Source organism: Bacteroides sp. MSB163, assembly GCF_036416795.1.
Classification (GTDB): Bacteria; Bacteroidota; Bacteroidia; order Bacteroidales; family Bacteroidaceae; genus Bacteroides; species Bacteroides maternus.
The window spans coordinates 2,133,845-2,364,530 of the sequence record NZ_CP143867.1 but is presented as its reverse complement, the minus strand read 5'-3'; the positions used below and the strand labels follow the sequence as shown (position 1 = coordinate 2,364,530).

198 protein-coding genes, 5 tRNA genes and 4 pseudogenes (2 of these 207 cut by a window edge) are annotated in these 230,686 nt (G+C 41.4%); 61 read left to right on the top strand and 146 right to left on the bottom strand.

The window, feature by feature from the left end; genetic code table 11:
* Positions 1 to 1,327, top strand: partial view of a MutS family DNA mismatch repair protein gene (locus VYM24_RS08410; RefSeq protein ID WP_330941943.1) — the 3' portion only. The gene continues 485 nt to the left of window position 1, outside the view; only the last 1,327 of its 1,812 coding nucleotides appear in the window; its start codon lies off the left edge, out of view; its stop codon occupies positions 1,325 to 1,327.
* Between the two features lie 39 nt (positions 1,328 to 1,366).
* On the opposite strand, the gene VYM24_RS08405 is transcribed toward VYM24_RS08410, so the two are convergent.
* The 52 genes from VYM24_RS08405 to rpsU all read right to left on the bottom strand — a co-directional run bounded on the left by VYM24_RS08405 (position 1,367) and on the right by rpsU (position 35,810).
* The gene (locus VYM24_RS08405) at positions 1,367 to 1,906 is read right to left on the bottom strand and encodes a hypothetical protein (RefSeq protein WP_291554503.1); all 540 of its coding nucleotides are present in this window, start codon (positions 1,904 to 1,906) and stop codon (positions 1,367 to 1,369) included.
* 109 nt (positions 1,907 to 2,015) lie between these two features.
* Positions 2,016 to 2,450, bottom strand: a complete 435-nt coding sequence (locus VYM24_RS08400; protein WP_330941942.1) for a hypothetical protein — start codon at positions 2,448 to 2,450, stop codon at positions 2,016 to 2,018.
* Between the two features lie 171 nt (positions 2,451 to 2,621).
* Positions 2,622 to 3,131 carry a 50S ribosomal protein L17 gene (gene rplQ / locus VYM24_RS08395; RefSeq protein WP_330941941.1) on the bottom strand — a complete coding sequence of 170 codons (510 nt, stop codon included), beginning with the start codon at positions 3,129 to 3,131 and terminating at the stop codon, positions 2,622 to 2,624.
* 3 nt (positions 3,132 to 3,134) lie between these two features.
* Positions 3,135 to 4,127, bottom strand: coding sequence for a DNA-directed RNA polymerase subunit alpha (locus VYM24_RS08390; protein ID WP_007212090.1), 993 nt, complete (start codon positions 4,125 to 4,127; stop codon positions 3,135 to 3,137).
* A gap of 13 nt (positions 4,128 to 4,140) precedes the next feature.
* On the bottom strand, positions 4,141 to 4,746 hold the full coding sequence (gene rpsD, locus VYM24_RS08385; protein WP_007212089.1) for a 30S ribosomal protein S4: 606 nt from the start codon (positions 4,744 to 4,746) through the stop codon (positions 4,141 to 4,143).
* Positions 4,747 to 4,862: 116 nt separating this feature from the next.
* Positions 4,863 to 5,252 (bottom strand): 30S ribosomal protein S11, encoded by a 390-nt coding sequence (gene rpsK, locus VYM24_RS08380; RefSeq protein WP_007212088.1) that lies wholly within the window; start codon positions 5,250 to 5,252, stop codon positions 4,863 to 4,865.
* 11 nt (positions 5,253 to 5,263) lie between these two features.
* On the bottom strand, positions 5,264 to 5,644 hold the full coding sequence (gene rpsM, locus VYM24_RS08375; RefSeq protein WP_007212087.1) for a 30S ribosomal protein S13: 381 nt from the start codon (positions 5,642 to 5,644) through the stop codon (positions 5,264 to 5,266).
* A 34-nt stretch (positions 5,645 to 5,678) separates the two neighbouring features.
* Positions 5,679 to 5,795 (bottom strand): type B 50S ribosomal protein L36, encoded by a 117-nt coding sequence (ykgO, locus tag VYM24_RS08370; RefSeq protein ID WP_002558051.1) that lies wholly within the window; start codon positions 5,793 to 5,795, stop codon positions 5,679 to 5,681.
* Positions 5,796 to 5,804: 9 nt separating this feature from the next.
* Positions 5,805 to 6,023: a translation initiation factor IF-1 gene (gene infA, locus VYM24_RS08365; RefSeq protein ID WP_002558052.1), complete on the bottom strand. Its 219-nt coding sequence runs from the start codon at positions 6,021 to 6,023 to the stop codon at positions 5,805 to 5,807.
* 9 nt (positions 6,024 to 6,032) lie between these two features.
* Positions 6,033 to 6,830: a type I methionyl aminopeptidase gene (gene map, locus VYM24_RS08360; RefSeq protein ID WP_299088955.1), complete on the bottom strand. Its 798-nt coding sequence runs from the start codon at positions 6,828 to 6,830 to the stop codon at positions 6,033 to 6,035.
* Positions 6,831 to 6,842: 12 nt separating this feature from the next.
* The gene (secY, locus tag VYM24_RS08355; RefSeq protein ID WP_007212085.1) at positions 6,843 to 8,183 is read right to left on the bottom strand and encodes a preprotein translocase subunit SecY; all 1,341 of its coding nucleotides are present in this window, start codon (positions 8,181 to 8,183) and stop codon (positions 6,843 to 6,845) included.
* A gap of 4 nt (positions 8,184 to 8,187) precedes the next feature.
* Positions 8,188 to 8,634 (bottom strand): 50S ribosomal protein L15, encoded by a 447-nt coding sequence (rplO, locus tag VYM24_RS08350; RefSeq protein ID WP_044263529.1) that lies wholly within the window; start codon positions 8,632 to 8,634, stop codon positions 8,188 to 8,190.
* Between the two features lie 30 nt (positions 8,635 to 8,664).
* The gene (gene rpmD, locus VYM24_RS08345) at positions 8,665 to 8,841 is read right to left on the bottom strand and encodes a 50S ribosomal protein L30 (protein ID WP_005929058.1); all 177 of its coding nucleotides are present in this window, start codon (positions 8,839 to 8,841) and stop codon (positions 8,665 to 8,667) included.
* Between the two features lie 10 nt (positions 8,842 to 8,851).
* The gene (gene rpsE / locus VYM24_RS08340; protein ID WP_007212082.1) at positions 8,852 to 9,367 is read right to left on the bottom strand and encodes a 30S ribosomal protein S5; all 516 of its coding nucleotides are present in this window, start codon (positions 9,365 to 9,367) and stop codon (positions 8,852 to 8,854) included.
* A 5-nt stretch (positions 9,368 to 9,372) separates the two neighbouring features.
* Positions 9,373 to 9,717 carry a 50S ribosomal protein L18 gene (gene rplR, locus VYM24_RS08335; protein WP_299088943.1) on the bottom strand — a complete coding sequence of 115 codons (345 nt, stop codon included), beginning with the start codon at positions 9,715 to 9,717 and terminating at the stop codon, positions 9,373 to 9,375.
* 21 nt (positions 9,718 to 9,738) lie between these two features.
* Positions 9,739 to 10,308 carry a 50S ribosomal protein L6 gene (gene rplF, locus VYM24_RS08330; RefSeq protein WP_044263531.1) on the bottom strand — a complete coding sequence of 190 codons (570 nt, stop codon included), beginning with the start codon at positions 10,306 to 10,308 and terminating at the stop codon, positions 9,739 to 9,741.
* Positions 10,309 to 10,323: 15 nt separating this feature from the next.
* Positions 10,324 to 10,719, bottom strand: a complete 396-nt coding sequence (rpsH, locus tag VYM24_RS08325; protein ID WP_004291226.1) for a 30S ribosomal protein S8 — start codon at positions 10,717 to 10,719, stop codon at positions 10,324 to 10,326.
* 53 nt (positions 10,720 to 10,772) lie between these two features.
* Positions 10,773 to 11,072 carry a 30S ribosomal protein S14 gene (gene rpsN / locus VYM24_RS08320; protein ID WP_007212079.1) on the bottom strand — a complete coding sequence of 100 codons (300 nt, stop codon included), beginning with the start codon at positions 11,070 to 11,072 and terminating at the stop codon, positions 10,773 to 10,775.
* A gap of 4 nt (positions 11,073 to 11,076) precedes the next feature.
* Positions 11,077 to 11,634, bottom strand: a complete 558-nt coding sequence (rplE, locus tag VYM24_RS08315; RefSeq protein WP_044263536.1) for a 50S ribosomal protein L5 — start codon at positions 11,632 to 11,634, stop codon at positions 11,077 to 11,079.
* Positions 11,634 to 11,966, bottom strand: a complete 333-nt coding sequence (rplX, locus tag VYM24_RS08310) for a 50S ribosomal protein L24 (RefSeq protein ID WP_044263537.1) — start codon at positions 11,964 to 11,966, stop codon at positions 11,634 to 11,636. The genes rplE and rplX overlap by 1 nt, the downstream gene beginning before the upstream one ends.
* 20 nt (positions 11,967 to 11,986) lie before the next feature.
* Complete coding sequence (gene rplN, locus VYM24_RS08305) at positions 11,987 to 12,352, bottom strand: 50S ribosomal protein L14 (protein ID WP_007212076.1); 366 nt, start codon at positions 12,350 to 12,352, stop codon at positions 11,987 to 11,989.
* 2 nt (positions 12,353 to 12,354) lie between these two features.
* Positions 12,355 to 12,624 (bottom strand): 30S ribosomal protein S17, encoded by a 270-nt coding sequence (rpsQ, locus tag VYM24_RS08300; RefSeq protein ID WP_125910754.1) that lies wholly within the window; start codon positions 12,622 to 12,624, stop codon positions 12,355 to 12,357.
* Positions 12,621 to 12,818, bottom strand: a complete 198-nt coding sequence (rpmC, locus tag VYM24_RS08295; protein ID WP_007212074.1) for a 50S ribosomal protein L29 — start codon at positions 12,816 to 12,818, stop codon at positions 12,621 to 12,623. Before rpmC ends, rpsQ begins: the two co-directional genes overlap by 4 nt.
* 5 nt (positions 12,819 to 12,823) lie before the next feature.
* Complete coding sequence (gene rplP / locus VYM24_RS08290; RefSeq protein ID WP_007212073.1) at positions 12,824 to 13,258, bottom strand: 50S ribosomal protein L16; 435 nt, start codon at positions 13,256 to 13,258, stop codon at positions 12,824 to 12,826.
* A 23-nt stretch (positions 13,259 to 13,281) separates the two neighbouring features.
* On the bottom strand, positions 13,282 to 14,013 hold the full coding sequence (gene rpsC, locus VYM24_RS08285) for a 30S ribosomal protein S3 (protein WP_007212072.1): 732 nt from the start codon (positions 14,011 to 14,013) through the stop codon (positions 13,282 to 13,284).
* A gap of 5 nt (positions 14,014 to 14,018) precedes the next feature.
* Positions 14,019 to 14,429, bottom strand: a complete 411-nt coding sequence (gene rplV / locus VYM24_RS08280; RefSeq protein WP_004291236.1) for a 50S ribosomal protein L22 — start codon at positions 14,427 to 14,429, stop codon at positions 14,019 to 14,021.
* Positions 14,430 to 14,463: 34 nt separating this feature from the next.
* Entirely contained in the window at positions 14,464 to 14,733 is a 270-nt protein-coding gene (gene rpsS / locus VYM24_RS08275; RefSeq protein ID WP_007212071.1) for a 30S ribosomal protein S19, read from the bottom strand.
* A 20-nt stretch (positions 14,734 to 14,753) separates the two neighbouring features.
* Positions 14,754 to 15,578 carry a 50S ribosomal protein L2 gene (gene rplB / locus VYM24_RS08270; protein WP_007212070.1) on the bottom strand — a complete coding sequence of 275 codons (825 nt, stop codon included), beginning with the start codon at positions 15,576 to 15,578 and terminating at the stop codon, positions 14,754 to 14,756.
* A 5-nt stretch (positions 15,579 to 15,583) separates the two neighbouring features.
* Positions 15,584 to 15,877, bottom strand: coding sequence for a 50S ribosomal protein L23 (gene rplW / locus VYM24_RS08265; RefSeq protein WP_007212069.1), 294 nt, complete (start codon positions 15,875 to 15,877; stop codon positions 15,584 to 15,586).
* Positions 15,878 to 15,893: 16 nt separating this feature from the next.
* Positions 15,894 to 16,520 carry a 50S ribosomal protein L4 gene (rplD, locus tag VYM24_RS08260; protein ID WP_007219568.1) on the bottom strand — a complete coding sequence of 209 codons (627 nt, stop codon included), beginning with the start codon at positions 16,518 to 16,520 and terminating at the stop codon, positions 15,894 to 15,896.
* Positions 16,520 to 17,137, bottom strand: coding sequence for a 50S ribosomal protein L3 (gene rplC / locus VYM24_RS08255; RefSeq protein WP_007212067.1), 618 nt, complete (start codon positions 17,135 to 17,137; stop codon positions 16,520 to 16,522). Before rplC ends, rplD begins: the two co-directional genes overlap by 1 nt.
* 19 nt (positions 17,138 to 17,156) lie before the next feature.
* Positions 17,157 to 17,462 carry a 30S ribosomal protein S10 gene (gene rpsJ / locus VYM24_RS08250; RefSeq protein WP_002558075.1) on the bottom strand — a complete coding sequence of 102 codons (306 nt, stop codon included), beginning with the start codon at positions 17,460 to 17,462 and terminating at the stop codon, positions 17,157 to 17,159.
* An 83-nt stretch (positions 17,463 to 17,545) separates the two neighbouring features.
* The gene (fusA, locus tag VYM24_RS08245) at positions 17,546 to 19,663 is read right to left on the bottom strand and encodes an elongation factor G (protein ID WP_299088913.1); all 2,118 of its coding nucleotides are present in this window, start codon (positions 19,661 to 19,663) and stop codon (positions 17,546 to 17,548) included.
* Positions 19,664 to 19,715: 52 nt separating this feature from the next.
* On the bottom strand, positions 19,716 to 20,192 hold the full coding sequence (gene rpsG, locus VYM24_RS08240; protein ID WP_007219566.1) for a 30S ribosomal protein S7: 477 nt from the start codon (positions 20,190 to 20,192) through the stop codon (positions 19,716 to 19,718).
* Positions 20,193 to 20,347: 155 nt separating this feature from the next.
* A complete protein-coding gene (rpsL, locus tag VYM24_RS08235) occupies positions 20,348 to 20,755 on the bottom strand; it encodes a 30S ribosomal protein S12 (protein WP_007212064.1) in 408 nt (135 codons plus the stop codon).
* A 117-nt stretch (positions 20,756 to 20,872) separates the two neighbouring features.
* Complete coding sequence (locus tag VYM24_RS08230) at positions 20,873 to 21,181, bottom strand: DUF3467 domain-containing protein (protein ID WP_299088906.1); 309 nt, start codon at positions 21,179 to 21,181, stop codon at positions 20,873 to 20,875.
* 133 nt (positions 21,182 to 21,314) lie between these two features.
* Positions 21,315 to 25,607 (bottom strand): DNA-directed RNA polymerase subunit beta', encoded by a 4,293-nt coding sequence (rpoC, locus tag VYM24_RS08225; RefSeq protein WP_007219564.1) that lies wholly within the window; start codon positions 25,605 to 25,607, stop codon positions 21,315 to 21,317.
* 94 nt (positions 25,608 to 25,701) lie between these two features.
* On the bottom strand, positions 25,702 to 29,514 hold the full coding sequence (gene rpoB / locus VYM24_RS08220; protein ID WP_007212060.1) for a DNA-directed RNA polymerase subunit beta: 3,813 nt from the start codon (positions 29,512 to 29,514) through the stop codon (positions 25,702 to 25,704).
* A 104-nt stretch (positions 29,515 to 29,618) separates the two neighbouring features.
* Positions 29,619 to 29,996 (bottom strand): 50S ribosomal protein L7/L12, encoded by a 378-nt coding sequence (gene rplL / locus VYM24_RS08215; RefSeq protein ID WP_007212059.1) that lies wholly within the window; start codon positions 29,994 to 29,996, stop codon positions 29,619 to 29,621.
* Positions 29,997 to 30,087: 91 nt separating this feature from the next.
* Entirely contained in the window at positions 30,088 to 30,609 is a 522-nt protein-coding gene (gene rplJ, locus VYM24_RS08210) for a 50S ribosomal protein L10 (RefSeq protein ID WP_007212058.1), read from the bottom strand.
* Positions 30,610 to 30,624: 15 nt separating this feature from the next.
* Positions 30,625 to 31,323, bottom strand: coding sequence for a 50S ribosomal protein L1 (rplA, locus tag VYM24_RS08205; protein WP_291550168.1), 699 nt, complete (start codon positions 31,321 to 31,323; stop codon positions 30,625 to 30,627).
* Between the two features lie 15 nt (positions 31,324 to 31,338).
* Positions 31,339 to 31,782, bottom strand: coding sequence for a 50S ribosomal protein L11 (gene rplK, locus VYM24_RS08200; protein WP_149925267.1), 444 nt, complete (start codon positions 31,780 to 31,782; stop codon positions 31,339 to 31,341).
* 57 nt (positions 31,783 to 31,839) lie between these two features.
* Positions 31,840 to 32,382, bottom strand: a complete 543-nt coding sequence (gene nusG, locus VYM24_RS08195) for a transcription termination/antitermination protein NusG (protein ID WP_044263556.1) — start codon at positions 32,380 to 32,382, stop codon at positions 31,840 to 31,842.
* 12 nt (positions 32,383 to 32,394) lie between these two features.
* The gene (gene secE / locus VYM24_RS08190; protein WP_007212054.1) at positions 32,395 to 32,586 is read right to left on the bottom strand and encodes a preprotein translocase subunit SecE; all 192 of its coding nucleotides are present in this window, start codon (positions 32,584 to 32,586) and stop codon (positions 32,395 to 32,397) included.
* A gap of 14 nt (positions 32,587 to 32,600) precedes the next feature.
* Positions 32,601 to 32,673 (bottom strand) — tRNA-Trp (locus VYM24_RS08185).
* A 54-nt stretch (positions 32,674 to 32,727) separates the two neighbouring features.
* Positions 32,728 to 33,912: an elongation factor Tu gene (gene tuf, locus VYM24_RS08180; RefSeq protein WP_073314903.1), complete on the bottom strand. Its 1,185-nt coding sequence runs from the start codon at positions 33,910 to 33,912 to the stop codon at positions 32,728 to 32,730.
* Positions 33,913 to 33,962: 50 nt separating this feature from the next.
* Positions 33,963 to 34,034, bottom strand: a tRNA-Thr gene (locus VYM24_RS08175).
* Between the two features lie 17 nt (positions 34,035 to 34,051).
* Positions 34,052 to 34,134, bottom strand: a tRNA-Tyr gene (locus VYM24_RS08170).
* A 43-nt stretch (positions 34,135 to 34,177) separates the two neighbouring features.
* Positions 34,178 to 34,251 (bottom strand) — tRNA-Thr (locus VYM24_RS08165).
* A gap of 95 nt (positions 34,252 to 34,346) precedes the next feature.
* A complete protein-coding gene (gene hpf, locus VYM24_RS08160; RefSeq protein ID WP_330941939.1) occupies positions 34,347 to 34,646 on the bottom strand; it encodes a ribosome hibernation-promoting factor, HPF/YfiA family in 300 nt (99 codons plus the stop codon).
* A gap of 16 nt (positions 34,647 to 34,662) precedes the next feature.
* Positions 34,663 to 35,547, bottom strand: a complete 885-nt coding sequence (gene xerA, locus VYM24_RS08155) for a site-specific tyrosine recombinase/integron integrase (protein WP_330941938.1) — start codon at positions 35,545 to 35,547, stop codon at positions 34,663 to 34,665.
* A 71-nt stretch (positions 35,548 to 35,618) separates the two neighbouring features.
* Positions 35,619 to 35,810, bottom strand: a complete 192-nt coding sequence (gene rpsU, locus VYM24_RS08150) for a 30S ribosomal protein S21 (RefSeq protein ID WP_007212050.1) — start codon at positions 35,808 to 35,810, stop codon at positions 35,619 to 35,621.
* A gap of 310 nt (positions 35,811 to 36,120) precedes the next feature.
* Between rpsU and VYM24_RS08145 the strand changes: the two genes are divergently transcribed.
* Positions 36,121 to 37,902 (top strand): aminopeptidase P family protein, encoded by a 1,782-nt coding sequence (locus VYM24_RS08145; protein ID WP_291550161.1) that lies wholly within the window; start codon positions 36,121 to 36,123, stop codon positions 37,900 to 37,902.
* Positions 37,903 to 37,926: 24 nt separating this feature from the next.
* Positions 37,927 to 38,442, top strand: a complete 516-nt coding sequence (locus VYM24_RS08140; RefSeq protein ID WP_330941937.1) for a gamma carbonic anhydrase family protein — start codon at positions 37,927 to 37,929, stop codon at positions 38,440 to 38,442.
* 76 nt (positions 38,443 to 38,518) lie between these two features.
* Here the strand turns inward: VYM24_RS08140 and VYM24_RS08135 are convergent, their stop codons facing one another.
* Positions 38,519 to 39,739, bottom strand: coding sequence for a 3-deoxy-D-manno-octulosonic acid transferase (locus tag VYM24_RS08135; RefSeq protein ID WP_007212045.1), 1,221 nt, complete (start codon positions 39,737 to 39,739; stop codon positions 38,519 to 38,521).
* Between the two features lie 10 nt (positions 39,740 to 39,749).
* Positions 39,750 to 41,267: a glutamate--tRNA ligase gene (gene gltX, locus VYM24_RS08130; protein WP_291550158.1), complete on the bottom strand. Its 1,518-nt coding sequence runs from the start codon at positions 41,265 to 41,267 to the stop codon at positions 39,750 to 39,752.
* A 97-nt stretch (positions 41,268 to 41,364) separates the two neighbouring features.
* On the opposite strand from gltX, the gene VYM24_RS08125 reads away from it, so the two are divergent.
* Together VYM24_RS08125 and VYM24_RS08120 are read left to right on the top strand one after the other, a co-directional pair.
* Positions 41,365 to 43,425, top strand: coding sequence for an HD family phosphohydrolase (locus VYM24_RS08125; protein WP_291550156.1), 2,061 nt, complete (start codon positions 41,365 to 41,367; stop codon positions 43,423 to 43,425).
* Positions 43,426 to 43,430: 5 nt separating this feature from the next.
* Positions 43,431 to 44,198, top strand: coding sequence for a hypothetical protein (locus tag VYM24_RS08120; RefSeq protein ID WP_291550153.1), 768 nt, complete (start codon positions 43,431 to 43,433; stop codon positions 44,196 to 44,198).
* A gap of 9 nt (positions 44,199 to 44,207) precedes the next feature.
* Here the strand turns inward: VYM24_RS08120 and VYM24_RS08115 are convergent, their stop codons facing one another.
* Positions 44,208 to 44,672, bottom strand: a complete 465-nt coding sequence (locus VYM24_RS08115; RefSeq protein WP_330941936.1) for a low molecular weight protein-tyrosine-phosphatase — start codon at positions 44,670 to 44,672, stop codon at positions 44,208 to 44,210.
* 723 nt (positions 44,673 to 45,395) lie between these two features.
* On the opposite strand from VYM24_RS08115, the gene VYM24_RS08110 reads away from it, so the two are divergent.
* Positions 45,396 to 45,857 (top strand): hypothetical protein, encoded by a 462-nt coding sequence (locus tag VYM24_RS08110; protein WP_234259152.1) that lies wholly within the window; start codon positions 45,396 to 45,398, stop codon positions 45,855 to 45,857.
* A gap of 166 nt (positions 45,858 to 46,023) precedes the next feature.
* Here VYM24_RS08110 and VYM24_RS08105 read toward each other — a convergent pair whose 3' ends face one another.
* Positions 46,024 to 46,260: a helix-turn-helix domain-containing protein gene (locus tag VYM24_RS08105; protein ID WP_008653555.1), complete on the bottom strand. Its 237-nt coding sequence runs from the start codon at positions 46,258 to 46,260 to the stop codon at positions 46,024 to 46,026.
* Positions 46,261 to 46,381: 121 nt separating this feature from the next.
* On the opposite strand from VYM24_RS08105, the gene VYM24_RS08100 reads away from it, so the two are divergent.
* Together VYM24_RS08100 and VYM24_RS08095 are read left to right on the top strand one after the other, a co-directional pair.
* A complete protein-coding gene (locus VYM24_RS08100) occupies positions 46,382 to 46,855 on the top strand; it encodes a hypothetical protein (protein ID WP_008653557.1) in 474 nt (157 codons plus the stop codon).
* A gap of 74 nt (positions 46,856 to 46,929) precedes the next feature.
* The gene (locus VYM24_RS08095) at positions 46,930 to 48,888 is read left to right on the top strand and encodes a patatin-like phospholipase family protein (protein WP_234259154.1); all 1,959 of its coding nucleotides are present in this window, start codon (positions 46,930 to 46,932) and stop codon (positions 48,886 to 48,888) included.
* 11 nt (positions 48,889 to 48,899) lie between these two features.
* On the opposite strand, the gene VYM24_RS08090 is transcribed toward VYM24_RS08095, so the two are convergent.
* From VYM24_RS08090 to VYM24_RS08080, 3 genes are all read right to left on the bottom strand, one after another.
* Entirely contained in the window at positions 48,900 to 49,487 is a 588-nt protein-coding gene (locus VYM24_RS08090) for a tyrosine-type recombinase/integrase (protein ID WP_234259155.1), read from the bottom strand.
* A gap of 106 nt (positions 49,488 to 49,593) precedes the next feature.
* Positions 49,594 to 49,905: a hypothetical protein gene (locus tag VYM24_RS08085; protein WP_217056935.1), complete on the bottom strand. Its 312-nt coding sequence runs from the start codon at positions 49,903 to 49,905 to the stop codon at positions 49,594 to 49,596.
* 170 nt (positions 49,906 to 50,075) lie between these two features.
* On the bottom strand, positions 50,076 to 50,405 hold the full coding sequence (locus VYM24_RS08080) for an SH3 beta-barrel fold-containing protein (RefSeq protein ID WP_032595040.1): 330 nt from the start codon (positions 50,403 to 50,405) through the stop codon (positions 50,076 to 50,078).
* Between the two features lie 162 nt (positions 50,406 to 50,567).
* Between VYM24_RS08080 and VYM24_RS08075 the strand changes: the two genes are divergently transcribed.
* Complete coding sequence (locus tag VYM24_RS08075) at positions 50,568 to 50,819, top strand: hypothetical protein (protein ID WP_050447963.1); 252 nt, start codon at positions 50,568 to 50,570, stop codon at positions 50,817 to 50,819.
* Between the two features lie 163 nt (positions 50,820 to 50,982).
* Here the strand turns inward: VYM24_RS08075 and VYM24_RS08070 are convergent, their stop codons facing one another.
* Positions 50,983 to 51,165, bottom strand: a complete 183-nt coding sequence (locus VYM24_RS08070) for an NUMOD3 domain-containing DNA-binding protein (RefSeq protein ID WP_234098614.1) — start codon at positions 51,163 to 51,165, stop codon at positions 50,983 to 50,985.
* 65 nt (positions 51,166 to 51,230) lie between these two features.
* Here VYM24_RS08070 and VYM24_RS08065 point away from each other — a divergent pair, with 65 nt between their 5' ends.
* A complete protein-coding gene (locus tag VYM24_RS08065) occupies positions 51,231 to 52,889 on the top strand; it encodes a hypothetical protein (protein WP_234259157.1) in 1,659 nt (552 codons plus the stop codon).
* Between the two features lie 109 nt (positions 52,890 to 52,998).
* Here the strand turns inward: VYM24_RS08065 and VYM24_RS08060 are convergent, their stop codons facing one another.
* Positions 52,999 to 54,504, bottom strand: a complete 1,506-nt coding sequence (locus VYM24_RS08060; RefSeq protein ID WP_217056929.1) for a site-specific integrase — start codon at positions 54,502 to 54,504, stop codon at positions 52,999 to 53,001.
* 304 nt (positions 54,505 to 54,808) lie between these two features.
* Here VYM24_RS08060 and VYM24_RS08055 point away from each other — a divergent pair, with 304 nt between their 5' ends.
* The 4 genes from VYM24_RS08055 (at position 54,809) to VYM24_RS08040 (ending at position 57,926) form a co-directional block, all read left to right on the top strand.
* Entirely contained in the window at positions 54,809 to 55,207 is a 399-nt protein-coding gene (locus tag VYM24_RS08055) for a hypothetical protein (protein WP_291550150.1), read from the top strand.
* A complete protein-coding gene (locus tag VYM24_RS08050; protein ID WP_291550148.1) occupies positions 55,200 to 55,769 on the top strand; it encodes an RNA polymerase sigma factor in 570 nt (189 codons plus the stop codon). The genes VYM24_RS08055 and VYM24_RS08050 overlap by 8 nt, the downstream gene beginning before the upstream one ends.
* Before the next feature lie 57 nt (positions 55,770 to 55,826).
* A complete protein-coding gene (locus tag VYM24_RS08045) occupies positions 55,827 to 56,255 on the top strand; it encodes a hypothetical protein (protein WP_330941935.1) in 429 nt (142 codons plus the stop codon).
* 75 nt (positions 56,256 to 56,330) lie between these two features.
* Positions 56,331 to 57,926 (top strand): TonB-dependent receptor, encoded by a 1,596-nt coding sequence (locus tag VYM24_RS08040; protein ID WP_330941934.1) that lies wholly within the window; start codon positions 56,331 to 56,333, stop codon positions 57,924 to 57,926.
* Positions 57,927 to 57,929: 3 nt separating this feature from the next.
* Here VYM24_RS08040 and priA read toward each other — a convergent pair whose 3' ends face one another.
* The 9 genes from priA to VYM24_RS07995 form a co-directional block, all read right to left on the bottom strand.
* On the bottom strand, positions 57,930 to 60,401 hold the full coding sequence (priA, locus tag VYM24_RS08035) for a replication restart helicase PriA (protein WP_330941933.1): 2,472 nt from the start codon (positions 60,399 to 60,401) through the stop codon (positions 57,930 to 57,932).
* An 81-nt stretch (positions 60,402 to 60,482) separates the two neighbouring features.
* Complete coding sequence (locus tag VYM24_RS08030) at positions 60,483 to 61,043, bottom strand: porin family protein (RefSeq protein WP_299088787.1); 561 nt, start codon at positions 61,041 to 61,043, stop codon at positions 60,483 to 60,485.
* A gap of 76 nt (positions 61,044 to 61,119) precedes the next feature.
* The gene (porN, locus tag VYM24_RS08025; protein ID WP_330941932.1) at positions 61,120 to 62,139 is read right to left on the bottom strand and encodes a type IX secretion system ring subunit PorN/GldN; all 1,020 of its coding nucleotides are present in this window, start codon (positions 62,137 to 62,139) and stop codon (positions 61,120 to 61,122) included.
* 33 nt (positions 62,140 to 62,172) lie between these two features.
* Positions 62,173 to 63,744, bottom strand: a complete 1,572-nt coding sequence (porM, locus tag VYM24_RS08020) for a type IX secretion system motor protein PorM/GldM (RefSeq protein WP_291550141.1) — start codon at positions 63,742 to 63,744, stop codon at positions 62,173 to 62,175.
* Positions 63,745 to 63,829: 85 nt separating this feature from the next.
* A complete protein-coding gene (porL, locus tag VYM24_RS08015; RefSeq protein ID WP_291550140.1) occupies positions 63,830 to 64,555 on the bottom strand; it encodes a type IX secretion system motor protein PorL/GldL in 726 nt (241 codons plus the stop codon).
* Between the two features lie 20 nt (positions 64,556 to 64,575).
* The gene (porK, locus tag VYM24_RS08010) at positions 64,576 to 66,033 is read right to left on the bottom strand and encodes a T9SS ring complex lipoprotein PorK/GldK (protein ID WP_291550139.1); all 1,458 of its coding nucleotides are present in this window, start codon (positions 66,031 to 66,033) and stop codon (positions 64,576 to 64,578) included.
* 15 nt (positions 66,034 to 66,048) lie between these two features.
* Positions 66,049 to 67,002: a PorP/SprF family type IX secretion system membrane protein gene (locus VYM24_RS08005; RefSeq protein ID WP_330941931.1), complete on the bottom strand. Its 954-nt coding sequence runs from the start codon at positions 67,000 to 67,002 to the stop codon at positions 66,049 to 66,051.
* Between the two features lie 45 nt (positions 67,003 to 67,047).
* Positions 67,048 to 67,287, bottom strand: coding sequence for a hypothetical protein (locus tag VYM24_RS08000; RefSeq protein WP_291550136.1), 240 nt, complete (start codon positions 67,285 to 67,287; stop codon positions 67,048 to 67,050).
* A gap of 303 nt (positions 67,288 to 67,590) precedes the next feature.
* Positions 67,591 to 67,755: a hypothetical protein gene (locus tag VYM24_RS07995; protein ID WP_291550134.1), complete on the bottom strand. Its 165-nt coding sequence runs from the start codon at positions 67,753 to 67,755 to the stop codon at positions 67,591 to 67,593.
* Positions 67,756 to 68,024: 269 nt separating this feature from the next.
* Between VYM24_RS07995 and VYM24_RS07990 the strand changes: the two genes are divergently transcribed.
* The 3 genes from VYM24_RS07990 to VYM24_RS07980 all read left to right on the top strand — a co-directional run bounded on the left by VYM24_RS07990 (position 68,025) and on the right by VYM24_RS07980 (position 69,610).
* Positions 68,025 to 68,390: a DUF488 domain-containing protein gene (locus VYM24_RS07990; protein ID WP_291550132.1), complete on the top strand. Its 366-nt coding sequence runs from the start codon at positions 68,025 to 68,027 to the stop codon at positions 68,388 to 68,390.
* 76 nt (positions 68,391 to 68,466) lie between these two features.
* Positions 68,467 to 69,249, top strand: coding sequence for a HipA family kinase (locus tag VYM24_RS07985; RefSeq protein ID WP_034755023.1), 783 nt, complete (start codon positions 68,467 to 68,469; stop codon positions 69,247 to 69,249).
* On the top strand, positions 69,227 to 69,610 hold the full coding sequence (locus VYM24_RS07980; RefSeq protein ID WP_007212026.1) for a DUF3037 domain-containing protein: 384 nt from the start codon (positions 69,227 to 69,229) through the stop codon (positions 69,608 to 69,610). The genes VYM24_RS07985 and VYM24_RS07980 overlap by 23 nt, the downstream gene beginning before the upstream one ends.
* Here the strand turns inward: VYM24_RS07980 and VYM24_RS07975 are convergent.
* The 26 genes and pseudogenes from VYM24_RS07975 to VYM24_RS07850 form a co-directional block, all read right to left on the bottom strand.
* On the bottom strand, positions 69,605 to 72,046 hold the full coding sequence (locus VYM24_RS07975; protein WP_330941930.1) for a DEAD/DEAH box helicase: 2,442 nt from the start codon (positions 72,044 to 72,046) through the stop codon (positions 69,605 to 69,607). The two genes, VYM24_RS07980 and VYM24_RS07975, sit on opposite strands and share 6 nt — an antisense overlap.
* Before the next feature lie 124 nt (positions 72,047 to 72,170).
* On the bottom strand, positions 72,171 to 72,392 hold the full coding sequence (locus VYM24_RS07970; RefSeq protein WP_007212024.1) for a DUF2795 domain-containing protein: 222 nt from the start codon (positions 72,390 to 72,392) through the stop codon (positions 72,171 to 72,173).
* 72 nt (positions 72,393 to 72,464) lie between these two features.
* Positions 72,465 to 73,019 (bottom strand): cob(I)yrinic acid a,c-diamide adenosyltransferase, encoded by a 555-nt coding sequence (locus tag VYM24_RS07965; RefSeq protein ID WP_330941929.1) that lies wholly within the window; start codon positions 73,017 to 73,019, stop codon positions 72,465 to 72,467.
* Positions 73,020 to 73,059: 40 nt separating this feature from the next.
* Positions 73,060 to 73,692, bottom strand: a complete 633-nt coding sequence (locus VYM24_RS07960) for a hypothetical protein (protein ID WP_330941928.1) — start codon at positions 73,690 to 73,692, stop codon at positions 73,060 to 73,062.
* 14 nt (positions 73,693 to 73,706) lie between these two features.
* Complete coding sequence (bas-suc, locus tag VYM24_RS07955; RefSeq protein WP_330941927.1) at positions 73,707 to 75,236, bottom strand: 3-succinylated cholic acid synthase; 1,530 nt, start codon at positions 75,234 to 75,236, stop codon at positions 73,707 to 73,709.
* A gap of 434 nt (positions 75,237 to 75,670) precedes the next feature.
* Positions 75,671 to 78,985 (bottom strand): fimbrillin family protein, encoded by a 3,315-nt coding sequence (locus tag VYM24_RS07950; protein ID WP_330941926.1) that lies wholly within the window; start codon positions 78,983 to 78,985, stop codon positions 75,671 to 75,673.
* Positions 78,986 to 79,046: 61 nt separating this feature from the next.
* The gene (locus VYM24_RS07945) at positions 79,047 to 80,324 is read right to left on the bottom strand and encodes a fimbrillin family protein (RefSeq protein ID WP_330941925.1); all 1,278 of its coding nucleotides are present in this window, start codon (positions 80,322 to 80,324) and stop codon (positions 79,047 to 79,049) included.
* 44 nt (positions 80,325 to 80,368) lie between these two features.
* Entirely contained in the window at positions 80,369 to 81,313 is a 945-nt protein-coding gene (locus tag VYM24_RS07940) for a DUF5119 domain-containing protein (protein ID WP_330941924.1), read from the bottom strand.
* Entirely contained in the window at positions 81,310 to 82,677 is a 1,368-nt protein-coding gene (locus VYM24_RS07935) for a DUF3575 domain-containing protein (RefSeq protein ID WP_330941923.1), read from the bottom strand. Before VYM24_RS07935 ends, VYM24_RS07940 begins: the two co-directional genes overlap by 4 nt.
* 162 nt (positions 82,678 to 82,839) lie before the next feature.
* Complete coding sequence (locus VYM24_RS07930) at positions 82,840 to 85,317, bottom strand: glycoside hydrolase family 95 protein (protein ID WP_330941922.1); 2,478 nt, start codon at positions 85,315 to 85,317, stop codon at positions 82,840 to 82,842.
* A gap of 459 nt (positions 85,318 to 85,776) precedes the next feature.
* Positions 85,777 to 86,010, bottom strand: a complete 234-nt coding sequence (locus VYM24_RS07925) for a hypothetical protein (protein WP_217713506.1) — start codon at positions 86,008 to 86,010, stop codon at positions 85,777 to 85,779.
* A gap of 32 nt (positions 86,011 to 86,042) precedes the next feature.
* On the bottom strand, positions 86,043 to 86,729 hold the full coding sequence (locus VYM24_RS07920; protein WP_299088823.1) for a hypothetical protein: 687 nt from the start codon (positions 86,727 to 86,729) through the stop codon (positions 86,043 to 86,045).
* Positions 86,730 to 86,731: 2 nt separating this feature from the next.
* Positions 86,732 to 88,870 carry an RHS repeat domain-containing protein gene (locus VYM24_RS07915; RefSeq protein ID WP_330941921.1) on the bottom strand — a complete coding sequence of 713 codons (2,139 nt, stop codon included), beginning with the start codon at positions 88,868 to 88,870 and terminating at the stop codon, positions 86,732 to 86,734.
* A gap of 164 nt (positions 88,871 to 89,034) precedes the next feature.
* On the bottom strand, positions 89,035 to 89,406 hold the full coding sequence (locus VYM24_RS07910; RefSeq protein ID WP_330941920.1) for a hypothetical protein: 372 nt from the start codon (positions 89,404 to 89,406) through the stop codon (positions 89,035 to 89,037).
* Positions 89,378 to 89,617, bottom strand: coding sequence for a hypothetical protein (locus VYM24_RS07905; protein WP_330941919.1), 240 nt, complete (start codon positions 89,615 to 89,617; stop codon positions 89,378 to 89,380). Before VYM24_RS07905 ends, VYM24_RS07910 begins: the two co-directional genes overlap by 29 nt.
* Before the next feature lie 16 nt (positions 89,618 to 89,633).
* Positions 89,634 to 89,825, bottom strand: a complete 192-nt coding sequence (locus tag VYM24_RS07900) for a hypothetical protein (RefSeq protein ID WP_330941918.1) — start codon at positions 89,823 to 89,825, stop codon at positions 89,634 to 89,636.
* A 46-nt stretch (positions 89,826 to 89,871) separates the two neighbouring features.
* The gene (locus tag VYM24_RS07895; protein WP_330941917.1) at positions 89,872 to 90,435 is read right to left on the bottom strand and encodes a hypothetical protein; all 564 of its coding nucleotides are present in this window, start codon (positions 90,433 to 90,435) and stop codon (positions 89,872 to 89,874) included.
* Positions 90,436 to 90,699: 264 nt separating this feature from the next.
* Positions 90,700 to 93,993 carry a DUF6443 domain-containing protein gene (locus VYM24_RS07890; RefSeq protein WP_330941916.1) on the bottom strand — a complete coding sequence of 1,098 codons (3,294 nt, stop codon included), beginning with the start codon at positions 93,991 to 93,993 and terminating at the stop codon, positions 90,700 to 90,702.
* Between the two features lie 13 nt (positions 93,994 to 94,006).
* A complete protein-coding gene (locus VYM24_RS07885) occupies positions 94,007 to 97,096 on the bottom strand; it encodes an RHS repeat domain-containing protein (protein WP_330941915.1) in 3,090 nt (1,029 codons plus the stop codon).
* Positions 97,097 to 97,114: 18 nt separating this feature from the next.
* Positions 97,115 to 98,281, bottom strand: a complete 1,167-nt coding sequence (locus VYM24_RS07880) for a T9SS type A sorting domain-containing protein (protein ID WP_330941914.1) — start codon at positions 98,279 to 98,281, stop codon at positions 97,115 to 97,117.
* Between the two features lie 265 nt (positions 98,282 to 98,546).
* A pseudogene (locus VYM24_RS07875) lies at positions 98,547 to 100,760 on the bottom strand (glycoside hydrolase family 3 C-terminal domain-containing protein).
* A 291-nt stretch (positions 100,761 to 101,051) separates the two neighbouring features.
* Positions 101,052 to 103,640 (bottom strand): glycoside hydrolase family 2 TIM barrel-domain containing protein, encoded by a 2,589-nt coding sequence (locus VYM24_RS07870; RefSeq protein ID WP_330941913.1) that lies wholly within the window; start codon positions 103,638 to 103,640, stop codon positions 101,052 to 101,054.
* 247 nt (positions 103,641 to 103,887) lie between these two features.
* A complete protein-coding gene (locus tag VYM24_RS07865; RefSeq protein ID WP_330941912.1) occupies positions 103,888 to 106,767 on the bottom strand; it encodes a TIM-barrel domain-containing protein in 2,880 nt (959 codons plus the stop codon).
* A gap of 136 nt (positions 106,768 to 106,903) precedes the next feature.
* Positions 106,904 to 110,974, bottom strand: a complete 4,071-nt coding sequence (locus VYM24_RS07860) for a hybrid sensor histidine kinase/response regulator transcription factor (RefSeq protein ID WP_330941911.1) — start codon at positions 110,972 to 110,974, stop codon at positions 106,904 to 106,906.
* Between the two features lie 198 nt (positions 110,975 to 111,172).
* A complete protein-coding gene (locus VYM24_RS07855; RefSeq protein ID WP_330941910.1) occupies positions 111,173 to 112,705 on the bottom strand; it encodes a cellulase family glycosylhydrolase in 1,533 nt (510 codons plus the stop codon).
* 26 nt (positions 112,706 to 112,731) lie between these two features.
* Entirely contained in the window at positions 112,732 to 114,294 is a 1,563-nt protein-coding gene (locus tag VYM24_RS07850) for a cellulase family glycosylhydrolase (protein ID WP_330941909.1), read from the bottom strand.
* Positions 114,295 to 114,641: 347 nt separating this feature from the next.
* Here VYM24_RS07850 and VYM24_RS07845 point away from each other — a divergent pair, with 347 nt between their 5' ends.
* Complete coding sequence (locus tag VYM24_RS07845) at positions 114,642 to 115,439, top strand: ATP-binding protein (RefSeq protein ID WP_291550106.1); 798 nt, start codon at positions 114,642 to 114,644, stop codon at positions 115,437 to 115,439.
* A gap of 65 nt (positions 115,440 to 115,504) precedes the next feature.
* On the opposite strand, the gene VYM24_RS07840 is transcribed toward VYM24_RS07845, so the two are convergent.
* The 7 genes and pseudogenes from VYM24_RS07840 to VYM24_RS07810 form a co-directional block, all read right to left on the bottom strand.
* Entirely contained in the window at positions 115,505 to 117,166 is a 1,662-nt protein-coding gene (locus VYM24_RS07840; protein WP_330941908.1) for an IS1182 family transposase, read from the bottom strand.
* Between the two features lie 135 nt (positions 117,167 to 117,301).
* Complete coding sequence (locus VYM24_RS07835; RefSeq protein WP_330941907.1) at positions 117,302 to 119,371, bottom strand: hypothetical protein; 2,070 nt, start codon at positions 119,369 to 119,371, stop codon at positions 117,302 to 117,304.
* Between the two features lie 22 nt (positions 119,372 to 119,393).
* Entirely contained in the window at positions 119,394 to 121,067 is a 1,674-nt protein-coding gene (locus tag VYM24_RS07830; RefSeq protein WP_291550101.1) for a RagB/SusD family nutrient uptake outer membrane protein, read from the bottom strand.
* Positions 121,068 to 121,091: 24 nt separating this feature from the next.
* Entirely contained in the window at positions 121,092 to 124,259 is a 3,168-nt protein-coding gene (locus tag VYM24_RS07825) for a SusC/RagA family TonB-linked outer membrane protein (protein ID WP_330941906.1), read from the bottom strand.
* A gap of 216 nt (positions 124,260 to 124,475) precedes the next feature.
* Positions 124,476 to 126,983, bottom strand: coding sequence for an alpha/beta fold hydrolase (locus VYM24_RS07820; protein WP_330941905.1), 2,508 nt, complete (start codon positions 126,981 to 126,983; stop codon positions 124,476 to 124,478).
* A gap of 204 nt (positions 126,984 to 127,187) precedes the next feature.
* Positions 127,188 to 127,358 (bottom strand): annotated as a pseudogene (locus VYM24_RS07815) (HAMP domain-containing protein); the annotation flags it as partial.
* Positions 127,359 to 127,394: 36 nt separating this feature from the next.
* Entirely contained in the window at positions 127,395 to 129,629 is a 2,235-nt protein-coding gene (locus VYM24_RS07810; RefSeq protein ID WP_330941903.1) for an ATP-binding protein, read from the bottom strand.
* A 531-nt stretch (positions 129,630 to 130,160) separates the two neighbouring features.
* On the opposite strand from VYM24_RS07810, the gene VYM24_RS07805 reads away from it, so the two are divergent.
* From VYM24_RS07805 to VYM24_RS07790, 4 genes are all read left to right on the top strand, one after another.
* On the top strand, positions 130,161 to 130,736 hold the full coding sequence (locus VYM24_RS07805) for a Crp/Fnr family transcriptional regulator (RefSeq protein WP_291550095.1): 576 nt from the start codon (positions 130,161 to 130,163) through the stop codon (positions 130,734 to 130,736).
* A 63-nt stretch (positions 130,737 to 130,799) separates the two neighbouring features.
* On the top strand, positions 130,800 to 131,042 hold the full coding sequence (locus tag VYM24_RS07800; protein WP_291550094.1) for a YbaK/EbsC family protein: 243 nt from the start codon (positions 130,800 to 130,802) through the stop codon (positions 131,040 to 131,042).
* A 16-nt stretch (positions 131,043 to 131,058) separates the two neighbouring features.
* On the top strand, positions 131,059 to 131,661 hold the full coding sequence (locus VYM24_RS07795) for a sugar O-acetyltransferase (RefSeq protein WP_330941902.1): 603 nt from the start codon (positions 131,059 to 131,061) through the stop codon (positions 131,659 to 131,661).
* Complete coding sequence (locus VYM24_RS07790; protein WP_291550092.1) at positions 131,648 to 132,280, top strand: HAD family hydrolase; 633 nt, start codon at positions 131,648 to 131,650, stop codon at positions 132,278 to 132,280. Before VYM24_RS07795 ends, VYM24_RS07790 begins: the two co-directional genes overlap by 14 nt.
* Positions 132,281 to 132,400: 120 nt before the next feature.
* Here VYM24_RS07790 and VYM24_RS07785 read toward each other — a convergent pair.
* Positions 132,401 to 132,502: pseudogene (locus VYM24_RS07785) on the bottom strand (plasmid mobilization relaxosome protein MobC); the annotation flags it as partial.
* Between the two features lie 304 nt (positions 132,503 to 132,806).
* Here VYM24_RS07785 and VYM24_RS07780 point away from each other — a divergent pair.
* The 10 genes and pseudogenes from VYM24_RS07780 (at position 132,807) to VYM24_RS07735 (ending at position 139,946) form a co-directional block, all read left to right on the top strand.
* Entirely contained in the window at positions 132,807 to 133,835 is a 1,029-nt protein-coding gene (locus VYM24_RS07780; protein ID WP_330941901.1) for a DUF4365 domain-containing protein, read from the top strand.
* Between the two features lie 489 nt (positions 133,836 to 134,324).
* Entirely contained in the window at positions 134,325 to 135,548 is a 1,224-nt protein-coding gene (locus VYM24_RS07775; protein ID WP_007662074.1) for a site-specific integrase, read from the top strand.
* A 25-nt stretch (positions 135,549 to 135,573) separates the two neighbouring features.
* The gene (locus tag VYM24_RS07770; RefSeq protein WP_007662073.1) at positions 135,574 to 136,713 is read left to right on the top strand and encodes a PDDEXK nuclease domain-containing protein; all 1,140 of its coding nucleotides are present in this window, start codon (positions 135,574 to 135,576) and stop codon (positions 136,711 to 136,713) included.
* A gap of 170 nt (positions 136,714 to 136,883) precedes the next feature.
* Positions 136,884 to 137,468, top strand: a complete 585-nt coding sequence (locus VYM24_RS07765; RefSeq protein ID WP_317193219.1) for a Crp/Fnr family transcriptional regulator — start codon at positions 136,884 to 136,886, stop codon at positions 137,466 to 137,468.
* Between the two features lie 155 nt (positions 137,469 to 137,623).
* Positions 137,624 to 138,037: a hypothetical protein gene (locus tag VYM24_RS07760; RefSeq protein WP_004294812.1), complete on the top strand. Its 414-nt coding sequence runs from the start codon at positions 137,624 to 137,626 to the stop codon at positions 138,035 to 138,037.
* Between the two features lie 16 nt (positions 138,038 to 138,053).
* Positions 138,054 to 138,476 (top strand): SecDF P1 head subdomain-containing protein, encoded by a 423-nt coding sequence (locus VYM24_RS07755; protein ID WP_007662070.1) that lies wholly within the window; start codon positions 138,054 to 138,056, stop codon positions 138,474 to 138,476.
* A 14-nt stretch (positions 138,477 to 138,490) separates the two neighbouring features.
* Positions 138,491 to 138,781, top strand: coding sequence for a hypothetical protein (locus tag VYM24_RS07750; RefSeq protein ID WP_138292409.1), 291 nt, complete (start codon positions 138,491 to 138,493; stop codon positions 138,779 to 138,781).
* 98 nt (positions 138,782 to 138,879) lie between these two features.
* Complete coding sequence (locus VYM24_RS07745) at positions 138,880 to 139,119, top strand: hypothetical protein (RefSeq protein ID WP_230372598.1); 240 nt, start codon at positions 138,880 to 138,882, stop codon at positions 139,117 to 139,119.
* Positions 139,073 to 139,492: pseudogene (locus VYM24_RS07740) on the top strand (hypothetical protein). The gene VYM24_RS07745 and the pseudogene VYM24_RS07740 overlap by 47 nt, the downstream one beginning before the upstream one ends.
* A 121-nt stretch (positions 139,493 to 139,613) precedes the next feature.
* Positions 139,614 to 139,946: a helix-turn-helix domain-containing protein gene (locus VYM24_RS07735; protein ID WP_138292410.1), complete on the top strand. Its 333-nt coding sequence runs from the start codon at positions 139,614 to 139,616 to the stop codon at positions 139,944 to 139,946.
* Positions 139,947 to 139,998: 52 nt separating this feature from the next.
* Here VYM24_RS07735 and VYM24_RS07730 read toward each other — a convergent pair whose 3' ends face one another.
* The 7 genes from VYM24_RS07730 to VYM24_RS07700 all read right to left on the bottom strand — a co-directional run bounded on the left by VYM24_RS07730 (position 139,999) and on the right by VYM24_RS07700 (position 145,673).
* Positions 139,999 to 140,718: a hypothetical protein gene (locus tag VYM24_RS07730; RefSeq protein ID WP_138292411.1), complete on the bottom strand. Its 720-nt coding sequence runs from the start codon at positions 140,716 to 140,718 to the stop codon at positions 139,999 to 140,001.
* A 4-nt stretch (positions 140,719 to 140,722) separates the two neighbouring features.
* The gene (locus VYM24_RS07725) at positions 140,723 to 141,649 is read right to left on the bottom strand and encodes a relaxase/mobilization nuclease domain-containing protein (protein WP_138292412.1); all 927 of its coding nucleotides are present in this window, start codon (positions 141,647 to 141,649) and stop codon (positions 140,723 to 140,725) included.
* Positions 141,615 to 141,998 carry a MobC family plasmid mobilization relaxosome protein gene (locus tag VYM24_RS07720; protein WP_138292413.1) on the bottom strand — a complete coding sequence of 128 codons (384 nt, stop codon included), beginning with the start codon at positions 141,996 to 141,998 and terminating at the stop codon, positions 141,615 to 141,617. The genes VYM24_RS07725 and VYM24_RS07720 overlap by 35 nt, the downstream gene beginning before the upstream one ends.
* Positions 141,999 to 142,143: 145 nt before the next feature.
* Complete coding sequence (locus VYM24_RS07715; protein ID WP_138292414.1) at positions 142,144 to 143,109, bottom strand: toprim domain-containing protein; 966 nt, start codon at positions 143,107 to 143,109, stop codon at positions 142,144 to 142,146.
* A 163-nt stretch (positions 143,110 to 143,272) separates the two neighbouring features.
* The gene (locus VYM24_RS07710) at positions 143,273 to 144,346 is read right to left on the bottom strand and encodes an AAA family ATPase (RefSeq protein WP_138292415.1); all 1,074 of its coding nucleotides are present in this window, start codon (positions 144,344 to 144,346) and stop codon (positions 143,273 to 143,275) included.
* A 5-nt stretch (positions 144,347 to 144,351) separates the two neighbouring features.
* Positions 144,352 to 144,639 carry a helix-turn-helix domain-containing protein gene (locus VYM24_RS07705; protein ID WP_004310673.1) on the bottom strand — a complete coding sequence of 96 codons (288 nt, stop codon included), beginning with the start codon at positions 144,637 to 144,639 and terminating at the stop codon, positions 144,352 to 144,354.
* A gap of 125 nt (positions 144,640 to 144,764) precedes the next feature.
* Entirely contained in the window at positions 144,765 to 145,673 is a 909-nt protein-coding gene (locus tag VYM24_RS07700) for a hypothetical protein (protein ID WP_007662042.1), read from the bottom strand.
* Positions 145,674 to 146,321: 648 nt separating this feature from the next.
* On the opposite strand from VYM24_RS07700, the gene VYM24_RS07695 reads away from it, so the two are divergent.
* Both VYM24_RS07695 and VYM24_RS07690 read left to right on the top strand, forming a co-directional pair.
* A complete protein-coding gene (locus VYM24_RS07695; protein ID WP_016268862.1) occupies positions 146,322 to 146,519 on the top strand; it encodes a hypothetical protein in 198 nt (65 codons plus the stop codon).
* Between the two features lie 107 nt (positions 146,520 to 146,626).
* Positions 146,627 to 147,625 (top strand): hypothetical protein, encoded by a 999-nt coding sequence (locus tag VYM24_RS07690; RefSeq protein ID WP_057098936.1) that lies wholly within the window; start codon positions 146,627 to 146,629, stop codon positions 147,623 to 147,625.
* A gap of 102 nt (positions 147,626 to 147,727) precedes the next feature.
* Here the strand turns inward: VYM24_RS07690 and VYM24_RS07685 are convergent, their stop codons facing one another.
* Positions 147,728 to 148,210, bottom strand: a complete 483-nt coding sequence (locus VYM24_RS07685; RefSeq protein WP_057098937.1) for a hypothetical protein — start codon at positions 148,208 to 148,210, stop codon at positions 147,728 to 147,730.
* Positions 148,211 to 148,315: 105 nt separating this feature from the next.
* On the opposite strand from VYM24_RS07685, the gene VYM24_RS07680 reads away from it, so the two are divergent.
* Complete coding sequence (locus VYM24_RS07680) at positions 148,316 to 148,534, top strand: helix-turn-helix domain-containing protein (protein ID WP_005791420.1); 219 nt, start codon at positions 148,316 to 148,318, stop codon at positions 148,532 to 148,534.
* Between the two features lie 5 nt (positions 148,535 to 148,539).
* On the opposite strand, the gene VYM24_RS07675 is transcribed toward VYM24_RS07680, so the two are convergent.
* Entirely contained in the window at positions 148,540 to 148,758 is a 219-nt protein-coding gene (locus VYM24_RS07675; protein ID WP_016268865.1) for a hypothetical protein, read from the bottom strand.
* A 131-nt stretch (positions 148,759 to 148,889) separates the two neighbouring features.
* On the opposite strand from VYM24_RS07675, the gene VYM24_RS07670 reads away from it, so the two are divergent.
* Positions 148,890 to 149,516: a recombinase family protein gene (locus tag VYM24_RS07670; protein ID WP_120381907.1), complete on the top strand. Its 627-nt coding sequence runs from the start codon at positions 148,890 to 148,892 to the stop codon at positions 149,514 to 149,516.
* 362 nt (positions 149,517 to 149,878) lie between these two features.
* Positions 149,879 to 151,444: a recombinase family protein gene (locus VYM24_RS07665; RefSeq protein WP_195570419.1), complete on the top strand. Its 1,566-nt coding sequence runs from the start codon at positions 149,879 to 149,881 to the stop codon at positions 151,442 to 151,444.
* Here the strand turns inward: VYM24_RS07665 and VYM24_RS07660 are convergent.
* Positions 151,410 to 151,493, bottom strand: a tRNA-Leu gene (locus VYM24_RS07660). The genes VYM24_RS07665 and VYM24_RS07660 overlap by 35 nt on opposite strands.
* A 157-nt stretch (positions 151,494 to 151,650) precedes the next feature.
* Here VYM24_RS07660 and VYM24_RS07655 point away from each other — a divergent pair.
* Positions 151,651 to 152,736 (top strand): mannose-1-phosphate guanylyltransferase, encoded by a 1,086-nt coding sequence (locus VYM24_RS07655; RefSeq protein WP_291550091.1) that lies wholly within the window; start codon positions 151,651 to 151,653, stop codon positions 152,734 to 152,736.
* Between the two features lie 107 nt (positions 152,737 to 152,843).
* Here the strand turns inward: VYM24_RS07655 and VYM24_RS07650 are convergent, their stop codons facing one another.
* The 3 genes from VYM24_RS07650 to VYM24_RS07640 all read right to left on the bottom strand — a co-directional run bounded on the left by VYM24_RS07650 (position 152,844) and on the right by VYM24_RS07640 (position 155,090).
* The gene (locus tag VYM24_RS07650) at positions 152,844 to 153,236 is read right to left on the bottom strand and encodes an HIT family protein (protein ID WP_291550090.1); all 393 of its coding nucleotides are present in this window, start codon (positions 153,234 to 153,236) and stop codon (positions 152,844 to 152,846) included.
* Between the two features lie 53 nt (positions 153,237 to 153,289).
* Positions 153,290 to 153,754: a transcription elongation factor GreA gene (greA, locus tag VYM24_RS07645; RefSeq protein WP_007211964.1), complete on the bottom strand. Its 465-nt coding sequence runs from the start codon at positions 153,752 to 153,754 to the stop codon at positions 153,290 to 153,292.
* Between the two features lie 184 nt (positions 153,755 to 153,938).
* Positions 153,939 to 155,090, bottom strand: a complete 1,152-nt coding sequence (locus tag VYM24_RS07640; protein ID WP_330941900.1) for a TlpA disulfide reductase family protein — start codon at positions 155,088 to 155,090, stop codon at positions 153,939 to 153,941.
* Positions 155,091 to 155,294: 204 nt separating this feature from the next.
* Between VYM24_RS07640 and pnp the strand changes: the two genes are divergently transcribed.
* From pnp to VYM24_RS07615, 5 genes are all read left to right on the top strand, one after another.
* Positions 155,295 to 157,439 carry a polyribonucleotide nucleotidyltransferase gene (gene pnp, locus VYM24_RS07635; RefSeq protein WP_291550087.1) on the top strand — a complete coding sequence of 715 codons (2,145 nt, stop codon included), beginning with the start codon at positions 155,295 to 155,297 and terminating at the stop codon, positions 157,437 to 157,439.
* 169 nt (positions 157,440 to 157,608) lie between these two features.
* On the top strand, positions 157,609 to 158,169 hold the full coding sequence (locus tag VYM24_RS07630) for an RNA polymerase sigma-70 factor (protein ID WP_291550086.1): 561 nt from the start codon (positions 157,609 to 157,611) through the stop codon (positions 158,167 to 158,169).
* A gap of 445 nt (positions 158,170 to 158,614) precedes the next feature.
* On the top strand, positions 158,615 to 159,550 hold the full coding sequence (locus VYM24_RS07625; protein ID WP_291550085.1) for a FecR family protein: 936 nt from the start codon (positions 158,615 to 158,617) through the stop codon (positions 159,548 to 159,550).
* 187 nt (positions 159,551 to 159,737) lie between these two features.
* Positions 159,738 to 163,145 carry a TonB-dependent receptor gene (locus VYM24_RS07620; RefSeq protein WP_291550084.1) on the top strand — a complete coding sequence of 1,136 codons (3,408 nt, stop codon included), beginning with the start codon at positions 159,738 to 159,740 and terminating at the stop codon, positions 163,143 to 163,145.
* 24 nt (positions 163,146 to 163,169) lie between these two features.
* Positions 163,170 to 164,777 carry a SusD/RagB family nutrient-binding outer membrane lipoprotein gene (locus VYM24_RS07615; protein WP_330941899.1) on the top strand — a complete coding sequence of 536 codons (1,608 nt, stop codon included), beginning with the start codon at positions 163,170 to 163,172 and terminating at the stop codon, positions 164,775 to 164,777.
* A gap of 331 nt (positions 164,778 to 165,108) precedes the next feature.
* On the opposite strand, the gene buk is transcribed toward VYM24_RS07615, so the two are convergent.
* Together buk and VYM24_RS07605 are read right to left on the bottom strand one after the other, a co-directional pair.
* Positions 165,109 to 166,191 (bottom strand): butyrate kinase, encoded by a 1,083-nt coding sequence (gene buk, locus VYM24_RS07610; RefSeq protein WP_291550081.1) that lies wholly within the window; start codon positions 166,189 to 166,191, stop codon positions 165,109 to 165,111.
* 61 nt (positions 166,192 to 166,252) lie between these two features.
* The gene (locus tag VYM24_RS07605; protein WP_291550079.1) at positions 166,253 to 167,167 is read right to left on the bottom strand and encodes a phosphate acyltransferase; all 915 of its coding nucleotides are present in this window, start codon (positions 167,165 to 167,167) and stop codon (positions 166,253 to 166,255) included.
* 244 nt (positions 167,168 to 167,411) lie between these two features.
* Here VYM24_RS07605 and VYM24_RS07600 point away from each other — a divergent pair, with 244 nt between their 5' ends.
* Genes VYM24_RS07600 through VYM24_RS07590 form a run of 3 tightly spaced genes read left to right on the top strand, consistent with a single transcriptional unit; the run spans position 167,412 to position 169,825 of the window.
* Positions 167,412 to 168,374, top strand: coding sequence for a S66 peptidase family protein (locus VYM24_RS07600; protein ID WP_291550078.1), 963 nt, complete (start codon positions 167,412 to 167,414; stop codon positions 168,372 to 168,374).
* On the top strand, positions 168,371 to 169,366 hold the full coding sequence (locus VYM24_RS07595) for a M28 family peptidase (RefSeq protein WP_299095869.1): 996 nt from the start codon (positions 168,371 to 168,373) through the stop codon (positions 169,364 to 169,366). Before VYM24_RS07600 ends, VYM24_RS07595 begins: the two co-directional genes overlap by 4 nt.
* 30 nt (positions 169,367 to 169,396) lie before the next feature.
* Positions 169,397 to 169,825 (top strand): SufE family protein, encoded by a 429-nt coding sequence (locus VYM24_RS07590; RefSeq protein ID WP_291550076.1) that lies wholly within the window; start codon positions 169,397 to 169,399, stop codon positions 169,823 to 169,825.
* 74 nt (positions 169,826 to 169,899) lie between these two features.
* Here the strand turns inward: VYM24_RS07590 and VYM24_RS07585 are convergent, their stop codons facing one another.
* The 9 genes from VYM24_RS07585 to VYM24_RS07545 form a co-directional block, all read right to left on the bottom strand.
* Complete coding sequence (locus VYM24_RS07585) at positions 169,900 to 170,817, bottom strand: 6-bladed beta-propeller (protein ID WP_291550075.1); 918 nt, start codon at positions 170,815 to 170,817, stop codon at positions 169,900 to 169,902.
* A 1,000-nt stretch (positions 170,818 to 171,817) separates the two neighbouring features.
* Positions 171,818 to 172,027, bottom strand: a complete 210-nt coding sequence (locus tag VYM24_RS07580) for a helix-turn-helix domain-containing protein (RefSeq protein ID WP_007662013.1) — start codon at positions 172,025 to 172,027, stop codon at positions 171,818 to 171,820.
* Between the two features lie 26 nt (positions 172,028 to 172,053).
* Positions 172,054 to 172,683, bottom strand: coding sequence for a DUF2975 domain-containing protein (locus VYM24_RS07575; protein ID WP_291550074.1), 630 nt, complete (start codon positions 172,681 to 172,683; stop codon positions 172,054 to 172,056).
* Between the two features lie 15 nt (positions 172,684 to 172,698).
* Positions 172,699 to 173,355, bottom strand: coding sequence for a DUF2975 domain-containing protein (locus VYM24_RS07570; protein ID WP_291550073.1), 657 nt, complete (start codon positions 173,353 to 173,355; stop codon positions 172,699 to 172,701).
* On the bottom strand, positions 173,352 to 174,131 hold the full coding sequence (locus VYM24_RS07565; RefSeq protein ID WP_291550072.1) for a CPBP family glutamic-type intramembrane protease: 780 nt from the start codon (positions 174,129 to 174,131) through the stop codon (positions 173,352 to 173,354). Before VYM24_RS07565 ends, VYM24_RS07570 begins: the two co-directional genes overlap by 4 nt.
* A 313-nt stretch (positions 174,132 to 174,444) precedes the next feature.
* Positions 174,445 to 175,362 carry a bifunctional riboflavin kinase/FAD synthetase gene (locus VYM24_RS07560; protein ID WP_291550071.1) on the bottom strand — a complete coding sequence of 306 codons (918 nt, stop codon included), beginning with the start codon at positions 175,360 to 175,362 and terminating at the stop codon, positions 174,445 to 174,447.
* Positions 175,363 to 175,380: 18 nt separating this feature from the next.
* Complete coding sequence (locus tag VYM24_RS07555; protein WP_291550070.1) at positions 175,381 to 175,998, bottom strand: HAD family hydrolase; 618 nt, start codon at positions 175,996 to 175,998, stop codon at positions 175,381 to 175,383.
* A gap of 1 nt (position 175,999) precedes the next feature.
* Positions 176,000 to 178,723 carry a calcium-translocating P-type ATPase, PMCA-type gene (locus tag VYM24_RS07550; protein WP_330941898.1) on the bottom strand — a complete coding sequence of 908 codons (2,724 nt, stop codon included), beginning with the start codon at positions 178,721 to 178,723 and terminating at the stop codon, positions 176,000 to 176,002.
* 74 nt (positions 178,724 to 178,797) lie between these two features.
* A complete protein-coding gene (locus VYM24_RS07545; RefSeq protein WP_291550066.1) occupies positions 178,798 to 180,093 on the bottom strand; it encodes a PAS domain-containing sensor histidine kinase in 1,296 nt (431 codons plus the stop codon).
* A gap of 112 nt (positions 180,094 to 180,205) precedes the next feature.
* Between VYM24_RS07545 and rd the strand changes: the two genes are divergently transcribed.
* On the top strand, positions 180,206 to 180,367 hold the full coding sequence (rd, locus tag VYM24_RS07540) for a rubredoxin (protein ID WP_007211919.1): 162 nt from the start codon (positions 180,206 to 180,208) through the stop codon (positions 180,365 to 180,367).
* On the opposite strand, the gene VYM24_RS07535 is transcribed toward rd, so the two are convergent.
* Positions 180,364 to 182,061, bottom strand: coding sequence for a Na/Pi cotransporter family protein (locus VYM24_RS07535; protein WP_291550065.1), 1,698 nt, complete (start codon positions 182,059 to 182,061; stop codon positions 180,364 to 180,366). The genes rd and VYM24_RS07535 overlap by 4 nt on opposite strands.
* A gap of 81 nt (positions 182,062 to 182,142) precedes the next feature.
* On the opposite strand from VYM24_RS07535, the gene VYM24_RS07530 reads away from it, so the two are divergent.
* The 12 genes from VYM24_RS07530 (at position 182,143) to VYM24_RS07475 (ending at position 198,995) form a co-directional block, all read left to right on the top strand.
* Positions 182,143 to 183,816: a nucleoside kinase gene (locus tag VYM24_RS07530; RefSeq protein ID WP_291550062.1), complete on the top strand. Its 1,674-nt coding sequence runs from the start codon at positions 182,143 to 182,145 to the stop codon at positions 183,814 to 183,816.
* Positions 183,817 to 184,093: 277 nt separating this feature from the next.
* Positions 184,094 to 185,599 (top strand): sensor histidine kinase, encoded by a 1,506-nt coding sequence (locus VYM24_RS07525; RefSeq protein ID WP_291550059.1) that lies wholly within the window; start codon positions 184,094 to 184,096, stop codon positions 185,597 to 185,599.
* Between the two features lie 144 nt (positions 185,600 to 185,743).
* Positions 185,744 to 187,450 (top strand): hypothetical protein, encoded by a 1,707-nt coding sequence (locus VYM24_RS07520; RefSeq protein WP_330941897.1) that lies wholly within the window; start codon positions 185,744 to 185,746, stop codon positions 187,448 to 187,450.
* A gap of 115 nt (positions 187,451 to 187,565) precedes the next feature.
* Complete coding sequence (locus VYM24_RS07515) at positions 187,566 to 187,955, top strand: DUF3244 domain-containing protein (RefSeq protein WP_217713415.1); 390 nt, start codon at positions 187,566 to 187,568, stop codon at positions 187,953 to 187,955.
* Positions 187,956 to 187,994: 39 nt separating this feature from the next.
* Positions 187,995 to 189,545: a vitamin K epoxide reductase family protein gene (locus VYM24_RS07510; RefSeq protein ID WP_330941896.1), complete on the top strand. Its 1,551-nt coding sequence runs from the start codon at positions 187,995 to 187,997 to the stop codon at positions 189,543 to 189,545.
* Positions 189,546 to 190,293: 748 nt separating this feature from the next.
* On the top strand, positions 190,294 to 191,922 hold the full coding sequence (locus tag VYM24_RS07505; protein WP_330941895.1) for a tetratricopeptide repeat protein: 1,629 nt from the start codon (positions 190,294 to 190,296) through the stop codon (positions 191,920 to 191,922).
* A gap of 130 nt (positions 191,923 to 192,052) precedes the next feature.
* Entirely contained in the window at positions 192,053 to 192,445 is a 393-nt protein-coding gene (locus tag VYM24_RS07500; protein ID WP_330941894.1) for a DUF3244 domain-containing protein, read from the top strand.
* Positions 192,446 to 192,464: 19 nt separating this feature from the next.
* Positions 192,465 to 193,994: a cysteine peptidase family C39 domain-containing protein gene (locus VYM24_RS07495; protein ID WP_330941893.1), complete on the top strand. Its 1,530-nt coding sequence runs from the start codon at positions 192,465 to 192,467 to the stop codon at positions 193,992 to 193,994.
* Between the two features lie 90 nt (positions 193,995 to 194,084).
* Positions 194,085 to 194,285, top strand: a complete 201-nt coding sequence (locus VYM24_RS07490) for a hypothetical protein (RefSeq protein ID WP_330941892.1) — start codon at positions 194,085 to 194,087, stop codon at positions 194,283 to 194,285.
* Between the two features lie 131 nt (positions 194,286 to 194,416).
* Positions 194,417 to 195,520 (top strand): TlpA family protein disulfide reductase, encoded by a 1,104-nt coding sequence (locus VYM24_RS07485; protein ID WP_330941891.1) that lies wholly within the window; start codon positions 194,417 to 194,419, stop codon positions 195,518 to 195,520.
* Positions 195,517 to 197,703 (top strand): peptidase domain-containing ABC transporter, encoded by a 2,187-nt coding sequence (locus VYM24_RS07480; RefSeq protein ID WP_330941890.1) that lies wholly within the window; start codon positions 195,517 to 195,519, stop codon positions 197,701 to 197,703. The genes VYM24_RS07485 and VYM24_RS07480 overlap by 4 nt, the downstream gene beginning before the upstream one ends.
* Positions 197,700 to 198,995 (top strand): HlyD family secretion protein, encoded by a 1,296-nt coding sequence (locus VYM24_RS07475; protein ID WP_330941889.1) that lies wholly within the window; start codon positions 197,700 to 197,702, stop codon positions 198,993 to 198,995. The genes VYM24_RS07480 and VYM24_RS07475 overlap by 4 nt, the downstream gene beginning before the upstream one ends.
* A gap of 480 nt (positions 198,996 to 199,475) precedes the next feature.
* Here VYM24_RS07475 and VYM24_RS07470 read toward each other — a convergent pair whose 3' ends face one another.
* Positions 199,476 to 200,645, bottom strand: a complete 1,170-nt coding sequence (locus tag VYM24_RS07470) for a DUF418 domain-containing protein (protein ID WP_291550036.1) — start codon at positions 200,643 to 200,645, stop codon at positions 199,476 to 199,478.
* A gap of 183 nt (positions 200,646 to 200,828) precedes the next feature.
* Here VYM24_RS07470 and VYM24_RS07465 point away from each other — a divergent pair, with 183 nt between their 5' ends.
* On the top strand, positions 200,829 to 201,707 hold the full coding sequence (locus VYM24_RS07465; protein ID WP_299095906.1) for a PepSY-like domain-containing protein: 879 nt from the start codon (positions 200,829 to 200,831) through the stop codon (positions 201,705 to 201,707).
* Between the two features lie 188 nt (positions 201,708 to 201,895).
* Here VYM24_RS07465 and VYM24_RS07460 read toward each other — a convergent pair whose 3' ends face one another.
* The 15 genes from VYM24_RS07460 to VYM24_RS07390 form a co-directional block, all read right to left on the bottom strand.
* On the bottom strand, positions 201,896 to 203,560 hold the full coding sequence (locus VYM24_RS07460; RefSeq protein ID WP_299095908.1) for a sodium:solute symporter family protein: 1,665 nt from the start codon (positions 203,558 to 203,560) through the stop codon (positions 201,896 to 201,898).
* 27 nt (positions 203,561 to 203,587) lie between these two features.
* Positions 203,588 to 205,876 (bottom strand): FAD-dependent oxidoreductase, encoded by a 2,289-nt coding sequence (locus VYM24_RS07455; protein WP_299095910.1) that lies wholly within the window; start codon positions 205,874 to 205,876, stop codon positions 203,588 to 203,590.
* A gap of 75 nt (positions 205,877 to 205,951) precedes the next feature.
* Positions 205,952 to 208,282, bottom strand: coding sequence for a glycosyl hydrolase family 28-related protein (locus VYM24_RS07450; RefSeq protein WP_330941888.1), 2,331 nt, complete (start codon positions 208,280 to 208,282; stop codon positions 205,952 to 205,954).
* A complete protein-coding gene (locus VYM24_RS07445; RefSeq protein ID WP_299095914.1) occupies positions 208,282 to 209,670 on the bottom strand; it encodes a hypothetical protein in 1,389 nt (462 codons plus the stop codon). Before VYM24_RS07445 ends, VYM24_RS07450 begins: the two co-directional genes overlap by 1 nt.
* A 232-nt stretch (positions 209,671 to 209,902) precedes the next feature.
* The gene (locus VYM24_RS07440; protein ID WP_330941887.1) at positions 209,903 to 211,291 is read right to left on the bottom strand and encodes a GDSL-type esterase/lipase family protein; all 1,389 of its coding nucleotides are present in this window, start codon (positions 211,289 to 211,291) and stop codon (positions 209,903 to 209,905) included.
* 10 nt (positions 211,292 to 211,301) lie between these two features.
* Positions 211,302 to 212,126, bottom strand: coding sequence for an alpha/beta hydrolase (locus VYM24_RS07435; RefSeq protein ID WP_330941886.1), 825 nt, complete (start codon positions 212,124 to 212,126; stop codon positions 211,302 to 211,304).
* Between the two features lies 1 nt (position 212,127).
* On the bottom strand, positions 212,128 to 214,326 hold the full coding sequence (locus VYM24_RS07430; RefSeq protein WP_330941885.1) for a beta-glucosidase family protein: 2,199 nt from the start codon (positions 214,324 to 214,326) through the stop codon (positions 212,128 to 212,130).
* A 20-nt stretch (positions 214,327 to 214,346) separates the two neighbouring features.
* Complete coding sequence (locus tag VYM24_RS07425; protein ID WP_299095927.1) at positions 214,347 to 216,290, bottom strand: beta-L-arabinofuranosidase domain-containing protein; 1,944 nt, start codon at positions 216,288 to 216,290, stop codon at positions 214,347 to 214,349.
* The gene (locus VYM24_RS07420; RefSeq protein ID WP_330941884.1) at positions 216,271 to 217,545 is read right to left on the bottom strand and encodes an alpha/beta hydrolase; all 1,275 of its coding nucleotides are present in this window, start codon (positions 217,543 to 217,545) and stop codon (positions 216,271 to 216,273) included. The genes VYM24_RS07425 and VYM24_RS07420 overlap by 20 nt, the downstream gene beginning before the upstream one ends.
* 30 nt (positions 217,546 to 217,575) lie before the next feature.
* A complete protein-coding gene (locus tag VYM24_RS07415) occupies positions 217,576 to 218,988 on the bottom strand; it encodes an alpha-L-fucosidase (RefSeq protein ID WP_299095933.1) in 1,413 nt (470 codons plus the stop codon).
* Positions 218,989 to 218,998: 10 nt separating this feature from the next.
* Positions 218,999 to 219,823: a sialate O-acetylesterase gene (locus VYM24_RS07410; RefSeq protein ID WP_007211897.1), complete on the bottom strand. Its 825-nt coding sequence runs from the start codon at positions 219,821 to 219,823 to the stop codon at positions 218,999 to 219,001.
* Between the two features lie 8 nt (positions 219,824 to 219,831).
* The gene (locus tag VYM24_RS07405; RefSeq protein WP_330941883.1) at positions 219,832 to 222,267 is read right to left on the bottom strand and encodes a glycoside hydrolase family protein; all 2,436 of its coding nucleotides are present in this window, start codon (positions 222,265 to 222,267) and stop codon (positions 219,832 to 219,834) included.
* Between the two features lie 19 nt (positions 222,268 to 222,286).
* Complete coding sequence (locus tag VYM24_RS07400; RefSeq protein ID WP_299095938.1) at positions 222,287 to 223,264, bottom strand: DUF5017 domain-containing protein; 978 nt, start codon at positions 223,262 to 223,264, stop codon at positions 222,287 to 222,289.
* Positions 223,265 to 223,297: 33 nt separating this feature from the next.
* Positions 223,298 to 225,337 carry a RagB/SusD family nutrient uptake outer membrane protein gene (locus VYM24_RS07395; RefSeq protein ID WP_330941882.1) on the bottom strand — a complete coding sequence of 680 codons (2,040 nt, stop codon included), beginning with the start codon at positions 225,335 to 225,337 and terminating at the stop codon, positions 223,298 to 223,300.
* A 30-nt stretch (positions 225,338 to 225,367) separates the two neighbouring features.
* Positions 225,368 to 228,583 carry a SusC/RagA family TonB-linked outer membrane protein gene (locus VYM24_RS07390; RefSeq protein WP_330941881.1) on the bottom strand — a complete coding sequence of 1,072 codons (3,216 nt, stop codon included), beginning with the start codon at positions 228,581 to 228,583 and terminating at the stop codon, positions 225,368 to 225,370.
* 219 nt (positions 228,584 to 228,802) lie between these two features.
* Between VYM24_RS07390 and VYM24_RS07385 the strand changes: the two genes are divergently transcribed.
* Positions 228,803 to 229,831 (top strand): LacI family DNA-binding transcriptional regulator, encoded by a 1,029-nt coding sequence (locus VYM24_RS07385; RefSeq protein WP_299095945.1) that lies wholly within the window; start codon positions 228,803 to 228,805, stop codon positions 229,829 to 229,831.
* 138 nt (positions 229,832 to 229,969) lie between these two features.
* Here VYM24_RS07385 and VYM24_RS07380 read toward each other — a convergent pair whose 3' ends face one another.
* A protein-coding gene (locus VYM24_RS07380; RefSeq protein ID WP_299095947.1) for a TlpA family protein disulfide reductase crosses the window boundary here: on the bottom strand, positions 229,970 to 230,686 show its 3' portion. 1,362 nt of this gene lie beyond the right edge of the window; 717 of the gene's 2,079 nt are visible here — the last part of the coding sequence; the start codon falls outside the window, past its right edge; its stop codon occupies positions 229,970 to 229,972.

Here is a 230,686-nt window from a genome sequence, read left to right as displayed (position 1 = left end):
AGAATCCCGACAGGAAGCCATTCGCCAACTGGCACCGGAATTGAACTTTCGACAAGAATTCCGTATTCTGGGAATGCTCTATAAAGGGAAAGCTGCTGATGAAGATGAATTAAAGGCATGGGCTAAGAGTCCCAGTGTCTTCCGGAAGAATATTTTCTTTCGCATGCTACCGCTATTGGCGGGTGGAATAAATATCTTATGTATAGCATTGGCTATTGCAGGCATTATTCCGTTCACAGTTTTCGGTATTCTATGGTTATGCTTTGTTTTTGCCAGCTTTTGTTTCACTAGTAAAATCACTAAAATGCAAGCTGTCTACGGAAAGAAGCTACAGATATTAGCAACGTACGCCAATCTACTCCGACTTATAGAAAATCAGCTCATGAAAAGTCCGATATTGAAGGAAGTGAGAGAATGGATCGGTGATGAAAAACAAACAGCTTCTCACTCCATTCAGCGTCTAAGCAAGCTTATGAACGAACTCGATCAGCGAAACAACGCCTACATATATGCCACCCTCAACGGATTATTCTTCTGGGAAATCCGCAAAATCATACAGATTGAAGGATGGAAAGAGCAATATGCTTCTGAACTGCCACGCTGGCTGACAGCTATCGCTCACATGGATGCTCTGTGTTCACTGGCCACATTCGCCTATAATCATCCGGATTACTCCTACCCTACTATCACCACCCAGTCTTTCAGTCTCTGCGCCGTATCTATGGGACATCCACTGATAAACCGCGACAAATGTGTACGCAATGACATTGATATAAAAAAACGTCCTTTCTTCATTATTATCACCGGAGCAAATATGGCAGGCAAAAGTACGTATCTTCGTACGGTAGGCATCAATTATTTGCTGGCTTGCATCGGCACCCCCGTTTGCGCCCGGAGTATGGAACTGTATCCTGTTCAGCTCATCACCAGTCTGCGCACCAGCGACTCCCTGAATGATAATGAATCCTATTTCTTTGCAGAACTGAAACGTCTGAAACTTATCATCGACAAACTACAAGCCGGTGAAGAGTTTTTCATCATCCTTGATGAGATTCTAAAAGGAACCAACTCCATGGATAAGCAGAAAGGCTCGCTCGCCCTTATCAAACAATTCATGACTTTACAGACAAATGGTATCATCGCTACTCACGACCTGATGCTCGGCACGCTTGCCGACATTTATCCTGATGATATCCATAATTACCGATTCGAAGCCGACATCACAGGTAATGAACTGACTTTTTCTTATCGTCTGCGCGAAGGGGTAGCTCAGAATATGAATGCCTGTTTCCTGATGAAAAAAATGGGGATAGCCGTTACCGACTGATCCCCATAACTTCAAAGTTAAGCCCAGAAATCCTGAGGGTTAGTTCACTCTACACTTCGCCAAGAAAGCCGATACGGTTGCTGCGTCATTCCCTGTATAATAATGTACAGAGGTTATCGGAGTGTATGTATAAGGCACAAACTGAAACAGCTGAACGGCTGCAAATTTATTATCTTGAGAAAGTATAACATCCAAACGTACATTACCGCTTCCTTCACTCTTTACACCTTCTTCAATAGAAAGCTGGCCCTTTTCAATCATCTCTTTCAACTTACCCATGTGTTTCAAATCGAAGAACACACTGCGTTCCTTAGTAATACTTCCTGTCGGAATGTATACCACTTCTTTAGATTTCCAAAACAAACGGAATATTCCTAAGAGGAAAAATGCCGTACCTAACACCATCAACAACATACTAAGCGTAGATGAGCGGTCAGTTACTTCAAAAGTTGATGCGAATATAAGGATACCTAACAGTAGCATTGCCACTGAAAAAATTAGTCCGGAGACACTTGTGCGTTTTGCGATATCGGGGTGTGTAGACGCAAAAATAGTTGCGTCAATTGCTTGAGTTGCCATAATTTAAATCGTTTAAAATGAATAAAAGTTTAACTGATAAAAATACCAATAATCACCTCGTACAGTCTATGACCACATAAGGCAAAAAAATCTGAATTCATTCAAACGTCTAAATGATAATTCGCCTGAGCGTAAATATATAATATTCACACGCAGGGTGGCAGCGATAAGAGGTGCTGGTATCAAACAACTTCGAGCGATGCAATGACAGTACATCGTCACGATGAGCCAGCCGCTCTATCATGTCTTTTAACGAAAGGATATATTCTGTTGTATACGAACGTTGCGCACGTGAAAAGGTGAGCAACTGAGTAGTTCCAGCGGAACTTGCAAGTTCTGCATCTGACAAGTATGGCAATTTCGGAGCTGGAATATAACTTCCTTGCCGAACATCATTTCGCTGCTTATTCCCCTCTTCCCCTAAACTAACTTGAGCGGTAATAACCATTTCATCTACCGTCTGTACGGTAAATGCATCACTCACACTTCCACAAAAGGCAGTAGCGAGGATCAGGAATAATATCACCTTCAGAAACTTTGCCATATCTATCTGCAAAGATAACAGTTTGTTTCATTTAATTGTTTAATAGTAGAACCTTTTAATGAATGTTTAGGAAAGATATATCTTCTTTCCTCCCAAAATATCCGAATGCAGAGTAAAAAAAAGCCGTCCCTTTCACAAGAGACGGCTTTTATATTGAAAAGAATAGTCGATTTATTCAGCTTTAGCTTCTTCCGCTTTTGCCTCTTCAACTGTCGGTGCTTCAGCAACCGGAGCTTCTGCCGGAGCAGCAACTTCAGTAGCAGCTTTCTTAGAACGGCGGGTACGAGTAGCTTTCTTAGCAACCTTTTCCTTAGCCATGTTTTCGTTGTAATCAACGAGTTCAATAAAGCACATTTCAGCGTTATCACCTAGACGGTGTCCTGTCTTGATGATACGAGTATAACCACCCGGACGGTCAGCAATCTTCACAGAGATTTCCTTGAACAGCTCCGTTACAACTTGCTTGTCTTGCAGATTGCTGAATACAACACGACGAGAGTTAGTCGTGTCATCCTTTGACTTTGTAATCAAAGGCTCAACAAACTTCTTCAGAGCTTTAGCCTTTGCAACAGTCGTAGTGATTCTTTTGTGCTTAATCAAAGAACATGCCATGTTAGATAACATCGCGTTTCTGTGAGAAGCAGTACGACCTAAATGATTGAATTTCTTATTATGTCTCATTTTTTATTCTTTATCTAATTTATATTTAGAAATATCGGTTCCAAACGAAAGATTCAGACTTTCCAGCAAATCATCAAGCTCAGTAAGCGATTTCTTTCCGAAGTTTCTGAATTTCAGTAAATCCGTCTTATTGAATTGTACCAAATCACCCAATGTTTCTACATCGGCAGCCTTCAAGCAGTTGAGGGCACGAACTGATAAGTCCATATCAACAAGTTTAGTTTTCAACAATTGACGCATGTGCAATACTTCTTCATCAAATTCTTCATTGCCATCCACATCATTGCTTTCCAATGTAATCTTCTCATCAGAGAAGAGCATGAAGTGATAAATCAGAATCTTTGCAGCTTCTTTCAGCGCTTCCTTCGGATGAATAGAACCGTCGGTAGTAATCTCAAGTACCAATTTGTCGTAGTCCGTCTTTTGTTCAACACGGAACGGTTCAATCTGATACTTCACATTACGTATCGGTGTATAAATGGAATCGATAGGAATTACGTTAACATCCGTGCAATATTCGCGATTTTCATCAGCCGGAACATATCCACGACCTTTGTTAATCGTAATATCGATTTGCATAGTTGCTTTAGAATCTAAATGACAAATAACTAATTCAGGATTTAACACTTCAAATCCAGTCAAATACTTACCTATGTCACCTGCTTTAAATTCACTAGAATTTTCGATTGTAATACTTACTTTCTCACTTTCGAATTCTTCAACTACTTGCTTGAATCTCACCTGTTTCAGATTCAAGATAATGTTAGTAACATCCTCTTTAACTCCCGGTACGCTAGAGAACTCATGCTCAACACCATCTATTTTGATAGTAGTGATAGCAAAACCCTCTAATGACGAAAGCAGGATGCGGCGTAGTGCATTACCAACGGTAATACCAAAACCGGGCTCCAACGGACGAAATTCGAATTTACCGAATCTAGAATCCGCTTCCAACATTAATACTTTATCAGGTTTTTGAAATGCTAATATCGCCATGAAATTAATTATTTTATTTAGAATACAATTCTACAATCAAATGCTCTTTAATGTTTTCAGGAATGTCTGCTCTTTCAGGTACATGCAACAATTTACCAACCTTAGAGTTATCATCCCATTCCAACCAAGGATATTTGCTGTGGTTAAAGCCAGCCAGTGAATTAGCAATTACTTCCAAAGATTTAGATCTTTCACGAACACCAATTACCTGACCCGGTTTTACTGCAAATGAAGGAATATTTACCACTTCACCATCCACAGTAATATGCTTGTGACCCACCAACTGACGAGCAGCTGCACGAGTAGGAGCAATACCTAAACGGAATACAATGTTATCAAGACGACCTTCGAGCAACTGAAGCAGAATTTCACCGGTAATACCTTTAGCTGTTTCTGCCTTTTCAAACAGGTTGCGGAATTGTTTCTCTAAAACTCCATAGGTGTATTTGGCCTTCTGTTTCTCACGAAGTTGAACACCATACTCAGAAGTTTTTCTTTTTCTGGAATTACCGTGTTGTCCGGGAGGATAGTTCTTCTTTGACAATACTTTATCTGCTCCGAAGATACCTTCACCGAATTTACGGGCTATTCTTGATTTTGGTCCAGTATATCTAGCCATTTCTTTTAAATTTTAATTGTTTTATTCATGAACTCAATTTGTTGCAGCCGCGATTACAGAGAGAAATTAATGTAATCCAAAAACAAAATCAAGATCATTTTTATTAAAGGTAAATCTTAAACTCTACGTCTTTTCGGAGGACGACAACCATTATGTGGAAGCGGAGTTACATCAACGATTTCAGTAACTTCGATACCTGCACCATGAATAGTTCTAATAGCAGACTCACGTCCGTTACCTGGACCCTTCACATATGCTTTTACCTTTCTCAGGCCAAGATCAAATGCTATCTTTGCACAATCTTGGGCAGCCATCTGTGCTGCATAAGGAGTGTTCTTCTTAGAACCTCTAAATCCCATTTTACCAGCAGATGACCAAGAAATAATCTGCCCTTCACTGTTTGCAAGAGAAACAATAATATTGTTGAAAGATGAATGAACATGCAACTGTCCATTAGCGTCAACTTTCACATTTCTCTTCTTTGCTGCAACTGTTTTTTTTGCCATATCAACAATTATTATTTAGTAGCTTTTTTCTTATTTGCAACGGTTTTCTTTCTACCTTTACGAGTACGAGCATTATTCTTTGTGCTCTGTCCTCTTACAGGCAAACCGATACGATGACGTACACCACGGTAACAACCAATATCCATCAAACGTTTGATGTTCAATTGAACTTCCGAGCGAAGATCACCTTCTACTTTAAATTCTGCACCAATGATCTCACGAATCTTGGCAGCTTGATCATCCGTCCAGTCTTTCACCTTCAGGTCTTTATCTACACCAGCTTTATCTAAAATCTTTGCTGAACTACTACGACCTATTCCATAGATATAGGTCAACGCAACTTCACCTCTTTTATTTTGAGGTAAATCGACACCAACTATTCTTATAGCCATATACTAAATTATTTTTTTTGCAAAAATAATAATATTATCCTTGACGTTGTTTATACTTAGGATTTTTCTTGTTAATAACATACAAACGGCCATTGCGTCTAACGATCTTACATTCTGGCGTACGTTTCTTTAAAGATGCTCTTACTTTCATATATTAATTTTATTTATATCTAAATACAATTCTTCCTTTCGATAAATCGTAAGGAGACATTTCGACTCTTACTTTATCCCCCGGCAGGATTTTAATGTAATGCATTCGCATCTTACCGGAAATATGTGCAGTAATCTCATGTCCGTTTTCTAATTCAACACGAAACATTGCATTAGACAATGCTTCAACAATAACTCCATCTTGTTCTATTGCAGATTGCTTAGCCATATTATTTTTTTAAATTGCTTTATCTCCTAATACTTCTTCTATGAACTCAAACGATGATAAGATATCAGCTTTACCAGCGCCAACAGCCACTGTATGCTCAAAATGAGCTGCATACTTCCAATCCTTAGTTCTCACCGTCCAACCATCACGCTCCATTACTATTTGGCGACTACCTTGCGTAATCATTGGTTCAATAGCAATACAAAGACCTTTCTTTAACATAGTTCCATAACCACGTTTTCCATAATTAGGAACCTGAGGATCTTCGTGCATCTCTTTACCTATACCATGACCAACAAACTCACGCACTACACCGAATGAATTGGACTCACAATGTTCTTGTATTGCATATCCGATATCACCCAACCGTTTTCCTTGAACGGCATTTTCTATTCCGATGTATAATGCCTCTTTAGTAACCTTCAGTAATTTGCGAACTTCCTCATCTACTTCTCCTACACAAAATGTATAAGCAGAATCACCACAAAACCCATTCATATAAGTACCACAATCAACCGATACAATATCACCTTCTTTCAGTACTATATCTCCAGGAATACCATGTACCACCTGTTCATTGACCGATGTACACAACGAAGCTGGAAATGGATCACCATATTGATTTGGAAAACCTTTGAAAGTAGGAACAGCACCATGATCTCTGATAAACTCTTCCGCTACTTTATCCAGTTCCTTTGTAGTAACTCCCGGCCTTACCAGTTTTGCAACTTCAGCCAATGTCCTCCCGACAAGCAAATTACTCTCACGGAGCAGCTCTATTTCATCTTCCGTTTTAAGAAATATCATCTTATAAAAAGATTAATATGCAGCTACATTACTACGTCCTTTAATACGACCAGATTTCAACAGACCGTCATAATGTCTCATCAACAAGTGACTTTCAATCTGCTGGAGTGTATCAAGAACCACACCTACAAGAATTAACAAAGATGTACCGCCGAAGAATTGAGCAAATTCAGCTTTCACACCAAAAATACCAGCAAACGCTGGCATAATAGCTACCAAAGCCAAGAAGAAAGAACCAGGCAATGTTATACGAGACATAATATCATCAATATATTCGGCTGTTTTCTTTCCCGGCTTGATACCCGGAATGAAACCATTATTTCTCTTCATATCCTCAGCCATCTGAGTCGGGTTAATCGTAATTGCAGTATAAAAATACGTAAACAGTATAATCATTATTGCAAATACAAAATTATACCAGAAGCTTGTATGATCAGTAAATGCACGTACAAAACCGCTCACATGATCTACATTTGAAAAACCAATAAAGGTGATAGGGATAAACATAATTGCCTGAGCAAAGATGATAGGCATTACACCAGCTGCATTCACTTTCAAAGGAATGTATTGTCTTGCACCACCATATTGTTTGTTTCCTACAATTCTTTTAGCATATTGTACAGGAATTTTTCTTGTACCTTGCACCAACAAAATTGCAGCTGCAATTACCAGCAACAGGAATACGATTTCAATTAAGAACATAACCAAACCACCTGTCTTATCAGTCATACGGGAAATTAATTCCTGGAATAAAGACTGAGGCAAACGGGCAATAATACCGATTAAGATGATAAATGAAATACCATTACCGATACCCTTATCAGTGATTCTCTCACCAAGCCACAAAATAAACATACTACCAGCTGCCAAGATAATGGTAGAGGTAATCATGAACAGAGTCCAATCTAATGAAGCATTTAAGGAAGGACCGGCCTGCATTTTAAGATTGAGCAAATAAGAAGGAGCCTGAACCAACAAAATAATAATCGTCAAATAACGAGTATACTGGTTCATTTTTCTTCTACCACTCTCACCTTCACGTTGAAGTTTCTGGAAATACGGAACCGCAATCCCCAACAACTGAATAACGATTGAAGCAGAGATATAAGGCATAATTCCTAACGCAAAAATAGATGCATTAGAGAATGCTCCTCCCGAAAACATGTTTAATAAGGCTAAGAGGCCCTCGCTTGTTTGTTGATGCAATTGTGTCAACATAGCCGGATTAATACCAGGCAGTACGACATACGAGCCAAAACGGTAGATTGCCACAAACAATATGGTAATGAGGATCCGTTGTCTCAGATCCTCAATTTTCCATATATTCTTTAATGTTTCAATAGCTTTTCTCATCGAATTAGAGTTTTACTACACTTCCACCAGCAGCTTCAATGGCAGCAATAGCAGTCTTAGAGAATGCATGAGCTTGCACATCCAACTTTGTAGTCAAAGTTCCATTACCTAATACTTTCACCAACTGATTTGAAGAAATAAAACCAGCAGCGATAAAGTCATTAATTCCAACTGATTCCAACTTCTTAGCTTCAGCAAGTTTCTGAATTGTATCCAAGTTGATAGCCTTATACTCTACACGATTAATGTTCTTAAAACCAAATTTAGGAACACGACGTTGGAGAGGCATCTGACCACCTTCAAAACCGATCTTCTTAGAATAACCAGATCTTGATTTAGCTCCCTTATGACCTCTGGTAGAAGTACCTCCCAAGCCAGAACCTGGACCGCGTCCAATTCTCTTTCTTGTTTTAGTAGATCCTTCTGCAGGTTTTAAATTACTTAAGTTCATATTGTAATTCGTTTTATATTCAACAAATAATTACTTAACAATGGTAACCAAGTGTTTAACCTTATCCACCATTCCAAGAATTGAAGGAGTACACTCGTGTTCAACCACACGATTCAACTTACGAAGTCCCAGTGCATCGAGAGTTCTTTTCTGATCAGCCGGAGCACCAATTCTACTTTTAACTTGTTTAATCTTTATAGTCGACATATATTCCTCCTTATCCTCTAAATACTTTTTCAATACTAATTCCTCTGTTTTGAGCAACCATACGTGCGTCACGCATTTCACCCAACGCCAGAATAGTAGCCTTCACCAAGTTGTGTGGATTAGAAGATCCTTTTGACTTAGCCAAAACGTCTGTAATACCAACACTTTCAAGTACTGCACGCATTGCACCACCAGCAACTACACCTGTACCATGAGAAGCAGGCTTGATGAATACTTCCGCGCCACCAAACTTAGCGGACTGTTCGTGAGGAACAGTACCTTTCAGTACAGGTACTTTCGTCAGATTCTTCTTAGCTGATTCAACACCCTTAGCAATAGCAGCGGTAACTTCACCAGCTTTACCAAGACCCCAACCGATGATACCTTCTTCGTTACCTACAACAACAATTGCAGAGAAACTAAAAGTTCTACCACCTTTGGTTACTTTGGTTACACGATTGATAGCAACCAAACGGTCTTTTAGTTCTATATCGTTTGTAATCTTAACTCTATTATTAATTGCCATAATGATTAAAATTTAAGTCCACCGTTACGAGCAGCATCAGCTACTTCTTTTACTCTCCCATGATACAAGTAACCATTACGGTCGAAAACAACAGTAGTAATACCTGCTTCCTGAGCTTTTTTAGCAATCAACTCTCCAACCTTTGCAGCTTGTTCTTTCTTTGGCAACTTCTCAGTTATACTCAAAGAAGAAGCAGCAGCCAAAGTCTTACCACCCAAATCGTCGATAAGCTGGACATAGATTTGCTTATTACTTCTAAATACACTCATACGCGGACGTTCAGCAGTACCTGAAATTTTATTGCGTACTCTATATTTGATTTTAATTCGTCTTTCTATTTTTGTTGTCATAACATTCTTATTTTATGTAAATTACTTAGCGCCGGCAGATTTACCAGACTTTCTACGAATTTCTTCACCAACAAACTTAACACCTTTACCTTTATACGGTTCGGGCTTACGGAAAGAACGTATCTTAGAGCAAACTTGACCCAGCAATTGTTTATCGCAAGACTCTAAAATAATAAGAGGGTTCTTATTTCTTTCAGATTTTGTCTCTACCTTAACTTCAGGAGGCAACTGTATGAAGATACTATGCGTATAACCTAAAGACAACTCAATAATATTGCCTTGATTAGAAGCACGATAACCTACACCTACAAGTTCCAATTCTTTTTTATATCCTTCAGATACACCAACAACCATGTTGTGAACCAAAGAGCGGTACAAACCATGGAATGCATGCTTTTGTTTGGGATTATCCAACATTGCATTTTCATTCTCACTCAAAGTCACATGACCATCTTCGATGGCAACATTGATAGCAGGATCTATATATTGGCTAAGTTCGCCTTTGGGTCCCTTCACGGTAACCACATTTTCTTTCAGAGTAATTGTTACTCCAGCGGGAATACTAATGGGTAATTTTCCTATTCTTGACATTGCTAATTCCTCCTATTAATATACATAACACAAAACTTCACCACCTATTTTCAGTTCAGCGGCTTCTTTGTTGGTCATTACACCTTTGGAAGTAGATATTATAGCAATACCCAAACCATTAATAACTCGCGGCATGTCCTTGTAGCCGGTGTACTGGCGCAAACCCGGAGAAGAAATTCTTTCCAGTTTCTTAATTGCGTTTACCTTATTAACCGGATCATACTTCAAGGCAACCTTAATTGTACCTTGAGGACCATCTTCTACAAACTTATAATTAAGGATGTAACCTTTCTCAAAAAGAATCTTAGTGATTTCTTTTTTCAAATTTGAAGCGGGAACTTCTACAACTCTGTGCTTTGCTTGAATAGCGTTCCGCAACCTCGTCAAATAATCTGCTATTGGATCAGTCATATAATAAAAAATTAAATTAATCAGGCCTACCCTGACAATATTTAAAACAAAAATTACCAGCTTGCTTTCTTAATACCGGGAATAAGACCGTTAGAAGCCATCTCGCGGAATTGAATTCTGGAGATACCGAATTGACGGATATATCCTTTAGGACGACCAGTCAACTTGCAACGGTTATGCATACGAATCGGATTAGAATTCTTAGGCAACTCCTGCAATTTCTGTGCAGCTTCAAAAGCTTCAGCAGGGTCACCAGTTCTAACGATTTGCTTCAATGCAGCTCTCTTCTCGGCATATTTGGCTACTAATTTAGCACGTCTTACTTCACGTGCTTTCATTGATTCCTTTGCCATATTATCAATCTTTTTTAGCGTTTTTAAACGGTAAACCGAATTCTTTCAACAAGGCATAACCTTCTTCATCTGTTTGTGCAGAGGTTACAAAGGTAATATTCATTCCGAGAATTCTGGTAATACTATCGATATTAATTTCAGGGAAAATGATTTGCTCCTGAATACCAAGAGTATAGTTACCTTTTCCATCAAACTTACTTTCAATACCCTTGAAGTCACGGATACGAGGAAGAGCTACACGAACCAATTTTTCAAGAAATTCGTACATTCTCTCGCGACGCAAAGTTACCATAACGCCAATCGGCATTTTCTTACGCAACTTAAAGTTAGCGATATCTTTACGAGAAATGGTTGCAACAGCTTTCTGACCTGTGATAGCAGTCATTTCATTAATTGCCACTTCGATAATCTTCTTATCAGCAACAGCCATACCCAAACCCTGATTGATAACAATCTTCTTAAGTACGGGTACCTGCATCGAAGAAGAATACTGGAACTGTGATTTCAATGCAGGCGCAATACGCTCTACATATTCTTTCTTAAGGCTTGCAGTATTACTCATTACTTAATCTCCTCTCCTGATTTTTTAGAAACACGTGCAATAGTCTTCTTACCGTTTTCACCAATAGTTACTTTACGACTGATACGCGTAGCTTTACCCGTCTTAGGATCTACGGGATTCAAGTTAGACAAATGGATAGAAGCTTCCTGCTTCACAATACCACCCTGAGGGTTCTTTGCATTAGGCTTAGTGCTCTTGGACACCATGTTGACACCTTCAACAATTGCACGATTTTTATCAACAAGAACCTTCAACACACGACCAGTTTTGCCTTTGTCTTCACCAGCATTTACGTAAACTGTATCGCCTTTTTTAATATGTAATTTACTCATTACTTAAATCTTTTACAAAATTAAAGTACTTCAGGAGCGAGTGACACAACTTTCATGTTGGTAGCACGAAGTTCACGAGCTACCGGACCGAAAATACGACTACCTCTAATCTCGCCTGCATTGTTCAACAATACGCAAGCATTATCATCAAAACGTATATAAGAGCCATCGGGACGACGGATTTCTTTCTTAGTACGTACGATCAAAGCTTTAGACACTGCACCTTTTTTAATATCACTTGAAGGAATGACGCTCTTTACAGAAACAACAATCACGTCCCCCACTGAAGCATAACGACGACCCGTACCGCCCAAAACGCGAATACAGAGGGCCTCTTTTGCTCCACTGTTATCACATACTGTAATTCTGGATTCTACTTGTATCATAATTACTTAGCTCTTTCAATTATTTCTACCAATCTCCATCTTTTAGTCTTGCTCAAAGGACGAGTCTCCATAATAAGTACAGTATCACCGATATTGCACTCATTATTTTCATCATGAGCATGGTACTTCTTAGTCTTGCTAACGAACTTACCATATATGGGGTGTTTTTCTTTAAACTTAGCTGCCACTGTAATGGTCTTCTCCATTTTATTGCTCAGCACAACCCCAGTTCTTTCTTTTCTTAAATTTCTTGCTTCCATCAAGCTCATCATTTATTGTTAAGTTCTCTTTGGCGTAATTCAGTTTTCATACGCGCAATAGTCCTGCGTAATTGTTTAATCTGAGCAGGATTGTCCAAAGGAGAAATAGAATGATTCAGAACCATTTGATTATAGTTTGTCACTTCTGCCTCTACTCTTTCTACCAGATCATTGGTAGGTATTTCTTTAATTTCTGCTATTTTCATATCCATTACGCATTTTGATTTTGAATATCATAATCACGTCTTACAACAAACTTAGTTGTAATAGGAAGCTTCTGTGCAGCTAAGCGCAAAGCTTCTTTTGCGATTTCATAAGATACCCCTTCGGCTTCGATAATAATTCTTCCCGGAGTAACAGGGGCAACAAAGCCCTCTGGAGCACCTTTACCTTTACCCATACGTACATCAGCTGGTTTTCTGGTAATAGGTTTATCCGGGAAAATACGAATCCAAATTTGTCCTTGACGTTGCATATATCTTGTCACTGCAATACGAGCAGCTTCGATCTGACGGCCTGTAATCCATTTTGTTTCCAAAGCCTTAATTCCAAAAGAACCGAAAGCCAACTGATTACCTCTCTGGGCAATACCTTTTTGACGGCCTTTTTGTTGTCTTCTGAATTTTGTCTTTTTCGGTTGTAACATAATTCCTAAAAATTCAAATTCGTTTAGCGATTATTTTTCTTTCTTTTGAAGTTCTTTCCGCCATTGTTTCCGCTATTGCTTCCACGACCGCTTTCCTTGCTTTGTGTAAAGTTCGGAGCTAATTCTCTCTTACCGAAAACTTCACCTCTACAGATCCAAACTTTAATACCGAGAAGACCAACCTTAGTCAATGCTTCTGCATGACAGTAGTCGATATCTGCTCTGAAAGTGTGCAACGGAGTTCTTCCTTCCTTATACATTTCAGAACGAGCCATTTCAGCTCCATTCAAACGTCCTGAAATCTGAATTTTGATACCTTCAGCCCCCATACGCATTGTATTAGCGATAGCCATTTTAATGGCACGGCGATAGGCAATCTTTCCCTCTACCTGACGAGCGATGTTGTTTGCAACTATAACAGCATCCAACTCAGGCCTTTTCACTTCGAAGATATTGATCTGAATATCCTTATCGGTAACCTTCTTCAACTCTTCTTTCAACTTATCAACTTCTTGGCCACCTTTACCGATAATAATACCCGGACGTGCAGTACAAACGGTAATAGTCACGAGTTTCAGTGTACGTTCAATTACGATTCTTGAAACACTGGCTTTTGCAAGTCTAGCATTCAAATATTTACGAATCTTGCTATCTTCCAGCAGAGAATCGCCGTAATTATTTCCACCATACCAATTGGAATCCCATCCTCTGATAATTCCTAAACGGTTGCTTATTGGATTAACTTTTTGTCCCATTTACCTTAATTTTGATCTTCGTTATTACTTTTAGAACCAACGAACAACGTTACGTGATTTGAACGCTTACGAATTCTGTAACCTCTACCCTGCGGAGCCGGTCTCATTCTTTTGAGTGTAGCACCACCATCAACAAAAATCTTCGTTACAAATAATTCGCCACTTTCAGCTTTACGTTCGTTTTTCTGCTCCCAGTTAGCAATTGCAGAGCGCAGTAATTTCTCAACTCTGGCAGCTGCTTCTTTTGAAGAAAACTTCAAAACGCCAAGTGCTCTATTCACTTCCATCCCGCGAATCATGTCAGCCACGAGACGCATTTTGCGAGGGGAAGTAGGAACATTCTGCAACTTTGCAAAATACATGGTCTTAAGGGCTTCTTTTCTTTTTTCAGCCGATATTTTTTTTCTTGCTCCCATTATATTTATACTTTATTATTTCAGATAAATCCTGTTATTTTTTCTTATTACCAGCGTGTCCTCTGAAAGTACGAGTTGGAGCAAATTCGCCCAACTTGTGCCCTACCATATTTTCGGTAACGTATACAGGAATAAATTTATTTCCGTTATGAACTGCAACTGTATGGCCTACGAAATCAGGCGAAATCATTGAAGCTCTGGCCCAAGTCTTAACAACAATTTTCTTGCCTGATTCATTCATAGCAAGAACTTTCTTCTCAAGCTTAACGTTAATATACGGACCTTTTTTTAATGAACGACTCATAGTTTACTCAATTAATCAGATTACTTCTTTCTTCTCTCAATAATATACTTAGACGATTGTTTCTTCGGAGCTCTAGTCTTAAGTCCCTTAGCATACAATCCCTTACGAGATCTTGGGTGTCCTCCTGAAGCACGTCCTTCACCACCACCCATTGGGTGATCAACCGGGTTCATCACAACACCACGGTTACGTGGGCGACGGCCCATCCAACGAGAACGTCCAGCTTTACCTGAACTTTCCAATCCATGATCTGAATTACCAACACTACCGATAGTAGCTTTACAAGTGCTAAGTATTTGTCTAACTTCACCTGAAGGCAACTTGATAACACAATATTTACCTTCTCTTGAAGTTAGCTGAGCAAAATTACCAGCCGAACGAACCAAAGCAGCGCCTTGACCCGGACGTAATTCAATGTTATGAATTACAGTACCAACCGGAATATTCTGAAGAGGAAGTGCATTACCAATTTCCGGAGCTGCATTTTCACCTGACATCAAAGTCGCACCTACTTGCAATCCATTGGGAGCAATTATATATCTTTTTTCTCCATCTGCATAAAACAACAAAGCAATACGAGCTGAACGATTCGGGTCATATTCTATTGTTTTAACCACTGCAGGCACACCGTCCTTATTTCTCTTGAAATCTACAATTCTGATAATCTTCTTATGACCGCCACCAATGTAGCGCATAGTCATCTTACCTTCGCTGTTACGACCACCTGAAGACTTCTTGCCATAAACAAGAGATTTTTCTGGTACCCGCGCAGTAATTTCCTCAAAGGTACCAATAATTTTATGTCTTTGCCCCGGTGTTGTGGGCTTAAATTTACGTACTGCCATTTCTTTTAAATATTGCTATAAAAATCAATAGTATCTCCTTCTTTCAACGTAACGATTGCTTTTTTATAAGCACTCGTACGACCATTGATGATACCAGCTTTTGTATAACGGCTTTTATTTTTGCCTGCATACTTAACCGTATTTACATCAACTACCGTAACGTTATATAAGGCTTCAACTTCACTCTTAATTTCCAGTTTGTTAGCATCAGGACGCACAATAAAGCCGAAACGGTTGTTCGCCTTATCAGTAATTGCTGTCATTTTCTCTGTTACTAACGGTTTAATAATAATTCCCATTATTTAAGCCTCCTTTTTACATTAAGATATTGTCAATAGCCGAAAGAGCGCTTTCAGTAAACACAACAACCCCAGCATTCAATACTCTGTAAGTATTTAATCCTGAGACTGTCTGTACATTTGCACTTTCCACGTTACGAGCCGACAAATATACGTTTTTATTTGCTTCTGGTAAAATCACAAGCAGCTTTTTGTCAGAAACTTTAAGATTTTTTGTCATAGCAACAAAATCTTTCGTTTTCGGAGCTTCAAAATTAAAGTCTTCTACAATAACAACTGCATTGTTCTGAGCTTTATATGCCAAAGCTGACTTACGAGCTAATGTCTTTACTTTTTTATTCAACTTGAAGTAGTAATCTCTAGGTTTAGGACCGAAAACACGAGCACCACCAACAAGTACCGGTGAATTCATATCACCACGACGTGCACCGCCACCGCCTTTCTGACGACCGATTTTACGAGTAGAACCACTTATCTCACTTCTTTCTTTTGATTTGTGTGTACCCTGACGCTGATTAGCCATAAATTGTTTTACGTCTAAATAGATAGCATGGTCGTTGGGCTCAATTCCGAAGATAGACTCGTTTAACGTAATCTTTCTCCCAGTGTCTTCACCTTTAATGTTATATACGTTAACTTCCATTATTTTTCAATTATTACGATTGAACCTTTGCAACCGGGAACAGACCCCTTAATCAAAAGAAGGTTGTGATCCGGAAGAACCTTTAATACCTGTAAGTTTTGAACAGTCACTCTGTCGCCGCCAAGTTGACCACCCATACGCATTCCTTTGAATACTTTTGCAGGGTATGAACAGGCACCGATAGAACCCGGTTTACGAGCACGATTGTGTTGACCGTGAGTAGCTTGACCTACACCACCAAAACCATGTCTTTTAACTACACCTTGAAAACCCTTACCTTTAGAAGTTCCGATAACATCAACGAACGTTACATCATTGAACAATTCTACGGTAACAGTGTCACCCAGATTTAACTCTGTTTCAAATTCTTTGAACTCAGCCAAGTGTTTCTTGGGAGTTACTCCAGCCTTCTTAAAGTGCCCCATCAGCGGTTTAGTCGTATGCTTCTCCTTCTTATCCTGGAAGCCCAACTGAACAGCTGCATAGCCATCTTTTTCAACACTCTTAACTTGAGTAACAACACAAGGACCTGCTTCGATAACAGTGCATGGTACATTCTTACCCTCGGCACTGAAAACGGATGTCATTCCGATTTTTTTTCCTAATAATCCTGGCATTTCACTTAAAATTTAAATACTAAACTTTGATTTCTACTTCCACACCACTCGGTAACTCCAACTTCATCAGAGCATCTACAGTCTTAGCTGTTGAGCTATAGATGTCGATCAATCTCTTATAAGAAGAGAGTTCAAACTGTTCACGTGACTTCTTATTAACGAAAGTCGAACGGTTCACGGTAAAAATACGCTTATGCGTAGGGAGAGGAATCGGACCGCTAACAATAGCGCCCGTTGCCTTCACCGTTCTTACAATCTTCTCAGCTGATTTGTCAACCAAGTTGTGGTCGTAAGATTTCAATTTAATTCTAATTTTCTGACTCATTAGTTTGATTAATTATTAATATTATAATAAGATAAAATTCCGTAGGCTAAGAGTCATTCGCTAGCCTACGGATTTTAACATTTTTAGATCAAATCAACACGCCCTTTGACCTCTTCCAACACTGCCTTAGCAATAGAGTTAGAAACTTGAGCATGATGAGAATAAACCATTGATGAAGTAGCTCGACCAGAAGTGATTGTACGTAACGCTGTTACATAACCAAACATTTCTGCCAACGGAACCATTGCCTTCACGATACGAGCACCTGAACGACTGGATTCCATACCCTCAACCTGACCACGACGCTTATTCAAGTCACCGATTACATCACCCATGTTTTCTTCCGGAGTTACAACTTCCAGTTTCATAATAGGCTCCATAAGCACGGGACCTGCCTTAGCGCAGGCACTTTTATATGCCTGGATAGCACAGATTTCGAATGATAACTGATCAGAGTCAACAGGGTGGAAAGAACCATCAAGCAAAGTAACCTTCAGTGAATCCAAAGGATAACCTGCCAACACACCATTCTTCATTGCAGTAGTAAAGCCTTTCTGAACAGACGGAATAAATTCTTTAGGAATATTACCACCTTTTACTTCATCTATAAACTGCAAGCCGCCTTGAGTAAAGTCTTCATCTACAGGGCCAATATTTACGATAATATCCGCAAATTTACCACGTCCACCAGATTGTTTCTTATAAACTTCACGCAAGTTAACTGTCTTCGTGATAGCCTCTTTGTAATTTACCTGAGGTTTACCCTGATTACATTCTACTTTAAACTCACGCTTCAGACGGTCAATAATGATATCCAAGTGAAGCTCACCCATACCAGAGATAACAGTCTGACCAGTTTGTTCGTCAGTCTTCACAGTAAACGTCGGATCTTCTTCAGCCAATTTAGCCAAACCGTTAGACAGCTTGTCCATATCCTTCTGAGTCTTCGGTTCTACAGCAATACCAATAACCGGTTCCGGGAAATCCATAGATTCCAATACAATCGGGGCATTTTCATCACACAATGTATCACCTGTATGAATATCCTTAAATCCAACGCCTGCACCAATATCACCAGCACCGATTACTTCAACTGGATTCTGCTTGTTTGAATGCATCTGGAACAGACGAGACACACGTTCTTTTTTACCAGAACGAGAATTATAGATATAAGAACCTGCTTCAATCTTACCAGAGTAAACACGGAAGAATGTCAAACGACCTACATACGGGTCAGTAGCAATCTTAAATGCCAATGCAGAAGTCTTTTCATCATCGCTGGGCTTACGATCTTCCTCAGCACCAGTATCAGGATTTGTTCCAACTACATTTTCAGTATCCAATGGAGAAGGCAGGAATGCGCAAACATAGTCAAGCAGTGTCTGTACACCTTTATTCTTGAATGAAGAACCACACAACATCGGAACTACAGCCATCTGTACAGTAGCATTACGAAGAGCTCTCAGCACTTCTTCTTCTGTAATAGTAGAAGGATCATCGAAATATTTCTCCATCAAAGCATCGTCAAACTCTGCCACCTTTTCGAGCATCTTATCTCTCCATTCGTTAGCTTCGTCAACTAGATTAGCTGGGATTTCCTCTACAGTATAGTCAGCCCCCATAGTCTCGTCATGCCAATAGATAGCTTTCATCTTGATAAGGTCAACTAGACCTTTGAAAGACTCTTCAGCACCTATAGGAATAACAATCGGGCAAGGATTAGCGCCCAAAACAGCCTTCATCTGGCGAACGACCTCAAAGAAGTCAGCACCAGAACGGTCCATCTTGTTCACATAAGCAATACGCGGTACATTGTACTTATCAGCCTGACGCCATACAGTCTCAGACTGCGGTTCAACACCACCCACTGCACAATATGCAGCAACAGCACCATCCAAGATACGCAAAGAGCGCTCTACTTCAGCAGTAAAGTCAACGTGTCCCGGAGTATCAATCAAGTTGATTTTATAAGTATCACCTGCATATTTCCAACGAGTTGTAGTAGCTGCAGAAGTAATGGTAATACCACGTTCCTGTTCCTGCGCCATCCAGTCCATTGTAGCAGCACCATCATGTACTTCTCCAATTTTGTGAGTCAAACCCGTATAAAACAGAATGCGTTCAGAGGTTGTTGTTTTTCCGGCATCAATGTGAGCCATGATACCAATATTACGCGTCAAATGTAAATCTTGCTTAGCCATTTTTTAATTCCTTTTACTTTAAGTTTTTAATCTATCGGTTATTCTTATAGTATTAGAATCTGAAATGAGCAAATGCACGGTTAGCTTCAGCCATTCTGTGCATATCTTCTTTACGTTTGAAAGCACCACCTTGTTCATTATACGCATCCATAATCTCAGCAGCCAATTTATCAGCCATTGATTTACCACCACGCTTGCGAGCAAAAAGGATCAAGTTCTTCATAGAAACTGACTCTTTACGGTCCGGGCGGATTTCAGTAGGAACCTGAAATGTAGCACCACCTACACGACGAGACTTAACTTCAACCTGCGGAGTTACATTATCCAATGCCTTTTTCCAAATTTCAAGGGCAGATTTTTCTTCGTTAGGAAGTTTTGTTTTTACTGTTTCCAGAGCGGCGTAGAAGATTTCATAAGAGGTATTCTTCTTTCCGTCATACATCAGATGGTTTACGAATTTTGAAACCTTTTGATCATTAAACACGGGATCCGGCAGGATAACGCGTTTTTTGGGTTTTGCTTTTCTCATTTGTTTGAAAGAATAATGTTTTTCGTTCTTGGTTGTTTACTTCTTGACTTCTTCAACTCCCCCTCCGGAGAATTTACTCAACCTTTAGCATTTCCAATAAACTAAAACGTAAGTTATTACTTTTAATTTAACTGTTTACAGTGTAAGGCTAGTATTTATTTTTTCTTCTTAGCCGGTGCAGCCTGTTGTCCCGGTTTCGGACGTTTAGATCCGTATTTAGAACGTCTTTGAGTACGACCTGCAACACCCGCAGTATCCAATGTACCACGAACAATGTGATAACGTACACCCGGAAGGTCTTTTACACGACCACCACGTACTAATACAATAGAGTGTTCCTGCAAGTTATGTCCTTCTCCCGGAATGTAAGAGTTCACCTCTTTACCATTGGTCAAACGTACACGCGCAACTTTACGCATTGCAGAATTCGGTTTTTTCGGAGTGGTTGTATACACTCTCACGCAAACGCCACGTCTTTGAGGACATGAATCAAGAGCCGGTGACTTACTTTTCTCCACCAACACCTCGCGTCCTTTTCTTACTAATTGCTGAATTGTAGGCATTTTAATTGTTTTTAATTATATATTATTGTTATATTAATTTCGTAACTATACACTTTTGGGCTGCAAAAATACGAATAATATTTGAATAATCAATGCACTACAAGTTTTTTTTTGATTTTATGCCTCCCCTTTGAGGTTCGTCATAGGTGGAATTGATTGTTCATCCAACAATCTGATGGAGCCAAATATACGTTCATATTTACCTATATTTTCTTCCAAAGCACGCAATAATCTCTTTGCATGTTCCGGAGCCAATACAATACGGGACTTCACACTGGCTTTAGGCATTCCCGGCATTACACGTACAAAATCTACTATAAATTCAGAACTGGAATGTGTGATCACAGCTAAATTAGCATACGTACCTTGCGCAACATCTTCTTTCAGTTCTATTTGTAACTGATTATTCATTTCTCTGTTTTCCATTTTCGTTTTACGATTAAGCTTTTGAATATTCAAAGGTAAGAATAATATTTTATTCCAAAAACAAAAGAGGAGACATCCTAAAAAAGACATCTCCCCTTTCCTATTTAATAATCAACTGACTGTATTTATTACATTATTCTTCAACATCCATTGAATTGTAATCCAGTACCGTCTTCTTATTAGCAAGAATACGGTCATACTCTTCTTTGGAGCCAACAATAATCTTTTCAAACTCACGCTGACCAGTACCTGCGGGTATCAAATGACCACAAATAACGTTCTCCTTCATACCTTCCAATTTATCAACCTTACCGTTGATAGCTGCTTCGTTCAAGACCTTAGTAGTCTCCTGGAATGAAGCTGCAGACATAAAGCTTGAAGTTTGCAGAGCTGCACGCGTAATACCCTGAAGAATCTGAGTAGAAGTTGCAGGGACAGCATCACGTACTTCAACAGGTTTCAAGTCGCGACGTTTCAACATACTATTTTCATCACGCAACTTACGAGCGGTTACAATCTGACCTGGTTGCAGATTCTGGGAATCACCAGCATCAACCACAACTTTCTTACCCCAGATACGATCATTTTCTTCCATGAATTCCAACTTGTCCACTACCTGTTGTTCCAAGAAGCGTGTATCGCCAGGCTCATCAATTTGAACTTTACGCATCATCTGACGAACAATGATCTCAAAGTGTTTATCATTAATCTTCACACCCTGCAAACGGTATACATCCTGCACTTCATTCACGATATATTCCTGCACAGCCGTAGGCCCCTTAATAGCAAGAATATCAGCAGGAGTTATAGCACCATCAGACAACGGAGTACCGGCCCGCACATAGTCATTCTCTTGTACCAGAATCTGTTTAGATAACGGTACCAGATACTTCTTAACCTCACCAGTTTTAGAAGTTACAACAATTTCGCGGTTACCACGCTTCACCTTACCCATTGTAACCTCGCCATCGATTTCAGAAACAACAGCAGGATTAGACGGATTACGAGCTTCGAACAACTCAGTTACACGCGGAAGACCACCCGTGATATCACCGGCTTTACCAACGGCACGAGGTATCTTCACAATAACCTCACCAGCTTTCACTTTTTGTCCGTTTTCCACTACTACGTGACCACCCACAGGGAGATTATACGTACGAATCAGTTCGCCATCCTCTGTCATGATATGAGCAGTCGGAACTTTTGTCTTATCCTTGGACTCAATAATGATGATTTCACGCAAACCGGTAGACTCGTCAGACTCTACTTTATAAGTAATATTTTCAATTACGCCTTCAAACTCAATCTTACCTGTAGCTTCCGTTATAATAACAGCGTTAAACGGATCCCAACGGGCAATCATTTTACCTTTTTCTACGACTTCGCCATCAGCAGCATAAAGTGTAGAACCATAAGGCACATTATGAGTAGAAAGAACAATCCCAGTATTTACATCTACAAAACGTACTTCAGCCAAACGGCCTACCACTACTTTTGCAGGTTCACCAGCTTCATCCACAACATCTACAGTACGAAGTTCTTCGAATTCCAGACGCGCCGGATTCTTAGCCATGATACTTGCATTAGCTGCAATATTAGCAGCCGTACCACCGGCATGGAAAGTACGCAACGTCAACTGTGTACCCGGCTCACCGATAGACTGTGCAGCAATTACACCAACAGCCTCACCTCTCTGAACCATCTGACTTGTCGCAAGGTTACGTCCATAACATTTCGCACAAACACCCTTCTTCGATTCACAAGTCAATACCGAACGTATTTCAACACTTTCTATCGGAGAATCCTGTATCTTCTTAGCTACTTCTTCTGTTATTTCTTCACCACCGGCAACCAACAATTCACCTGTTGTAGGATGAACAATATCATGTACAGATACACGACCAAGGATACGTTCATACAGCGTAGCAATGATTTCATCATTATTCTTCAAGTCTGTACAAACCAACCCACGAAGTGTGCCACAGTCTTCTTCATTAATAATCACATCATGAGATACGTCAACCAGACGACGAGTTAAATATCCGGCATCAGCCGTCTTCAACGCTGTATCCGCCAAACCTTTACGGGCACCGTGGGTAGAGATAAAGTACTCCAACACCGAAAGCCCCTCTTTAAAGTTTGAAAGAATCGGGTTTTCAATAATCTGTCCACCTTCTGCACCTGCCTTCTGCGGTTTTGCCATCAAACCACGCATACCAGACAACTGACGGATCTGCTCTTTAGAACCACGAGCACCAGAATCCAGCATCATATATACAGCATTGAATCCTTGGTCATCACTCGAAATGGTCTTCATCAATATATTAGACAGCTCTGAGTTAACATGTGTCCAAATATCAATTACCTGATTATAACGTTCATTGTTGGTAATGAAACCCATGTTATAGTTGTTGATAACTTGCTCAACTTCATCATAACCTTTCTGTACCAATGCCTCTTTTTGTTCCGGGATGATAATATCACCCAAGTTAAATGACAAACCACCCTTAAAGGCCATTTGATAACCTAAGTTCTTGATGCCATCAAGGAAATCAGCTGCTTTAGCCACACCACATACCTTAATTACATCGCTAATAATATCACGAAGTGATTTTTTAGAAATAATAGTATTGATATAACCAGCTTCAGGGGGAACAATTTCGTTAACAATTACACGACCTACTGAAGTATCATGCATCATTACGTCAACTACATTGCCATTCTCATCCACATCCTTTACAACAACGCTGATTGGAGCATGAATATCAACCTTACCCTCATTGTAAGCAATCAAAGCTTCTTCCGGACCATAGAATATCAAGCCTTCACCTTTTGCACCCTTACGTAATTTAGTAATGTAGTACAAACCAAGAACCATATCCTGAGAAGGTACAGTAATAGGAGCACCATTTGCCGGATTCAAGATATTATGAGATTGAAGCATCAACATCTGAGCCTCCAAAACAGCTTCATTACTCAACGGCAAGTGAACAGCCATCTGGTCACCATCAAAGTCAGCATTGAAAGCCGTACATGCCAACGGGTGCAACTGAATAGCTTTTCCTTCAATCATCTTAGGCTGGAATGCCTGAATACCCAAACGGTGCAATGTCGGTGCACGGTTCAACAATACTGGATGACCTTTCATTACATGTTCCAGAATATCCCAGATAACAGCTTCTTTGCGATCTACAATCTTTTTGGCACTTTTCACAGTCTTTACAATACCACGTTCAATCAACTTACGTATAATGAACGGTTTGTACAGTTCAGCTGCCATCAATTTAGGAATACCACATTCCCCCATTTTCAGTTCCGGACCTACAACGATAACCGAACGCGCAGAGTAGTCAACACGTTTACCCAACAAGTTCTGACGGAAACGCCCCTGCTTGCCTTTCAAACTATCGGAAAGAGATTTCAAAGGACGGTTAGCATCCGTTTTTACTGCACTGGACTTACGTGAATTGTCGAACAACGAGTCAACCGCTTCCTGTAACATACGCTTTTCATTACGCAAAATGACTTCAGGAGCCTTTATCTCGATCAGTCTTTTCAGACGATTGTTACGAATAATTACGCGGCGATAAAGATCATTCAAGTCAGAAGTGGCAAAACGACCACCATCCAACGGAACCAACGGACGAAGTTCGGGCGGTATAACCGGTACGATACGTACAATCATCCATTCCGGCTTATTGCGTCCGCGAGATGCGCGGAATGATTCAACAACCTGGAGACGCTTTAAAGCCTCATTCTTACGCTGTTGAGAAGCATCGTTACCAGCACGGTGACGCAAATCATAAGACAATGCATCCAAATCTAGACGAGCCAGCAAGTCATAAATGGCTTCGGCACCCATCCTAGCTATGAACTTATTAGGATCTGAATCTTCCAGAAATTGATTGTCTTTCGGCAACTTCTCCATCAAATCCAGATATTCTTCTTCCGAGAGCAAGTCATATTCAGCAATCTCACCAGCCATCACACCAGCCTGGATTACCACATAACGCTCATAGTAAATAATAGAATCAAGTTTCTTTGTAGGCAGACCCAGCAAATAACCAATTTTATTAGGAAGTGAACGGAAATACCAAATATGAGCTACCGGCACAACCAGCTGGATGTGTCCCATACGCTCACGACGTACTTTTTTCTCTGTCACTTCCACACCACAACGGTCGCAGACAATACCTTTATAACGGATACGTTTATATTTACCGCAATGGCATTCATAATCCTTGATAGGACCAAAAATACGTTCACAGAACAAACCGTCACGTTCAGGCTTATACGTACGATAATTGATGGTTTCAGGCTTTAAAACTTCACCACTCGAATTCTCAAGGATTTCTTCCGGAGAAGCCAAACCAATAGAGATCTTCGAGAAATTACTCTTTATCTTGTTATCTTTTCTAAAAGCCATACTTTATTATATATAATTGAAAATTGACAATTGAATATTGAGAATTAATAGTTGAGAGCGAATAGATCATCACTCCCAACTATTAATTATAGATTTATTCCAGGTTGATGCTAAGACCCAGACCTCTCAACTCATGCAACAATACATTGAGTGATTCTGGAATACCAGGTTGCGGCATAGGTTCACCCTTCACAATTGCTTCATAAGCTTTAGAACGGCCTACAACGTCATCGGATTTGATAGTCAAGATTTCCTGCAGGATATGCGCGGCACCGAATGCCTCAAGCGCCCAAACCTCCATTTCTCCGAAACGCTGACCACCGAATTGCGCCTTACCACCCAACGGTTGTTGAGTAATCAGAGAGTACGGACCGATAGAACGTGCGTGCATCTTATCTTCAACCATGTGACCCAACTTCAACATATAGGTAACACCAACCGTAGCATGCTGGTCAAACGGCTCACCCGTACCACCATCATACAACTTTGTCTTACCATAACGTGGCAAACCAGCCTTGTCAGTCCACTCATTCAAGTCATCCAATGTAGCACCGTCAAAAATAGGAGTCGCAAATTTAACACCCAGATTCTTACCGGCACGACCTAATACAGCTTCAAATATCTGACCGATGTTCATACGAGAAGGCACACCCAACGGATTCAATACAATATCTACCGGAGTACCATCAGCTAGGAATGGCATATCTTCCTGACGAACAACGCGGGAAACAATACCCTTGTTACCGTGACGACCTGCCATCTTATCACCTACACCAATCTTACGTTTCTTAGCAATATAAACTTTCGCCATCTGAATAATACCTGCAGGAAGTTCATCACCAATAGTGATAGCAAACTTCTTACGTTTCAGTTCGGCATCCAGTTCTTTATATTTCTTGATGAAGTTCATCACCAAATCACGAATCATGCCGTTGATACGGTCATCATTCGTCCAATTGCTCAATTGAATTGAAGTAAAGTCCAAATCACCGAAATCAGAAGGAGAGAATTTGGCACCTTTTGAAATAATATCAGCACCCATATAGTCTTTTACGCCCTCTGATACATGGTTTTCAGTCAACTTCAATAGTTTTCTAATTAAGACACCTCTTAAATCAGCAACCTTCGCATCAAACTCATCATCAATCTTCGGCAACAAAGCCTTATCAGCCAATTTAGAACTACGGCTCTTGATTACACGTGAGAACAAACGCTTATCAATAACAACGCCTTTCAAAGAAGGAGAAGCTTTCAAAGAAGCATCTTTCACATCACCTGCCTTATCGCCGAAAATTGCACGAAGCAATTTTTCTTCCGGTGAAGGATCAGACTCACCTTTCGGTGTAATCTTACCAATCAAGATATCACCCGGCTGGATGCGAGCGCCCACACGTACAATACCATTTTCGTCCAAATCTTTAGTAGCTTCTTCACTCACATTCGGAATATCGGAAGTTAATTCTTCCATACCGCGCTTCGTTTCACGAACCTCCAGCGAATATTCTTCTACATGAATTGAAGTCAATATATCTTCACGAACCACACGTTCGTTCAATACGATAGCATCCTCATAGTTGTAACCCTTCCACGGCATGTAAGCAACCAGCAAGTTTTTACCCAAAGCCAACTCACCTTTTTCCGTAGAATATCCTTCTGTCAAAATCTGGCCTTTCGTTACACGCTGACCAATTTCACAAATAGGACGAAGGTCAATCGTCATATTTTGATTCGTACGACGCCACTTCGGAATACGGTATTCCTTCAATGCCGGTTCGAAGCTTACAAATTCTTCGTCCTCCGTACGATCATACAAAATACGGATAACAGTAGCGTCCACAAATTCGATTACACCATCACCTTCAGCGGTAATCTGCGTACGAGAGTCGCGAACCAACTGTCGTTCGATACCTGTACCTACAATAGGAGCTTCACTCTTCAACAAAGGAACTGCCTGGCGCATCATGTTTGACCCCATCAACGCACGGTTAGCATCGTCATGTTCCAAGAAAGGAATCAGAGATGCAGCGATTGAAGCAATCTGCTGGGGAGAAACGTCCATCAACTCTACTTCATCCGGAGTTACCACCGGATAGTCAGCATCCTGACGAGCTTTTACTTTATCGCGGATAAAAGTACCATCATCATTCAGCGGTGCATTACCTTGAGCAATAATCTTAGCTTCTTCTTCTTCCGCAGTCAAATATGCCAAACCTTCATCAGAAAGGTCAACCTTACCGTTTTCAACCTTACGATATGGAGTTTCAATGAAACCAAGTACATTGATCTTAGCGAACACGCACAAAGAAGAAATCAAACCAATGTTCGGACCTTCCGGTGTTTCAATTGGACAAAGACGACCATAGTGAGTGTAGTGAACGTCACGTACCTCAAATCCGGCACGCTCACGAGACAAACCACCAGGACCGAGAGCAGACATACGACGTTTGTGCGTAATTTCAGCCAACGGATTCGTCTGGTCCATAAACTGCGACAAAGCATTCGTTCCGAAGAATGAATTGATTACGGAAGAAATAGTCTTAGCGTTGATCAAATCAATCGGAGTAAACACTTCATTATCGCGTACGTTCATACGTTCACGAATCGTACGTGACATACGAGCCAAACCAACAGCAAATTGATTAGACAATTGCTCTCCTACAGTACGTACACGACGGTTACTCAAGTGGTCAATATCATCCACATCAGCCTTCGAGTTAATCAACTCGATCAAGTACTTAATGATTTCAATAATATCTTCCTTCGTCAGAACACGCACATCCATATCAGTCGTCAGATTCAACTTCTTGTTAATTCTATAGCGACCTACATTACCCAAATCATATCTCTTTTCAGAGAAGAACAGGTTATTGATAACCTCACGTGCACTGGCATCATCGGCAGGGTCTGCATTACGCAACTGGCGATAGATATACAATACAGCTTCCTTCTCCGAGTTACTCGGGTCTTTCTGGAGCGTGTTATATATAATAGAATAGTCAGACTGATTCGGCTCTTCCTTGTGTACAAGAATGTTCTGAACACCCGACTCTAAGATAATATCAACATGTTCCGGTTCGATCACAGTTTCACGATCGATCACCACTTCGTTACGTTCAATAGAAACTACTTCACCGGTATCTTCGTCTACAAAATCCTCAATCCATGTTTTCAAAACACGAGCCGCCAATTTACGTCCCAACACTCTCTTAAGATTAGTCTTATTGACTTTAATATCTTCGGCCAGATTGAAAATTTCAAGAATATCCTTATCATTCTCAAAGCCGATAGCTCTCAACAAAGTAGTAACGGGCAACTTCTTTTTACGGTCGATGTACGCATACATGACATTGTTAATATCAGTAGCAAACTCAATCCAAGAACCTTTGAACGGGATGATACGGGCAGAATAAAGTTTGGTACCATTAGCATGTACGCTCTGACCGAAGAATACGCCTGGAGAACGGTGAAGTTGGGATACAACAACACGTTCCGCACCGTTGATGACGAAAGTCGCCTTATCCGTCATATAAGGAATAGGACCAAGGAATACGTCCTGAATAACTGTATCAAAATCTTCATGATCGGGATCTGTACAGTATAATTTCAATTTTGCTTTCAAAGGCACACTATAAGTAAGCCCTCGCTCTATACAATCATCAATAGTATAACGCGGCGGATCAATATAGTAGTCCAAAAACTCAAGAACAAAATTGTTTCTTGTATCGGCAATGGGGAAGTTTTCAGCAAATACTTTATACAGTCCCTCGTTCTTACGCTTTTCGGGTGGGGTATCCAGTTGTAAAAAGTCTTTGAATGACTTCAATTGTACTTCCAAAAAATCCGGATATTCAAGTGGATTTTTAGTCGAAGCAAAATTAATTCTTTGGTTTACAGTATTTGAAGACATCTGTTAATGGATTTGTAGAACTTAATTTTAAATATATACACAAAAAGGTTAAGAACCCTCTTCAGAAGGGTTCTTAACCGAATTACCTGATTTACAGGCTAATGTTATTTAAGTTCAACTTCAGCTCCAGCTTCTTCCAATGTTTTCTTCAATGATTCTGCTTCGTCTTTAGCCAAACCTTCTTTTACTACGCTAGGAGCACCGTCTACCAAGTCCTTAGCTTCTTTCAAGCCAAGACCACAAGCTTCCTTCACGGCTTTAACAACCTGAAGTTTAGCTGATCCAGCGCTCTTCAATACTACATCAAAAGAAGTTTTTTCTTCAGCGGCAGCAGCACCACCAGCTGCAGGACCAGCAGCAACAGCTACAGCTGCAGCAGCAGGTTCAATACCATATTCTTCTTTAAGGATAGTTGCAAGTTCATTAACTTCTTTTACTGTCAAGTTAACTAATTGTTCTGCAAAAGCTTTCAAATCTGCCATTTTTGTATGATTTTAATTGTTTAATTACTAATTTGTTTATGAAAAATTGATTCGGGACGTTACTCCCAAGGTCGTGACACCTTTCCCATTTTTACGCTTCGGTACGTTCACCAAGAGTTTTGAGAACTCCGTGAAGAGTGTTTCCACCTGATTGGAGAGCAGAAATAACATTCTTGGCCGGTGATTGCAACAAAGCAACGATATCGGCAATAACTTCATTCTTACTCTTAATACTAACGAGAGCATCCAACTGGTCAGCACCAACATAGAAGCTTTCTTCTGCATATGCAGCTTTCAGTCCGGGAATACCGTCTTTAGCTTTTGCTTTAATCAACTTAGCTGGTAAGTTGGCAGTATTACAGAACATAATAGCTGTAGTACCCTTCAAGCAATTATAAAGCGGAGAATAATCTTCTTCCAGACTCTCCAATGCTTTGTGAAGCAATGTATTCTTAATCAGCATCAATTTGATGTCTGATTTGAAACATTCTCTTCTCAACGCGCTTGTAGCGGCAGCGTTCATTGCAGTGATGTCTATCAAATAGAAGTGATTATATTCCTTTACTGTAGCAGCAATCTGCTCAATAATCGTACTTTTATCTTCCTTTCTCATTATTACTCCGTTTTATTAGATTTCTTCTACTGATTTCGGGTCAATCTTGATACCTGCACTCATTGTGCTAGAAAGATAAATACTCTTAATATATGTACCCTTGGCTGCGGTCGGTTTCAATTTATTCAAAGTAGAGATGAATTCTTTCGCATTATCACGAATTTGATCAACGCTAAATGAAACTTTACCAATTGAAGTATGAACAATACCACTCTTGTCAACCTTGAAGTCGATCTTACCTTGCTTTACTTCTCTTACAGCTTTAGCAACATCCATAGTTACAGTACCACTCTTCGGGTTAGGCATCAATCCGCGAGGACCGAGCACACGACCGAGTGCACCAATTTTACCCATGATAGAAGGCATAGTGATGATTACATCCACATCTGTCCATCCACCTTTGATCTTTTCAATATATTCGTCAAGACCAACATAGTCCGCTCCGGCTTCTTTTGCAGCAGCTTCAGCATCCGGTGTACAAAGCACCAAAACGCGCACAACTTTACCAGTGCCATGAGGAAGTGATACAACACCTCTCACCATCTGGTTCGCCTTACGCGGATCAACGCCCAAACGCACGTCGATATCCAGTGAAGCATCAAACTTGGTATAAGTGATTTCCTTTACCAAAGATGCAGCTTCTTTCAGTGAGTATGCTTTCCCTGCTTCAATTTTTTCTGCAGCCAACTTTTGTTTTTTTGTCAGTTTACCCATTCTAATTGAAGTTTATTAGTTATTAACCGGGAACTCCCCTTTTACAGCGATACCCATACTTCTAGCTGTACCAGCAACCATTGACATGGCAGCTTCTACAGTGAAACAGTTTAAGTCAACCATCTTGTCCTGAGCAATCGCACGAACTTGTTCCCAAGTAAGCTCGGCAACTTTCTTACGGTTAGGCTCAGCAGAACCACTCTTTACCTTAGCCACTTCAAGTAATTGAATAGCAACGGGAGGAGTCTTGATTACAAAATCGAAAGACTTATCTGCGTAGTAAGTGATAATCACAGGAAGGATCTTTCCTGCTTTGTCCTGGGTTCTGGCGTTGAATTGCTTGCAAAACTCCATGATATTAATACCCTTAGAACCCAAAGCGGGGCCTACGGGAGGTGATGGGTTTGCCGCGCCTCCTTTAATCTGTAATTTGATTAGTCCAGCAACTTCTTTAGCCATTTTTTTATTGATTTATATATAAACATTAATAAAGAATACCACAGCGTAACACCTGCATTATTCTTTTTCAACTTGCATAAAGCCCAATTCGAGCGGAGTTTTCCGTCCGAATATCTTTACCATAACCTTAAGTTTCTTCTTCTCGGTGTTCACTTCTTCAATGATACCACTGAATCCGCTGAACGGGCCGTAATTTACTTTCACAGTTTCACCGACTATATACGGGATATTCAGTTCTTCACCGGCATCCTGCAATTCGTCCACCGTACCAAGTATACGATTCACTTCCGATTGTCTCAGAGGAACAGGTTTATCCGATCCACCCAAGAATCCAATCACATTAGGAGTATTTCTCAAGTGATGAGCGACCTCACCTACCAGAGCAGCCTCCACCAAAACGTAACCAGGGAGATAACTTCTCTCTTTCACAATTTTCTTTCCATTGCGAACCTGATAAACCTTTTCGGTAGGAATCAATACCTGAGATACGTAATCACCAAGGTCGCTGTTTTTAATATCAGCTTCAAGGTATTCCCTTACCTTAGCTTCTTTTCCGCTAATAGCACGCAGGACGTACCATTTTTTTTCAATCTCAGACATTTTCCCTCGTTTTTAGTGTGGATAAATAATTTTCTCCATTACGTTCTGGAAACAGAAGTCCATCGCAAATACTACCAGAGCAATAAGCAGGGAAGCATATAAAACAACTACTGCACTGTTAGTAAGTTCAGAATACGTAGGCCACGATACTTTATGTACAAGTTCGTCGTAAGTTTCTTTAAAATAAGCTACAATCTTCTTCATTTCAAAAATATTAGCACGGGAGGAGAGGCTCGAACTCCCGACACCCGGTTTTGGAGACCGGTGCTCTACCAACTGAGCTACTCCCGTGTGAACATAATCAGTTCCCGATGTAAACCGGGAACTGATTAAAATATTTGGTAATTAGTCAAGAATTTCAGTAATCTGACCAGAACCTACCGTACGACCACCTTCACGGATAGCGAAACGCAAACCTACGTTCAAAGCTACCGGGTAGATCAATTCTACGTTGATTTCTACGTTATCACCAGGCATTACCATTTCAGTTCCTTCCGGAAGAGTAATTTCACCTGTACAGTCCATAGTACGCAGATAGAATTGAGGACGATATTTGTTGTGGAACGGAGTGTGACGGCCACCTTCTTCTTTCTTCAAAACATAGATAGAAGCTTTGAATTTAGAGTGAGGCTTAATCTGACCCGGTTTACACAGAACCATACCACGTTTGATTTCGTTCTTATCAATACCACGAAGCAACAAGCCTACGTTATCACCAGCTTCACCCTGATCCAACAATTTACGGAACATTTCAACACCAGTTACAACAGACTTCTTATCTTCACCCAAACCAAGGATTTCAACTTCATCACCTACGTGAATAACGCCAGTTTCGATACGACCAGTAGCAACAGTACCACGACCAGTAATAGAGAATACGTCTTCAACCGGCATCAAGAACGGTTTATCAACATCACGCGGAGGCAGCGGAATCCAAGTATCAACTGCATCCATCAGTTCCATAACCTTGTCTTCCCATTTTTCCACACCGTTCAATGCACCAAGAGCTGAACCACGGATGATAGGAGTATTGTCACCGTCAAATTCGTATGCAGCCAACAGTTCGCGCATTTCCATTTCAACGAGTTCCAACATTTCCTCATCGTCAACCATATCGCACTTGTTCATGAATACAACAAGCTTCGGTACGTTTACCTGACGAGCCAACAAGATGTGCTCACGAGTTTGAGGCATCGGACCATCAGTAGCAGCAACTACAATGATAGCACCGTCCATCTGAGCGGCACCAGTTACCATGTTCTTTACGTAGTCGGCGTGACCCGGACAGTCTACGTGAGCATAGTGACGGTTAGCAGTTTCATACTCTACGTGAGAAGTATTAATAGTGATACCTCTTTCTTTTTCTTCAGGAGCATTATCGATCTGGTCGAAAGACTTAACTTCTGAAAGACCTTTCTTTGCCAACACTGTAGTGATAGCAGCAGTCAACGTGGTTTTACCGTGGTCAACGTGACCGATTGTACCGATGTTTACGTGCGGTTTTTTACGTTCGAATTTCTCTTTAGCCATAGCTTTACTTGTTATTTATTTGATTAATAATCAGCATTTACTTCCTTACGAGCTGTTACCGGGATTTGAACCCGGGACCTCTTCCTTACCAAGGAAGTGCTCTACCACTGAGCTATAACAGCAAGGAGAAAAAGAGGTGTGGGCAAAGATGGATTCGAACCACCGAAGGCGTAAGCCAGCAGATTTACAGTCTGCCCCATTTGGCCACTCTGGTATTTGCCCTTACATTCAAATAAAGAACTCTTTTTTCCTTATTGTCTTTTTGAGCCTCTTGTCGGATTCGAACCAACGACCCCGAGATTACAAATCACGTGCTCTGGCCAGCTGAGCTAAAGAGGCAATTACTCAAAAAATGCAACCGTTACGTTCTATCGTGAGCGAAACGGCTGCAAATTTAGGCATTTATTTCTTTTCCGCAAAATTTTAGCGAAATTTTATTTGCTCCGTTGTTTTTCCTTGTGTTTAACCAGCTGTTTTTCCAAGGCTTCAACACTCAAATCAATCGCCTCTTCAAACGTATTGCAGATTTTGCTTGCATAAAACTCCCCATTGGGAACAATCACTTTTATACCTGCTTCTTTATTCTCTGCAGTCTCCGGCTTCACAACCTTTAATGACACCTCTACTTTCTTTATATCATCGTAATACTTTTCCAATTTTACCGCTTTTTTCTGAACAAAAGCCTGCAATTGCTCTGACGCATCAAAGTGAATTGACTGAATTCTTACTTCCATACTTACCTCCTTACTTTTAGGCCCGAGGATGAGCCTGATTATACACTTTTTTAAGTTCTTCAAAAGTAGTATGCGTATAAATTTCGGTCGTCGCCAAACTTTCATGCCCAAGAAACTCTTTTATTGAGCCCAAATCGGCACCATTATTCAGCATAGCCGTTGCAAAGGTATGCCTCAGAACGTGGGGACTTCTTTTTTTTACAGTTACTACTTTCGAGAGATTCCGTTTCACAAGACTAGTTACGATACTGCGATCAAGTCGTTTTCCATTCTTCCGGACAAAAAAAGCATCCGAACGATCCGGAACCACCTCATTCCGCACATTGACATAATCCATCATCGAGCGTTCCAACTCCTTATCAAAAGGTATCAAGCGCTGTTTATTTCGCTTTCCCGTCACTTTTATCAGAGAAGCCGAAAAATCAACACCTTTATTATCCAAATCTATCAATTCAGAAAGTCGTATGCCAGTAGCATAAAACATCTCAATTATCAAGTGGTCACGACAACCTTCAAATCCTTCACCAAAGTCTATATCATCCAGCAATTTATCCATTTCTCCTTCTCTCAAAAAAACAGGAAGCGGCTTTTTCTTTTTCGGTCGCGTTATTTTTTGCAACGGATCCACAGCAACTTCCCCCTTCTTCAAGAGATATTTAAAATATGCCTGAATTGAACTTAACTTTCGATTAATCGTATTCGAAGCACAACCATTGTCCATCAAGGAAGCAATCCATTCACGAACAAGGTCTGCATCTACATCCGACGGGGTTAAATCTCCCAACATTTCTTCACCGAATTTCTGCAATTCCAGAATATCACTCCGATAGTACTTAACCGTACCCTCAGCATAATTCCGTTCATACAGAAGATAGTCAAGAAAAGAATCTGTCAATAACATATCGCTACATATCTAAATCATGCAACGAATGTATGAAAAGAATTCAATAATTCAAAGGAAATTACGAATTATTAATCTTCTACTTGCTGAAGTTGTTGTACGTAAACTGCACGTTCTTTCTTAAGTCTTTTAACTACAGACGGTTTGTCAAACTGCTGTCTGCTTCTTAATTCCTTAACGATACCAGTTTTCTCAAATTTTCTTTTAAACTTCTTCAGCGCTTTTTCAATGTTTTCGCCTTCTTTTACAGGTACTACAATCATTTTCTTTTTATTAAAATGTTAATGGTTTAAAAATCTCACGATTAAATTGAGCGGCAAAATTACACATAGTTTCTTTATTCACAAAACTTTCTGCCAAAAAAACTGCAAAAAGAGAAAAGATTATCCAGCTCAAACATCTTCCGCCAGAGGAAAAAGATAAAGCAACCGGGGATGCACTAAAAACTAATCGCAAGACTGCAAGAAATTAGTTTCTAATATGCCGGCGGATAAAGTACAGCAACCCACAAAAATATTCAGAGAAAGTGAGTATCTTTGAAGAGTGAATGTTACACCTTATTATATATAGTATATGAGTCAAACTATCAATGATCGGCTACAAGACCTACGGGCATTGTTCAGCCAGGAAGGCATACAAGCCTTTATTATCCCAAGTACCGACCCTCATCTGAGCGAATATGTTGCTCCCCACTGGAAATCCCGGGAATGGATTTCCGGCTTTACTGGTTCGGCAGGAACCGTTGTTATTACTACAAACCAAGCAGGACTATGGACCGACTCTCGCTATTTTCTCCAGGCTGCCCAGCAATTAGAAGGCACGGAAATAAAACTTTATAAAGAGATGCTTCCCGAAACACCCAGTATTTCAGCTTTTTTAAGTGCACAACTAACTCCTGGCGATACTGTCGGCATAGATGGAAAGATGTTTTCTGCAGAAGAAGTAGAAAGGATGCAAGCCGAGTTGCAAAAATGCCAGATAGAAGTAAAAAGCATTTCAGATCCCTTAGATAAATTATGGACGGATCGTCCGCCAATGCCGGAAGCTCCTGCTTTCATTTATGAAACCCAATATGCAGGAAAAAGCAGCATAGAAAAGATTGCCATTATTCGAAAAGAACTAAAAAAGTGCAATGCGAAGGCATTGTTCTTATCCGCTTTAGACGAAATCGCATGGACTCTTAATCTGCGTGGAAACGATGTACATTGCAATCCCGTGCTTGTCAGCTATCTACTTATCGAAGAGAACGAAACTCACTATTTTATTCAACCTCAAAAGATAACCGCTGAGGTTGCTACTTATATGAAAGAAACAGGAGTAAACCTGCACGCCTACGAGGAAGCAGAAACATACCTCAGCCGAATCAGTGTTGAGAGTCTACTTCTTAATCCGGCTAAAACAAATTATGCTATGTATTCAGCTGTCAACCCTGATTGCAAGATCATTCATGGCGCTTCTCCGGTCACCTTATTGAAAGCCATCCGCAACGAACAGGAAATAGCAGGAATACATGCTGCCATGCAACGGGATGGAGTAGCTTTAGTTAAGTTTCTGAAATGGTTAGAAGCATCTGTTCCCACGGGTAAGGAAACTGAAATCAGCGTAGATAAAAAACTGTATGAATTTCGTGCGGAGCAGGATTTATATATGGGAGAAAGTTTCGATACGATTGCCGGATACAAGGAACATGGAGCCATCGTGCATTATGAAGCCACTCCCGAAACAGATGTCCAGCTAAAACCGGAAGGTTTTTTGTTATTGGATTCAGGTGCACAATATTTGGATGGAACAACAGATATCACACGTACCATTGCTTTAGGAAAACTGACAGAAGAAGAAAAAACAGATTATACATTGATATTGAAGGGGCACATTGCACTGGCAATGGCTGTATTCCCTGCCGGTACACGGGGTACGCAACTGGATGTGCTGGCACGTATGCCGATATGGCAAAGAAGAATGAACTTCCTGCATGGCACAGGGCATGGTGTAGGCCACTTTCTGAATGTACACGAAGGACCTCAGAGTATTCGTATGAATGAAAATCCGGTAACATTGCAATTAGGTATGCTGACTTCCAATGAACCGGGAGTATATAAAGCCGGAAGTCATGGGATTCGTACAGAGAACATGGTTTTAGTAGTACCAGCCGGAGAAGGAATGTTTGGCAACTATCTACAATTTGAAACAGTAACCCTTTGCCCTATTTGTAAAAAGGGAATTATCAAAGAATTGCTCACACCAGAAGAGATCAATTGGCTTAACCAATATCATCAGACTGTATATGAAAAATTATCGCCCGGCTTGAACAAAGAAGAGCAGGTATGGTTGAAAGAAGCAACGAGTCAATTATAATCAAAAAATTAATCACTATATAAAATGGCATTAATTAAATCAGTAAGAGGTTTTACTCCCGAGTTTGGCGAAAATTGTTTTTTAGCTGATAACGCAGCCATCATCGGAGACGTAAAAATGGGGCGCGATTGCAGCATCTGGTTCAGCACAGTATTGCGCGGCGATGTAAATTCTATCCGTATCGGGAATGGAGTCAATATACAAGACGGAAGTGTGCTACACACATTATATGAAAAGTCAACAATTGAAATAGGTGACCACGTTTCTGTAGGACATAATGTTACTATTCACGGAGCCACTATCAAAGACTATGCATTAGTGGGAATGGGTTCTACAATCCTTGACCATGCAGTGATAGGCGAAGGAGCTATCGTTGCCGCCGGTTCACTGGTCTTAAGCAATACAGTTATTGAACCGGGAAGCATCTGGGGCGGTATACCTGCCAAGTTCATAAAAAAAGTAGATCCGGCTCAGGCTAAAGAACTGAATCAGAAGATAGCACATAATTATCTGATGTATTCTAACTGGTATAAAGAATAAAGCCAGATGAACTTCCATATACGACAGCGGACGAATAGAAATCTATCCGTCCGCTGTTCTTGTTATTTCATATCCCCTAGAAATTAATCATACTTAATATCTTATCCGTAGCCCCAGCATTACTAGTGACGTAGTATCCGGCATTCGTTCCGGTTTCGCGCAAGAAAACCTCATCAGCCAACATACGGTCCAGCAATTCTTTCAGTTCTTCATAATTCTTGATAGAGAATGCACCTTGGGCTTCTAAAAGTTGAATTGCTTCCATAAACTTCTGATACTTAGGTCCAAATATTACAGGAATACCATAAACAGCTGCTTCCAACGTATTATGAATACCAACCCCGAAGCCACCTCCGATATACGCAATTTCACCATAACGGTAAATAGAAGAAAGCAAGCCGAAACAATCTATAATCAGACAATCCGCTTTAAGCACATTCTTTTCATCCGCACGCGTATAACGAACGTACGGGCGTTTCAATTTCCGGATAATCTCTACCAGATGGTTCTCATCTATCACATGTGGAGCAATAATCAATTTCACTTCCGGATGATTATTGAAATATTCAATAAACAGATCCTCATCCGGTTGCCAGGAACTACCTGCTACAAAAGTCATGGTGTTATTCTTAAAGAGCTTCACCAAAGGCAAATCTTTCGCTTCCTCACGTATCTGCAACACCCGGTCGAAACGTGTATCGCCAACCACCGTCACACGGTTGATACCAATCTTACTCAAATAACGCTTGGAACGTTCATTCTGTACAAACAAGTGGTCGAAATTGCGAAGAACATGACGATACGTACCACCATACCACTTAAAGAATACCTGGCCACGCCGAAATATAGATGACACACTGTACACCGGAATACGACGCTTGTGTAATTCATCGAGATAATTCTTCCAGAACTCATATTTAATGAAGAATGCCATGCAAGGATTGGCTATATCCAGGAATTTCTTCACATTCCGAGGCTTGTCGAACGGTAGGTAGCACACTACATCCGCCCCGCGATAATTTTTGCGTACCTCGTATCCCGAAGGAGAAAAGAATGTCAGCAATATACCATAATCGGGATATTTGGCACGAATTTTTTCAATCAGGGGACGCCCCTGTTCAAATTCGCCTAAGGAAGCGGCATGAAACCAAATATAACGTACATCTTTTTCCAATTGCTGCCTGAGAAGTTCATACACTACCCAATGCCCCTTCATCATTTTACGGGGCTTGCGGCTAAATGGAGCCGCAAGATGCACCAAAAGGTCATAGATACCTATCGCAAGGTCGTAAAGCATACTTATTGAATTAAGAAAGTACTTCAATTGCGCGCTTCATACGCGCCAGTGTCTCTTCTTTGCCCAGCACCCAAGAGATGTCGAACATATGCGGGCCTTTCCCCTCGCCTACCAATGTCAGGCGGAAAGCATTCATAATGTTTCCGGTATGATATCCTTTTTCGGCAATCCAGTCCATTACAATCTTTTCCTGATTCTCAATGCCAAAATCTTCAATTCCTGCCAGTACTTCCATCAATTCAGTCATACACTGGGCCGAATCTTCTTTCCAGCGTTTCTTCACGGTTTTCTCATCATATTCCGTTGGAGCAACAAAGAAGAAACTGGATGCTTCCCAAAGTTCCCGCACGAAACTCACACGATTCTTCATCATGCCTACCACCGTTACTACTTTCTCGAATGGAACTTCTACTCCATGTTCTTTCAGAACCGGAACAAAAAGTTCCGCTATTTCTTCATCAGGCTTCAACAATATATATTCATGGTTGAACCAGATGCCTTTTTTATAATCAAATTTAGCGCCAGACTTGCTACAATGGCTCAAATCGAACAATTTGATCAACTCATCCATTGACATCAGCTCCTGATCATTACCCGGATTCCAACCCAGCAAAGCCAGGAAATTAATTACAGCTTCAGGCAAATATCCCGATTCGCGATATCCAGAAGATATTTCACCGGTTTTTGGATCATGCCATTCCAACGGGAATACAGGAAAACCAAGGCGGTCACCGTCACGTTTACTCAATTTGCCGTTACCTTCCGGTTTCAACAGCAGAGGCAGATGAGCAAAAGCCGGCATTGTATCTTCCCACCCGAAAGCACGGTACAACAATACATGCAGAGGTGCAGAAGGTAACCACTCCTCACCTCGAATCACATGGGAAACTTCCATCAAGTGGTCATCTACAATATTGGCAAGATGATAAGTTGGCAGTTCGTCAGCTGATTTATAAAGCACTTTATCGTCCAGAATGGAAGAATTGATTATTACCTCACCACGAATCAAGTCATTTACATGTACATCTTCATTGGGTTCTATCTTGAAACGAACTACGTACTGCTTACCTTCAGTAATCAATGCATCCACTTCTTCTTTCGAAAGTGTCAATGAATTACGCATTTGCATACGAGTAGAAGCATCATATTGGAAATTGGCTATCTCTGCACGTTTCGCATCCAGTTCTTCAGGAGTATCAAAAGCGATATAAGCCTTATCATTCTCCAATAATACCTTTACATACTTCTTGTATATTTCGCGACGTTCGGACTGACGGTACGGACCATACTCCCCACCAAAACTGACACCCTCATCAAACGGAATGCCCAACCACTTGAAAGACTCAAGGATATATTCTTCTGCACCCGGTACAAAACGGTTACTATCAGTATCTTCAATACGGAAAATCATGTCTCCCCCATGCTGGCGAGCAAAGAGATAATTATATAATGCTGTACGCACACCACCAATGTGCAAAGCCCCCGTAGGACTCGGGGCAAAACGGACTCTGACTCTTCTTTCTGTCATATTTTGCATTACTTATGAGATAATTAGACGGCAAAATTAAACCTTTTTTTCCACACTAATGTTTTTTTTTGTACTTTTCGCAAAAAATTCAACCGATATGAATAAATCCAAGACCCAAAAAAGCTTTTCTTACAGAGATTTGCTATACAAAGCACTCATTTTTATCGGCACGGTAGCCATCATAGTATACTTCTTACCGCGTGACGGCAAGTTTAATTATCAGTTCGATATTGACAAACCGTGGAAGTATGGGCAACTTATGGCCACATTCAATTTCCCCATATATAAAGATGATGCCGTAGTAAAACATGAACAAGACAGCATGCTTGCCAGTTTCCAGCCTTACTATCAGTTGGATAAAAGTGTAGAAAAAACCGTGCTTAGCAAATTAAAAACGGATTATCAAAGTCACTTGCGCGACATCGTTCCGTCTTCTGACTATATGCGCTATCTGGAGAAAAGGTTATCCGAAATTTATAAAGCAGGTATACTTTCTACCGAAGAACGCAGCAAATTACAAAAAGACAGCACCGCTGTCATCATGGTGATTGATGATAAGCTGGCCAACCAGCGGGGGACCGAACAGCTTTTTTCCGTAAAAGACGCTTATGCCTACCTGCTCACTGCGGATACGGCACATTATTCTCCTTACATCCTGCGCCAGTGCTCACTCAACGAATATTTGTACCCGAATCTGACTTACGATGAGCAACGCACCGAAACAGCCAAAAAGGAAGCACTGGATAATTATGCCTGGGCCAATGGCGTTGTGCAAAGTGGCCAGAAGATTATTGATCGGGGAGAAATCGTAGATAAGGAAACTTACAATATCCTTGAAAGTCTGAGGAAGGAGTCTATACAACGTAGTGAATCTATCGGACAAAAACGTTTGATACTGACCGGACAAATCTTGTTTGTCAGCATTTTCATGCTCTGTTTTATGCTGTACCTCGATTTATTCCGCAAGGATTATTACGAACGCAAGGGGAGTTTATCCCTACTATTTACACTGATTATGTTCTATTGTGTAGTAACAGCACTCATGGTGTCGAATAACATATACAATGTTTATATCATTCCGTATGCCATGCTGCCTATCATTATCCGCGTATTCCTCGACTCACGCACAGCATTCCTTACGCAGGTGGTCACTATACTGATCTGCTCCATTTGTTTACGCTATCCACACGAATTTATATTGCTGCAACTGACTGCCGGCCTGGTCGCTATTTTCAGTTTGCGCGAATTGTCACAACGTTCGCAGCTCTTCCGTACGGCATTATTAGTGATATTGACCTATGCCGCTCTTTACTTCGCTTTCGAACTGATCACCGAAAACGATTTATCGAAATTAAACGGAAGTATGTATAGTTACTTTATAGTCAATGGTGTACTTCTATTGTTCACCTATCCGCTTCTGTTCTTGTTGGAGAAAACATTTGGATTTACTTCCAACGTTACTCTGGTAGAACTTTCTAATATCAACAGCCCGTTGCTGCGCCGTTTGTCAGAGACTGTTCCGGGAACTTTCCAACATTCCATGCAAGTGGCTAATCTTGCCGCAGAAGCTGCCAACCGTATTGGAGCTAAGAGCCAGTTGGTGCGTACCGGAGCTTTGTACCACGACATCGGAAAAATGGAAAATCCAGTATTCTTCACTGAAAACCAATCAGGAGGTGTCAATCCGCATAAAAATCTTAGTTACGAGCAAAGTGCACAGGTGATAATCAGTCACGTGACGGACGGACTGAAACTGGCGGAAAAAAACAATTTGCCTAAAGTGATAAAAGACTTCATCAGTACCCATCACGGTAAGGGAAAGACTAAATACTTCTATATCTCTTGGAAGAACGAGCATCCCGATGAAGAGCCGAACGAGGAATTATTCACTTACCCCGGCCCAAATCCGTTCACCCGCGAAACGGCCATTCTAATGATGGCGGATGCAGTAGAAGCTGCATCCCGCAGTCTGCCCGAATATACAGAAGAGAGCATCAACAACCTAGTGGAAAAGATTATAGACTCGCAGGTAGAAGAAGGTTTCTTCAAAGAATGTCCTATTACATTCAAGGACATTGCTATCGTGAAATCGGTGTTCAAAGAGAAACTGAAAACAATTTATCATACCCGCATCAGCTACCCCGAACTTAAAAAATAAAAGATATGAAAACAATCGCACAAGACCAGAAACGTACCGAAAGCCTGCTACAACGCAAAGGTATCCGGCTACACGACATCCAAAGTTTCAGTTTCATGAAACGTTTTCATGAAGTTCCGCGCAAGAGCAACCTGAAGGTCAAAGATAAATATGGCGCGGGCATATTAACATTGCGCCTGAAACAGGGTATTCAAAGAGCTTTTTATGTCCATCCGTTTCAAAAACCGTCATCTGTTATCCGCTATCTGATTTCACAAGATATACCTTTTGAGAACCATATCACCCGAAAACGGACAGCCGCAGAGATTCCGACCACGACCTATCAGCGCCCATCACTCTATATGTTCTATTTCTTTGTGCTTTTCATCACATTTATGATATTGGGATATCAGGCTGTAGCATTCGGAAGTTGGTGGGCATATATTCTCGGAATCATTTCATTCGGCCTGAGTATCTACTTTATACACATGTTAATGACACGTTTCTGTTATCTGAAAGTAGATAACGAAAGCCTTAGGATATACAGCGTAGGACGTGAAATTAAGTATCCTTACGAAGATATACTCAAAGTCAATTTTGACTTTGCACGCGAACAGGCTTTTACGCATGTTATGGAGATATTGGATAAAGACTATCACTATCGCCTCTATTATATAGGAAGGGTATCGCGCCGAACCCTGAATGATATTGCCGAAGTACTACAAAGTGCAGGAGTGGATGCAACATGCAGCCTGAATGAAGACAAGAGGTTCTATCAAGACATCACGCACTGACGAACCCGATTATTTCAGATGTTCCAACAGCCCGGCACAAGCATCCTCCAGCAAGTCGAGCACATATTCAAATCCTTCCGCCCCACCATAATACGGATCGGGCACGTAGTCAGCATGCGTAAAGCGAGTACAGAATTCCGTCATACGGTGTATCTTCTTCCATTCTTCAGGGGAGGGCGCACGGTCTTTCAAATCTTCAATATTCCGGTCATCCATCCCTATTATCAAATCGAAGTTATAAAAGTCTTCCGTCTGTACGGGACGCGAACGATGTGTGAGTTCGTAACCTCGACGAATAGCGTGAGCACGCATCCGACTGTCAGGTAACTCTCCTCGATGATAAGAGAGAATACCGGCAGAGTCTATCACAAACTGGTCTTCCAGTCCGGCTTCTGAAACCAAATGATTCATCACACCTTCCGCAGAGGAAGAACGGCAAATATTACCCAGGCAAACAAAAAGTATTCTTTTCATACAATTAATAATCAGCGTATTATATTCTATCTAAAAATATTAGTTTACTATATGGTTTACATTCTATGACACAACAAATATGGTTTTATCTAAATACTTATTGCAACATAGAATAAAACACTTACACGACAAAAGCCATAGAGACGTTGTTAAAGATTGTTTTAAACACAAACAATACAGCCCTAATCTGTCTCTTTTTGTTAATACAACAAACTTACTAAGACCACATTTTAACAAAACAAATCGTGCAAAGATAAGCGGAAGAATAGCCTATCAAAAAGTATTTTAGAAAAATAAGAGATTTTATTCCTAATTTTTAACACCACAGCAAGGTATCAACCTCAAAACTTCTGTATTCAGACAACACATAAAACGTTCAACTTATTGAGTATCAAAAATATATCGAAGCTATAATTTGTAGATTAGATTACATGACGGAAAATATACTTTAGAGTGTTACCTCTACCCAAAAGAGAGATTACTCCCCCTTCTAACATGATGCAAATATAAACTTTATCTCCAAGATAAACAAGCATTAAATATTGTTTGATTTAAATTTTATTATGTTCACGTTAAAGCCATTATGATTTTTGGATTTCAAATAAATCATTCCGTACATTTGCAACATCAAACGATTGAAATACAGATTGTTTCTCTTCAAGCAATCAGATTCAATCACAAAACAAAAATGTTATCAATGTTTAATTTTAAAATACAAAAACAATGGAAAATTTGAAAAATCTCGTATTGGCTGCAAGCAAAAAAGTAGAAATGAATGGCGTTACTGATATTAAAGAGTTGTACCCTGATTCAACCGTATTTGATTCTATTGAAGAATTTGAACAACATGTTATTGATAGAGCAGTTGAATATATAGTTTACAATTATCCCTATGAAGAAGATTATACATCAGGAACTTGGATGTTCTCAACAGCTTGTGATTGTGAAGGTGATTGGATATTCTTGATTGATGGAGACTACCGTCTCATGGACTACTGTAATGTTAGCGACACTAATGTAAGCAATGTACAACATACAATTTGGGAAAATAATATTGAAGAATTTAATGATAGGCTTTCAGAAGAACTTGAGATTAAAACGAATGTTGACACATCAACACATACCATCGAAGGTAAAGAAGTGACTATCTCAACAATCGAAGTTCTCAACAAAGAAAGCGAATAACATTATTTGAAATATACATTAAGATGGATTTACTGTTAAAAGTGAATGTAACTTTTTCAATAAATCCATCTTTTTACAACAAAACGTTAGTATTCAGCATATTATAGTAAACTTCAATATTCACTTCCAAGATTTGTGAATATGAAATAGAAAAACATGCCGATGCCTACTTTTCATTTTTTAATGGTGTATCAGGCAAGAAGTCTTTAGGAGAGCAACTAAAAACTTTAGCCAACTCATTTAAATGATTGAGATTATATTTCGCTCTCCGTTTAGGATTCTCAATATCTGCAATGAAACTTGGAGAAAGATTCATATAGTCTGCCAATTCTACTTGTGACCACTTTCTTTCCATCCTCATAGCCTTTACCTTTTGTATTACAAAATCTTCTATATTAGTCATATATGCTAATTATTTAAGTTGGTAAAGGAAAGATTATTGCAGAAATATTTTGAGCGTACATGTACGTGTATTATCTTTGCGCCATCAATTAAGCAAGAAGCATTTAACTAAAAAAAGAAAAATGAAAAAGAAAGCTATTTTTTTATTGACCATTTTATTAATGGCAAGTTTCGTAACAAGCTGTTCAAGCGATGATGATAATGAAAAAACAGAGTTCACATCAACACTAACAGCGAATGGAAGTGCAGTTAAAATTACAAATCTCGAAGGTAAAGCAATAGCAGGCTCTATATACGAGTTTTGGATAAATGATGCAACATCTGATTTTTATATTCAAGGGAATATCACATCTCATGAAGTACATACTTCGGGAAAGGACGTTACCAAAGACTGTAAAATGATGATTGCTTTAGTGAATAATGAAGAATGGTATACCTCCGAAAAAGAGTACGTTTCTGGTACTGTTACAATAGAAAAATGGGATTTGGAAAATTTCAAAGTTACACTTGTATTTAAGGATTATAAATGCAAATCGGGTTCAAAGAGTATTGTTTTGAACGGCAGTGTTACCTTTCCAACATCCATAAATATTTAATCAATAGAATAAAACAACTTCAAATTGAGTAGTTACACGCAAGTCTAACAATTAAATACGGCTTCATTATTCCTATGAATAAAATTGCACTTGCACTTATTTTATTAATATTACCATTCTCTTTAGCCTATACATCACCACGAAAAAAGGTAGGCATCGTTTTAAGTGGTGGTGGAGCTAAAGGGGTTGCGCATATTGGGGTAATAAAAGCTCTTGAAGAATTAAATATACCTATTGATTATATTGCAGGAACAAGCATCGGAGCTATTATTGGCGGATTGTATTCTATAGGTTACACATCCGAACAATTAGAAACAATAGTAAAACAAACAGATTGGATAAATTTGCTTACTGATAAAGTTTCACGCGAAAAAATTCCTTTCCCCTTTAAATCCAATGATAGCAAATACCTTGTATCATTCCCATTCAACAATAGTAAGAAGAATGGAGGCATAATAAAAGGGAAGAATATATCACAGTTATTACATCAACTTACAGAAGGTTATCAAAATGTAACCAATTTTGATAGCCTTCCAATTCCTTTTGCATGCATTGCCACAGATATGGCAAGAAACCAAAAAGAGGTCATTCGCTTTGGCAAACTTTCAGAGGCAATGCGAGCTAGTATGGCTGTTCCCATTGTTTTTTCACCAATATATTCAGGACAGAAAGTTTTAATTGACGGAGGATTTAAAGATAATCTGCCAATTGATGTTGTTAAAGCGATGGGAGCAGATATTATTATCGGTATTGATGTACAATCTGAATTATCAGATGCAGACAACTTGCATTCGATTGCAGGAATAGCCAACCAGCTTATGCTAATGATTTGCCAATCATCACTTGACGGAAGCACTAAGGATATAGATGCTTATGTAAAAGTTGATGTAGAAAACTATAATGCTGCAAGTTTTACAAAAGCCGCAATAGACACTCTTATTATAAGAGGAGAAAATGCCGCAAAAGCCAATTACAATACATTATTATCAATCAAGAATAGAATAGGCATAGTAAATAATAAAAGAAATAATAAAGCCCAATTACCCTTGTTTTATCCGCAATATGTTCCAAGCAATGATAATCAACTAAGAATTGGACTAAGATTCGATAGCGAGGATATTGCAGCAGTGATGCTTAATATCAATTTGAATAAACATAAATTCGGGAAAGCCGAAATAGCGGTAAGAGGAGGAAAACAATCTTTCCTCAGAACCCAATATCATTTCCCCATATCCAAACCACAATGGATAACACTTTCAAATCAAATTGGTTACAATGACATATTTTTATATAGTCATGGATACAAAATATCTAATCCAACCTTTATACGGAATACTAGCAGTCTAATTTACTCTATTACACCTTCAAGAAACCTTCAAATGGAAGTTGGAGCTTCATTAGATTATCATCGGTATTATAGGACATTGGCAAGTGAAGATGCAACACTGATGAAACGAAAAAATTTATTTCTTAATTATCACACGAAATTGAAATATGAAACTTTAGACAAAAGATATTTTCCGACTAAAGGTCTGAAAACTAATATTTCTTATACAATATATACCGATTTGCATACCAGCACTGCATACTCATCACTTGCTACCCAAATCACTAAGATATTTCCAATCGCACTAAATACATTTATTATACCGACAATATACGGAAGATTTATTTTTAATGATGGTATTCCGCTTATGTACAGTAATGTCATTGGTGGAGAAGGATATAATCCACATTACGAGCAACAAATACCTTTTTCAGGGCTGCTCCATACAGAATCCACCCTGAAATTATTGGGAAATGCACGAATCCAAATAAGACATAAATTCCATGAAAAGCAATATCTTACCTTATCAGGAAATTATGCTATCCATCAAAATCAGTTTTCTAATTTCCTTCAAGGTAAAAAAATATATGGAACAAGCATCGGATATGGTTACGATAGTCCATTGGGACCTATAGAAGGATTTATATGTTACTCCAATAGGACTAACAAACTGGGATTTTATCTTAATATCGGATTTGGATTTTAAAAAATATAGATTTAAAAACTGAGCATATCATAGGTTTCTAACAATTCTTGTGTCCGTAACCCTAAATATCTCCGTGTAGTCATTACATCAGCATGATTAAACAATTCCGACAATTTGATAAGGGCAAATTCCGAGTTTTCCCCAGCAGCCTCAACAACCTTACGCCCGAATGTTTTTCGCATTGAATGGGTAGAAAAATGTTCCACCTTCAATCCATATTTGCTTTTTATTGACTTGAACAGTACATTGATTCTTTGTGTACTATACACCGTCTTTTTACGACTAATAAAGCACTTTTCATTTTTATCTATTATATTCAAAGCCATACAACAGTCAGCAATATGCTTTTGAAAATTTGAATTAATTTTTATTTCCCGTCTTTTACCCGTTTTCTTTTCTACAATAACGAACTTTTCATCATCTAACAACATAGACCATGTAAGAGTAAGAATATCCGATATGCGTAGCCCAAAGAAAGAGCCACAGCCAATCAACAAAGACATACGGTATTCTTTATCACGATACAACTTTCTAACCAATGATAACATTGAATCCCATTCCATGTAATCCGAAGTAACATAGCTATTTTTTAAACTCATAATATTCTTTTTTAATTGAAATCTATGGTTTTTGAATTTAACACGAACCCTTTTATTATTAAATCATTGATAATCAACTCATATTCAAAAGTTATATTAATGAATATCAGGCTGCCATCAATAAATCCGTTGGAGTTGCCAAGGCTGCCAATACAGCAGCCTCTTTTGCCTCATAAACTCTTAATGCTTCTCTGTCAATCTCAAACATGTTTTTCTTTGCCCATTCATAACGTGCCATCCACAAACCTCTTAACACTTCCCGAACTTCGGTACTTGCTTTATGAATCAGTTCTACGAAAGCGACCATGTGCCCTCTTGCAGCTTCTCTTGCCGCTGCTTCATAATCCGCATAGAACCAAAAGAAATCATGTTCATTAATCATTCTGACCGCCTGGTTTATTATCTCTGCTGTTGACATATCATTACCTTTTAGAATTTTCACTTTGTTTCTTTATCACATTGCAAAGATAATTATCCTATTTCAAATAAGATAATATATTCGGTTAAATCCAGTTAATTATATGATTTTATTTAAATTGAGATAATATAGTATTAAAAAAGGGGAAGCAAAATCGCTTCCCCATGCCATTAAAAGACTTGGATTAAAGATTCCCACCTGAAGGACCTCCATTCCCCTTTTGTTACATCAAAAAAAGCTGTCGTTTTAAATACTTCTCGTGATTCTCCATTTCCGTTGCACATTGCCTTTGCCAATGCTGCTTGTGTTGTACCCCAACACTCTCGTAGTTCACCATTTTTCTTTTGAAAGATAAAATGTGCAATACCGTTTTTCATCTTTTCTTTCAAATTTTCAATCATCATGGCTTTTAACAAACCGATTTCAATAGAATTAGTACGAATTGCAATGACATTAGCTCTAACTGCTGTTGAATTGTTGACTATTGTAAGATTTACCATAACTATAATATTAAATTGTTCGTACTTTTTTTGATTACGATACAAATTTAGTGATTATATTTTAAATAGAATAATATATAATACAAATAACTGTTAATATTATGATTATATTTGAAATCAAATAATATTAATTAGTATTTTTGCTTGAAAATAAGAATAAGTATGGAAAAAGCAGAGTTCAGAACCGTAATCCATCTACAAATTGGTGAGACACATGAATACTACGGCTCACCATCTTCATTGTACGACAAACATACAGCCGATGAATTGGGAATTGCCCAGGCATCCCTTAACAACTATTTCTACAAACTTCCTGATAGTGCAGAACCTATTTATACAAATAATAAATGTATCATCAGGAAGGGGATTTTATATGTGAAACCTACCACAAGGGGAAGAAAAAAAACAGAATAGTCAGAAAAAAGTTATACCCAACTGCTTTATTTCTAGAAAGTAGCGGTTTTTAAGACACCTATAAAAGAATACAATGTATTGTATTTTAGTAAATTGAATTACTAAAATATCTTATATGTTATTGTTTACCATACTTGCATAAAAAGGGTATTTTCATACCCTTTTATTGTTGTAAACTATCTGACTTTGGAATTGACAGCCAATACTTTTTTAGTGCATCACTGATTTTTTGTTTTGTACTATCATCCCGTTGTTTACCATAATTGGGGTTGTTTGTACCTTGCTTTGCTAAACTCTGTTTGAATTTCGTTGCATCACTTGCTTCTCTGCTTACTCTTTTTGTCATATTGATTTGATTTATATTGAATTATTTAGAACTTTGTTGATATTTACTTATAAATAGTTTTTGGAATGGCAAAATCAACTGAAAGACAAAATATTTTTTCTTTAGAGAACATCAGTATTGATAATATAGTGGAAAAGCATATTGCACTGTTGAAAGAACGTGCCAAGCCTCAGCAAGTTATCACAAACTTTCAGGATGTAACTTGTGATAATACATTCGTGGCGCAATATGAAACCATTCAAGGAAAAAGCAAAGCCATTCCGAGAAAATTGATACTGCACGAAAAGTATACCTTCCTGATACATAAATTGATAAAAAGGTGCAGAAATAATAAAGAAGGAGATTTTACCCGTTTCAACACTAAGGTACTCCAAGCCACATTGGGAGCTGTTTATAAAGACATGTTAGACACTTTGGCAGCAATGAATATAATACGTATAGCTAACGAATATATCCCCACAATCCAAGCCCGATTGATAGAATTCAATTCCAATCTATCCGTCACTTCTGAAATGCGTTACAATGCAGCCGTTGATAAATATAACAAGAAGATGGAGCAAGAGCTAAAGAAATACGAAAAAGAACAGTTAGAAGAAATAAGGTCGGAAATGGGAAACGAATTATACGATAACTTCATTAAGTCTTTAAGTCTGCTCCATCTGACACATGAAACCGAGGCAAAGGACTACCTGAACCGACATAAGTTTATGTCAGCAAAATCAAAGGAATACTTTTCTTACATATTGGAAGAATATAAGAAGAGAGATTTCAAAATATTATCAGTAGATAGAAACCTCCGCATATACTCTATACTAACCCAATCACCAAGAATATTCAAGAATTTCACAAATATAAAATTTACATGCGACATTCATAACTCACACCCATTATTATTTAATAAAATCATAATAGACAAATATAACATAGATAATAATATTTTACATATATTATATAATAACATTAACAATATAGACAATTCTCTCTATTCTGTTGGCAAACAACTTCGTAAAACACTAATAAACAACAATATACAAGAATGCAAAATTGCAAATATCCCCAATGATGTTTGGGAGTATATTTACAAGACTTCAAAGGGGGTGTTTTGGGATGATTTTACTGATTTAGACGAATTTAAAAGGTTATTACGTTCCGATATTAAAGTAACACTGTTCCGTGAAGTATTCTACTCCAAGACGTTAACAACAAAAGGAAAGGACTTCGCAAAAGTTTTTAAGAAGAAATATCCTAGCATCTATAAGTTGATAAAGGAGAATAAAAAGAATGACCGCACCTATTTGGCAAATGAAATGATGAAGATTGAAAGTTCACTGTTCAGAAACATATTAGCCAAGTTATATGCAAAACGGTTTAAAGTACTAACCATACACGATGCAATTGTTATATTGGACGTAAAAGCGAATACCCAATGCACGCCTGAACTTGTAAAATCCATCATTGAGAAGGAATATCAACTTATTGATTTACTACCTGATGTTTCCACTGATTATTATACGGTTGATAATGTAGCAAATACTTTACAACAAGAAGAACAAGACTTGAAATTGATAAATGAACTGATAGAAAGTTTCAAAGTGATTGCCAACGATGAAACACATCCAAGATGTCAAAGCTCAAAAGAAATCATTGAAGAATTGGAGAAAGGAACGGCTGAAATTTATATAAATCATCGGACTAATCAATTTGTGTGGCATCCTCTTTTTTAGAAATCTCCAAAATCTGGACCAGAATTTTTCAAAGAACCGTTGAAGATTAAGACGGTTCTTTGTAGTTCAATTCAAAAAACTGAGTGTCGGGTTACCCAGCTCCCATGTCTTAAGGTTCATCTATTTTAGGGAAATTAGGGTCTTTGAGTTTCCATATAACCTCATTCGCATCAATTATTTTTTGAACATCAAATTCTTTTAGATAAGTTTCTATATTAGCTACATCACGTCCCATATTTTGGGCTATCAAATTCATTGACACACCATTATGATATAACATAGAAGCGTATGTATGACGGGCTGCATAAAAAGTTATATCTTCACTTATACTTATTTTTTTAGCAACCCTTTTCAAGTTTACATTCACCAAATAAATCATATATCTCATACGACTAAATTTTATTTTTTCATCTTCACAATCCTTTTCATATATTCCAAATATATAATTATTTTCATCATATTCATCCACAGTAGGCAGAAAAGGAGCAATTGTTGTAAAAAGCACTACTCCATCCACAATAACCCGAGTTGGCTTGGATGTCTTAGAGCGAAGTATCTCAATCTCATAATACAGATTTGAAACCTTCTCCATCTCTGCATTATGATACCCTCCAAGTAATACTTTTCGATAATAATCGTTAGAATCCATTCGATTCAAAGGTTTTATATCTTTCCATTTCAACTTAGCCAAATCAACCAATGCCATCCCCTGCAAAAAATAAGATGCAAAAAACAGAGATAAAGCCAAACCTTCACTATTCATAGTCGGATGTATCTTATTACATCCACGTCTTTTAAAATAAGCATTCCAATATTTCCTAACATCCTTATCATCGTCACTATCAAAAGGTTGAGCAGACAAAGGTAATGCAATACCATGAACAGACATTTTTATATCATCAACAGATGCGAAAGAATATTTCATCCTAAAATACATCAATAGCTTGTATAATTCACCATAAGTTAATGCTCTTTTTTTAGTACGCCTATCCAAATGTTGTTCAAATCCAATAAACGGGTTATTATCACGTGCCAAATATCCTTTCTCTATTGCATAGTTTATCGCAGCTTTTAAACAACAAAAATGTTTATATATACTTGTATCTCTTTTATTGGTAGCCCGAAGATAATTCTCAAACTCCTTTAACCACATTTTGTTCAATTCAAACAATTCCACATCCCGTTGAGGCGAAAAACCTTGTATCAGATTATATAATGTACGATACCCCGTTCCTGTATTATATTCACCCTTCTCTTCCTTAAAATATCTCACCCTATCATCTATCAATTCCAACAAAGTTTTTGTGGAAGGTAAAGGCTTAGAAATTTCATTTGCCAAAATTTTTGCAGAATATGGTTCTCCACGTCTCTCATAGTCTAACACTAAGTTTTTCAATTTTGACAATTCATTTGTTATTATAGAATTCATATTTACACTATAAGGATGTTTAGACCTCACCTCACCACGTTCTTCATTCCATAGCCTAGGAGAACAAGACATCTTCAAACTTTTATAAGTACGTTTTCCATTATAACATATCCGCAACATGATTGGATGTTCATCATTTGCCAACGTTTTAGATTTATACAATATAACACTAGCAGTCGCTTTCATATAATATTTAGTTTACTCTATGGTTTACATATTTGAAGTAAAAAGCCCCAATGGTTTACATTACAAATATAAACAAAATATTATATATACCTATATATTAAGTGCTTAAAACAAAATATTATTTTTCTATTTATTGCCCAAGCAAACAAACAGTATTCTACAAGGCTTCATAAGCACATTTTTTATTTAAGAACGCAAATATAGAAGTTTTCTACATTCTCTTAAAATATTTCTTCTTCTCAGTTGTCAGCATATACAGAGAACGTTTTCAAAGTAATATGTAAATCAATAAAATTAGAACATCATGAAAAAAAGATTTTTTATTATATCTTTGTTTTGGGTATTAGCCATTGCGGCTTTTGGTGCAATAGTCATGCTATTATGGAATTTCGTAGTGCCCGGAGTCTTAGGACTGGCAGCCATCAATTTCTGGCAAGCTTTGGCATTATTCGTACTTGCACGCATTTTCTTCGGAGGTTTCCCTGGTAGAGGAGCTTTCCCCAGTCGAAGAGGAATGTCCGGTGGTAAAGAAGGTAACCCGTTCCGCGCTAAATGGGAGAAGATGTCTCCGGAAGAACGCAAGGATTTCATTAATAGAAGAAAGAAGTTCGGATTCGGTGGTCCTTTCGGAAGAGACGGATTCTTCAACGAGAGAAACTTTGATAGAAACAACGATAGCGAAACTCCCAAAGAGAATGAATAATCTGACCGGCAAAGGCAACAGTTTGGAAGAACTGATTGTAGAACATCAACCCCGCTTGAAAGCATTTATCCGCAAGCGGGTTTCCACAAAAGAAGATGCCGAAGATATTCTGCAAGATGTACTGTATCAATTAGTAAAAACCATTGAAAGCACTTTCAATCCTATCGAACAAGTAACAGCATGGCTATATCGCGTAGCACGAAATACGATTATCAATAAAGGCAAAAAGATGCAGGAAGAAGAACTACCCGCTTCGAGCTATGATAAAGAAGATAATGTGCTGAGCGAGTTTTCGGAAGTGGTGTTCAGCGATGCTCCGCCTACTCCGGAAATAGAATATATGCGGTCACTCGTTTGGCAAGAGCTTGAAACAGCTCTTGCCGAGTTGCCGCCCGAACAACGGGAAGCATTCGAACTACTGGAAATGGAAGGATTGTCAGCCAAAGAAGTTGCCAGTGCCACCGGAATATCAGTCAATACTTTATTATCACGAAAACATTATGCCGTCATTCATCTTCGTAAACGGCTGAAAGGACTGTATAACGATCTTCTAAATTACTAAACTCATTTTTTAACGCTCTGCTTACCCACCGGGTAACAGCTATTTCCACAAATATTTATGAAAACAATAGTGTCAATTTTGACCATACTACTATGTATGGCCAGCCCCTCCTATGCCCAACTCATTGCTAAAGATTCTACCGGAGTCATGGCTATTTCTCTGGATGAAATAACCATCCAGGCACAGTCTGTCATCGAAAAAGGCGACCGGAAAGTCATTCTTCCGACGCAGAATCAACTGAAAATGTCATCCAGTGGCATAGACTTATTAGGCAAATTACAACTTCCCCGAATCGCAGTTGATATCATGTCGGGCGAAATAACCACCTCCGGCAACGGAGAAGTACAGTTACGGATTAATGGCGTTCAAGTTACTTATACCGAGATATCCTCCCTCAATCCCGAAAATATTCTTCGTATAGAATATCACGATACTCCGGGGGCACGCTACGGAAACGCTGCTACCGTGATAGATTATATAACCTAAAACAAAAAAGCGGGAGGCAGCATCAGCGGCAGTGCCATCCACAGCCTTAGCAGCAACCGTACTTCTATTGACGATATGGTTTCCGGAAGATATAACTATGGAAAGTCTGAAATCTCAGCCAACATACGGTATATACAACGCAAAGGAGACTGGACACGCGAGTATGACGAACGCTTCATCTTCCCCGACAAAGAACTTCATCGCCTGGAAACCGGAGAGCCAACGCTGTTCAATAAGAAATTGTTAACTTCCAGCCTGAACTACAGCCTGCAGGAGAAAGGAGAATATCTCTTTAATGCACAATTCAGATATACCCTGCAAGATAATCCTGCCGGATATGAAGACCGGAAGAGCAAACTCTACACATCTGATTCCGAAATTCCGGTATCCATCTACGACCACACCAAAGAACGGAACCACCTGCCATCCCTCGATCTATACTATCAGCAAAATCTAAAGAATGACCAACGTCTCATATTCAATCTTGTTGGCACGTACATCAAGAGCAGCAATACACGCATTTATCAGAAGAAGCAGGAAGGTATCGCAAATACAGAGTTATACTCCGATATTGCCGGAAAGAAATATTCGCTGATAACCGAAGCTATCTATGAGAAAAAATTAAGGCAAGGAACACTGACGGGAGGTCTCAGACATCTGCAATCTTATACAGACAACCGATATGAAGGGAAAGATGCGATGGACGTCATCCTGAAACAAGCGGAAAGTTATGCCTATGCCGAGTATAAAGGTAAAATTCAGAATTGGGGATACATGGCAAATCTATCACTCAACCGTTTCTACTATAGCCAAAGGGACAACTGTAATGAAAGATATGGCCTCCAGCCTTCTCTTTTAGTATCTTATAACCCTGTGAACAATCTGCATTTCCGCTATCATATCAATTTGAAAAACAATGCCCCTTCTATAGCCTATCTGAATGATGTGGAGCAAAGAATCGACATCTTACAAACACGCAGAGGTAATCCGAACTTAAAATCATTTCGCAGTACTATTCAGGATTTTAATGCAGTATTCAATACCGGAATTTGCAGCATTGATGCCCTGGTGAGCTATACATACGAAAAGAGTCCCATCATGGAATCTGTGATTTATGAAAAAGGAATGTTCATCCACACTTATGAAAATCAGAAGTCCTTCCAACATCTGACAGCAGAAGTCACATTCAAAATCAAGCCCTGGAAAGATTATATCAGCCTTTCCATTACACCGGGAATCAACCGGTATATAAGCACAGGAAACAATTACCTGCACACCTATACCCTAAAGGAATTACGTATCAACCTGGATGCTTCCTATAAAAACTGGCTTTTGAACTTTATGACTATCACCCCGCCTAACCGGTATGTATACGGTGAACAATTGCTGAAAGGGGATCTGATGCATACGCTCATGATAGGTTATAAACAACCAGCATGGTCTATTATGGCAGGAATACACAATCCATTTATGAAAACTTACCGTTCCGAGAATGAGAACTGGTCTGCACTGAATCCTGTAAAATCAGATATACACAGTACCAATATGTCAAATACCATCGTTGTCAAGCTCAACTTCAACCTGAACTTTGGACGACAATACAAGGGTGCCAATAAGAGAATTCAGAATATGGATACAGATTCCGGTATTCTGCAAGGAACCAAAGAGTAGCCATTACATTGGATCTACATCATAATAGACGATTAAAGATTTAAAACGATCCTCCGCCACCATCTCTTTCTGAACCTGCACCAACAGTTCACGGGCGCGAGCCATCGGAGCATTATACTCTATCTTGACAATAATCTTTCGGATAAATAATGTTTGTATCCGGGCAACAGGCGGTTTATCCGGTCCCAATACACGATTACCGAAGACTGCACGCAACTTGCCTGACATGGTTTGTGCCATCAAGTCAAGCAGTTGCTCGTTGCGGTTTTTCAGATAGACGTACACCAAACGATAGTAAGGCGGGTAGTGGAACATCTGACGTTCAGCAAGCTGTCCCGCCACCATCTGGTCAAAATCGTTATGGATGACCTGAGCTATAATAGGGTGATCGATACTTTTTGTCTGCAAAATTACACGTCCGCGCTTATTCTTCCGTCCGGCACGTCCTGCCACTTGTGCCATCAACTGAAAAGCACGCTCATACGAACGGAAATCAGGATAATTCAGCATCGTATCTGCGTTCAGAATACCTACCACACTGACATGATCAAAGTCCAATCCTTTAGAAACCATCTGTGTGCCTATCAATATATCCGTTTTCCCCTGCTCAAAATCTGCAATGATACGTTCATAAGCAGAACGGGTACGGGTGGTATCCAAATCCATACGGGCAACAGCAGCTTCTGGAAATAAAATCTTGATATCATCTTCTATCTTCTCTGTACCAAACCCACGATTACGCAAATCAGTACCCTCGCAAGCCGGGCACTTATGGGGCAATTGATAGGTATAACCGCAATAATGGCAAGTCAGCTGATTCAATCCTTTGTGAAATGTCAGACTCACATCACAGTTTTTGCACTTCGGCACCCACCCGCATGTATTACACTCAATCATCGGAGCAAAGCCACGCCGGTTCTGAAACAAGATGACTTGTTGCTTTTGATCCAAAGCCTCATGAATATATTGAAGCAAAAGTGGCGAGAATGGTCCGTTCATACGCTTCTTGCGATGCAACTCATGGATATCCACGGGGATAATTTCCGGTAATTGAATTTCTTTATACCGCTCTTTCAGCTCCACCAGTCCATACTTTCCGGAAGAAGCATTATGCCAGGTTTCAATAGAAGGGGTAGCTGTGCCCAGCAAGGTCTTGGCACCATACATGGCCGCCAGTATGATTGCCGCATTTCGGGCATGATAACGGGGAGCCGGGTCCTGTTGTTTATAGGTGTTCTCATGTTCTTCATCCACAATCACCAACCCGAGGTTACGAAAAGGCAGGAAAATAGAAGAACGAACTCCAAGGATAATATCATATCCCTTTTCCGTCAGCTGCTTCTGCCAGATTTCTACACGCTCGGCATCCGGAAATTTAGAATGATAAATGCCTAAACGATCTCCGAACACCCGTTGCAGACGTTCGGTAATCTGAGTGGTAAGAGCTATTTCAGGTAGCAGGTACAGTACTTGTTTTCCCTGCTGGATAGTTTCTTCTATCAAATGAATATAGATTTCTGTTTTCCCGCTGGCAGTTACCCCATGGAGCAGGCACACATTCTTAGATTGGAAGCTTCGTACAATCTCATCATATGCCATTTGTTGATGTTCATTCAAAGGATTAATGGGAAGAATTTCCCGAAGAACTGAATTCAGCCGTCCCACTTCCTGTTGGTAAACTTCAAAGATATGTTTATCTACCAAGCCATTGAACACAGCCGGCGAAGCGGATGCCCGCCGCAATAGTTCTTTCTTATTAACCTCTTTGGGAAAGCTTTTCAGCCCGTCACCTCCCCAAATACCGGATAGTTCAATGTATTTCATCAGTAAATCCAGCTGCTTCGGAGCACGCGCCAATTCATCAAAAAGTTCTTGCAGCCGTTTTTCATTCCGTACTTCGTCCGCCAGTCGCACACGCGTTTCGGTCTTTGGCTTATAAGTCCGGCGAAGTTCTTCTTTTACAAAGATGGCCTCCTTATCCAGTAAGGATTTAATTACGGAAAGTATATTCTTGAGACCGCTGTCTTTTTCCAATTTTGTCACACACTGTTCGGGCTCCGCAGAGAGCAAATCCAATATCCTCTGCTCACGCTCCGGCAAACGAACTTCCGATTCAAAATCCGGATTATACTCTACCATCGTCTCGCTCTCCAATTTCAGGCCGGAAGGAAGAGCAGCCTTATAAACATCGCCTTGTGTACAGAGATAATAATCTGCCAGCCACTCCCAGAACTTAAATTGTTCCGGCAATAAAATCGGATGGGCATCCAATAATGCAGATACTTCTTTTACCTCATAATCCGCCGGCTTACAATAATGTACGTTACGTACAATCGCTGTATAATACTTCTTACGCCCGAACGGAACTACCACCCGACACCCCATTTGCACCTCATCCGCCCATTCCTCAGGCAAAGAATAGGTAAAATAGCGGGGCAGAGGCAAAGGCAATATGACATCCACAAATTTCTTCATTGCGGCGCAAAGATACAATAAAAAAATAGCGTTGCCAATCAAAATCAGCAACGCTATTATATCGCAATAGATTCTACTTTCTTAGAAGAGATAAGCAGCGGATATTTGCCAAGTCTTGTTTTTTGCACCTACGGCATCTACGGCATTTTTAAGAGTAAAACTGTCTCCCAATGGGAACTGATAGTTTACACCAACTTGCAAGTGTTTGATCAGTTTTACACCAACTCCCAGATTAAGCCCTACCTGAGCTTTCTTCCGGTCAATTCCGTCTTTCTTCTTAAAATCAAAGAAGAAATCAGGACCTGCAGCAAAATAAACGCCCAACAGACTACCTAAGCCAATCGTATACTTCAAATTAACGGGAATTTCTACTCCGGTTTGCTTCACTTCATCTTTACCTCTCTGCGAGAATAACAAAGCACCATCAACACCCAAGCCTACAATAGGAATCGTAATTTCAGCCATCGGACCAATAAAGAAACCGGCAGAGTTGTCCTTGTTACCTTTATATCCGCCATCCCAGTCTATCTTTGTCAAGTTGACACCACCCTTTACACCCCATTTAATGAGTTGGGCCTGAGCAGGCATAGCCATAAACATACAGCCTACAGCTATAATGAAAGCACTAAAAATCTTCTTCATACTTCTTTTTTGTTTAAATTATCGGGACAAATATATGGATTTATTCTTAAAAAGAACAATAAAGATTCATTTTTGTTCAACGGCGTTGTCGTCGTACTGACGCCTTCGGGGCTGCTGCTTCCCGCTTAGATACCGATTGGGACTTACCTGCGGAAGCTTTTAACTTTGATGAGGAAGAAGATTTACTTTTGGTTGTAACAGCATTGTCACGCCCCCTTTTCTTCGAATTAGTCTTCGCTGTTTTTATTCCCGAAGCTGTGGAAACCGAATCCGTTTCTTCTATAAGGTCCCTGCCATACAATGTATTTTCAAAATCCACCAGTTCTTTTTCAATCCGCTTCTGCTCTTTCACCATGGCGCTATCCGTAGGGCAATATTGTGACAAAGTACGATTTTGCAGATTGGTTGTTTTATAAATATCTCCTTTATACAAACGTGCCGTAAAGAAGTCATCCCAAGTACTGTTTGCCGCATTATTATAATTGCTAACGGAGACTTTTGTCTGAGTCAGATAGGGAACCAAGTCTTTATAGTTCACCCAAAACATAGGTAACTTCACTTTCTCCGAACTGAATTCTTCCGAACGATGCAACACCGGACAGATAGCTGTTATCACTGAGCCATAAGTAGAAGTACGCTGATCAAAATACCATACCTCCTTCACAAAGTAACTCAATACATCCGCTGAAGGTATATCACTATTACTGATAGACAAAACACTGTCACGGCGATTTGCCACTTTCTTCAGTTCATAATAAATTTGAAAGCGATCCAGCACATCACGGAAAGTCACCTCAGCATCTTTCTGAAAGCGCTCCGTACCATCCAGCTGATATTCATAAGCCGGAATCTTCTTTTGCGCCAGCAAACGGAACACGGTAGCGAAAAGATTCATCTTATTTCCCTGCGGTTCTACCGGATAGTATAATGTACCATTGGTATCCTTTGTCAAATCCAGCGTACGATAGATTTCGCGCATCCACACCACATCCTCCGGCAAGCCAGGCGAACCCGGATATTGCCTTTGCGCCCACCCCACTGAAAGATTCAGTGCACAGAGTGTGACAGCTATCATGAGTTTCAAGGAAAGTTTCATAGTCTTATACCTTATTATATTCGATTTCTAATTTTAATTCACAATCACTTCCAACGTAGTAGGCAGCAAACGCTCCACCCCATCCGGCCCCACCGCACGAACCCGGGAAATATAGAAACGTTTACCTCTGGATAAACGGCGAAACATATCTTTCTGACGTGTAGAGAATGAAGCCCCCGAAGACACTTCCGGCACGGCATTTCCCATATTATCAAAGAAAACAGTTTCAAATCCCAGCACCCGGAAGTTGATATTCAACAAACCATCATCAATAGCAGCTACAATGCCGGGAGTATTCATCAAAATTGCTTTAGACAATCCACGCCCCCCCCGATATCGTTTAGGTGTCCCGTCTTCCGTATATTCTATAAACGGTGAAGGATCAGGCAACTGGCGCACACGATAAGTATAATCCCCCATCGATTGCGTACGTCCGTCAACGGATGCCGTCACACGAATCACTACATCTTTACCGATAGTCGTAGGATGAGCAATGTACCCGTTTCCGGCACGATTCAGAGTTCCGTTTCCATTCACAATACTTGCCTGTACCTGTCCCCCCGGCACTCCGGGAACAGAAATACTGATCGGATTATCGTATCCGGCATAGAGTACATTCATCATTGTAGCAGAAACCGTAGCAGTAGGTTCAACCACCGTATATTTCTGTGAGAACTCTCTGCGAAGCACTTCGCCATTCCCTTGCGCCAACTCCAGATAACCATCCAAAAAGAACTCCCCTGTACGGTTACAAACAGTTTCGAACCATCCTTCGGCATTATCCGGTTGCTTTTCACCGGCTATATAAATAGAAGGGCGCTGGGTAGAATCCACAGCAGCCAGAATGACACGGGCACTGTACGTACCACCGCGCACCACATTCTGAGAGGTAGGAATGACATAAGCCTGAAGTTGATTTACACGTACATCCTGTACATCGGTATTCTGCGTCAGCAAATGCAATACTTCACCTTCGGCATAGCGCACATCACTTTGCAGTTTGGTTAATAGGGTGACAGCCGCGGCCACCGGAGTATTTTCAAAGATATATTCCTGCCAGTTTTTTCCGGCTGCTGACGCCTTACGCGGTACTTCGGTACCCAAATTATCACGGATAATCTTCTGTTGTATCGGATCGGTAACAAGAGTCAGAATATTTTCCCGGTATTGATTGATCCGGTTGAACAGCGCTTTGCCCTGTCCGCTACCGGGTGCAAGCATCACAAAAGAAGCTGCTTCCAAATCTTCTTTATTGGAGATATTGGCAACATCCCCATTCTTGCCATCCGCTTCCTTCACAATGCGTAGTTTCAATTCATCCACATAGGTATAGAGCGAATCGGACATATTCTTCACACGTACTGCTTTCTCAAACCACGGTCCTATTTTCTCAGGATTACGTTCGTTGGCACCGGCAAGCCCATCATACAGTGATTGATTCTGCACGGTAGAGTTTGCCGTTGTACGGGAAAGACTTTCATCTACCAATGAAAAACCATTCAGCACATCCGACGAAACGTTGAGTGCCAGCATCGCCATCAGGACGATATACATCAGGTTTATCATCTTCTGACGCGGAGAATCCGGATTGGTGTTCAGAGACATGAGGCTATTTACAATTTAGCAATTTACTATTTACATCTTGGCTATACGATAGCTTTAACTCCCACCCTATCGCTTCACCACTTTATCACTTAACCTGCACAGCTTGCAACATGCGGGCATAGACAGCATTCAATTCTTCTATCTGACGCGCCATCTTACGGGTTTGCTCATGCACCTGATCGATTGTATTGATCTGAGTGCTGGCACTGCGAAGCTGCATCTCATAGATAGCATTGATACCTGCAAGATTACGGTTTAAGGCACTCATCTGCTCAGCATCATGTGAGAGAGATTCAGCCTGTGCCGTAAAGCGCGAAAGCATTTCTGTCATTTCTTTCAGTTGGGCTATGTAAGCCTGCGTAGTTTCTTCCATTTCAGGAGTAAAAGCAGGAGCCGGAGTTCCGGGTGAATAATGATTCGCTCCTACAGTCACTGATACCGGCTGATTTGAAGAAGAAGATTGTCCTTTATAAGAATCATTCGCCCATCCGTCAGCATTGCCGATTGCAGCATTGCCGGTTATAGCATCTCCCACCACAACAACACCAGCGGATGGGGGTGTCTCCGTCTGTCTTCTCGGCAAGTCAAATGCAGAAATGAAAAATACCAGAACTTCCGTTCCCATCCCAATCCATAACATCAGATTGGCACCGGGCAAGTGCGTCAGTTTAAACAATGTGCCTGCAATAACAATGGCAGCACCCCAGCTATAGGCATAATTCATAATGACCTTGCCACGGTAACTCGCCATAAAGTCCTGCAACTTTTGTCCGAAATCCCTCTTTTTATTTACAGTGTCTTTCTCCATCATCTTAGCATTTTACCATCTTATCATTTTCCCTTCTTATTATATCCCACTTGCGTACGTACACAACGGAACCCTACATACGAGCGTTGTTCATTCTGATACTCCGCCGTACGGGCATCCGAACGGATAAACGCGTTCACATCTTTCCATGAACCTCCACGCACCACTTTCTTTTTCAACGCATACGGGTCATCCGGCGCGGCATTATACTGAATATCCGGATTGATGTCACTTGCTTGCAAAACTCCAGACTCGGTATAAGCCGTCGAAGTCCACTCCGCCACATTACCTGCCATGTCATACAATCCGTTCGAATTAGGCGTATAAGCCCCCACACGGGTTGATATCAGATTGCCGTCTTTGGTGTAATTTCCTTTACCCGGCTTATAGTTTGCATTGTAGCATCCCCGGTCATCCTTCGTTTCTTCACTGTCCTTCCAGGGATATTTGTTATCTTCCCGGCCTCGTGCGGCAAACTCCCACTCCGCCTCAGTCGGCAGACGGTAGCGCTGAATATACTTCGCCTGTCCGCGCAGACCTGCAAGCAGATAGTTCGTGCGCCAGGCACAGAATGCATTCGCCTGTTCCCAACTGACCCCCACCACCGGATGTTCGTTGTAACTGGGATGGTTGAAATACAGACGCATATATTGTTCATTATTCGCATTCGGAAAGTCATTCACCCAACAGGTTGTATCGGGATAGATATTCACAATATAACTATTAAGGAAATCCCATTCGCTGGACAACGGACGGGTAATGGTACGGTTCACAATCCGCCCTTCATCATCAATGTATGCCGTATCCTTTGTTATCATAACCACTTCTTCCGGGTTCACCTGTATATCAGTGTTCTTGACACGTTCGGAAGGGTTCAAACGATTGTGGCGCTTGGCTGCCTCAGCATAATCATAAATCTCATAATAATAATTCATCTGACCGGCATCCAGCATCAGCGTACCGTCGATAGGATGACGTTTATATACACTCTCAATAGCCATCTGCTCATCTTCTGTCGCCCGCCTCCAAGGAATAGGTTTCGACCAGTTCAGATAAGGTTTGATAGGATTTCCTTCCCGGTCTTCTTCTATCTTATATAATTCATTACCGCCATAAGCAGGATCTGCCAGACGTTCACGGATAATGGAATCGCGTACCCAATTGACAAACTGTTTATATTCGGCAACCGTCACTTCCGTATCATCCATCCAGAAAGACTCGACTGAAATTTCCCGTGAAGGAACGATTGTTCCCCACAAGCTGTCTTGCTTGTCGGGTCCCATTTTCACCGAACCACGTTTCACCAGCACCATACCGTAAGGTGCAGGCTCATTCCATGCCACGGCACTGGCTCCTATCACTTCGCCACCTCTCATGGAACTGTTTCCCACCGTCCCCATGCACGAAACCAGCGAACCGAACAGCAATAAAGCCGCCCCGTACCACACATGAATTGTTTTCATTCCTTTATTCTTTCCCATTGTTCGTATATTCTCTTACAAAATCCGTACACTCTTATGCAAGTTCCGGTTTTTCTTAAATACATTCAAGTCCAATGCATACCTCACTACCAGATCGTGGCTACCACTTGCGACACCTATCTTCGAAGTAAAACACTCATAAGCATATCCTAACGTCACACCCCGCACCGTCAATCCGAAGCTGAATGTCACCGAGGTATCCGGCGAATAAGTCAATCCTCCACTAAGCACCCGGGAATGATAGGTATAAAACAATCGCCCCGTTACATCCAGCCTTGTAGAAGTAAAATCACTTTGCAACTGCATAGAAGGTTGTATGGAAATTAACGGATTACGCGTCTGAATATTGTATCCACCTGTCAAATAAAAGATAGGATGTATTTTTATTTGGCTTTTGTCTCCCAGAGAGACACAGGGAGCCGTCAGGTGATGGGCAGAAAATCCTGCATAAAACTTAGGATGCGAATAGTATCCACCCAATCCGAGATCAACGGCCATTCCACTCTCCGCAGCTGTCGGAAAAGCTTCATCATCCGTTTCATCTCCAAGATTGATATCAGACGGATCAAACGATACGGTCAGCATCCCCACTTGAAGTCCGATACCCAACTTACCTTTCCGGATTTTCATCTGATAGGCATATTGCCCCCAAAAACGTTGATTACGGAACAGGCCGATCCCCTCATTGAAAAAGCCAACACCCACACCATGCTGCTTATTGAACAGAGTAAAAGGCATATCAGCCCCAAAGTACATTACGCGCGGAGCATGTGTAAAACCCATCAACTGCATGCCATACGAACCATAAATATTCATTTTATTATCTGCCTGCCCCGCCCAGCCGGGATGATAATATCCCTTCACCTCCCAGTATTGACTGAAGCGTGCATCAAATTGCGCCTGACCTTTTGCCGCACAAAAGAAAAGACAGATAAAAATAGTATATTTCAGGATACGGCTACATTTCATCAATATAAGAACTGATAAAACGAGAAAAAATTGTGTAAAACAGAATCAAAAAGAGAAAGACAAATCACAATACTGTTCTACCCCACTTATAGTAGCTTCTAGCTTCTTATAAAAATCAATAGCTGGCTTGTTCCATTCTGACACTTGCCAACGCAATCTGTGGCAGCCTTGATCTACCGTATTTGTCATTCTCTCAGGCAAATTCTCAAATTCAGCAAACTCTCTGAACAAAGCATTAATCTGATTGAAATCTGAGGTAGTAGCTTCCCGTATATTAATCTCCATACTTTTTTTGAGGTTCCTACTGTGTAAAACTTTATTTTTAGCAAATATATATCACATGTATGAGATATACAATCATGCATCTGAAAGTTTACGTTTAAACAATGACCATTTTGATTCTTTACATTTTCACCGCTATTCCTTTACCTTCAGCCCGGAAGAAATGTACAAAACCGTTCAGAAAGGAAACATCTTTTTTGCCTCACTTGCAGAAGATTAAGACTTGTTTAAGTGCCTGTCCGCATTCTAAGCGTGGTTTGTGTGAATAATCATGCCGTTTTGCACTTTCATCTCTTTCATCGGCTTTCAGCCTGTTGCCGTATCAATTTCCCTTGCTTCGTCTTCCGGTGTATTTTGGGGCTGTGTACGTTCGCACTCCAGCGTTTCGGAGCGTAGCGGTTCTTGGGTGTAGCGTTTCGTGGCCCAACATGCGATCCGAAAGGTATCTATGCTTCTCAATGTCAGCAGCATAGGGACATGACATCTGAAACTTATTACCTTGAGAACTGGAACTCCCTTTGCTTTGCTGCTCAAGATGGCATCTTGTGTAGTTTAAGATGGCATGTTATACTACACAAGATGCCATCTTGAGCAACAAAGGTAGTCATGCTTCAGTAGATATGCAAGCTTTTTGCGGGGGAAAGGTAATAGTGATGTACGTGCTTATCACTCTTTGTTCATATCCCGTACACTAATGAACTAATTCCGCCAATTATTTGTATATATAAAAAAAGAAAGCTATGACGCAGATAAAAATCAAACGGGTCTATGAAGATCCCGAAGCAGAAGACGGTTACCGCGTATTGGTAGATCGTCTATGGCCTCGCGGCATGAAAAAAGAATATCTGAAATATGATGTCTGGGAAAAAGACATCACGCCTTCCCCCGAACTCAGGAAATGGTTTCATGAAGATACGGCAGGACATTGGGAGGCTTTCTCAGATATGTATCGGAAAGAACTGGAAACATCTGAAGCCACACGGAATTTTCTGGCAGCAATCAAACCCTATAAAACGGTTACTTTGCTATATGCCTCCAAAGAACCTGTCCGCAATCATGCCCGCATTCTGCAACAGTTTCTGGAAGCCAACCTTGGGCAATCGTGAATATTCACTATCTTTGCAGCAGTCATCCCCTCAAAAGAGCCGGACGGCCTAACTATTTTCTGAAAGGACAATCATGATAGAGTTGCGAACAGTCAATCTGACCCGTTACATCACCCCTTTGCGCGAAGGTGGTTCGCTACCAGCACTGGCGGAAGCTGATGACGAATTCAAATACGTCGTAAAGTTTCGTGGTGCCGGCCATGGAACAAAGGCATTGATATCCGAACTAATTGGTGGAGAGGTTGCGCATATACTTGGATTCAGAGTGCCGGAGCTGGTGTTTCTGAACCTCGATGAAGCATTCGGACGGACCGAAGGAGACGAAGAAATACAAGACTTATTGCAAGGCAGCCGCGGACTGAACCTAGGGTTACACTTCCTTTCGGGGGCCCTGACATTCGATCCTGTAGCAACCAAGGTAGATCCGGAACTGGCCTCACGTATTGTCTGGCTGGATGCCTACCTGACCAATATAGACCGTACTTTTCGCAACACCAATATGCTGATGTGGCACAAGGAACTTTGGCTGATAGACCACGGCGCTTCTCTTTACTTTCACCATTCATGGGAAAACTGGAAGAAGCATGCGGTAAGTCCGTTCACCTATATCAAAAATCACGTGCTGCTCCCCGAAGCATCCCGACTTGAAGAAGCCGATACCGTCCTTCGTCCCATGCTGACTGATGAAAAGATACAGCAGATCGTCGCACTTATTCCTGACGACTGGCTGAACTGGGAAGACACCCATGAAACGCCCGAAGAAATCAGAGATATCTATACCCGCTTTCTGACCGAAAGACTGGCACATTCCGAAATATTTGTAAAAGAAGCACAGAATGCAAGGAAAGCACTTATATGAGTACGCAGTTATTCGCCTGGTTCCCAAAGTAGAACGTGAGGAGTTCTTCAATGTGGGAGTAATCCTTTTCTCGAAAAGGGCAGGTTACATCAAGTCCGTTTGTCAGGTAAACGAGGACAAACTGAAGCTATATGTTTCCGAAGTAGACCGGGAATTGGTATTTGCCCATTTGGATGTATTTAATAAAATATGTTCGGGAGCCAAAGACGGCGGCCCCATTGCCCAACTTGATGTACCGGAACGTTTCCGCTGGCTGACTGCCGTGCGGAGTTCCTGTATTCAAACGTCCCGTCCGCATGCCGGTTTCTCCGACGATCTGGACAGGACGTTAGAAAGATTATTCAAAGAATTGGTTTTATAGTGGAGCAGCATACTTCGCCTTCAGTTCCTCTACTCCCATTCCGGTAAAATAGTCTTCAATAAAATCCCAGCGTTTCGTATCATCCATTCCATCCGTTCCGAAGAAGAAAGAGAACAGTTCGATCTGCTCCTGGAATATCTGCTCATTATTCTCAAGTATCAGATTGTGATATTCATCAGAGGACGCGATCTGCAGTAAACTCTCAGGATCATCGAAAAACACCTGCACACAAGGCGTACCCCCACCTTCTACACTGAATGAAAGACAATCGAGCATGGAAAGGAGATTAAGCAGCATATTCAAATCAGAGAACGGAGTACTATAGAACAATAACCGGTCACCTTTTTTACCCACAATGCGCTGGCTAAAGAGTTTCTGATAGCGCGACAGCAACAAGTCAAATCCTTTCGTCACCGTGAAAGAAAGTTCATTGGAGTCTTTCTTCTTCACACTACTGATATAGCTCACACTACGCCCTTCTTCCGTACGTGACTCCAGCAGTGAACCTATGAAACGTTTTGCTGACGGCACATCCATACCATGCTCGGCAAATATCGCACGCAATTCTTCTTCATCAAAACGCCCTTTAGTCTTCCGCAACTTATCAACAAGCAAAGTCTTCAAACTATAGAATAGTCCATCCATTCGTTGGCGAATTACGGCTGCATCTTCTTTCAGCAATACTTCATGCTTACCCACAGACACTGCACGGGAACCTTCCCACAACGTACCACTATTTAATTTCTGTTTAAATTCTCTATATCCCAATCCTGCGAAACGTTCTTCCCACAGTTTCTCCAAACGTGCCGTGTATACATCTTCCGTGCCCTTCACCTTCGTAAGATAATCCTTGAACTCATGAATAAAAACATCACCAGTCTTATCCTGAATATATCCTTCCGTCAGCAGGTTTTGCGGACTCACTTCCAACAATTTCTTTCCATAACGATGACTCAAATCATCTTCCAACCATAGCAGAGCAGTCTTAATCAATTGTCCAAGTTCCGCTTCATATTCCAGCTTATTCTTCATTCTTGGCAATTTCACCACAAACTCAAAGTCAGACAAAGACACCAGCATTTCCTGTTTTTCGCCTTTCATCCGGTACACTTCCACCAGTTTCTTCAAAATCAGCGACAACTGTTCCTGCGCTATATTACCCGCCATGTGCAGGCGCTTCATATAATAGAAATCCCTTTCATGATAATCCGTTGCCGAAATACCATGAATATCCGTATCACGGGCTGCACGTCCGATCTCTTGTATATAGTCCACAAATGTGCTGGAAGGCGCCACATGATACACCCGGTCGATATCACTGATATCCACACCCATGCCGAATGCTTTTGTAGCCACAATCATGCGCTTCCCGCCTTCTTTGAACTCCTGTACAATAGCAGCTTTTTGTTCTTTGTCCTTCTTACCATAGTAGGAGGCGACCAGATGCCAATCCGTCGATTTCACCCACGTTTTCAAACGCATATCGATACCACCTGCAAAAGGATAATAAAGAATAGTCTTATGCCCGTCGAGGAAATCCTCCACACGGCCAGCCACAACACGCTGTTTAGCTTTATCATAGGTTTCTCCTTCCTCTATCTCCATCTGCCGGATATCAAAGCCGATGTTCCGGCGTTTCACTGTACCTGCATAAAGCACACATGGCTCCATTTGCAATGAACGGATGGTTTCGAACACCATGTCATTCCCTCCTTTCGGATTCCATACAGCCGTAGCCGTCAGTGCAAAAAGCGGGAATGCATATCCAAGGCTTTTCTTCAAGCCTTGCAGATAACGCCCCAGAAACCAATAATCCACACGAAATTCCTTGCCCCATGTAGTTACCGTATGGGCTTCGTCCACTACGACCAGACCGATACGCCGTTCACCTGCAAAGTGCTTGATGTCATACGAAAGCAACAACTCCGGTGAAAGATAGAATAGATCCACTTCACTTTCACGCACCTGCCTGTACACTTCGTTCTTCTGTTCGGGCGACAAATCAGAAGAGGCATACGCCACACGCATGTACCCCAATTCCTGCAAGCCTTCCACCTGGTCTACAATCAATGCTTTCAAGGGAGATACGACAATGGTAAGCATCCCGTATTCGTTACCCAGATAGATGGCAGGCAACTGAAACAACAGGGATTTTCCCGCACCGGTAGGTGCTGTAAGCAAAATGTTATCCACATCTTCTCCTCCATTCCGGGCTTTCTCCGCTTCGACAATAACACTTTCTATCAATTGCCCCTGTGAAATTTGAAGCGTGTCCTTCCCCTTGAACAAATCGTCGTACACTTCCAGATCACGAAATTGTTCGTAACCGTAAGTCGCTTTTAAAAGCGTGTATACCGCTTCCCGGCAATCTCCGGGTAAGTGCCGTTCTTTTAGTTCCGGCAGGCGGCATACCGTTCTTTCTCGTGTTTCAGTCATAAATGGAATAATATAAAAAAGAGGCAATCCTCCTAACCTGTTATAAACAGATCTAACGGACTACCTCTTTCTATGTGTTAACTACCTTGTATTTCTCCAACCGGAACAAGGCTTAAAAAGCATGCTAATACTCCTCTTCGTTAAAGAAGAAATCCTCTTTGCTGGGGTAATCGGGCCATATGTCTTCAATACTTTCATAAATATCGCCTTCATCTTCCATTTCCTGCAAATTTTCAATCACTTCAAGCGGAGCGCCCGAACGAATGGCATAATCTATTAATTCGTCCTTGGTTGCCGGCCAGGGAGCATCTTCCAGTTTAGATGCTAATTCCAATGTCCAATACATAAGTCCTAAGTATTAAAATTGTGAATATTAAGTCCTACTTTCTATTTTTCGGCAAAAGTATAATAAAATCTCTCACTTACAACTATTATCCCAAAATATTTCATCTTTTTTCTCATCCCGGTTGATTTTCCGTGACAAAACAAACAAATAATCGGACAAACGGTTCACGTAGGCGAGTAATTCAGGAGCAACTGCGCATTGTTCAGCCAAGGCCAGAATACGACGTTCCGCCCTGCGGCAAACCGTGCGGCAAACGTGACAAACAGAGGCACCGCGACTGCCACCAGGCAATATAAAAGCATGCAACGGGGGAAGAAGGTTATCCAAACGGTCTATTTCCTTCTCAATGCGTTCTATTTCTTCGAGATGAATAACACTGGCACACTTCAAATCCGTCTTTTCAAGATCAGTAGCCAGATTGGAACCGACTGCAAAGAGGCGGTCCTGAATATGACGGACAAGCATTTTGTCTTCTTCATCGGGCAGATAGGTAAGGAGCAAACCCAAATTGGAATTCAATTCATCTACCGTACCATACGCCTCCAGGCGGACATGGGTCTTCGGTACACGGGTGCCACCTACCAACGAAGTAGTACCTTTATCACCGGTTTTTGTATATATTTTCATAACGATTAGTGTTTATCACTATTGAAACGCCTAAAGATAATCAAAAGTTGACAATATAGTCCTGTTTTATCTTAGTTTTATCAAAGAAGAGGATGCCGATATCATAAAGGTCGAACGTAATGCCCACTTTTTCATCCTGCATCATGCGCTTCCAGAGCTTTTTCATTTGTGGAGTATACCTTATTCCTTCCACCACAAAAATAGATTTCTTTGCAGTGCGTGCGGTGCAGATACAAAACACTTTCTCTACAAATTCAGGATGGCGGTAATCATGCAGATAAAGGAAGTCTACGGGCACTCCGGCTTCCAAAAACAGTTCGGAAAGTTCGGATGCAGAAGTATAGTCCGCCCCTTTCTTTCCCGCTTTCAGATAAAGAGAAGAAGCAGCCAGTCTGCCGACATCCACAATGGTATCGGGCTGAGTATAATTGACCAACCGGAACAAAAGACGTTTCACTTTTTTCGATTCATACGTCCAGTTCTTATCTTTCTGCGAAGCCAGCTTCTTTTGTTCCACAGCCAGATCCTTGTATTTATAATAAGGGGTACTCTCATAAATCACCTGCGTAATCAAACTGAAAGCAAAAGGTGAATGTACCCCATAACCGCAACGGTGACGAAAGCGGCTCAACCAGATGAAAGGGCGTTTCAAGGTTAGTGTGAGACGGTTCATAATCGATAAACTCTTTAATTGGGTGCAAAGATAAATAAAACCTTTCCTTTAATCACCTTCGCCTCGGAAGAATAGTTTTCTTTTACCGTCATCTGCACATTCTCTCCGTCAAAACGGAGAGCAAGATTGAGAGCTGTAATCCAGTTGACATAATGAGCTTTCAGCTCCAATGTGGAAGGAGACGGCCAAGCATAATTTCCCGCCACATAAAAGGGGCCTTCTATTCCGTTAAAGCGTCCCTTGGCTTCAATAGAATAGGGTGGATAGCCTTCGATAGAAACCTTTTTCCATTGTTTATAGCCAAACAGGAGGTCATACTTTGTTCCGTTAGTTTCCACCACTGTCATTATCACTTCTTTCTGCTTAAAATGAAGATCCAGAGACTGCCAGCCGAGCTTATTAGGCTCAAGCATTATGCTTTTATCCGCATATTCCCCGACAAGGGATGAACTTGCTTTTCCCTGTACTAACGGCAATTGGTAAGAAGATTGTTTTTTCTGCAAGCGCTTATAATCTTTCCCTGCTATCAGTGGCTGGTCACCTGTCACGGCAGGTAACAGGCGGTTCCATACCAGGCGACGTTGTGTGGCTCCGTCTATCAGGGTACATTCGGTGATGACCACTACCATGTCTTTATCGGGCATGATGAGCACATATTGCCCCAAAGCTCCATCCATACGGATGGCACCCGGATATTCACAAAGCCACATCTGATAGCCATAACCATAGCCAAAACTACCCGTATCCGATTGTTTCGCCATCATTTGGTCTACCCACCAGGCGGGAAGCAGTTGTTTACCTTTCCATACACCGCGATTCAGCAACAACAAACCAAATTTCGCCAACGACTCGCTCTGTATATACACCCCCCATCCCCCGGTGTTGATACCCTCAGGGCTGGTTTCCCAGGATATATCGGTAATGTGCATCGGCTCAAAAAGTTTCATCCGGAGATAGTCCAACACCTTCATTCCGGTTACTTTCTGCACAATGGCGGAAAGGATATAGGAACTCATAGAGTCATAATCGAAATGTTCGCCGGGCACTTTTACCGTTTTTCCCAAATAACCTTTTATCCAGTCGGTACGGACATTACGCATATTCCAGTCCGGAGTAACGCCGGAGGTCATGTTCAACAAGTTACGGACGGTCATATCGGCAAGGTTTGCTGAAATGCTATCCGGAAGTTGGTCGGGGAAAAAAGAGGCTACACGGTCTGTCAGTCGCAGACGGTTCTCGGAGATGGCAAGACCAACAGCAGCACCCACAAAGGTTTTAGAACAGGAAAATACGGTATGGCGATATTCCGGTGCGAAAGGTGCGGGATAGGCTTCGGCAATGACTTTACCATGACGCAGCACCATTACACTATGTATATCAGTTTTAGGCAGTCCCATCAGAGAGTCCATCAAAGCAATGACTGCTCCGGAAGGTACCCCTTCGGCTTCGGGCGTGGAACGTTCCAACTCACGGATTTGTGCACTGGCCGTTGCGGATGCCAACAAGGAGAGCGCAAGAAAAAATAAAGTAAGTTTGTTCTTCATAACTGTGTTGCATTAGTCACTTATACGTTAACAACATGCAAATGTAAAAGATTCAAATGCATTGAACAAATCCTCTGAAGATTATTTATGAACGGGCTATGAATTAAATGGGTGAGCGGACAACGCAGATAAGGTGAATCAGGAAAGTCCCTCATAGCCACAGCGATAACGAAAGCGGTTTAACCAGATGAAAGGGCGTTTCAAGCTTAGTGTGATACGATTCATTGCAAATAATTTCATTTGTGACTTGCAAAGTCAGATAAAATCCGCAAACTACGACATTGACAGGATGTAGAAATACTGTCAGAGAGGTGTGCTACAGCTTTCCAGTCTCTCTACCTTCGGACTATGTACACCATTTTCCTTGCGGAACCACACTCTGTGAAAAAGATGTACCCTATCCCAACTTGTAGGAGGCTCTTTAAATAGTTGCTTTAATTCCCCGTCTGACCATCACAGATGGGGCGGACAGTGAAACCGTAGGCGTTGTTGGTTCCTTGAATAGGAGTGGTACAATTTGTAAAATTACCACTTCTTTTATCTATAGAAAATATCAAACAACTGGAACTTGCTCCATCGCCTTTATGAAATCCAGATGTTGCTATATATGTTATTGAAGAAAAGCCAGGAAAAGTGCCATACTTTACCTCTGTATTATATGTTCCCATATCGCGTACTCCGGTAGCTGGGAAATAAAATTCTCTTTCGAGTACAGAAACCTTCCATCCTGCGAATGGAGAGTTTATATAAATAGCATTTGGGCTTTCACATATAGTCGTCTGGGAATTATCAGTGTTTGTTTTAAAGGTGAGTTTTACAGTATCAAAAAAATCAGCAAAAGCCTTAAGGGGCGGAATTTTAAATCCTGCCGGTGAGGGATCGTATATTGTTTTGACAACATATTTACCATTAACTGGTTCTTTGTAATTTTGTACATCCATTCCTACCTTATGGTTAAATCCTGCGTTTGCACTTTCAACTAATTGTGTATTCCAATAGTTCATAACGGTTTTTTTATTATAATCAGTAGCAACCCCACTATATCCGCTTATTGTTCCATCGTGCCAGTGACGTCGTTTATAATTTTCCACTTCATATTTAGCTTTTTGTTCATCAGTTGGATTTGTGGGAAGATTTTGTGGTCGCTTGTGCATAAAAAATTCATTTGGATATTTTATACCATCTCCAATACTCCTGGCACTTTCAGATGAAGTGAAACGATATCCTTCTTCAGATTTAGAATAGAACACTTTATTTACCATGTCGAATTCTGTATTACTATTATTATAAGTGTCACTATTATGAATACCCGGAAGCATCGGATCCTTACGTCCCCATTGATAATAAGTATTGTCACCTGCTGCAGACGCCACAATCTTGGGTTGAGTAAACGCAATGACAGCCCCTTTTTCAGACTCTGTAGATTGCCATGGTACTCCTTCAATTGTGATTTGTTTTTTTAGTATAACTCCATCATCACCTACAGGAATGGAAGTAGCCACAAAGCGCATAAGAACCTCTCTTTCAGCATCTTCCTCATGTGGTTCGCAGTAGCCAAGATTGCAAGGAACTATGATAAACGGCTTGCCGTTTTCATTCTTATTTTCATCTGACAATTGCACGCAAGATGAACTATTCCATTGACGATGGGTGACCCATATATGCCAACTCCATAAAATATCTTCACCCTTGCGCACAGCAATCACGGCATTGCCTTGATTAATAGTCTCTTCGGGTACACGAAAAGAGACCCAACCATCGCTGCTGTATTTTACATCCGTAACAAGATCCGGACTGTCTTGCCATAGTAGTATTGCATCAGTTACTCCTGAGATAGCACCTTCTGAGATAGGTTGGTTATCGTATCCCACAAAGTCTGTAAGTACAAAATTACGAGTCCCCTCCGGAACGTCTTCTATGTTACCGGCATACTTGTAAGACGAAGTATCACCTGCTTTATTATAAGTATTTCCATAATAAGCCGGAAATTTATAATATCCATGATCATTCACGATATAGCAGTTGGCACTTTCTTGGGCTACTTCATTATTCTCGACCAAGTCGTATGGTTCAGTTTCCGAACCTTTTCCTGTAGATGTAATTGTTTCAGCCCGGTAATTGTCTATAGATTTTTGTTTTCCGTACAAGAATTCCTGCATGTATGTAAATTGATTTTGAGCAGGCAAAAGTATACTTCCGCTTACAGGTTTCGTCCAGTCGTTTTCGTCTGCAGTACTTTGGAGGATAGTTGCCGGTCGCCATCCCATCTTTTTTGAACCGCTTTCCGATGAATGCCAACTAGCGCCATTATCAACAGACCACTCGATCTTAAAATCAAGCTTCCGAATCTGTTCTTTCGCTGCCTCTGATTCTGCACCGGCTTGTAGCACACGGATATATGAAGCAATGCTTACATCATTCAAAAGACCGCTGACAGGAAGATATGCCAACTTTTCAGCCTCTGTCATTTCTTCGTATAGAGATTTTGGATCACCATTAGGATCCCTCGGTACTTCCCTACCTTTATAACCGCCATTAGGATACAGGGTATTTGCCCGATTGATCGTCAATTTAATTACCGGCTCTATCACGATTCCGGTGGAATTGACTGAGTAGGTGACTTTCTTCCCGACGGGCCAGGTACTGCCTTTCAGCTCGGCGGTAAGTGTACGGGAGGTGTCGGTAATGCTATCAATAAAACTGATTTGTAATTTTGCACCGTCCGGCAGTGTTTGGGGAATCATCATGAAGGTGTATTCATCCTTATTAAGCACCGTACCGGAGCCGGTCATGATTTCGTCCGGTTCTTCTCCAGTTGAGTTTACCGGCAATTTTGTTTCGTTATTTATGGTGAATGTGCGATTAGATTCACCTGTAGTTGTCCACTTATCAGCTCCTATCCGGTAAGTGCCGCTTCCGTACACTCCGGAAATAGATATACCGGTGACTTTGCCCGCAAGCATTTTTTCACCTGTCTTTATAGTGACGGAGGTCAGCGCGTGAGTGAACTTCAGACTTACAGTTCCGGCATTCGCGTCTGTTCCCGTACCATCGCCTTTACAGTCGGCGGTTGCAACCATGAGGTCCACTTGCTTGGTCACGTCATCGGGAACCGTGTAGGTCAGTGTGGGAATCCCGGTCTCGGTTTCCCGTGAATGAGTGATACTATATTCTGCCGCCACATCAGAAGTTTTGTCGCTTTCCGCATTATCGGTAGAAGAACCGGTTCCGGTGGCAGAATAAGGAGAATAAGCAAAGAACCTGAGATTTCCCGAACCTAGCCAATGAAGGGGAATCGCCGGCTTCCATGTCGCCCCTTTATCTGTGGTGCTCACCTTTACATTGTGGGCAAAGTTAGTGGTCCACTTGTTTTCAGTATCGTTTTCAGGCCAGTCGCCGGTGTAACAAATGGCAGAAAGGCCGAAACTATTGCCGGCAAATGCTTCTACATCCTCTACCGGCTTACCACGAGTTACTGCATCGGAAGCCACTGTATCTACAGCGGCTTCCGAAATTTCAGTAACTAAATATAGAGATTTTCCTCCTCCGGATTGCGACATCTTCTTTATGCTTATGTCCTTGTCGGCAGCACGTGTGGAGGAACCATTGGTCCAACCATCCGGCACATTTACCGCAAATGACAACGGACCGGATGCACTTTGCCCGTACTTGCCGAATGTGTCATCCACACACGACGAAAAGCAACAGAATAAACCGAACATCAATACACCAGTTACAAAGTCAAACATAGGACAAGGCATAGAAGAACGTCGCATAATCATGGAATACAAAAAAACACTGGTTATTGAATTAGTTCATAGGAGTATCTTTATCTTCACCATCACTACCTTCAGATGTCCAACCATCAACAGTAACCGTAAAAGTGATAGGATTGTCAAGTACCGGATCACCTACATTCTTACCTTCAGGAATATCAGTTATAATATTGTCACCTTTAGGCAAACCTTCAATATTTTCAATATCTTTAGGAGGATAAACTCCAGCCCCACTATTAGCACCACAGAATTCAAGATTATACACATATTTTTTACCATGTTTCCACTCCGGTTGAATAGCTACACAAGTATATCCATACTCTTCTTCATCATAGGTTGTAGTAACAGGGAAAAGCTGATGGGTATGAGTATTATTTTCTTTATCTACCACTACATCACCAGAATTTCCCCCATCATGTTCAGCCCCCTTATGTTTTGCTTCAACACGACAAAGCAACAATATATATGTACCATCCGTAGCATTATCCTTATTCCATGCAGTACCCGTTTGCGGAATCAACATCAAACTGGTATTATCCAGTGATTCAGCATTTTCCTTAGACATACCTATCAAAAAAGAACTTTCATCCAAAAGAGGTAATCCATCTGTTTGCTGAACACCATAGTTTGTTACTTCGGAAATATCAGTCCATAACATATTATCATTATCAGTTGCGCCCTTATCAAACTTGAGATTTCCTTTTGATTTTACATTCATCAACCATGCCCCTTTGATCTTTACAGTTTTTTCTTTATCAGTCCGCTTTGCCTTAACTACTATTTGCGCTAATGCATGTTTAAAATCCAAACTTACATTTGTTCCTGTTTGAGCACCATGAACAGCTTCTCGATAAGCCACAATCAAGTCTTCATGCTCTTTTCCTCCATCTGTCATAGACGATTTTACTGCAAAATCATTAAGCGATTGACTATTATAGTTTATAACAGGTGTTACACTAACACCTTCAGTCTTTGATTGAAAAGGCCCATAAGCCCAAAACTGAATCTTGTTCACCTGTGAAGGCCAAAAAATCCCCCCTCCCGTTTCTGAAACAATAGAGTAAGTATTGGTAGTCCCTACTTTTTCAGCCAGCAGACCATCTATAAACATAGTGTTACCATAACCTTCAGCATGTGCATACACCTTGAATGCCTTCAAATTGCCAGTGTTTGTTTCCACCGCCCTTGTCATTCGCGTAGTAAACGAGATCTCTTCACCTTGATAAACCTCTTTCAGTTCATCATTCGCGCAGGAGGCTAATGCTACGGAGAACATTGCCACCATTCCTAATAGCTTTACATTCTTTTTCATAACCGTTTTCTTAATAAATTTATTATTTTTTTTTAAAATTCTTCTCAGTTCATATTTATGTCATTGTTCACCACATCGTCCCATCCGTCAATGGAGGGTGTCATTCCTCCCGTAGCCGGAGGGAGTTTTAAGCCATCGTCAATCACAATATGGATTTCCTTGGATTCGTCCATGCCGCCATTGCCATCATGTATTTTGTCAGTCACGTCAAAGTCATAATACGTCTGCCGTGAAGTATATATAAAAAATGTATGCTTTCCCACACTGACGGGACAGTGTCCAAACGTCGGGAAACGTGCCACAAGCTTTTTCTCATCATAGCGACGTTCCAACTCGAACGGCATTGTCACCGAAATACCCGCAGATACGTCTTCTTTCAACCGCCATCCCTCGCACATACCGGACAAAGCACCACTCACGTCGAGCATAGGATCCATATTCTCCACATTGCACACCTCTATCGTGTACCACGTGGTCACTTCAGCCGGTTTCAGCGTGACGGACTGCCCTTCGCCCCCTCGCTGCACATTAAGATACGCATGTCGCCCGCCCCACACCACTTCGGGGATGCCGCGTACCGGCTCGCCTGCCGTAGCCTCGGGGGGCAATGTCGCCAGTCCACCTCTTCCCATCGGGTCGAGGATGGACTGAGGTTTGGTATAGAGCCAAAAAGAGTCATACGTATTGCCGCCCTCTCCCACAGCTTCCATTTCTCCATTGTGGAACAACAGCATATATTCATCCGCCTCCACACGTACCTTTCCGCCTGCAGCCCGAGGCAACTCCCGGCTGGTGTAGTAGCTTCCATCCATCCGGAAGAACTGCACCACCATAGTACGCGGATCGGCATCGGGTGCCTCCGACCAGTCGAAACGGATATCGAGGTCGACCATATGGGCATGGTCGAAGCAAAGCTCTTTGTGATCACACGATGGAAGCAAGCACAGGAACAAAACCACCATCCAACATTTTCCGACAAACCGGCTCATCGCACACCTCCTTTCCGCTCGTAACGTCCGCCAATAAACCAAACGAGAGAAATTTCCGCCTTGGTAGGTCCAAACCATTTCCGCCCGTGAGTGGAATCCCACACATAGCAGTTATCCTGCGGGGTGTATTTCATGTAGTCGCCCTGCAGATAACCTACACCTATAGTGAAGTCTATATTGAAGTGCTTGCCCACAGGCAAAGAGTATCCGTAAGAAAGCCCCGCCGCCCATGTCCAGCGACCGCCCTGATAGCCTGTGCCTCCCCACTCCACATCGTAAGTCAACATTTGCCCATACACTCCCACATGGTGGCCGCACATCCATGTCCGGCTCCGGTGTTTCGGAGAAAACCATCTACGCAACTCCACATCACCGCCATACGTCCTTAAGTAACGGTGCTTCGCCCCATTACTCCACCATGCATACATCCAGTTGACACCCACCGACCATACCGTTCCCAGCGGAATTTCCAACCCGACATTGGGCACAGTAACAGCATCATACAGCAAGTTAGTCTTGAGCAATAATCCCCGTCTACGCTCTTTCCGGGACTGTTCTTTTCCGGTTTCCTGTAGCCCCATTTCCGTTCCACCATTGACCAATCCCTCTCCGGATATTTCTACATGGGCATCATGTACTACTCCATTCTCTGATTCAAACATTAACGTATCGGCTGTCACCAAGTCCGTTTCCAGCTTCTCCGCTTTGAAAACATTACCATCTGTTACTCCTTCCTTTGCCTCAATCAAAGGCTTGTGAAGCAATTCTTTCTCATAAATTATCTGAAAACGGGTATTTCTCAAGACTGGGAAAAAATGTTCCGACATATATCTCCATGCACGACCACCCCGCAACATACACAGACGGTTCTTACGTCCGTCCACAATGCGTCCTTCCTCAAATATCCAGATAGGTGTATTTGCAATGATTTCAACAGCCTCATCACGCCAGGGTTGATCGGAAGCCGCAATCATTTCACTCAACAGTTCCCACCCCACATCGGAAGGACCGACATGAACCACAGAATCAACTAAAGAAGTTTTTTCAAGGATATAAGCACGTACATTTCGGGCGCGTTTTTCCGACAGAGTATGATTCCAAGATGTATATCCCTCAGGCGAAGCACATCCCTTCACTGTTACAGATCTCACAATGGAAAGCGAATCGCTGACAGCACCATTCAACAACGTAACCAAGCTGTCCAGCTGTGCCCGATTGTCACAATAAGAAGAGTCGACAAAAGAATACCCCTGCCGAAAATTTATATGAATATGTAATGTATCTTGATATGCTGTTAGATTTTGCGCAGATAAATTAAATCCCAAAAATAACATTAAATGGCACGCAATTACTATACTTTTCATAAATACATGACACTAATAAAATCCCTCTTTACTATTATTTAATTTTGTCACTGCAAAATTATATATTATAGCTAAAAAAGTACAAAATATTTAACCAAAAATAACAGACCAATCCTACAGACTCTCTATATTTACATGTTAATGCGCATAAAATATAACATTTTAATCAAATGACAACATACAAGAGCCCCCTGCAGCCAACTTCAAAGAAATCGTCATACCTGTATATGTATTACCCTTTCCGTTCAGTGTCATTCTTGCCCATTTGACACCTGCCGGCATCTTTATGTGAAAATTTCCCGGTACAGTTGCCGTAAGTATAGCTTTCACCGCCTTTCCGTCTTTCCACTCCAAATCTACCGAAAGACCGCCACGAGCTTTCATCCCACGGAAGTTACCGGCATGCCAACTCTTCGGCAAGGCAGGTAACAAATGAATAAACCCTTCATGGCTCTGCATCAGCATTTCACCAATACCGGCTGCACCACCATAATTACCGTCAATCTGGAAAGGAGGATGCGAACAAAATAAATTCGGAAACGTCCCACTACCATGACGCTTAGTCTGTGGATCGACAGCCGGTTGAAGAAGACTCTTGAAAAGAGCCCAGGCACGGTCACCATCCCCCAGGCGAGCCCAGAAATTAATCTTCCAGGCACGGCTCCAACCTGTGCCACCATCCCCACGACGGTTCAGCGTAGCACGACAAGCATTGGCAAGCTCGGGCGTAGCGTCAGGAGAAATCAGATTACCCGGGTGCAAACCATAAAGATGGGAAACATGACGATGATGTACATCCTGTTCTTTATAATCTTCCAGCCACTCTTGCAGATAGCCCCCCTTACTGATTTGCATAGGTGGGAACTTCTCCAAAGCCTCCCGCAAATCCGCGGCATAATCATCGTCACACTCCAATATAGAGGCAGCTTCAATCACATTCGTATAGAGTTCTGTCAACAATTGAACATCCATCGTCGGGCCCATACAAACACTGACGGGTATCGGATCGTCTCCTACAAAGAAAGCGTTCTCAGGAGAAGACGTAGGAGCCGTCACCAGCCAACCATGCTTAGGTTCGCACACCATCGTAGAATGGAAAAACTCAGAAGCACCTTTCAGTATGGGATATATCTTTTTCAGATATTCTATATCCTGAGTATATTGATAATGTTCCCAAAGATGCGCACACAACCAGGCGCCACCGGTGTTAGTCGCTCCCCAGGAAGGATGTTCGCCCGGAGCCGTGTAGTTCCAGATATTCGTCATCATGTGGAGCACCCAGCCTTGGGCATGATTGCCATAAAAGGTGCGGGCAGTCTCCCTCCCCGAAGGAACAAGACGTTCAACAAGCCCCGTCAAAGGCCCATAAAGTTCCGAAAGACCGGCCTGTTCAAGAGGCCAGTGATTCATCTGGATATTGATATTGGTGTGATAGTCACCATTCCAGGGAGTTTGCACTCCATTTGCCCACAATCCCTGCAAATTCGGTGGCAGGCTTCCGGGACGGGTACTGCTGATAAGTAAATAACGGCCATAGTTATAATACAGTGCAGCCAAGGCAGGAGATTCCCGTTCTGTGAAACGAACGATACGCTCATTGGTCGGTAATGCATCATCTTCCGTAGCAGGAAGAGTTAAAGAAACACGGTCATAAAGTTCGCGATGGGAAGCGTTATGAAGTTGAGGGTTAAGAATAGAGAGTTGAGAATTGGGGAGCGTAGCGGTATTCAACAGGCTGTCACAAACTTCCTTATAACGACTTCCGGGAAAATCCGTACCGGCAGCAGCATAGGAAGTAGTAGCGGAAATTATCAGCCAGGCTTCCGATCCCTGCGCCAACATAATGCCGTTTTCGGCAGAAACAGACTGCTTCCCACCTTTGGAAACCACCCTCATGGCAACACGATATTTCATTCCATCTTGACCGGTTTTGCCACTATCTAAAGCACCTTCCAACAAAAGTGTACCCGCCTCTTTCCCACTACCGGGAACCAAAGACACCGTTCCTTGCTGCGGCCGGGAAAGAGAGGCTGTGAAAAAGAGAGAACGGCGGCGACTGGCTGTCAAGTGTATAATCATGACATCCTTATCACGGGAAGTGTAATATTCACGCTGATAATCAATGCCTCCTTTCGTAAAAGTAGTATAAGCCACAGCATCGCGTAAATCGAGCCAACGGCGATAATTGGTAACCGGAACCACCTCATCGGAAGCAAATTTCCTTCTGACCGGAATACTAAAATTTAAGGTAAGATCAGCCAACATCTGATAATTACCATAAGTACCACCCGATTCAGGTTTCTTAGGAACAAAACTTTTGTACATCAACTCCTGCGCCTCTTTATTCTTACCGTCAAACAAAAGTTGCTGGATAGCAGGCAAACTGCGGGATGCATCCGGATTACCGTAATCGGCCTCCATACCGCTCCAAAGTGAAATTTCATTTAGTACAATATGTTCCTTATCAATACCTCCGTCGGGCATCATACCCAAACGACCGTTACCCAAAGGCAGGGTTTCTTCCCAAATGGTAGCCGGAGTGGTATAATAAAGCTGATGATTGTAATTATCTGCCAACGTATCAGCCACTGCGATTAGTGAAGAAGCAGAAACTAGAAAAAACAAAATTAGTGCTTTCATACGTAAAATATAAATATGCCTCGCCTTATCAGAGAAGCGTTATTAAAAACATTCTCATCCATATCAATGTCACGGACAAAGATACAAGAAAATAGAACAGGAAGAAATTTTTCCCATTTTCTTCCTGTCCAAACTTATTTAGTTGTTATCCATAAAATAACTTATTAGAATGAATATAATATTGAGTCGGAAATCCTTTATAGGTATATGTTTTACAGTCTTCAGTAGATACGAAATACGGATTGGGATCTCTACTAATCAATATCTTCAGTATTGATTCATCCATATCACAAATAGAAATCAAAAAAATACTATCTTTTTTTGCCTGTTTTTCTGTATATACAAAATCATGAATTGCACATATTATGGCATCGTCAGATGTACCTTTTATAACTAGTTTCCTTTTTGATGTAGAACAACCTACACACAGTATTAAACTAATAAATAGAAATATTCTCATTAGTATTCAAATGTTTTGGGATTTGTAACTATTATAAACTTCATCCAAGGATTATTCTTTAACAGCCTTTCTTTATATCCTATATCACCACTTATAGTAGATGGTCTTAATCTATCATTATCACCAAAGCGAGACAAGTGAGTGTGAAAATCTACTTTGATATCCACTTTATTAAATAAATAAGGTTTAGTCCTATAAAGATCAAAACTTTTAAAACAGGATATTTTTACCATATTATTTGTATTTACAGATATTCATAGTTTGATTAGGACACCCACAGCAATATTTTTTTATCAATTACCCATTTATCATCAATCTTATGAATGCAGATAATCGCTCCCTCACCACAAAGTCGGTCACAAACATAGGAACTGTATAAAAGTCCGAATTGTCTTTTTCTATCAAAATAGATTCTCGATACTTCCAATATTCCGGAGAAAAGAAAATCATAGTTTTCTCTTTCCCAAATTTGAAATCCTTCAGGAAACTCTGAATAGTATTTCAATGTGAACTCCTCTCTTTTTCCTATTTTGGATAAGTCTAGCGGCTGACCTGTAATCGAAGGGTTTTTCATTGCGTTAAATGCCTCAATATAACCCCGACCAGGTAATTGCTCCCTAACAGATTCTATATTCAAATTCTCATTTAAACAACTGATTAGAGAATCAAAAACGGCTATGACCCAAATGGAATCTCCTATATTTCTGTCTCTTGTCTTAATCCCATCAAGCTTCTTTTTATATTCAGTAGTATCATAGCCTATAGCATTATTATTATCAAAAACTAAAATTGAAGGGAGAGGAGGAACTTCCTGCTCTCCTAAAACACCCATTTCTTCAACCAAATCATCGAAAATTTCAATAAGTACTTTCATCTCATACCCATCAGCGCTATCGGCCCTACACGATTGTACCCCAATCAGCAATATCATCACGATAAAATACTTTTTCATAATTAATTATTTAAGAATCCATAAACCGTTTTCAAAATAGCAGAATTTGATTTAACTATTCCTTGCGACTTGTAATATTGTTGCATTATGGGCACTCCTATTCTTTCCATAGCCCTATTTACATTTCTTTCCTGCCAATGTTGTGTATAACCTCTTGATTGATTCATTTTTCGTAACGCGGGATAAGCGTTTGAATTATTCATAATTCTGTCATCAATAAAATCAGCTGAGGATTGGTCAGCATGAATTGCTATCTCATGGACAAAAGTATCTAGTAGATCACCAATATCAGAAGAGTTTCCTACCCCTACTCGAATATTCATACTTGTTTCATCCAAAGTAAAAGATGTACTTCCTGAAGATATTTGACTAGAAACTTTTGTCCCAAACAATATATTAATGCCTTCTTCATGAAATTTCCCCTCTTTATTGAAAGTAATACCTGCTACAGTTTGCCCCTTCGCAGCATAATTTGCCAATAACGACTTTCCTTCTTTCGTACTCGCAAGAAATTCGAAAGCTTTCACTTTATTGGGATTTATAAGATTACCTTGTTTATCTTGTGCATAAAGATCTACAACACTTATACTATCTCCTCTCAAATCAATATACTTTAATGGATTATTTGCCACATACACATACGGACTAATAGAATAATACTTCTCCGCCATCGGATCCACCGTCGTAAACCGCCCCAAAGCCGCATCATGCATTCTTGCACTATAGTCATACCAGTCCAACCCGTGCATCCGGTCAAGCTCCTTGCCATTATACTTATAAGCCTGATTACTTACCGCAGTGCCCTCTGCAAATACTCCACCGAAAGGATAGTAATGATTCACTTGTTCCACAAGCCATTTACTGCCATTCCAATGAGTCACTACACGATTATTACCCTGATGGTCTTTCAGATAATAATAATAAGTAGGAGTACTGCCGCTGAGAGTGATATATCCCTCTTCAGTCAAGATCTTACTCAAATTCCCTCCCTCATAGATCACATTGCCACAATAATCAACGGTATGAGTTGCGGAGACCTGACTGCTTGACAAAGTACGGATCTCACCCATAGGCACATTCACGTTGGCAACGGCGGTAGAGTAAGTAACCCGACGTTTCATGCCATCTGAGCCATACAGATAATCGGTACGGTTACCATTCGTAAATTGCAGGGCAACAGGCAAATTTAAGAAATTATATTGAATCTTAGTTATCTTATTATTGAAATCTTCCTGCATATTTCCATTGGCATCATATTTATATTCCCGGGAAGAGTTCTTGGTGCCATCCATAAAATTGAAAGCGCCACTATATAGCGGATCGGTACCACTATCGGAAACGTTGTAAAGCTGATTGCCTGTATAGGTGCAAGTCAGATTGTCCATGACTCCATAAACACTACTACCGGTTTTACCATAGCGCATCAAAGTTTTTAGATTACCATGCTTGTCATAAGTATAGGAGGTATTATAGTTTGCATTTACCGAGCCATTCAACAGATAGTTGGCAGCCGTCAGGCGGGAAAGCCCGTCATAACTGAAAGCATAGCCACGAAGACCGGAATCTCCGGAGGATTTCCAGCTCATGGCTGATATATTCCCGTTATACCGTCCCGTACTGCCACCATAAGACTCGTTATAATATAAGGTCTGGCTGAACAAATTACCCGTGGAAACAGACTTGAGCCACGAACGGACATTATACGTGTAAGTAGTCGTCAAATCGGAACGGCCATGCTTCCGGCTGGTAGCTAACTGTCCAAGGTCATTATAGGTATTCTCGGAAAGAACCACCTCCGCATTGTTTCCCAGTTTATGACGCGTCTTTATCAAGCGACGGGCGTGATCGTAATCGTAAGTATAAAGCTCCTCTTGCGAAGTTGCGCCTTGCGTGTGGACATGTTTCTTTTTAAGAACATCCCCTATCAGATTATAAGCAAAACATTCCGTTTCCAGACCGCCAAGATGATTGGTAGACCGGCTTTGGATGATACGGCCTCTATCATCATAATAAAAAGCTGAATAGAGGTAACCGCTTATTCCGGTACCGGTCAATTGGGCTGTAACTTTTCCCGTCAGCAATCCTTTGTAACCGTCGGTATACCGGATACCAAAACCGGAAACAGAACTGTCATACCCCATATTGATATTAACGGGACTTCCCTAAGTAGTTTTTACAATCATACCCAAAAACAATGATTTTGAGAGACATTATTATTCCACCACTAAATTTGTAGCCGGAGTAAAAACCCAGTCCATTAGCCTCTATAGCATTCTTCAAATGTTCACTAATATACTGACTACCATCAATCCGCATTATTGTAAAAAAAATCAAGTTCGAGATCAAATTGATCATTCATCACAATTTTGTTACCCCAAATTGTCTGACTATATCCTTTTTCTTTCTTTATTCCATCTCTCTTTTGAAACAGTTCGTCCTTAGATTTTATAAAGACATCGCCAATTTTTTTCCCCGAAGCTATATTATATTCTATAAACAAGGTTTTTGCACAATCAACGTAATCAATATAGTTAGAAACGATATAAAGGAGAAAATGATTATATTTAACTTTTCTTTTATACAATCCCAAAGGATAGAAGCGATGAGGGCATAATTTATATTGTTCAAGTAGTTGTTTTACCCTTTCATCAATTATGAAAAAAATGACTAAAACCATTACTTACAATATTGGTTAATTTCGCTAATCCTGATAGCATTACGCCATCAAGATCTGGTATATAATCCGGGAATGATTCTCTATATTTATATATACTAAATAACATATTAGGTGCATCAGGATTATATCCTTTGATAAACTTATAGGCTTGAGGGAAATCCTTTCCTACAACCTTTTCATCAAGCGAATCTTCTACAATAAAGTACTTCATAAATTTTACATTTTAATTATGCTTCCCATGGATTCTTATATTTAATCTTTATCGGATCTGCTGGCGTTACTACTTTAGTATTGTCAACAAGAACAACTTGTTGTTCCAATTTTAAGTCATTAATCTTTGTATTGGGATTACTTTCTATGGCATTCTTAGTACCGGATTGTACATCCTTCACCACATCCACAGCTTCCTTAAGGGTCATTATAGGATTCTCTCTTAAAACATCTTTCAAGTTATTTCCATCTGTTTCATGTATTTAGGATGTTTTGCGTGTTGCCTTCGATACCAGCCTCAAAATACAAGATATCTAATAGATTATCTCCAACAATGGCTTTTTCCTTAATATTGTCCAGATACTCACTATTACTCACTATTTTTACTGCATATTCTTTCCTTATTTCAGCATAGTCTGCATTCAAATATGGAGAATACCCCCAAACATAAAGCAAATTTAAAGGATCTATTTGGAAAGACTTCTCAAACATTCGTTCTATATCATTACAAGTCAAATCTAAGTAAAACTCACCAAAAGAAGATGCTATGTAAGCTGTATAAAACAAAAACTCAGGATTGTTTATATTCTCTTCATCTTCAATAAAAATCTTAAAAGTAGAATTTAAATCCTCTAAATAGGCCTGTTTGGTTTCTTTCGATATATCTGTTTCAACAATGGAATACAAATACACATATATTAGATTGACAAATGTATCTAACAAATCATTTTTTTCTAATATATTTCTTTTCAGCAGAGCGATAGAATATGCATAATTGTCATTCTTAAAATACCCTTTTATCTTTTTTTTCCATTCCATAATACAAAAATAATTAGTTATTGAAGAGCTAATTTAGCGCATACTGACTCTCTATTAAGTTTTCCATTAACTTTACTAACCTTTTATAAACAGTAACCATGTTAGCTCTACCGATTACCGTAGCGAAAACATCATATTTTAATACTTTTTTTCATCATAAATTGGCCGTTCAATCACAAGAGAGAACAAGACCTCTATCACATTAACAATCAGATACATACATAAACATTCAAGTTTTGTTTTTAATTCCACTAATGAGTATAATTATGGTATAAACATTGTCGCTATTTTGGGAAATCCCTCTTGAACTATTCCTCGAACTGTAATATTTGTACCACCAATACTAATAGTACTTTCAAAAAGTCCTGACACTGGCAAATTTCCTGCAGAATTTAACGTATTTAACACCGTTTTCACAGTATTTTCTTGTCCACCGAGCTTAGTTACCAAAGGAGCCAAATTATGCCTTGCTTGATTAAAAATATGATTAATCTTATTAGGGTTTCTCATTACATAATTAACCCCTCTAGTAATAGCTGATTCTGAAAGTTTTCGTAATGCCTCTTGTGTAGAAATAGTACTAACACTTGCAGATGCAGCTCTTGTACTAGATAATCTACCAGCTAGTAATATATCAAATACAACCCAATCCTTGTTCTCTAATCCTTTTTCTCCAACAACACGCCCACGCTGATTTGTAAATACATTATACATAAAATATGTCCCCCCTCGTTCAGTAATAGTCCAAGGACTTTCAGCTACAACTAATACATCATTTAGATCTATTTGATCATTAACTGGATCAAAGGTATCCCATTTAACACTGTCAACAGGAATCGCCCCACTCGGATCAGTAAATCTTAATGGATTGTTAAATGTATAACTATATGGAGACCAATTATAATATAATTCCGCCATCGAATCCACCGTCGTAAACCGCCCCAAAGCCGCATCATGCATTCTTGCACTATAATCATACCAGTCCAACCCGTGCATCCGATCAAGCTCCTTGCCATTATACTTATAAGCCTGATTACTTACCGCAGTGCCCTCTGCAAACACTCCACCGAAAGGATAGTAATGATTCACTTGTTCCACAAGCCATTTACTGCCATTCCAATAAGTCACTACACGATTATTACCCTGATGGTCTTTCAGATAATAATGATAAGTAGGAGCACTGCCGCTGAGAGTGATATACCCCTCTTCAGTCAAGATCTTACTCAAATTCCCTCCCTCATAGATCACATTGCCACAATAATCAACGGTATGGGTTGCGGAGACCTGGTTACTTGACAAAGTACGGATCTCACCCATAGGCACATTCACGTTGGCAACGGCGGTAGAGTAAGTAACCCGACGTTTCATGCCATCTGAGCCATACAGATAATCGGTACGGTTACCATTCGTAAATTGCAGGGCAACAGGCAAATTTAAGAAATTATATTGAATCTTAGTTATCTTATTATTGAAATCTTCCTGCATATTTCCATTGGCATCATATTTATATTCCCGGGAAGAGTTCTTGGTGCCATCCATAAAATTGAAAGCGCCACTATATAGCGGATCGGTACCACTATCGGAAACGTTGTAAAGCTGATTGCCTGTATAGGTGCAAGTCAGATTGTCCATGACTCCATAAACACTACTACCGGTTTTACCATAGCGCATCAAAGTTTTTAGATTACCATGCTTGTCATAAGTATAGGAGGTATTATAGTTTGCATTTACCGAGCCATTCAACAGATAGTTGGCAGCCGTCAGGCGGGAAAGCCCGTCATAACTGAAAGCATAACCACGAAGACCGGAATCTCCGGAGGATTTCCAGCTCATGGCTGACATATTTCCGTTATACCGTCCCGTACTGCCACCATAAGACTCGTTATAATATAAGATCTGGCTGAACAAATTAGCCGTGGAAACAGATTGGAGCCACGAACGGACATTATACGTGTAAGTAGTCGTCAAGTCGGAACGGCCGTACCTTTGGGTGGACACCAATTGCCCCAAGTCATTATAGGTATTCTGTGAAAGAACCACCTCCGCATTGTTTCCCAGTTTATGACGCGTCTTTATTAAACGACGGGCGTGATCGTAATCGTAAGTATAAAGCTCCTCTTGCGAAATTGCGCCTTGCGTGTGGACATGTTTCTTTTTAAGAACATCCCCTATCAGATTATAAGCAAAACATTCCGTTTCCAGACCGCCAAGATGATTGGTAGACCGGCTTTGGATGATACGGCCTCTATCATCATAATAAAAAGCTGAATAGAGGTAACCGCTTATTCCGGCACCGGTCAATTGGGCTGTAACTTTTCCCGTCAGCAATCCTTTGTAACCGTCGGTATACCGGATACCAAAACCGGAAACAGAACTGTCATACCCCATTGAAGACGGAATGCTGTTTTTACCGATGAAATCATAGTTATCATAATAGTCAGCCGAAAGGATTACAGGGTCACTTAGAGTTAAGCCGGATATCGTATATCCCATATTTGTACTGACAGAACTCCCCCAAGTAGCTTTTACGACCGTAGCTTCCAAAGGTTTACTTTTATAGTCAAAGGAGTTCTTGCAAATTCCGCTAAGTACGGTACGCCCCAAAATATCCGGAAGAGTAAACATCCACTCGCCCTTACTGCGCTGTTCGCCATCCTGAGATAATATCAAACGCCCCGCTTTATCATAAATGTAATAGACCGGCTCGCAGCCCGGAAGTTTCTTATAAATGCAACGGTTAAAACCGTCGTAACGGTAGATGTATGCATATTGGCTCATGATGCTATCTGTATCATATCTTCCCCATAGAGAACCTTCAAAGGCATCAGCAGCAAGAGGCGGAAGAACATAGCGCAAATTATTCGCACCATCATACACGTAGTAAGTGGAATAGTGCGTAGCGCCATCCATCGATCGGGTCAAGGTAACACGATCAAGCAGATCCCTGAACTCATAAACTTCATTGCCATCCTCGTCAATCGTTTGGGTCACAAAGTAATTGCCGGCCTCGACATACCCACCTTTATATAAGTACTCACCATCAAAGGGTGTAAAAGAAATACAGGAAAGAGGACCGGTATAATCTTGTGCACTCCCCAAGATATTTGTTCTTAGAACTGTTTGTACCGGTTTATCCTGCCATGCCTGCCCCGGGCTATATTGTTTTGTCATCCGCTTCAGGGGAGAAGCTTCATACACTAACATCGTGTAAGGCCGGGTATCCCCTCCTGACAACTGTTGGGCGCCACTTTTTACAGAGGCAATATCTACATACACACCATTACCATTTGATTTGGCAGGCAACCAAGAATAACTTTCACGTCCGAACTGGTCATATTCCTGTAAAGAAACCAAATCCTTACTGTCAGGAGTAACTCCTTTATCAACCGTTTCCACAGGACGTCCAAGGCCATCATAGTAGACAATCTGTTCCAAACTTTTTTGTTTATCAGAGGTAATATAAGTTTGGGTAGAGATATAATTCTGATTACCGCTGACTTGTCCTTTGACCCATCCGGAAAGGATGCACAATACGATCAAAATATAAATTCGTTTCATAGCTTATCAGATTTTACTGGTTACGATAATGATATTCATATTGCTGCAACGTACGTTTCTTGTCTGATGAAACTACATTACCTTCATAATAATAAGTTTCTACCAACTTTCCCAAGCCGTCATAATTATAGTATGTCGTCATACCGCTCGGATCGGTCATCGAAGTGACTCCTACTAATGGCTGATAAGTGAAGGTAGAAACGAAAGCATCTTTCAAGTTCGTATTTTTTCGAAGAGACTTCAGTTTAGTCACATCAGGCACCGCAACCTGCGATAAGGCATCTATAGTCATACCAAACACACTTGAAACAGCTGCGCTGACCTGTGAAGAAGTAGCGTTCTTAATTTCCGCAATCAGATAACGATCTTTATAACTCCACAAATAAACTGTATGTACGCCATCTTTTGAAACCACTTCACGCAGATTGCCCTGTTCAGAATAAGAAAACACTTCGTTACTGAGCACATAGTCGGAAATAGAGAATCGGTTCAATTCATATAATTTGGAAGGCAAATACAATGTAGAACTACCAACATTGAATATTCCGTACTCCGCTTTTGTTCCTGATATATTCCGAAAAGCACTACTACTCGAAGAAAGCAGATCCGAACTGATTCTTTCTTCCAAAACCGGAGAAATGATGTTTTTATTCACCATATCTTGAATGACCGCAGACGTCGTCCCGTTTGTACTTATCACCGGATAAGTATAAGCCGTTTTAATATTTCCAGACTTGTAACCCGATAAAATTTTCTCTATCAGCTGTCCTCTGACATTATAAGTATAATTTTCCTTTTCAGTGACATAATAATAAGCATCCGTATAAACTTTTTGGGCATAAGTTTTCACCTTGCGTGATGTCAGCAACGTGCTTCCCAAATAATAAAACTTTGTTGTGAAAAACGGATACAAACTTGCGTTAGCAGGAGTATGGTCCGTATGATAAGCATTGGTATATTGATAATTCTGTATACCCTGATAAATTTTATACCATTCGTTAATCTCTTGTCTAATGATTCTGTAACTCTGATTTTCATAAACATAATCCGTTTTTTCTTTCAATATATTATAGCGGTATTTTTTAGGAGTATACGACAAGTTATTCCCATAATACTGAGGCGCTTCAAAAAACAGAGTGTCATTGGCAAGAATATCGTAAATGTCATACTTGTACACCGTTTTGCCCGTAGTATTGTCCGCTGAATAAGGATAAGTGAAGATGTCCCCGTAATACTCGGTGACTTCAGGATAGACCACCGGTGTCCTTCCATTCAAGATTCTTCGGAAGTTGTCGACAGTGAAAGTACATTCCCAACCCCAAATACCCTGCGAGGGATACCCGTTCTCATAAGGATGGGTAAATGCTTCATTTTTTCCGGTGGGGCTCAAGCCCAAAAGCATATACCGGAGGGGAAAATTCGCTCCATTGGTATAATTGGCATAAGTCAACATGTTCGGATCTACCACCGCCTCTCCCAATCCCGTGTGCGTATGGTTGTTGTCCGCCTCTCCATATCCGTAGCACTTGACATCCGCAACGGAATCTTCCATCGTATAGTTAGTGATTCGCCGTATCCTGAAACCACCGGCCTTAACGGCTCTACGTTTGCTCTTGTCGTGGATATAATCACCGGTAGCAGCTGTTGAGGTTAAAAACTTGTGATTTTCGAATTCAAAATCAGTATAACCACCCGTAGGATATCTTAAGCGACGAAGTACTCCGTGACTGTCCGGTCCGAGAGGTTCACGAGGGTCGTAATTCCTGCTGGCAAGTTTGATCTTTTCGTAAGGACAAAGTTCTTGAGCAGATTTGGTCAGTTTGGTGATGGCAACCGGAGCATGCCGGATGAAGTCATAGTTGAAACTGATAAAAATATTAAAATTACCGATTTCATACTGTACATCCGAACTATTCAAGTATCCCCAATGGTCGGTACCGGCAAAATAACCGCCGTTTGCAGTATAGGTACATTCATAAACCATAGAATCAACAGATTCTCCGGAAATGACAATGCTATTCAATTTTGCTATAGCCCCATCCGGATCACCGGCACAGGAATAAGTATGTATTGATTTATTCAACTGAATATCCCGGACAAGGTTACCATTATCCTTGATTATGACCTTATCCACATAGTTATACTCAGCATTCGCCGCACTGTTCTTATAGAGTAGACTTATACTTGTGCTTCCGTATTCAATGGAAGTAAGAAGTTTCATCTTATAGCAATAGACTTGGTAATTCTCTATGGCATCCGCCTTTCCCGTATAAGGCGATTCAAGATCATAGCGTAGAAGGACAGCGGCATTCTTGGCATATCGTTTGTATTTGGATGCCATGGAAAGACCGTAACGAAATACGATAGGTTCCGTAGAGTTCGGCAATTGAATACTTGACAGCTGCCAGGATACATAGGAATCGTAATACACGCTACTCGGTGCACCAATCCCTCTGTAAGGAGTATCAGCTCCGTCAAAAATGTACTTTATGCCGTGCTCGTCAATCACTGTAAAGGAATTTATGTTGGAAGAAGAGTGACTGCAACTGATCTGGACCGACCTGCTATCCGAAACAATGTATTCCAGTCCATCTGTCCCTCTGCGAACCACAAACTCGAAAGACGAACCGTCCGGCAGAACAGCATTAAAAATATCATGCCCAAGATTAATATTCGTAATGCCTCCTCCTCTTCTATAAACTTCAAAACTATTCGACAATTTATCCGTTTCCAATTTAAAATCCCTCCATTCGTCCGGAAGATACTCGATAGTCCTCGAAATGCAACTGTTGACAGATAGTCCCCAGCCGTGCCCATAAACGTCATAATTATAGCCGGGACGAAGCGGCTGCGGATTATACTTCAAGATTATCGGTAATTTATAACCCCGATGGTTAATCTCAAACAGCGGAATAGAGATATCAGGAATTCCCGTTGAATAATTAATTTCAAAATCTCCATACTTCTTGAAAGCCTCAGCCTGAGGAGACGTGGGAACAGAAGGAGCAACCGGCTGAATGGCCGTCTGTCCGTTTAGAACAATGGATATATGGATAGCGGCAAAGAAAAGTATACCGCTCCTAAGTATTTTATTATGTAACATAATTACAGTCGTTTCTTATTAGTATTTGATTATCTTTTCTCCATACAGATTCTCTCCGACAGTTATCCGAAGCAGGTATTCACCTCTCGGACAACTATCCATAGAAATTACTTCTTTATAATTGCCAATAGTTTGGCCGGCATGTTGAATCCCCGCCAACTGACACCCCTGCAGGTCGTAAAGCATCAAAGTTACTTCTTCCGGTTGCTTCAATTCATAATTAATGTGCAAGCTTCCACCCTTTCCTATATGGAAGTTATAACTTATCACACTATTATTTTTCTTGTTTTGGGCGCTTTCATCGGCATTTTTCCAATTCCGTTCATGCTCTTCATCAGCACTCAGATCACGTCGTTCCTGGTTGTCTGTATCATAAGGTAAATCATAATATTGCTCATCGGGCAGATAGGTAAAGGATATGGTAAAATGCTCATGAGGAACTCCAAACCTATAAACGATGCTTTTCACGGTTTCCATTATGGGATAACGGTAACCGTCTGCATACCAACGCCATGCCTCAACTTCCTGACGAACAGAGTCACCGACCAGCAAATACTCAATGCTGTCACGATTTAACCCAAAAGATAGAGTATCCAACTGCAAGGAATCCTGCATGGCAATCCTTGGAAGCATTCTTTGATGAATGAGCTTATGAGTATAAGTACGAATGACTTTACGCAGCGTATCTCCTTCAGGCAGTATCAAAATACCGGAAGCATCGGCCTTGACAGTACTTTTACCACGCAGCCGCACCTCCATCCGTTCACAGTAATTTCCTTTTCCATCAAAGTAATCAGTCATTACCCGCCCTTGAAAGACAGGAAAAGCCATAAGCAACTCCGGCTTTTGATAAAAAATAAAAGTAGAAGGATTTTCATAACCCAGACAAAAAAGAGAATCACCGGAGGTACGGTAATAGTACATGGTATGATGCTCAATACCAACGATAGTATCAATGCCTTGCGACACGTACTTCAATTCATAACCGGCATCCTTAAGTTCCAGATCACTAAAATCCCAGATTTGCCCACTTCCACTTGGCCCCGGTTCGCAAGTAGCAATCATACGTTTCACGAGCCGGTCACCACTACGGGGCTGATTGCAAGATGACTGCAAGGATTGTGCCTGAACCGTCAGAATAAAAAGGTTACCTAATAAAAATAGCAGCGTTTTCATGTTTCTCATATTTTTCAGGTTAAAGGCGTAAAAAGATTCTTTGAATATCACAAAGATAAGGAATCAAACACTGAAAAGCTAAAAGATATGTAACAGGAACTTTCGTTTATATTACATCTTCACTTCATTTTAGCCTTTAACACTAAAAATATCATCACATAACCTACTTATTTCTCAGATACGCCCTATAAAACAATAAGTGCGGGCAAATAATAATTCACCCGCACACTATCCGTCATTTTTAACAAACTCTCAGCCAAAGTGAGAGCTCCCACTATTTCAGTTCGAACCCGACCGTTCCACGAATATCTGCGGAAGAGGCTCCGATATAAGCCTTAAACTTACCCGGTTCTGCCGTTCATCCGCCAACAGTTTCATCATAGAACTTCAAATCATCCAGAGTGATGGTGAAGGTTACTTCTTTTTCTTCACCCGGTGCCAAAGTTATCTTTTGGAACGCCTTTAACTCTTTCACAGGACGCAAAACACTACATTTTTCATCTCTTACATATAATTGCACGACTTCCTTTCCGGCAATACTACCCGTATTCTTTACAGGAATGGTCACAGTCAGAGAATTGTCAGCAGTTATTGTTTTAGCAGAAGCTACTGGTTTGCCATAGGCAAAAGTCGTATAACTCAAACCATACCCGAAAGGGAATAAGGCGGGAATCTTCTTGGCATCATGCCAACGATAACCTACCAGAATATCTTCTTTGTAGACCTGCTTGATACTATCACCCGGATAACTCAATTCGTCAAATGCATGCGCACCGCAATCCGTCAATTTCACAGGGAAGGAAAAAGGAAGTTTTCCGCTGGGATTCACCGCACCACTCAGTACATCAGCAAGTGAATTGCCACCCATAGATCCCAGATACCAACCTTGCAGGACGGCCGGAACTTTATTCAGCCAAGGCATTTCCACGGCATTACCACTCAACAATACCAATACCATATTTTTATTGACTCCCAACAGAGATTCAATCAGTTCATTTTGTCCGAATGGCAAACCGTATGTCACACGGTCGCCAGCTTCACAATCCTGAAAATGATTCTTATTCAATCCACCGAACAAAATCACAAGATCGGCTTCTTTGGCAAGTTCAGTCGCTGCTGTGCGCAAGGAATCCATCACCGACCGGGGAATTTCTTCTGCACGCCCATACATCGGACGTCCGGCAGCGTAACCTTTCGTATAAACCACCTTGTCACCATAAAGAGCGCGCATACCATCGAGTGGAGATACCATATCTTTTACCTTCAGTTCAGAAGAACCGCCTCCTTCGTTCAACAAGCGGACAGCATTGTCACCTACTACCAGTATACGTTGATATTTAGAGCCATCAAGCGGCAGCAAAGGGATACCTTTTTTCTGGACAGGTGTGTTTTTCAGAAGCACAATACCCTCATTACCAATCTCACGGGCAGCCTGATAATGTTCTTCACTTGTTAGCGAACCATAAGGTTTCTGACGATTCATCGCCGTGCGGAATATCAAGCGAAGAATACGGGATGCTTTATCATCCACTGTGCTCATAGGTACCTTACCTTCCTTCAACATCCGGAGATAAGGTTTAGCCAGATAATAATCGTCGAAGGTAAATGCACTTTCTGAGGTCAGACCGTTGGTATAGGATCCCATCTCGATGTCCAAGCCATTCATGGCTGCTTCGTAAGTATCATGGGCACCACCCCAATCGGTTACGACTACACCGTCAAAACCCCAGTCGTTCTTCAAAATCTTATTCAGCAAAAGATCACTGTGGCAGGCGTGCTGACCACGCACCTTGTTATAGGCTCCCATCACGGTCCAGGCACCGCCTTTCTGCACAGCAGCCTTGAAAGCGGGGAGGTAGATTTCGTGTAAGGCACGATTACTTAGTTGCACATCAATGTGTCCACGCCATAACTCCTGATTGTTCAGAGCATAGTGTTTCACACTTACGGCAACCCCGTTTTTCTGTATCTCCCGAATATAAGGTACACACATCACGCCTGCCAGATAAGGATCTTCCCCCATGTATTCAAAATTACGGCCATTCAGAGGAGTACGATAGATATTAACGCCGGGGCCCAAAAGAACATCTTTTTCCCGATAACGGGCTTCTTCACCAATAGCCTTGCCGTAGATGGCGGACATTTCCGGATTCCAGGTAGCGGCAAGACAAGTCAAGGCAGGAAAAGCAGTAATACTGTCATTAGTCCATTTGGCATATCCCCAATCATTCCAGTTGATTTCTGCACGAACACCGTGAGGTCCATCACTCATCCAAAGTTCGGGGATACCAAGACGGGGCACACCGGGACTGCTGAATTTGCTCTGCGCATGGCAAAGGGCTACTTTCTCTTCCAGTGTCATACGGTTGAGAGCATCTTTTACACGTGCTTCAATGGGTTGCGTATCATCTAAATATACAGGAGTTTGCGCTGTCAGAGTAGTCAATGAACAGGCAAACAGGAGAGTTGAAAAGAGTTGTTTCTTCATTATTATTACATTAAAGATATTACTTTTAGTCGTTGGCGGAATTCATTCATTTCTTTTCGGTTATGAGCTAAATGATAAATAATCTTTTAGACGCGGATGACACGGATGACGCGGATCTTTTTTTTATCCACGTTTATAGCGCAGCCTTTTAAATCCGCGTTATCCGCGTTATCCGTGTCATCCGCGTCTAAAAAATAGTATACCGAATGGCGCTAATCACTTATCACCAAACACTAATCACTTTTGTTCTTTTCTATACCGTTATGAATGAATTCTGCTAACAAGTTACTTTTATTTTGCTTTAATAGCGGTCACTGCCGTTTTCAATCCTTCGGATGTAGCCGTCAGTTTGATGCCTCCGGATTTTCCGTCACTTTGAACAACCACCAGGCACTTCCCATAGAAAGCCTTGCGATGATCAGCTTTGAATTTCTCCATTGAAACAGGACTACCATTGTCTACACCGGCAATGAATCCTGCACCTTGCACATCGAACATGATCTGACTATCGGCATTCGGACAAAGATTACCATCTTTATCCAGTACCTCCACTGTTACAAAACTAAGATCTCTGCCATCTGATTTGATTTCATTCCGATCAGCTGTCAAGCGTATCTGTGCAGGTTCTCCGGCTGTATGTATTTCCTTTTCCAATACCGTTTTTCCATCCTTGCGGGAAACGACTTTTACCACACCCGGTTCATACCTCACACGCCATACGACATGAAAATCATCCTTACCTTTTGTACGCACGCCCTGCGACTCACCATTTACAAAAAGCTCTACCTCATCCGCATTATTATAATAAGCCCACATATCTATATCCTGTCCCGGCGTCCAATTCCAATGCGGAAAAAGGTGCAATACTTTTTTCTCCGGATACCATTCCGACTGATAAAGATAATACACATCTTTCGGGAAACCGGCCAGATCGACAATACCGAAATAAGAGCTACGGGCAGGCCAACCGTAAGGAGTCGGTTCACCCAAATAGTCAAACCCGGTCCAGACATACTGTCCGCTGATAAAATCATTATTTTTCACGTGGCGCATCGTGCCCTCATGGCTGTTCCCCCAAGGTACATGACAGTTATCATACGAAGAACAGAAGAAACTATCATCAAAATAAGGTTTATCCCAACGTTCAGGACAAATAACTGTTTCGTCACTCGGCATCCGGTAGTAGCCACGTGTCATCAGTGCTGATACACTTTCCGCCACAATGAAAGGTTTACCGGGAAATTTCTCGGGTACACCGGCAAACCAATCATCATGGTAATTGAAGCCGATGAGATCTAATGCTCCCGAACGGAACAAGTGATTATTCGGGTTCGGTTCATTACAGCCAGCCGTAACGGGACGGGTAGAATCGAGGGCTTTTACCATATCTGCCAGTTTCTTCGTCAGTAAAGAGTTCACGCTCATCTCACCTTCTTTCGCCAGCATACTCTGATCATGACCAAAATTCAGAATCAGATTCGCTTGTTCCAAGGTCAGCGTATCCGCTTTTGCATCCGACCATTGTTCCAGCACTTCGTTACCGATGCTCCAAATGAAAACAGAAGGATGGTTACGGTCGCGAAGTATCAAGTCCGTCAGATCGCGTTCATGCCACTCGTTGAAGTAACGGGAATAATCATGAGCCGTTTTTCTTTTGCGCCACATATCGAACGTCTCATCCATTACGATAAATCCCATACGGTCACAAAGATCGAGCAGTTCAGGTGAGGGAGGATTATGAGAACAGCGAATGCCGTTACAGCCCATTTCTTGCAGTATCTCCAGCTGGCGCTCGATAGCGCGGATATTGACTGCCGCCCCAAGACACCCCAGATCGTGATGCATACATACACCATTAATCTTCAGCCGTTCTCCATTCAGAATAAACCCTTTCTGTGCATCAAAACGGAAGGTACGGATACCGGTATTCGTACAGTAATTATCCAGTACCTTACCGGTTATCTTATCAATAAGGATACTGTGTACCTTATATATATAAGGAGTGTTCACGCTCCAGAGATTAGGAGTCTTCACTACAATTTCCTGTTCTACCTCGTTCGGACAGGCAGGTATCACTTGCAGTTCCGATGCAACCTCACCCACAACATGCCCTTCCGCATCCATCAGCCGTGACTGCAACACAACATCTGCCAGGGGAACAATTTCCGAGTCAAAAACAACATACGTGCCATCCGCCTGCTTCACGGAATCTTGCAGTTGAGCGGCCACATCATACTGTATTTTAGTACGTATGTTTAGCCGGGCACTGTTCTTCGACACGTCTTCCGCCGTGATAAAAGTACCCCATTGCGCTATATGCACAGGGTTAAGTTTCGTAAGCCATACATTACGGTAGATGCCACATCCCGAGTACCAGCGGGAATTAGGTTGTTCCGCATTGTCCACACGTACGGCAACTACATTCTTTCCGCCCCACTTGATATGGGGAGTCAGATCGTAACTGAACGAGACATATCCATAAGGACGTACACCAAGAGAATGACCATTGATAAAGACTTCCGAATTCATATATACACCGTCAAAATCAATATACAAGCGCTTGCCTTCATCCGCTTTGTCAACAGTAAACGTTTTGCGATACCAACCGATACCACCGGGTAATGCCCCGCCTCCTGTTCCGGAAGGATTATCTCTGCTGAATTCCCCCTCGATGGCCCAGTCATGTGGAAGATTGAGGATCCGCCATGCCGTGTCGTCATAATCGGGACGGGATGCCGCAGAGTCATCTCCCAAATGGAAAGTCCAGTCAGCGGTGAAGTCCTGTCGACGGCTATCAGTAACCCGTTCAGCGGAGGTACAACCTCCCAATATTAAGAAGAGGAGCAAACAGGATATTAGTATTATAAATAGTTGTTTCATGATATTGATTGTATAAATGATAATTTAGCGGCGGCAGTCTACTGATATACGGACTATCTTAATTCCCCTCCTCCTGGGAGGAGGGGTGCCCAAAGGGCGGGGTGGTAGGTGAGAAAGAATTCCTTAGCCTTGTGATTCATAGGTATTTGTTTTACCTACCACCTCCCCCTACGGGTACTCCTCCTCCCAGGAGGAGGAGAATTAAGATAGTCCGAGTATCATGCCCCTAAATTATCATTTACTCGTTTTACAATTTTACACTCTGCCGCTTCCCATCATACTTCACCACCATACCCTTAGCCTTTGCGTCAAAAGGTTGCGGCTTATCCTTACTTACCTTTACAACGTTAAATGTACGTTCTTTCAGCATACCGGGAAATTCTCCTGCACGGTCACCAATAGTCAGAGTACCTTCCGCATCATTATAAGTAAACGGGATAGTGGCATACTGTCCTTTTTCGTAGTTGTAATTCACACCTTCATCCTCGTACAAAGTGAACTCACCATCTTTACCCGCATATACATACAGTGTAATTTCTTCCGCAGGCTTCTCGTCACTATACTGCATTTCCGGTCCGTAAGGCACAATAGCCCCTTCGCGTACATAGAGCGGCATACGTTCATAGGGAGCGTCCACTTTCAACTGCCCGCCACCGGCCATATACTTACCGGTATAGAAATCATACCAACCGCAAGTTGCCGGGAAATAGACCTCCCGATTGCGTGCACCATACTCATACACCGGAGCCGCCATCAACGCCGGACCGAACATAAACTGGTCACTGATATTATTCACCTTTGTATCTGCCGTAAAGTCCATTACCAGCGGACGCATAATTGTATAATCATCAAAATAAGTCATCCCGGCCAATGAATAAATATAAGGCATCATCGTATAGCGTAACTTCGTATAATACACTATAGAACTATAAGCCGGATGTCCTTCGGGAGCTATATTCCACACCTCACGGAACGGATACTGTCCATGCGCACGGAACAACGGACAGAATGCGCCAAACTGATACCAACGCGTATTCAACTCACGCCATTCCTTATAGTCCGCATTCTCTTTTCCGGTCTTATTGAATTCCTTTTGTCCGTCCTCATAGCGTTTTTCTACGCAGAATCCGCCAATGTCCATTGTCCAGTAAGGAATACCGCTGAGTGCAAAATTCAGTCCGGCAGAAATCTGTGCCTTCATATCTTCCCAACGGGTAGCGATATCGCCACTCCACGTTGCGGTAGAATAACGTTGCAATCCGGCAAATCCCGAACGAGTCAGCAAGAATACACGTTTGTCATTGTCTATGGCACGTTGTCCGTCATAAATAGCCTCAGCATTCATCAACGCATACGCATTGAAATATTGATCGGACGGACCGAGAGCAGTCGGACCACATAAAGCTTTCCGGTAAGCCAAATCCGTACAGTCGCGTACATTCGGTTCACTGGCATCCATCCACCAGGCATCAATTCCGAGGGGATAAAGATGATCTTCCATCTGTTTCCAGAACAGTTTCCGTGCACCCTCAGCATAAGCATCATAGAAAGAACCAATGTAACCGGGGCCAATCCAGTCACGGATGCTGTCTTTAACGGCCTGCTGATACATCCAGCCTTTTTCATCAAACTCTTTATAATGTTCCGTGGTCATATAGAATTTCGGCCAAACGGAAATCATCATCTTGGCATTCAGGGCATGAATAGAATCTACCATTCCTTTCGGATCAGGGAAACGAGCTTTGTCGAACTCATGACTGCCCCAGGCATTTTCCGGCCAGTAGCTCCAGTCGAGCACAATATTATCAATGGGAATCTGACGTTTACGGAATTCCTTCAAAGCATCCAATATTTCTTCCTGCGTCTTATAACGTTCGCGGCTCTGCCAGTATCCCATCGCCCACTTCGGCATGATTTGTGATTTTCCGGTCAGAGCACGGTATCCACTGATTACCTCGTCCATATCCTCGCCATAAACAAAATAATAATCGATTTCATTCTGCATCTCTCCCCACCACGACTGTTTGTTCTGTTCTTCAGCAGATACAGGAGACAACGCACGCAAACCGCAATAGGATACATATCCGTCGGGAGTCCATTCAATCTTCAATGGAACACGCTTGCCGGCTTTCAGGTCTACCGCAAACTTATAACTGTTCGGATTCCAAGCCGTACGCCAACGTTCGGGAACTACCAGTTCATTGTCAATATACACCTTCATATATCCTGCATAATAGAGGATGAAACGGAACTGACCACTCTCCATCGGCTCAATTTCTCCTTCATACGTCACCTGCGAACCCATGAAAGGAAATCCTTCGGGCAGGTTCACCACCTTCGACAAATCTTCCGATTTCAGATGTTCAAAATAAACAGAATCTTCCCGGCGTACCAGTGTCTCCGCTGTCGATTTCTGAGAGGGTACGTATGTTCCTGTCAAAGTCCCTTCCTTGCCCTCCTTATCATAGAGTTTGAAAACTGTGCTTAACTGTGCATAATCACGTGGATCGCCGAAACGGCAAAGCGAATAACTATCCCACAGAATACCGTAATTCTTATTGGAAACGATAAAAGGTACAGAAACCTTTGTATTATACTGGAAAAGTTCCTCGTTCTTACCTTTATAGTTGAATTCATCAGCCTGGTGTTGTCCCAGTCCGTAGAACGCCTCATCATCGGGTGACTGGAATACCTGACGGACCGTATACGCCTTTGTTCCCTGCACTTCGATAGGCTGGAAACTCCTGCCCTTCTCATCTTCCGCCAAAATCAGGTTACCGGAAGCATCGGTAAAGCGTACTTCACCCGTAGCTTTGGATACGATGGCGCACACCTCCGAGGTTTTTACCGAAACGGCATCTTCACTTTCTTCCACGCTGAAATCCGTCTTATCTTTTTGGGGAACTATAATCAGGCTTTCCGCCTTTGAAAAGTTTTTTTCGGGAGTGGCCGACACATGAATCAACTTCTCTCCCATTACTTCAACCTTCACCTTTCGCACATCTGTCGGTTGCTGTTGTTCGACATTTACAATAATGCCGTTACTTGTCTTCTCATACCCGCCTCCGGAGCATGCCATCAGCATCCATCCCGCGAGCAAACAAACTGAAGTGTTTTTCAATTTCATATCTTTGTTTTTAAAGTTATTTTCTCCGAGTGTAAAAGTAGGAAATCATACAGTAAACAAGCCCTCCCGATGTTGAAAGGAAAGGGCTTATTTGATTTATAGAAATATCAGATGTTTCAACAATGGGTACTTTTTGTTATTTACCCTCCTTTTCCTGATATACAGAGGGTAAAACACCGAATTCATCCTTGAAATACTTACTGAAATATTTGGGGTTATTGAAGCCCACCTGATAGGCAACCTCCGACACATTCTGCTGGCTCTCGCGCAGAAGTTGTGCCGCACGTTTCAGCCGGATAATGCGAATAAATTCTATCGGAGTTTTACCGGTAATCTGCAACAGCTTTTTATAGAGATGCACCCGGCTCATGCCCAGTTCATGACTCAATTCTTCCACAGATAAATCGGGACGGGCAATATGGGTCTCCACATACTTTATCGCATTCTCAATCAGCTTTTCATCCATCGAAGTGATAACAATTTCACTCGGTTCGGGATCAATACGGGTGCGAAGTTTATTTTTGCTACTCAAATCTATCAGTTTGCGCATGCGCAAAATCAGTACCTCCATATTGAAAGGTTTCGTCACATAGTCATCAGCACCAATCGTCAGGCCTTCCACCTTATTCTCTACGGATTGCTTGGCCGTAAGTAACACAAACGGAATATTACTTGTACGCTTGTCAGCCTTCACCCAACGGCACAGTTCGTTCCCGTCCATTTCAGGCATCATCACGTCACAGACGATGATATCCGGCATCAGTTCCGGTATCATCTGCCAGGCTATCTTTCCGTTTCCGGCAGATTCTATACGGAAATACAGACTTAATGTATAGCGCATGAAAGAAACAAAGTCTTCATTGTCATCTACAATCAGCGCAAGTGGCTTCTTTCTCCCGTCTTCGCCCGGTACTTCAATCTCCGGCTTTTCTTCTGATTCCAATGCCAAAGCCACCGCATCCTCTTCCGCCGCTTCTTCGGAGAGTGGAGTAACCACATTGACTACGGAATGCTTTACGGGGATATCTACCACAAACACACTGCCCGTACCCACATTGTCGAACACGCGCACTACACCGCCATGTAACGTAACGTAATCGCGCACCAGACTCAAACCGATACCACTCCCCGTACTGGGATTACCATCGCCTTTACGCTCCGATTGATAGAAACGTTCGAATATACGTTCTTTATCAAGGTCGCTGATACCTACCCCCGTATCGGATACTTTGATTTCCAATGTTTCCGTAGTTCCTTTTATCAGTTCAAGAGAGACATCCACCCTCCCTCCATCCGGAGTAAACTTAAACGCATTAGAAAGCAGATTCATCACTACCTTACCCATCTTATCCTCATCGAACGACATATTCAGCGATTCTACCGCCGAGAAAAAAGTGAGATGCACGTTCTTCTTTTCCGAAAGCATCAGGAATGAGTTGCATATAGAGTGAACATACGACACGATTTCTCCTTCGGAAAGGCTGAGATGCAGACCTGCCACCTCATTCTTACGGAAGTCCAGCAGCTGATTCACCAAATTCAGCAGGCGTGAGGCATTGCGGTGCATCAACTTCAACTGGCCCAGTTTCCTTTCATCCTTCGTCTCTTTTATCATACTCTCCAACGGTGAGATAATCAGCGTCAACGGAGTACGCAACTCATGACTCACATTGGTGAAGAAACGGAACTTCATCTGGTTCACCTCCTCATTCCTCTCCGCTTCATGTTCCATTTGCTGTATTTTGAATTTATTACGCTCACGGCGCAGCACCGCATTGCGGGCAAGCATCAGTACCCCTATCAGCGACAAAACATAAATGACGTATGCCCATGAAGTCATCCAGAAAGGTGGCCGGATGATAATCTTAAGGCTCGCTTCCTCCGTCCCTGCATATCCGTCACCATTGACGGCTTTTACTTTCAGCTGGTAAGTACCGGGCGCCAGATTCGTGTAAGTGACGCGGTGCATATCGGCCGTACCCGACAGCCAGTCTTCGTTAAAACCTTCCAACTTGTACAAATACCGGGTCTTATCAGGCATGATGTAATTGTCCGATGCAAACAGTACGGTGAAGACATTCTGTTTATAGTCGAGTTCTATCTCCCTGACTTTATTCAACGACTCGCGCAGCAAGACGCGCCCTCCGTACTCCTTCCCGATCTCAATCTCTTCATTGAACAGCTGGAAGCCGGTAAACATCACCTTCGGTAGCGTAAGGTTATATTTGATGCCGTTAGGACTGAATGTATTGAGCCCGTACATGCCCCCCATCGCAATCTCTCCCGAAGTGAGCTGCTTGATGGAACGCTGATTGAACTCCGACCCTTGCAAACCATCCTTATCATCATATACATAATAATGGAATGCATAATCTGCGGTTTTCGTATCGATGGAAGGGATAATATTCAGTACCCCGTTCCCCGTGGTCACCCACATATTTTTGTTCTCATCCTCCGCAATACCGGCAATGTATTCCATTGCTTCGTCCCGACCGGAAGAGACAATCTGCAAACGGTCATTCTTCGGGTTATACAGATTCAGCCCATTGCGCGTTCCTATCCATATCAGTCCCCGACTATCTTCATAGACCTGATTTATACTTTGATTGGAGAAACGCTGGCTCCCCGACAGGTTACCTACCATATTGGTTATCTTCCGAATGTTCAAATCCATAATGGCAACACCCGTAGAAGCGGTGCCGATAACAAGCCGATTGTCGCGGGTGATGCAGATAGAAGAAATATGATTGGAGATGAGGTCGGAATTAGCCATGGTATAGGTGATAAACTTCCCCGTCTTCGGATTCAGGCATTGCAGGCCTCCGCCTAACGTACCAATCCATATATTTCCATCCTTGTCTTCCGCCAGCGCCCAAACATTATTGTTAGCCAGCGAATTCTCATCTCCGGGACGGTTGCGGTAATTCACGAAGCGTTTACCGTCAAAGCAGTCCAGACCTTCCCAGAAAGTGCCTATCCACAGTTTGCCGTCGGTTGCCTGCAACAAAGTGACAATTACATTGGAGGCTATGGAATTACCCGTCCGTGAGTGGGTATATATTTTCTTTTCGTCCGTCCGTGAGTTCCAATGCATTAATCCGGCATCATTGCTGCCCAGCCACAGGCAACCATTACCACACTCTTCCAGGCAGTTGATATCGCCCAGGCGGTTGATGGAAAACTTAAAAATGCTCTCATTATAATAGGCCACACCTTTCTTATAAGTCCCTATCCACATCACCCCGCTGTCATCCTCATAAAACACGTTAATGGTATTGTTGGGCAATCCGCGTTCATCATCCACATTGTAAGTAAGTGAAACGGTTTCGCCTGTCGCCTTATTCCAGATGTCAATGCCATCCTGGTCTTTTCCAAACCAGATGCGCCCCTGCCTATCCTGGGCAATGGCAACCACATGTGCCTGTCCCCTGTCGTTAAAGTCCCATTGCGACTGCCATTTCTTTTCCGGCAGATTATACGCCCACACGCCGGGAGAGCCGTATATCCATAAATCCTCGTCCTTATCCACATACAAGAAGAAAATATCGGTGCGGTTTCCCATCTTTTCCATTATATCCGTCAATTCCCACTTCACCTTTACTTCTTCACGGTCGATGCAGAACACGTGCCCGTTCTCATATACCAATACAATGCCATCCTTGCACTCAATCATATCAATAACGATACCTTCGGGTATTCCTTTCTCACCAAAAGGCAGGACATCTGCCTTTTTCTCTCCGGGACGGTAGCGATAACATCCCTTCCCGTCCACGACAAACCACATATTCTTCAGGCTGTCTACAAATACATGCCGGGGAGTTCCGTCTATTCCGATGTTCCACATCCAAGAACGCACATCACGCACAAAGTTTTCCGTATCCCAATTATATATGATATATCCATTCTCTCCGGTACGTATCCACAAACGACCTTCACCATCTTCCACTATTTTCTCGATGTAACTGTCGGGCAAAGATGTGGGGTCATTGTCCGAACTATAAAAGACTTTGAAACGATATCCGTCGTAACGCGTCAGGCCGGATGCGGTTCCGAACCACATAAAGCCTCTCGAATCCTTGTAGATAGCATTAATTTGGTTGCTGGGCATCCCGTCCCTGACTTCCAGGTGCTTGAACATGAAATTGTGCGCAACGGCAGAGAAGCACATTACAACGACCAGTACAATAAGTAAAATCAATCTCTTCATGGCATTAGGTATAAGGTGGTAGCTAACACATTACAAATGAAACAAAAATTTACTGTATAAACAAGGTTTTCCATAGAAAATAGGGAAGCCACTTCCCTCACAGAAGCCGCTTCCCAGCACCAATCAAAAAAAACCTGTATTAAAAACCTATCTCTTAGCTAAGAGAACCTATATTTATGAAAAACCTATATTTCCCAATTAGTTTGCAATCCCCTCTATCAGGGCATCCAACGCTTGCTGGTCGTAAACCTTACAGGTATTACGGTTAAAGAGAGCCATCGTATTGTCTCCATTATATCCATTATCCCAGTAGAAAGGAACAAGACCATACTTCCCGGCATTAGAAACCACCGTTTTCAGATAATAAGCGCGCGAAGCCAGATGCTTGGTCAACTCATCTCCAGTTAGGGAAGAGCGTCTGTTGGCACCGAATTCACCCAAAATCACCGGAATGCCCTGGCTGACATATTTCGTCTGCATCTTTTTGAAAAGAGCTTCCATTTCCGCTTCCGCACTTGCGTAACCGCCGGGCTGGTAGTTTCTGTCAGATCCGTCTACATGATATTCGGTTCCCCAGAAGTAGGCCATCTTTCCCCAGCTCTCATCCGTTGTCATTCCGCAGAAGTTCCACGGGGTGTAGTAGTGTATCTCCACCATCAAGCGGTTGGGTACGTTATCCACAGGCAGTTGGCCATAATCCGAAGTATTCGTGATATCCGTATTGGGACCTTGGACAATCAGGTTGCGGAGCGCATTGTTCCCCCCCGTAGCACGCACGGCATCTATGAAGGTCTGTTCGTATGACTTCAGTACTTCCATTTCAGCGGTATTGGCAGCATTGGGTTCGTTGCATCCGGCAAATAACAAATGTTCGTCATAGTCCTTGAACTTTGTGGCAATCTGCGTCCACAAAGCCTTCTGCACTTTGTTCACATTGTCCTGCACGACTGCCTTACAATTCTTTTCCAGCCAGCCTCCGTCATAGTGGATATTCAGGATGACATACATATTCTCGGCATAGCAATAATCCACTACCTCCTGCACACGGTTCAGCCAGGAAGCTTTAATTGTATAATCCGTCTCATTCTCCATATATCCATACCATGCACAAGGAATTCTCACAGCATTGAAACCGGCAGCTTTTACAGCACTGATCATTTTCTGGGTCGTTGCCGGATTTCCCCATTTGGTCTCTCCCGGATCCATATCACTCAGCGAGTTGGTGCCCCACACAAACCCGTTTGCGTAAGTCACATTGCATGCTTCCAAAGAATTACCCAGATTCCAACCGAGCTTTATCTTCGCAGCCAAAGTCATGGCATCACTTTCCATACCCATATCAGGCAGTTCACCGGCAAGTTGCTTCACCGTAACGGTTTCCGTCAAACCACCACCATTCACGGTAACAGTGGCAGTACGTTCCACCGCATCAGGATTTTCTTCCACCGTCACCGTATACCTAAAAACTGTAGCCGAAGCGGAGACAGCGGGAGTTACCGTACACCAATCCTGATTGCTGATGACTTCCAACGACACATTCGACTTGATAGAAAGTGTACTCGTTCCTCCTGTTTTGGAGAAATTTATTCCATTCGTCAGAATGTTTTCGGAAATTACGATTTCCGGCGCAGCCGGTGCGTCGTTACTGTCAGAACAAGCTGACAAGACGGGCAAAAGGGACAATGCCGACAGCACCAGGCAAATCCCCAGTTGTTTAATAGTATTTTTCATCTTATTTTTTTATCATTAGTCTTAACTTATTGCGGAGCATTGTTATAAACAGACTGTAATGTATAGGAAGCATCTTCCGTGAAAACAGCCTTCTTCATCACTCCTACTATTTCCTCGGCATTATTCAGATAGTCACCCGTAGCATGATTGAACAGACCGGATTCTTCCTTTCCGGCTCCGGTGCCACCATTGTCCCAGTAGACCGGTGCCATGCCATACTCTTTCGCCGCTTTGCACACATACTCCAGATAATACTTGCGGAAGGATTCCTCACGGACATTCGCACGATGCACACAGCCCATCTCTCCAATATATACCGGGATGCCTTTATCCACGTAAGCCGCCTTCAGTTTGCCGAATATATTCTTCACATTGTCTTCATCTCCTCCGCTGACCTTCTTGCCCGCAGCTCCGGTATGTCCCCATTCAGAATAGGCAGCATTCAATGTATACTCGTAAGGGTCGTAGAAATGCACAGCTACCATCAGACGATTCTGCACCTTATCCGCAGGCAGTTTGAAATAACTTACTGTGAGCTCCGGATTGGTGCAATACCCCGGCACGCCGAGGAAACGATCAACATTCTTACCACCCACGGCACGCACCGCATTTACAAATATCTGGTTCCATTCGTTCAGCACCGCATATTGCTTTCCGCCATCTGTGCGGTTCTCGCCCCAGCCCCAGCCGCCGTCATGTATTTCGTTCATCGACTCAAATGCCAGGAAGTTTCCTTTATCTTTAAACCGCTCGGCTATTTGCGTCCATATAGCTTCCAACTCGGCCTTGACGGCAATATTCTTGCTTTCACTCTTGGCAGCCTCTTTTATATTCAGCCAATAACTGCTGTCCGCCCCATCGTGATGAATATTGACAATGGCATTCAAGCCTGCGTTCTCCGCATAGCCCACTACCTCAGCAACACGATCCAACCATGCTTCCTCAATTTCATAGCCGGGAGCGGCTCCGATATGTCCCATCCAGGTGACTGGAATACGTACGGTAGTGATTCCTGCGGCAGCCAGTTTGTCAAACAAGGCTTGCGTTGCCTTCCGGTTACCCCAGATTGTTTCATTAGCTATGCCATTACTATATGCATCCAGTTGATTTCCCAGATTCCAACCTAAACCCAGACTTTTGGCTACAGCCCAGGGGGTATCTCCTGCAATTTCATTCGAACCGGGTCCAGCGGGCTCACCGGGTTCATCAACCTCACCGGCCAACTGCACGATGTCGAACTTTTGTTCCACCGAGTTACCACCTCTCACGCTAATAGTAGCCGTGCGCTCATCCGTACCGGTATTGGGTTCTACATCTATCGTATATTTAAGGACTGTGCTCGAAGTGGAAGAAACCGGGGTCACCGTACACCAAGTCTGACTGCTGGTAACTTCCAGCGACACATTCGACTTGATAGAAAGCGTGTTTGTTCCTCCGGCTTCGGAGAAGTTCAGCCCGTTCGTCAGAATATTTTCAGGAATTACGATTTCCGGTGTAACAGCTTCATCGTCATTGCTGGAGCAAGCCACCGCAAAAGCGGAAAGGGCAATCGTGAAAAGAAAGACAAGATAAGTTTTAATTTTATTCATGACCGTAATGTTTTTCGTTCTTAAATGTCAGGTTAGGGATGAAATCCCGTGTTGGCAAAGATAGGGCAAAACGGGCATACAGTCGATTCAGGATGTTATATGGAACGGTATGATTTGTTATCACCCCGGGATAAATGGTTTCCAATAGCCGACATATCGCCCATTTTCAGTGTCCATTTTATAGAGCTGGTACAAAAAAACAGAAGAGTCCATCGGAAAATGTGATAGAAGCCCTACTTTGTCCATAGGAAAATGTGACGAAGCGGGGCTTTTGTCCACAGGAAAACGTGATTTCCCTTGCATAAGTTTCTTATTATAAGTACATTTGCGCATAACAGCAGAAAAGAATGAAACGATTACTGATAGAAGAACTTATCCAATGGAAAAACAAGCAAGGACGCAAGCCCTTGATACTTCAAGGAGCACGACAGGTTGGCAAAACCTGGTTACTGAAAACATTCGGTACGGAATGCTTCGAAGACATCTGCTATATCAACTTTGAACAGGACAATTCCATTAATAATATATTTGAGGGAAGCATCAGTCCGGAACGCATCATTGAACAACTTTCCGTATTCCATGGCAAACGTATTCAACCCGAGAAGACACTTATCATTTTCGATGAAGTGCAGGAAGTTCCGCGCGCATTGACTTCTTTAAAGTACTTCACTGAAGAGGCTCCCGAATACGCCATTTGCTGTGCAGGTTCACTGCTGGGAGTAGCACTACATCAGGGAACTTCTTTTCCGGTAGGTAAAGTAGAATTCCTGACTCTGCAACCTCTCTCATTCCGGGAGTTTCTACTTGCCAACGGAGAAGAGCTGCTACTTGACTATGTGATGAACGGCAATTTAGATACCAATGCTTTCACCGAAAAGCTGCAAGAACACTTAAAACGGTATTTCATCATCGGTGGAATGCCCGCTGCCGTGCAAAGCTGGCTGGATACACAAGACTTCTTCGAAGTGGAAAAGATACAGGAACAATTGTTGAGCGCTTATGAAAGTGATTTTTCGAAACATGCTCCTTCTAATCTGATAGCTAAAATCAGATATGTGTGGCAGAGTATCCCCTCTCAATTAGCAAAAGAAAATAAGAAATTCGTTTATGGCATGGTACGCGAAGGAGCACGCGCACGCGAATGAGGTTGTGTCAAAACGTTGGCACAACCTTTTTCTATAATTTATAGTCCTGTTATCTTTTCTTTTGTCTACGCCGCTTTTTTCTCATTCATTTGGTAACAAGTTGCTATATTCCCGTTGTATTGGGTTATAAATAGTCCAATAAATATAGATTTAGTAAGTGTAATGAGCTCCTTTCCTGTTTTTCTCAGTTTTGCACACATCTTTTTGATATTAAAAGCTATGGCAAAGAAGGCAAAGTCCATTGTCACCTTGTCTTCTCCCACATGCCGGAACCCCTTGTATGCCATGTTGTATTTCATTTGTCCGAAAACAGCTTCCGGTTCTATACACCGCCTGCCCCTATACCTGACTCCTTCTTCTGAGACTAACCTTTCCCGTGCCTGCCGTTTGTATTGGTTTAACCGGTGGTTGACTTCTATAATACGGTTCCCCCGTGCTTTAAAACAACTTCCATGCAAAGGACAACCTTCGCATCTTTGTGCTTTGTACCGGGCACTTTCGGTGATGTATCCGCTCGCTGTTTTGTCATGTCTGGTTCCTATGCGGTTCATGTGTTGCCCCATCGGACAAACGTAATAATCCTCCCCCGCATTGTAATGGAGACTTTCCGCATGGAACGGGTTGGGAGTATAACGGGGACGCTGCTCTTTATGGAAGTAGTTGTACTTGACAAAGGCCTCTATCCCGTTTTCCTGCATGAACCGGTAATTTTCTTCCGAGCCGTAACCGGAGTCTGCCACACCGATACCCGGTAAGCGGTTATAGCGGTGCTGGAAGGAGTGGAAGAAAGGGATCAGGGGCAGCGGATCGGTGGGGTTGGGAAACAGCCGGAAGTCTATGATGAATTGGTTTTCAGTACCTGTTTGTAAATTATACCCGGGCTTGGTCTGCCCGTTCTTCATGGCGTCTTCTTTCATACGCATGAATGTAGCATCAGGATCGGTCTTGGAATAGGAATTACGTTCTCCAAGGACTTCAAGGTGATTGTCGTATTCCATCAGCTTGTCACGATACCCTTCAAGTTCCCTGACCTGTTTCTTCTTTTCACGCAGAGCTTTCTTTTGTTCCTTGTCCTGTGTTACAGGCTGGTGTTCCAGCACTTCTTTGAGTTCATCCACTATATTAGAGAGCATGGAGGGAGTCAACTCAACGGATGTGTCTTTTACAGAGTTCTCCTGTACAATGGCTTCATCCACCTGCTCCAGAAGGATGCGAACCTTATTCAGCAACCTTGTACGGTTCTTTTCGACTGTCTTGCGCCAGACAAAAGTATATTTGTTGGCCTTGGACTCAATCTTGGTACCGTCGATATACTCCACGTCAAGACTGATGAAACCCTTATCGGCAAGGACAAGAACCAACTGCGTGAAAACGTTGTTAATCTCCTCCTTTACACGGTTACGGAAACGGTTGATGGTTATGAAATCCGGATGCTCATGACCGGCAAGCCAGATATAATGAACGTCACGCAAAAGAAGCTTCTCTATTTTACGACAGGAATAGATATTATTCATGTAAGCGTAGATAATTACCTTAAGCATCATTTTAGGATGATAAGCTGAGCGCCCCGTTTCTTTATAAAGCTTCTTGAAATTATCAAGATTGAGATTATCAACAACTGCATTGACTATGCGGACAGGGTCGTCGGCAGCTATGTTTTCATCAATTCTTTGTGGAAAAAGAACGGTTTGGTTGGGAATGTAAGGACGAAAATGTAACTTTGCCATAACGAAAAAAATGATGCCTAAAGTTACATAAACTTTGGGTAATAACAAAGCCTGGGCTTGGGAAAGTCCGGGCTTTGCGCATAAAAAAAGGTTGTGCCAGCATTTTGACACAACCTCCTTTATCGAAAAAACTTCTTATTCTACAACCAGTAAATGAAATACTTTACGCTGGTTACTCAAAGTCTTCAATGTAGCGGCTCCCTGTCCATTGTCCATACCCAACCATAGACCAGTCACCTTGCCACTTGCGTCCAAATCCCAGTCATACAATTCAAGGAATCCACCTCCTTGCGGAACATTGCCGACAGGCGGTATAACTTCGCCATTCTCATCAGTCTTCCCATTATTGAACTGAAGTTCAAAATTCAACCAGCCACCATCAACTCCACTCATCTCAAAGAACATATCAAGATCCTCCGGAAATTGCACCAAAGGCATTCCGTACCAGTCATCAGCAGCAAGAAAAGAGTATGTAGCAGTAGTACTTGTTCCCTGATTATTCACGAATATCAGTGAGCCATCACTTCCAAAAGTTAGCCTAAACTTATCCACATTCGCAATATTAGCGGCAGAATAAGTCCAATTGGTCCAATCGGGCAAAGTGGAGGTTACATAGTTGGCTTTCATACCATCAGTAATGTTATCATAGACCCAATTATTGGCCCATGTACATATGATGTGTTCATAATCCAGTCTGTACGTACGAGAGCTGCCACCTGTCAGCCTTTTCTTAATAATTTCATTCTTGTCCTCAGTGCCACCTGCACCAACAGCCGTAGGGTTAAAATGATAAGCTATATATTCCGTATCCGGTTTATCAGGATTAGGGATACCTAACCACATGCCCGACAGATTACCTTCATTATCTTTTTCTATGCTCAAGATACGCAAAGTATTCGCATCACTTACATGGAAAGTCATCCAGCCTACAATAGTCACTGTAGGTATCGTACCGCTGAAAGCATAAATACCTTTATCATCCAAAGTATAGGACATTTCAGTTTCGCCGCCATCAGGAGTTACAAAAGTGGCTTTCATTTCTTTACTGTCCAAAATCATTGCAAATCCTTCGTATGCCGCCGGATCAGGAGTTCCCAGCCAATCAGGATAATCAGACAGAGAAGTCCATCCATTCAGCAACTTGCCGCTTTGTGATGCCCAGTCCACAGGATTCTTTTTAGATAATGTCCATTTGATAGTGGTGGACGTGACAACGCTCACAGTTTCCGAAACATCATCTTTCCAGCCATCCGGCAGTTGCGGCTCCGATGGTTCAGGCTCTTCCGGTTCGGGCACATAGTTATCAGCATATTCTTTGGAAACGAAATTCCAGCAATACACACATTTACCTTCACCGGACAATGCCTCGTCACGGTAATTACCAATCATCAACTGATTTTCTGTAAGTACCAGAATTTGGAAACCATTTCTGAAATCCACAGCCTTACCATCTGCCCAGGCACCATGCACGAAATCTACATCAATGGCTGACATCGTATGATCATCCGTATTCATGCTGAACATACCTTCAGTTACCGTTTCCTGTCCGTCGGTAAAACGATGAACGGTCAACCCTGCTTTTCCCTCAAGCGAGAAAGTCATATAGGAGTTAAGATCGTCTGCTGTAATGCCTACATCACCATTACCGGGTTCCCACCAAGTTTTATCCTTGGCATACCAATTATTCTTTCCGGCATCGGCAATCATATCAAGATAAGTCGCAGTCGGATCGAAACACGAATAAAAGCCTTGTTTCATCCCATAATTACCCGTATCAGGCACCCAAGTCTTCGAATTTCCGGCACCACCTGCCAGAAAATCCCACATTTCACCTGTTACGAAATCAGCACAGAAATCCTCTACAGTAAAAGTTGCCGGTTCACCATATACAGCGCCACCTCGGGTTTCTACTCCAAATTTCACGGTGTATGTGCCGTCAAAGGCCATTTTTAATGTAATCTTCTGTTCCTGGCTACGTCCCATCGGATGTTCCCAAAGAGGAGTGTACTTGCTGCCCATCTTGCTTTCCAGATAGACAATATTAGGATTAGCGGCATCATGGGTTATTGTGTAGGCTATTCCTTCTGCCAGATCATCCGCTGTAACATCGGGTATTTCCAACTCGTTGCTATCTGGTGTACAGGCAACGAATATCAGCACCAATACCACCAACGAAGCATATATTTTATAAAATATCTTTTTCATGATTCTTTAGTTTTAATAGTTATCACCAGCCGGTATTTTGTTTCAAAAGTCCATTAGAGAGAGTTATCTGGTTCTGAGGGATCTGCATCAGTCCGCGCTTATCCTTTATATTAGCAGCATCAATAGTGATACTTTCTTCCTGATTACCAGACAACACAGTCAGGTTACTCTCAGCTATTTCATTAGCCGCATAATCTACACCTTGGCGAAGCAGATCCCAATAGCGTATACCTTCGAAAGCAAATTCAAGCATACGTTCCTTCATGATGTTTTCTTTGGTAGGAGCCACTCCCGTAGGTACTTTTGCACGACTACGGACTTCATCCAGACAATCCTGCGCTGTCTTCGTAGGTGTTCCACCCAGTTCTGCCGCCATCAGCAGGACATCGGCATAACGGAGCACAATATAAGGCTGGTATTGTTTTTCCTGTACCGCACTGGTCGATGTTTGTTCCGGAACAGAAGAGACACCATTATAATAGCAAGTCGGAGTATACTTCTTGATAGCATAACCGGTATACTCACGTTGGTCTCTCAGGTATTCATCAAAACCGGTTTTCGCCGCAATGCCCTCTCCGGCTATGTCTATGATGGAAGCAGAACGACGGGCATCATCTGCTGAATAAGCATTCCAGATTTTAGGATGCACAGTACAACAGCCCCAGCCGTAAGCATAAGGAGAGTACCAGAATTTGCGGAGTCCCAACATTACCAGCCAACGGTTACCGTCCACGTCACCACCTGTATTATAACGGTCATCCGTATAGTTGAATTTCATTTGCAGGATGACTTCATCATTAATTTCCTTATAAGTAGTCTTTTCTGCATCCCAAGCCTCAGCAGCCGATTGGGAAACGCTGGATGCAGCCGGCCATAAATCTTTGAATTCTGGCAGCAATTTATACTCTTTTGAGGTTATGATATCATCCAGATAGCCTACCACTTCATCTTTGGTTACATTAGCCAAGTCCTTACCATAATATCCGGTATAGAAGAGATACACACGGGCCATCAAAGCCTCAGCGGCATATTTAGTGATGCGACCGTCATTAGCAGAGGCTTCTGCTTTCGGGTATGCATTGGCCGGAATATTCTCAATAGCGTATTTCAGGTCTTCAACGATAGTAGCATATACGGCATGGGGATCCGACTGTGGAACATTCTGATCCGTCGGCTCCGTTAATAGCGGAATGTTCTCCCACAAACGTACCATATCAAAGTAGCAGAGGGCACGTATCACACGACATTGACCTATCAGTCGCCCTCGTGCAGTCTCGTCGCCCGCCCATTCAAACTGTCCCATTGCTTCATATTTCAGAATTTCATTACAACGGTAAATGGCTCTGTAATAAGAGTCCCAACTTGTTTCAAGCAAACTTGTACCAGCAGAATAACGTCCTATATCAAAGCGGTCAACCACCTGATAGTTGGGTGCATCCGTGACGCCCGTTCCTGCAAGGCATTCATCAGCCATCAGTTCCGAGCAAATATAGAATCCCCACGTATCATCCGAAGTCGTACGTTTCCAGGCATTATAACAGCCTATCAGGGCGAGCTCAGCATCATCTTTGCTCTTATAGAAGTTTCCGGTGTTAGATGAGGTCTTAGATTCCACATCTAAAAAGCTTTCCGCACATGAAGCCAATGTAAGTCCTCCAAGTACCAACGCTATTATATTCAATTTGAACTTATTCATAGTTTATTCCTTTTAATGTTATCATTAGAACTTAAGGTTTACCCCAAACAGGAAAGTACGGGGACGAGGATAGAAGCCCTGGTCTACGCCCGATACCCATTTCTCGGAACCATAGCCTACTTCCGGATCCATACCATCGTACTTGGTGAATGTGAATGCATTCTGCACCTGCACGTACAGGCGGGCCTGTGAGATGTATTTTATCTTCATCAGCTTGCAGAAATCATATCCAAGGGTAATGTTACTGATACGCAGGAAATCGCCATCCTGTACATACAAATCAGAAAACATCCAGTTATCCGTAGTGTTGGTCACGCGGGGAATTCTGTTGGAAGTGCCCTCACCTGTCCAGCGATCCAGAATAGCTGTAGTATAGTTAGACTGCTTATTGGCAATCTGTCTGAAAGACTGGACTATCTGATTTCCCACCACACCATTAGCATTCAGCGAAAAATCGAAACCTTTATAATCGAAACCTATTGTAAAACCATACGTGAAATCAGGAATACCATTTCCTAAATCAACCTTATCAGCAGTGTCGATGGTTCCGTTATGGTCCACATCCACATACTTCACATCACCCGGCTGGGGATTGGACTGAAGAACGCCATTGCCTGCTGCAATCCAATCCTGGATTTCCTGCTGGTTCTGGAATATACCCGCCGTTTTATATCCCCAGAAATAACCAATGGCATGACCGTTCTGTGCACGGTAAAATTCTTCTGCGTTATCATACAATATACCGGTCTTACCATGAATAATACCATCCTCGGTAGGGATATTGCCTACCTCATTCTTGTTATACGCACCATTGATGCCGATGTTGTAGTGAAAGTCTTGCCCAATCTGATCGTTCCAGGTGAGAGCCAGTTCAACGCCGGTATTTTTCACATCACCACCATTGATAAAAGGACCGTCTGTTCCGGCAGTAGACAAAACCGGAGCCTGTACCAACCAGTCTTTCGTTGTCTTGATATAGAAATCAGCATTCAGCCCCAGACGACCATTCAGGAAGCGGGCATCAAGACCAATATTAGTTTGTTCAGATGTCTCCCATTTGATGCCTTCGTTAGCCAAGCGACTGGGGAATGCACCCTGAACATATCCCGGGCTGGTAGCACCGGACACTTCTCCAAATGTATAGTAACCGGAATAAGACACCGGAGCCAGGTATTGATAATTATCTATATTATTGTTACCCACTTGTCCCCAACTAACGCGAAGTTTCAGGTAATCGAGCCAGGATTGGGTCTTTTCCATCCATTTTTCATTGGTAATAGTCCAACCGGCAGAAACAGAGGGGAACCAACCATAGCGGTGTCCGCGGGCAAACTTGGAAGAACCGTCGCAACGCAGTGTAGCATTCACCATATAAGTTTCTTGCCAGTTCCAGCCCAAACGTCCGAAGTAGGATACATTGCGGGAACTGTCCCAAGGCTTTCCGGATGCAGAAAGACCGGTATCTTTGGATTGTGCCGTACCATTGTTGACATAAGCCTTATCCCAACTATCAAAGCCGTTGGTCAGGTATGCCTGTCCTGCACCTACATCAAAGCCATCGGTACGTGAAGATTCCATACCGATCAGTGCATTCAGCGCATGATTGCCCCAGTTCCAGTCGTAAGAAGCCGTATTCTGCCAGGTAAGGGTAAATCCGTCACCGGCACTTTGTTCTACAGAGGTATAAGTTCTGTCGGTATAAGAGTCAAACTGATATTTCGGAGTAAAGCTGCGGTAGTTATAAGAAGAGTAAGAAGCTGCAAATAAAGTTCTTACTTTCAAATTCTTAATCGGTTCTATTTCGGCATAAACATCACCGGCAAAGGTATTATTCTTATTCTGGGACTGCGACAGGGTCATCATTTGTCCGTAAGGGTTTCCGTCACCGCCATTCCAGTCAGAAGCAGCCGTATTATTATAAGGAGAATTATACTTGCCATTATCACTGTAGATAGGAGCCAGAGGAGAAGTGTTAAAGGCAGAATATAATTTGTTGCCATTGTGTCCGTTACCCTCATCATTCATATTCTTATAGTTCTTATGGATGAAGCTGACGTGCTCACCAACTTTCAGAAAGTTGTTAAACAGCTTGTGTTCGGAGTTTATACGGAAGTTGTAGCGTTCATAATCGGAAACCTCATTACCACCAATGATACCTTCCTGAGACATATAACCCAGTGACATAGCATAAGTGGAAGAGGCAGATCCACCCGTGATACCCAGTGAATAACTCTGCATTTTTGCATTATCCTTAATCATGGAGTCAACCCAATCTGTATCATAAATATTCCCGTCAGCATCATGAATACTTTTATAACGGCTCCAGTCATAAGCACTCTCTCCAGAGTTCAAGGCCTGTTCATCCATAATCATCATATATTCCTGAGCATTCAGCATATCCACTTTGCGAGCAGCATTCTGTATACCATAGTAAGCATCAAAAGAAACTGATGCTTTCCCTTCTTTACCCGATTTTGTAGTAATCAATACCACACCATTGGCAGCCTGTGCACCGTAAATAGCAGCCGAAGCTGCATCTTTCAGAATATCTATAGATTCGATATCAGCCGGATTCAATGTAGAAATATCACCACCCACCCCATCAATAAGGTATAGCGGTTGTGAATTACCTACTGTTCCCAGACCACGGATTGACACCTTCATATCCTTACCCGGCTGACCTGTAGTAGAGGTAATCGTCACACCTGGCGTCTGCCCCTGCATGGCTTGCAAAGGGTTGGTTGTGTTCAGTTTGGCAATGTTTTCCCCCTTCACCTGAACCGTAGCGCCGGTTACCAGCTTCTTTTTCTGAACGCCGTAACCTACCACGACTACTTCATCCAACATTTCGGTATCTTCTCTCAATGCTACATTGATAACCGAAACATCGCTTACCTTAAACTCCTGAGATTTGTAGCCGATATAAGAGAATACCAGCGTTTGCCCGGGCAGGGCAGTTACAGAATACTTACCGTCCATATCGGTAATAGCACCAATGGAAACCTCTTTCACCTGAACGCTGACACCGATCAACGGCTCATTGTCCGTAGCAGATGTCACAACTCCCGAAATGGTTTTGCTTTGAGAAGGGTTAGCCTGAAGGCTACTGATTGCAGGTACCAGAAATAGAAGTACCAATGCAACACGGCATAAATGCAGATTTATGCACTTTTCAAAGAATGTCTTTCTCATCGTACATTGTTTAATGGTTAATATCAAAGATTTTATTGTGTTCTTTTTCGTTTACAAAAGAAACCACGACAAATGTATGGAATGAAGTTGAAAGACTTTGAAAAGAATGTTATGAAGAGGAGACAGATTGGTTAATCCTCGCTCCTGAAATGTTATTAATAAAGGTACAATTTGTTTTTATCCCCCTCACAGAGGTACTGTGAAGGGGATAAAGACTTACTGATTCACTACGAAATTACGTATCTGACACCCGGTTCTCTCACCTTTGGCTATACGCAAACGCAAGGTATGCCGACCGGAAGCCAGTTCTGTTTCCAGCATATACACCCACGGAATGTATAGGTTTCGGCTCCAATCGGTAAATGTATCCAGCTTCTTGAACGGAGCCCCATCCACACTGTATTCCAGCACACAGGCTTGCGGACCGGCTGCGCAGAAGATACCTACAGCGCGTCCTTCAAAAGAGAATGAAAGACTGGCTCCGGCACGATCAGCCACCAACATGGGAACATGTACGAAACCTTTACGGGTATTCCCTTTCACTGTAGGCGTCCAGTCATCCACCACTTTCCAACCATTCAGTTGCTTAGCGGAACGGATATCCGCAAATACACCTTTACCATAAGAATAGGAATCTATCGGTTTTTCCGGTACCTCATGTGCCCGGACGGTTTTCTTTGCCACGTCGCCACTCCATTCAAGGTCGAAAAGACGGTTTATAGCGGCAGCATAATATGTATGACCGTTCCAAGCAGGATGTGTGCCACCAAATTCTTTCCAATCAAACTCACCATCGCGCATACGCTGCGCCACTTCTTCCGCCAGATTGATAGAGGAAACATAATAATGATTGGCTACACTTTCATGATTCATAATAACCTGGGGTTGTATACCCTTGTCCAACAAAGGTATGAATGGATCGTAGATAAAGTGAAGCATGACAATATCCATTTCCGGACTGACAGTACGGGCATGACGAATAATACCCTCCATACCGCGTGTCTGCCGGATATAATCGAATCCGTTTGTATCATCATTTACCGCTGCCTCAACAAACAGCAAATCGGGCATACCTTTCTGCAATACATCATTTTCAAAACGGAAAGCATGAGGAGTGCTTCCGGTAGAAGGTATTCCGGCATCAATGAACGTGAATTCAGTTTCCGGGAAACGCTGTTTAAAATCTTCCTGTATCATATTCCGCCAACCACGCATTTCGGTAATGGAACCACCCAGAAAAGCGACGCAGCCTTTTTTCTCTTTCGCAAACTTCAGATAAGAATTAGTAAGGCTACCACGTTGATGGATCACTTGTTTCTTCTGATAATCCGGTTGGTTACGGATTATAAAATCAACAACCGGTTCAGCATTATCCAAGCTATGTGGATGATGATCGCAACCGGGTTTCAATATGATTTCGACATTACCTCCCAAAGCACGATAACGTTCAGCAGCAATCTTCATGTGCTTTTCATACGGCACAATCTTGTCACTATCACCACAAACGCCCATCACTGGAATACCGGCAGCCGCTAATGGAGCCAGGTTATCAATCGGATTTCCTTTGAAGTCTTTTGCATTTTCTTCAGTCAATCCCCATTCTGCAAGGAAACCTTTCCAGAAATCACGTTCCCAGTTCTCGGAGAAATAGAGCATATCGCATACAGGAGCATCTACATAGATACAGGCCACTTTATCAGGATTATTTGCCGCCCAATTAAATGCGAATAATCCGCCACGGCTGAAGCCTTCTAACGTCACTTTGGGAGAAAGACGATAATACCTGCGCATGACTTCATAGAAATCACTGCCCAGACGTTGCGCACGCGGACTTCCATAAAGATGAGTCAAATCATAATACGCCACATGGAAACCTTTTTCCAACAAAGCCTTATCTACCGAAGGGAAAGCTCCGAAAAATGCAGGACGCCATATCCAGGGACGCCCTTCCGCTACCTTGCGGGGAGCAACAACGATAGCGCGGCGTGCATTACAAATAAAATCATAACGATCGAACCCTTCCCATTGCGACTTCTTACCGGGGAAAGGTTGATCGGTAACAATTGCAGGCGCCTCATTACCAGTCAGTGTACGATAAAGTTCACCGGCAATCAATGCAGCTCCTTGTTCATTGGGGTGGATACCATCTGTATAGTAATCAGGATACGGCTTCAGCAATGCATAGAGATCTACAACAGGCAGATGGCGTTTCTTCGCAACACTGCGTATCACAGGAATGATACCGTTTGTAATCACGCTATCGTTGATACCAAAATTTCGTTTTACGGCAGGAACGGGCAAGCATAGATATATCTTAGGTTTAGAAGGCAATTCCTGAAGAATATCCAGCATTTCCGTCAAATCCTTCTTAAAGTCTTTTCCATAACGCCAGTTCCAGGGTTTGCTGTCATTCGTTCCCAATTTAATGGTAACGATATCCGGCTGAAATGCCAAAAGATCACGAAACTTCTGTTCATGCATATAAGGATGATCCCCCTTATTCAACAATACACGGGCACTAATTCCGAAATTGCGGACATCGTACCCTTCACCCAAAAGCTGGGAAAGCAATCCCGGATAACTGTTCTGAAACTGATTTTTAATTCCTGAGCCATAAGTGATACTGTTTCCGACACAGGCAATCTTTACAGGTTTCTTTTCTTGTGCCACTGCCCACAGACTGAACAAGCACAAAAAAAGTAAAAGAGTGTTCTTCTTTTTCATAATATCTATATTAAATATGCTCCATAGCTTTTTTGACCGACACAAAGATACATTTTATTTTAAAACCAAAGTCTAATGATTAGTCACTTAAAGGTTATCAACACTTTCGTATACGTATTTAGCTTGGATAAAATCTCCATCCTCGCTCCATAAATAGATAATATCTTCAAATCTTCTATTTCCTGAATAATACTCCCTTCCTTAGGATACAAAAGCCGTGTCTATGCGGTCGAGCATGCCGTTGGTGGAAGTTATCAGATCGTCCAGTTCGCCATGGTTACCGGCTGTCTTAATCCGAATATTCAGATTATTTTCCCGGATGCGCCGTAGCTCTTTCAGAATACGCTTCATCGGTGCCAGCATGCGGTTGGCATAAAATGTAATCTGCCTCATCAATGATTAGAAACCACTTTATGGAAGGATGGAACGGTGTGCGCCCATCTTTTCATAGGGCAATGTAAACCAGAAAGTAGAACCTTTACCTAACTCAGACACCACTCCTATCTCACCTTTTAGTTCCTTCACGATATTCTGTGAAATAGCCAGTCCAAGTCCGGTTCCTTGTTTGAAAGAATCAAGTTTTACAAAACGGTTGAATATATCCGCCACCTTTTCAGAAGGGATACCGGTACCGGTATCTGTCACAAAGAAACGTATATAGCCATCTTTCGGTTCTTCATATCCGAACGTAATACTCCCGGCATTCGTAAACTTCATGGCATTACTGATGAAATTATTCAGCACTTGGGTAATTCTGCGCTGGTCAGTGTACAAAAAAAGATCCGGCAGGGGTGTCACTGCACATATAGTGACATTCGCATTCGGTTGTCTCATCCTGGCAGCCTGCTCTATTTCAGATAACATCTTATTTACGTCTATATTTGCATAGACATATTCCAGTGTACCAGCTTCTATCTTTGATAAATCCAGGATGTCATTGATCAGTTGCAACAATATATCATTATTCTTACTAATGATACTAAGGTATTCTATCCGTTCATCTTCCGATACATCTTCGGCCAGTATACTCGAAAAACCAACTATTGCATTGAGCGGAGTACGTATTTCATGGCTCATATTAGCCAGGAAAGCTGATTTTATACGATTGGACTCTTCAGCCTCTTCTTTAGCCAGACGCAGTTTACGTTCCAGAATCTTCTGGTCTGTAATATCCCAAGCCGTATAGAGAATCCATTTACGTCCATCGGAGAATGAAACTATATTATTATTCTGGAAGGTAAACCGTTCCTCGTTCTTATTCGTAAAGAAACGCCTGGTACCGGATTGGGCAATTCCCGTTCTTACCAATTCTTCATCTTCTTTCCTGATCATCGTTGCAGCCTCAGGCATTATATCGAAATCAGTCCTTCCAATCGCCTCCTTAGCCGGATATTCAAAGAGCTCTTCAGCCTTTTTATTTATAAAAGTATAACGCATATCATTATCGACATCTTTCACTTTAGCTGCAATAGGAAGGTTATCGAGAATGTTTTCAAGCAAATGCAGATGCTCCTGCCACTCGGTTTCTTTCACTTTTTTGATACGCTTGTGCATAAAGTAAAATAGCAGTAGGACAATAGCAGTACCCAGGACAATCACAACATAAATAATATTCTTCTGAATAAAACCAGGCGGAACATCATAATAAACCGCATTTTTAGGAAAGTTATCTAATGAAACTCCCTTGTCAAGCAATGTCTGGTAATTAAGATAGGTATTGGGCGTACCGGCAACAACCGTTTTCGCCCCGTATGTACCATCCTTTTTCAGTGCACCTCTAATTTCACCGATAACGGTACTTTCCACATCGGAACTGCCTATATAATGTCCACCGGCAAATAAAGCATGCCCCCTTGTGAACTGGTCAGACAACGAGAATACCGGCTTTTTAACTATACCGGAAATATAAGAATGCATTCTCTCATCAGGATAATATTTCTCAGACAAATTCTGACTGGCTACATTCACCCATGAACAGTAAATAATGCCTGTTTCTCTACCAGATTCGCTAATCTTGTGAAGCATCGTTTCTGTATTTGTCTGAGGATAAGTAATAAATTCCATATCCAAATCAGAAAAGTACTGCTGATGTATTTCTTCTGCTTTTTTCCGAATTAGAGAACAGATAAATCTGTCATCCGATAACAAGACAACCTTTTTCATTTCAGGAGTAATCTCCTCCATCAATTCTATGGTTTCTTTAATGCAAACAGGAATATTTATGGCAGTCACGTTATACCGTTCCAGCATTTCCGGTGTAGCGATAATCTGATCTTCAGGTATATATTCACCTTTATAATACTTATTTATATCAGCCGACGTATGCGGCATCGAGTGGCAAATAATTGTAGGTACCCCTTTCCAGATAGTGTCAAAAAGCGGTTTGCAAACATACCATCCCGGATCGCCTACAAATATGACGGCTTGGGGAGGAACAGAATATTTATCCTTTAGATAATCAACCTTCTGATCTATTTCCTGTTGATTATTGAAATGCCATGTTGTGAGAGTCTCCGAATATACCTTCACCGAATTTTCTTCATTGAATGCCTTTTCTACAGTTTCAAGCAGATCATAAGCCCATTTCTCACGAAAAGTGGAAGAACTGATAAGAACAATATACTCTTGATCTTTCGTATCAGCCATCGCCTTGGGCGCCAGAAATAAACAAGCGAAAATAGCAACCGCAAGTATTCGAAATGTCAAAGGGGGATACAGAAATGTATTCTGATTTGGCATATTGGGTAAATATTAAAATATAAAATGGCAAAAGCTTCTCAACTATCCTTTGCAAAGTTAGGAAAAAATAAATGCTTAAGAAATATCCAATGACAAATTTGCATATTACGTTCATCTTTTTGTTGTTTATATCCGCATTAAACATAAGTTGTGATATAAAACATTGATGAAATAGAAAAAATGTCGCATTTATAACTTTAATTCAAGGATATGATAGAACTTCCAACCGAAGAAGAAATAAAGAAGTTTATTACATCCAACAATTATTAAAGCATAAACCAAACCAACAACACTGACAAAAGGACAAACCAAACTTGTTTCTTATTAATACAACAGAGCATCTTTTTTATGGAAGTCTGTTCAATGTCTTTCCGAAAAGAATCCAATAATATTATCCGTTGTTTTCCTATCTTTGCATTAAAGTAAAAGATACTCATAATGAACAATATAATAAGAAAAATAAGAGAATACTATCCTGTTCCGGATGACTCATTGGACACGCTAAAAAGCTATTTAAGACAACAAACTTTTCCTGTTAAGACCATTATCATACAAGCAGGAAAACTTGATAGGCGGATTTACCTCATAGAAAAAGGTATAACACGTTCATATATATTGCATAACGGAAAAGAAACTACAACTTGGTTTTCCATGGAGGGAGATGCAACTTGTGGTTCGTGGGACTTGTATAGAAACAAAGCCGGATTTGAATATGTAGAAACCTTAGAAAAAACATTGGTCTATTCCATTTCCATAGACACACTGAATACATTATATCAGAAAGATATTCATATAGCCAATTGGATGCGAGTATTACAACAGGAAAATTTCTTGTGGCTTCAAGAAATGCACATAAACAGATTGACCCTCTCCGTCAAGGAAAGGTATATAAAACTGTTACAAGACTTTCCTAATATCTATAACAGAGTAAATTTAGGATATATCGCATCCTATCTTGGAACAACCTTGCCTACTTTAAGCAAAATCAGGTCGGAATTAGTAATGCGATTTTAAGATAGAACAAAAAAAGATTGTTTTTCCCTTTCTATCTTTGCTCTTGATTATACAATATATTCTATGAGCAAAAAAGAGAAAGTTTTTGAATATTTACAGCAATTGGGTATTCACTATGAATGTCACGAACATCCGGTAGCACCTACGGTAGAAGTAGCCAAGTTATACTTTGGTGATATTCAGGATATTCAGTATTGCAAAAATTTACTCCTTCGCAACCACAAGGGCGATAAACATTATCTTGTCATTTTTGATTGGAATCATCAACTGGCTATCCGGGATTTCTATATTAGTACTTGTCACTAAATACTTATCAAATAATATGAAAACAGAATTGGAAAAATGTTTGGCAGGAGAAACATTCAATGGCGGCGATAAGGAACTGGTTGCAATGGCATTGAATGCCAAAAGATTACTAAAGGAATTGAACAACGCAGACTATGCCGATGTAGAACTAAAGAAAAGTATCCTACAGAAATTATTCGGAAAAATAGGCGAAAATGTTCATATAGACATAGACTTCCATTGTGAATATGGGAAGCATATTTTTGTTGGCAACAAGGTAGTTATCAATATGAATTGCACATTTGTCGATAACAATATTATTGAAATCGGCAACAATGTTTTGATTGCGTCCAACGTGCAGCTATATACCGCTACCCACTCGACAAAAGTAAATGAAAGAATGGTCGATAAAGAAGATATAGGAACGGAAATTTGCAGAACGTATGCATTACCCATAAAGATTAGTGACGGTGTATGGATTGGAGGAGGAGCAATCATTCTTTCTGGTGTAACTATTGGTAAAAACAGTGTTATTGGAGCCGGAAGTGTTGTTACTCGTTCCATCCCGGATAATTGTGTTGCCGTTGGAAACCCATGCAGAGTTATAAAGTATATTGACAATAAAAATGACGAAATATAAGCATATCATTTTTGATATTGACGGTACATTAATAGATACCGAATATGCTGTGATACATTCACTAATAGAAACGGTCACAGAGATTACAGGAAGTACCCCTCAATATGAAAATTTGAAATTCGTGTTAGGTATTACCGGTAGAAAAGCATTGGAACAACTTAAAATACAGGATATTGAAAAGGGATTAAAATTATGGGATATTAATATGAAACTGTATCAGCATACTATTAAACCTTTCCCCAATATCAAAGAATGTTTATCTGCACTTATGCAAAAAGGTTATAGTTTAGGTATTGTAACCTCTAAAAGACGTATAGAATACCAACTTGATTTTGAGCCATTAGGTTTAGCGAAATATTTCACCACTGTTATATGCGCTGATGACACTCACGAGCACAAGCCTAATGCTGCTCCCTTATTGGCTTACTTGGCAAAAGCCAATGTAAATATTCAAGATTCTATATATATTGGTGATAGCATTTATGATATTCAATGCGCTACAAATGCAGGTATGGATTTTGGTTTAGCGTTGTGGGCAAATAATATATCCAGCCCTACACAACTAACTCATTGCTTCAAAACTCCTAACGATATAGTTTCTTTTTTATCTAAGTACTAACTAATAATGATGAAAGTCTTATTACATCAGAGATTTTTCCGCCTACTGTCGGAATATTTGCAACACAAAGTTCCTACATCTGAATTGTCAGAAGCTATCGAAGAACTGACTACCCTTTTTTCAATCATCCGACAGTTGATTTATGATTTTGACAATCTTGTTTTTGAGTTTCACCAATTCCACCGCTACCAATGCGAAACTTCCGGTGTTTGCCCGGTGCGCCGAATATGTCTTTTTCGGACTGCCCCCTTTTACGTTGATCCCAATAAGTTAGAGGAGTAGAAAAGAAAAGCGGAGAGAGTTTTTCAACTTTCTCCGCTTCAGTACCCTCAACCGTTCTGTTCTCGAACCAATTCTTGCATGATTTGAACTTGATTTGGGAATTAAGAGAATGGATAACTCATCCATAATATTATAAAATGCCAGTTAAAACAAAATTTTGAATGTATTGAACTTCTGATTTCTTATATTTGCAACACGATGTTTTACCATATAAGATTATAAGAATAATAAAATAAAAAACAAGATGCCCAAATATTCAAATTCAAGCATAACAGCTAAAATCGGAATAAATTACGTTAGAACTATAGTTGAAGAATCTGGGTCTTTATTCCATAAAATTGAACAAGAAAATGATTTAGGGATAGACGGAATTATTGAATTTATCCAAGATGGTACTCCTACAAATAAAAGCATAGCTATACAAATAAAATCAGGAGATTCCTACTTTAACAGTAGGAATCAAGAACTTTCTATTCCAATAGATAGCCATTATAATTATTGGCTAAATTATCCATTACAAGTTTTCGGAATTGTATATATTCCTAACTTAAAGAATGCTTTTTGGGTTAATATCAAAACATACATAGAAACTATACGTAATTCTTCACTCATAAAATTTCCAGTGACTCGAATAAATCAATTTAATACAATAGATTTCAAGCGATTATTTCAACCTTTAATATTAAACACAATACCATTAGTTTCTTTCAACGAAGCCTTATCTTATTTCAATTCAGACGATATTTCTGAATTTAATTTGGGAATGACTATTATGTTTGAAAAATATATAAATGAAGAAAAGACTTGGAATACATTTTTAGACTATATACAAGAAAAGGAGGCACACGAAATTCCTCATAAACTAATTTATTACTTGGCACACATCCCTTGGCATCCAGATATATGGTATTCTGGTAATAATATTTCCAATAATATCAAAGTCCTAGTTTTAAATAAGATATATAACTATAACAAAGCAACCGTAATTAAATTATTATCTATTATTGGCGACAATATGATATGTCGAGGAAGTATTGGGCAATCGATTGAAGCCATTCTATCAAAAGTCAAAAACATAAATTCATATTTAGCAGATATTATTACTGAAGATAGTACCTCAGCCGATATCATCCAAAACGCGAGTATTATTCTAGCTTATTACATAGGGAAAAAAAGTCTCCCTCTTCTTAAAAAAGCTTATGAAAAAAAACATGATTTATTGTCATTGATAAATTGCATCAACAAATATGAGAGTATAAATCCATATTCATAAACAATATAGGATAAATTCGAATTATCTTGAACAAGATTCATATGCTATATAGCTAATAAAGAAAAGTCGGACTGACCCAGAAAAGTTAACTGGTTAAAATCGAATTTGATGGAAAAACATATCGAACCAATTCTTATAACAAAGTGCTTGATTTAATATATCAGCAAACCAATGAGTTACGAGGAGTAGAAAAGAAAAGCGGAGAGAGTTCTTCAACTTTCTCCGCTTCAGTACCCAGACCCGGTACAAACCATAGAAATCATAGGAAAACAAAAGAATTTATTCACCTTATTATCAACAACTTGCATATTTCTTATTTTCTCCATTTTTGCCATATTTTGCCCATTTTCTGTTATTCAGTACACTTTTAGTACACTTTGAAATATCATTTTCTTTTGTACCTTTGCAATATCAGAAAACAAAAGAAAATCAACTATTTAGCGTAATCACCCGGTTATGGTACCTAAATCGGGATAAAACCTCTAAACAATGGCAAAGTTAGAAAATAAAACGAAAGAAAACCCCAAGTTAGAGCAGAATAAGCTCTCGGATGGTAGAATTAGCCTTTACTTAGAGTATTATTTAGGTAGAGAGGAAAAACCCGTATTAGATGAAAGCGGCAATCAAGTGTACTATGATAGTGGAAAGATGCAAGGCAAGCCCAAGTTTGCAGTAAAGCACAATAGGCGAAAAGAGAACCTTAGTCTGTATCTGATAGATAAGCCCCGTACTCCTGCGGAACGCCAGCGGAACAAAGAAACGTTGGAACTTGCCACAAAGATACGTGCAGAGCGTGAGCAGGAATTTAAAGAAAGTATGTTGGGCTATCGGTTAAAAAAAGATAGAACGGTCAATTTCTTAGACTATTTCCAAGCCTATATCAACAGTTATACCAAGAAAGATATTCGCATGGTACAAATTGCGCTTAGCCGTTTTAAGGACTTCTTAAAAGAGCAATACCCCATGAATGAGTTTAGTATCAAACCGGAACTTATTACCAAAGAAATGATGGAGCAGTTTGTAGCCTATTTGCAATCCCGAAGTGTGGGTGAGGGAGCTAAAAGCATTTACCAGCGTTTTAAGAAAGTTATTCGATATGCGATTGACCACGATGTAATGTTGAAAGACCCATGCAAAAGTGTTACCTGCAAAGTGGATAGCCAAATGCTTCGGAAAGATGTTCTTTCTCCCGAAGAAATACAAAAGCTGGCGGCTTGCCATTATGACAACGAGAACCCGAATGTCAGACGGGCTTTTATCTTTTGCCTATACTGCGGTTTACGCTTCTGTGATGTAAAAGACCTGACCTATAAGAATGTGGATTATGCTAATCGGTTATTGAAGTTTGAGCAAAGCAAAACAAAGGGACATTCAGCCAGTAGCGGTGTGGTTATTCCTCTGAATGACGGTCTATTGTCTATCATTGGCGAAGCCCCGGCAGACAAAAACTGTTTGATATTCGATTTGCCTACTTACGAAAGCTGCTGTAAATCAGTAAAGCGTTGGGTAAAGAGAGCCGGGATAGACAAACATATAAGCTGGCATTGTGCCCGGCACTCGTTTGCCGTGAACATTCTGAACAATGGGGCAAATATAAAAACCGTAGCCAGCCTTTTAGGACATAGCGGATTGAAACATACAGAAAAATACACCCGTGCGGTGGATAAATTAAAAGAGGAAGCAATAAACAGTTTGCCCGAACTAAAGTTTTAACCATAAAAGACTTATCTTTGTAACTATGAACTTTGAAGCATTAGTAAAACATATCAGCACGATACAGAACACGTTGCAGGCACAAGCCGCACACGCTGTAAACCTTGCCCTTACTTCCCGTAACTGGCTTATGGGGTGCTATATCGTGGAATTTGAGCAGAACGGAGAAGACCGTGCCGCATACGGTGAACAACTGTTGAAGAAGCTGGAGCAACGACTGAAAACAAAAGGTCTGAATGAACGTAGATTCAGGGAATTTAGACGACTGTACCTTGTTTATCCACAGCTAAAAGAGTCTGTCACACAATATATTGCATCACAAATACAAATTCGGCAGTCATTGACCGCCGAATTCACTGAACCAATTCGGCGGTTGGTGACCGCCGGATCTGAAAATGGCGTTTGGAAGCTATCAACAAAATACCCACAAACCGAAACATGGATGATTCCAGCTGATAGATTATTCAACAGATTATCTTCCACCCATTTAAATACTATATCAGGAATTGAGAACCCGATAAAACGTGCTTTCTATGAAATGGAAACTATTCGTGGATGCTGGTCTGTAAAAGAGTTAGAGCGGCAAATCGCATCTTTATATTACGAACGTAGCGGACTATCCAAAAACAAAGAAGCCCTCTCCGCTTTAGTCCAGCAACAAGTAACCTTATTGCAACCCAAAGATGTTATCAACACTCCTGTTACTTTAGAGTTCTTAGGATTGAATGAACGTGCATTAGTGACGGAAAACGATTTGGAACAATCTATTCTTGATAACCTGCAACACTTCCTGTTGGAAATGGGACATGGTTTCTGCTTTGAAGCCCGGCAAAAACGTATCTTGATTGATGAAGATTATTTCTTTGCCGACCTCGTATTCTATCACCGCATTTTGAAGTGCCATATCATTGTGGAATTGAAGATAGACAAATTTCGCCATGAATACGCCTCGCAACTAAATATGTACCTTAACTACTTTAAAGCGGAAGTGATGCAGCCGGACGATAATCCACCTATCGGTATTCTACTTTGTACGGAAAAGGGAGATACATTAGTAAAGTATGCCACTGCCGGATTAGACCCGAACATCTTCGTACAGAAGTACATGATAGAACTTCCAAGCGAAGAAGAAATAAAAGCATTCATTTCTTCCTCAAATTGTTAAAAGTAATACTGGCAAAAAGAAATACCCTTTATTCTTACTCTTTTCGCCAGTACCTATATCTTACAGTCAACAGAAAATAGTTTAGTACGGTTTGGATATATAGACAAAAAACAGACTAAACTTTAAACCTGGAAATTCAGATATTTTTTATACATTTCTCTTATATACAAATGATAACCGAATTCAATTCATATATGAGTAACATAGACATAGACTTCTTCAAGGAGTTGTGTCTGAAACATGGAGAATTACGACATTATAAAAAGAATGAGTTTATTCTCCATGAAGGTGATGCATGTTCTTTCTTCGGGTTTATCTTGTCAGGCGTAGTCAAATACAGTTGCACCAACCGGACAGAAAACAAACCGTATAATGTCGGTTTTTCCTTTCCAAATGAATTTATAGGCGATTATCCCACTTGCTTATATGGCATGAAATCAGAATTGAATATACAGGCGATAATCCCGTGCAAGATTTACATCTGTTCTTCTGCATTCTTACAGCAAAAATTCGAGGAGAACAAAGAAAGCCAACGGATAGCCCGTATCGCAGCCGAACAGATGTTTTTCCAATCATATTCACGTTATTTGGATTTATTCAGATTCACACCGGAAGAGCGTTACCTCCAACTTTTAAAAAAATGCCCTGCAATCCTTCAAATGGTATCACTAAAAGAAATAGCATCCTACCTCAAAATTACACCCGTACACATGAGCCGAATCAGACGCAAGCAAAGTCTTGACAACAAAAAATAAACATAGGTTTAGAAATTTACATTCATAACAATATTCCAGGAGTATCTTAATCTGCCAAAGGATTCTTCTTTTTATCTTTGTCTTATCTTTGGTTGGTTCAACGAAGAGACAAAATAAAGATTGAATGAGTTAAACAAGAGATTAAAAAAGACAAGATGAAAAAGAAAATTACTTTATGTATGGTGCTTTCCACATTCATTATTTGCGCCATGTTATGTCTGACAAATTGTAGTAACGACGATGCCCCTACTTCTGTCTTCACCCCCGAAGCCCTGAAGCAAACTACTTGGCAAGCGCAAATGACCGTGTACAATATCGAAGATGAAATAGACTACACAAAACAATCCATTCTTCAGTTTACCAACGAATCAGAAGGCATTTATACAAGAACGAACGAAGAAGACGGATATATGTGGAACACAGATTTTACTTACCAAGTAAATGGAAAAATCATCACGTTCGACAACATAGCAGGTCCATGGACGGTGCTGGAATACACAGGAACACACCTCGTAATGGAAGCCTATAATCCCAATAAGATGGTGTGGACATTGGAGAAGATGTATTAACCTAAAAATAGCGGATATGAAGATTTCAACAATTCTCTTTTTCTGCCTACTAATGACAGCTTGTATGCAGACAAAATCCTTTCACCGGATAAACGGCTGGTACTACGTAACATCACAGACTACAGACAGCCTTTCACAAACACCTTTCCTTACTGTTAAGGATTTCGATACTTTACGTTTGGGAACTGATGCTTTTGGACACTCGGTCATTACCGGTGTCTTCCTCCAAGATAAATTGCCTATATGGAGAGAAGCCACAACAAAGAGTGTAGGAAAGTACATCGCTTTCGTTTTCAATGACACGGTGATAACTGCTCCTCAGGTTAATAGTTCCATAGAAAGCGGATGTTTCCAAATTTCCAATCCGCATGGATATGATTTGGAACGTATCTTTAGGGAACTACAAAAAGAAATTGATACATCAAGGTTTGGACATTAAATATTAACTGGAAAATGGGAACATTAGGTTGCATAAATGATATGCTACAACGGGATAAAGAGAACCGTGAGTTTCGCAAGTTGAATAGAGACAGGATGAAAGAACATCACAAATATCTTGTAGGCAAAGGTAAAAATGCTGATTTATCCAATGTTTCCATTGAAAAGATAGAAGAAATCCGTAAAAAAACCATAGAAAAGGAGCAATCAGACCAAATATATCTGTTTAAGATATATATATTTCTTACAATATGCCTTTTAGTGCTATTTTTATTGGGATTACTTTGCTATAAACTATTTTTCTAAATACCCAAAACACAACAACTTGCAGATTACAATATTATGAATTGAAATAAGCCTTTTCCGAAGTCTCGCTAAGGCTTATTTTTTATATGAATACATACATGAATCTAATTTTAGAACAGCGATTTTTCCACTTATTGTCGGAATATTCACAACGTAAAGTTTCTGCATCGGAGTTTACAAAAGCTATTGAAGAGTTGGCTATTCATGTAGCCAATTTTAGTATCAACGAACAGGATTACAACGTTTTATTGCGTTGCTTTTCCTTTGGCTTACACCGTCTTAAATCGTATCGTGTACGGTTTGAGCAAGAAAAAAATGCCTTATTTGCATCTAATTGATGAAGCAATAGGGCTAATAAATAATGTAAATCGCCTTATCGAATGGCGCATCAAGTACCCGGAACAATTCAAATAACGGATTGGCAAACAAACACTTTCCCCTCTCTATCTCGCAGACAAGACAGCCCTTATCAACATCATGGAAATGGTAAGCGGCCTGTTCCTCTCCAAAAGCATTGTCTATCAGAACGGAAAACCTGCCTATTTGGTGGACCTATCCAAAGGGTTTGAATGGTTGTTTAATATCAAGATAAGCGACTGTCACCAAAAACATGAGGACGTAATAAAACGAAAACCGGGCAAACTTACCAAGTTTCTTAATGGACTGGTAGACCTTATCCGAAAGGAACATGATAAAAAAGGATATAGATAATCAGCGATTTGCGATTTATTCATAATGGACTCCATGAGTACCCCTGTAATATCCTTGCACTCTTTTTCTGAACTTTGCTTCATCAAATCACAAAAAGTACAATCTGAAATATGAAGCAATTATGTATCTAGAGAATGATAAATTGGGCGAATGGATGCAGAAGTTGTACGCCAAACTGGAAGAACTCTGCAAAGATGTACGGGTGTTGCGTAACGCCGATAAGGTGCTGCCCGAAGATGATAACCTGTTGGATAATCAAGATTTGTGTCTGTTGTTCAAAGTAAGTATCAAAACCCTTCAACGTTACCGGGCTATCGGTGTGCTGCCGTACTTCACAATCAGCGGAAAAGTGTATTACAAGGCTTCCGATGTCCGAGAGTTTATTAAAGAAAGGTTCAGCATTACCACGCTACGCCAGTTCGAGAAAGCACACTGCACGAAGAAAAAGAAGTGAATTAAAACAGCCGAAACGGTGAATGTGCTTCATCCGTTCCGGCTTTCTCTGTTTATGGCTTACCCAACTTATCGGCTTCTTTTTTTAGTTGCTCAGCTTGCTCGTTCAACAGCCTTGCACGTTCCAGTGCTTCCGCCTGCTTTTGGATGCGATATTCAAAATCTATCACTGAATCGGTCAGACTTCGGATAAAACCGTTATCCCGTTGCCACTTGAATTTATTTTCCAGCATATCAAAAGTTTCTCCGTCTGTCTGTCCCTGCATCAGCAAATAGCGATACTTTATATCGTTGTCCTGTAACTGCCGCATACGTTCAGCCAAACGGACATTCAAGAATATGGAAGCGGAACAGATAACCAGCACTGCCGAAAAAAGAAACAATCCCGGACGAATCCAAGAAGCGACCTTGTTGTAAATCCGTTGATAGAGCGGTAAGGGTGCAGCGTCCTCTTTATTCGTCTTGCAAGAGCCCAAAGCATCAATCATTACCTTGAAACAACGGTAGATTTCCAATACTATTTTCTTGGTGTCCTCAATATGTTTCTGCTGACCCTGCATCCTGTTCCTTATCTCGTCAAGCTGGTTTCGGATAGCCTGCAAATCCTTTTCGGGAACAGCCGGGTTGCTGTACAATTCCGACAATGCCTGTTCGATTGTGTTCAGTCTTTCAAGAGTTTCCTCCCGACTGGCTGGCGTTACCTGTGCTTCCTGCTTCTCTTTCAGTTCTGTAACCATTGAGAGAAGCCCCTCTAAAATCAAATTTTCCTCCATACGCTTATAACTTTAGTTGTTTTTTCTTTTTTTTCTTCTTCTTTCTCAAAAAGGAATCATCGGGCATTTCATCAGCCGGGGCTGACAAACCGGAAAACAAACCGCCTAAACCTGTTATAAAAGAATTATCCGCTTTGTCGGGTGCTGATACTGGTTTCTGAACAGGTGCGGTAACCGTCTGCTTATTGCTTCCGACTGTCGTCTGCCCTACATCCCCAAAACATTTATCCAGTTTGGAGAAACTGAAATTACGGTCTATTTCCGAACCCTTGAACGTGTATTCGCCTTTGGAAAAGGATATGCCCTGTATCTCGTCGGTCTGTCCCTTTCGTTTGAACTGGATAGTGATACCCTTTTCCGCTAACCTGTGCTGCAACTGCTGCCAGTTACGGGATTTGCTGATTTCGTTTTTCACAGCCGTGTAAATCTCGTATTTTGATTTGTCCGGCTCTTTCAATCGGTGCTGCTTCACCTGCTCTTTTCCCTCGGCGAAATAAAGCCCGTGTTTGGCTTTCAGCTTCTTGCATACCTGTTCGTTACGGTACATGTCGTTCCTGTCCGAAATGGTCTTGCCGTTGTTGTCTATACGGTTGAACACGATATGCACATGTGGGTGTTCCCGGTCTTGATGGCGCACGATGATATACTGCGTATCGGTGATTTTCATTTCACGCATATACTCCTGCGCAAGCTGTACCATCTTCCCGTCTGTCAATTTGGGCGCATCCACTGCCGAATAACTTAACGCAATATGTCCGACAGGTTTCTTCAAATCGGGATTCATTCCGGTCTGCATACAGAAGCTGCGGATTATATCGCCCCGGCTTTCAGTCAGAACCCCGTCCGCATGAAGCAAAACCGCCTGCTCCTTGCCCAACACATAGTTCACACAGCCCTTAAAACCGCTTCCCTTTTTTATTTTTCCAATCATCCGACAAATGGTTTATGATTTCAATAATCCTATCTTTGAGCTTCACCAGTTCCACCGCCACCAGTGCGAAACCTCCGGCATTCGCCCGGTGCGCCAACTGGTTGATGTTGTTGGCTTCCCCTGCCAGTTTGCGGATGGTGTCCGCATCCTGCCTGTTCAATCGGGGTATGACCTCTGCCGAAACAACCGCCTGCCGGACATACTCACTGACACGCAACCCGGCTTCCCCGGCTCGCTTTCTGATGGCGTAATACTGCAACTCGGTCAGTTTCGTACTGACAACCCGTTGCTGCTTCTCTATCCGTTTCTTTGCCGGACGTCCCCCCGGCTTGTCCTTTATATTCGTCATGTTTTTTTACGTTTAAATGGTGTCTTAAAAATTGCGACCAACGGGAGAAATTTTCTTTGCGGTGAGCAAAGCAAGGTAGTTTCGGTTTACCGAAACATAACCTTGCTCTCCAAATAAACCGCCAGCCGTTGGTAATCCTGCCAGACTAAATGCCCCTACCCCTTTTCTGCCTTGGGGCGGCACGTTGTCCGGTTTCCTGCTTCGTTTCCTGCGTTTGGCTGGCTGCGTTTTTCTGCTCCTGCTTCCTGCCGCACAGGTAATCGTTCAAGTCCGAATAGCCCCTATAATTGTGCGAGAAGTCACGTACACGGTAGGAGTATTCCAATTCGATAGCCCGTGTCGCTTCAAACCCTGCCTTGTCATTATCAAGCATACAGTGGATGCGCTCATACGGGGACAGCACGTCAATGGCTTTCGGCACGTTGACAGTCGAGTTAAGAATAACATAGTCCTGCCTGTCAAGGTCGGGCATGGTCGGACAATTCTTCATCCGGAGCGTGAGGAAAGAAAGATAGTCCATAAAACCCTCGAATACCAAACATTTCTCTCTCGGCTCTCCCTGCTGCCGTATATGGGTAATGTCTTTCGGGGCGATGCAACCCTTAAAAAAGGAATTGCGAACCTCGTAACCTCCTGCCATGTTCGGGAAACCGATAGCAAAGAACGGTCTGCCGTTATTGGTAAAGTGGAGTTCCTTACATTCTCTTTTTGCCAGTTCGACATTGATACCCCGTCCCTGCAAGTAACGGAGCAATGCCGGATGGGTAAGGTCACGGACTTCCAAATGCTGGAAACTCGGTTCTGTCCTACGCTGGGGAAAAGAAAAACTGACCGGGCGGACGTGCGGTGTCTGTTCCGCTATCCGGTTTAAAAGGTATGGTAGGCTGTCGGAGCAATAGAGTTCCTTTGCCAGTGCGATGATGTTACCGCCCTTGCCTGCGCCAAAGTCATACCAAAGGTTGCGGTCAGTGTTCACCTTGAAAGACGGTTCGTGTTCCTCCCTTAACGGTGATTTGTACCATAAACCATTACCCTGCTGCTTGACGGGAGGGTAACCTAAACTGTGCAGATAGTCTGCGATGGGTATTTGTTTCACATCTTCGATGTTCATAACATTTTCTTTTTTGGGGATAAAAAAATAGTTGAAAAGTGCGCCAGTCCTGTTTAGTCCGTTATATATACACCCGTACCATACTAAACCTGCCTGCTCCGATACCGGGAAACAAACAGTCCGTTACGCTTATATATACACCCGGACTAAACCAAACTGACTTTTAATAATGGAAATCGGGATTGTAGCGGTAGCCCTTGCCCTCTTTCACAATCATGCGCTTGTTCACAAGGAACTTGTTCAGTTCCACATGGATATTGCGCCCACGCTCGTAGCCGATACTCGCATAGCCTTGTTTCAAGGTCTTTAGGACATTCTCGTAACCATATATAACCTGTTTGCCAAAACCGTTTGCCAAAGCCGTCCTGTGCTGTTGCTCCGTCAGTTCCGCCAGTGGAAAGCCCCTGTCTTGGCTGGGCTGCTTGAATACATAACCGTCCACGACTTCGGGTAATGCGTTGTCATTGATACGGAATGCGAACGGGTCAAACTCCCGGTCACGTATGTGCATCGCCTTTACCTCGCTTATGTTACCGTCCTGCTGGCTTTTCGTGATTTGCAGGACGGTTTCAGCCTTGTTGTTCAGTTCCGTGCCGATATGCCCCCTTGTGTTGTCATCCCCCTTGTTCAAATGCAATACGGTGTGGATATGCAGGTTATAGCCGCTTGACCAGCGCATCAAGAGATTGATTAGGTCAGTCGATTCGCTCGGACTGTTGATGTCATACATCAAGTCACGGATTCCGTCAATGATGAGCAACCCCACATCGGGCATATTTTCAAGCATATAGCCGATAATCTGCTTCCGTTTGTCGGGGGTCTGCTCCCTTAGCACGATGAAAACAAAATCCTCCCTATCCTTGTCTGTCGGCAGTCCGGCAAGGCGCAAAATACGCTCCATGACCTTATGGCAATGGTACTTGCTCTGTTCGGTATCAACATAGAGAATTTTCCGCTTGTTCGGTGGCAGGCATGCAGAATACTTCAGTACCTCGTCATTCTTCAACGCCGCCGCAACGATAGCGGAAATGTTGAATGTCTTTTTGCTCTTGGCTTTGCCTGTGGATGCGCTGAAATTACCCAACGTGCCAATGGTAGAACCGTTCACCCAAAGAATTTCGGGCGGTACTTCATAAGTGTCCGTCACTTTTAAATGAATGGTTTTCCAAAGGGTCGCAAAATCCTCTTTCGTCATGGCTATACCTTGTCCGGTTTCCTCTTTCTTCTTGTTTTCCATAGCCATTATTTCTTTAGAGGACGGTTAAGGATATACTTCTGCGCTTCCTGCTCTATCTGCGCCTGCGTCTTCACCGGGTTCTGACGCAACCACGCTTCCAACTCCGCTTTCTCAAAATAAAGCATTTTGCCCTGCGGTTTGTAATGAGGTATCAAGTTACCCGAAGTCAGCTTGTACAGGTAACTTTTTGAAAGGTTCAAGAACTTGCTCGCTTCATCGAAGCTAAGCACATTCTTTGAAAGGAACAACATCTTTTCGAGTTCGGAAACTCTTAACTCTAAATCTCTTTCCATATTGTTTAGGAATTTAGGTGAAACAATATGAAGGTGCGCACCCTCGTTTTTTTTGTTAACGGGGGCAAAGTTAAGAGCTTGAAAATGAAGTCTAATTGACCTTTGTTTGAGCGTTCAATCTATGCTCAACCTTTTTTCAGTTGTTTGATGTATTTGTCTATGATTTCATATCCTTTCGGATAGATAGATTTTGCTTGGTCTGTCGCGCTTGACAAATCAGTACGTGTAAGTGGTTCGCCTTTTATCTTTCCCAATATCAGCTTATTGTTTGCTATGACGGACTGCCATTCATAAACAATGTAATTATAGCAACCAAGCTGCATCATGAGATAGGCAAACAAACGTGTATTATTGACTTTCAGGACTCCGTCAAGTTTACAATTGAAAAAATCGGTAAGTATTTTAGCATTTATGGTGGTAGTAAAAACATGAGCTTCATTAATACAGTCGGCAAGCAAGTTGATTTCCTTCGGGGTAAGTACGGATTTGAAAGGGCTGATTTTGCCTACAATCTTGACTGGCTTATTTTCCGTACTTTCTTTTTTCTCTTTTGGCAAGGTCTGTTCTTGGATGGCAACCGTATCTGTATAGTATTTGCTTTCTTGTTCTTGAAGATGGGTCAAATACTTAGAAAATACGACAAAATTAATAATGATAGAAAAGTAGGGAAGTTGTTCTTCATAACAGGATGGTTCACGTAAATATGCATCCATATCGAAATTAGAACACCGGAAACCTACATACTTTCTTTTTTCATCAGGATTTAAGACCTCAAAGAAACTGCTTTCCCACAGGAAATCGGGAATATTTATATCCAACACAATGTATTGCAATACACGGTATTTTTGTTGAATGGTTACAATATTCTCAGTCACACGGAAAATTTCTTGGCGCAAATAGTCCTTTAGTTGGGCTTGCGTCAAATACTCACGCTTTAAAAATAGTTCATCTACTTTGGTTTTATAGTCATGTGCTATGCAACTATCCAAAATCTTCTGTATCTCTCTGAAATTGGTTTCTATATAATTTTCCATAACCGTATCTTTATAAAATCGTTTCCACTACAAATATAAGCTGGAAATCTTATTTTCCGAGAAAACATTGGCAATAATAAGGGAGAAAGGAAAGTATAAGAGTTAAGAAATTATAAAGATGCAGGGGCGAGAACTATAAAAGTACACTCTATTCTTGTTTTCGTCAATCAGTACACATTTAGTACGCCTTACAGAAAGAGAAAATCCTGATAATCAAGTGATTATCAGGATTTATTCGTACCCTTAACCGTTCTGTTCTCGAACCAATTCCTACATGATTTGGATTTAATTTGGGAACTACGGGAACTGATACCATTATAAAAGCCAACCTTTTATATTTGGATTACATCATTTCAAATTAACTATTTCTCAACCACAAAGATAAAATATTTAATGATACAAAGCAAGTATGGTAAATAACATATTAGTTTGTAAGTGAATTAAGGTTTATCTCTTATGTGATTAATAGACAAGACATAGCACCGTAACTCGGCTCTTAAAATACCCTATTTTAGCAGGTATGGTTAATAAGAACAAACGACTCTGTATCTAAATTTTCTGGTCCAGATATTTTTTCTGTGAAATCAACCTACTATTCTTTACATTCTTACTTCATTTTACTATTTATCTAGTATAAAATCAATTAATATGGATAATATAGGAAAAAGAATGTATCGTAATCTTGGAGACGATACCAAAGCGAAAATCAGTCAATCATTAAGAGGTAGAAGCAAGTCAGCTTCGCATATCCAAGCAATATCACAAGGCATGAGTAATTACTGGAAGACTATACCAGTCAAACCAGATGACAACTCAAGTGACAAGACAGAAAAAGAGGGGCAATAATCCCCTCTCTTTTCATAGTCCTTTGATATACTCCATTATCAAAGGGGGAAATTGTAGCCTACAGAGTACATTTCCCACAAGAATAAAAGAATAACTTTAATTTTTTAATGACATCGCAATATGAAACGAAACGATTAATCACTTTTGATAGAATTAAAATTAAATCCAACTATAAATATCTTCTCAATACTAAAGTGAAGTTTAATGAAATGTTTCATTCACGTAGTGGAGAGAAAATAGGTATATTTTATAGTTCTAAAGATGATATAAATATACCTTATAACCTTTATATAGCTGTCAGTTATATAAAACAAACCTTAACTCTTGAATTTTCCAGTAAGATTTTGAAAGAAAAATATCCAGACTTAATTTCAAGAGATACTATCAAAGAATGTCTAACCAATATAAACCAACTAAATATTTGTGATATTGACGTAGATAGTATCTTATCAAATGGGGCAATTACATCAGTAGATGTAACTTATGATGCAAACCTTATTCTAAGTGATAATCTTCTGGACGCTCTTAATTCGCAAGTAAACAACTATAGACGCTTCAAGTGGGCACATTACGATAAAGAGGGAATTATGTTTACTAAAGATGTGAAATCCAAAGATTGTACGGAGACAATCACCTTATATAATAAAGAAAAAGAAATATGTACCAGCCACAATAAAGACTTTTTAAATAGCCTATCACAACCACAATCAGTAATAGACTATTTCAAAGAGAAAACCAGATTTGAAATTACATTAGACACGCCTAAAAAGATAATGAAGTATCTGAATTTGACCGATACCAAAATATTCAGTGTACTAAATTCCGATACAAACCCTATCCTTGCTCAATTTGACAAGGTTTTCGGTAATTCTACAGCCAATATGCCAAACACAACTTTTGATGATTACGAAAATTGGGCAATGAAAATCATTCTCGAAAGGTACAATGGTGACTTAAAACTACTAGAGCAGGATGTTAGAAGTAAATTCAGTTCACGCAGCGGAGCAACAAAACGAATGAAAAAGTTTGAAACGGTTTATCATGCAATGACATCAGCCTCAACTAGCGAAAACCCTATTGAAAAGATACGTAATCTGTTACTTTGATGAGGCTTATGTATCAAAACAAAAAGTGTATCAATATAATCTATCAAAAGACCTATTGATACACTTTTTTTTGTGTCAGTTTAATCTAAAAGATTATTGTGATTAATTTTTGTGATAAAGAACTCTACCTTTTATCGTATATTCACTACCATTTTTTGTGAACTTAAAATCATCATAACGAAGCGTTATAGTTTCAGAGGTCACATTATCCACAACGACTTTTCCACCTACTGTAGTATAAGTATAGCTAGAGCCTAAATCTGTATTTTTCACAAATTCTTTAACTTTAGCATTAAGTTCCATTCCGTTGGTTAGCTTATCTACACTAGCAGCATCATTACTTGCAATCGTAAAATAACTTATATCCATAAGACTTTCTGGATTACTAAAGCCAGCCTCAAAACTAATAGACTGACTATAAGAGTTGTACGACACAGATGCAGACTCATCATTAAGGTACTCTTTACCATTGATAATAATGGTATTTTCAACTTTTCCATTGTCATTGTCATCATCACTGGAACAAGACATAAACACACTAGTAGTTAAAAGAACTACAAACAAAATAAATACATTCTTTTTCATCTTATAAGAGTTTATTAATTAAGAATTTGTTAGTTATCATATATGATAACCAGTCTGCAAAGATAAGCCCTTTTCTTTGTTATCACAAATGATAACTACAGAAAAATGAATGAGCAGCAACTTTTTATTAAAATAGGAGACAAAATAAAGGAAATAAGGCTTGAAAAAGGAATAAGTCAACAAGACTTGGCAGCTAAATGCAACTTTGAAAAAGCTAATATGTCGCGAATTGAAGCTGGACGCACCAATCTGACGATAAAAAACGCATATAAAATTAGTCTTGCTTTAGGAGTTAGGCTAAAAGACCTATTAGATGTAGAATAATTACTTTACTTTTTAGGCATCGTTATCAAAAAACCTTTTCTTATAGTGCATAGAGAGTTCTGATACGGCTTTTCTTCTTTCAATCCATAATTTCTTAATGTCCCCAATGCGATACCCAAGTCTTTAGGACTGAATTTCGTATAAATTGCAGAGAGTGAGCCAAAATAGTAATGTTGTCCGTTGTATTCAACGTGAACAACTGTTCTTTCTTGTTTATTATCCATATTGTGTATATTTTACTCCACAAAGGAATGATAAATATTTAATATTTACCATATTTCTAGCCTTATTTAACGCTATAAATGATTTATATTAAATATACGTCACTATCTTTGCATCATAAACAAGTAACACCATGAAAAAAGTAGTAATCTTTGCACGAGTATCAAGTACCAACGGAACACAAGACTATGAACGTCAAATAAATGATTTGAGAACATTAGCCTCAGCAAACAACTGGGTAGTTGAGGCTATATTTGCGGAGAAAGTATCTGGAGCAAAAAAGAACATAGAACGCATAGAACTAATGAATATGATAAGCTATATCAACTCACACAATATAAATAAAGTATTAATAACCGAACTATCCAGACTTGGACGTGATACCCTACAAGTTTTACAAACCATAGAGATACTCAATCAAAACAGAGTATCAGTATTCATTCAAAATTATAATATTGAAACACTTACTCCAGAGGGAGAAATCAATCCAATGAGCCAATTTCTTATCACTATACTTGCCGAAGTAGCACGTATGGAGCGCAAGACCATTCGAGAACGTGTAGCGAGCGGCTATCAGAATTTCCTCAATAATGGTGGTAAGGTAGGGCGAAAAATGGGATATACGAAAAGCGATGAGGCTATGAGGGAAGAGTATGGAGAAGAAATTAGACTCTTGAAAAGAGGGTATTCACTCCGAAATACCTCAAAACTGACGGGAACAAGTATCAACACCTTGCGTAAATTAACCAAATTAACATAATTTACACATCAAAAGTGGTAATTGTATTTATAGGTCGTATATTTGCAATGTTGGTACATCAATTCACTTAAAAAAATATCTTTTACTTCAAATAATGATATATGGGGCAAGAAGCACATTCATGCCTAGGCACTTCCTTGTCTTGTGGATTGATTGAATGTGTAAGAATAAGTTGCATCATACATTGCAACACAATAATACCAGTATCTAATGATACCATTGGAACAATGCGCAGCGATACTCAATAAAGGTAAAGAAAAATACGATAATGAGAAAGTAAAAATAGTGAGACAATATCTATACCTATTAGCAGAATTGCAGATAGAGAATGAAAAAATAGCATTAACTAAAAAACAAGAATTATGAATGCAAATGTGATAATATATTGTAGAGTAAGTTCGGATGAACAAACATTAGGAGCCAGCTTAGACATACAAGAAGAACGCTTACGGAAGTATTGTAACCAAATGGGATATAACATCATTGATAATATCCCATACAGAGAGGACGAGAGTGCTAAAACATTTGAGAAACGTCCTGTTATACAAGGAATAATGAACTATATACGTAAGAACAAAGGTAAAGTGAATAAGTTACTATTCTTGCGGTGGGATAGATATTCACGAGATATTATCAGTGCCAGTGAAAACCTAAAAGAATTAATCAAATTGGGAGTTGAACCAAATGCAATCGAAGCACCTTTAGACTTCAATTCTGACACTTGGCCCCTTTTATTGGGAGTACACATAGGCTCGGCACAATGCGACAACATCAAGAGGTCAAAAGCCACAATGGACGGTATTCATGGAACATTGGCAAAAGGGAAATGTGCTAATAAAGCACCAAGAGGATATAAGAATGTACGTATTAGCAAACATGAAACCCATGTAGAAATAGATACCAATACAGCACCATTTATACAAGCCATATTTAAGGAAGTGGCTAAAGGCATTGAAACACCTTGTTATATCCGTAGGAAGTTTGCAAGAAAAGGATATAATATACCCGAAAGTTCATTTCTTGAAATGCTACGTAACAAATTTTATATCGGTAAAATTCGTGTGCCAGCATACAAAGGAGAACACGAATATTATGTAAACGGTGAACACGAAGCAATTATAGATGAAGAAACATTCTACAAAGTTCAAGAAATATTAGACGGCAAAAGAAAGAAAACACCTAAACTATCCAAAGCCATAAATCCTGACTTATTTTTGCGGAAGTTTTTAATCTGCCCCGTATGTGGTTGTGCCTTAACTGGTGCTACAAGTTCGGGCAATGGCGGCAAATACACCTACTACTTTTGTTGTAACAATCAAAAACATATAAGAATGAGAGCAGAGAACGTAAACGAAGAGTTCGCTCGATATACAGCCCAATTAAAGCCCAATAAAACGGTATTGGACTTGTATAACGAAATTCTAAAGGATTTGCAAAACGAACGCAAAGGAGAAAGCAAAAAAGAAGCAGCAGCACTGCAAAATGAACTTTCTACCGTCCAAAAACGTATCAATAGCATTGAGGATAAATATCTGGACGGAGACTTAACCAAAGAACAATATAACAGAATGTTGGAGAGATACACAAAAGAAGCCTCAGCCATGCAACAACAGATTGAAATGCGTGAGAACCCTAACCGTGGTAATATCGAACCAAAACTAAACTACTCTATCAATCTGATAAACAATATAGATAGCTATATAAGAAATGCGTCTGTAGGAGTAAAAATTAAGCTGATAAGTTCGATGTTTCCCGAAAAAATCGAATTTGACGGAAAAACATATCGAACCAATTCTTATAACAAAGTTCTTGATTTAATCTATCAGCAAACCAACGAGTTACGAGGGGTAGAAAAGAAAAACGGAGAGAGTTTTTCAACTTTCTCCGCTTCAGTACCCAGACCCGGGGTCGAACCGGGATGGAAGTGAATCCACTGGTGTTTGAGACCAGCGCGTCTACCGATTCCGCCATCTGGGCATGTTTGATTTCTCAATTGCGGTGCAAAGATACGGCTTTTTTCTAAACCTGCAATACTTTTCCTAAAAAAAGGAGAAAAAAGTCATAAAACATTCTACAAACATTCCGTGTTTCCAAAATATAGTGTACTTTAGCAGAAACTTTTAAAACAAACGATATGACAACAAATAAGGATAATTTCTGTGTTATCATGGGTGGAGGTATCGGCAGTCGCTTCTGGCCGTTTAGTCGAAAAACACTCCCTAAACAGTTTCTGGACTTCTTTGGCACAGGCAGGTCATTACTGCAACAAACCTTCGACCGCTTCAATAAAGTTATTCCCACAGAGAACATACTTATCGTTACAAACGATTTATACGCTGATCTTGTAAAGGAGCAACTGTCTGAATTGAATCCCGAACAAATTTTGCTGGAGCCTACACGCAGAAATACTGCTCCGTGTATCGCATGGGCAGCTTATCACATTCGCGCATTAAACCCGAATGCCAATATCGTGGTAGCTCCATCCGATCATTTGATTCTGAAGGAAGGAGAATTCCTTGATGCCATAGAAAAAGGCTTGACGTTCGTATCTCAATCAGAAAAGTTGCTTACTCTCGGTATCAAACCGAACCGTCCCGAAACAGGTTATGGTTACATTCAGATAGCCGAACAAGCAGGAGACAATTTCTACAAGGTGAAGACCTTTACCGAAAAGCCTGAACTGGAGTTAGCCAAAGTTTTCGTAGAAAGCGGAGAATTTTATTGGAACTCCGGTCTCTTCATGTGGAATGTAAACTCTGTCATCAAAGCCGTGGAAGCACTACTTCCCGAACTGGCAAGCAAATTGATTCCTGGTAAAGATGTATACGGTACTCCTGCCGAAAAAGCATTCATCGACGAAAATTTCCCTGCATGCCCCAATGTATCCGTCGACTTCGGCATCATGGAGAAAGCAGACAATGTATATGTTTCATTAGGAGATTTCGGCTGGTCCGATTTAGGTACATGGGGTTCATTGTATGACTTGTCCCCAAAGGACAAAGAAGGGAATGTAACCTTGAAGTGTGAGTCTCTAATGTACAACAGTAAAGACAACATCGTGGTGCTCCCACAAAACAAACTCGCCGTTATTGATGGCCTGGAAGGTTATCTCATCGCTGAATCGGACAATGTATTGCTGATTTGCAAGAAGGATGAAGAACATTCTATCCGTAAATACGTAAATGACGCACAAATAAAGTTAGGGGAAGATTACATCTAACCGGATATCGAAATTTGAAAGCATAGACTTTCAAACCAGAATAAAGGAAACGGGGGCTGAAATGGATTCAGTCCCCGTTCTTATTATAAAAGGAAGGAGTTTTATTTTTAGAATGCAGCACGAATTGCTTCGGCAACAGCTTTAAATTCTTCATCAGAAAGTTTCAGCTTTGGATTGGAGAACAGCATGTCCGACTCTTTCTGCATAGGAATAAGATGAATGTGCGCATGAGGTACTTCCAGACCAATCACTGCTTCACCTACTTTCTTGCAAGGAAAAGCCTTCTCAATGGCACGAGCCACCTTCTTGGCGAAAACATGCATTGCTGCCAGACCTTCATCATCCAGATCAAAGATATAATCCACTTCCTGCTTGGGAACGACGAGCGTATGCCCTTTCACCAGCGGATTGATGTCCAGAAATGCAAAGAACTTATCGTCCTCCGCCACCTTATAGCTTGGTATTTCACCTGCGATAATTCTACTGAATATTGTTGCCATAACTTTTATGATATATAAATTAAGGCAAGCCCGCATACGGACCTGCCTTTACTTTAAAATGATATGTTCACTACTTCAAGATTAACCATGCCCTGCGGCACCTTGATTTCAGCTACATCACCCACTTTCTTACCAAGTAAACCTTGTGCAATGGGAGTGTTAACAGAAATCTTTCCTTCTTTCAGATTAGCTTCGCTTTCCGAAACAATGGTATAAATCATCTTCATGCCATTTTTTATGTTCTTCAGTTCCACCTTGTTCAAAATCTGCACGGAATCCGTTTTCAGCTTAGACTCATCAATAATCTTGGCATCTGCTATAATCGTCTTCAATTTATTGATTTTCATCTCAAGCATGCCCTGCGCCTCTTTGGCGGCATCATACTCCGCATTCTCCGACAGGTCACCTTTGTCACGTGCTTCGGCAATAGCAGCCGAAATCTTAGGACGTTCTACCGTCTCCAATTCTTTCAGTTCGGCCATCAATTTCTTGTAGCCTTCTTCTGACATATAAGCCATACTTTTTTCCTCCTTTTTAGTTTCTAAATGGTATTATATAACAAAAAAGAATTCCAACATGGTCAGCATGCTGGAACCCTCTTCCGATTTTTCTTTTGCAAAGATAGCCTTTTAATTAATGCGTGTCAAGCAAAAATTGCTGCTATGTAACATATTTAAATAAAAACTTCTAATTTATAACAAGTTACAACAGTGCTTTCACCGCAGCGTCCAGGTCTTTTATAGTCTCTCCACGAGCGCTCAACTCACTATTCCGGTTAATCAGGAACAGAGAAGGAACCTCCTTAACGTTGTACATAGCGGCCACATTTGAGTAAATTCCATTTGCATCTCTTACAGAAATCCAAGGCAGATTATCAGCCGTTGTTTTCCAGAAATGCTCGTCAGCATCCAGTGAAACCTGATAGATCACCAGTCCCTGATCTTTATATTTAGTATAGAGGTCATTCAGCAAGAAGTTATGGGGAGCAGAAGCTGCACTTTGGTAAATAGTAAAGTCCAACAAGACTACTTTACCCTTCAGATCACTCAACTTATGGGTATTCCCCTTCATATCACGAAGGCTGATATCGATGATACCGGTTTCGGAAATAACCTCTTCCGGCAACTCCAGAACTTTCTGTTGCGGTGTACGGGTATTCTTCATCCCCTTAATCACAATATTATAAAGATTCTTGGAGCGATCTGCATGCGGATAATAATTATTCAGACTGGTAGCAACGGCGGCAAAGCACTTAATATCATCCTTGCTATTCAAAGGATCGAAGATAAGGTAATTATTCAGTTTCTGGAACAGAGCAAAATAAGCGGCAGCCGTATTGGGAGCTGCAAAAATATATTTAGTTTTCACCTCATCCTTATAATCTTTCATCAAGGCAGCCAGTTTTTCTTCAAAAACATCGGCACCTATCTGATGAGCCTGCATCTTCTTCACCAACTCATTCACCTCATTCTGCAACTGCACTTGCTTCAACGTCAATTCCTTTATCTTGGTGCTGTTTGCCGAACCTTCTACCGTATAAGCCGTAGCAAAATCAGCATACGGCGCTTTCAGTCCGATAGTTTCCGTAGAATCCACAGAGAAATTGATAACCTTGTCATCCACACGAAGGCGGTAGAACTCCGGAGATACCGGACGTGTTTGTTTGAAACTGAAAGAACCGTCACCCTTCAACTTTACAGAATCCAAGGGCACGATACCCTCCAAAGCAGCTGCTTCCAGGTACAGCATTTTACCATCGGCACCTGAAACTTCACCTTCAACTTTGAATTTCGGTTCAGAATTACATGCACTTAAAGCCAAAGCGGCAAGTGCAACAAAACAGATCTTTTTCATATTTAGCTTCTTAATTTCTATTAGAAAGAACGTGCAAATATAGTTCTTTTCAAGTTTAGTCAAAGCATTTTCATTGCTTCTTCCACATGGAAACCTAAAAAAATAGTCAATTATAAACTTTTTTATCTCATTCCCACCTGATTACATGAATTAATATGTATCTTTGCACGAATTTTGAAAGAAAATATAGATAAAACATTTTTTATGATTAACCCAATTGTTAAGACGATCGAGCTCCCTGATGGCAGAACCATCACACTCGAAACGGGAAAGCTGGCAAAACAGGCAGACGGTTCTGTAATGCTTCGTATGGGTAACACCATGCTTCTTGCTACTGTTTGTGCCGCTAAGGACGCAGTTCCCGGAACAGATTTCATGCCGTTACAGGTAGAGTACAAAGAAAAATTCTCCGCATCCGGACGTTTTCCCGGAGGTTTCACCAAGCGTGAAGGACGCGCTTCGGATTATGAAATCCTGACCTGCCGCCTTGTTGACCGTGCTCTCCGCCCCTTATTCCCCGATAATTATCACGCAGAGGTATATGTAAACATCATCCTCTATTCCGCTGACGGTGTTGATATGCCGGACGCATTGGCAGGGCTTGCCGCTTCTGCCGCCCTCGCTGTTTCAGATATTCCTTTCAACGGACCTATTTCCGAAGTACGCGTAGCACGCATCGACGGACAGTTCGTTATCAACCCTACTTTTGATCAACTGGAAAAAGCTGACATGGACCTCATGGTGGGTGCTACTTACGAAAACATCATGATGGTAGAAGGTGAAATGAGTGAAGTTTCCGAACTTGACTTGCTGAACGCCATGAAAGCAGCCCACGAAGCAATCAAAGTGCAATGCCAGGCTCAGAAAGAGCTGGCAGAGGCTGTTGGTTCTACCGTAAAACGCGAATATTGCCACGAAGTAAACGACGAAGAACTGCGTAAAGCCGTTCACGAAGCTTGCTATGCAAAGGCTTATGCCATCGCCGCTTCCGGCAACAAAAATAAACATGAACGCATGGACGCTTTCGATGCTATCCGCGAAGAGTTCAAAGCGCAGTTCAGCGAAGAAGAGCTGGCAGAAAAAGCAGCACTGATCGACCGCTACTACCACGATGTAGAAAAAGAGGCTATGCGCCGCAGCATCCTGGACGAAGGTAAACGCCTTGACGGACGTAAGACTGACGAGATTCGTCCTATCTGGAGTGAAATCAGCTACCTGCCCGGACCTCACGGTTCTGCTATCTTCACTCGCGGTGAAACTCAATCCTTGTCTACCGTTACCCTCGGTACAAAACTGGATGAGAAGATTATTGACAACGTACTGGAACATGGCAAAGAACGTTTCCTGTTGCATTATAACTTCCCTCCGTTCTCTACCGGAGAAGCCAAAGCACAGCGTGGCGTAGGCCGTCGTGAAGTTGGTCACGGACACTTAGCTTGGCGTGCACTGAAAGGACAAATTCCTGCTGACTACCCGTATGTAGTGCGCGTAGTATCCGATATTCTTGAATCTAACGGTTCTTCTTCTATGGCTACCGTATGTGCTGGAACACTGGCATTGATGGATGCAGGTGTGAAGATCAAACAACCGGTATCAGGTATCGCTATGGGATTGATCAAGAATCCGGGCGAAGACAAATATGCTGTATTGTCCGACATCCTTGGTGATGAAGACCACTTGGGCGACATGGACTTCAAAGTAACAGGAACCAAGAACGGTATCACCGCTACTCAGATGGATATCAAGGTAGACGGTCTGTCATTCGACATTCTGGAACGCGCTTTGAACCAAGCTAAAGAAGGGCGCATGCACATCCTCGGCAAGATCTTGGAAACTATCCAGGAGCCACGTGCAGAATTGAAACCACATGCTCCGCGCATCGAAACGATGACTATTCCTAAAGAATTCATCGGTGCAGTAATCGGCCCTGGTGGTAAGATTATTCAAGGCATGCAGGAAGAAACCGGTGCTACAATCACTATCGAAGAAGTAGACAACATCGGAAGAATAGAAATCTCCGGAACTAACAAGAAGAGCATTGATGACGCTATGCGTCTTATCAAGGGCATCGTTGCCGTACCAGAAGTTGGCGAAGTATACAAAGGTAAAGTACGTTCTGTAATGCCTTATGGCGCTTTTGTTGAGTTCCTGCCGGGTAAAGACGGTTTGTTGCACATCTCTGAAATCGACTGGAAACGTCTGGAAACAGTAGAAGAAGCCGGTATCAAGGAAGGTGATGAAATCGAAGTGAAACTGCTTGATATTGATCCGAAGACCGGTAAGTTTAAACTTTCCCGCAAAGTATTACTTCCAAGACCGGAAAGACAAGAAAGACCTGAAAAGAAATAAGAAATACCTTATTCTTCATCTTATAAAGCCCGACGGAAATCCGCCGGGCTTTCTTTTTGTAAAAAAAAGAAGCGAAAAACCAGAAAAAACTTTTCATACTTTTGCGTATTCCAAAAAGATTATGTTACTTTACCCTATAAACCTTAAATAAGAGAGATTATATTTAAAAATGCCTGTTACCGGTAACCTATATACTATGGATTTATTTTCTCGTTTCTTTCGGGAGAATCAAGAAAAGTTTCTTGCCTTTGCCTATTCCTACATCAGAAGCTGGGTAGAAGCAGAAGATATTCTTATGGAATCCATGATTTCTCTGTGGGAATGCCGCGACCGTTGGGAAGAAGATAAAGGTCTGCACGCATTGCTCCTTACCATTATCAAGAATAAGGCACTCAATTACCTAGAACACGAACAAACCCGCCTGCGTATTGAGGAAGATTTGAATTCGCACCGTCAGCGCGAGTTAGATCTGCGTATTGCCACGTTGAAAGATTGTGAACCCGACAAAATTTTCAGTACTGAGATACAGCATATCGTGAACAAGGCATTGGAGAAGATGCCGTCACAAAGCCGTGAAATATTCATACTCAGCCGTTACAGCAACCTGCCAAACAAAAAAATAGCCGAACAGCTGAATGTCTCTCTAAAAACAGTAGAATTTCATATCACCAAAGCTCTGCGTATCCTGCGTGTAGAACTGAAAGATTATCTCGCCTCTATCCTACTTTAGTAAAACTCTCCTGCTTTTCTTTGATAATATAAATAAAAGATGTATCCATAATTCCCAATCCGGCAAGTTAATACCGGCAATTAATTAATCTCCTGTTACATTCCATAAAGTTCTGATGTGCCTCCAGTGCATCACACGGATATTCTATGCGCTTACGTTTGGAGTACCCGAAAAACAGAACAAAGCTATCCGCTCCATACCCAATTCTAATCTTCTTCGTACTCTCCTCGTACCTGCTTCGCTATTTTCATCCTCCTATAGAAGCGAAGCGGGAACGAACCGGATACGACTTAGAAGAGTTCCTGACAGTTTCTCCTTTTCTACCATACTTTGAAGAAAAAACAAAAAAAGTTTCATTTTCCGTTAGGGTAGTTCCAAGTTCACCTGTATTAATTATAGAGGGGCAGAAAAAACGCCCTTATTCAACAAACAAATTAAGTACCTTATGAACCAAGAACTATTATATAAGTATTTTAAAGGAACCGCCACCATTGAAGAAGAAAAGCGCATCCTTGACTGGGTGGAAGCCTCGGAAGAAAATCGGGAAGCTTTCTTGAAAGAACGTATGATGTTTGATGTCGCTTTATTCTCCGACAGGCAAAGTACCGGAAAAAAGACATTTCGTCTGACTCCGATATTAAAATGGGGAATACGTGTAGCTGCCGTTATCATCGTAGGCGTATGCGGTTATTTCATGACTAATGATTACCTATATAATAAAGCATCCCTGCCACAAACAGTAACCGTCCCCGCCGGACAACGTGCACAAATCACTCTTGCCGACGGCACACGAGTATGGCTGAATGCACAGTCCACATTGACCTATGCTTCCAACTTTGGGCGTGGCGAAAGAAACGTGGAACTGGATGGTGAAGCCTACTTTGAAGTGGCCAAAAATAAAGATATCCCCTTCTATGTGCACACTGAGATGAACAAGGTGAAAGTCGTAGGTACCAGTTTCAATGTTTGTGCCTATAGAGGTAGCAAAGAGTTCGGTACCACATTGGTAGAAGGCATAGTAGATATTTATCCTGCCAATAGCAATCAAATGATTACCCGCCTGCAAAAAGACGAAGTTTTCTTGAATGAAGACGGGAAATGTAAGAAAACCACTCTTCCCTCTTACGAATATCTGCGTTGGAAAGAAGGGTTATACTGCTTCGATGATGCCCCTTTCAATGGTATTCTCGGTAGACTGGAAAAATACTATAACGTAAAAATAACCGTTGCTAGCCCTGAGCTGCTGAATTATGGAAGTTTTACCGGAAAATTCCGCGAACAAGACGGCATAGAACACATTCTTCGAACCATCTCTAAAGATCATCCTTTTGAGTTCACGATCAACGAAGAGAAAGACTCGATCACCATCTATAAGAAGTAATTTGATATCAAAGATAAAACCTTAAAATTTAGTACTAACCTCTTAAACAGAAAAGCATTATGAAATAAAAGAAACAGTCAACCAATTCCCCCCACAAAAAAGATCGGAAAGTACCCCCATACTTTCCGATCCGAAACAGTCAAAAATCGACCTTAATCAATTTATTAACTTAACACATTACAAAGATATGAGAAAAATTTCTTTGAACGGGCTTTTTTGCCCAAAAAGTTTAGTATTTAAGCAAATATTACGAACTATGAAGATCACACTATTCCTTCTCTTGTTTGTAACGTTCCAAGCGTACAGTAATAGTAGCTACTCTCAGAATGCCAAAATCAGCATCCCCCGCTCTGAGTTGCGAGTAAGCGAAATCCTCGATAAAATCGAGGCTCAGACAGAGTATTTGTTTGTCTACAATAAGAAAAGCGTGGATGTGCGCCGCACCGTAAATGTAGATGCAGACAATCAACCGGTGTCCGAAGTTTTGGATAAAATCTTCAATGGTACCGACATCAGATATGTAATGGAAGGCAAGAATATTGTGCTGACCAAACAACATGAAAAGGCCAGTGAAATCATTGCTGCCGTACAACAAGAAAATATCTCTATAAAAGGTGTTGTTACCGATACCAAGGGTGAACCCATTATCGGTGCCAATGTTGTGGAAAAAGGAACTACAAACGGTTGCATTACCAATATAGACGGTGAGTTTACACTAAATACACCGACTAATGCAACGCTGGTTATCAGCTTTATCGGATACCAGCCTGTAACGATTGCTCTCAACGGGCAGAAAACTCTCAATGTGCAGATGCAGGAAGAAGCCCTGTCACTGGAAACGGTGGTAGTGACGGCTATGGGTATCAAGCGTAAGTCATCCTCACTAACTTATTCTGTACAACAAGTTGGAGGTGACGACTTAACCCGCGTTAAAGATCCCAATATGATTAATGCACTAGAAGGTAAAATTGCAGGCGTTACAATCAATAAAAGCGCTTCCGGTTTGGGAGGCTCGGCTAAAGTTTCCATCCGCGGTATTCGTTCGGCTTTTGAGGGAGGTAACAACCAGCCTTTGTACGTCATCGATGGTGTTCCCATGATGAATTCAGCCAAAGAAACGACTTCTTCAGTCATGGGTGGTAATTCAGACTCAGGTAACCGCGACTCCGGTGACGGTATATCCAATCTGAACCCGGACGACATTCAGACAATTTCCGTACTGAAAGGCGCTTCTGCGGCCGCCCTTTATGGTTCGCAAGCAGCAAACGGTGTTATCATGATTACTACTAAAAAAGGAAATGTAGGTTCAACCCGTGTGACTTATTCTGCCAATGTTACATTTGACCGTGCCATTTCCACACCTGAATTTCAAAACTCCTATAATTCAAAATGGGAAAAAGGAAATATCAAAGACCATGACAATGTAGGAGATTTCTTCGGAACCGGCGTTACAGCCATTAACTCTATTTCTTTATCAACAGGTAATGCAAAAGCGCAAACCTATTTCTCCTATGCCAATACAACCGCCAAAGGCATTATTGAAAAGAACAAACTGGAACGTCACAACCTAACCTTCCGTGAAACAGGTAAGTTCTTCAATGATAAGCTCACATTGGATGGAAACGTTAACGTCATGCGCCAGGTAGGTCGCAATCGCCCGGTTACAGGTGGATTATATATGAATCCGTTAGTAGGACTTTATACCTTCCCGCGCGACCTGAACATGGCAGATTATAGGAGTGGAGAAGTTCTTGACGAAGTACGTAACATGCCAAAACAGAATTGGTACAAAGATCCCGAAACCCTGCAAGGAATGGAAGGCAACCCTTATTGGTTAGTCAATCGCATCAACACGAAAGACACCCGTACGCGTACCATTGCTTCTTTAAGTGCGAATTGGGAAGTCACTGACTGGTTAAAATTTCAAGCCCGCGGTACAGCTGACTACATCAGTGACAAATCTGAAGAAAAGACATGGGCTTCTACCTCAACAACCTTGACAGGCGGTAGTTGGACAGACCAAACAGACAATGGACGTTATGCCTATGCAACCGGAAGTGATTTCATGGCCTATGGCGACCTGATGGCCATGTTCAATAAGACATGGGGCAAATTCAGTCTGAATGCGGCATTAGGAGGTTCTATCAACTATCAGAAGTCCAACAATTTACGAATTGACTCTCATACATCTGGTTTATATTATCCAAACGTATTTACACTGACGAATATTAAATATAGTTCTTCTACTGATATGTCAGTGACGAATGAAGCCCGCCAAGTAATGCAATCAGTATTCGCCACTGCCCAATTAGGTTGGAACGAAGCACTTTATCTGGACTTAACCGCCCGTAATGACTGGTCTTCCACCCTTTACGGTACCTCTAAAATGGACTCCGGATTCTTCTATCCGTCAGTTGGTTTATCATGGCTAGCGCACAACTCTTTCGAACTGCCCGAGTGGATTAATTTTGCAAAAATACGTGGCTCTATCGCTCAAGTCGGAAATACGTTGCCACTATATAAAGCAAACCTGCAACCGCGCATCGCCATAGGCGGAAGCATCAACCAGGTAACAGATTATAATGACGGCAATCTGAAACCGGAAATCTCAACTTCCTACGAAGCAGGCTTCGAGATGAAGTTTTTCCACAACCGTTTTGATATTGACTTCACCTGGTATAAGACATTGACTAAAAACCAATTCTTGCTAGTGCCAATGCTTCCGGGGTCTGCCTATAAGAACCAAATGATCAATGCTGGTAAGATCAGCAATAAAGGTATTGAATTAACCGTAGGCGGTGTGCCCGTACAAAATGAGAACTTCCGTTGGAGAACACAAGTTAATTTCTCTACCAATAAAAATAAGGTAGAAAAACTCGCGGACAACTATAAAGTATTTGCTTATGGTTCGGGCGTAAACATGGCATACCGTATGATTGTTAAAGAAGGCGGTTCACTAGGTGACCTTTACGGTAACTCATTCAAACGCGATGAAGCAGGAAAAATCGTACTGGATAGCGAAGGACTCCCTGAACTCAATACAGACCGTCAACAATATTTAGGTAACAGCCAACCTAAATGTACATTGGGCTGGAGCAATACATTTAATATCTATGGTGTATCGGTTAATTTCCTGATAGATGCACGCATTGGTGGCGACGTAATGTCATTCACCCAAGGACAATTGGATGCCCACGGGGTAAGCAAAGCCGCCGGCGAAGCACTGGATCGTGGATATGTCGAAGTCGAAGGACAGAAGTTCACTAAAACAGAAAAGAAAGACAACATACAGGGATTCTATGCAAGAGTCGGAGACATCAACGGATGTACAGAATACTATATGTACAAAGGAACCAATATACGTTTACGTGAATTATCCATAGCTTACAGCCTTCCGGAAAAATGGATGGAAAAGACGAAGGTATTCAAAGACATCAATCTCTCATTAGTGGCACGCAACTTATTCTTTATCTATAAAGATGCTCCATTCGATCCTGACGCACTGATGTCAGTAGGAAACGATATGCAGGGTGTAGACGTTTTCGGCATGCCGACTACCCGCAGCATTGGTTTTAATGTGAAATTTACATTCTAACGTATCATCTAAAAAGCAAGTAATATGAAAAGCAAATTTATACATACATTAGTGATAGGCGGATTATTAATTACCGCTTGTACAAGCAATTTTGATAACTTAAACTCCGAAGACGGTTCTTACGATTCTGGTAAGCAGGTCATGGACAATGCCGGATATACCATGTATTTCAATTCTATACAGCAAGGCATCTATTTCAACTACAACTGGGGAGAAGGTACAGATTGGACTTTCCAGACCATACAGAATTTAGGTGTCGATATGTTTGCAGGATATTTCCACGATATGGCAACTAAGTTTGCAGGAGAAAACTCCGTATACAATATGAACGACGGATGGAACAGTAGCAACTGGTCCACTTCATATAGCCAGACAGTTTCCGCACTCAACAAAGCGGAAGACTTTGATAGTGAGCTTCCACAATATATGTCTCTGATAAAAATATATAGAGTGGCAACTATGCATCGCCTGACGGACCAATATGGCCCCATCCTATATGAGAACCATGCAACAGCGCCTGTAAGCCAGGAAAATGCTTATAAAGCTATGTTTGCAGATTTAGATGATGCCATCAGTTTAATAGATCAGACGCTCTCCAATGGAATAGAGGATAAAATTTCTTATGACATCCTGATGAGAAGTCAATCAACTTACTCACAGTATGCAAAATGGGCTAATTCTCTACGTCTGCGTTTGGCAATGCGAATATCTAATGTAAATTCTCAAATGGCATCCGAACAAGCCAAGAAAGCCCTCTCCAACAAATATGGAGTATTGGAAACAAACAACGACATAGTAGAAGTTTCAACCAAAACCGGATATAAAAATCCGTTGGGAACTATCGGCCTTAGCTGGTGGGAAGTTTATATGAACGCATCTTTAGAGTCCTTCATGGTTGGTTACGATGATCCACGCACAGATAGGTATTTCACCCCTTCTGTAGGCGGACTTGCCGATAACAGCCCTGCGCAACGCTTTGACTATGCAGGTATGCAAAAAGGTATTCCCCAGGGATTTAACTTCAATACACCTAAAGAAGTTAACCACTATAAGTTCCACTCACGTTGCACCATTACGGCAGATTTTCCGGCTCCGCTGATGACTTCTGCAGAAGTGTGGTTCCTGCGTGCAGAAGCAGCCTTACGCGGATACTCTACAGAGAACGTAAAAGATTGCTATGAAAAAGGCGTACGTCTCTCCTTCGAACAATGGGGTGCCAGTGGCGTTGACGCTTATTTGGCAAGTGATGCCAAACCATCAGACTATAAAGATGTATTCTTTGAAAAGAACGATATGAAAGCCATGACTACCATCACTCCCAAATGGAATGAAGGTGCTTCTAATGAGGAAAAGCTGGAACGTATCATTACGCAAAAATGGTTAGCAATCTTCCCAGAAGGTGCTGAAGCATGGGCCGAGCAGCGTCGCACAGGTTATCCTAAATTATTCAAGACATTGGCAAACCTGAGCGGCGGAACGATAGATACTGATAAAATGGTACGTCGCCTTCCATTCCCGGCAAACTTGAAAACTGACCAGCCTGAATTATACAGACAATTGGTTGATGCTTTAGGTGGACAAGACAATGGTGGAACAGACTTATGGTGGTCTGTAGGACAGAATAAATTTTAAATAAGACCAACGTATAAGATTTTGATTAGTGGCGTTTTCTCCGTATTAGTTACGAGGGAAAGAAGATTGGAAGGAGTAAAGTCATTTGGGGGGCTTTACTCCTTTTCTATCAAGCTTACTCCCTTTTTATCAGCGCATTACATTTACCAACCATTTACCGCAGGATGTAAAAGCATTTACCGCAGGATGTAACGACCTTTACCTCCTATTGTAACGCTCTTTACCTCGGTATGTAACGGTCTTTACCTCGGCGTGTAAATGGAGTTACCATTTGAGGTAAACAGAACCTTCACGGAATGAAACAATCGTTGGGGGCGTATCTCTTTAATTGTCACTTATAGACCTGTATCGGCAACTCCCCCCGCAATGCTCCCAGAACATTGACAGCAAGTGCCTCCAGTTCATCTTCCCCGGGATAGACATGCACCGGAGCAAGAAAAGAAACCCGTTCCTTCAAACGGGAAATGACATAATCGGAATGAGCAATCCCCCCCGTCAGCAGAATTGCATCGACTTTGCCGTAAAGCACAACAGCGGCGGCACCCACACTTTTGGCAACCTGATAAATCATAGCATTCAGCACCAATTCCGCTTTCGTATCCCCACCTTCTATGGACTTGATAATAGCAGGTATATCCGTAGTGCCAAGATGCGCTGCCAGACCGGCATGACCGGAAATACGCTTCTTTAGCTCATCTTTCCTGAAACGATGGGAATAGCAAAGGTCAATCAATGGGCCCGCAGGCAACGTCCCTGCCCGCTCGGGCGAGAAAGGTCCTTCTCCATCGAGGGCATTGTTCACGTCGATGCAGCGACCGTGGTTATGAGTACCGACAGAGATTCCGCCACCCAAATGACAGATAATCAAGTTCAAATCTTCGTAGCGCACCGGATGGTCGGAAGAAGCGGCTGTAAGTTCGGCAGCATAACGGCGGGCAATGGCACGCTGGTTCAAAGCATGCCAGATGGTAATACGTGGCATCAGTGGAGAACCCGTGATACGGGCTACCTCATCCAGTTCATCCACGACACCGGGATCAGCAATAAAAGCACGGCAATCAGGGAGCAATGCCGCCAATTCGGAAGCAATAAGACACCCCAAGTTGCACGCATGGCTTCTCATGGCATGGGCTATATCATCCAACATGGCATCGTTCACCTCGTATACCCCGCCCGGAATGGGTTTCAGTAATCCTCCACGCCCTACGATGGCATCAAATTCAAAAGGAATACCATTCTCTTTTAAGGCTTCTATTACCAAATTCTTGCGGAATTCAAACTGGTCGATGACGCGAGGGAAATGGGAAAGTTCTCCTACCGAATGGCGAATGTTACGCACCAAAAGCGGAGTTGTGTCTTCGTATACTGCAATTTTCGTTGAAGTAGAACCGGGATTGATAGCAAGAATTCTCATAATTTAAGATTTGACGTTTTACAATTTACGATTAGGATCACCTACTTTATCACCCTGTCACTTAGTCACAAGCACAAGTGAGGCATGCCATCGCAATACTATAATATTTAGAGAGACCGGAATCACTACGCGAGGGCAACACCACCGGACATACAGGACCTTGCAACAGGCCTGCCATATCAGCATGGGCAAACAAGGATACAGCCTTATAAAAAGCGTTTCCTGATTCGATATTAGGGAAGATCAGCACATCCGCTTCTCCATTGATAGGAGATGCAATCCCTTTGATATCACCGCTTGTCTTCTCACAGGAAGTCTTCACATCCAACGGACCATCGATTATTACATTTCCGAATTCTCCGGCCTCCGCCAACTCCACGATATTAACATAATCCAGCGAATGGGGGAACTTGGCACTTACCTTCTCCGTACAATGAATAAGTGAAATGCGAGGTTGTTCGATGCCAAAGTGGCGACAAGTATGGATGGCATACCAGATCATCTCTATGCGTTGCTGCAAAGTAGGTCGCGGAATTACGGCGGCATCCGAGAAGAACAACAATTTATCATACGTAGGAATCTGCATTACAGCCAGATGAGTTAGGATTTTCCCCTTAGGCAACAGACCTTTTTCTTTGTCAAGGATAGCATGCAATAAATTATCCGTATTGATAATGCCTTTCATCAAAATATCCGCTCCACCCTCACGGACAATACGTACAGCCTCACGCGCCGCCTCATTGGGATCCTCTATATGCACGGTACGGACGTACTGGGGATATTTCTTCAATGTAGGATATTTTTCAAGAATCGCAGAGTCGCCAACCATCAGGAACTCCGCAATCCCTTCTTCCAGAGAACGAGAAATGGCATATTCCGTATTGGGGTCATTAGCACAAACTACTGCAATACGTTTCCTTTTGTTCAAGGATTTCAAGTGCGAGGTTAGTTGATCAAAGCTTCGAATAGGTTCCATAACGTTAGATTTTTAGCAAATATCTGAAAAAATGTCGAGAAATGCAGCATAACATCCTTGGAAATTTCATAGGCTTCATTTCATTTTGATAGATTTTTCCACAGATTACACAGATTAACGCAGATTATTACTTTTCTCTACTATTAGAATAAATCTGTGTTAATCTGTGTAATCTGTGGAGTAAACTAAATTTCGTTTTGAGTTATTTTATGTACTTTTGTCCCCATACGCAAAATATTGAATTATGAGCAGCCTTATTTTTCCGCCATACGTACAAAAAGGTGATCGTGTCATCATCCTTTCTCCTTCCAGCAAGATAGACAAGTCTTTTTTGAAAGGAGCCAAAAAGCGTTTGAAGTCCTGGGGACTGGAAGTGGTAATGGCTAAACATGCCGGAAGCTCACACGGAACGTATGGAGGCAGCATCAAACAGCGCGTAGAAGACTTACAGAATGCCCTGGATGATGAAAAGGCTAAAGTCATTCTATGCAGCCGTGGCGGATATGGAGCAGTGCACTTGTTAGGGAAACTCGATTTTACCCGCTTTCGTGAACATCCTAAATGGCTGATTGGTTTCAGTGACATTACCGCATTACATAATGTGCTCCAGAAAGAAGGTTTTGCATCACTCCACGCCCTGATGGCACGCCATCTGACGGTAGAATCCGAAGATGACTTCTGCACACTGGCACTCAAAGATATCCTCTTTGGACATTTTAATCCGGAGACGGCAGAATCTGTAGAAACCTCGGAAAATGGTTTCAGCTATATTTGCCCCGGGCACAAATTAAACCATAAAGGAACTGCCAGCGGCATTTTACGAGGTGGCAACCTGTCCGTATTTTATGGGTTGCGTGGCACCCCTTACGATATACCTGCCGAAGGAAGCATTCTCTTTATAGAAGATGTAGGCGAACGTCCGCATGCAGTAGAGCGCATGATCTACAATCTGAAACTGGGCGGTATATTAGAAAAACTATCCGGTCTTATTATCGGACAGTTTACGGAATACGAGGAAAACAAGTCTTTGGGGAAAGAGTTATACGGTGCAATTGCCGACCTCGTGAAAGAATACGATTACCCCGTCTGTTTTAATTTCCCGGTAGGACATGTCAGCATGAACCTGCCCATGATAAACGGAGCGGAAGTAACGCTGGAGACCGGAAAAAAAGAAGTGAAATTAAGTTTTAATTTAGATAAAGAATGAAACGGAATTATACTCTCATCCCTTTATGCCTGGTGTTGCTTGCATTCATAGCATGCAGCAACAATACCAAAAAGGCAAGCGACGACGCTGAAGCAACTGTTAAAAACGTCGTCAATGTTCCACAGTTCAATGCAGACAGTGCTTACCAGTATGTGAAAGCACAGGTTGACTTCGGTCCACGCGTTCCTAATACGAAAGCGCATGTGGATTGCGGCAACTATCTGGCTGATAAACTGACAGAATTCGGCGCAAAGGTTACTAACCAATATGTAGACTTACCTGCCTATACCGGCACATTACTAAAAGCCCGGAATATTATCGGTTCCTACAAACCGGATATGAAAAAGCGTATCGTCCTTTTTTCGCATTGGGACAGCCGTCCGTGGGCAGACGCTGACCCGGACGCCAAAAAGCATTACACACCCATTTTAGGTGCCAATGACGGTGCCAGCGGTGTAGGCGTATTATTGGAAATAGCACGTCATTTACAGAAACAGTTACCGGAAATGGGTATCGATATTGTTTTTGTAGATGCTGAAGATTATGGAACACACCAGGCTTACAATGGCCCGCATAAAGAGGAATACTGGGGACTCGGTTCCCAGTATTGGGCACGTAATCCGCATGTGCAAGGATATAATGCACGCTTCGGTATACTGCTGGACATGGTAGGGGGCAAGAATGCAGAATTCCGTTATGAAGGTTTGTCTCATGAAGTAGCTCCCAATGTCAATGAGAAAGTCTGGAAAACAGCCAATGCTTTAGGTTTCGGGCGCCATTTTGTACAGAAAAAAGGCGGTTTCGTAACCGATGACCATACGTTCATCAACAAGTACGCCAAAATTCCAACCATTGATATCGTTCCTTATTATCCGGAAGGTGATTTCTTTGAGCACTGGCATACTGTGAAAGATGACATGGATGCCATTGATAAGGCTACATTGCAAGCAGTGGGACAGACGGTAATGCAAGTTATTTACAGCGAGAAATAATTTATAAATCAAAAACATAAATCAAGAAGTATGAGTATCAACGAAGCACAAGACGAAGTGATTGCGGAATTCAGCGACTTTGACGACTGGATGGATCGCTATCAGCTCCTCATAGACTTAGGAAACGAGCAGGAACCGCTCGACGAAAAATATAAAACGGAACAGAATCTGATTGAAGGTTGCCAAAGCCGCGTATGGCTGCAAGCTGACGAAGAGGATGGAAAAATTATCTTCAAAGCAGAAAGCGACGCTTTGATTGTAAAAGGTATCATTTCGTTGCTGATGAAAGTCCTTTCCGGGCATACACCAAACGAAATTCTGAATGCTGATCTTTATTTCATCGATAAGATAGGATTGAAAGAACATCTTTCTCCTACCCGTAGCAATGGTTTGCTGTCTATGGTGAAGCAGATGCGGATGTATGCGCTGGCTTTCAAGACGAAAGATAGTAGTAAATAAATAGATATTCCCTTTATCAATAGTGCTTTGATAAGGGGAATAGACTTTCCACAACAATAGTTATTTTCATACAATCATTGGACAACGTTATAAAACGCAATAATTGGATTATCAGTATCAGGATCATATTTACGAAATATATCAGGATAATCTTTGGGTTCTTTAGACAAAGCATATCCTATAGTTTCCGGGGTTAAAACACCCCAGAATTGTCCTTTATAAACTCCATCAATTAATTGAAAGATAGGAACTGATTTACCAACTTTATCAGTCAGTCTTTTACCACAATATATCTGTTTCTCTTGGATTAAATCATATAGAGCAGATTGAAGAAAGCCATCTTTTGAAAATTGGAAATAAAGAAGATTATTACATTTGTATATACTTTCTAATCCCAGAGAATATTTTGACTTTACCAATTCCCATCCATTTATCTTATTTTCTATTTTAGAAAATGGCAAAGGATCCGGCAACATTATTTTATATAGAGCTTTTAAGCTATCTGGATCCAATTCGTAAATTACGTTATCAAAATTTCTGCAATAATACAATACTGAATCATTATAACAGAATGGTTGCCTCGTGGGTCTAAAGCGATAAGAAGATTCAGCATCATTGTGTGGAAAATAGTGCCGATCCATAGTCATAGCATTTTTTGAGACTAATAAGGAATAATATAGATCTGTGTTATTCGGATAGTTACTATGATACCTATTATCATAATAATAGACTCCTCCCAACGAAGCCATTGCTGTAGGATCAGGCTTAACGAGCTTTTGTGTCTTGAAAAATATTCCATTATCCGCATTATAAAACAAAAGAGATTGCTTATGATTATCATAAATAATTAACTCCCTGCTTTGTTCATTAATAACAAATGTATTAACATCCGTATACTCACCTGGTCCTGTTCCCTTGGCATCTATTTTAATCTTCTTTCTTATTCCTGCTTTGGCAGGAATAAAGAAAGAAGGAAAACAATATAACGGCATATATACATTTCATAATGATTAAATTTTAAGATCCACTTCCACAACCTACAGGAGTACAGGAATAGGGTACAGCACAAAACACACATATTGTTTCTGTAGTAACATGAACCCAGCCATCTTCCGTATTATAGTGATATCTTACATCGTCAGGTTGTAACCAACTATTAGGTCCGGTTTCATCCTATGCAAGAGATTCCACATTCACCAATGTAGAATTAATAAAATCTGCCAACTCTGAGCTCTGCTTAAAATACTGTTGCACAAATGCGAACATAAAACAAATTGTAAATAAAACAACAACCTTCTTTTTCATAATAACTAAAATTTAAAATTAAACATTAATTCAGGTATTTATCTTGTACTATTTGATGAATAAGAATATTAACAGACTTCATTTTTCCCTTAATATTCTTCAATTCGGATTCAATACAGCTACTGCAATCTGAAAGAGAAAATTTATAGAAAAGCTTATATCCATCATTAAATTCAAGACTAAAAGGTCGCTTTTGCCTATCAACTATCAGATCTAAATCTTTAATTCTCTCATTAGTGTATTTATGACATTGAGTTATTACCCAAATAGCAGAACCTAATGTAATCTTTTTCTCCAACAGTTTCAGATTACATTCCTTTCACTCACTATTAATTTGGCAGTTACTTCTAACCATTAGTATCAGCGCTATTGAAAGAGCAAACAATAATGTAATTAGAATACTATCCTTCTTTATTCTCATCCATTTACTATTTATAAATTACAAATGTAGGTATCTCCCCTCAATAAGTCATCATTATCAAGATGGACAAATTCTCTTTTATACTTATAACACAATCTTTTATATATCAATCAAATACAAGTATATCACCATAATTATGGTGGACAAATACACCCACAAAATAGTATAAACTGGCACTAGTTATACATAAATAGAGGGAGGATTCAGAAATTCCAAATCCTCCCTCTATTTAACAAACACCTATATATCAGTCCTAAAATGCTATTTTATTCGTCTCCTTCCTGATACTCCAGAATATCTCCCGGCTGGCAATCCAAAATTTTGCAAATGGCCTCCAGTGTAGAGAAACGGATAGCTTTTGCCTTTCCCGTTTTCAAAATAGATAAATTGGCAGGTGTAATATCCACCTTTTCGGCCAGCTCTCCTAAAGATATCTTTCGTCGAGCCATCATTATATCAAGGTTTACTATAATCATATAAATCACTTTTATCAAGGTTAGGATTAAATAGTCAGATCCTGTTCTTCCTTCATTTTCACACCTACGGCAAATATCTCGGTAAAGAGTACAATGACCACCAATGATACCCAATCTTCGGACATGCTGAAACCCTTTATTTCATATCCGGGCAGACTCACTTGTTTCACCACTTCAATATAATTCAGCCATTCCATCAACGCATTCAAGACGCTAAAGGCTAATAAAGAATAAGTGAATACACGCATTCTCACCACATTGTCATGAGTAAACACATTACGCTTCGATATGGAAATTAGAACCCGTATCAGGCAATAAATTCCGGCGAGAATAGCCAAAGCCGCAAACACACCAAAACAAAACACAATACTACTCCAGGTCGACGGAACAATAGCTACACTTACTTTATCTATTTTGTAAGGAAGGTTTTCATTCATTTTACTATTACGCAATGAATCCAATATTGTTGTTTCCAGAGGCCGTACCTCCACAGGGATACCTTCAGGCGTGTATAAGGCCGGTGTTTCCGCACGGGCACTTTTACTTCCCGCCAAAAAACTGTCACGTTCTTCTTGCCAACCGGCAGTAAAAGAAATGGCAAAATCTCCTACAATCACCAGTATCGCTAATATCCCCAATATTCTAAATTTCTTCATAATCGTATCGTTTTTTTAAATCGTCAACTCCTGTTCTTCTTTCATCTTCAGTCCGATAGCGAACACTTCTGCCACAATCAGGGCCGAAATCCCCAATACCAGTGAAGTAATATGCACCATATCCGCCATGCTCAATGAATAACCTGTCACTGAAAAGACTTTTTCCACATCATGAAAACTCAGAAACGCAAGAAGGAAGGTACATACAAAACCAATAATAAGCAGCACTCCTAAACGTCTGAGACGCCGGACATTCTTCCAATTGAATATATCGGATTTATTGATCGACACAATAAGGCGAATAAAAAGTACTACAGCCCAGACAATGGCAACATAGTTTACAATAAGAATCAGGAAAGAAACAGTCCTTGATAAGACACTGGGTTGTGTATTCACACTGACTATCATTTGCCCGTAAGCAGCAGGTACATATTCACCGGTTTTTTCATTATAAACAGAATCAATCAAGATATCTCCGCCTAAATCTTTTGGTATCAGTTGCACTACTTGCACATTGCTGATCTCTTCTTTAGCCTTCGCATCAATCTTAGAGTCAAAGCCTTTCTCAATCCCGGTCTTAATTCCCAAACCGACATAATAAGTAGTTTCTAAAACCGAATAACCCAGCACGAGCAATACGATCACGCAAAGAATATTCAATCTCCTTTTCATATTTCAGTAGTTGTATTAGATAATTTATAGGTATTCATCATTCTCCAGGACAATATAAACAAAAAGAAAGCAATTACGAGACCTGTCAGATAAGCTTTTTCTCCAATTAATTCACTGCTATATTCTACATCCGGGAATTTAAGAGCGAGATAAACAGAAAGGCTGTTGTTCATGATGTGAATCAAAATACAAGGTATCAGACTATGTGTCTTATAATAGATCCATGCAAGAATAAAACCGATCAGCGTAGCTCCTACCACTTGTGCCGGATTCATATGAAAGATACCGAATATCAGACCGGATATTAAGATAGCTACTACCGGATTATACTTCTTCAAAAGAACTTTAGTGATTGCTCCACGAAACAGTAACTCCTCCAAAATGGGTCCCAATATAGCTACACAAATAATTCCTAACCAACCGGATTGCAATAAATCAAAAGTATCGCTCAACCAGTCAGGCAAAAAGGTGAGATGAGACATTAAAAAGTCAATCAGATAAATCATGGAAATTCCCATCATAGCGCTCCAGGATAAATAAGATACAGACACTGGAGAGTATAATCTCTTATCTCCCGTCAAGTAGCCTTTTTGCCACAAATAAATCAGCATAAAAACAAATCCTGCCAGCAGAGTGGGAGCCAAGGCAAATTCGCTTGCTCTGTCTACAGTACCGTATTTTACATACGCATAGATCATAGTGAATGGCCCCACTGCCAATGCCCCGAGAATTTGCATCGCCAAGTAAATAAGAGCCAGTTTTATTGCAGTTTTCATCGTTGTCGTCCTTTAGAGTTTACAAAGATATATTTTCTCTATTAAATCATCAAACGGTAGCACCTATACCGCAAAGAACAGCCATCAACATGGAGAGGGAAATCACCAATAAAGAAATACTCATAAATGCCTTTTTCATAATCGTCAACCTTTATATGTTTTGTTATTCAATAATAATTTATCGTTTTTCGATATGCAAATAAAAAGGTATTTTCTGAGACTAACAAGTAAAACAGAAAATATTTATCGAAAAACAATAAAAAAAGTACGTTTTTCGATAATCATACAAGAAATATAAACAGAAAAGGAGATATTAAAGATAACGGGAAGCTATTTCTTTATCTTTATGAAGCTGGGCAATCAGTTCATCTATGGAATCAAATTTCAACTCAGAACGGAGATAGCGGACAAAAGAAAGGCAGATATATTGCTCGTAAATATCTGAATGGAAATTAAATATATTCACTTCGATGCTACGGTCAGTACCGTTAGCCATTGTAGGACGATAACCAATACTGAGCATACCGCCATAACTCTGACCTGCTACGGTAACGCGCACTGCATATACCCCATCAGAAGGAACTAACTTATCCGAATCATCCACTCGAAGATTTGCAGTAGGAAAACCTATTTTACGACCGACACGATAACCACTTACTACCATGCCATTCAAGAAATAATCATATCCCAGGCAAGAAGCAGCATCCGAGACGTTACCTTCCGACAGCAATTGCCGGATAACGGAAGAGCTTACTGCAACATCCTTATCTATATATGCATGTGCAAGAATAACTTCTATCCCCAACTCCTGCCCATAGCGTACATAGTCATCAAAACCTTCACTACGGTTATGGCCAAAACGATGATCGTATCCTATAACAAGGGCACGTATATTATAATGATTGTAGAGGAACAACATAAACTCCTTTGCTGAAAGAATGGCAACTTCAGGAGTAAAGTCAAGCATCATGCAATAGTCCAGGCCGGTTTCAGCGAGCAAAGAAACCTTTTCTTCATAAGTGGTCAGTAATTCAGGGTGATACTCCGGCTGTACCACCTTGCGCGGATGCACAGGAAAAGTCACCACCCCCGAAGCAAAACCGTGTGCAGCAGCTACTTCGCGCACCTGTTCAATCAGGTACCGATGTCCTCGATGTACTCCATCGAAAAAGCCTATGGTAGCAACACAAGGCTGAGGAAGCACTTCCGGTATGTTACGAAGCAACTGCACTACTTTAATTTTTAATGGTTACTTAAACAGATGACTCCAGTCTTCACATGCTTTCGGCGTATAAGTAGAAATACCCAATGTTTCCGCCACACGACAATTCTCAGTAGAATCATCTATAAAGAAAGTTTCTTTCGGATCTATGCCTGTTTCCTCCAACAGCTTCTCAAAAATGGCAACGTCCGGTTTCACCATCTTCATTTCATAAGAAAGGAAAATTCTCTCAAAATAATCTTCTACCCGGAAAGCCTTGTAATGAAAAGCATGCTTGCAGGACCATTTCCAGTGAATTTCATTGGTGTTGCTCAATAAATAGACCACATATTTCTCACGCAGTTTCAACAACAAATCCAGCTTATAGGTAGGAATACCTCCCAGAAAACTATTCCAAGCAGCATCTATACGGGCATCGGTCACTACCTTCCCTATCTGTTCACGGATCGCATTCCGAAACTCCACACTGGTAATCAGTCCTTTTTCATGCTGCAAGAAGAAACCCTGCTGATGACAGACATCAAGCATAGCCTCTACATTGGGCATGCCTAACTTTGCAAAATTCTCAATACAACGCTGGCGGTCCAAGTCAATCAATACGCCACCAAAATCGATAATAAGGTTTTTAATTCCTTTTTCTTTCATTTTATTTCTGAGTTAAACGTCGGATGAAACGTATCGCCTCACCCACCCACAATACCAGTGAAGTGGAAGCAATAATAATCACCCAAGTGACTAAATCAAGAGGCACAGTACGGAATACAGCACCACCGAACTGTACTATAAGGAACTGTCCTACTAAAATAGCAAGCACTATCAGTTCCATACCATACGATTTGGAAATCCCTTTGAAAGCGGAGTCTGTAGTACCAAACACACGTGCATTGAAAAGGTTCCAGAATTGCAGCATCACGAAGAATGTGAAGAATATGGTCAAACGTTCTGGTGTCATACCGCTCTCGGCATGATTAAACCAGTACAACATTCCCATTAGTATAATCAGGAAAGCACCACCTACACCTAAAATATAGGAGCGCATAGCTTTCGAAATAATAAAGTCACTGCTACTGCGCGGTTTCTCTTGCATAACACTCTCGCTGGGCGGAATAGAAGCCAGAGCCAAAGCAGCAAAAGTATCCATAATAAGATTTACCCACAACATTTGAGTTACAGTCAGCGGTAATTCCGTACCTATCAACGAACCAAGCAAAACGATAAGCAAAGCCACAAAATTGATAGTCAACTGGAAAACAATGAAGCGCTGGATATTCTTGTATAGCGAGCGTCCCCACATCACAGCAGTACCGATACTATTGAAGGAATCGTCAAGCAAGGTTATGTCACTGGCTTCCTTGGCCACAGACGTTCCCGTACCCATAGAAAGCCCCACCTGTGCATGATTCAGTGCAGGAGCATCATTTGTACCGTCTCCCGTTACGGCTACCACTGCACCTTTTTGTTGTAACAACTGCACCAAACGTTGCTTGTCTGTAGGACGTGCACGCGACATAATTTTCAGGTCCATCACACGGTCCAATGCTTCTTCATCTGTCAGTTCCGCAAAAGCAGCCCCTGTTATCCGGTTACGTTCCGTATCTTCCGGTTTCCACAAACCAATCTGGCGTGCAATTTCCGTAGCCGTACCCGGTGTATCTCCCGTAACAATCTTGATATCAATACCGGCCGACTGGCATTTCGCAACTGCCGCAGGCACATCCTGACGGATAGGGTCACTGATAGCAACCACACCCAGGAATGACAAATCTTTTACTAATTGACAATTGACAATTGACAATTGACAATTACCGTCCGAGGTGTTGCCCGCACAACACGGTTCTTCGTCCTCATCGATTATCTTGAAAGCAAAACCAAGAGTACGCATCGCCATATTCTGATAACCCAGCAATTGTTTTTCTACCGTAGAGCGATACTCTACCGCATCTACCCGTTTGCCGTCCAGAATAACATCCTTACATTTGCCTAAAACAATTTCAGGAGCACCTTTCACGTACAATACCTTCTTACCCATCAAAGGAGACTTCACCAAAGTCGCCATGAATTTACGTTCTGTAGAGAAAGTCAACTGATCCACAACCGGAGCATTCTCACGTAATTCCAGATAATCCCGATTCCTGCTATTCAACCATAAGAGCAAGGCTACCTCTGTCGGGTTTCCGACTCCTCTCGGTTTTTCACCTTCGGCTATTTCTTCCAGAAAAGCAGTAGAATTGGCACTGATACCTTCTACCACCAGTTTGCTGATATCATCTTCACCGACTTCTCCGCCATTTTTCAAACCATAGAAGCTCGGCTCATAAACTTGCATCAGATTCTGAGTCAATGTACCCGTCTTATCCGTACAAATCACTGTAATTGCCCCCATCGTCTCGCAAGCATGCATTTTGCGAACCAGATTATTGGTAGAAAGCATACGGCGCATATTCAATGCCAGACTGAGTGTCACACTCATCGGCAACCCTTCGGGCACTGCAACCACAATCAGGGTTACTGCCATCATAAAATATTGCAGGGTAGCTTTCAATGCCGGAAGCCAGTCTGCAAAAGTGTGGAAGGTTGAAAAGGGATATACCAGTATTACATCTTTAATAAAGAAAATGACAAATGCCAGTCCGGCCACCGAGAAGCCGATCTTACCAATCAGATTGGCAAGTTTGGTAAGCTGTATGTTCAGGGGAGTAGGTTCCGTACTCTGTTCCGTACTTTGTCGGGCCACTTTTCCGATTTCCGTATCATCGCCCACACTGAGCACTCGCATTGTCCCATGACCGTCCACAACGGTAGTACCACGCAGCACACGATTGGAAGCATACGTAGCTTCTTCATCAAAATCCGCTTCTACAGTCGTTTTATTTATAACGGGTTCACCGGTCAGATTTGATTCATTAACCTGCAAAGATATGGCTTCCAGCAGTTCACCGTCAGCTGGTATTTCTTCTCCTGTTTCCAGGACAATAATATCTCCTACCACCACATCTTTCCGAGGAATTTCCTGCACACGACCATTACGGATAACTTTCACCAAAGTTTCCTCATTTACCGCATTCAGCAGATCAAATTTTTTATTGGCGTCATATTCAAAGAAGAAACCGATTCCCGTAGCCAGCAATATAGCGACAATAATACCGATTGTCTCAGCATATTCATTCTCTACGATCGAGATGATCAAAGAAAATAGCGCAGCCACTAAAAGCACCCTGACAACAGGATCCTCAAACTTTTCAAGATATAACTTCCACAGGGAGGGACGCTTGGGGGGCGTTAACAGATTGACTCCGTACTTTTCGCGGCTTTTTCTTACTTCATCGTCAGTAAGTCCGCCATGATAAAAATCATCCTTCATCGCAGTCATGCAAATTGTTAGCTTTAATTAAGAGCCACAAAAGTACAATATTAATTTGGGATAGCGAATGTTATTAAATCTTTTTATAAGTTAGTCTTGCCATCAATCTCCGTGCCTTGCTCCTTTATCTGGCGTCCATTAATCGGGAGGGTAAACCAGAACGTGGATCCTTTACCATATTCAGATTCCACACCAATCTTGCCCCCTAATTTACGGACAATCATTTCGCAGATAGCCAGCCCCAGACCGGTACCTTTTTTATTTTGCTCTACCCGGACAAAACGTTCAAAAATATGATTGACCTTATCCTCCGGGATACCGCTTCCGGTATCCTTCACATAGAAATAAAGACCTTCAGCACAATTATTATAGCCAAAAGTAATACTTCCCTCATCTGTAAACTTCACAGCATTGGTCATAAAATTGGAAATCACTTGTTGCAAACGGTTTCTGTCTGTATACATAATACATTCATCAGAAGGCGTTTCCCTGATTATCTGAATAACAGCAGATTTATCTTCCAGTCTCATACGGAACAATTGTTCTATATCAAACATCAGTTGCTTGACATCCACCTCTGAGAATGTAAATTCCAATGTACCCGCTTCTATTTTTGAAAGGTCAAGAATATCAGCAATCAACTGCTGCAACAACTCGTTATTAGAATGCACTATTTCCAGAAACTGCGTCTTCTCCTCTTCCGTACCGGCAGAAGCCAGCAATTCAGAGAAACCGACAATGGCATTCAACGGTGTACGTATCTCATGACTCATATTGGCAAGAAAAGCTGATTTAGAGCGATCTGCATTCTCCGCTTTTTCACGGGCTCTGTTCAATTCCGCCTCTGCTTTCTTCAGTCGGGTAATATCATGCACAGTAATTACCATCCCCTCTTTATCGTCTATTTCCATGTATTCACCGGAAACATACGCATCACATTCCGATACTTCGCCTCTCCTATCCCGTATATCGAGTACAGCTTCTAAATCCGTGAAACTACTTTTAGCACGAAATGTTTCCTCGATCTTCTTTCGGATGGGGCAACTGCCGCAAAGTTCATGTGTTCCGCAACCGCCTTCGGCAGACAATGCATTGTTACAACGCAATAAATCGCCCACACGAGCCAGTCTGCCTTCCGGCTTACGGGCTTTGGTGATATCATAGTAATTCGTCCGGGTAACAACAAAATCCCTGTCTATCAAAAGAATAAAAGCATGGACATTTTGCATAATAGAACGGAACAGTTCTTCGGAACCGCGTAGTGCTTTCCTGGCATTTCCCGCTTTAAGCAGCAGGCGTCTACTTCTACCGAGTTCAAATACATATAACAACAGTACTCCTACAAGCACCGCCATACCGACCAGAATGAGTATCGTCATAAAGAGTTCATTTACAATAAATACGAAACAAATATATCTCTTTCAAATCAAAACCGGAAACAAAAGGGCGAGATTTATTGTTATTTATAAAGAAAACCTAAAAAATAGTTTTATGGACAAGTACATTTGCACCGTTTGTGACTACGTTTACGACCCTGAATTGGGCGATCCCGAAAACGGCATCGAGCCGGGAACATCGTTTGAAGACCTTCCTGAAGATTGGGTTTGCCCGCTATGCGGAGTTGGAAAAGAAGAATTTGAGAAAGCGTCCTAAGACGCTTTCTTTTCTTTTACATCACTGCTTGCCTCTACTACATTCACCACATAATCACCCAGTTTCTCACACTCGGCGATAATGTCCATATAGTAAACGCCCATCTGATAATCATATTCCTTGTTATTCACATCCAGAATATTCTGATTCTTCAGCTGATTGCGATAGTTATTAATTTCATTCTCAATATTGAATGACTTATTCACGTCAATACTTTGGTGGTCGGAACGTTCCACAACGACAATCATCTGTGCCAGCGCATCATCCGTCAGTTTCATCATAAAGTGAATATGGTCATATTGTTTTTCCGTGAAGTCCTGATTAGTCTGGCGTTTGCGATTGATAGTACGCGCAAGATTATAACAGCTATCACCGATACTCTCAATTTCAGTTACTTCACGAAGCATTGCACGAATCTGAAGCTTACTCTCCGAACTCAAACGCCCGTCAGACACCTGGTTCAGATAATTGGCTATCTCCAACTCCATATTATCACTGATATTCTCATATTTTTCGATACGGCTGAACAGCTTATTATAATCATCGTCCTTATCCGTATGCAACAAGTCCTGCACCATATTGAACATACGGTGAGTACGTTCCGCAAACAGATGAATTTCCTTGCGTGCCTGCAAAATGGAAAGTTCCGCTGTAGAAAGCATACCACCGGAAATGAAGCGGAGACGATATTCCTCGTCAGCTTCCTTCTGCGGAATAATGGCACAAACCGTACGCTCTATCAGTTTCACGAACCAGATCAGCAACAACACATTACAGATATTAAAGCAAGTATGGAATGCTGATAACTTAAATGAAACAGCTACGGCAGGGTCTTTCGTTCCCATCACGTTTTCCACAAACCAAGATACGGCACTCGTAAACGGAGTGAAAAGGCAAAGTACCCAGATAACGCCGAAGACATTGAACACCAAATGAGCCAATGCAGCCCTCCTCGCCTGCGTATTACCGGTCAATGCGGCAAGATTGGCAGTAATGGTGGTACCAATATTCTCTCCCAATACCAATGCAGCCCCCAATTCAAAGCTAATCCATCCGTTAGCACACATGATAAGCGTAATTGCCATCGTTGCCGCCGACGCCTGCACAATCATAGTCAAAATAGTACCGATAAACACAAACAACAGAATAGAAATATATCCCATATCGGTATAGCTTTGCACAAAGGCCAACATTTCCGGATTTGCTTTCAAATCCGGCGCATTGGATTGCAGCATGGAAAGTCCCATAAAGAGGAAAGAGAAACCGAAAATAAATTCACCGATAGACTTACGATGACTTTTTTGAGAGAAGAGAAGAGGAATACCAAAGGCAAGAAGAGGAAGTGCGAAAGCGGCTATATCGACTTTGAAGCCTAATGCCGAAATGATCCATGCTGTAACGGTAGTACCGATATTGGCTCCCATTATTACGCCTATGGATTGGGATAAGGTCAGCAGTCCGGCATTTACAAAACTCACTACCATAACGGTAGTTGCGGAAGAGGATTGAATCAGTGCCGTGATCAGCACACCCGTCAGTACTCCGGTTACCCGGTTGGTAGTCATTGCCGTTAGAATTTTCCGGAGCCTGTCACCGGCAAACTTTTGAAGTCCTTCACTCATTATCTTCATTCCGTACAGGAATAATGCCAGTGAGCCAAGCAGCTTTAAAAAATCATAAAAAGAATATTCCATCTTTAATTAATTAGAAGGTTTTATGCCACATTTGTTATTATATCTATATTTAACGTATTAATCACCTAAAAAGGAGACGTCATGAAACACATGTTACAAATTTGTTGCAAAAATAATAATATTTCTAAAGAATTCCCCATCGGGAGTTCACTTTTGGATATTTATTACGGTTTTAATCTTAATTTTCCCTATCAGGTTGTCAGTGCGAAAGTTAATAACCGGTCCGAAGGATTGAATTTCCGGGTATATAATAATAAGGACGTAGAATTTCTCGATATACGCGACTCATCCGGTTTGCGTACGTATGTGCGCAGCCTCTGTTTCGTATTATACAAAGCGGTCAGTGAACTGTTTCCGGACGGTAAACTGTTTGTGGAACATCCTGTATCCAAAGGCTATTTCTGCAATCTGCGCATCGGACGTGCTATTACCCTGGAAGATGTATCCGCTATTAAAAAGCGTATGCAGGAAATCATAGATGAAAATATCATATACCGTCGCACGGAATGTCATACTACCGAAGCTGTACGTATCTTCAACGAACGGGGAATGACGGACAAAGTAAAGCTGCTGGAAACATCCGGCTCTATTTATACCTATTATTATTCGTTAGGCGACACCATTGATTATTATTATGGCAACCTGTTACCCAGCACCGGTTTTATCTGGCTGTTCGACATCGTGAAGTATTACGATGGTCTGCTATTACGTATCCCCAACAAAGAAAATCCCAACGTATTGGAAGAAGTAGTAAAGCAGGAAAAAATGCTTGATGTCTTCAAAGAACATCTTCGCTGGAATTACATCATGGGATTGGGTAATGTAGGAGACTTCAATCTTGCCTGCGAGCAAGGACATGCCACCGACCTGATCAATGTGGCTGAAGCACTGCAAGAAAAGAAAATAGCCCAGATTGCCGATGATATCTATAATCGGGGCGAAAATGGCAACCGCGTGAAACTGGTGCTTATCTCCGGTCCGTCCTCTTCAGGTAAGACCACTTTCAGCAAGCGCCTTTCCGTACAGCTTATGACAAACGGGCTTCGTCCATACCCCATCGCTCTGGACAATTACTTTGTGAACCGCGAAGACACTCCGAGAGACGCTAACGGAGATTATGACTACGAATCGTTGTATGCACTCGACCTCAAAAAATTCGAGGAAGACCTGAAAGCTTTGCTGAGAGGCGAAGAAATTGATCTACCGAGTTTCAACTTCTCTACCGGACAACGGGAATACAAAGGGGACAAGTTACGGATTGACGAACATACCATCCTCATCCTGGAAGGCATTCATGCATTGAACCCGGAACTCACTCCGCAGATACCGGCAGAAAACAAATATAAGATCTATGTATCTGCCCTGACTACCATTTCTCTGGACGATCACAACTGGATTCCCACAACAGACAACCGTTTGTTGCGCCGTATCATCCGCGACTTCAACTACCGTGGTTACTCAGCGCGGGAAACTATTTCCCGCTGGCCCAGTGTACGAGCTGGAGAAGACAAATGGATCTTCCCTTATCAGGAAAACGCTGATGTAATGTTCAACTCAGCGCTGTTGTTTGAGTTTGCCGTACTGCGTTGTCATGCCGAACCCATACTGACCAGTGTGCCACGCAACTGCCCGGAGTATGCCGAAGCATACCGATTGCTGAAATTCATCAAGTACTTTACTCCAGTACAAGATAAGGAAATCCCGCCGACATCACTTCTGCGTGAATTCCTGGGAGGAAGCAGTTTCAAATACTAATCCCTGACATCTGCCCTACCCGAGCCGTACCTGCACCGTACCCGCTCCGTAGTTACTCCGTACTCTATGGTATGGAAAAGGTACGGAGCGTATACGGAGAAGATACGGAGATAACACGGAGCAGGTACGGAGATCATACGGAGATCGTACGGAGCAGAATATAATTTCATATACCCTAATCATCAAAAAAATGAGATAAACCAAGTTTTTAAGCACTTTTCTTGTACAACCTACAGAAGAATGTCTTAACTTTGTAAGCAAATAAAAAGAATCATATATGAGAAAGATAATTACCCTACTCTTCTTAGCCGCTTTCTGCATTTGCAGTCAAGCCTATTCACAGAACCGTGCCGATGAACTGATGAAACAGGCACAGGAAAATCTCGCAAAAAAAGAATATATCAAAGCCCGCTATCTTTTCCTTCAGGCTTACAATGCTTTCTCCTCCCAAGCAAAGTATGACAAAGCGGTGGAATGTGGCGTCAACGCCAGTGCTCTCTACCATCGGGAAAACTATTATAAAGAAGCTTTCGAACTATTGCGCGGTGCCGAACTATTGGTTACAGACGGTGAGCAAAAAAGTGGCAAGACGATGCCCGACCTGCGTTTCCGTATCAACAAGGAACGCCTGCAAATGTATATCAACCTCAAGAATCCCGCCCGTGCCAAAGAACAACTGGCCAAATTGGAAGAGACAGCCAAGGCAGCAAAAAATGATTCACTCAGCAATGATTTGCTTTATACCCAAGCCAATTACTACTATACCTTTGGGATGAACTCACAAGGGGACGCTTATATCAACCGTCTGATCGGTCAATACAAGGAACAGAAGAATTATGCAAAGGTAGACGAGTCATATAAAACCCTGATCGATATTGCCCGTAAGGCAAACAATGCCGGACTGGTAGCCCGTACGTACGACAAATATATCCTTTGGACTGACTCTGTAAAAGCTCTTACTGCCCAGGATGAGTTGAACGTGCTGAAACGTAAATATGACGATAGCCTGCAAACTATTGAGGAAAAAGACAGCTCACTCTCTGCCAAACAATACATTATCATCGGCCTTTGCATCCTTGCCGGACTACTGGCCGCCGTGCTGGTATTAGCTGGTATCGTATTGCTGCGTTTTGTCCTTCTTACCCGGAAGCAAAAGAAAGCTATCCAGATAGCCAATGAGCACAATGAACTGAAAACTAAGTTTATCCAGAATATCTCCGCACAAATGGAGCCGACACTGAATACTCTGGATACTACCTTACCGGGCGTCCGTGCGCTGAAAGGCTTTGCTGAACACATTCAGGAGTTGTCCGATTTAGAAAGTACGCTCTCTGAAGCTTACGAAATGCGTGAAATCAATATTAATACTTTCTGTGAAAGTGTTATGGATAAAATCAAAAGCGGCTTGAAGTCAGACATAGCTACTGCCGTGAACGCACCGAAACTCAGCGTCAAGACCAATCCTGAGCAGCTTGAACGCATTCTGCTCCATTTGTTGAATAATGCAGCCGAGTTTACCCCTGAAGGTGGCAAAATCTGGTTAGATTTTAAAAAGCGCGGAGCACACACCCACCAATTTATTGTCAGTGATACGGGAAGTGGTATTGCCGAGGAGGAACAAGCAGACTTGTTCAAACCTTTCACCAAAGTGAAAGACCTTACAGAAGGGGATGGTTTAGGATTACCCATCTGCTCTCTGATTGCCACAAAAATGAATGGTAGTCTGACATTGGACAGTAGCTATACCAAGGGTTGCCGCTTTGTTCTGGAGTTACATACCTGACAAAAAAACATACTTCAAATCAATAGCCCCTATTTCTGAACTTCCTTTCAGGAATAGGGGCTATTGATTTTACAGACCGACATTACATTGTTTTATCATTATAAACGGGTACTTTTGCAGGCTGCAACAACAAATGATAAACCAATGAAAGCCACTGTCTTAGCTACGCTATTACTCGCATATTGCATATTAGCGGCTTGTACCCGTTCCAGTCCGAACGCCCAACTTGTACAAGCTGATTCTCTCATGCAAAAGTTCCCGGACAGCGCCTTATATTTTTTAGAAAAGATTCGACCAGAAGAACTTAACTCATTAGAAGATCGGGCATACTATGCTTTATTAGTGACACAAGTACAAGATAAGAACTACATATTCCAAGAAAATGACTCTCTTATACGTATAGCAGTGCAATATTATGATTCCATTAAAAGTACATCTATGCAGGCAAAAGCACATTATTACTGGGGATGCATTTGGAGGAACAGAGAAATCTATCCACAAGCTTTAGGCAGATTTTTCACTGCTATATCTTATGCTCAAAAGGCTTCTGACCATAAGCTAACCGGATATATATACAATAATATAGCCAACCTATACTTTCTACAGAAATTATATGAACAGGCTGACTCAATCTATCAAATTACAGAGACAATAGCTATTCAAGAAAAAGATTCCGGTCTTTGGGCAGATGCTTTATCACAACGGGGTATGATTGCTATTGACAGAGGAAAAGAGTACTACCATGAAGCGGAACAGAAGATACTTCATGCTTTTAAAATATCACGCCATATTGCTCAAAAAAAAATGGTAGCTAAAACAGCTTATTCATTAAGTCTACTGTATGGACGCATGAATATGGGAGAAAAGGCTGTAGAATTTGCCAAGTTAAACCTCAACAATCAAGAAACTTCAAACACCTTAGATAGGGCTTATTTAGTTTTAGGTGATGCCTACTACAAAACAGCCTTATATGATTCTGCATCCATTTATCTAAATAAAAGCCTTTGCAGTGAAGATGAATACACAAAGGCTGGTGCTTATATGCGTTTAGCTGATATAGCAAAAAAGCAAGGGAAATTAGAAACAGCACTCGAAATGGAAAGAAAATATTCTTTCTATCTGAATCGTGTTCAACAAAAACAACAGAATGTAGCAATTGTCACAACTGAGAAAAATATCATAATACAACGTAAACAATTAGAATACAAAGCTAATTTAAACCAATTCTATTATTATATGATCACCGGAATAGCGATTTTCCTATCGTTATTCTTCATTTTATGGAAAAAACATAGGAAGGAAAAAAGCAATTTCGAGCAAAAGGAAATAGAGCTAAATAAGAAATTAGAAGATTTACTCCAACAGAAGAACGAACAAATCAATCTTTTGCAAGAAGAAATAGCACGGCACAACAACAATCAAGCTGAAAGGGACAGTTTAAAAGAAGAACTGCATAGACTGAAAACAGAGCGCCAAGCCTTGCTCAACGAATCTTATGAACATTCTGAGGTTCACGTAAAGATGAAGCGAATTATTCAAGCATATAAAAAAACAGATAAATCAAGCGAACATTTCAATGAAGAAGACTGGAAACAACTAATAGCAGAAACTGATGTACGTTGGAATAACATTACCATCCGCTTAGCTGCAAAGTATCCCTTATCTCAGGATGAGATATGTCTTTGTTGCCTGCATTTAACAGATATACCCACCAGTCATTTCAGATACCTAATGGAATGTAGTAGGGATGCCATATATAAAAAAGGCAAAAGAATACTGGAACAAAAGATGAAATGCACTGATAAATCAATTTCACTCCGCGATTTCTTAGAACAATTTCTATTAAAATAGGGAAAAATGCTCCAACAGCAAGATGATTCTCTACATTTCTACACTTTTTATACACTTTTATTGGAGAAATTCTCTCTAAATTTGCCACCGTCATAACAAATTAAAAGTATATCTTATGAAAAAGTTATTATTTGTATTTTTCGTATTAGCAGTAGTTATGGGTAGCACATCTTTGCACGCCCAAAATTTCTTTCTGACCAATGATGATGAAAGAGAGATTCCTCTGAACCCGGCAGGTCCCAAAGAAGGAGGACCAGTAGCCAGGAGCATCATTATTCAACCCGCCAGTGCCTATATTAATAATGATATAGTCACTGTAGTTTTCAACTGTGATGCACCTACGGCAAGTATTACAATTACAAATGCCTCTGGAGCAAATATTTATTCCGGAACAAGTATTAATCCTACGCTTATCACTATTGATTTAAACGCAACAGAGCCGGGAGAATACTACCTGGAAATTGAACTGGGAGAAGCCCGGTTGAGCGGATACTTTACACTTTAACAAAGAACCTAACCTAAACTTTAACTATAAATCAAGACTATGCTGGGAGTTGACAATGCCACCAGTGAAGTAGTCCATCACTTTTTACGGTCACTGACCGTAAAAGTGAGCAGGACTACCGTATGCCGTTTGCTCGACAGTCCGTTGGGCAACACGATGCAAGGTATCAGCGATGCCTTAAACGCACTTCATGTAAATAACGTAGTTTACCAACTTCAACCGAAGTATCTGGAGAAGTTGCACGGTCCGTTTATCACCCAATTGGAAACAAGCCATTCCACATTCTGCCTTGTCGAAAAGATAGAACCGGACCGGCTCATCATCACGACTGCCGAAGTCAGCCACATGCCCATAAGCAGAAAGCTATTTGCGCACCAGTGGACAGGAACTGTCCTGTTTGGCGAAACAACTTCGAAAACAGTCTGTGAATCTCACTGCTTGCTCAGCAATATTCATTATATGTGCCGGCAACATAGGATACTGATTGCGGGAATTATATCCGTCCTCTTAGTTTTTTCTTCAATCTGGAGTAGAAACTACCCCACAGGATTACCACTTTACCTTTCCGCGCTGGTCTGTGGTATTCTCATCTCTACTATCATTCTATACAGAGAAATGATAGATAATCACTTTCTACACCGCTTCTGCCACATAGGGAAAGTTATAGATTGTAATGAGGTACTCAAATCCAAAGGTGCAAATATTGCAGGAATAGGTATTGGAGAATTATCGTGGATGTATTTCACAACCATGTTCTTTTTCACAGCTGTCTGCCCAAAGGAATTCCATCTTCTGGCAGCCCTGTCTGTTTTCATTGCAATTGCATTCACTTTATACTCCATCATATATCAGATATTCTTTATTCGTAAAGCGTGCCTGTTTTGCATGCTCACCACCTTCTCGGTCTGGCTGACTGCCGTGGCGCTTTATATCATAAGGAATAACTTTGAGTGGAGGTTTTCAATACGAATTCTCTTTTCAATGATTGCAGTCAGCACTATCTGCGTGATTTTCTGGATACAGGCTAAAGCACTTGTTTCTTCGGACAAAGAGAAACACTTTCTGAAAAACAAGCTATCCGGTCTGCTCAATCCGATCACTTTTCAGAAACTCCTGGCTTTGAAACCTAAAGTCAGAACGATGATCCACCCGGATATAGCTCTGCACAACTCTACCGATAACACAAAAGACAGGTTAATGGTAGTGGTAAACCCCAATTGTAAAGCGTGCGCCAAAGTACATCACCATATCCGGGAAATATCAGCAGACATATCCATCTCACTGGTTATCTATACAAACGACCGCCTGAGCGCACATATAGCACAAACCATTCTCAGCGCTTACCTCTCAGAAGGCTGGGACAAAGCTACTTACTTGCTGGAAGTATGGTTTGAAGTTCAAGAGATACCTGATGTAGAGAGATACAATATTAACGATGTTGCACAACTGCTTTGGAGACAACAACAAGAGTACTGCGAACGGAATAACATCAGTCATACTCCGTCAGTTGTCATCAACGGACATTATATGCCAAGCGTTTATCAATTGGAAGAGTTGAAATACTTGCTAACGCCTGCCACCGATAAATAAAGGGAACAGGTCCTATAAATTTAGCTGCCGTGTCAGATAGCGGCGGCTAAATTTACACTTATAAAGGAAGACAGCTTTCAAATACATAAAAGACACAACATCGATTTTTTTACGTTCAGAACGACAGCATATCCACATTTTAAGTAACACACATCAGTTTCTAAATTTACATTCCAGAGTATTCTACGAATAAATAAAGCATAAAGATACTCCATTATTGCATATACTTGCAGATTAGAAAGCTCTTTATGCAGAAAAGGGTTACTACTTACGGTCAATAAGGTTACTACTTATAGGCAAAGGGGTTACTACTTACGGGTAAAAGGGTTACTACTTATAGGTAGCGGACCTATTTGCATCATAACTTTCACCTATTAGTGTACTTTTTAAGGCACTTTGAGTTCTATAATAAATGTAAGCATTTCGATATCACACTATCAACCTGGCATTTGCTTATTTTCACTTCCATATTTCCGCCACAATGAGCAACCGTACAGGAATAAAGTATTCTCAGCTAATTAAAAATACAAAATGACAAAATGCAATTATTTCAATAGTATTCTCAAATAGGTACAATTAAATTAGTCATATTTCTAAAAAAAAGATACTTTTGCATTTAACCAACCTTACAACGACTAAAATGAAACGAATATTCTATATCATAATATGGCTGCTAGGATTTCTTTCATCCACTTCATGTACTCAATGCCACCAACCTTACGCCTTGTTGGTACAAGCAAATTCAGTGATGGAAGAGTATCCGGACAGCGCCTTGCACATACTGGAAAGTATAGAACCGCAACAACTGGGCACGCAGACGGACCAAGCTTACTATGCTTTATTGCTGACACAAGCAAGAGACAAAAATTATATCGTGCAAACTGATGATTCACTGATACGGATTGCAATACAGTATTACGATTCTATTGGAGATATACCTATGCAGGCTAAAGCACATTACTACAAAGGGTGCATATATAGGGATGCAAATTTGTGCGGAAAAGCAGTTCAGGAATATCTGACAGCAATTCCACTTGCAAAAAAGGCCGGAAACCCCAAACTACAGGGATTAGTATACAATCATGCAGGCTACCTGTATTACCTGCAAGACTTATTAGAGCAAGCTGACTCCATCTATCAGTTAACCGAGCAACTAGCAATACAGCAAAATGACACAAGCCTTTGGGCGGAAGCACTATCATTTCAGGGAAAAATTAATATAGAAAGAGGAATATCATATTACCCTAAAGCGGAAGAAAAACTATTGAAGGCATTTGAAATGACAAGCGCCCCAAGCTATAAACGGGTACAAGCAGGCATAACTGCCGCACTCAGTTCATTATACAATAGTATGGAATTTGATAAAAAAGCAATTCAATATGCCCAACTAAATATATCGTTACGAAACGACACAGCGCAGCGTTACAGAGCTTATTTGCTTTTAGGTGACGCTTATTTTAAAGCCGGGCTATACGATTCCGCTACTATATATATCAATAAAAGTCTATCGAGCACAGGATATGGTAACAAAGCCAGTGCCTATATGCGTCTGGCAGAGATAGCCAAAGCGCAAGGAGATTTAGGCAGATCACTGGTGCTGACAGAGAAGTATACGCTCTATCTGGATAGCCTGCATTTAGCAAAACAAAGCAACGACATTCTTATGGCAGAAAAAGAGGTAGAAAAACAGCAATATACCAACAACATAGGTTCTCAAAGCAACAAAGTGTATATCTTAATAATGATCAGTGTTCTGCTCATCTGTATCATCGGAATTATCTATGCCGTATTAAGAAGAAGCCAACAAAAGGCACAGCACATTGAGCAAAAACAATCTCTTTTGGAGAGAGAGCAACAAGACTTGCAACAGAAGTACATACAACTTAAAAAAGAACTCACCCAAAAAGAAGCTGAAATAACCTCCCTACAAAAGGATATTAACCGACAGCATAACAATGAAGAAAAAAAGAAAAAGCTACAACAAGAACTTGATGCTCTAACGAGAGAACGAAATGTGTTGGCAAAAGAAGCTCTTGAACATTCAGAGGTTTACTCTAAAATAGAAAGGATTATTAACTCTTACAAAACATACGATAAATCAGAAGAACAGTTAAACGATGACGACTGGCAGCGTTTCATTGTAGAGACCGACATACGTTGGGATAAAGCCATTACCCGACTGAGAACCCAGTGTGAATTAGAAAAAGAAGAAGTACACCTGTGTTGCCTGCTTTTGACTGATTTTCCAATTGCCAACTTAGAATATATAGTAAGGCAAACGCGAAATACGATCTACAGGAAAGAAAAAGAAATTCTAAAAAAGGTAAGCTGCCCGTCCGGTACAAACAAGCTAAAAGAATTTCTTAAAAGCTATTAAATCGTGCACTCTAAAGGGGAATATAAGCGTAAAATGCATCATATAAAGCGAAATGATACACTTTTGATACACTCTATCAGTATAAAAGCCCGCTATATTTGTAGCAAACAATATCTAATAAACGATATATATGAAAAAGCTATTATTCCTTTTAATCGCATTTTTTGCTTGGGGAACTTCCGCATATTCCCAAAAGTTTATTAAAGGCACGGAAATTAGTCTTTATGGAGATATAAAAAAAGGCAATAATGTAGACCCGGAAGACATACCCCAAACACGTGGTATCATTATACAACCTGCGCACGCTTACTTATATAATAAAGTAGTATCCGCATCTTTTGAAGAAATGATACCAGCAGTCACTATCAAGATTACTAAGGAATCTACCGGTGAAACTATTTATTCACAGGAATACATAAGTCCGGCTGCAATCTCTATTGATATGACCTTGCAAGATTCAGGAATATATTATATAGAAATTATTTCAGATAAAACCTCTTTAAAAGGCAAATTTACACTTTAAGTATTAAAGAAGAAATATCATGTTGGGAGTTGACAACACTGATGGAATACTTTATCATTATTTGCGTGTTTTGCACGTAAAAGTGAGCAAGGTGACCGTACGCCGCTTGCTCGACAATCCGTTGGGCAACAGCATGCGGGGTATCAGCGATGCACTGGATATACTTCATATCAACAATGCGGTATATCAGCTCCCTGCAGAATATCTCGACAAATTAGAAAGTCCGCTTATTGCTGTAACCAATGACAATGATTCACCCTTTTGTCTGGTAGAAAAGATGGAGAAAGGTCATGTTATCATCACTACGCCCCACACCCGGCATATAAGAGTAAGCAAACAACAATTCTTACAGAAGTGGACAGGTGGAGTCTTAGTCGGCGAGATTACAGAGAAAACTATTCAAGAGAAAAATTACCGATTAAAGAATGTTGGAGAGTGGATTAGGCAATATCAACTTTTGCTAGCAGGCATAGTTATTATATTCCTTATATTATATCATGCAAGCAGGAACTACTCATCAGGAGTGACTATCTACTTGCTGACACTATGCGCAGGGATTCTTGTTTCTGCTGCTATTCTTTATAAAGAAACCATCAACCATCAGTTCCTACATAGTTTTTGCCACATTGGTAAAGTTATAGATTGTAATGAAGTGCTTCACTCTAAAGGATCACGTATTATCGACGTAGGATTAGGTGAATTATCATTGTTCTATTTCAGCACTTCATTGCTATTCTGCCTTTTACGTCCGTACGATTTCTTTTATATCAGTGCATTATGTAGCATCATTGCAATAGGATTCACAATTTACTCCATCATCTATCAACTCTTTATAATTCGCAAAGGATGTATGCTTTGCATGATTATCAATCTAATAGTATGGGGTAACTGCATTACCTTGTACCTGCTAAAAGCTTATTATAATAAAGCAATTTCTTTCCAGACAATACTTCTCATTTTTGCTATCAGTTGTATTTATCTGGTTATCTGGACACAACTAAAGAAATTACTAAAATATAATGAAGAAAGGAAACAACTTAAAAATCACTTTGCAGACTTGCTTAGCCCAGAAGCTTTTCAAGCCCTCCTAACCCTAAAACCACAGATTAGAGAAACTCCTCAACCTAACATAGTTTTACATAACAACATAACAGGTGAAAATCAATTGCTATTTGTTACTAATCCCAATTGCAAAAATTGCGCAAAAGCACATTCACAATTTCAAAAAATAGCCAATGAACAACCTATTTGTTTAGTGCTATTAACTTTTCCCGGTGATAATACAGGCAAACAGATTGCACTAACAATTATTGCAATCTATCTTACAGAAGGTTGGGAAAAGGCTATGAAAGCATTGTCTGAATGGTTTAGTACACATCATATAGAAGATATCCCCAATGATATTGCAGATAAAACGCAGGAAATATGGAAACAGCAACAATTGTATTGCTTGCAGCAGCAAATCAATGAGACACCTACCATCATCGTAAACAAACATTATTTACCATATATATATCAAATAGAGAATTTAAAGTATGTATTAACATAAAGATATTGTTTTGCAAAACAGAAGTCAATAGGGTGATACTTAAAGCTTCCTACTGTTAACATTATTATTCACCTTAACTCTTATAGAAATATGAAGAATTTTGAAAATTTTGAAGCGTTCAAACTGAACAAGGTGCAGATGAATGCTATCGCTGGTGGTACGATTTATTGCTACAATGGTTCTGACGCCAGCAAAGAAGCCTACTTTGAAAACTTAACAATGGAAGAAGCTCAAAAAGGAGCTGATGCAGCCATTGGTAAAGATGCTGTTTGCGAAGAATTAATCAAGTAGAAAGCATAGGGGTTCTTATATTAAATAAGAACTCCTATAAAAATCGTACAAAAAACATGAAGGTACTTTTATATGCATCCTGCCTAATTAGTTTGTTTCTAACTCTTTTCTCATTGACAGAAAAAAAGAACATGGAAATCATTATTCATCTTGACAATGATATGACAGAAGAAGAACAAAAGGTATACCTTTGGTCTTTCTGTTCTTGGGTATCTGGGTCAGAAAAAGCCATTTGGGATTCTGCAAGCATAAAAAAGGGGCAAAAAACAGTAAAACTTCAAGGATATGCACCCTATGAAAACTATTTCAAGATTTGTTTCTCAAAAAACGGACCACAAGGATTATATGTATATGCGCTTCCGAATGATACTGTAGAATTATACCTTTCCTCAAATGATAAAGAAGTATTGTGGAAAAATGCTTGCAAAGGAAATTATCACAATATAGTTACTGACTTCGAGAAAGGAAGCAGAAAATATTGGATAAAAAAAAATGAATCTTCTGAAGATAGCATTTCATATTACAACCATCTATTAATAGATCGCTATATTAACGAAATACACACATCTGAGCACCCACTGATAGCAAAAGGGAGTTGGGTTATGTTGCAAATGTTTTTCAAGGATTCATTATCAAGGGATAGTCTTCAATCATTAAGAGAATACGTTGCACGAAAATTTCCAAATTACCCACCAGCAGCACTTACATACAAGAATGCTCCTACATTAAGCGAACGTACAAAGAGTACCCAGAAACGGCTAGACGAGATTTCAAAGCAGAGGAATATTTATGAAAAAAGAAAACAAAGTACTCAAATAGGGAGCAGAATAGCACTTCAATTACCATCACTAAATGGAGAATATATAGCGTTATCAGATTTAAGAAGTAAATACATTTTTGTAGATATTTGGGCAAGTTGGTGCAAACCATGTAGAGCACAAACTATTTATCTAAAAAAAGTATTGAATAAACATCAGAATAATATAAAAATATATGCAGTTTCCATTGATGCAAACCACAGTGCTTGGAAAAAAGCTATAGAACAAGATAAAACACAAGATTTTATTCATGTGATAGGTACAGACAATGACCGCAGGAATGTTCAATCAGTTGAAGTTTTGGACATCGAAAGAATCCCGCGAAACTTCTTATTAGATCGAAACTGTAGAATCATTGCAAAAGATTTGCTTGATGAACAACTCATGCAAACATTAGACAGTTTAGAAAGACAATGAAATCTTTCCCTCGTTACATCCAGCACGACGCCATGGATTGTGGTCCTACCTGCCTCCGCATGGTAGCCGCTTTCCACGGCAAGCGTTATTCATTGGAAGGATTGAGGGAAAAATCATTCATCACCCGCGAAGGGGTTTCCATGCTTGGTATCAGCGAAGCTGCAGAAAAGATTGGTTTTCGTAGCATCTGCGTACAAGTGGGTTTTGAAAAACTCAAGGAAGCTCCTTTACCCTGCATCATACACTGGAACCAGCAGCACTTTGTCGTGGTATATAAACTCACCGACAAGCATATCTGGGTAGCCGACCCCGGCACGGGAAAGCTGAAATACACCAAAGAAGAATTCTGCAATTGCTGGCTGAGTTCCCGAAAAAACGAAGAAGACACAGGAGTGGCGTTATTGCTGGAACCCACACCGGAGTTTTATACAATAGAAGACGAGGGAGACGAAGTGAATCGCAAAGGCTTTAGCTTCCTCTACTCCTATCTCCGCCCATACCGAGGACTGGTGGGACAACTCCTTTTAGGCCTGCTACTGGGCAGCATGATACAACTCATGTTACCTTTCCTCACACAATCGGTAGTAGACTTCGGTATCAACAACCAGAATCTCGGTTTTATCTATCTGGTACTGATTGCCCAGTTGATGCTGTCTTTCAGCAGCAGTGCCGTAGAGTTCATACGGGGCTGGATTCTGCTGCATTTAGGCACACGCATCAACATCGCCCTCATATCGGACTTCCTTATCAAAATGATGAAGATGCCCATCAACTACTTCGACAGCAAAATGACAGGAGACATCCTGCAACGCATCAACGACCATAAACGCATACAGGATTTCCTGACGGGAAGCAGTCTCAGCGTCATCTTCTCAGTATTCAATATCATCATCTTCGGCATTGTGCTACTGGTGTACAGTGGTATGATATTCCTTATCTTTATGGGAGGAAGCGCCCTGTACGTTACATACGTCTGGCTCTTCATGAAGAAGCGTGCCGAACTGGATCACAAGCGTTTTGCCCAGCAGAGTGCCAACCAAAGCACGGTAGTGCAACTGGTGAACGGTATGCAAGAAATAAAACTCAGTACCTGCGAACAACAGAAACGCTGGGAATGGGAAAGAATACAAGCAAAGCTATTCAAAGTAAACATCAAAAGCCTTGCTCTACGACAGTATCAGGATTCGGGAGCAGTGTTGATTAATCAAAGCAAGAACCTACTGATAACCGCACTTGTGGCAAGTCTGGTAGTGAAAGGGGAAATGACGCTGGGTATGATGCTATCCGTGCAATACATCATCGGACAGTTAAACAGCCCGGTAAACGAGCTCATCGCTTTTGCACGCGATATGCAGGATGCACGCCTCAGCATGAACCGCCTCAGCGAAGTGCGTGACAAACCGGATGAAGAAGATCCCACGCGCGAACTGATACGGGAAATCCCGAAAGGAAAAGAAATAAGACTCCAGAACCTTAACTTCAAATATGATCCGCTAAGCGAATACCCAACATTGGACAATGTAAGTCTGGTGATTCCACCAGGTAAACAAACTGCCATCGTAGGTATGAGTGGAAGCGGAAAGACAACACTCGTTAAATTACTGTTAGGATTCTACCCGCCCGCAAGCGGCGATATCTTCATCGGGGATACTCCACTGGGAAGTTATAGTATTCGCGAATGGCGCAAGCGGTGCGGCGTAGTAATGCAGGATGGTTTTATCTTCTCCGACAGCATAGCTGGAAATATTGCTCCGGGAGTGGAGCATATCGATAAGCCGCGATTGCGCCATGCCGCAGAAGTAGCAAATATACATAGCTTTATCGAGGAATTACCCTTGGGATACAATACCAAGATAGGACAAGAAGGTCATGGATTGAGCCAGGGACAGAAACAACGTATTCTCATAGCCCGCGCCGTATATAAAGACCCGGAATTTATCTTCTTTGATGAAGCAACCAATGCATTGGATGCCAATAATGAACGCACCATAATGAATAACCTGGAGACATTCTTCAAAGGCAGAACATCCGTGGTAGTGGCACATCGGTTAAGCACAGTGAAAAATGCAAACCAAATTATTGTAATAGAACAGGGAAGAATAGCAGAAACCGGAACACATGAGGAATTGATAGCTTTGGAAGGAAGATATTACAGGTTGGTAAAGAATCAACTGGAATTATGAAAAATGAAGAGAAAGACATAGAATTAAGGTGTGAGGAGGTGCAGGAAATATTGACACGCCCGCCACACGCATTAATCAGATGGGGAATAACTGTATTCTTCGGAGTACTGGCATTACTCTTCATTGGGGGCTTATTCTTCAAATATCCGGATATCGTAAGCACAGAAATCACCATTACTACAGAGCATCCACCCGTATGGATCGTGGCAAGAGGAAGTGGAAAAATTCAGGAGGTATATCGAAAGGATCGTGAAACCGTAAAAGCGGGAGATATCATAGCTGTACTGGAGAATCCTGCCATCACTGCCCATGTATTAGAACTGAAAGAAAGGATTACTTCCTTCATACTGACGGATAGTTGTATCTGCCAAGCCGTGTTTCCAGAGAAACCGGAACTCGGAAACATTCAGAATACTTATGCCGCTTTCATCAAATGCCTGACAGATTATCGTAATTTTCTGTCGATAGACCTCTACGCCCAGAAAGAACAGACTGCCAGCAAAGAGTTGCAAGAATATCAGAAATACATACGGCATCTGAATAAACAAGCTGAACTTGATGAAGAACAAGTACAGATAGCTTCCGCTACCCATAGCCGGGAAAGGAAACTCTTCGACAAAGGATTAATATCAAAGGCTGATTACGAAGAAGCACAGCAAACTTACTTGAATCACAGGCAGGGACGCGAACAATTAATGACTTCACTCTCGTCCGCTAGAATTCAAGAAGCCCAATTGCAACAGAATATTGTAGAAATCCGTATGGAACGTAGTCGGGAAGCCAATACAATAAGTACTTCGTTAAAATCTGCTCTCAATGATTTGCAGGTGAGCATCAGTGATTGGGAATTGGGGTATCTCTTTATCAGTCCTTCCGGTGGTATATTATCTTACAATAATATTTGGCAGAAGAACCAGAATGTCAACACAGGAGATAAGGTGTTCTCTATTGTAGCTTCCTCTCCCGGTGACATCATAGGGAAAATAAAGTTACCCATCAGCGGATCGGGCAAAGTATGCCCCGGGCAAAGAGTTAATATCAGTGTGACAGGGTATCCATACATGGAATTTGGCTTCCTCACCGGGGAAATATTGTCCGTTTCACTGTTAGCGAGCGAAGACAATATGTATACTGCCACGGTAAGTTTGCCACAAAACTTACGCACCTCATACGGCAAGCAGCTGGACTTTAAGGGAGAACTATCCGGTACAGCAGAGGTCATGACGGATGAACGGAGCGTAACTGCACGTCTACTCAGTCCGCTCCGCTATCTGTGGGAGAAATATCTATAATAACCCAGCATTATGATATGGAAAGGAATAAAAGTCAATATATCGGACATGCCACATCTATATATCGGACGTGTCGCATCTGTATATCGGACGTGTCGCATCTATATATCGGATATGCAGTATCTATATATCCAACGCCACCGATATATAGACGTTAAAGTCAACGGAATCGGACTTGCCTGAAATTACATTGCTTGTTGTGGATAAGAACAAGCAATGTAATCATTCTCAACATTACTTGTTCCGGATCACAACATTACTTGTTTTCAGATATTATTCAATACATTAAGTGTTCTTTTTCCTCCTGCAGTCTTTCAGTTTTTCCCGATCCCCCTGTTCATCGGTGTTTCAGCTGAAAGATACCTGAAGCAACTATAAGGTTGGAGGTTTCAGCCGTAATGCCGATGAACAGGGAATCCAGAGAGTTCTGAAAGAACGGAAAGAACATTTTCTCAAAAATAGCGGGTGTAGAATGATACTTTATTTCAACCAAGTCGCCCGCTTCCACAAATATTCCAGCGGCCCGTGCGCATGACGGCTCATCCACCACCGGCAGAAAGCGAGCTGCACGATGAAGAGCACTACCCCTACCAGGAAGCTGGCTGTTATGCCCAACTGAGAGTGAAGCGCAAGTCCCCAATTATAGAACAACAACGAACCAATAATGCTCTGAGTAATATAATTTGTAAGGCTCATCTTACCGTAAGGAGTAATCTTCATCAACCAGTCGTGTAGGTTTGTCCGATAGAAAGCAAAGATAACACCCGACACCAATATCAGCATAAATGCAAACTTGGACAGGGAAGTTATGATAAGTAACAAGGGGGTAAGAATAGACTTATTAGCAATGAAGTCCGGCAACATATTGCCCAATCCATACAGAGGGAAGAAAGCGATAAGAGCACCACAAAGTACCTTATTCCAAAACTTCAGATTCTCCTTCAGGAAAAGCTCCCGACGTCCTATCAACAAACCAAACAGGAAAAGAGCGGCAGTCTGAAACACACGTCCATGGTCCCAAGCCCATGCAAGACTGGCAATCTGCCCTTCCCACAAATTCACACGCAGGGTTTCAAGAAATGTACCGTGGCTCTGCACCTGGAAAGCAGCTCCCCAGTAGCTACCAGTCGGAATAGAGGGAGTCACAAAAGAAGGGTCTACACAAGCATGTATCACATAATAAAGTGGTAATGGCTGTATCAGAAGCACACATGCCAGAATAAACAGCCATTTATCTTTTAGCCGACAGGTAAGTGGTAAAATGAATCCGACTAAAGAATAGAGCACCAATACTTCAGCCGTGAAAAAGGCCGCATTTATATTACCAAGAATGAATAATAATATCAATCGCCAGCAGAAACGCAAACGAAAATCATTGCCACGCATACGCTGATTATTATCCTGAATAAAGAAACTAAACCCAAAAAGCAGGGCAAACACAGCATAAGCCTTTCCTCCGAACATGAAAAAGAGTCCGTCCCAAATGGCTTTATCTGAAAAGTTAAGCCACGCACTCTGAGTGCTCGTATCGGGAAATGAATAGAAATTAAAGTGTTCAATGGAGTGTAATACAATGATGCCCATAACGGCGAGTCCGCGCAGCACATCGGCTACGTCAATACGGGTGCGTTTTTCCAATTCCTGTACCATATTAGTATAAGTTCATTCAGTAATCTGCTCTTTTTAATGTTAAAATCGCAAATATAGAATTTATTATCCACTTTTGGAGTCAAATTCCCAATTTCTTCCAGAATTGCCCGCCATCTTTGCAACATAATCAGCAATAGTCAAAGAAAACAATAATATTAGTAAACTCTAAAAAAATAAGTAACTATGAAACTGAAAATGTATTTAGCCTTATTGGCGATGGGCATGTTAGGCCTGCAAAGTTGTAGCGATGATGATGACGATCTTCCAAACTCCAAAGTACCCGAAGCCGTACGCAGTGCATTCGACAACAGTTTTTCCAACGCCGCTAACCTGAGTTGGGAAACAAAAACCGTCTCACAAGGACAATTCTACAAAGCGGAATTCAACAACAAGAGCGACAACGGTTATAAGACGGAAGCCTGGTATATGGCAGACGGCTCATGGTACATGACTGAAACAGAAATGCCATATAGCGATATTCCGCAAGCAATAAAGACTTCTTTCGAAAGCAGTGAATACGCTTCCTGGAAGAGAGATAATGAAGTGGAGCGCATTGAACGTGCCGGAACTGAAAAAGAGATCATCTACATCATAGAAGTGGAATCGGCACAGGACGTAGATATGGATCTGCATTATTCAGCAGACGGTATCCTCATTAAAGCCGTGAATGATGACGGTGATGGCAATAACGAATCATTGCTACCGGATGCCCCGTCGGGTACGGTTACTGCCGTAACGGAATTCATACAGAAGAATTATCCCAATGCCCGCATTGTTGAGATTGAACAGGAGAAAGGAATGATTGAAGTGGACATCATACATGAAAACCGAAGCAAAGAAGTATTGTTCAACACAAGCTATGAATGGATTTCAACCTCATGGGATGTATATGTACTCCCGATTAAAGTGACAGAAGCCATTAATGCCTCACAATATAGCGGCTATGCAGTGGATGATACCGAATATGTTGAAACTCCTACCGGAAACTACTACTGGATAGAATTGGAGCAAGGAGAAAAGGAAGTGAAAGTAAAGATCAACGAAAACGGGGAGTTTATTTAACCGGTGATAATCAGATGCAGCTTGAATCATAACTTTAGGCTCTGCGAACATAGCGATAATCGTTCAAAGGTTATAATTTGCTATTATAAACTTAAGACTTTTATCGCTATGTCCCTATTATTCAATCGAATTAATTTAATTCTTATATCGAGCCCACGTTATCAGTAGGAAGAAAAACTAAAAGGCTTCTAAAGCGGACGGCGCAATGATAAAATAAGCAAATAGATTCCTATCAATGCCACAACTAACCCAACAGCGACAGGTACGACAATGTTTTCCTCCGCAATGAAACCGAGAACTGTAATAAGCACACCGGACAGTCCGAGACCAATGCCCAACACTTTCTGTGTAAACCTGTTAGTCCGTTTAGACTCTTCAGTATCGCCTGCGTCTTCCTGATGCATCCTTACATTCCGTCCTGAAATATAGGCCATATATTCCGGAGCTATGAATTCTTTTGCCTTCAGCACCACCTCAATCCCGGTAAGCAGTATTACAGGAACCGCGGTACCGACTATCATTTCCCATGTCCTATCAAGAGCCAAGCCGAAATGCGGAGTCACAAACTTGAATATCAAGTTGATGGCAAGGCTTATAAATGTCGCTGAGAGTATCGTGCGCGCAGTTTGCCGCTTTGAGAACAAAGACCATATCACAGGAAGGTAAACCGGAACTCCCGTCAATGCCGCCACGCTGATTACAACGTGTACAATGCCTCCCATAGAGCGTATCAGAAGCGCTACAATAATAGCCATTATTCCGAATCCCCATGTGGAAATCCTCGCCACGTTCATTAATGTCTTTTCAGAAGCATCAGGACGCATTCTCTTGAATATGTCGTTGGTAACCACACCTGCCGATATGTTCAGAGTGGCATTGAGAGAACTCGCTGTTGCGAAAATCATTCCTCCGAGCATCAGACCAAGCAATCCGTCGGGCATGGCTTCCTTGCACATCAGAAGATATGCCCCTTCGTTTTCAAGACCTGACAATGACGGATTATAGACTCGGTAAATCATGGGTATCAACATCCACAGAATCGGACTGATTGTGTAGAGCACACCGAAAAGCCAACCTGTTTTCCGTGAATCCCTTTCCGTCTTTACTGAAGTATACCTCTGAACATAAGCCCAGTTGCCTCCGAGGAAAAACATATTATAGACAGCAAAGGCTATCACGAACCCGGGAGTGTACTCACCTTCAAAGAGTTCGAAAAATCCTTCCGGAACCTTTTCGAAAAATGTACCGACTCCACCAATCTTGTCGAAAGCAAGCGGAACAGCTATCACCACTGCCGCAAAAAGAATTACGAACTGAAGGACATCAGTCACAACCACTCCTCGCAAACCTCCGAGAGCAACATAAACCATGCTGAATGCCCCTAAAGCGAAGATAGCTGTGGTCAGAGGAATACCCGTAGTAACTTCGACTATTTTAGCTACGGGATAAAGAAACGAACCCGTAGTAAAAACCGACACAGCCAAAAAAATATAGGTATATGTCTTCTGTGTCTTGACACCAAGACGGCCCGTTATGTATTCGGCAGCCGTGAGACTGCGGGTACGATGCCATCGGGGAGCAATCCATGTGCCTACGGCATACCCGGCAACAGCCATTGTAAGCTGGATAATGATTGATACCATTCCATACGAATAGGCTATCGACCCCCACACGACGAAAGTTCCTGCCGAGAAAAATCCCATGAACAATGAAAGTCCACTCATTCCCCACGGTACGTTGCCGCCACCTGAGAAAAAACTTTTCATATCCTTTCCTGTCTTGGAAAAAGACACTCCTGTAATCAACACTCCTATCGAAAATAGGATAATGGTTATGCAATCAAGTATATTCATTTCAGTTTATTTATTATCAATGTTACCTTAACACACATACACTCCCATAAGCCCCGGACAGACATCACCACAAGGACGGACAAAGTTGACATAAATGGCGTCGGTCGTCACCGGCTGATCAAGTTCAAGCACATTGAGTGTCTGATGATTGCCTGTAATATGATAAAGTTCCTTGCCCTCTGAATCCCGGACTATGTACTCCCTGTAGCAAGTCGGGACACAGGCATCGAAATGCCCCATCTGGACGGTCTCCATTGCCTGATCCGTATCGGTATCGAAGTACAAGATAATGGTTTTAATTTGTTTCCTCCCATCCCACTTGAAACATACTTCAGGTCTTGCATCATCGAAAGCTGCTACCCAGGCATTAGTACCTATATACGGACGGTAATAAGAATTCCTTAAATTTTCCGAGCTGAAAGACGCAAGAGGCGGGGCAAACGACATCGCTATATTCTTGCTCTCCGGACGGCGTTTCGGACACCAGAATTCAAATTCCTCCACCCCTATTCCTTCAGGTGGAACCTGCTTTCCGAAATTCGACACGGCAGGGTTTATGTAGTTATACACGGCAGTCAATCCTGTGACTAACCGCCCGCTCATCGGCACTGAAATCTCAGGATTTTTCATCAGGCAGATAAAAGCATAACGCGGAGTCGCGTATGAATAGGAAAAGTCTGCAACAATCTCATTCTCATCTTTTTTCAAATCGAATTCCAGAACTGCATCAATAGTATCCGGAGTGTAGTTCTCACTCTTGGATGAACTTCTCAATTCCATAACAAGCCTTGTTGCATTATCTGCCTTTACATTCATCCTGACCACCGGCACTTTACCATTCACCGGTATGAGTTGAGCAATAGGATAGTCTAATCCAAACCAGGTACCGTCGGCTGGCAAATCGTCAAGTTCAAGCACGGATGACACCGATATTTCCGCAGAGTCGGCAAGATTGTCCTCAACCGCCACAGCAATACCCGGTATAAAGTTTCCGTTTTTAACAAGGAGTGATTGCAACAAACCTATCCTGTCCCTATCAACAAGGTCTATCGGCTTATATCCCTTTGAAAGACAAATTGACGCGGCACGTCCAATGACTTCTCCACCGAGAGCCGACGTACACATGACTCGAGTAGTACCGTTTGCCACGTGGCTTGAGGAAATGATGCGCCCACCCACGAAAAGGTTATCAAGGTCCGGAGTTACATAGCAACGGTAAGGAATCTGATAGACACCTTTGCTGTGCCACTGATGACAGCCATTTCCTCCAGCATACACACCATCCGCAGGATGAAGATCAATTGCCCATCCACCATATGCCACCGCATCATAGTGGGTTGACTGGTTGATAATATCCTGCTGCGTCAGAGTATAAAGACCGTTGAACCTGCGGCTTTCACGTTTACCCGGGAAAAGTCCCACCCATTCAAGCGTCAGGGTCTTTGCCTGAGGAAATTTCCCTGAATTCTTTATATAATCCCAGACACCATAGACAACTTTCCATAATTCGTATTTGATTTCCTCCGTGTCCAGAATAGTATCGAGGCGTCCGCCATACTCAAGCCACCAATATTTACAGCCCAATTGATTTACATTGAAATAATTTGGATTCTGTAACTTCGGTATCAATGTTTCGACATCCTTTAACGCAAAGTTTGGAGCGGTATATTCCACCGGCTTGCCAATGTCTTTAATATAGAACAATATGCTGTGCCCGAGCAATTCTCCATACTCTTGCTTGTCCGGTGCAAATTCTTCACCATACACAGTTCTGTCTTCCGCCCCCATTCTGAATGATGCCCCGGTAAGATAACCTAACGTACCATCTCCGGTACAGTCTGCAAATATCTGTCCTGAAATAGAGTATTCTGTCCCGTTCTGCGAATTTATAGCCGTAACAGAAGATATGTTCCGATCATTGCTCTTATCAACCTTATACAAGGTTGTGTTAAGAAGCAAGGTGATATTTTTTTCTGTCAATACCTTATCCATCAGCACCATGTCAAAAAGCACAGGATTCCCCTCCTTATTGCGGTATACATTTTCTACAAGGATTTCATCAATGATGCCTCCTTCACGTGACCACCGGTTGTTGTTACCCATGTGTGAAGTGGCACCTAATGCCCAGAGGCGAACTTCACTGGAAGCATTGCCTCCAAGTACGGGACGATCCTGTATAAGGACAACCCGAAGTCCTTCACGGGCGGCGGCAATTGCACTGCACACCCCCGTAAGTCCACCTCCAGCTACCACATAGTCCGCATTCAATACTACATTTGTAAAAGTTCTGTTTTTCGCTATATTCTTTGTTATCATAATCGTTTTCGTATTATCGGACCCTGATTAGAAACTTTGTTATCCTCAAAGGTCGTCCGCATCGGAAAAATATCCTCATAGGTTGTCATCGATGACAAGGTAACTATCTTTATTAACATTGGTTTCCAATCTTTTGTCTACCTCATTGTATCTGTTGTTATGAATCAGAACACCAGACGTATTAGTGGCATTTCCACCCAACAATATGGCATTCTTTGCGATATCAAACGAGTTGTCTTCGATTATAACGTCCGTTACCGCATCCGGATTGGCTCCCGGGGAAGTACGGATATAACTATATTCACTAAGTACATTCCTCCTGATAACAGTGCCTATGCTCATACCGGTTCCTCCGCTGCCGATTAGATTTATACTTTGGTGACCGGAATGCCCTCTGTCATCAATACCGAACCAATGACTGTAATTACCCTCCTTAAGACGGCAATTGACGATATCGATATACCACTCAGGCTGTTTCCCCCGATACAACAGCGATCCTCTGCCTACAATTCCGTTACACCGTGTCATCGTCATACCGGAAATCACACAATTCTGTACAGAACCATACAACTGATAAGCTCCTACATCGACTGCCTCATTATTGATGAAATACAAATGATGCCTTACGGTGGTAACACTTATTTCAGATGTGGCATCCGGTTGTACAAGAAACGGCTGATCCAACTCAATTTTTGTCAGAGTATGGCTGCGGATACGTCTGAACTGCCCGGCTCCCGTCCCGTTAATAATATAGACTCCTCCGCCATTCCAGTGGTTTTCAGTCCATTGATTGGTTTCCGCATCTTCTGGGATAGTAATTATATTACCCTCGACGGATTTTACAGGTCCGTAATATCCGCCGCTACCGCCATCAAGAGTCATACACTCGCGGTCATTGGTATAATCGAACGGAATATAATTGCGTGCTTCATAAAGGTTCCTGCTTTCGTCAATACTTGAAGCATACCCAAAACCGTCCCCCTGCTTATAACAATCTTCGAATATCAACCCTTTTGGATGTACCAGCATATATGGTTGGTTAGTACCTGTGGTATGTCTCTCGAAACGGCAATTTTGGACAAATCCTCCCGCTGCATAGAAAGTGTACATGCCGGCTGAATTGAAGACGCAATTCCTTACTTTAAGATTCTTGCCACGAAGAATTATCCCTGTTTTGCTCCATCTGCTGTGAAACTCCGCCTCTACTTGATCCCTATTCGACTTCACCTGATATATCATACCGCTGAGCTGTCCTGTCTGACGCACAATCAGATTTTCGAGCAATATCGTCCCTTGTTCTTCCACGGGACCCGTAGACATGATGACTCCCCACGCACGTGAAGACCACATTACTAAGTTTCTCAAACCGAAATGATGAGTTCCGCTAATAAGGCTGTTAGGCAATTCATACAAATCCCAATTGAGAGGATTCCAGAAAATATGAGTCAGCTCCTTTGATTCTCCCTCAATCAATGTGTTTGGAGAAAGAATGAGCTCACCCGTAAGCATATATCTGCCTCTCGGCACATATACCTTACCGCCACCATTTTGTCCGGCAGCATGAAGAGCTGCACGGAAAGCTGCGGTTTCATTATGGACGCCATCGCCCACGGCACCGTAGTCCATCACATTAAATACTTTCACACCCCACCAGTCAGGAGATTTAGACACCACATCTATCCGCAAAGGTTCGCTCCATGCTGTCTTTCCCCCCATTCCGTTATGGTAATACAAATAATATGTGCCTAATGGCGTGTTGTCCGGAATATCAACACTTACGGAAAAGTCGTCAAAAAAATCCGTAACCTTGCATCTTACATTTTTTCCGCCTTTTAGCGGAACAAGTACAGCATGCGCCTTGTCCTTATCCCGTAAAAGATTCTTTCCCTGAACCCTGAGATAATCTCCGGCAACCGCACATTCACCATCCTCGCTCAAAGCCCAACGGACAATCGGAACGTTCAGATAAAAATAAGCCTTTTCATTATTGACATCCGTCATTTCCACACTGAAAACCCCGTTCTTCAAATCCTCGGGCACAATAAACTTAAGAGACTGCTCCTTTTGCTGCAGCAAGTCCACCGTTTTAGCCTTATAGGATGCCAACGGCCCGGTACGAAGGTTGGTACCATTTGCATCGGGCAGCCTGTCCTCTACAGGGAGCGGGACATACGCAGGCTCGGCATTGCCGACATTTCCATTGTCGAGGGTAAAAACCTTTATCGACTTTATCTTGTCAAGATATTCACCCCTGATAAGTACTGCATCATTCGGTCTTGTCTCTGCAGTTGTTACCTGAAACAACTTAGGTTCGAATTTACCATCTTGCCTATCGGCAGAATAGCCGTTGCCGGAACAAACCCATAGAAAGGTCAATCCAGATAAAAATATTTTATTCAATTCCATTATTTCAAATATTGTTTAATAATATAATCAGGGATTTTCGTGTCGTAATAATCCAACAGATAGTTATCAAGATTTCCGTTGATTTCATCTTTTATCTCAGTCACTTCTATACGGTATAAGTTTATATCACAGTCCGTGAATTTCAAACCTATATTCCCATAGGTTATAGGTTCTTTGGTATCTGATCCTTTTATGACGCTTTCGCCATCCCACAAGACTTCGTAATCCTTATCCATTACACGAATCCTAAGTTCGTGCATACTTCCGTCATCATACGAATCTACTTTCACCTTTTGGAGCGGCTCTATAGTATTCCCACCCGACTTGTATTTATTCAGAGTGATTTCATTACCGTTTTTCAGGCTTACCCCGTAATATTTCAGCATTTTTGAATACATTGCTATATTCTGGTAGCGCATCTGCACTGAAAATTCGGAAGTACTCATAGCCGGCTCCGGAAAAGAGAACCGGACGGCAACTTCATAATCAGCCCATTTCTTGTCGCCCAAATAGTATATACCATCGCCACGTTTTCTCCAATATCTGCTGCCGTCTTCCGCATAAGGCAATTCTGCAAATTTGATACCGTTCCATACCGGATTCACAACACTTGCAGGCACATTGGATAAACTACCATCTGCAAAATTCTCTCTCAAAAGAGTATTCGGTGTAATCGGCTCCTTGTCGACAAAATTATCTTCCGCAGGGATAAAATTATCGCTGTATTCAATAGTCCAGTCCCTGAATGTCACCTGCATTTTACGAGAAGAATCCACATCGTAGCCTATTTGATTGTCATTTCCGGAACAGGCATAAAAACCGGACAAATGCGTTTCTCCAAGATCGACAAAAACAGCTGGGCCTTTAACCCACTCATCAGCGGCATTTTTATAATGACTCAAAAAAGAATTCCCTTGTCTCGTAAGCCTTATCTCAACAGGAAAACCGATATACCCCACTCGTCTGTAAGAGGTACTACCTCCTTCCTGCTGTCTAAAAAAAACGAATAAATCTCCGGTAGCAGTCGCTTCAAGATGTACATTCGCCGAACTTTGCCTATCAGTGGATCTCATCATAATACCGGCAGAACCTTTCTTAATATCGTCAATTTTCACCGTTATCACAGACTTTGAACAATCGTCATGCAAAAACGGCTGTTCTTTATATGCAAAACTGTATTCATCAGATTCAAAGAAGGCATTTTTTGTGTTCTCTGTCTTAATTGTCAGAGTGTTGGAATCCATAGTAACGGATCCCTTAGCAGCTTTTCCATAGCTTGCGAATCGCCATTCATCCTGTCCGGTCTTATCCGCTGCATGCAGAGTTCCGACAAAGATTAAGACTGTGAGCAAAACAAGCATTTTCCATGTAATTCTAATCAACGTCATTTTTGGGTTTAATTATTAATAGTTGGTTATATATTATGTCTTTCGCACTCACTGAGCACGTACAAATATATGTTCATAAGTATCAACACACAAGCATTTTATAGTATAAATCATCGCAAACGTTCCCGGGAACGTTTTAACACGTAAAGAACAGAAATATATTGATTTATAAATAAGCGGAATCCAGTCGTGTCCAACCAGATTCCGCTTGTATTCAACGTGGAACAATTTTTTAGTGGTTCAATATGAATTTAATAATAGGAGCTGGTGCGTCAAGACTGTGAGGATGATGATCGCAACCTTCTTTGACGATTACCTCAATCTCTCCCCGAAGTTTTTTATAACGTGCCGCCAAAATTTCAAGATTCTCATCATAAGGCACAGTTTTATCACTATCTCCTGCTACAGCTATAATCGGAATCTTCGATTTTGCCAAAGGTTTCAGATTGTCGATAGGATTACCCTTGAAATTTTTCATATCCTCTTCCTTGATATTCCACTCCTGCAGAAACTCCTGCCATAAGTCAGTCCTTTCACGACTGGGCCAGCTCGTAATATCGCACACCGGAGCATCAAGATAGATACACGATACTTTCTCCGGATTTGCTGCCGCCCAATCGACTGCAAAGAGTCCGCCTCTACTAAATCCTTCAAGGACAACTTTTTCCGAAAAGCCGTAATACTTAATCATGGCATTGTAAAACAGGGTTCCGAGTTCCTGAGATCTCGGGCTTCCATAAAGGAATGCCAAGTCATAATGCACTACATGGTAGCCCAATGCTAGCATTGCGATATCTACAGCAGGAAAAGCCCCGAAAAAAGCAGGCCTCCAAATCCAAGGCTTACCGGGAAGAGGCTTGGCAGGAGCTACTATATTAGCCTTTCTCCCGTTGAACTCGAAATCATATTTATCATAACCCCTCCATTTAGTCTTGACCCCGGGGAAATCCTGAAGCTGGAATTCTTTGGAAATTCCGGTCATCGCCCCATACGCACATTTTGCCATCTCCAAAGATGCTACCCTGTCCGGATGCAGTTTATCAGGGAAATGTTCTCGCATTCCGGAAGTCGCGGCATGCATGTCGACTATTTCAAGACGGTTTTTCTCTGCAACTTCCCTAATGCGAGGGATTACACCATGAACTATAACGCTGTCTTTAATCGAACCTTTTTCAATATAGCATGTAGCAGGGAGACACAAATAAATTTTAGGTTTAGAATCCATACCCGAGAACACGTCAATCATAGCCTGCATGTCTCCTTTAAACTCATCCTTATGCTTCCAATTACCACCCTTTGAATCATTGGTACCGAATTTAACAAACACTATATCTGGTTGAAAATCAAATACCTGTTTATACACGCGGGTATTTATGTAGGGACTGTCTCCGGAAGAAAGCACAGTGGTGCCACTAACTCCGAAGTTTCTCACGTCATAACCGGAACCGAGCATTTGCCCAAGCACCGCAGGATAGCTGTCCCTTGCCTGATTGGATAAACCTGCACCGAAAGTGATGCTGTTGCCAATACAAGCAACCTTGATTTTTTCTTTTTCTACAGCAAGGCTGGCAGGAGCAAGCATAAACATAAGCCAAACTGCCAATAACAGAGTTCTAATCATATTATAAAATTTAGTTGTTCTGTTCTGCAATCCACCTCAGAACAGTAGTTTTGAATTCATTGAAATAAGGAAAAGGAGCCCCCTCGATAAAGCCCCAACCATGTCTGCCTTTCGGATAGATATGTATTTCAGCAGGAACAGTATTCCTCAGTAATGCCTGATAGAACACGATGGAATTTTCTGGTCTCACTGCCGGATCATCTGAACAGTGAAAAAGAATGGTCGCAGGGGTATCCTCAGCAACTTGCTCTTCCGTAGAGAATTTAATTACAGTATCTTCAGATGGACTTTTCCCCATAAGGTTAAATCTTGAGAACTGGTGGGTAATATTCTTTTTCATAGATATTACCGGATAGACCAAAATACCGAAATCAGGTTTCAATTCACCCTTCAACGTCACAAGCCCCGTTGCCGCAAGATGGCCTCCTGCTGAAAATCCCATCAGACCGATTTTACAAAAATCAAGATTCCATTTATCCGCATTGGCCATCACTATTTCAAAAGCCCTTGTCAAATCTCCGACAGGCACCTCTTGCCTTCCCGCCGGCATCCTGTATTTGACGACAAAGGCTGCAATGCCGTTCTGATTTAGCCATTTTGCCACAGAGACTCCCTCCGAACTGAAAGAGAGTCCTTTGTATCCACCACCGGGGCAAACCACGACTGCCTGACTACACGGTCTATCCGTAAGGTACACATGCAATTCAGGCATTTCATCATCAAGGGAAGCAATCTTCTCAAATTCAGCCTCACCATATAGTGGTAGAACCAAGTTCTGTGCATTGACAAGCACAGAACCCAGCGTTATTAAAATGATTAAAAATAATTTTCGCATATTATTTGATTTCAACACTAACTACATATTTGATATCATCGGAAGCTGCTGCTATACTTATGTCATATCTACCCTTTTCCAAAGTCCATCCACCCAACTGTTCATCCCAAAATGCCCAGTCATCAACAGGAAGTTCCACTTCAACCACTTTGGACTCACCTGATTTCAAAGAAGTGCGTGCAAACTCTTTAAGTTCTTTTACCGGCCGTTCGGAAGACGGGTTGATTTGAGAAACATAAACCTGAGATATTTCATCACCATCACGTGCTCCCGTGTTCTTCACACTGAATGACACCTTTACCTTGTCACCAGGACTGTAGACGAAGCGATCGGTCCCTGCATCCGAATATTCATAGGAAGTATAGCTCAAACCATGTCCGAAAGCATACATAGGGGTAATATTCTTTGAATCGAACCATCTGTATCCGACATAGATATCTTCTGAATATGTCACGGTTTCATTAACTCCCGGATATGTTTCGGGCCCAAACGCATGCGCTCCGCAATCTTCAAGGGTTGCAGGAAATGAGATAGGTAGTTTGCCTGACGGATTGACATCTCCGGACAACACGGAAGCTATGGCATGTCCTGACTCGGAACCGCAGTACCATGCCTGCACAATGGATGGGACATCTTCAGCAAAACGCAAATCCACGGCATTTCCGGAAACAAGAACCAGCACGACATTACTGTTCACTTCGAGGATTCTACGTATGAGTTCCGGCTGTCCATAAGGAAGGCTGTACAATTCTCTGTCATATCCTTCGCTGTCCTGCCTCCAGTTATGATTAAGACCTCCCACAAATATCACAAGATCACTTTCTCTAGCAAGTTTTACCGCTTCTACCGCCAACTGCATATTGTCATAAGCCGGAGAAGCGATCCTTCCGTCTATCATTGGAGTATAAGCACTATATCCCCTTGCAAAAGACACTTCCACTTCTTTTCCAAAACGCGATTCGATACCCGCAAGCGGAGTAATTTCATATCTTGGTTTAAGAGCAGCAGCACCTCCATTACTGGCATGGGTTCTGACAGCATTTTCCCCTATTACAGCTATTTTCCTGCATTTTTTAGTATCTACCGGAAGAATATTATCGCGATTTTTCAACAATACAATCCCTTGCTCTGCAATATGGCGTGCCAAGTCAGTATGCTCTTTCGTATTAAAACTTCCCCAAGGGCGATTGCGGTTCATTGCCGTTCTTAGATTAAGTTTAAGAACACGTCTGACCTTATCGTCAAGTTTTTCCATAGGTACTTTGCCATTACGAACAAAATACAGGAGAGAATCGGCCATATAATACTTATTATATGGCTTTAATGTTCCCATTTCTATATCAAGTCCGTTCATTGCAGCCTCATACGCATTCTTTGTTCCGCTCCAGTCCGAGATGACTGCTCCGTCAAATTTCCACTCCTCTTTAAGAATATCATTGATGAGATAGTTATTGTGGCAGCAGTATTGTCCTCTGAATTTATTATATGCCCCCATTACAGACCATGCCCCAGCCTCTGTTACAGCAGCTTTAAAGGCAGGAAGATAAATCTCTCGCAGTGCCCTTTCAGACACTTCTACATTAATGGTATCTCTCTGATACTCCTGATTATTAAGTGCAAAGTGCTTCACACATACAGCAATACCGTTATCCTGAATGGCTTTGATATACGGAACAGCAATTTTCGAAACTAAAAAAGGATCTTCACCCATATACTCGAAGTTTCTTCCGTTAAGAGGTGTCCTTGCGATATTTACTCCCGGAGCAAGCTGAACGTCTTTTTCCCGATAGTTCGCCTCTTCACTGAGAGCTTGACCGTATTGAGACGCAAGTTCCGTATTCCAGCTGGATGCAAGAACCGTAAGAGCCGGAAATGCCGTACAGGAATCATTGGTAGTTTCCGCTTTTGTCCAACTGTTGTAAAGGACTTCGCTTCTTACACCGAACGGCCCGTCATTCATCCACAACTCAGGAATACCGAGTCGTTGCACTCCGGGAGAACTGAATTTGGACTGAGCATGACATAATGCCACCTTTTCTTCCAGTGTAAGACGCGGAATAATATCTTCTACTCTCTCGTCTATCGTTTTGGATTCATCAAGATAAACGGGCAATTGTCTGTTAGTTCCCGTTTTGGATCCTGATGTACACGCGGATATCAAAAAAAGGACAGACAATACAGTCATCGTAATTCTACTCATAATTACTTTAATTTTAAATTTCATTTACAATATTCAACCACCGGAAGCGTCGTCATTCTTATCCTTGTACATCCGGACGGTACCATTTCTATCTCTTCACATTCTGACGATACCTGATTTTTTTCTTCGGGTAGCCCAGGAGTCGTATCACCCAAAAGTCGCCATTCAGGAATTTCAAATGCAGTTACTTTAAGCTTGACAGGTGTTGAATCTGGTGTCCACGGGAATCCTTCTTTCCCTGTGTTCACCACTGTTATTTCAGGATTTTCAGGCAGACCGAAATTCCACTTAGAAGCAGGGGTCACGTTATATGCAGGAAAAGCTACCGATGTCTTGAACTGGTCCTTTATGATCTCAACATTCTCATCAATATCTACAGAATACAGCAATGGCCCCATATATACATTAATTCCGGCATCAGTTCTTTTCTCTGTCCTCGGTTTCATATCGATGTCCAATTCTACGACATCCCCATCCTTAAATCGTCTTTCTATCGTACTGAACCCTCCTGCATGATATTCTTTCGGCTGTTCTGCATTGACTGTCAACTTTGCATTCTCTACCCATGATGGAATTCTCACGGTAAACGGTATTCTGACAGGGGCACCGTCGAGAGCAAACCTGAATGTTATTTTCCCGGAGAAAGGATAAGAAGTATCTTCCGTTATACATACTTTTGTGCCATTAATTTCTGTCCTATATTCCGACGGACCGTACAAAGCGGCAACTATCTCATGCTCGTCACCATTCAGCCACATCCTTGAAATATAATTCGGAAACATCCTGTGGACATTGCCGGAACAACATTCGACGTCAAAGCCCGGTCTGTAAGCCTGACGCGACAAGCCCTCTTCACCGTACGGAGCCATGGAGCTTTTTTCAGTTGCCAATAACTGATTCGGAGATGAGAAGTACTGCAAAGCCTTAAAATCTTTATTAATAGCTCCCAAGGCTGCATTATACACAGCTGATTCCATCTTATCCGCCCACTTGACATCTCCGGTTGCCATCAGCATGTAACCGTAACTCCATATGAAGTCACTGATATCACAGGTCTCATGCAGCGCTTCCGCATGCTTAGGAAACAAGCTTTCATATGAAGCCGGTATCCCATCTGGAAGTTCGTTTTCCCGTTCCACGGAAGAATAGAAACCAAGCGCGGCATCGAGATATTCTTGCCTACCGGTATAAAGATACAGAATCAACGGCTGTTTGGAAACTTCAGCTGCCGTCACACCATGTACGTCAATCGGCTTTGAAGAGACCATATCCCCATGGATGAACACTTCATTGTCTTTTGTTCCCCCGTTCATACTGAACAGGTCCCAAATATGCCCGGCTTTCTGCAGGATTTCCTTGTCGCCCGTATATGAATACATTTTGCACATGCTTTCTATGATACAAGTCTGCCTGTTGGTCAAAGTATCATTCAAAGCAGAAAAATGTTTTTTCAGCAGAACCGGAATCCTGTCGTCTTCGGTATAGTCGTAATATGCAAGCAGCGTCCGTGCGAATACAGAAAATGCCCACTGGTTCTCACCAAGGGTTTCCGGACCTAGCATTCCGTTGGCCCGGGGATGGGTCAAGACATATCCGACATTGTCGGAACCGAGCTGCATAAGTACACTGTCTCTCAGGAATATTCCACACCTATACAGACCGTCAATCATATATCCCGACTGTTCATAAGGCCACCAGCCTTTCGCAATCGGATTTCCTCCCTTCGGGATTATTCCATTCCACAGACATGTGTTATAAGGATAGCCTGACTCCTTGCGGTTAAGCCCGAGGCCATCTCTCTGTCTCTGTAATATTTCTCTTAACCACGAGGACGGCCTTATATTTTCTATATTCGCTTCCTTATATACTCCATAATATTCAGGAGTGTCAGTCACATCAGCACATGAGCCAAACCCCAAGACAAGACCGACCGCAATAAACAATCTAATCAACTTCTTTTTCATGATTATCGGTTTTCAATATTTTATTTTTTCTCATCCATTCTACCAGTTCGGCCGTCCAGTCATGTCCATAACCATCGACAGTGATTTCAAAAGCTCCGTGTCCCCCATCATCGACCGTCTTCCAATCCAATGCAACTCCGGCCTCCAAGAGTTTTTCCCTGACACTAAGTGCAAAACCGTAACCGCTGTCATTAGTCGCATGACGCATAAAAAAAGGAGGAGTCTCAGCATCGAACCTGAACGGCCATTTCTGTTTCCCGTAGTACCAGCTCGTTAATGGAATCACATAGTCAGGGCGCGAAGAGGCGTCTGGGCAATCGGCTGAAGCCAGCCTCAATACAATCAGCGCACCTGCCGACTGTCCTGCTACTCCGATTGCATTTTCATCTATATTCCACTCGGAAGCTTTCTCTCTGACTCTCCTTACGGCTTGTCTTGCATCTTCCAAAGCCACGTCAAGTCCACGTTTCACCCTGTATTTTACACCGATTACCGCAACTCCATATGGCCTCAGCAGCTCTGCCGCCTCACGCGCATTTCTGATAAAGCCAGTATAGCTCAATCCTCCTCCCGGAAAAAAGATTACCACCGGAGACTTTCCTGACTGACGAGGAAGGAAAACTTCCAATTCCGGTTCGGAAATCCTGTCGATACGCGCTATTGAATTGATATATTCCGGCCCGGAATATTCATAATCAGGAATTTCGCCCTGCCATACAGGCAGCCTTTCAATACCTCTATTTCCTTCTGCCATACCGGTCCACCATTGAGACACGGCATCTGCGATATATGATATGCACCGCTTCCAGTCATAACTTTTCTGATTGGCGCAAAAGCCCTCATAATCAGCAAAATCACAATTACAGGAAACAATCTGAGCCGTATCGGATGTCATCCATAATATGTCGGTATTTTGCCTGGAAGCCATTAAGCGGATTTTACGGAAAGTATTCTCATTAGTCTCCAAATCTCTACATTGTATGACAAACACTCTATATCTTCCTGTTTTTTCCGTAGATATGACCTCCGCCGCTTCCTTTATTCCCCTTACACAGCGGTATGTTACTTCCGGGCTGTCTGTCAAATCCAGTATTTTCAGCCCGGAAGCAATTTGGTCTTCAATATAGGTGGCACTTTCTTCAGGGAAATCCACTCCAAGAAACAGCACGGACGGAACATCCGGCAGTTTTCCGGTACTAGGCCACACCGGGCAGAAAGTCATCGCAGACAAAATTACAAAGAAAAAAAGCTTCATCTCAAAATGGAATCAATAATTCGGAACACTCTATTTAACCTTCAATTTAAAACCCCAGACCAAATCGCAAGGAGGATTCTTTCTGACAGACTCCGGTATGATTATTTCTATTCCGTCTCCAGTTTTTTTCCATTTGAGGGGACGATTATGCCCCATCAGAAATACCGATTTGGCAGAAACCGGAACGAATGATCTGATTTTCACCACAGACGGCATATATTCATCCTTGGCATTCAAGTAAAAGGCATATACGTTGTCATCTTTTGAAGTAAACGCTATTCTGTCCTCTTTGTAAGGAGCAATCGCTTTCGTTCCATAGATGCCTTCCGAGTTAACCTGCATCCAGTCACCGATTTCCTTAAGCCGCTGATATGCCTCCGGAGCAAGTTCTCCGTCAGGACCAGGTCCGACATTCAGTAGAAAGTTTCCTCCACGTGAAACTATCTGTACGAGGGTAGTCAGAATGTCATGCGCGGATTTGTAACTATCATCCGGTTTGTATGACCACTGAGTAGCCATAGTCATACAAGCCTCCCAAGGATAGTCCAAGGCACGATCCGGTATTTTCTGTTCCGGAGTCCTGTAATTTTCATAGATGGTATTCGTATGTCTTGCCACCATCATGATTCCAGGCTGATTGGTTCTGACCGTCTTTGCGAATCTTTCCCACTGCGGATGCCTGTCAGGAGAAGCATCGCACAGGTCGAACCACAGCATGCCGAGGTTACCGTACTTGCCTCCGGTCAGTTCATTCAACTGATTGTTGATAAAGTCATTTAGGCGCTGCCATTTTTCCGGGAACATTTCAGGAGGATAATTTACATTCCTGTCTTTTGGAGGGAAATAATCCCACCAATAGTCGTTATTGTTCCAATCCGCTATGGAATAGTAAGCACCTGCCATCATACCTTTGTCACGAAATGCATCGAAAATTCCCTTTGCAATGTCAGCATTCGCATCTGTGTGGAACGGACATTCGGCATCGGTTATTTTATAGTCACTGTACTGAGTATCGTACATGTTGAATCCGTCATGATGTTTAGTTGTGAAAATCACATATTTCATTCCAGCATACTCCGCCGCTCCAGCCCATTTTTCAGGATTGAATTTTACAGGATTGAATGTCTTTTTCAAATCTTCATACTTCCGGACATAGTCAAAATAGTTCATTCCTTCCGGCCTCACCATACAGAATTTATATGCTTCCGGACAAATGGACCAGGACTCTACTATACCCCATTGGCTGTATGTTCCCCAATGGATAAACATACCGAATTTCATATCCTGCCACTTTTCTATATTTTCCCTTACAATGCTTTCCTCCGGATAGATATAAGGAGGTTTACTGTCAGTATTCTTTTTTTCCACCATCGGATCCTGTGCAAATACTGCAATTCCTCCGATAAACATGGCAAAAAGTGATGCTATTACTTTTTTCTTCATTTTCCTCATTTTATTTAGAATCAATACTTCTTGCTTCGTAAATCTGGCGGGCTATAGTCTCCCCGATAAGATTATATGCGTATTGGCTGTAATGGATGTCATCCGTCATCATATTCATCTGTGGAAAAAGCCAAGGATCCGCAGCTACAAGATGAACTCCATGCATTTTTTCAGACAGTCTGCGTTGTGCCGCACGAACCTGATGATAGCCCTCTTGCGGACGGTCGACATATTGTCCAGTGAGGACTATATAGAAAGGAAGGTCGGCATCATGGAGATGCTTTCTGAACCGGAGTATAAGATTGCGAAGCGCCGCCTCATAATCTTCACCGTCCATTTTCCCATCATTGATAGCATTTGCGTCACGTTCTCCTTGAAGCCAGATCACCCCACTGAATTTCAATCCTGTAACGGCAATCGCAGAATTACATTTAGCCATCGCTGCATCGAACAAGGGCAAGACACCCTTTTCCGCCCAAGTACCGTAGATTGTCTCTCCTGTAGTGGAGCATGCACTTCCTCCCCTCGCCGCAGACACCACTACAACCGAATCACCTGTCATTTTATTAAGGTTCCACGCGAACGAAGGACTGATGCTGCCGCTGTTCGCCTTGCCGAAATACTTGCCGTTCTCACCTACTGGGTCCTGCAGTATTTTCAACGAATCTCCGGATTGTACATAGTCGAAACACTCTTTGCTATAGTATTTCATCGAAGTTCTTCTATCACCCATTCCGGAAGCATTACTCTGTCCAGCTATGAGCCACATACTCTTTTGGGCAACTCCCGAAACGGACAGCCCCGCTAAAATCAACAATATAAAAAATCGTTCCATAAAATCATTTATAGTGAAATTTCAATGACATTCATACCCCATGGAGCAAAATCAAGATTGATCTGCCCTTTCTTTCCTGCCGACCTAATAATTTTACCCTGAAGAGCCTTAGCAGAACGGAAACCTGTCTTCTTCGCAACTAACTGCGACAAATTCAAAGTCACAGTACATGACTGACTGTCATTAGACTGACACATTGCAATCAGGTATAACTTCGTGCCGTTCTCTGACAAAGCGGTAAGGAATTCAATCTCCGGATTATCGCAACCGACCATATCCGGTCTGAACAGAAGATCCGCTTTCTTACCGTAAATATTACCGGGTGCAAATCCATATGTGACGTGTGGGCCAACCTTAGGAGTCATGTAGCCATATGGGAACGAAATATTACTGTCCGAACGCAAACCAGCCTCCGCAATCAGATAATCCACAATCCAGCCAATCTGCCAGTATGCATGCCACGGGAACATTGTGGAATATTTTTTCAACTCATTCATTCCGTGCCAGTAATAGACTGCGCATCCGCTTTCTTGGTCAACAAAAGCATTTCTTCCGATTGACGCGGCTCTTGCCATAGTAAGGAAGACCGGTTCCTCCGTCCATTCATACATCTTCACGAACAGACCTGCGTAACTTGATATCAAAATCGGTCCATTTACTGCTGTACCTCGTATATGCTCCACACCAAGACCGGTCTGATTCAGTTCCCAGTCTTTATATGCTTGCTCGCCGATGTATTTCGTTTCATCAGTCATTACCGGATTGGTGAATATAGACGTCGCGTAAATCATGGCGGCATCTATAGATGCCTGTTTATATGCCTCGTTACCCGTTATTTCATACAAGTCCATATAGGCACGAGATGTCTGTGCCGTACAGAAATCCCAGATATTGCGTCCATCACCGCATACTCCGAGATAATATCCCTTATCCACTCCGTTTTCCTGCTGCCAGTCTGCACCTTTGCAGGCTGCGTCAAGGTATTTCTTGTCTTTCAAGTGCTTATATGCTATGTACAATCCATACCAGGTTGGTCTGTAATCCTTAAGATCCGGGAAAGACGGTTTCATAGAAAATCTGTCATAGCCGACCTCAAAACTTCCATCATCTTTCTGCCATGCAAGCAATCTGTCACCTGCCATCCTCAACCTTTCGAGCAATTCCTTGTCATCAGGATTGAATAGAAGCATATTTCCGAAATCGACCATAGTATAATAGGTCGTATGCAAAGGTTCTATCCAATTGCCCCTTTCCGACTCCACACCGTCTATATCCGCATATTCTCCGAGAGCAGCACCGCAGAAATATCCCGGTTCTGTCTGCTGCTGAATCATTTTATAATTCCTCACATAGTGAAGACGGCTGCTCATTACGGAATCCTGCCCGTTTCGTGCAATCATAAACATGGTACCAGCGTCAGCAATCTTGGAACCGTTGGCACCTATTGTCTCACCTCTGCTCTGCCATGTTTTCCAGCTTGACTCTTTATCTTTGCGCAGGAATTTCTGAAGCCGGCTCACGCGCTCGGACAAAGACACCTTGTTGGTAAGCAAATCCAAGGATGATAGTAAGGCGAAAACATCGTTCACTGCATGCTGGAATACATCGAACCAGCCCGAGTTCTTCAAGGTATAACGGAATCCAAACGACACTTCATCTCCGGCTTTGTTCTTGGCACCCACCTGCCCGAGTACAGGGTGATAAACCACGGGAGTAAGTTCATTATGCCTGTTCGCTAAACTCAATCCCAAGGAATTAGGGTTCTTATCCGGAACTTTGCCGGCTATCGGGTCGGTTTCCGTCCCCGGATCTGGAATAACAGCTAAGGTATAGCCATCCTTCGACGAATACAGCGGACACAGAGTCATCGTATTGCGTTCTTGGGCAAGCATCGGAACACAAGGAATGCCCATGCTATAAGTTTTAGCCATGTTCAGATTATATTGGATTTCATTGCCATACCAATTACCCGGAATCATCGCCCATGATATATTGTCCTCTTCGAAGACGGTAATCGTAGGGGTGGCGATGGATACGGAACCGTTCGTCGACAGCCTGACCTTCATATCGACCTTTATATCAGACGGAAATGACGGATCTACCTTCCATATTGCTTCAACGTCCCCGAAACGGAGACTGTGAGAAAATTTCAGAGCACCATCGGGAAGCATTTCTGCTTTTGACGGATAAAATGTAAAATCCTTTCCTTCAAGATCCTGATCAACCAGATCCTTTGCCGGATTACGATCCAGATACAGAATCGTGTAATATCCCTCAGGGGCAGGAATCTGTTTCCCGTCGATTTTAATGCACGAGATATGCCAGCCATCCTCCTCCTGTTGCCATTCAATATCGACACTGCCCGTATTAAGATTCAGTTTGGGCTGGGCGGACATCAGTACACTCACACAAGCAATGAGTAACGTAGAAAACAAATATTTCATAAACGTATTTTTTAGAAAATTATTTTTCAACTATTTCTAGTTCTATATTTTGTACAGACTCTTCTGTTCCGAAAGCGGTAGTATTACGAGACACTACGGTTGCCGTAAACTTACCTGGTTTGTAATATGTGTAATCATAGAACTTCGGAACAACCTCACTGTATGACTTAATAAGCGTACCATAATCAGGAATCACTTGGCTCGGATCGACAGGGGAAGTGATTACCCAGCTTTCGAAATCCTCCTTACCGTCAGGCATGCCTGCACAAGTAAGCGACGTTCCAAGTGTCCACTGATAAGCGGGGAAAATAGCGCCAGTCTCATTTTCCTGCAGCTTGTTCGTAGTCGTACCGCATTTTGCAAAAGAAGCATTTGTCCATATCGTATAAGGAAGAGCATCCGTTTCAACCGTATTTTTAAGATTGAATGAAGATATTGTATATCCTTCCTGTTTTTGTCCTTTTTTCGCGGTATAACAGAAAGCAAGATGTATATCCTGTCCGTTCCATTCTGACAAGTCTATGGCCCCGGAATTAATATTAGTACCTTTTTTAGTCCCCTCCACAGGCCATTTTGCTTTTTCGGAGATATCCAACCAAGTGGCACGTTTTATTCCCTCCATGGTGATATCACCGTCAAAGTCAGTAGAAAGAAGAAGCTTGATTTCGGCATACTCCTCCAAGTTGTCTCCATCTTTTTTGCAATTGAAAGACAAGACCGGAGACCCATTTTCACTTCCGCGATTTCTATAGATATAGCGCGAACCTTTTATCGTTCCTCCCATCGTTCCGCCATCATAATTATCAACTCCGGTAAAAATTGTCACGAAATCAGCTTCTCCTGAGAAGTGAAAGCGGACATTCTCTCCAACTTCATATACATTCTTTTCAAGCCTGGTCACAACAGTTGATTCGGTCACGGTGTCAACTTGGCAGGACACAACGACTAAAGCGGCGACTAAAGCGGGAAACAGGATTCTAATTATATTTTTTTTCATTGTCTCATACTTTTAATAATGTTAAATATACAATTACCAGCCTTCATTCTGTTTCAATTCAGGATTAAGCATTATTTCTCCGGAAGGGATCGGAAGGTAATAATGAACATCGGACACATTGTTGCCAGGAGTCATGATATAATCAAGTTGCGCTCCATTGACTCCTTTTGCATTCCTGCCATCATCCCTCGTAGCCTGAAGCACCTCCACAAGATTGTGCCAACGTTTGAGGTCTAAACGTCTCCAGCCTTCAAAGCATAGTTCCCTCGCTCTTTCATCCATAATAGTCTGAAGGAATGCCTCCTTTGAGTCTGTAGCTTCGGCAGACAATTCATAAGACGGACTCTCATCCTTCATCACTGCAATTGCCGTAGCACCGCTACCCTTAGGACCTTTCCCGCCTTCGAGTGACCTGATCACCACCTTCGGAGTTTCACTGTAGGCATGTCCCCTGTCGAGCAATACGATTGACTCAATAGGTCTGGTGGCTTTAGTGTCCGGTTTTCCGTCAGAACCAAGAATCTCAGGCAACTTGGCAGTAGCAATTGTGAGAGGACCTTTAACGTCTCCGACACGATATGCCTTGGGAGATTTGTTCTCTTCCGTTGTGCATGTGACAGATGCGGTATTGTCGGTAACATCTACAATTTCCACACAAACTTCATCAATGGTATAATTTTCTCCCGGATTGGTAAGTTCAATATGGTCAATAAACTTGCGACCGTCCATCTGTCCGTATGCCCTTTTTCTCACTGCGTTGACATAGCCTATAGCCTCAGGTGTCGGACCGTTGTGTATCTGACACAATGCTTCGGCTGCCATAAGCAATACGTCGGAATAGCGTACTATACAAAGGTTGGTTCCTGCATTACTTTGATATGCAGGCCAAATCTTTGCATACTGACGGTTGAACTTGTTGACCTGACGATCATAAACCAATCTGTCATTATCAGGATCCTTATGCGAACCGAAATAAGTAAGAACAAGACGTTCAGCACCATCAAGTTTCGTAGGGGCATTGGTAAACGGAGCGATAGCCCAGTTACGTCTTTCATCATAAGAACCTAACAATGCCTCAGTGTCTTGCTCATAATATGAGAACATTCTCTTGGTGATCTTCATTGTATTATTAACCATAAAGGATACGTTTGTTACAGCTTTGCTGCAATTGGTACCGAGCGTGGTCGACAATGAAGGAAAATATTCTTTCAGTCCGTCAGACGTACTTTTACAATACGCTTCTATCTCCCATAGATTTTCACGTATATCATACTTGTCCTGAATAAGCGGAATGAATGCTTCTGCGAAATTAGGAATCAAGCTGTGAGCAGGATCGTCGATGACCATCTTTGCCCATTTGTATGCATCTTTGTACCTTTCGGTGTTGTAGCAAGGGAATCCGGCATTGAAAAGGCAGACCCTTGCCAGCACTCCCCTGACAGCCGACTTGTTGATTCTTCCTCCAAAGTTAAATTTGGTAATCGGAAAGACCTTGCTCTCTGCCTCTTCCATCTCGCGAATTACAAAATCGTATATATCGGCCTCCTCTGCCTGCTTTGCAGAAGTAGTATTAACATCCGAAGATGCCTCCGTTATAAGAGGAACCCTTCCATAATTTTGTACAAGATTGAAATAACAGAATGCCCTTATAAATTGCACTTCACCTTCCATGGCGAGCTTTGTTTCTGTTGTCATCTTGGCATCAGGAAGATAATGAAGGAATTGACAGCAACGCTGAATCGCCGCATAAAGATTCTTGTACATAGTAGCATTAGGAGCATATCCGGAAGTATAGCTATACACCTTAGGACCTGTTCCGGCCGCTGCATTATACATTTCATCCGTCACATTCCAGATGACGAACTGAGAGTTCATGCTTCCATCAAAAAGTCCTCCTCCCGGTACGCTAAGAGCGTCATAACAACCCACTAAAACCTTTGCACACGCCGCACTATCCTTGAAAAACGTACTCGGAGTGTCCGAATCTATCGGATGTAAATCCAAGTCAGCCAAACAGCCTGTAAAAGAAAAAAATGCGATTCCGAACAATATATTTTTAATAACTTTATTCATATCCATATAAATTGAGAAACATTATATCCATTAAAACGAAATTTGTGCACCAAATATGAATGTACGTGGTACAGGGTATGCCGAATAGTCATAACCTGGAGTTCTTGCATTCGACATCGTACTGACGGTAGGGTCCTGTCCCGAATACCCCGTCACCGTAAACAGATTCTGGGCAGAGAAATAAATCCTCATGTTGCTAACAAAAAACCTCTGGCTCACCTGAACAGGCAGAGTATATCCTATATTCAAGTTTTTCAGTCTCAAATATGAGCCGTCCTCTACATAACGGTCACTGCCCCAAGCCGTATTGTTTGCAGATCTTGCACGCGGAAGTTTTCCGTTAGGATTGTCCACGGTCCATCTGTCGGCATACGAAGCGAACTGATTGGAACTCAATGATCTGCCTTCTTCTAAATAATAACGGTTCATATTAAGGATATCATTGCCGTAGCTGAATGTAAAGAACAATGACATATCGAAATTATAGAATCTGAAAGTATTTGTTATACCGCCCGTAAAATCAGGATTCGGATTACCTATAATCGTCAAGTCTTCTTGAGTAATCTGGAGATCGCCATTCAAATCCTTGAATTTCTGATATCCGGGAAAGACTCCCTTTCTGTTTGCATGAGTTGACTGTGAAACGACATCATCTCTCAATATCCAGCTGCCATCGCTTCCCTTACGGAAATCTTCATATTGATAAAGACCGTCTGTAAGGGCTCCGTACATCATACCGATAGGCTGACCCACCTTCGCAATATACAATGCAGCTCCATTCGGAATCTTCAGATTATCAGCTGGAAGCACACTCTGGTTGTTGGCAAGTGCAAGCACTTTGTTCCTGTTGAATGAAATATTGAAGTCGGTAGTCCAGTTGAAATGCCTTCTCTTCATGTTAACAGTGTTTAGAGACAGTTCGAAACCTTTGTTCTCCACCCGGCCTATATTCCTATATGCTGAACCATAGCCGATATGGGCAGGCAATGTGGCATTGATCAGAAGATCTTTAGTATCTTTCTTATAATACTCGGCTGTCAAGTATATCCTGTTGTCGAAGAAGCCCAAATCCATTCTGGCATTAAAGGTATACGTGGTCTCCCATTTCAATTTAGAATTACCTATCGATGAGACAATCGCTCCCGTTGTAGGATATTCATCGTTGAATGAATAGTCATAATATGTCCCTCCTGAAGAAAATCCCATCTGCGGAAGATAAGCGTATTCTCCGATACCATTATTGCCGGTAGACCCATAGCTCAAGTTAAACGATCCTTCGCTAAACCATGATCCGATATTGTTCTTGACAAAATTCTCATCTGAGAATCTCCACCGAACGGCTCCTGAATAGAACTTGCCCCACCTATTGTCGCGTGCAAATTTTGAAGAACCGTCCGCACGCATCGTAAACGTCAGGTAGTATTTTCTGTCATAGTTGTAATTCGACCTGAAAATAAAAGATTGCATTGCCCATTCCGTCAACTTCTTGGACATGATTTTCTGAGACAGCCCTTCATCAAGTGCCTCTATTCCTCTCCATTCTGACGTAATAGGGATCTGTGTAGCTTTTGCTTCGAAGATATCCGAAACATTTTTCTGCTGAGTACAACCGACAGTTACGGCAAGGTCATGAATATTATCGAACTTTTTGTTGAAGTTCAAAGTGTTCTCATTCAAGACATTGTTAGTCCTTGCTACTCTTCTCGAACCGTTAATTCCATCATTTCTTCCTGGAAGTGTACTTCCGGCTTCCGTTTTGGAATTATTGAATATATCAGTCTGGGATTCAGTGCTCGTATAAGAAATCGAAGTAGTGAATTTCAGACATTTGAGAATATTCCAATTGAGCATGGCACTGGTTCTCAACTGTCTTGTGATATATTTCTGATCGGTATTTTGGGTCTGGAGCAATGGGTTGAACATCGGTACTCCACTCTCCGGTCTTTCAGGGTCTTCAAGTTCATGGGTCAAGTCCACACCGTTTGTGGAAATAGGTCTGTATGACCACACTTTATACATGTAAGCGGAAGATCCCTGTCCATAGTTAACTTGCATACCAGTTCTTTCCTTCTCCGCATAATTCGCCCTCATGACAAGCTGCATGCGATTGCCTATCTTCTGGGTAATATTCATGCTGCCAACATAGTTCTTCATACCGGTATTAAGAATGATACCCTTCTGATTGGCATAATTGAATGAAGCCATATATGTGGTCCTCTCAGTACCACCAGATGCGCTTACGCTGTATTCGTGCATCTGTCCGAGCTGACTGATCTTATCTTGCCAGTCAATAGGTTTCACATTCTTGTAGTCATCGAGTATCCATGGACTTCCATCTGGATGAGGATCCCTACCGTCGAGATACATGGATCCGTAAGCCGCATCAAGTTCATTCTGAAGTCTGACAAATTCATAAGGCGACATCATTTCATACCTGTTATAGTCTTTCGACAAACTATAACGGTACTCGAAATTAATTTTCGGAGCGCCCTTCGAACCGGAATCGGTAGTGATAACAATCACACCATTGGCACCACGCGCACCGTATATGGCTGTCGCCGATGCATCTTTGAGAATCTCGATACTCTTAATGTTCTGAGTAGGGATTGACGAGTTGTCGGGAGACTCAAGCGGAATGCCGTCTACCACATAAAGAGGAGCATTGTTCTGGGTCACGGAATTGTTGCCCCTAATCAGAATGTCCGGGAGACCTCCAGGCTGTCCATCCCCGACATTGACCTGTACACCGGCGACTTTGCCGGCAATAGCATTTTCAAACGTCACTGCCTGAAACGCCTTCATATCCTCAACGTTGACAGAAACGACGGAACCGGTAAGATCCTTTCTTGCTACCGGACCTCCGTATGGAACTACCACCACTTCCTCAAGCATTGTCGCATCAGGTTCAAGAGAGATTCTCAATTTCTCTCCCCCTTTTGTAACCTGCACCTGATAATCTTTGTAACCAATGAAAGAGACTGTGACAGTCTGTCCGACAGGTACTCCTGTAAAAATGAAATTCCCATCTACATTTGTAGATACACCTTTGGTACTGCCTTTGATATAGACGTTAGCTCCTATGACAGGAGTTTCGGTTTCATCAACGACAGTTCCTTCAACGGTAACCATCTTAGTTTTTTCCTGTGATCGGACTGGCATGATGCCTGCAAATGAAATCAACAGGCACATCAGGAAAAAAGCAATCTGTTTTCCTGATCTTGATTGAATACGATTTAATGTTAACATACTTTGGCATTATAAAACGATTAGAGTTAATATATGAAAAGAAATATTCCCATTCGGACTATTATTGTGGCCTTCAACGTGAGCAAATTTATATAACTACAACCAATTCTAATAGCATAATGCCTCAAAAATCAACGGAAACGTTCCCGGGAACGTTTGAATTTTGCAGAATGTCGAAAAAGTTGTAAGTTTGCAGACAAACCTGCAATCATTCATATTATGGAAAAGCCAATTACAATAAAAGACATAGCAAAAAAACTTGGGTTATCCACGTCCACAGTTTCCAGGGCATTATCGGATAGTTGGGAAATAAAGAAAGAAACCAAGGAACTGGTTATCAAGACTGCTGCCGAACTGAACTATCATCCGAACACGCAGGCAAAAGGGTTGGTCACAAAGAAAAGTTATACTATCGGAATCGTTGTACCGGAATTAGTCACTTCATTTTTTCCAATGATTATATCCGGGATACAAAAAATACTGATGCATGAGGGCTATCAGATACTTATTACCCAATCCAACGAATCCGCTGAAACAGAGCGTGCCAATCTGAGTCTTTTAGAACAACACATGGTAGACGGAATAATAATATCCACGACATCCGACAGTTCCGCCAACTCTGATATGTATCAAGGCCTGCAGGATAACGGAATTCCCCTTGTGTTTTTCAACAGGGTGCCTTCCAACATTGATACTACAAAAATCATTATCGATGATAAGAAAATGGCTTATTCAGCAGTGGCTCATCTTATAGGTGAGGGATACCGAAAAATATTTCACTTTGCGGGTCCAGAAAAGCTGGATATCACGAAAGAACGCATGAACGGATATATAGAGGCCATGCAGGATGCTAATCTCCCTATATCAGACTCTGCCATCATTCATTCCGGCATTTTTATTCGTGATGGAGAACAAATCATGGAAGAGATATTGTCCGGAAACGGTGAAAAACCGGATGCTGTATTTGCATTTAATGACCCTGTCGCTATCGGAGCAATGAAAGCCTTGAAACGACATGGTTTGAGGATACCGGATGATGTCGCTTTTGCTGGCTTTTCAGAATCGGATATGGCCACTGTCGTCGAACCTTATCTGACGTCTATAGAACAACCACGTGTCGAAATCGGAGAAATTGCAGCGAGCTGCATGCTAGAGAAGATTCGCACAAATAGATTGCTCAATAAGAAAATCGTACTGGATGCCAAATTGAATATCAGGGAATCATCGCATAAAGCACACAGTCTATGATAAAGGCGATGTTTTTTTGACATAGGAGGGATATTGATCGCAGCGTATTGCTTCTTTGATAAGAAAAGCCCGTCATTGATGTCAACTTTATCAATGCCGGGCAACTTGAAATCTTTTAGAACTGACGTTAGTATATGATCAATCAGCGGAAGAATTTAATGCTTTCAATAACTCACCTTTCACCGTATCCGTTCCCGGAAAACCTACTGACCGGTACGTTTGTTTCCCTTCACGGTCGAGCACCAGATAAGTAGGTACGCCACGGACTTCGAATTTATCACAAATAGCTGCCCACTGAGCATTGGTCAACCGGTAATGCTCACCATGAATATCGGGTATCATATTGTTCCATGTTGTCTCCGGAGAATTTTCACCGGCAATAAAGACATACACGATATCTTTATCTATCAGCTCCTCCTTCATGGGTTTCATCATCTTCATAGCCATCTTACAAGGTCCGCACCAGGTGGCCCAGAAATCAACAAGCACTACTTTACCCTTGAACGGATCGACAATGGCTTCAAAAAGGGCATCGTCCTTCACATCTTCGGGCAGAGTACGAACCATAAAACTACGCTTCTTCTTATTTTCTTCTATCTTCTGAAGCAGCTCTGTATTCATTGCAGTCAATTGGTTCAGGAAATAGGGATTCTCAATCGTGCGTAATGTAGCAAAATCGTCTTCAGACAAAGGCATAAAATCTTCCAGTTTTGAAGCACATTGCATTGCCGTCTGCACATCATGATAGATACCTTTACCTCCTATTACCTCTCCAACCGCCTTCTGATTAGCTTCCAAAGCCACCTTGCCACACTCCTGAAAGAGGTTGTCATACTTATCTCTCAACACTCTCAT

Excerpts from the sequence above, each read along its gene's own strand:
- rplQ (WP_330941941.1), bottom strand. The coding sequence starts at position 3,131 with ATGAGACATAATAAGAAATTCAATCATTTAGGTCGTACTGCTTCTCAC.
- rplV (WP_004291236.1), bottom strand. The coding sequence starts at position 14,429 with ATGGGAGCAAGAAAAAAAATATCGGCTGAAAAAAGAAAAGAAGCCCTT.
- VYM24_RS07945 (WP_330941925.1), bottom strand. The coding sequence starts at position 80,324 with ATGAAAAAGAATGTAAAGCTATTAGGAATGGTGGCAATGTTCTCCGTA.
- VYM24_RS07615 (WP_330941899.1), top strand. The coding sequence starts at position 163,170 with ATGAAAAGCAAATTTATACATACATTAGTGATAGGCGGATTATTAATT.
- VYM24_RS07820 (WP_330941905.1), bottom strand. The coding sequence starts at position 126,983 with ATGAAAAAGAAGAACACTCTTTTACTTTTTTTGTGCTTGTTCAGTCTG.
- VYM24_RS07960 (WP_330941928.1), bottom strand. The coding sequence starts at position 73,692 with ATGAACCGTCTCACACTAACCTTGAAACGCCCTTTCATCTGGTTGAGC.
- VYM24_RS08005 (WP_330941931.1), bottom strand. The coding sequence starts at position 67,002 with ATGAAATGTAGCCGTATCCTGAAATATACTATTTTTATCTGTCTTTTC.
- VYM24_RS07795 (WP_330941902.1), top strand. The coding sequence starts at position 131,059 with ATGAAAACAGAATTGGAAAAATGTTTGGCAGGAGAAACATTCAATGGC.
- VYM24_RS07655 (WP_291550091.1), top strand. The coding sequence starts at position 151,651 with ATGACAACAAATAAGGATAATTTCTGTGTTATCATGGGTGGAGGTATC.
- VYM24_RS07725 (WP_138292412.1), bottom strand. The coding sequence starts at position 141,649 with ATGATTGGAAAAATAAAAAAGGGAAGCGGTTTTAAGGGCTGTGTGAAC.
- VYM24_RS07390 (WP_330941881.1), bottom strand. The coding sequence starts at position 228,583 with ATGTTAACATTAAATCGTATTCAATCAAGATCAGGAAAACAGATTGCT.
- rpmD (WP_005929058.1), bottom strand. The coding sequence starts at position 8,841 with ATGTCGACTATAAAGATTAAACAAGTTAAAAGTAGAATTGGTGCTCCG.
- secE (WP_007212054.1), bottom strand. The coding sequence starts at position 32,586 with ATGAAGAAGATTGTAGCTTATTTTAAAGAAACTTACGACGAACTTGTA.
- VYM24_RS07975 (WP_330941930.1), bottom strand. The coding sequence starts at position 72,046 with ATGACTGAAACACGAGAAAGAACGGTATGCCGCCTGCCGGAACTAAAA.
- VYM24_RS07710 (WP_138292415.1), bottom strand. The coding sequence starts at position 144,346 with ATGGAAAACAAGAAGAAAGAGGAAACCGGACAAGGTATAGCCATGACG.
- VYM24_RS07970 (WP_007212024.1), bottom strand. The coding sequence starts at position 72,392 with ATGTATTGGACATTGGAATTAGCATCTAAACTGGAAGATGCTCCCTGG.
- VYM24_RS07685 (WP_057098937.1), bottom strand. The coding sequence starts at position 148,210 with ATGAAAAAGAATGTATTTATTTTGTTTGTAGTTCTTTTAACTACTAGT.
- VYM24_RS07895 (WP_330941917.1), bottom strand. The coding sequence starts at position 90,435 with ATGGAATGGAAAAAAAAGATAAAAGGGTATTTTAAGAATGACAATTAT.
- tuf (WP_073314903.1), bottom strand. The coding sequence starts at position 33,912 with ATGGCTAAAGAGAAATTCGAACGTAAAAAACCGCACGTAAACATCGGT.
- VYM24_RS07755 (WP_007662070.1), top strand. The coding sequence starts at position 138,054 with ATGAAGATTTCAACAATTCTCTTTTTCTGCCTACTAATGACAGCTTGT.
- porL (WP_291550140.1), bottom strand. The coding sequence starts at position 64,555 with ATGATGGAGAAAGACACTGTAAATAAAAAGAGGGATTTCGGACAAAAG.
- rpsD (WP_007212089.1), bottom strand. The coding sequence starts at position 4,746 with ATGGCTAGATATACTGGACCAAAATCAAGAATAGCCCGTAAATTCGGT.
- VYM24_RS07425 (WP_299095927.1), bottom strand. The coding sequence starts at position 216,290 with ATGAAAAAGAAGTTGATTAGATTGTTTATTGCGGTCGGTCTTGTCTTG.
- VYM24_RS07465 (WP_299095906.1), top strand. The coding sequence starts at position 200,829 with ATGAAACTGAAAATGTATTTAGCCTTATTGGCGATGGGCATGTTAGGC.
- VYM24_RS07490 (WP_330941892.1), top strand. The coding sequence starts at position 194,085 with ATGAAGAATTTTGAAAATTTTGAAGCGTTCAAACTGAACAAGGTGCAG.
- rplR (WP_299088943.1), bottom strand. The coding sequence starts at position 9,717 with ATGACAACAAAAATAGAAAGACGAATTAAAATCAAATATAGAGTACGC.
- VYM24_RS07385 (WP_299095945.1), top strand. The coding sequence starts at position 228,803 with ATGGAAAAGCCAATTACAATAAAAGACATAGCAAAAAAACTTGGGTTA.
- greA (WP_007211964.1), bottom strand. The coding sequence starts at position 153,754 with ATGGCTTATATGTCAGAAGAAGGCTACAAGAAATTGATGGCCGAACTG.
- VYM24_RS08070 (WP_234098614.1), bottom strand. The coding sequence starts at position 51,165 with ATGACAAAAAGAGTAAGCAGAGAAGCAAGTGATGCAACGAAATTCAAA.
- VYM24_RS07695 (WP_016268862.1), top strand. The coding sequence starts at position 146,322 with ATGGATAATATAGGAAAAAGAATGTATCGTAATCTTGGAGACGATACC.
- VYM24_RS07810 (WP_330941903.1), bottom strand. The coding sequence starts at position 129,629 with ATGGCTGATACGAAAGATCAAGAGTATATTGTTCTTATCAGTTCTTCC.
- VYM24_RS08125 (WP_291550156.1), top strand. The coding sequence starts at position 41,365 with ATGAATAAATCCAAGACCCAAAAAAGCTTTTCTTACAGAGATTTGCTA.
- VYM24_RS07640 (WP_330941900.1), bottom strand. The coding sequence starts at position 155,090 with ATGAAAAAGATCTGTTTTGTTGCACTTGCCGCTTTGGCTTTAAGTGCA.
- VYM24_RS07620 (WP_291550084.1), top strand. The coding sequence starts at position 159,738 with ATGAGAAAAATTTCTTTGAACGGGCTTTTTTGCCCAAAAAGTTTAGTA.
- VYM24_RS07965 (WP_330941929.1), bottom strand. The coding sequence starts at position 73,019 with ATGAAAATATATACAAAAACCGGTGATAAAGGTACTACTTCGTTGGTA.
- VYM24_RS08065 (WP_234259157.1), top strand. The coding sequence starts at position 51,231 with ATGGCAAAATCAACTGAAAGACAAAATATTTTTTCTTTAGAGAACATC.
- VYM24_RS07880 (WP_330941914.1), bottom strand. The coding sequence starts at position 98,281 with ATGAGAAACATGAAAACGCTGCTATTTTTATTAGGTAACCTTTTTATT.
- VYM24_RS07575 (WP_291550074.1), bottom strand. The coding sequence starts at position 172,683 with ATGAAGAAATTTAGAATATTGGGGATATTAGCGATACTGGTGATTGTA.
- VYM24_RS07675 (WP_016268865.1), bottom strand. The coding sequence starts at position 148,758 with ATGGATAATAAACAAGAAAGAACAGTTGTTCACGTTGAATACAACGGA.
- VYM24_RS08090 (WP_234259155.1), bottom strand. The coding sequence starts at position 49,487 with ATGAGTTTAAAAAATAGCTATGTTACTTCGGATTACATGGAATGGGAT.
- VYM24_RS07730 (WP_138292411.1), bottom strand. The coding sequence starts at position 140,718 with ATGGAGGAAAATTTGATTTTAGAGGGGCTTCTCTCAATGGTTACAGAA.
- rplD (WP_007219568.1), bottom strand. The coding sequence starts at position 16,520 with ATGGAAGTTAACGTATATAACATTAAAGGTGAAGACACTGGGAGAAAG.
- VYM24_RS07910 (WP_330941920.1), bottom strand. The coding sequence starts at position 89,406 with ATGGTTTTAGTCATTTTTTTCATAATTGATGAAAGGGTAAAACAACTA.
- rplJ (WP_007212058.1), bottom strand. The coding sequence starts at position 30,609 with ATGAGAAAGGAAGATAAAAGTACGATTATTGAGCAGATTGCTGCTACA.
- rplE (WP_044263536.1), bottom strand. The coding sequence starts at position 11,634 with ATGAGTAATACTGCAAGCCTTAAGAAAGAATATGTAGAGCGTATTGCG.
- VYM24_RS07535 (WP_291550065.1), bottom strand. The coding sequence starts at position 182,061 with ATGGAATATTCTTTTTATGATTTTTTAAAGCTGCTTGGCTCACTGGCA.
- VYM24_RS07845 (WP_291550106.1), top strand. The coding sequence starts at position 114,642 with ATGAAACGATTACTGATAGAAGAACTTATCCAATGGAAAAACAAGCAA.
- VYM24_RS08095 (WP_234259154.1), top strand. The coding sequence starts at position 46,930 with ATGAATAAAATTGCACTTGCACTTATTTTATTAATATTACCATTCTCT.
- xerA (WP_330941938.1), bottom strand. The coding sequence starts at position 35,547 with ATGTTATTGACAGATTCTTTTCTTGACTATCTTCTGTATGAACGGAAT.
- VYM24_RS07835 (WP_330941907.1), bottom strand. The coding sequence starts at position 119,371 with ATGAAAAAGATATTTTATAAAATATATGCTTCGTTGGTGGTATTGGTG.
- priA (WP_330941933.1), bottom strand. The coding sequence starts at position 60,401 with ATGAAGAAATTTGTGGATGTCATATTGCCTTTGCCTCTGCCCCGCTAT.
- VYM24_RS08100 (WP_008653557.1), top strand. The coding sequence starts at position 46,382 with ATGAAAAAGAAAGCTATTTTTTTATTGACCATTTTATTAATGGCAAGT.
- VYM24_RS07475 (WP_330941889.1), top strand. The coding sequence starts at position 197,700 with ATGAAAAATGAAGAGAAAGACATAGAATTAAGGTGTGAGGAGGTGCAG.
- rplO (WP_044263529.1), bottom strand. The coding sequence starts at position 8,634 with ATGAACTTAAGTAATTTAAAACCTGCAGAAGGATCTACTAAAACAAGA.
- VYM24_RS07480 (WP_330941890.1), top strand. The coding sequence starts at position 195,517 with ATGAAATCTTTCCCTCGTTACATCCAGCACGACGCCATGGATTGTGGT.
- rpsK (WP_007212088.1), bottom strand. The coding sequence starts at position 5,252 with ATGGCAAAAAAAACAGTTGCAGCAAAGAAGAGAAATGTGAAAGTTGAC.
- map (WP_299088955.1), bottom strand. The coding sequence starts at position 6,830 with ATGATATTTCTTAAAACGGAAGATGAAATAGAGCTGCTCCGTGAGAGT.
- VYM24_RS07930 (WP_330941922.1), bottom strand. The coding sequence starts at position 85,317 with ATGAAAGCACTAATTTTGTTTTTTCTAGTTTCTGCTTCTTCACTAATC.
- rplA (WP_291550168.1), bottom strand. The coding sequence starts at position 31,323 with ATGGGTAAACTGACAAAAAAACAAAAGTTGGCTGCAGAAAAAATTGAA.
- rpoC (WP_007219564.1), bottom strand. The coding sequence starts at position 25,607 with ATGGCTTTTAGAAAAGATAACAAGATAAAGAGTAATTTCTCGAAGATC.
- VYM24_RS07415 (WP_299095933.1), bottom strand. The coding sequence starts at position 218,988 with ATGAAGAAAAAAGTAATAGCATCACTTTTTGCCATGTTTATCGGAGGA.
- VYM24_RS07715 (WP_138292414.1), bottom strand. The coding sequence starts at position 143,109 with ATGAACATCGAAGATGTGAAACAAATACCCATCGCAGACTATCTGCAC.
- VYM24_RS07470 (WP_291550036.1), bottom strand. The coding sequence starts at position 200,645 with ATGGTACAGGAATTGGAAAAACGCACCCGTATTGACGTAGCCGATGTG.
- VYM24_RS07605 (WP_291550079.1), bottom strand. The coding sequence starts at position 167,167 with ATGGAACCTATTCGAAGCTTTGATCAACTAACCTCGCACTTGAAATCC.
- VYM24_RS07505 (WP_330941895.1), top strand. The coding sequence starts at position 190,294 with ATGGAAGAGTATCCGGACAGCGCCTTGCACATACTGGAAAGTATAGAA.
- VYM24_RS07980 (WP_007212026.1), top strand. The coding sequence starts at position 69,227 with ATGCAAGGAAAGCACTTATATGAGTACGCAGTTATTCGCCTGGTTCCC.
- VYM24_RS07940 (WP_330941924.1), bottom strand. The coding sequence starts at position 81,313 with ATGAGCCGGTTTGTCGGAAAATGTTGGATGGTGGTTTTGTTCCTGTGC.
- VYM24_RS07665 (WP_195570419.1), top strand. The coding sequence starts at position 149,879 with ATGAATGCAAATGTGATAATATATTGTAGAGTAAGTTCGGATGAACAA.
- VYM24_RS07495 (WP_330941893.1), top strand. The coding sequence starts at position 192,465 with ATGTTGGGAGTTGACAACACTGATGGAATACTTTATCATTATTTGCGT.
- rpsG (WP_007219566.1), bottom strand. The coding sequence starts at position 20,192 with ATGAGAAAAGCAAAACCCAAAAAACGCGTTATCCTGCCGGATCCCGTG.
- VYM24_RS08030 (WP_299088787.1), bottom strand. The coding sequence starts at position 61,043 with ATGAAGAAGATTTTTAGTGCTTTCATTATAGCTGTAGGCTGTATGTTT.
- hpf (WP_330941939.1), bottom strand. The coding sequence starts at position 34,646 with ATGGAAGTAAGAATTCAGTCAATTCACTTTGATGCGTCAGAGCAATTG.
- rd (WP_007211919.1), top strand. The coding sequence starts at position 180,206 with ATGGACAAGTACATTTGCACCGTTTGTGACTACGTTTACGACCCTGAA.
- VYM24_RS07865 (WP_330941912.1), bottom strand. The coding sequence starts at position 106,767 with ATGAAATTGAAAAACACTTCAGTTTGTTTGCTCGCGGGATGGATGCTG.
- VYM24_RS07515 (WP_217713415.1), top strand. The coding sequence starts at position 187,566 with ATGAAAAAGTTATTATTTGTATTTTTCGTATTAGCAGTAGTTATGGGT.
- secY (WP_007212085.1), bottom strand. The coding sequence starts at position 8,183 with ATGAGAAAAGCTATTGAAACATTAAAGAATATATGGAAAATTGAGGAT.
- VYM24_RS07780 (WP_330941901.1), top strand. The coding sequence starts at position 132,807 with ATGCCCAAATATTCAAATTCAAGCATAACAGCTAAAATCGGAATAAAT.
- rplW (WP_007212069.1), bottom strand. The coding sequence starts at position 15,877 with ATGGGAATTATTATTAAACCGTTAGTAACAGAGAAAATGACAGCAATT.
- VYM24_RS07680 (WP_005791420.1), top strand. The coding sequence starts at position 148,316 with ATGAATGAGCAGCAACTTTTTATTAAAATAGGAGACAAAATAAAGGAA.
- VYM24_RS08055 (WP_291550150.1), top strand. The coding sequence starts at position 54,809 with ATGAAAAAAAGATTTTTTATTATATCTTTGTTTTGGGTATTAGCCATT.
- VYM24_RS07765 (WP_317193219.1), top strand. The coding sequence starts at position 136,884 with ATGATAACCGAATTCAATTCATATATGAGTAACATAGACATAGACTTC.
- VYM24_RS07735 (WP_138292410.1), top strand. The coding sequence starts at position 139,614 with ATGTATCTAGAGAATGATAAATTGGGCGAATGGATGCAGAAGTTGTAC.
- VYM24_RS07770 (WP_007662073.1), top strand. The coding sequence starts at position 135,574 with ATGAACTTTGAAGCATTAGTAAAACATATCAGCACGATACAGAACACG.
- rpsQ (WP_125910754.1), bottom strand. The coding sequence starts at position 12,624 with ATGATGAGCTTGATGGAAGCAAGAAATTTAAGAAAAGAAAGAACTGGG.
- VYM24_RS08080 (WP_032595040.1), bottom strand. The coding sequence starts at position 50,405 with ATGGTAAATCTTACAATAGTCAACAATTCAACAGCAGTTAGAGCTAAT.
- VYM24_RS07525 (WP_291550059.1), top strand. The coding sequence starts at position 184,094 with ATGAGAAAGATAATTACCCTACTCTTCTTAGCCGCTTTCTGCATTTGC.
- VYM24_RS07510 (WP_330941896.1), top strand. The coding sequence starts at position 187,995 with ATGCTGGGAGTTGACAATGCCACCAGTGAAGTAGTCCATCACTTTTTA.
- VYM24_RS07405 (WP_330941883.1), bottom strand. The coding sequence starts at position 222,267 with ATGAAATATTTGTTTTCTACGTTACTCATTGCTTGTGTGAGTGTACTG.
- VYM24_RS07745 (WP_230372598.1), top strand. The coding sequence starts at position 138,880 with ATGAATCTAATTTTAGAACAGCGATTTTTCCACTTATTGTCGGAATAT.
- VYM24_RS07950 (WP_330941926.1), bottom strand. The coding sequence starts at position 78,985 with ATGTTTGACTTTGTAACTGGTGTATTGATGTTCGGTTTATTCTGTTGC.
- porK (WP_291550139.1), bottom strand. The coding sequence starts at position 66,033 with ATGGGAAAGAATAAAGGAATGAAAACAATTCATGTGTGGTACGGGGCG.
- VYM24_RS07775 (WP_007662074.1), top strand. The coding sequence starts at position 134,325 with ATGGCAAAGTTAGAAAATAAAACGAAAGAAAACCCCAAGTTAGAGCAG.
- VYM24_RS07555 (WP_291550070.1), bottom strand. The coding sequence starts at position 175,998 with ATGAAAGAAAAAGGAATTAAAAACCTTATTATCGATTTTGGTGGCGTA.
- VYM24_RS07900 (WP_330941918.1), bottom strand. The coding sequence starts at position 89,825 with ATGACCCTTAAGGAAGCTGTGGATGTGGTGAAGGATGTACAATCCGGT.
- VYM24_RS07520 (WP_330941897.1), top strand. The coding sequence starts at position 185,744 with ATGAAAGCCACTGTCTTAGCTACGCTATTACTCGCATATTGCATATTA.
- porN (WP_330941932.1), bottom strand. The coding sequence starts at position 62,139 with ATGAAACTTTCCTTGAAACTCATGATAGCTGTCACACTCTGTGCACTG.
- VYM24_RS07455 (WP_299095910.1), bottom strand. The coding sequence starts at position 205,876 with ATGATAACAAAGAATATAGCGAAAAACAGAACTTTTACAAATGTAGTA.
- VYM24_RS07585 (WP_291550075.1), bottom strand. The coding sequence starts at position 170,817 with ATGCCGTTATATTGTTTTCCTTCTTTCTTTATTCCTGCCAAAGCAGGA.
- VYM24_RS08040 (WP_330941934.1), top strand. The coding sequence starts at position 56,331 with ATGGTTTCCGGAAGATATAACTATGGAAAGTCTGAAATCTCAGCCAAC.
- VYM24_RS07805 (WP_291550095.1), top strand. The coding sequence starts at position 130,161 with ATGAACAATATAATAAGAAAAATAAGAGAATACTATCCTGTTCCGGAT.
- rplP (WP_007212073.1), bottom strand. The coding sequence starts at position 13,258 with ATGTTACAACCGAAAAAGACAAAATTCAGAAGACAACAAAAAGGCCGT.
- VYM24_RS07790 (WP_291550092.1), top strand. The coding sequence starts at position 131,648 with ATGACGAAATATAAGCATATCATTTTTGATATTGACGGTACATTAATA.
- VYM24_RS07670 (WP_120381907.1), top strand. The coding sequence starts at position 148,890 with ATGAAAAAAGTAGTAATCTTTGCACGAGTATCAAGTACCAACGGAACA.
- VYM24_RS08045 (WP_330941935.1), top strand. The coding sequence starts at position 55,827 with ATGAAAACAATAGTGTCAATTTTGACCATACTACTATGTATGGCCAGC.
- VYM24_RS07500 (WP_330941894.1), top strand. The coding sequence starts at position 192,053 with ATGAAAAAGCTATTATTCCTTTTAATCGCATTTTTTGCTTGGGGAACT.
- VYM24_RS08135 (WP_007212045.1), bottom strand. The coding sequence starts at position 39,739 with ATGCTTTACGACCTTGCGATAGGTATCTATGACCTTTTGGTGCATCTT.
- VYM24_RS07905 (WP_330941919.1), bottom strand. The coding sequence starts at position 89,617 with ATGAAGTACTTTATTGTAGAAGATTCGCTTGATGAAAAGGTTGTAGGA.
- VYM24_RS07600 (WP_291550078.1), top strand. The coding sequence starts at position 167,412 with ATGAGCAGCCTTATTTTTCCGCCATACGTACAAAAAGGTGATCGTGTC.
- VYM24_RS08105 (WP_008653555.1), bottom strand. The coding sequence starts at position 46,260 with ATGACTAATATAGAAGATTTTGTAATACAAAAGGTAAAGGCTATGAGG.
- rplB (WP_007212070.1), bottom strand. The coding sequence starts at position 15,578 with ATGGCAGTACGTAAATTTAAGCCCACAACACCGGGGCAAAGACATAAA.
- VYM24_RS07830 (WP_291550101.1), bottom strand. The coding sequence starts at position 121,067 with ATGAATAAGTTCAAATTGAATATAATAGCGTTGGTACTTGGAGGACTT.
- rpsE (WP_007212082.1), bottom strand. The coding sequence starts at position 9,367 with ATGGCAATTAATAATAGAGTTAAGATTACAAACGATATAGAACTAAAA.
- nusG (WP_044263556.1), bottom strand. The coding sequence starts at position 32,382 with ATGTCTGAGATTGAAAAAAAATGGTACGTCCTGCGTGCTATTAGCGGA.
- VYM24_RS07630 (WP_291550086.1), top strand. The coding sequence starts at position 157,609 with ATGCCTGTTACCGGTAACCTATATACTATGGATTTATTTTCTCGTTTC.
- bas-suc (WP_330941927.1), bottom strand. The coding sequence starts at position 75,236 with ATGAAGAACAAACTTACTTTATTTTTTCTTGCGCTCTCCTTGTTGGCA.
- VYM24_RS07450 (WP_330941888.1), bottom strand. The coding sequence starts at position 208,282 with ATGGAATTGAATAAAATATTTTTATCTGGATTGACCTTTCTATGGGTT.
- VYM24_RS07885 (WP_330941915.1), bottom strand. The coding sequence starts at position 97,096 with ATGTTACATAATAAAATACTTAGGAGCGGTATACTTTTCTTTGCCGCT.
- VYM24_RS07935 (WP_330941923.1), bottom strand. The coding sequence starts at position 82,677 with ATGAAAAGTATAGTAATTGCGTGCCATTTAATGTTATTTTTGGGATTT.
- VYM24_RS07590 (WP_291550076.1), top strand. The coding sequence starts at position 169,397 with ATGAGTATCAACGAAGCACAAGACGAAGTGATTGCGGAATTCAGCGAC.
- rpsM (WP_007212087.1), bottom strand. The coding sequence starts at position 5,644 with ATGGCTATAAGAATAGTTGGTGTCGATTTACCTCAAAATAAAAGAGGT.
- VYM24_RS07700 (WP_007662042.1), bottom strand. The coding sequence starts at position 145,673 with ATGGAAAATTATATAGAAACCAATTTCAGAGAGATACAGAAGATTTTG.
- VYM24_RS07860 (WP_330941911.1), bottom strand. The coding sequence starts at position 110,974 with ATGAAGAGATTGATTTTACTTATTGTACTGGTCGTTGTAATGTGCTTC.
- gltX (WP_291550158.1), bottom strand. The coding sequence starts at position 41,267 with ATGACAGAAAGAAGAGTCAGAGTCCGTTTTGCCCCGAGTCCTACGGGG.
- VYM24_RS07920 (WP_299088823.1), bottom strand. The coding sequence starts at position 86,729 with ATGAAAAAGTATTTTATCGTGATGATATTGCTGATTGGGGTACAATCG.
- VYM24_RS07550 (WP_330941898.1), bottom strand. The coding sequence starts at position 178,723 with ATGACTGCGATGAAGGATGATTTTTATCATGGCGGACTTACTGACGAT.
- VYM24_RS08120 (WP_291550153.1), top strand. The coding sequence starts at position 43,431 with ATGAAAACAATCGCACAAGACCAGAAACGTACCGAAAGCCTGCTACAA.
- rpsN (WP_007212079.1), bottom strand. The coding sequence starts at position 11,072 with ATGGCAAAGGAATCAATGAAAGCACGTGAAGTAAGACGTGCTAAATTA.
- VYM24_RS07400 (WP_299095938.1), bottom strand. The coding sequence starts at position 223,264 with ATGAAAAAAAATATAATTAGAATCCTGTTTCCCGCTTTAGTCGCCGCT.
- VYM24_RS07420 (WP_330941884.1), bottom strand. The coding sequence starts at position 217,545 with ATGAAGCTTTTTTTCTTTGTAATTTTGTCTGCGATGACTTTCTGCCCG.
- rpoB (WP_007212060.1), bottom strand. The coding sequence starts at position 29,514 with ATGTCTTCAAATACTGTAAACCAAAGAATTAATTTTGCTTCGACTAAA.
- VYM24_RS07840 (WP_330941908.1), bottom strand. The coding sequence starts at position 117,166 with ATGGCAAAGTTACATTTTCGTCCTTACATTCCCAACCAAACCGTTCTT.
- VYM24_RS07565 (WP_291550072.1), bottom strand. The coding sequence starts at position 174,131 with ATGAAAACTGCAATAAAACTGGCTCTTATTTACTTGGCGATGCAAATT.
- rpmC (WP_007212074.1), bottom strand. The coding sequence starts at position 12,818 with ATGAAAATAGCAGAAATTAAAGAAATACCTACCAATGATCTGGTAGAA.
- VYM24_RS07410 (WP_007211897.1), bottom strand. The coding sequence starts at position 219,823 with ATGGAACGATTTTTTATATTGTTGATTTTAGCGGGGCTGTCCGTTTCG.
- rplX (WP_044263537.1), bottom strand. The coding sequence starts at position 11,966 with ATGAGTAAATTACATATTAAAAAAGGCGATACAGTTTACGTAAATGCT.
- VYM24_RS08050 (WP_291550148.1), top strand. The coding sequence starts at position 55,200 with ATGAATAATCTGACCGGCAAAGGCAACAGTTTGGAAGAACTGATTGTA.
- fusA (WP_299088913.1), bottom strand. The coding sequence starts at position 19,663 with ATGGCTAAGCAAGATTTACATTTGACGCGTAATATTGGTATCATGGCT.
- VYM24_RS07720 (WP_138292413.1), bottom strand. The coding sequence starts at position 141,998 with ATGACGAATATAAAGGACAAGCCGGGGGGACGTCCGGCAAAGAAACGG.
- rpsS (WP_007212071.1), bottom strand. The coding sequence starts at position 14,733 with ATGAGTCGTTCATTAAAAAAAGGTCCGTATATTAACGTTAAGCTTGAG.
- VYM24_RS07760 (WP_004294812.1), top strand. The coding sequence starts at position 137,624 with ATGAAAAAGAAAATTACTTTATGTATGGTGCTTTCCACATTCATTATT.
- VYM24_RS07995 (WP_291550134.1), bottom strand. The coding sequence starts at position 67,755 with ATGCTGCTGACATTGAGAAGCATAGATACCTTTCGGATCGCATGTTGG.
- ykgO (WP_002558051.1), bottom strand. The coding sequence starts at position 5,795 with ATGAAAGTAAGAGCATCTTTAAAGAAACGTACGCCAGAATGTAAGATC.
- VYM24_RS08400 (WP_330941942.1), bottom strand. The coding sequence starts at position 2,450 with ATGGCAAAGTTTCTGAAGGTGATATTATTCCTGATCCTCGCTACTGCC.
- rplN (WP_007212076.1), bottom strand. The coding sequence starts at position 12,352 with ATGATACAAGTAGAATCCAGAATTACAGTATGTGATAACAGTGGAGCA.
- VYM24_RS07690 (WP_057098936.1), top strand. The coding sequence starts at position 146,627 with ATGACATCGCAATATGAAACGAAACGATTAATCACTTTTGATAGAATT.
- VYM24_RS07890 (WP_330941916.1), bottom strand. The coding sequence starts at position 93,993 with ATGAAACGAATTTATATTTTGATCGTATTGTGCATCCTTTCCGGATGG.
- VYM24_RS08405 (WP_291554503.1), bottom strand. The coding sequence starts at position 1,906 with ATGGCAACTCAAGCAATTGACGCAACTATTTTTGCGTCTACACACCCC.
- VYM24_RS07595 (WP_299095869.1), top strand. The coding sequence starts at position 168,371 with ATGAAACGGAATTATACTCTCATCCCTTTATGCCTGGTGTTGCTTGCA.
- VYM24_RS07800 (WP_291550094.1), top strand. The coding sequence starts at position 130,800 with ATGAGCAAAAAAGAGAAAGTTTTTGAATATTTACAGCAATTGGGTATT.
- VYM24_RS07650 (WP_291550090.1), bottom strand. The coding sequence starts at position 153,236 with ATGGCAACAATATTCAGTAGAATTATCGCAGGTGAAATACCAAGCTAT.
- rpsH (WP_004291226.1), bottom strand. The coding sequence starts at position 10,719 with ATGACTGATCCAATAGCAGATTATTTGACGAGGTTGCGGAACGCTATT.
- VYM24_RS07570 (WP_291550073.1), bottom strand. The coding sequence starts at position 173,355 with ATGAAAAGGAGATTGAATATTCTTTGCGTGATCGTATTGCTCGTGCTG.
- VYM24_RS08145 (WP_291550161.1), top strand. The coding sequence starts at position 36,121 with ATGAGTCAAACTATCAATGATCGGCTACAAGACCTACGGGCATTGTTC.
- VYM24_RS07545 (WP_291550066.1), bottom strand. The coding sequence starts at position 180,093 with ATGACGATACTCATTCTGGTCGGTATGGCGGTGCTTGTAGGAGTACTG.
- pnp (WP_291550087.1), top strand. The coding sequence starts at position 155,295 with ATGATTAACCCAATTGTTAAGACGATCGAGCTCCCTGATGGCAGAACC.
- VYM24_RS07870 (WP_330941913.1), bottom strand. The coding sequence starts at position 103,640 with ATGAAACAACTATTTATAATACTAATATCCTGTTTGCTCCTCTTCTTA.
- VYM24_RS07850 (WP_330941909.1), bottom strand. The coding sequence starts at position 114,294 with ATGAATAAAATTAAAACTTATCTTGTCTTTCTTTTCACGATTGCCCTT.
- VYM24_RS07625 (WP_291550085.1), top strand. The coding sequence starts at position 158,615 with ATGAACCAAGAACTATTATATAAGTATTTTAAAGGAACCGCCACCATT.
- VYM24_RS08115 (WP_330941936.1), bottom strand. The coding sequence starts at position 44,672 with ATGAAAAGAATACTTTTTGTTTGCCTGGGTAATATTTGCCGTTCTTCC.
- VYM24_RS07530 (WP_291550062.1), top strand. The coding sequence starts at position 182,143 with ATGAAACACATGTTACAAATTTGTTGCAAAAATAATAATATTTCTAAA.
- VYM24_RS07435 (WP_330941886.1), bottom strand. The coding sequence starts at position 212,126 with ATGCGAAAATTATTTTTAATCATTTTAATAACGCTGGGTTCTGTGCTT.
- VYM24_RS07395 (WP_330941882.1), bottom strand. The coding sequence starts at position 225,337 with ATGAATAAAGTTATTAAAAATATATTGTTCGGAATCGCATTTTTTTCT.
- rplL (WP_007212059.1), bottom strand. The coding sequence starts at position 29,996 with ATGGCAGATTTGAAAGCTTTTGCAGAACAATTAGTTAACTTGACAGTA.
- VYM24_RS07855 (WP_330941910.1), bottom strand. The coding sequence starts at position 112,705 with ATGAAAAATACTATTAAACAACTGGGGATTTGCCTGGTGCTGTCGGCA.
- VYM24_RS07485 (WP_330941891.1), top strand. The coding sequence starts at position 194,417 with ATGGAAATCATTATTCATCTTGACAATGATATGACAGAAGAAGAACAA.
- VYM24_RS07990 (WP_291550132.1), top strand. The coding sequence starts at position 68,025 with ATGACGCAGATAAAAATCAAACGGGTCTATGAAGATCCCGAAGCAGAA.
- VYM24_RS07580 (WP_007662013.1), bottom strand. The coding sequence starts at position 172,027 with ATGATTATAGTAAACCTTGATATAATGATGGCTCGACGAAAGATATCT.
- VYM24_RS07705 (WP_004310673.1), bottom strand. The coding sequence starts at position 144,639 with ATGGAAAGAGATTTAGAGTTAAGAGTTTCCGAACTCGAAAAGATGTTG.
- VYM24_RS07925 (WP_217713506.1), bottom strand. The coding sequence starts at position 86,010 with ATGGTAAAAATATCCTGTTTTAAAAGTTTTGATCTTTATAGGACTAAA.
- VYM24_RS07825 (WP_330941906.1), bottom strand. The coding sequence starts at position 124,259 with ATGAGAAAGACATTCTTTGAAAAGTGCATAAATCTGCATTTATGCCGT.
- porM (WP_291550141.1), bottom strand. The coding sequence starts at position 63,744 with ATGTCTCTGAACACCAATCCGGATTCTCCGCGTCAGAAGATGATAAAC.
- rpsL (WP_007212064.1), bottom strand. The coding sequence starts at position 20,755 with ATGCCTACAATTCAGCAATTAGTAAGAAAAGGACGCGAGGTGTTGGTG.
- VYM24_RS07460 (WP_299095908.1), bottom strand. The coding sequence starts at position 203,560 with ATGAATATACTTGATTGCATAACCATTATCCTATTTTCGATAGGAGTG.
- VYM24_RS08390 (WP_007212090.1), bottom strand. The coding sequence starts at position 4,127 with ATGGCGATATTAGCATTTCAAAAACCTGATAAAGTATTAATGTTGGAA.
- VYM24_RS07750 (WP_138292409.1), top strand. The coding sequence starts at position 138,491 with ATGGGAACATTAGGTTGCATAAATGATATGCTACAACGGGATAAAGAG.
- infA (WP_002558052.1), bottom strand. The coding sequence starts at position 6,023 with ATGGCTAAGCAATCTGCAATAGAACAAGATGGAGTTATTGTTGAAGCA.
- buk (WP_291550081.1), bottom strand. The coding sequence starts at position 166,191 with ATGAGAATTCTTGCTATCAATCCCGGTTCTACTTCAACGAAAATTGCA.
- VYM24_RS08140 (WP_330941937.1), top strand. The coding sequence starts at position 37,927 with ATGGCATTAATTAAATCAGTAAGAGGTTTTACTCCCGAGTTTGGCGAA.
- VYM24_RS07445 (WP_299095914.1), bottom strand. The coding sequence starts at position 209,670 with ATGACGTTGATTAGAATTACATGGAAAATGCTTGTTTTGCTCACAGTC.
- VYM24_RS08060 (WP_217056929.1), bottom strand. The coding sequence starts at position 54,504 with ATGAAAGCGACTGCTAGTGTTATATTGTATAAATCTAAAACGTTGGCA.
- VYM24_RS07440 (WP_330941887.1), bottom strand. The coding sequence starts at position 211,291 with ATGATTAGAACTCTGTTATTGGCAGTTTGGCTTATGTTTATGCTTGCT.
- VYM24_RS08000 (WP_291550136.1), bottom strand. The coding sequence starts at position 67,287 with ATGGAGATTAATATACGGGAAGCTACTACCTCAGATTTCAATCAGATT.
- VYM24_RS08110 (WP_234259152.1), top strand. The coding sequence starts at position 45,396 with ATGGAAAATTTGAAAAATCTCGTATTGGCTGCAAGCAAAAAAGTAGAA.
- VYM24_RS07430 (WP_330941885.1), bottom strand. The coding sequence starts at position 214,326 with ATGAGTAGAATTACGATGACTGTATTGTCTGTCCTTTTTTTGATATCC.
- VYM24_RS08230 (WP_299088906.1), bottom strand. The coding sequence starts at position 21,181 with ATGGAAAACAGAGAAATGAATAATCAGTTACAAATAGAACTGAAAGAA.
- rpsC (WP_007212072.1), bottom strand. The coding sequence starts at position 14,013 with ATGGGACAAAAAGTTAATCCAATAAGCAACCGTTTAGGAATTATCAGA.
- VYM24_RS07915 (WP_330941921.1), bottom strand. The coding sequence starts at position 88,870 with ATGGGGTATGACAGTTCTGTTTCCGGTTTTGGTATCCGGTATACCGAC.
- rplF (WP_044263531.1), bottom strand. The coding sequence starts at position 10,308 with ATGTCAAGAATAGGAAAATTACCCATTAGTATTCCCGCTGGAGTAACA.
- rplC (WP_007212067.1), bottom strand. The coding sequence starts at position 17,137 with ATGCCAGGATTATTAGGAAAAAAAATCGGAATGACATCCGTTTTCAGT.
- rpsU (WP_007212050.1), bottom strand. The coding sequence starts at position 35,810 with ATGATTGTAGTACCTGTAAAAGAAGGCGAAAACATTGAAAAAGCGCTG.
- VYM24_RS08075 (WP_050447963.1), top strand. The coding sequence starts at position 50,568 with ATGGAAAAAGCAGAGTTCAGAACCGTAATCCATCTACAAATTGGTGAG.
- rpsJ (WP_002558075.1), bottom strand. The coding sequence starts at position 17,462 with ATGAGTCAGAAAATTAGAATTAAATTGAAATCTTACGACCACAACTTG.
- rplK (WP_149925267.1), bottom strand. The coding sequence starts at position 31,782 with ATGGCTAAAGAAGTTGCTGGACTAATCAAATTACAGATTAAAGGAGGC.
- VYM24_RS08085 (WP_217056935.1), bottom strand. The coding sequence starts at position 49,905 with ATGTCAACAGCAGAGATAATAAACCAGGCGGTCAGAATGATTAATGAA.